Genomic DNA, 226,413 nt, shown 5'->3' on the forward strand with positions numbered 1-226,413 from the left:
AGCCACGAGCCGCCGATGCAGCCGGCCAGGGCCAGCAGCCAGCGGGTGGCCGGCGGCTTCGGCAGCAGCTCGGCGAAGGAGGGCAGCCACGCCTGGCCGTAGATCGCGACCACCGCGACCGCGGCGATGACCAGGGTGGAGGCCAGTACCAGCACCAGCCTGAATTCGAACGAGCTTCCCGCCGGGCTGGCTGACGACGGCGCGGCCACCGACGCTGCGGCGCCGACCCGCCTGGCCAGCTGCCGGGCGAAGTCCGCCGGCAGCGATTCGGCCGGCGGCTGGCGCAGGCTGCGCGCGATCAGCCGGTAGCGCCGGCTGCGTGCATCGTCGCCGGCGGGATCGAGCTGCAGCCGTTCGCGCCGCATGGCGCTTTCCTGCGCCTGCCATTCGCGCTCGAGCGCAGCATCGTCGAACGTGGGGATGTGGTCTTCGTCGTGGGGAATCATGCGGCAACTCCTGTCCGTGTTTCGAGCGCGTCGCGCAGGCGCAGGCGCGAGCGGAACAGATGGCTCTTGATCGTGCCCGCGGCCATGCCGGTGATGCGGGCGATCTCGGGTATGGACGTCTCTTCGAGGTAATACAGGGTCAGCAAGGTGCGTTGCAAGGGCGGCAGCGCCTCGATCGCCTCATGCAGGTGGCGGGCGGTTTCCTCGTCGGCGCAGGCGGCCTCCAGGTCGAAACCGTCGCCGATGCTGTCCACCAGCGACTCGCCGTCGTCACCGCCCGGCTCGACCAGGGCGATGCGCTTGTGCTGCAGGTGGCGCAGCGCGATGGTGAAGGCGATGCGACCGATCCACGATTTCAGCGCGCTCTCGTGGCGGTATTGATGCAGGCACTGGTGCACGCGCAGGAAGGTGTCCTGGCACAGCTCGCGGGTGTCCTCTGGATGCCGCACCATGCGCTGGATGATGTGCCAGCACAGTCCCTGGTACTCGCGCACGAGGCGTTCGAACGCGCCCGGCCGGTTGGCCAGCACGGCGTCGACCAGGGCCCGATCGGCTTGGCGGATGTCATCCATGGAGTCATGGATACGCGCATCGCCGGATCGGTTGCAAGCGGGCGGCTGCAACCGATCCGGCGCGGCCCGTATCTGTGGGTTCAACGGGCCCATCTTCGTGGCCTTTGCCCAGGGAGTTTTCCATGAATTTCGAGATCCTGATTCCGATCGTGCTGTTCATCTGCATCGCCTACACCATCAAGGTCGTGGTCGATGCCCGGGCCCGCGGCCGCATGATCGGCGCCGGCGGTTCGGAGGAGCTGGTCAAGTCGATCCTGCTCGACGAGGAACAGCGCCGCCGCCATTCGTCGCTGCGCTGGGGCATCGTGCTGATTTTCGTCGGGCTCGCCTTCGGCCTGATCCAGTGGTTCGGCTGGCAGGAAGTCACCCCCGGCATGGTCGCCGTGCTCGCTGGCGCCACCGGCCTGGGCAACCTGGTTTCCTTCGCGGTCTCGCGCAAGCTCGCCTGAAGCTGGTTCAATGGCGGGCATGCGCCGCCCCGTCGGCATGCCCGCAGTGAGTCGGCAACGTGAACGAGCAACTGTTGTTCAACCTGGTCGACCTGGCCGGCACGTTCGCCTTCGCGATCAGCGGCGCCACCGCCGCGCGGCGCTGCAACCTCGATCTGTTCGGTATCCTGGCGATCGCCTACATCACCGCCTGCGGCGGCGGCATCGCCCGCGACCTGTGCATCGGCGCGGTGCCGCCGGCGGGCCTGTCGGACTGGCGCTACCTGCTGACCGCGGTGATCGCCGCCCTGCTCACCATCGTGGCGTATCCGTGGGTGGAGCGACTGACCTATCCGGTGCGGCTGTTCGATGCGATGGGGCTGGGCCTGTTCGCGGTGTACGGCGCGCACAAGGCGCTGCTGTTCGGCCACAACGCCGAGGTGGCGATCCTGCTTGGCATGATCACCGCCGTGGGCGGCGGCATGGCGCGCGACGTGCTGCTGGCGCGGGTCTCGATCGTGCTGCAGCAGGAGATCTACGCGCTGGCCGCGCTGGCCGGCGCCGCGCTGGCGGTGCTCGGCGAATATCTGCACTGGCCCGCAGTATGGGCCACCTGGCTGCCGATCCTGTTCTGCTTCGGCCTGCGCTTTGCATCACTGCACTGGCACTGGAACCTGCCGCGCTTCGGGCGCCCGCGGGACGAGTGAGCGCGGCGCGGGCCGCCTGTCGTCGGCGACCCGCTCAGCCGATGTCTGCACGTTACTGCTCGACCAGTTCGACGCGCCGGTTGCGTGCCTTGCCGTCGTCGTCGCGATTGCTGGCCACCGGCGCGTAGGAGGCCAGCCCCTTCGCCGCCAACCGGCCCGGCGCGATGCCGTAATCCGCGATGAGCGCCTTGGTCACCGCCTCGGCGCGCTGTTGCGACAGGGCGAGGTTGTGCGCCAGTGCGCCGCTGTTGTCGGTGTGGCCGACGATGCAGACCTTCAGCGACGGCTGCGTCTTCAGCAGCTTCGCCATCTCCGCCAGCGTGCCGCCGGATGACTTGTCCAGCACCGCGCTGTCGCTGGCGAAGTGGATGCCGTACAGCGCGATGTGTCCGCTTTGCGCCAGGCCCTGGCTCATCGCCTTCGCGTCGACCGTCACCTGGCCGGTGGCCATGGCTTTGGCCTCGACGATCTGCAGCAGGACGCCCACGGGTTGCTGCTCGTTCTGGCTGACCAGCAGCGAAAGATCGACGTTGCCGCCGGCTCGCTGCAGTCGGGCGGTCAGCGATTGCACGTTGCCGTCGGCGGATTCCAGGGTGGAGACCATCAGGTTGCGGTCGCCGTGCATCTGGTCGAGCAGGGGCTCGATCAGCGCGCTGCCGAAATCGAAACCGCCGCAGCCCTCGTCACCACTGCAATGAAAGCGCAACTGGAAACCGGCGGCCTTCAGCGCCTGGGCGAAATTGCGGTAGACCTCCAGCGCACTCTTGCCGGCCGGCACCGCATAGGCGATGCGGGTGAGCTTGCCTTCCGCCTTTTCGCTGCGGGCGAAGCGGCTCGGCTGGTCGGTGTCGTAGCGGCCCAGTGGCAGGGTCGCGCTGCCGTAATCCTTCTGCGCGTAGCCCACGATGAACGAGTCGGCGAAGCGCGACACCACCGGATGGTCGTGGCTGCCGGACACGTCGTGGTCTGGCAGCTCGGTGGCAACGGCCGATGCCGCGGACAGGGCGAGCACGAGGGCGAGCGAACGAGACAGGAGTTTGCGCATGTATCGATGGTCTCCAGCGACATCCGAAGAGCGCGCACCATAGCAAATCATGCGCAAGCGCCATCGCGATCGTGCGTCGCATCGTCTTGCCCATTCAGCTCCACTGTTTGAAACGGCGTGGATTTTCGGCGTTTCTGTGATACGTCTCACAAAAGTGGCCATGCAAACCGGAGCCTTCACAAACTTGCAGCACGCCTTCGGTAAGTTCCTTCGACAGGAGTGACCGCTTGCGAAAGCATTGACGTTGTCGCTTCTGAACGATGCGTGGTCGAAACGACTGACCAGGGGGCGCATCACCTTCCATCGAAGTCTGTCTGGGCCGGCCGTGTCGGCGGTCCCACCATCACTAGAGAAAGGGGTAGCCCATGAAAGCTCGTTTCATTCGCAACACAGGGATCCGTGTCCGCCAGCGTGGCCAGGGCATGACCGAGTACATCATCATCACCGCCCTCATCGCGATCGCCGCCATTGCGGCCGTGACGTATTTCGGCGGCACTGCGCGCGCCCAGATCGGCGGCATGGCCAAGGAGCTCTCCGGCCAGAGCGCAACGCAGGACATCAACCGGGCGAAGAACCAGGGCAACAAGGCCCATTCCGAGGGCACCAAGGACAAGACCCTCAACAGCTACAACAACGCCACCGCCAAGTAAGCACCGCCAAGAACTGACGAACCGGATGCGGCCTTGCCGCGTTCGCGGGGGCGTCCGTGCGCGCCGGCAGCGATGCCGGCCTGCACGGGTGTCCGGTTCCCGACATGGGGGTGTGCAATGGCCTGGTCGAGCGACGATGGAACAAGTGGCGACGGCGCCAAGCGGCGGCCGTCGCGTGCCGGTGCGCGTGACCGCCAGCGTGGCCAGGCGCTGGTGCTGGCGGTCGTGGCGCTGCTGGTGCTGTGCATCGGCGTGATCGTGGTGTTCAACACCGGGCAGGCGGTGTCGAAGAAGGTGGAGCTGGTCAACGCCGCCGATGCCGCGGCCTACAGCGCCGCCGTGCAGCAGGCGCGCGCGTACAACCTGATCGCCTACATGAACCGTGCCGAGGTCGCCAACGAGGTGGCCGTGGCGCAGATGACCAGCTGGTATTCGTGGACGAATTTCACCCTGCGCGGCACCGACAATTTCAAGGATGCGGTGCAGGCGATCGCGATCATCTTCGACGTCAGCATCGTCGGCGCCGAGGTGGGCGCGGCGCTGCAGGAAGTGGTCACCGCGCTGAATGAAGTGAAGACGGTGGTGAAGACCATCCGCGACGGCATGCAGGTGGCGTTCTCGGCGGGCGTGACCGCCATCGCGGCGATCAACAAGGCGTACTCCGTCGCCTCGCGCGGCATCGCCACGGTGGAATCGCAGGAGGCGCTGAAGCTGGTGCCCGAGGTGGTCAAACGCAATACCGACGGCAAGGCGAAGATCGGCGCCCGTGGCTATGCGCTGCTGGAACAGGGCGCGCTCGACGCGCGCTCCTACGTCACCCACTACACGATCCCCACCTCCGGCCGGCGCGATGCCGGGGCCGACCGCTTCGCCAACGTGGTGATGGAGGCGCGCGACGGTTTCTCGCGCGAGCGCAAGGGCGGCATCGGGCCGATCCACAAGCGTGGCGGCACCGACCTGATCGGCTACACCCAGTGGGTGGGCGTGGACACGCTCAACGTCAAGGTCGGCTGGCTGGGCGTGAACGAGCCGCTGGCCTGGGGTGGCGGCGCGGCGGTGAACAGCATGTCGCGCTCGTTCCGCTCGGTGGCCAGCCCGGGCTTCAACAACGGCCGCGGCTGGGATTCGCCGTACGAGATCGATCGCGGCCACTACAAGCGCTACGCCGAGGGCATCGACAACGGCAAGGCGGGCAAGAAGGTGCTTTCCTCGCCGGCCATCGGCGGCAGCAGCAAGGCCTGGCTCAGGAACTACACGCCCGCCAGCAGCCCCGGCCTGCAGCCTTACGACGACATCGCCGACAACAAGGCCACCGTGCCCTACGACAACGATCGCAGCGCGAAGCAGAACGGCGTGGAGGCGATGGACGTGGGTCCGGTGTTCACCGTGCTGGTCGAGCAGCCGATGAAGACGGTGCGCACCAGCGACAACGTGCCGGGCATCGGCGGGCCGCCGGATTTCGAGGCGCCCGACCAGACCGTCGCCAACGACATGACCGCCCTGTCCTCGGCCCAGGTGTACTTCAGCCGTCCGCGCGGGTTCGGCCTGTTCGACAACGTGATCAGTCCGTCGAGCCGCGAGATGGGCAGCCTGTTCAGTCCCTACTGGCAGGCGCGGCTGATCGACACGCCATGCAACACCCGTCAGGAGGTCGCCATCGCCTATGGCGCCGTGGCTCCGTGCGTGCCGGGCAAATCCTGATGGCCAGCGGCACACCTTCCCCCCTCACACCCAGTGGAAACAGCAAACCATGATCGAAGCAAGAACAACACGGAGCGGCATCGCGCAGGGATCGTGCAGCAGCAACACCCCGGGTCACCGACGCCCTCTGCGGCAACTGTCGGTGGCGTTGTGCACCGTCCTGCTGGCGACCGTGCCGCTGGTCGGCTGCTCGGCCGGCGACGGTGGCGACAGTGGCGGTGATGCGCAGGACGGCGCGGTCAACCTGGCGCAGAAGACGCCGCCGATCCACCTCAACCAGACCAGCGTGCTGCTGCACGATGGCGTGCCCGCGGCGGAACACACCTATCGCGAGGCGCTCGCCCGCTGCAGCGCCGGGGCGGTGCCGGTGAAGCCGCTGGCCGACGACGTGGTGGCCAAGCTGGGCCACACCTATCTGGAAACCTGGTACGACGGCGAGCGGATGGCGGTCAAGGCGGATCGCTGGGACTTCAGGAGCGCCGGGGCGTCTGCCGCGGGCTGCGTGTTCGAACCGGTGCACGACGCGCGGCTGACCATCGTCGAGCCAGGCTCGACCACGGTCGCGGACCTGGTCAAGGGCACCGCCACCCGCGAGCATTCGGACGGCGTGGTGCGCGAAGCCGTTGCCGGTGACGACGAGGACGGCGCGGCACAGGATGACGTGGCGCAGGACGACGCGAAGCTGCGGGCCCAGGTCATGGGCGAGCTGCAGAAGCAGGGCCAAGGCGACTTGGTCGGCCAGTCCGGCGGCGAAGCGAAGGTGGCCGGCCAGCCGTGCGTGCGCCTGAGCAGCTCCCAGGGTGAAACCTGCGTGTGGAGTGGCGGCAGGAAGTGGGGCTTCGTCACCGATACCGCGGCCGACGCCGACCGCATGGACGCCCCGGTCGACAACATCACCTTGTCGAACAAGCCGGCCGACGGCAATGGCTACCAGCTGACCACCGACAGCATGAGCGTCGGCACGCCGATCGACGACAAGGTGTTCGTGCTGCCCGGCAAGCTTGCCGTGACCCAGGCCCGCTAGCGCCAAGCCATGGAGACGACGATGCGCCTTGTTCGAACGCAGCCATTGCGCACGGCCACGATGTCGTCGTCGATCGGCGGCCGGCACCAGCGCGGGCAGAGCCTGGTGGAGATGGCGGTGGCCTGCATCGTGCTGGTGCCGCTGGCGGCGGGCGTGATGCTGCTGGGCCAGTACATCCACATCAAGCAGCAGACCCAGGCCGCCGCCCGCCAGGCGGCCTGGGCCGCCACCGTCGATCCGGCCCTGGCCGATGCCGGCCTGCCGCGCAAGGCCACCGTGCAGACCGCACTGCGCGCGCGCCAGTTCGCCGATGCCAAGGCGCCGATCAAGTCCTCCGCGCGCACGCCGGCGGCGTTCGGCGATCCCATGTTGACCAGCTTCGCCAACCAGGCGCTGCTGAAGACTTCCGACGTGTCGTTGAGCGTCTACCAGCAGGAAACCGCGCCGAGCTTCCTCGATGGCGCACTGGGCACCGTGGCCAAGGCGACCAGGACGCTGGGCAACCTGCCGCCCAACCCGAAGGGTTTCGTCACCGCCGAAGTGCATGCGCGACCGCAGAAGCTGAAGGGCGCCGACGGCCGGGCGCTGGCCTTCCTCGATCCGCTCGATACCGCGCAGCTGGATTTTTCGGCGCGGACCGTGCTGCTGGCCGACACCTGGGCGGCCACCGGCGGCGGCGAACGCAGGAATGGCGAAGCCGCGTCGGGTGCCATGTACAACCGCACGGTGCGCGAGGTGATCCGGCCGCTGGTGCCGACCAGTGCGCTGGGCGACAAGGTCGATGACGTGCTCAGCGACGTGATCAACGTGCTGGGCAAGATCCCCATCGTCAACGACCTGTTCACCCCCGGCTTCGACAAGTTCCAGCTGGGCCGGATGGCGCCCGACGCCGTGCCCGCCGACAAGCTGACGAGGTACCGCGATGTGCACTAGGCGCGGCCTGCTGCTGGCCGTCGCCCTGTTGCCGGGCGCCGCCGCCGCGGCGTGGCCGCAGCCCGACCTGCCGGCCGGCACGGATGCGGCCGACGTTTCCCGGCACATCGTCTTCAACGGGCTGGACATGCATGCCCGGGTGTTCACCTCGTCGCAGAGCCAGGCCGAGGTGGTGGCCTTCTATCGCAAGCTGTGGAACGGCCGGGTGGTGGTGAACCCGATGGGCGCGGCGCAGGTGGTCGGCCACATGGAGGGCGACTACTACGTCACCGTGCAGGTCAGCGCATCGGGCAGCGGCAGCAAGGGCAACATTGGCATCGTCGACGTGGCCACCGCGCCGAAACACTTCGAGCGCGGCAAGGGCCTGCCGCGGCCGATGGGCTCGACCGTGTTCAACGACATCGCCTATCCGGACGACCCCACGCCCGCCCGCACCGTGGCGATGCGCAACCGCCTTTCGCCGCGGCAGAACGAGGCGTTCTTCCGCGAACGACTGGGTGCCGATGGCTGGAAACCGGTCGACGCCAACCGCTGCGCCGACGACGGCTGCGTCCTGCGCTACGAGCGCGGCGACAGCAAGATGACCCTGGTGATGAGCCCGCTCGACGGCCAGTCGCAAGTGACGATCAACCTGGTGAATCCGTGAACGGGAGGACGGCGGACATGTTCATTCGAAGGAACGCGCGCCACCCCGCCATGCCGTTGCGGCGTGGTCGCCAGCGCGGCAGTGCGCTGATCGAATACACCGTGGTGGTGCTGTTGCTGGTGACGGTGCTGCTGGCCAATCCCAACGTCATCCGCCAGCTCGCCGACGCGCTGCGCGATGCCTACACCAGCTTTGTCTACGCACTCTCCATCTCCTGGATATGAATCGAATGGAACGACGCATGCCGGCGGTCAACCGCAACTTCCTCTACCTGGGCGGCGCCATCCTGCTCGGCATCGTGGCCAGCCTGATGGCGGTGCACTACATCAACAAGCAGGTCGCCGCGCGCACGCAGACCAGACCCACCGAGACGCGCCAGGTGGTGGTGCCGGTGCATGACCTGGAGAAGGGCGCCAGCATCAGCCAGGACGACATCGCCGTGCGCGAGGTGCCGGCCGAGTTCGTGCCCGCCGATGCACTGACGCCCGACAACTACGAGGACTACCTGGGCCAGGTGCTGCGGGTGCCGCTGGCGCAGGGCGCACCGATCGGCGGCAGCGCGGTGGACCGGGTCACCGACCATTTCTCCAACGTGATCGAGCCGGGCAAGGTGGCGTATTCGATCCAGGTGGACGAGTCCAACTCGGTCTCCGGGCTGATCGTGCCGGGCGACCATCTCGACATCCTGCTGCTGCTCGACGGCGAGAACAGCGAGCAGATCCGTCCGCTGCTCGGCGACGTGCCGGTGCTGGCCACCGGCAAGCGCGCGAAGGGCCTGCGCAGCAGCAATCCTGACGGCGACGACGACACCTACTCGAACATCACGCTCGGGCTTGCGCCGAACGACGCGCAGCGCCTGGGCATGGCGATGAAGGTCGGCGAGTTGCGCGTGATGCTGCGCCCGGCCGGCAACCAGCAGCCGTTCGACCTGAAGACGCTGAGCAAGGCGGAGCTGCTGCGGCTGGGCCGGCCGGTGCATGGCAACGGCATTCAATTCATCATCGGCGGGAACAGTTGAACATGGAAGCAGGCAAACATTCCGGCCGGGCGACGGCGACCTTTCTGGCATGGCTGGCGCTGTGCGCCGCGGCGCTCGCGCTGCCGTTGCGCGAGGCGCGCGCGACCTCCCCGGTGATCGGCGATTCGCTCAGCATGTATGCGGGCCAGGCGCTGGTGCAGAGCGCGCCCGGCCCGCTCAAGCGGGTCGCGGTGGGCGACGGCAAGCTGCTGCAGGTCAAGGCGATCGGCAGCCGCGAGCTGGTGCTGATCGCGAACCAGCCCGGCGACACCTCGGTGCAGTTGTGGATGGCCGACGGCAGCCAGCGCAGCGTCAGCGTGCACGTGGTGGTGGGCAACAGCGCCGAAGCGGCCGGGATGGTCGAGCGCCTGCTGGGCGAGGACAGCGCGATCTCGGTCGCCACCGTGGGCGGCAACGTGGTGCTGACCGGCAGCGACCTGTCGCAGGCGGACATGGCGCACATCGCGGCGATCAGGAAGATCTACCCGCAGGTGCTCGACTTCACCAGCGCCAACGCGGTGGAGATGAAGCCCACCGTGATGATGCGCGTGCGCATCATGGAGTTCGACAAGAAGGCGATCAACCAGCTCGGCATCAAGTGGGACAGCATGATCGCCGGCCCCGGCGGCGGCCTGGTGCACGACTGGGTCACCAATCCTTACTACCGGATGACCCCGCAGGGCTTCGCCGGCATCGGCGCCGACGGCGGCCCGGCCAACCTGCCGCTGCGGGTGCCCGGCACGCCGTCGTACTTCGGCATCGCCACCTCGATCGCCTCGCAGATCAACCTGATGATGCAGGACGGCAACGCGTGGGAACTCGCCGCGCCGCAGCTGTCCGCCCGCAGCGGCGGCGTTGCCGATTTCCTGGTCGGCGGCGAGGTGCCGATCCCGATCAGCCAGGGCCTGGGCGAAACCACGGTCGAATACAAGCAGTACGGCATCAAGCTGCACATCGCGCCGGTGGTCAACAGCAAGGGCGACATCTCCACCGACATCGAGACCGAGATCAGCAAGATCGATCCCAGCGTCAACGTGCAGGGCTATCCCGGCTTCATCACCCGCCGTGCCAGCGCGCAGCTCAACGTGCACGAGGGCGACACCATCGTGATCTCGGGCCTGGTCGACGCCAGCGCCTCGAAGACCTTCGACAAGGTCCCCGGACTGGGCGACATCCCGGTGCTGGGCGCGCTGTTCCGCTCGCGCGACTTCCAGCGCAATCGCACCGACCTGGTGATCTTCGTGACGCCGATCGTGATCACCCCCGACTCGCCGGAGAACCGCGAACTGATCGAGAAGAGCGACCGCCTGCGCGACGACTTCCGCAAGGTCGCCGGCAAGGACATCGTGGATTGAAGGTGAAGCCATGTTCGAAGTGCTGATCGAAACCGCCAACCGCGACCCGCGCCAGGTGCGCTGCCTGCACAACGCCTGCGGCATCGGCCGCGGCGAGGACAACCTGGTGATCCTGCAGGGCTGGAACATCGGCCGCGAGCACGCCATGCTGAGCGTGCGCAAGGGCGGCGTCTTCATCGAGGTGCTCGGTGGCCGCGCCCCGGTGGTGATCAACGGGGCCAGGGTGCAGGGCGAGCACGGCCCGCTGCGCCGCGAGGACATCGTCATCATCGGTTCGTACCGGCTGCGCGTGCTGGTCGACCAGGACGAGGCCGCGCCGGTGAGGGTGCCGCAGCGTGCCGCCAACGCGCCGGTCCATCTCGACCCGGTGGCCTCGCCGCCGGCCGTCGAGCCGCCGGCCGCACCGGTGACCGGCCTTCCCGCGACGCTGCAGCCATCGGCCGACATGCTGGCCTGGCGCACCCGCGTGCACCAGTCGCTGGTGCGGCAGATGGACCTGCGCCGGGTCGACGTGCGCGGCATGACGGACGACGACCTGCGCCAGAAGACCTCGTCGCTGATCGAGGAAATCATCGAGCGCGAGTTTGCCGACGAACTGCCGCGCACGATCAACCGCCGCCGGCTCGCCAAGCAGGTGCTGGACGAGGCGATCGGACTGGGGCCGCTGGAGGACCTGCTGGCGGACGAGACGGTCACCGAGGTGATGGTCAACTGCTCGGACGACATCTACATCGAACGTGCGGGCCGGATCGAGAAGTCCGAGGTGATCTTCACCAGCGACAAGGCGGTGCTGGCGGCGATCGAGCGCATCGTGGCACCGCTGGGCCGGCGCATCGACGAGAGCTCGCCGATGGTCGATGCGCGCCTGGCCGACGGCTCGCGCGTCAACGCGGTGATCCCGCCGGTGGCGCTGCGCGGGCCCAGCCTGAGCATCCGCAAGTTCAGCAAGCGAAAGCTCAGCGGCGACGACCTGCTGCAATACGGCTCGGTCAACCGGCAGATGCTGGAGTTCATGCAGGTGGCGGTGCGCGAGCGCAGGAACATCGTGGTGACCGGCGGCACCGGTTCGGGCAAGACCACGCTGCTGAACATTCTTTCCAACTTCATCCCCGACCACGAGCGCATCGTCACCATTGAGGACGCGGCCGAGCTGCGGCTGAGCCAGCCCAACCTGGTGGCGATGGAGGCGCGTCCGGCCAACCTCGAGGGCAAGGGGCTGATCACCATCCGCGACCTGGTACGCAACTCGCTGCGCATGCGCCCGGACCGCATCGTGGTGGGCGAGTGCCGCGGCGGCGAGGCGCTGGACATGCTGCAGGCGATGAACACCGGCCACGAGGGTTCGCTGACCACCGCGCACGCCAACTCGCCCCGCGATGCGCTGTCGCGCCTGGAGGTGATGGTGATGATGTCAGGCATGGACCTGCCGATGACCGTGGTGCGCGAGCAGATCGCCTCGGCGATCGACCTGATCATCCACCAGCGCCGCTTCCCCTGCGGCTCGCGCAAGATCACCCACATCTCGGAGATCACCGGCATCGAGAGCGGCACCATCCAGGCGCAGGACCTGTTCACCTTCCGCGCCCGCGACCAGGGCGGCCCCGGCGGCAAGGTCCGCGGCGAATACGCGGCCACCGGCGCGGTGCCGGAGTTCTACGAGGAGCTGGCCGATCGCGGGGTGCCGGTCGACCTGTCGATCTTCAAGATCAACGAGGACGATCGCGCATGAGCCTGCTTCCCGTCGCGATCGTGGTGTTTCTCGCCGTCGCCGCGATCGGCTACCTGGCGGCGCGCAGTTCGACGGTGTTCTGGGGGCGCTACCAGGAAGCGTTCACCGAGCAGGCCCGCTTCAATCTCGCCGACATGTTCATGTTCATGGACGAGCGGAACCTGTTCCGCCTCAACGCCGTGGCGATGGTGCTGGTGCCCTTGCTGGTGTGGTTCCTCAGTGGCAACCCGCTGCTGGCCATCGTGACCCTGGTGCTGATCCTGGTGCTGCCGAAGAAGATCTACCGGTGGCTGCGCCAGCGACGCATCAACCAGATCCAGCAACAGCTGCCGGACGGGCTGATGATGGTGGCCGGCAGCATGCGCGCGGGGCTGGGTTTCACCCCGGCGCTGGAAAGCCTGGCGCGCGACGTCGAGCCGCCGCTGGCGCAGGAGTTCGCGCTGCTGCTGCGCGAGCAGCGCATGGGCGTGAAGCTGGAAGAGGCGCTGGAACATTTCAACGACCGCGTGCCGATCCAGGACGTCACCCTGTTCGTCTCCGCCGTGGGCATTTCCCGCGAGGTGGGCGGCAACCTGGCCGAGAGCATGGCCTCGCTGGCCGACACCTTGCGGCGCCGGCTGATCATGGAAGGCAAGGTGAATTCGCTGACCGCCCAGGGCCGCCTGCAAGGCATCGTGATGGCGATGATGCCGGTCGGCCTGATCGGCTTCCTCAGCTTCGCCTACCCCGACACGATGCACGAGATGTATCACTCCTACGTGGGCTGGGCGGTGATCGCGGTGGCCGCGGTGATGGAGTACCTGGGCTATCGCATGTGCCGCAAGATCACGAGCATCGACATATGAGCCCAGTCGTCATCCTGCTTGCGGTGGCCATCGGCGGTGGCGTCGGCTTCGCCTTCTGGGGCATCTACGGGCTGCTGCGCGAAGTGCCCGTGGCCGACCGCAACTTCCAGGACCCGCTGCCGTTCGGACTGCGCCTGATCTGGCCGCTGGTCAACGCCGCCACCCACGTGCTGGCGCCGAAGCTGGGCGCGGACAAGCTGGAACAGGCGCACCGGCAACTGCAGACCGCGGGCCAGGATTTCGTGTTGAGCCCGGAACAGCTGTACGGATTGCGCGTGGTGGGTGCCGGCCTCGTGGCGGCGTTCTTCTGGCTGCTGCTGGGCATGCTCGACCGGCACGGCTACCTGCTCTACGGCACGGCGATGCTGTTCGGCGCCGCCGCCGGCTGGTTCTACCCCAGCCTGTGGCTGGGCGAACGGCGCAGCAAGCGCCGCCGCCTGGTGATCAAGGACCTGCCGGTGTACCTGGACTTCATCACCATGGCGGTGGAGGCGGGGCTGAACATCACCGGCGGCATCGAGCAGGCCACCCAGAAGGGCCCGGCCGGTCCGCTGCGGCAGGAGTTCACCCGCCTGCTGCGCGACATCCGTTCCGGTCTGCCCCGCGCCGAGGCGCTGAAGCGGATGTCCGAACGGATGGAGATGTCGCAGATCTCCAGTTTCACCGGCACCCTGATCCAGGCCGACCGGGTCGGCGCCAGCCTGGGCGCCACGTTGCGGGCGCAGGCCGGGCAGCGCCGCGAGGAGCGTTTCCTGCGCGCCGAGAAACTCGCGCTGGAGGCGCCGGTGAAGATGATGCTGCCGCTGGTGCTGTTCTTCTTCCCGCTGATCTTCCTGGTGCTGGGCTACTTCATCTACCTGCGCATGCGCCAGGAGGGCATCTTTTGAAATCGGGCGTGATTCTTCGCGATGGCCAGCCGATCGTGCCGCAGGCGTGGCGCGCCGATCGTCCATGGAGTCGCCTGCGCGGCCTGCTGGGGCGACCGCCACTGCACGGCGGCGCGGCGCAGGCGCTGTGGCTCACGCCTTGCGGCGGCGTGCACACGTTCGGCATGGGCTATCCGCTGGACATCGTTTTCCTGGACCGGGACGGGCGCGTGCTGGAGTGTTGCGAAAGCCTGCCGCCGTGGCGCACCTGCCTGCGCTCCGACGCCTGGCAGACGGTGGAGCTGGCGCCGGGCGGCATCGCCGCGCTTTCGCCTGCACGCGGCGAGGAGTGGACATGGCGGGCGCACTGAAAATCCGCATCGCATGCGTGGTCATGCTGCTGGCGCTGGCTGGCTGCGCCGCGTCGCCCACGCAACGCCTGGTGAAGACCGTCGCCCAGCAGCAGCGGGCCGAACAGGCGTACCGCGGCGGCCATCCCGAACAGGCGCTGGCCGACTACCAGGCGCTGGTGCAGCAGCTGCCGCAGAACGCGGACTTCTGGTTCCGCCTCGGCAACGTCTACGTGCGGTTGCAGCGTCCCGACGACGCGGTCGACGCCTACCAGCACGTGCTGCGCATCGAGCCCGGCCACGCCAAGGCGTGGCACAACCTGGGCATCGTGCGGCTGCGCCAGGCCGAGGCCGCGTTTGCGCAGGGTGCGCAGCATGCGGCCGGCATCGACGCCGGCCTGCAGCGGGACAGCGCGGCGATGGCGCATGGCATTGCCGCGCTCGGTGGCGCCGCGCCGGACGCGCCGGCGTCCTCCACCTCGGCGCCCCCGCCACCTGCTGCCGGACGGCGGCCATGAACCTGGGTGGGCGGCAACGCGGCCAGGCCGTGGTCGAGACCTGCGTGGTGATCCTGGTGTTCGGCGTGTTCCTGCTGGGCATCCTGCAGGCGATCCTGTTCTACCGGGTCAAGACCACGGTCGACTACGCCGCGCTGGAAGCCGCCCGCAACGGCGCCACCCACAACGCGAAGATGAGCGCGATGCGGGTCGGCCTGGCGCGCGGCCTGATGCCGCTGTACGCGCACAAGGTCGGCAACGGCGAGGCGACCAGGGCCTATGCCGAGGCCTTCGTGGCGGCCAGCAACCCGCTGGTCAGCGAGATCAGGGTGATCAGCCCGACCAAGGCCGCCTTCGCCGACTGGAAGGAGCGGCAGTTCGACGGCGTCGAGGCGATTCCCAACGACAGCCTGGCGTTCCGTCCCTCGTCCGCTGGCGGCCGCAGCGGGCTCACCGTGCAGGACGCGAACGTGTTGAAGATCCGCGTGGTGTACGGCTACAAGATGATCGTGCCGGTGATCGACAAGCTGGTGATCGCGATCTTCCGCGAGTCGTTCTACAAGGGCCTGAGCGCCCGGGAAATCGCCATGCTGGAAAGCGGTCGCCTGCCGATCGTGAGCCAGGCGATGGTGCGCATGCAGACGCCGATCCGCGACGCGGGCGTGCTGCCGTGAAGCGATGCCTGATCGTCATGGCGTGGGCCGTGCTCACGCTGCCGGCGTCCGCCCTGCCCGCGGCCGAGCTGCCCGACGTGAAGATCGACGCGGTGCTGCAAGGCAGCGGCATCCGCACACTGGCCGGGCACGATGGGGTCGCCGCCGAAACGATCTGGATCAAGGGCGACAAGACGCGGGTGGACTTCGACGCGGGCGCAGGGCGTCGCGGCCGCATCCTGCGTGGTGGCGATCATGCGTGGCTGCTGATGTCCACGTCGCGGCGGGCCTTGCCGGCCGACCACGTGCGGATCGGCGCGATCACCCGGCTCGACGTGGCCAGGCCGTGCTGGGATCTCGGTTTTGCCTGCGCGCCGGTGGAAAGTCGCCGCATCGCCGGTCGCCCGGCGCACGGCTGGCGCTACCGCCACGCCGGCCATGCCGGCCCCGGCGGCAGCGACAGCGGCGTGTTCTGGATCGATGCCGAATACGGCCTGCTGCTGGCCTTCGAGGCGAAGGACAGCGCCGGTCACACCCGCCGCATGGAAGCCACCGCGGTCGGCTTCGCGAAGATTCCCGACGACACCTTCGCCTTGCCCGAAAGCCTGCGCATGGACGTAAAGAAGGCCGATTCGCGGGCGGACCGCCTGCGTCGTTACGCGCAGTGAGCGGTCAGGCAAACAGGTCGGACTGGGCCTGGTAGCTGTCGCGGTCGACGAAGCCGGACAGGCCCACGCCGACCAGCCGGTAGCGGCTGTCGGCCGGGCGTTCGACCCGCTCGCGCAGGGCGCAGGCGATGTCGCCCAGTTCATCGGCGGACAGCGGTCGGGTGGATGGCGTGAGGCTGCGGGTCAGGGTGCGGAAGTCGGAGGTCTTCAGTTTCAGCACCACGGTGCGCGCCACCCGCTCGCGTTCGCGCTGGTAGCCGGCCCAGGCCTTGGCGGCGAGCTGGCGGATGTGCGGTTCGAGATCGTCCAGGGTGAGGTCGTGCTCGAAGGTGTCTTCGGCGGAGATCTGCAAGGTGGGACGATCCGGCTGCACCGGGTGCTCGTCGATGCCCAGCGACAACTCGTGCAGGCGCCGGCCCCAGCGACCGAAACGCTGTTCCAGCTCGGCCAGCGCCAGCGTGCGCAGGTCGGCCACGGTGACGATCTGCAGCGCCGCCAGCTTCGCCTCCATCACCTTGCCCACGCCGGGCAGGCGTCCCACTTTCAGCGGGGCGAGGAAGGCCTCGACCTGGTGCGGACGCACCACGAACAGGCCATCGGGCTTGCGGAAGTCCGAGGCGATCTTGGCCAGGAACTTGTTGGGCGCCACGCCGGCCGAGGCGGTCAGTTGCGTCTCCTCGCGGATCGCCGCCCGGATCGCCTCCGCCGTGGCGGTGGCCGAGGGCAAGCCGGTTTTCGTTGCGGTGACGTCGAGATAGGCCTCGTCCAGCGACAGCGGTTCGATCAGGTCGGTGTGCCGCGCGAAGATCTCGCGGATCTGCCGCGACACCGCCTTGTAGCGCACGAAGTCCGGCGGCACGAAGACCAGTTGCGGACACAGTCGTTCGGCGCTGACCGCCGGCATCGCCGAGCGCACGCCGAACACCCGTGCCTCGTAGCTGGCCGCGCAGACCACCGAGCGGGCGCCACGCCAGGCCACCGCCACCGGCTTGCCGCGCAGCGAGGGATCGTCGCGCTGCTCCACCGACGCGTAGAACGCGTCCATGTCGACGTGCAGGATCTTGCGTGGCGAAGACATCGGGGGTTGCGGGCGTCACGGCATGCGGGGTGGAGCCATTGTACGCAGCGCCGTCGTTTCAGTGCCGCTGCGCAGCCGCCGGCGGCAGGTTCAGGCGTTGCGCCAGGTGCTGCGCCAGCCGTTCGGCCGCGTGTGCCTGCCCGGCCAGGAACAGGAACGGCTCGATCAGTTCCAGCTCCATGAACAGGAACCGTCCGGCGCTGACTACCCCGTCGACGCGGGCGTAGGCCAGCTCGCCGTGGTTCCGCGTGTCGACGGCGGCCAGCGCCGCGGCGGCCGCGGCAAGGGTGGCCACGTCGGGCCGGACCGCCTCGACGCTGCCGCCGTATTCGCTCTGCACCCGATAGTCGCCGGCGGCCGGACGCTTGATCACCGCGTGGCTGAACTCGCCGCCGAAATACAGCAGCGACCACTCGCCCGCGCTGACGATCTCCGGCACGAACGGCTGCACCAGGAAGTCGATGCCGCAGGGCAGCCGCGCCACCTCGTCGGCGAACGCCGCATCGCCGACCCGGCCGCGCAGCGTATGCCAGGCGCCGCCGCTGATGCTCGGCTTGATCACCACCTGTTGCCCCGGCATCGATGCCAGCACCTGCGGAAGTTCGCCGGCAGCAGCGAGCCGGGTCGGGATGGTCGCCACGGCGTGCGCCGCCAGTTCGAGCAGGTAGCGCTTGTCGCTGTTCCAGCGCAGCACGCGACTGTCGTTGAAGGTGGCGACGCCGAGCCGGTCGAGCCGGTCCAGCCAGGCGATGAAGTCGGCGTGGTGCTTGTAGTAATCCCATATGGTGCGGATCAGCACCGCGTCGAACGACGCCCAGTCGACCGCCGGATCGTTCCACACGCAGGACACCGGCGTGATGCCGCGTTGTTCCAGCCGGCGCGCGAGCCCGGCGTCATCGGGCTGGATCGAGGGAAGCTCGGCCGAGGTGGCAAACGCGAGTCGAGTGGCGGTGACGGACAAGATGGGACCTCGTGGGGGAGTGCAGGACGGTTCTTCGTGGCCATCGGGTGGGCGCGCCGACGAGTCTCCACGCGCCGGGGCGGCTTTCAGTGCTCATGTTCCCATCTCACCTCGATGGCGTCGCCATCCATCGCGCCCGTACAGTAAGCGCCCAGTCGTACCCAGCCCGAGCGGATGCGCTTGAGGGAGTTGTCGTAGACCGCCACGTGGTAGACCACCTGGGATCTGGACGTGGTGAAGAACATGCCCAGGGGCATCAACAGGCGGCGCTTCGCGTGCAGGATCCGGTAGCTGTTTGCGTCGGCCCAGGACTGCAGCAGGGCGCGCGCCTTGAGGTAGCGGCGGTAGCCGTAGTAGCTGGCCAGGACAAGCGCGACCAGGCAGAGCGGCAGCAGGCCAAGGTTGTTCATCGTTTGCGGTCTTCCGGAAGGCAGGCGATGGATGGAACCCGCTCGCGTGTGCGTGAACCGTAGCAGACAGCCGATGGGACTGGCTGAAACGGCCCGGACAATGGCAAGGTAGGCAGATGCTGACCGAACCCGCCAATGCCTATGCCCGTCGCCTGAACACCTGGGACGCCGCGATGATCGTCATCGGCGGCGTGATCGGGGCAGGCATCTTCCTCACCCCGGCCACCGTGGCACGCAGCACTTCCTCCGGGGCGGAGGTGCTGGTGTTGTGGGTGATCGGCGGCCTGCTGACGCTGGCCGGCGTGCTGTGCTACGCCGAGCTGGGCGCGCGGCGCCCGCAGGCGGGAGGCATCTATGTCTACCTGCGCGAGGCGTTCGGCCTGCTGCCCGGTTTCCTGTTCGGCTGGACCATGGCGCTGATCAACTACCCCGGCAGCGTGGCCGCGGTGGCGACCATGTTTGCCGACTACCTGTGCACGGCGCTGGGCCTGCCCTCGCAGGTCTACGTGAAGCCGGTGGCGGTGGGCGCGATCGTGTTCATCGTCGGCATCAACCTGTTCGGCATCCGTGCCGGCGCGTGGATGCAGAACATCTTCACCGTGCTGAAGCTGGTCGCCGTCACGCTGCTGGTGGTCGCCGGCCTGGTGCTGGCGCATGGCCAGTCGGGGCCGGTGCTGGCGACGGACACGCTCCATCCGGTGTCGTCCTGGGCGTTTGCCGGCGCGCTGCTGCCGGTGCTGTTCACCTATGGCGGCTTCCACTATCTCAATGATCTCGCCGGTGAGGTGCGCAATCCGCAGCGCACCCTGCCGCGGGCACTGGGCATGGGCATGGTCGGCGTGGTGGTCTGCTACGTGCTGGTCAATTACGCCTACCTGGCCGGACTGGGCCATGCCGGGCTTGCCGCCAGCACGGCGCCGGCGGCCGACCTGATGCGCGGCCTGTTCGGCGACGCTGGCGCCACCGTGATCGCCGTGGGCATCGCCTGTTCCACCTTCGGCTATTGCAGCATCGCGATCGCCGGTGGTGCGCGGGTGCTGCAGACGATGGGCGCCGACGGCGTGTTCTTCCGTGCTGCCGGACGCGTCGATGCGCGCACCCGCGCGCCGCAGATCGCGCTGGCCCTGCTGGGTGGCTGGGCGGCCGTGCTCACCTATTCGGGCAGCTTCAACCAGTTGCTCAACTACACCACGGTGGGCGAGTGGCTTGGCCACGTGTTCGGCATCGGCACCCTGTTCTGGTATCGCAAGCACTTCATCGACCAGCCGGCGCCGTATCGGGTGCCGTTCTATCCGCTGCTGCCGCTGATCTTCGTGATCACCGTATTCGGCGTGATCGTGGCCAGCGCGATCCATGCCCCGGGCGACGCCGGCATGAGCCTGCTGATCATCGCGCTGGGCGTGCCGGTGTATTACGGCTGGCAGCACTGGGTCCGCCGGCATCCCGTCGGGTAGCACGGGCACGCGTGATGAGATGGCGCGGCTGGCTCGGCTTGTGCTGCCTTTGCGGCCTGCAGCCCTGCCACGCCGCTGCACCGGAGCTGCCCGATCTGGCCCGTGCCGGTGCGCGGGTCAGTCTCGACCAGGTGCGCCGTGTCGGCGCGGTGGAACACGCGGCTGACGGCGTGGCGCAGCAGCGCTACGCGTTCCAGCCGGCGGCGCATCCGTCGATCGTGATGACCCCGGCGGGCGATGCGTGGGATTGGTCGGGCGAGGGCGAGCTGCATGTGCGGGTGCAGAACGCGATGCCGTGGGCGGTGACGCTGGACATCGAGATCGATGGCGCCGGGTCGCAGCGTCTGCAGGCGCGCGTGGGCGTGCCGGCCGGGCCGGCGCAGACGCTGGTGGTTCCGCTGCGCGCCACCTCGCCACGCGAACAGGGCATGCAGGTGGGACCGCCGATGCCGTTCGGGCTGCGCGGCCGGTCGATCCTGCTGGCGACCACCGTGCAAGGCACGCTGGATCGACACCACGTGCGCGCGATTCGCCTGGGCATCCCGGGGCCGCAAGCGGTGCAGACCCTGCTGTTCGGCAAGCTGTCGACCACGGCGGGCGAGGCCATGCTGCACGAGGCCTACGCCGGTATCGTCGATCGCTACGGACAATCCACGCGCGGCCGCTGGCCGGAGAAGATCGATTCCGATGCCGCGCTGCGCGCGGCGGTCATGGCCGCTCCGGAGGCCGCGAAGCCCGCCGGCGTCGACGCTCATGGCGGACGTCTGGACGGCCAAAAGCTGCGCAAGACCGGCTGGTTCCACGCGCAAAGGCAGGCGGGTCGCTGGCAACTGGTGACGCCCGAAGGCCACCCGTTCTTTTCGCTGGGCGTCAATGCGGTCAGCGTCGGAGACCAGCGCACTCGTGTCGAGGGGCGCGAGTTCATGTTCACCGGGCTGCCGCCGGACCGTGGCGCATGGGCCGCGTTTCATGGGCGTGGCGACAACCGGCGTCCGGGGCAGGCTGCCAGCAGCGGCATCGGCCATGACCACGGACGCTGGTTCGACTTCCACGCGGCCAACCTGTATCGCATCGATGGTGCGGGCTGGTTGTCCGCATGGCGCACGCGCACGCTGGATCGGTTGCAGGCATGGGGCTTCAATACCATCGGCAACTGGAGCGATCCGGCGTTGGGCCAGGCCCACCGGCTGCCGTATACGCGCTCGATCAACATCGCCGGCGACTACGCGAATGTTTCCAGTGGCTACGATTACTGGGGCCGCATGCCCGACCCGTTCGATCCCCGCTTCGTCGCCGCCACCGAGGTGGCGGTGGCGAAGGCCAGCGCCGACGTGTGCGACGATCCCTGGCTGCTCGGCTACTTCGCCGACAACGAGCTGGCCTGGGCCGGCATCGGACCGCAAGGTCGCTGGGGACTGGCGCTGGGCACCCTGGCGGGCGAGGCGGCAAGCCCGGCCAAGCAGGGCTTCATCGCGATGCTGCGCAAGCAGTACGCGACGCCGCAGGCGCTGGCCGCCGCGTGGGGCATTCCACTGGACTCGTGGAAAGCGCTGGACGCCACCGGCTACGTCGCGCCCGTGCCGAGCGAGGCGCATCCGGCGATTGCCCGCGACTACAGCGCGTGGTTGAGTCATTACGCCGACGCCTACTTTCGCATCGTGGCCGCCACGATCCGCCGCCACGATCCGCACCATCTGTTCCTCGGCGGCCGGTTCGCGGTGTACACGCCCGAAGTCGTCGCGGCCTGCGCGCAGTATTGCGACGTGGTCAGCTTCAACGCCTACGCCGACCTGCCGCAACACCACATCGACATGGCCCGGATGCAGGCGCTGGACAAGCCGGTGCTGATCAGCGAATTCCACTTCGGCTCGAACGATCGTGGCCCGTTTGGCGCAGGCGTGGTGCCGGTAGGGAACGAGGCGCAGCGCGGCGAAGCCTATGCGAAGTACCTCGCGGCCGCCGCGGCGAATCCGCAGGTCGTCGGCGTGCACTGGTTCGAATACACCGACCAGCCGGTGACCGGCCGCCTGCTCGATGGCGAGAACAGCCACATCGGGCTGGTGGGCATCACCGACATTCCGTTTGGCGGCTTTGTGCGGGCCGTGCGCCAGGCCAATGAACAGGCGCAGCCATCAGGCGGGCGTTGACGATGGACGAAAAAAAACCCGCAGAGGGGGATCTGCGGGTTTTCGGGGGGTTCCGTCTTGATCGCGTGGAGGAGGAGGGGAGCCTCGCCACGCAGCGGGAAGGATGTCTCACGACATGGGGCTTAATGTACTACACGGTTTGTTAATGCCGCGTAACTGAGCTGCCGCAACGGCTCGCATGCCATTTTGCCGAACGGGCGATGCATCGCCAGACTATATTTTCACCACAAAAGGTGAAAACATGGCGGCCATGAGCCTGCACCTGACCAGCCGCCAGTCCAACATCCTCGAATTCATCCGCGCCCGCGTGGCACGGGATGGCCAGGCACCCACGCTGGAGGAGATCGGCCAGGCGATGGGCCTGCCCCACGTCAGCGCGGTGCTCAAGCACGTGCGTTCGCTGGAGGCCAAGGGGCGGCTGGCGATCGAGCCCAACCGTTCGCGCGGCATTCGCCTGGTGGAGGCGCCCGATGCGCTGGATGCGGACACCCTGGAGTTGCCGCTGGTCGGCCGCATCGCCGCCGGCGAGCCATTGTTCTCCGAGTCGCGGATCGAGCGCAGCCTGCGCGTGTCGCGCTGGCTGTTCCGGCTTACGCCGGATTACCTGGTGCGGGTGGTCGGCGACTCGATGCGCGACGAGGGCATCCTCGACGGAGACCTGGTCGGCGTACACGCCACGCCGGTGGCGCGGCACGGCCAGGTGGTGGCGGCGCGCGTCGGCGGCGACCGCTTCACGATCAAGCGGCTGTACTGGCAGGGCGAGGTGATCCGGCTGCTGCCGAACAGTCCCGGTTACCAGCCGATCGATCCCGACCCCAGCGAGGACTTCGCCATCGAAGGCCTGTTCGCCGGCCTGCTGAGGGGCGGCTGATGGCGGCCGTGATGCCCTTGTCGAACCTGCTCGATGCGCGCCGGGTCTGGCGCGGCCGGGCCGAACCGCCGCCCGCCGGTGAGCAGCCCACCGGCTGGGCCGCGCTGGATGCGGTGCTGCCCAGCGGCGGCTGGCCGGCGGCGGCGCTGTCGGAAATCCTGCTGCCGCTGGATGGCGTGGGCGAACTGCAACTGGTGCTGCCCACGCTGGCGCGCCTCAGCCAGGGCGCGCGGCCGGTGGTGATGGTGGCGCCGCCGTATCTGCCCTGCGTGGCCGGTTGGCGCCAGCACGGCGTGGACATGCGCCGGATCGAGATCGTCAGCGCGGCCGAGGCCGACGTGTTGTGGGCGACGGAGCAATGCCTGCGCTCGGGCAGTTGCGCCGCGGTGCTGGCGTGGCCGCGGCAGGCCGACGATCGCGCGTTGCGCCGTCTGCAGGTGGCCGCCGACGGCGGCCGCGCGCTGGCCTTCGCGTTCCGCGACCGGCGGCATCTTTCCAATGCCTCGCCGGCGGCGTTGCGGCTGGAGCTGGAGGCGCGGCCGCAGGTGCGGGTATGGGTGCGCAAATGCCGTGGCGGCGCGGTGCCCGCCCAGCCGGTGGCGCTGCCGCGCGCCCTGCATTGATGGCGGGCGCGCATGTTGTGGGCCTGCATAGCGTTGCCGCAGCTGGCACTGGACGGTGTCCTCCGTCGTCGTGCGGACGCGGGCCCGCTCGTGTTGGTGGCCGGCGCCGGACATGCGCGCAGCATCGTGGCGGCGAACGCGGCCGCGCGCGAGGCCGGCCTGCGCGTGGGCCAGCGACTGAGCGCGGCGCAGGCGCTGCTGGCGCAATTCGAGGCCTTGCCGTACCAGCCTGAGCGGGTCGATCAGTGGCATCGGTTCCTGGCCGCGGTGGCCTATCGCTACAGCGCCGAGGTGAGCCTGCTGCCGCAGGCGATCGTGCTGGAGGTCAGCCGCAGCCTGAACCTGTTCGGTTCGTGGCCGCGGCTGGAAAGCCTGCTGCGCGCCGATCTCGATGCGCTGGGTTTCCGCCACCGGATCAGTGCCGCGCCCACGCCGCATGCGGCGCATGTGCTGGCCGGCGTCGCCGACGGCCAGGCGGTGCTCACCGACGAGCAACTGCGCCACGCGCTGCAACGCATCCCGCTGTCGCAGAGTCGCCTGCCCGCGGCGGCGGCCGAGGCCTTGCCGGGCATGGGCATCCGCAGCCTGGGCCAGTTGCTGGCGCTGCCGCGCGACGGCCTGCGCCGGCGCTTCGGCGCGGAGTTGCTGCTTGCGCTGGATCGCCTGACTGGCGCGGTCCCGGCCGGCCTGGAAGCGTATCGGCCACCCGACCGCTTCGACCTGCGCATCGAGCTGACGCACGAAGTCGAGGTCATCGGTGCGCTGGTCTTTCCATTGCGCCGCATGACGGCCGACCTGTCCGCCTATCTGGCCGGTCGCGACGGCGGCGTGCAGCGTTTCACGCTGCAGCTGGAACATCGCGAGGGACACACCGAGGTGAAGGTGGGCCTGCTCGCCCCCGAGCGCGAGGCCGGCATGCTGTTCGAGCTGGCGCGCGCGCGGCTGGAGCAGGTGCAACTGCCGCAGCCGGTCATCGCCATGCGCTTGGTCGCGCGCGACCTGCCCGCGTTCGTGCCGGCCGGCCGCGACCTGTTCGACGAGCGTCCCGCCAATGCGTTGCCGATCGAACAGTTGCGCGAACGCCTGCGCGCGCGGCTGGGTGATTGCGCCGTGCATCAGTTGGGCAGCACCACCGATCCGCGGCCCGAGCTGGCGCAGAAGGTGACGACTCACGACGACGGCTGGCGGGAACCCTCGCCACGACCGACCTGGCTGTTCGAGCGGCCGATTCCCCTGCGCGGTCCCACGCCGCACATCCTGGCCGGCCCCGAGCGGCTGGAAACCGGCTGGTGGGATGGCGGCGAGGTGTGCCGCGACTACTACGTGGTGGAGACCGTGCAAGGCCAGCGCGGCTGGGCCTTCTGCGCGCCGGGCGAGCGCGATGGCTGGATGCTGCACGGCTGGTTCGCGTGAACGCGTATGCCGAGCTGCATTGCCTGTCGAACTTCTCGTTCGGCCGCGGCGCGTCCAGTGCGCGCGAACTGTTCGAACGCGCGAAGGCTTGCGGCTACGAGGCGCTGGCGATCACCGACGAGTGTTCGCTGGCCGGCATCGTGCGCGCGCTGGAGGCCTCGCGCGCCACCGGCATGAAACTGATCACGGGCGCCGAATTCCAGCTCGACGACGGCCCCAAACTGGTGCTGCTGTGCGAGACGAAAGCCGGCTACACCGCGCTGTGCAAACTGATCACCCGCGGTCGCCGCGCCTCGGCCAAAGGCACGTACCGGTTGCATCGCGCCGATCTCGCCGATGGCGTGCCGGGCACGTTGGCCTTGTGGCTGCCCGGGCGCGAGCCCGATCCCGCGCATGGCCGCTGGCTGCGCGACACTTTCGCCGAGCGGGCGTGGCTGGCGGTGGAACTGCATCACGGGCCGGACGACGCGCAACGCCTGCACGACCTGCAGCAACTCGGACACGGCCTCGGCCTGCCGCTGGTCGCCGCCGGCGACGTGCACATGCACGTGCGGCGCCGGCTTGCGCTGCAGAACACGCTGACCGCGATCCGTCATCGCGTGCCGCTGGCGGAAGCCGGCGCGCTGATCTTCCGCAACGGCGAACGCCACCTGCGCCGACGCGAGGCGCTGGCTGCGATCTACCCTGCCGCACTGATGCACGAAAGCACCGCCATCGCCGCGCGCTGCATGTTCCGCCTCGACGAACTGACATACCGCTATCCCGCCGAGCTGGTGCCCGAAGGCCACAGCGCGACCAGCTGGCTGCGGCACCTCACTGAAGAAGGCATGCGCTGGCGCTGGCCGAGCGGCGTGCCGGAGAAAGTCCGCGCGCAGATCGAGCACGAACTTGGACTGATCGAGGAGCTGCGGTACGAGTCCTATTTCCTCACCGTGCAGGACATCGTGCGTTTTGCCCGCGACAAGGGGATTCTCTGCCAGGGCCGCGGCTCGGCGGCGAACTCCGCCGTGTGTTTTGCGCTCGGCGTCACCGAGGTCGACCCGGCGCGGATGAACCTGCTGGTGGAACGCTTCATCAGCAAGGAGCGCAACGAGCCGCCCGACATCGACGTGGATTTCGAGCACGAGCGGCGCGAGGAAGTGATCCAGTACATCTACGCCAAGTACGGCCGCGAGCGGGCCGCGCTGGCGGCCACGGTGATCTGCTATCGCGGCAGGAGCGCGGTGCGCGACGTGGCCAAGGCGCTGGGCCTGCCGCCGGACCAGGTGGATCAGCTGAGCGGCATCTTCGGCTGGCGTGGTGAGCAATCGCTGGACGAGCGCCTGCGCGAACACGGTTTCGATCCGCAGGGCGCGGTGCTGCGCCGGGTGCTGAAACTCACCGCCGAGCTGCGCGACATGCCGCGGCACCTGTCGCAGCACGTGGGCGGCTTCGTGATCAGCGACGCACCGCTGGCCGAGCTGGTGCCGGTGGAAAACGCGGCGATGGCCGATCGCACCATCATCCAGTGGGACAAGGACGACCTGGACACGATGCGCCTGCTCAAGGTCGATTGCCTGGCGCTGGGCATGCTCAGCTGCGTGCGCCGTTGCCTGGATCTGCTGCGCGCCCATCGCGGCCAGGATTACAGCCTGGCGACGTTGCCGGCCGAAGACCCGCGAACGTACGAGATGATCCAGCGCGCCGACACCGTCGGCGTGTTCCAGATCGAAAGCCGCGCGCAGATGGCGATGCTGCCGCGGCATCGCCCGGAAAATTTCTACGACCTGGTGATCCAGGTGGCGATCGTGCGGCCCGGTCCGATCCAGGGCGACATGGTGCATCCGTACCTGCGTCGCCGCCGCGGCGAGGAGCCGGTGGACTATCCGTCGGAGGATCTGAAGGCGGTGTTCGAACGCACCCTGGGCGTGCCGCTGTTCCAGGAACAGGTGATGAAGCTGGCGATCGTGGCGGCCGGCTACACGGCCGGCGAAGCCGACCAGCTGCGCCGCGCGATGGCGGCGTGGAAACGCCATGGCGGCATGGAACATCATCGCGAGCGGATCATCCGCGGCATGCTCGAACGCGGTTACACCGCCGAGTTCGCGGCGCGGTTGTTCGAGCAGATCAAGGGCTTCGGCAGCTACGGTTTTCCCGAAAGCCACGCGGCCAGTTTCGCCGGCATCGTCTACGCCAGCTGCTGGCTGAAATGCCACGAGCCGGCCGCGTTTGCCTGCGCCCTGCTCAACGCGCAGCCGATGGGTTTCTACGGGCCCAGCCAGATCGTGCAGGACGCGCAGCGCCACGGCATCGCGGTGCGCCCGGTCGACGTGCGCCACAGCGACTGGGACTGCACGCTGGAGGACGACGGGCGCGATCAGCCGGCGCTGCGGCTCGGGCTGCGGCAAGTGCGCGGTTTTCGCGAAGACGTGGCCGGGCGGATTTCGGCAGCGCGCGCCGCGCGTGCCTTCATCGACGTGACGGATCTGTGCGCCCGCACCGGCATCGACCGGCGCCAGCAGGAGTTGCTGGCCGAGGCGGGCGCCTTGCGCGGCCTGGCCGGCCATCGCCATCGGGCGAAGTGGGCGGTGGCCGGCGTCGAGCCACAACTGCCGTTGTTCGGCCATGGCAGTCCGTCGGAAGTGGCCGTCGTGTTGCCGGTGCCCTCGACCGCGGAAAACCTGCAGTCCGATTACGCGCGCACCGGCCTCAGCCTCGGCCCGCATCCGCTGCAACTGATCCGTTCGCGCCTGCGCGCGGCGCGTTTCGCCGATTCGCGCAGCCTGCGCGGCCAACGGCACCAGAGCCTGGTGCGTGCCGCCGGCCTGGTCACCCAGCGCCAGCGGCCGCAGACCGCCAGCGGAGTCACCTTCATCACCATCGAAGACGAACACGGCGCCATCAACGTGGTGGTCTGGAGCCAGGTGGCCGAGCGGCAGCGCCGCGCCTACCTGGAAGCGCGCCTGCTCGGCGTGGAGGGGCAGTGGGAATGCGTCGACGGCGTGGCCCACCTGATCGCCCGGCGGCTCACCGACATGAGCACGTGGCTGGGCGGGCTGGACAGTCGCTCGCGCGATTTCCATTGAATGTCCGCGCGCGTAACCCGTGCGCTGCCGGGCGCCGTGGAATCGGGTAGGCTGGCGTCACCGTCGTGACCGGCATGGGGATGCCGTCACGCGGTTCTCTTTCCAATCCGGGGGATTTATGGGTACTTCTTCGTTGGCTGCATTGGCCGGCATGGGCCTGTTCGCCATGCTGGTGATGATCGTGGTGGGCATCCTGGTGGCGGCACTGGTGCTGAGCGTCGCCTTCCGGCTGGTGGTCGGCGTCATGCCGTCCTACCTGCGTGCGCTGGGCGCGGTGGTGCTGAGCTGGATCGCCGGCGCCGTGGCGATGGTGATCATCGGCATGGTCAGCTCCGGTGGCGGCGGCGGGCTGCTGTCGCTGATCGTGCAATTCCTGGTTGGCGCCTTCGTGGTGAACTATCTGCTGCTGTCGCAGAACGGCAGCCAGATCGGCTTCGGCAAGGCCTGCCTGGTGCAGGTGATCTACCTGGTGATCTTCCTGGTGCTGGCGATGATCTTCGCGGCCTTGATGGCGGTGTTCTTCGGCAGCATGCTGGCGCACGGATGATGCATCGAAGGGGCGGGACACCCGCCCCTTCGCCGTGTTTCAGGCCAGGCTGGTGGCCACGCCGAAGCTGATCGCCATGATCGCGGCCACCGCCATGCAGGCGCTGCCCGGGCGGATGCGGCGGGCGTCGATGCGCGGCACCAGCCGCCACAGCAGGACGGTGCCGATCAGCATGTCCAGCACCAGCATCCAGCGCAGCAGGCCGGAACTCAGCAGCGCGCCGTAGGGCGGGTGCAGGTGGCCTTCATAAGCGGCCACGCCGACGACCAGCAGCAGGCCGGTCATCGTCCACAGCAGGCAGGCCAGGTAGATGCGGTTGAACACCACCGCGCAGCGTTCGGTCCAGCGCATCACCGACCAGCCGATCAGGGCGAACACCAGCGCAGCCATGCTGCTGTAGAGCACCCACCACAGCAGGGTGCTGATCACCGTAAGAAGCGTCATGTGATCTGCTTGAACCCCAGTTTGCGAAACAGCTTGGCCATCAGCCAGGCCGGGCCGACCAGCAGATAGGACAGATCGGTGAGGAAGCTGGGCTTGCGGCCTTCATATTTGTGCCCGATGAACTGGCCGATCCAGGCCACCACGAACACGCCGATCGCGAGGTAGCACAGCTGCGCGGTGCCGAGCCGGTAGTGCAGGAAATTGGTGAACAGGCCGAACAGGGCGAACACGACCAGCAGGCCGAGCGCCAGCCGGTGCGAGCGTCGCCAGTACCAGTAGAACGCCAGCACCATCACCAGCACCGCCCACGAGCCGGGACGCAATTGGCTGATCGGCACCGGGATCGCCCACAGCAGCGCGATCACCGACCACAGGATCGGCGGCACGCAGAACCAGTGGAACACCTGGTTGGTCGGGTTCTGGTGGTCGCTGCTGTAGCTGTCGAGCCAGTCCTGCATGGTGCGCATGGCGTTCCCCCGTTGAACGTTTCAGTCGAGCCGGATGCCTGCCAGTCGCTGCAGGGCCTCGGCATATTTGGCGGCGGTGCGGGCGATCACGTCGTCCGGAATCACCGGGCCGGGCGCGGTCTTGTTCCAGTCCTGCGTCTCCAGCCAGTCGCGCACGAACTGCTTGTCGTAGCTGGGCGGACTGATGCCCACGCGGTATTCGTCGGCGGGCCAGAAGCGCGAGGAATCCGGCGTCAGCATTTCGTCCATCACGTACAGCTTGCCGCTGGCATCGGTGCCGAACTCGAACTTGGTGTCGGCGATGATGATGCCACGTTCGGCCGCATAGGCGGCTGCCCAGCGATAGATCGCCAGGGTGGCGTCGCGCACCTGGCCGGCCAGTTCGCTGCCGACCGCATCGATCACCGCGCCGAAGCTGACGTTCTCGTCGTGGTCGCCCACCGCAGCCTTGGTCGACGGCGTGAAGATCGGTTCGGGCAGTTGCTGCGCCTGCTGCAGGCCGGCGGGCAGGGCGATGCCGCACAGCGCGCCGGTGGCCCGGTAATCCTTCCAGCCGGAACCGATCAGGTAGCCACGGGCGATGCATTCCACCGGCACCGGCTTCAGCCGTCGCGTCACCACCGCGCGCTTTTCGTACAGCGCGAGATCGGTGCCCGGCGGCAGCACGTCGGCCAGCGGCACGTCGAGCAGGTGGTTCGGCACCAGGTGGGCGGTCTTGCCGAACCAGAAATTGGACATCTGGGTGAGCATTTCGCCCTTGCCCGGGATCGGGTTGGGCAGCACCACGTCGAATGCCGACAGGCGATCGGTGGCCACCATCAGCAGGCGGTCGTCGTCCAGCGCATAGACATCCCGCACCTTGCCGCGGTGGATCAGTTCGAGTCCGGGAAGGTTCGATTGCGGCAGGATGGTGGGCACGGCAGCGGGTTCCACATGGCGGGGAAGCGCCCATTCTAGCCGTTGCGGCACCGTCGCCGGTAACGCGCTGTGGGGTTTCGGGGGCACTGCTAGAATTGGCGTCCTTTGGCCCCATGTGTTGCCGATGCGCATTCCATTGATCGCGGTGCTGGTCCTGCTCGCCGCCCCCACGCTCCATGCCGGCACGCCGGCAGCCCCGGCCCGGCTCGGCCTGTGTGCCGCCTGCCACGGTGCCGACGGCCACGCCAGCATGCCCGGCGTGCCGAACCTGGCCGGGCAGCGGCTGGACTATCTGCGCGACGCGCTGAAGCAGTACCGCGACGGCCGCCGCAGCATCCCGGTGATGCGCGCCGCGATCGGCCCGGTCAGCGACGCCGAGCTCGACGCGCTGGCGCGCTGGTACAGCGCGCAACTTCCCCAACCGCAAGCCCAACCGCAAGGGCAGCCATGAGCTTCACCTATACCCTGTGGTTCGCGTTCTTCGGACTGATCATCGGCCACCTGCCCGGTGCGGTCACCGGCGCGGTGCTCGGTTTCATCTTCGACAACATGCGCTACAGCCAGCGCAAGAACGCCACGCCGGAAGCCGGCGGTTTCGTGGGCCCGCTGTTCACCCTGCTGGGCGCGGTGGCGAAGTCCGACGGCCGCGTGTCGGAGCAGGAGATCGCGATCGCCGAACGGCTGATGACGCGGATGAACCTGGATGCCGAGCTGCGCAAGCAGGCGGTGGTCAGTTTCAACGTGGGCAAGCAGCCGGAGTTCGACGTCACCCGCACCATCGCCGAGCTGCGCAACTGGGTCGGCCTGCGTCGCGACCATGCCTTCCCCGTGCTCGACGTGGTGATCGAGACGGTGCTGGCCGAAGGCAATCCGCCGCCGGAGAAGATGTCGATCCTGCGCCAGCTTGCCTTCGCCCTGCGCATCAGCGACATGGAGCTGATGGCGCTGATGGCGATGAAGGGCTACGCGTGGAACGCCGGCCCCGGCGGCCCGCGCGGCGGCAACCAGCACTACGGCAGCGGCGGTGGCTACGTGCCGCCACAGCGCACCCCGCAGGGGCCGGACCCGTACGCGGTGCTGGGCATCGACCGCAACGCCGACGAACGCGCGATCAAGCGCGCCTACCGCAAGCTGATCTCCGAACACCACCCCGACCGCCTCGGCGACCTGCCCGAAGACATGCGCAAGCGCGCCGAATCGCGCGCCAGCGAGATCAATGCGGCGTACGACCGGATCAAAGAGCAGCGCGGGTTCAAGTGATCAGAGCCGGGAATGGGGAATGGTAGAAGCGGCCATGCGGTGGCATTTGTCGCACGAGGCTTCATAATCTTCCCGATTCCCGATTCCCGATTCCCGATTCCCGATTCCCGGCTTATGAGCAAGCAATCCCCCATCATCGCCCCCTCCATCCTCGCCGCCGATTTCGCGCGGCTCGGCGAGGACACCGCCGCAGCGCTGGCCGCCGGTGCCGACTGGGTGCACTTCGACGTGATGGACAACCATTACGTGCCGAATCTCACGATCGGCCCGATGGTGCTGCAGTCGCTGCGCAAGTTCGGCATCACCGCGCCGATCGACGTGCATCTGATGGTCAAGCCGGTGGACCGCATCGTGCCGGATTTCGCCAAGGCCGGCGCCAGCCTGATCAGCTTCCATCCGGAGGCCAGCGAACACATCGACCGCACGCTCGGCCTGATCAGGGAATCCGGCTGCCAGGCCGGCCTGGTGTTCAATCCGGCCACGCCGCTGGATCATCTCGACTACGTGATGGACAAGCTCGACATGATCCTGATCATGTCGGTGAACCCGGGGTTCGGCGGCCAGAAATTCATCCCGGGCACGCTGGACAAGCTGCGCCAGGTGCGCGAGCGGATCGAGGCCAGCGGCCGCGACATCCGGCTCGAAGTGGATGGCGGTGTCACCGCGCAGAACATCGGTGCGATCGCCGCCGCCGGCGCCGACACTTTCGTGGCCGGCTCAGCGATCTTCCACGCCGCGGACTATCGCGCCGAGATCGAGGCGATGCACCGGGCGATTGCCGGATCGCGCGCATAAAAATCCCGACGCAGTGAACGGCTGCGCCGGGATAAACGTCGTCGGAGACGTGAGAGGAAACACCATGATTGGTGTGCCGGCACGGCCACTATGGGGAGGGACTCACGCCGTGCCGGCACGTTCCACGGCAAGGAACCGCACCAATCACAGGTTCTGACCGGGCTGTTCGTTTTTGGTTCCCGCGATGCGGGGCGAAATCGCCACGCCGTCGTTCAGTTTCAGCCGGCGCGCCTGCACCACATAGCGCAGCGGGCCGCCCGGAACCACCGCGTCGAACGGATAGCAGGTGACCAGCCACAGCCCGTCCATGCCGTCGCGGGCGGGGCTGTCGCGGGCCGGGATGCGCGCGTGTCGGCTGTCGAGCACGCGGCTGCCCGTCACCACGTAGTCGCTGCTGCCGCGCGGGCCGTCCAGGGCCAGCCGATCGCCCGGGCGCAGCGCCGGCAGGAAGCGGAACTGGGTGTCGCGATGTGCGCTGATCACGCCGAGCCCGGCGGCGCCCGGGCGCACGCCGCCCGAACTCCAGCCCGGTCCGAACGCCAGCGCCTGGCCGCTGTCGCCATCCAGCACGATCAGGTCCTGCCGCAGGCGCGGCACGCGCAGCCGCGCCAGCGGGGCGATGTCGGCCCATGGCCACGGCCGCTGCGCCAGCCGTCCGTGATCGGAGCGTGCCCACGCCCGCTCCAGCAGCACCTGCGCCAGCGCGGCCTTGGCGTGAATCCAGACGCCGTCCAGGCCCAGCCCCGCGGCCAGCATCAGCGCGCCGAACATCAGCCAGCGCCATGCCCGCTGCCGGATCATCGGCATGCCCGTTGCCGCCACCACGCCAGCGCCGCCAGCAGCAACGCCAGCAGGGCCAGCCAGAGTTCCAGCTCGGCCGCCGTGGCGGTTTGCGCGAAGTGGGTGCCGGCGGGCATCACATTGGGAATCTGCTGGTGCTTCAGTGCGGCGTTGGCGCTGCGCGCCGGGGTCTGGTCCACCGCCACCAGGCTGGTATAGGCGCTGACCAGATGGGCGTCCAGCGCGGTGCGGGTGATCGACTCGACCAAGTCCGGGGCATCGCCGCCGCGGGCCAGCTGGTCGGACAGATCGGCGATGCGCGACTGCGCCCACAGCCGATCCAGTCCCGCGGCCGGGCTGGCCGCGGACAGATCCGCGGGAGCCGCCCACGCCCGCTCGGCCAGCTGGCCGTGCACCTGCACGCGGGCCACCGGGGCGGCGAGTTTCGCGGTGACCAGCAGCGGCTCGCCCAGGTACAGGTCGGGCAGCTGCCGCGGATAGACGTCGCTGCCGGCCGGCCAGTCCACCTTGAGGTCGCGCAGGGCAGGGTGATCCAGCCGGGCCAGCAGGCTGACCATCGCCTTGCCCACGTTGCCGGTGTCGGTGACCAGGGTTTCGCTGCCGCGGCCGTGACGCGCGGCGGCCTGCAGGAAGCCCGCGTTCGGCGCATTGCCGATGCCGATCGGGAACAGTCGCGAATCACCCAACTGCTCGTCGATCAACTGCATCAGGCCGTTCGGATCGTCGACCGCCCCGTCGGTGGCGAACAGTACCTGGCGCACGTAGCCGGGCGGTGCGTGGCCGGCCAGCGCGAAGCGCAGCGCCGGCGCCATCTCGGTGCCGCCGTCGGCCTGCAACTGGTCGACCCAGGCGCGGGCCTTCTGCAGGGCCTCGGGCGTGGCGGCCACCGCCTCGCTGGACCACGGGTTCAATGTCGAATTGAATTCAGCCACGTTGAAGCGATCGCCCGGCTGCAACTGGCTCAGCGCCAGGTCCAGCGCCGCGCGCGCCTGGCGGATCGATTCGCCGCCCATCGAACCGGAGGTGTCGATGATCAGGATCAGCTCGCGCGGCAGGCGCTGCGCCTGTTGCTGCGGCGGCATCAGCATCAGCATCGCGTAATGGGCGCCATCGATGTCCTGGCGGAAGCTGGCCACGTTGGGCTGGGTCTGTGGTTGCGGCTGCCAGCTCAGCATGAAGTCGCGATCCGGCAGCACGCTGGCGTCGCGCAAGCGGATGTCCCAGCGCTGGTCGTGCCGCGTGCTGATGATCGCGTGACTGGAGCTGTCCACGCTGGCCAGTGGCACGCCGGCATCCAGCTGCACCGCGATGTGCGTGCGCAGCGGCGCCTGCGCGTTGTCGTCGGCAAACACCTGCGGCGTGTCGATGCCGGCGTCGCCGGGCCGGGCGCCGTCGCGCATGTGGTAGCGCGGGGTGAAGGTCAGCGGAAAGCGCAGCGAGAACCTGCCCGCGCTGTAGTCGACGCGCTGCCAGTAGCGCAGCACGATCGTCACCGTCTCGCCCGGCGCCACGTTGGTCACCGCGGTGCGGAACAGGTTGCCCTCGTCGGCCTCGACCAGGGCCGCGCGCTTGCCGCTGTTGCGGGCCTGTTCGAACACCTTCTTCGCCGCTTCCTTGCGCTGGATGTCGGCCACGACGCGGCGTTCGCCGATCTCCAGCGACATCGAATACACCGCCGCGCCGTCGGGCAGCGGCAGCAGGTACTGCGCCTCCAGCCAGTCCTTGCCGCTGTTGCGGAACTGCTGGCGCAGCTGGACTTCGGCAACCAGCCCGCTGACCTTGTACTCGACATCGGTGTCGAGACTGGCAAGCGCCTGCAACTGGCCGCTGGCATCGTGCCAGCGCAGCTCGCCGCTGCCCGGTTCGGTGGCGTGCGCGGCGAGGCCGAACGAGGGGCCGGCGAACAGCAGGCCGGCGAACAGCAGCAGGTGAAAGAAGAGTCTGGATGATGCGCGCATGGCCGTCCCTTGGTCGTTGGCTGGGGTTGTAGGCAGGTGCTACGGCTGCATTGCCGCATCCGGCGCGGCGCGGGCCGCGTCGGGAATGCGGCGGCTTGCGGCGCAATCGGGGCAGAACGATGGCAGGCGCCGAGTACAAAAAAATCCCCTCGCGAGGAGGGGACAAGGAACCACCATGGAGGACGGAACAGGGGAGGTCGGAACTAAAGCGGTTGCCAGTCCGCGTCGGGCTCGTCCTGGCCAACGCCCGCTGCGCTTCCCTGCGCAGCGAACGTGCCAGTGCCTTCCACGGCGGGCGGAAGCAGGCGGAACAGGGGGAATCGGTGGAGGGTCATGACAGTCTCCGAATCAGGGGTGGAGCATCAGATGCCGAGCAGCAAGCCCAGCAGCAGGGCGCCCAGCGCCAGGGTGATGCGCAGCGGTTCGAAGCCGTGCAGCTCGGCATTCGCGTCGCGCGGGTCGGTATCGAGTTTCATGAGCTTTCTCGTCGGGGGGACGACTCCATCAAAACGCCGGTGGCGGCGCGTGCGGCGGCGGCGAGCGGCCGGTTTGCCGTTCGCTTGTGGCAAAACGCGGGCATTCCTCGCCGATGGCTTGCGTCCGGGTGCTTCGCATAGCACGCTGCGCCCACCATTCGAAGGGAACGCATCATGGGCCGCAGCATTGCCATCGTCGAAGACGAACCGTTGATCCGCGCCAATTACGTCGAGGCGCTGAACCGCTTCGGTTACGACGCGCGCGGCTACGGCTCGCGCCAGGAAGCGTCCAGCGCATTCGCGATGAAGCTGCCCGAGCTGGTGATCATCGACATCGGCCTGGGCGACGAGCCGGAAGGCGGCTTCGACCTGTGCCGCGAGCTGCGCGCGAAATCCTCGACGCTGCCGCTGATCTTCCTCACCGCGCGCGATTCGGATTTCGACGTGATCTCCGGCCTGCGCCTGGGCGCCGACGACTACCTCAGCAAGGACACCAGCCTGCATCAGCTGGCCGCGCGCATCGCCGCGCTGTTCCGCCGCATCGAATCGCTGAAGGCGCCGGCTTCCAGCGAGACGGTGATCGAGCACGGCCCCCTGAAACTGGAATCCGAACGCATGCGGATCACCTGGAACGACGAGGAGATACCGCTCACCGTCACCGAGTTCTGGATGGTGCACACGCTGATCCGCTTCCCCGGCCACGTGAAGAACCGCGACCAGCTGATGCGCGAGGCGGAACTCGTCGTGGACGACGCCACCATCACCTCGCACATCAAGCGCATCCGCAAGAAGTTCATCGCGGTGGCCCCGGAGTTCGACGCGATCGAGACCGTGCACGGCGTGGGCTACCGGTGGAAGCCATGACGCGTGGCGCATGGCTGGTCGTGGCGTTGTGCGGATGGGCCATGCTGGCGCAAGCCGCCACGCCGATGGATGACGTGCTGGCTCGCGGCGCCCGCGACGGCAACGCTCCCGCATGGGCGATCAGCGTGGCTACGCCGGCCGGCTGGACGCGCGACTGCTGCACCTACGCCCGCGCCATCGGCGTCAATGCGGTGCTGTACCAGGGCGAATGGAGCGGCAAGCCGCAGCGGGTGATGGTGCTCAACGTGTGGCCGCGCGAGCTGGGCACGCTGGCCGATGAAGTGCAGGCCGATCGCAAGCGCTACCTGCAGCACGACCCGGCCGGCAGGACCTCCACCTTCGTCGTGCGCCATCCGGCGATGCCATGCGAGGCTTCGGTGTACGAAGGCAGCGACCACGTCGACGACGTGCTGGTGTTCTGCGACCCCGGCGCCGCCAGCGGCGTGCGGCTGAGCTGGTCGATGGCCTTCGACGATGCCGATCCCGCGCGCCAGGCGCTGCTCGATGACTTCATGCGCGTGGTGGTGGCCAGCCGCTGGATGAAGGACACCGCAGCGCCGGCCACGCATGCACCCTGATCTTCTTCATCCTGATCGACCGCTCCGATGAGCCTGCGCCGCAAACTGCTGCTGGTCGCGCTGTGCACGCTGGCCCTGCCGATCGCGGGCTGGCTGTACGTGCGACAGATGGAAACGCTGCTGCGCGAGGGCCAGGCGCAGGCCCTGCTGGCTTCGGCCAATGCAGTGGCGCGCAGCCTGGTGGTGACCGGGGCGCTGCCGCCGGTGAGCGCCAGCAACTGGTACGTGGAATCGAGCGCGCAACCGATCACCGTCGACGGCTACGGCGACGACTGGGCGCCGCTGACGCCGTGGAGCCAGTCGCTGGGGTCGCACGGCAAGCTGCTGCTGGCGGGCGACGAGGACTGGCTGTACCTGTATGCCGACGTGCGCGACACCCGTCGCACGCGCGCCGATGCCGATGATGCGAACGCGCTGTCGGCCGACCACCTGATCCTGGCGCTGGGCAATGCGAACGGCCAGCGCCGCTACCTGGTGGCCAGCGCGGCGCCCGGTGCGCTGGCGGCGCGTCCGCTTGATCCGCCGGTCGACGGCATGCCCGAAATGATCCCCGCGCAATGGCAGGAGGATGGCAGCGGCTACCGCGTCGAACTGCGGTTGCCACGCAGCCTCGCCTTGCGCCGCCTCGGCGTCGGCATCTACGACGCGACGGCCGGCGGCGACCGCATGGCAGCCGACACGCGCCCGCTGCTCGACTACTCGGACAAGTTGTCCGGCGAACTGGCCCAACTGGTGCCCGACCAGGTGCAGGCGCGCGTGCTGGCGCCGCAGGGCTGGCTGCTGGGGCGCAGCGGAAGGTTGAACAGCTTGCCGGGCAGCGATGGCCAGCCGGGCTGGTTCGCCGCGCTGGTCTATCGCTCGCTGCTGGCCAATCGGCTGGAGGATGCCAACCTGTGGGCGCAGGACGTGCCGCGACTGGACAGCGGCGAAGTGCGCCGCGCCGCGGGCGGACAGCCCACTACCGTGTGGCGCAGCGGCGAGGAGCGCGGCAGCGTGGTGCTGGCCGCCGCGGTACCGATCGAGCGGGCCGGCAAGGTCGATGGCGTGCTGCTGCTGGAACAGCCCAGCCGCACCGTGCCGCTGCTGGCCAACCGCGCCCTGCTCGGGCTGCTGCTGACCAGCTTCGGCGTACTGCTGGTGGCCGGCGGCATCCTGCTGTGGTTCGCCACGCGGCTGAGCCTGCGGCTGGGCCGGCTGCGCAACGCGGCCGAGCGCGCCCAGTTCAACGACGGACGTCTGGACGGCCTTTTCGATAGTGGCAAGTTCCCGATGACCGACGCGCCGGACGAGATCGGCGACCTGGCCCGCAGCTTCGAGCGGCTGTTCGAGGTGGTCGGCAGTTATACCGACTACCTGCGCACGCTGGCTTCGAAACTCTCGCACGAACTGAACACGCCGCTGGCCATCGTGAAGTCCTCGCTGGACAACCTCGAACACGCCCTGCAGGCGCAGGACCGCCTGCCCGCCGACGCGCAGCCCTACCTGGCGCGCGCCCGCGACGGCGTGGCGCGGCTGGGCGCGCTGGTGCGCGCGATGAGCGAGTCGAGCCGGATGGAGCGTTCGATCACCGCGGCGGAGCCGGAGGATGTCGACCTGCGCGAGGTGGTGCGCGGTTGCGCCGAGGCCTACCGGCCGCTGATCGGAACGCGCCGCCTGGCCTGCGAACTGCCGGCCGGCGCGATCAACCTGCACTGCGCGCCCGAGCTGATCGCCCAGGCGCTGGACAAGCTGCTCGACAACGCGCTGTCGTTCACTCCGCCCGACGGCTGGTTGCGCCTGAGCTTGGCGGCCACGCCCGACGGCGCCGAGATCGAGCTGGCCAACCAGGGCCCGCCGCTGCCGGCCGCGATGCAGGGCCGGTTGTTCGACTCGCTGGTCAGCCTGCGCGACAAGGCCACCCCCGGCGACGCGCCGCACCTGGGCCTGGGTCTGTACGTGGTGCGCCTGGTGGCCGAACGCCACGGCGGGGTGGCCAGCGCACGCAACCTCGACGACGGCAGCGGCGTGGCGTTCTCGCTGCGCCTGCACGGAATGCCGCGGCCGCGGTTGTGAACCGCGCCGTTCGTTCACGCTGTCGCCGGCTCTGCCCTACAATCGGCGATCCTGCCAGCCACGGATTGAGCACGTGATCTCCCCAGACAAAATCAGCCGGGACGAATTCGACGCGCTGGTTGCCCAAGGCCACACGCGCATACCGCTGGTGCGCGAGGTGTTTTCCGACCTCGACACGCCGCTGTCGGTGTACCTGAAACTGGCCGATGGCCCGTACACCTTTTTGTTCGAATCGGTTGAGGGCGGCGCCACCTGGGGACGCTATTCGATCATCGGCCTGCCGGCGAAGCGGGTGTATCGCCTGCGCGGCCACGAGCTGGAGGTCGAGGATTCGGGCGAGGTCACCGAACGTCGCCACCTCGATGATCCGCTGGGCGAGATCGAGAAGCTACGCGCACAGTACGACGTGCCGCGGCTGCCGCAGCTGCCCGCGTTCTCGGGTGGCCTGGTCGGCTACTTCGGCTTCGAGACGATCGGCTACATCGAGCCACGGCTCGCCCAGTGGGATCGCGCCGACGAGCTGGGCACGCCCGACGTGCTGCTGATGCTGGCCGAGGAAGTGGCGGTATTCGACAACCTCAAGGGCCGGTTGTACCTGATCGTGCACGCCGATCCGTCGCAGCCGCAGGCGTACGCCGAGGCGCAGCGCCGGCTCGATGCGCTGGTCTACCGGCTGCGCCAGGGCGGCGCGTCGTATCCGCAGCTGACCCAGTCGGTCGCGCTGGACGAGGGCGATTTCAAATCCTCCTTCACGAAGGAGGAGTTCGAGGCGATGGTCGAGAAGGCCAAGGAATACATCCGCGCCGGCGACATCTTTCAGGTGGTGCCGTCGCAGCGGCTCAGCGTGGGTTTCAACGCGCGGCCGGTCGACGTGTACCGCGCGTTGCGCGCGCTGAACCCGTCGCCGTACATGTACTTCGTCGACCTGGGCGATACCCAGATCGTGGGTTCCTCGCCGGAAATCCTCGCCCGGCTGAAGGACGGCAAGGTGGTGGTGCGCCCGCTGGCCGGCACGCGCAAGCGCGGCGCCACCGAAGAGGAGGACCAGGCGCTGGAAGCCGAGCTGCTGGCCGATCCCAAGGAACGCGCCGAGCACGTGATGCTGATCGACCTGGGCCGCAACGACATCGGCCGGATCAGCGAGAACGGCACGGTCGAAGTCAGCGAATCGTTCGTGATCGAGCGCTACTCGCACGTGATGCACATCGTCTCGCAGGTGCAGGGCACGGCCAGGCCGAACCTCGGCTACATGGACGTGCTGAAAGCCACGTTCCCGGCCGGCACGCTGAGCGGCGCGCCGAAAATCCGCGCGCTGGAGATCATCCAGGAACTGGAACCGTACAAGCGCAACATCTATGCCGGCGCAATCGGCTGGATCGGCTGGTGGGGCGACGCCGACACCGCCATCGCGATCCGCACCGCGGTGATCCAGAACGGCCGGCTGCACGTGCAGGCGGGCGCCGGCATCGTCTACGACTCCGACCCCGCGGCGGAATGGGAAGAGACGATGAACAAGGGCCGCGCGCTGTTCCGCGCGGTGGCGCAGGCGGCGAAAGGGTTGTAAACGGACGTCCATATCAGGGGGAGGGGACAATGAAACGGTTGATGATCTCGCTGTTGCTGCTGCTGAGTCCGTGCGTGGCGCTGGCGCAGGCCAATGCGTTGCCGGCGGCGCCCCACCTGCTGGTGATGGGACATGCGCAGGGCCGCTATGTGCCGGACCGGTTTACCGTGAAGATCGATATCAGCGTCGTTGACAAGTCGCCGGCGGCAGCTCGCGCCAAGGTGGAGAACTATGCGAAGCAGGTGTTCTCCGCGCTGGACGAGTACCATGCAATGCCCGCACGCACCCAGGCCAGCACGCTCGCAGTCGGGGCCAAAAGCGAGTACCGGGACGATCGCCAGGTCTTCGTCGGTACGGAGGCCAACCGTGATGTCGAGGCCACCTTCGACAGTTCCGACAAACTGAAGGGGTTCCTCGACGCGATCGAGGCCAACGCCGAGTTGCAGATCCGCCGCGTCGATGTCTCGCGCAGCGACGAGGCCCAGCTCAAGTCCGGTTTGCGCAAACTGGCCATCCAGGATTCCCGGCAGTCTGCCCGGCAGATCGCCGCGTCATACGACTTGAAGATCAAGGGCGTCTACAGCGTTTCCGAAGTGGCACCCAACAGATCCTACGGAATAGGTTCGGGCTTCGCCGAAGGCGCTCCGCCCGCGCCGCCACCGCCGCCGCCACCCGATACGGCGCTTCGAATCGGAACGATCGAGCTTAGCCAGGATATCTATGCTGTTTACCTGACCGCGCCGTGACAAAGGCCTGGGGCGAAGCTCCGTTCACGGGCTAGCGCCAGAACCTCGATGCCCACAGCGCGACCGCGACCAGGGCCAGCACGAGTGCACAGGTTCTTTCCCGGCCGGTCTTCGCCAGCGTCATGATGGCGACCTGGCTGGCCACGATGACGCCCAGCAGGAGCAGCATGAACAGCGCGCCGTTGTCGGAGCCGGCATCGGGCGGCGCGCTGATCGAGGGGTCCACCTGTTGCATCCAGTCGTAGCGACGGACCGGTAGCGTCAGCAGCACCAGCGCTCCCCATGCGAACACCAGCCACGCGACGAGTCTGACCAGACGATGTGCCGTGCCCGCTGATTTCATTCCGGGAGTATGCCGCGGCGCTGGTTCGACTGCAGAGCACTGGCGGGTCCGTGCCGTGGCTTGTTGCGGCACGGGCTGCGGATTCAGCTGCCGCCAGACGGCTGGCCGACGCAATTTCTTGCAGGCTTTCGCCACGACTTGGTACGTTATATCGTTGCGGCCCGATCTTTCCGTGCAGACGCCTCCGCATGAACAAACCGTGGTTCGAGCGCTTGCCGGTGCCGTCGAAGTGACGGCTGCGATGCTCGGGCGGGTGCGTTCCCCGGGGCGGCTGCTTGTCGCGGCCGTCGCCGCGCTGGCGATCGGCGGTTGCGCGGTGGGGCCGGATTTTCATCGGCCGTCCGCGCCGGAGATGGCCAGCGTGGCTGCGGGTCCGATGCCCGCCAGCACGGCCAGCGCGAATGTGGCCGGCGGCCGGGCGCAACATTTCGTCGCCGGTGCGGACATTCCCGCGCAGTGGTGGACGCTGTTCCATTCCACCGCATTGAACGCGCTGGTCGAACAGGCGCTGGCGCACAACGCCGACCTCAAGGCGGCGCAGGCCGCGCTGGATGTGGCGCGCGAAACCACCCTGGCCGGACGCGGCGCCCGCTATCCCAGCGTCACCGCCGGCATGTCGGCCAGCCGCGAACAGGACCCGCCCGGCGCGCTGGCGCCGGTGCCCAGCAACAACGCGTTTCTGTACAACCTGTTCACCCCGCAGGTCAGCGTGTCGTATGTGCCGGACGTGTTCGGGCTCAACCGGCGCACGCAGGAGTCGCTGCAGGCGCAGCAGCAGGCGGTGCGTTTCCAGATGCTGGCCACGCGCATCACGCTGAGCACCAACGTGGTGGCTGCGGCCGTGCAGCAGGCGTCGTTGCGGGCGCAGGTCGCGGCGACGCGCGAGCTGGTCGGGATCAACGCCCACATGGTGCAGATCCTGCAGTACCAGCGGGACAAGGGTTATGCCGGCGGGCTCGAGCTGGCCGCGCAGCAAGCGCAGCTGGCGCAGGTCAAGGCGAGCCTGCCACCGCTGCTGACCCAGCTGGAGCAGCAGAACCACCTGCTGGCGGTGCTGGCCGGGCAGTTGCCGGAGCAGGCGTCGTCGCCGTCGTTCGATCTCGCCGCCCTGCAGTTGCCGCAGGCGTTGCCGCTGAGCCTGCCTTCGACGCTGGTGGCGCAACGTCCCGACGTGCGCCAGGCCGAAGCGAACATGCATGCGGCCAGCGCCCAGATCGGCGTGGCCATCGCCAACCGGCTGCCGAACATTTCGCTGAGCGCGAACGCGGGCAGCACAGCACTGGCGATCAACCAGCTGTTCAAGTCCGGCACCGGCTTCTGGAGCGTGGGCGCGGACCTGGCCGCGCCGATCTTCCAGGGTGGCAGCCTGCTGCATCAGGAACGGGCAGCGAAGGCTGCCTATGCGCAGGCCGCCGAGGAGTATCGGGGCACGGTACTGACCGCGTTCCAGAACGTGGCCGACGTGCTGTCAGCGTTGCAGCACGACGCCGAGGGCCTGCAAGCCGCGGCCGGCGCGGAGCAGGCCGCGAAGCTCACCCTAGACCTGTCGCGGCGCCAGTACCAGGCCGGCTACGCCGGCTATCTGTCGCTGCTTTCCGCGGAGCAGGGCTACCAGCAGGCGCGCATCGCGCTGGTGCAGGCACAGGCCAGTCGTTACGCCGACACCGCCGCGCTGTTCCAGGCGCTGGGTGGCGGCTGGTGGCATGCGGACGACGCTTCTTCGGATCAGCCAAGGCACAACCCGGGACATCGATGAAAAGCAGATCCTCTTCGTTGGCGCATCGCACGCCGCCCGTTCGCCTGGCCCGCCTGCTTGCGCTGGGCATGCTCATCGGCGTGGCAGGTTGTTCCTCGAAATCCGCCGCACCGCAGGCTGCGGCGGCCGACACGCCGAAGAACGTGACGATGACCGCGGCACAGCGCCAGCACATCCGTCTGCTCACGCTGGCGCCGGCGAGTTTCCATCGCACGGTCGACACCACCGGCGTGGTGGATTTCGACAACGACCAGGCCACCAGCGTGCTGGCGCCATTCTCCGGCCCGGTGGCGCGGCTGCTGGTCGCGCCGGGCGACAAGGTGCGCCAGGGCCAGCCGCTGGCGCTGGTGGATTCGCCGGACTTTTCCGCGGCGATCGGCAGCTATCGCAAGGCGCTGATCACGGCGCGGAACGCGCGGCGGCTGGCCGACGCCGACAAGGACCTGTTGCAACATGAAGGCGTGTCGCGGCGCGAAGCCGAGCAGGCGCAGATCGATGCGGCCAGCGCCGAGGCCGATCGCGATGCGGCGCTGCAGGCGCTGGTGGCGCTCGATGTCGATGCCGCCACGATCAAGGCGATCCAGGCCGGTCGCACGGTGACGCGGGTGCAGGGCGTCATCCGCGCGCCGATCGCCGGCACCGTGGTGGAGAAGCTGATCACTCCCGGGCAGCTGCTGCAGGCCGGCAGCACGCCGTGCTTCACCGTGGCCGACCTGTCGAAAGTGTGGGTGATGGCGCAACTGTCGGCGGCGGAACTGGCCGGGATCGGGGTCGGCGATCCCGCGCAGGTGGATGCCGGCACGCCGGGCGAGGAGTGGCCCGGCACGGTGGACAACATCGCCGCGGTGGTGAATCCCGATACCCGGGCGATCGCCGCGCGCATCGTGGTGCGCAATCCCGACCACGTGTTGCGCAAGCAGATGTACGTGCGCGTGCGCATCCAGTCGCGCCAGACCGGCGAAGGCCTGCGGGTTCCCGCCTCGGCGTTGCTGCGCGACGACGAGAACCTGCCGTTCGTCTACCTGCTGCAGCACGATGGCAGCTTCGCGCGCCGCCATGTCACCACGGGGACGCGCAGCGGCGACGGCTATCTGATCAGCGAGGGCCTGCGGGCCGGCGACCGCATCGTGGTCGACGGCGGCATCTTCGTGCAGTTCATGCAAAACCAATGAGCGAGCACCTGCCGCCCATGCCGCCGCGTGCGGCGTCGCTGATGAACCGGCTCGTCGGCGCCTCGCTGGCGCAGCGTTTCCTGGTGGCGCTGCTGGTGCTGGTGCTGGTCGGTGCGGGCGTGCATGCGCTGCACCGGCTGCCGGTGGATGCGTATCCCGACCTGTCGCCGCCCAGCGTGGAGATCGTCACCCAGTGGCCGGGCCACACCGCCGAGGAAGTGGAACGGCTGATCACGGTGCCGGCCGAGCAGGGCATGACCGGCATTCCGAGAACCGACAACGTCCGCTCGATTTCGCTGTACGGCCTGTCGGTGGTCACGCTCACCTTCGACAACGGCACCGACAATTATTTCGCGCGCCAGCAGGTGTTCAACCGGCTCGGCGATCTCGATCTGCCCGACGGGGTGAAGCCGTCGGTGTCGCCGCTGTCGTCGCCGTCGGGGCTGATCTACCGCTACGTGCTGCAAAGCTCCGACCGCTCGCCGATGGAGCTGAAGACCTTCGAGGACTGGGTGGTCGAGCCGCAGTACCGCGCCGTGGCCGGCGTGGCCGACGACTCCGGTTTCGGCGGAGGCAGCATGCAGTACCAGGTGCTGCTGGACCCGGCGAAGATCGCCGGCGTCGGGCTCACCGCGCAGCAGGTGCAGGCCGCGCTGGCCGCCAACAACGGCAACGCCGGCGGCGGCTTCTACGCGCAGGGCGGCCAGTTCTACTACGTGCGTGGCGTGGGCCGGTTGCAGACGCTGGAGGACATCGGCAACGTGGTGCTGGCCGTGCACGACGGTACTCCGGTGTTGGTGAAGGACGTCGGCCGCGTGGTGATCGGCGTCGCGCCGCGGCTGGGCCAGTTCGGCTTCGAGCAGCAGAACGACGCGGTCGAAGGCGTGATCTCGCTGCGCACCGGCGAGAAGACCCAGGACGTGCTGAAGCGGGTCGAGGCGAAGACGAAGGAACTCAACGAACAGATCCTGCCGAAGGACATCAGGGTCCATCCGTTCTACGACCGCAGCGATCTCGTCGCGGTGACCACCCAGGTAGTCAGGGACAACCTGCTGCGCGGCATGCTGCTGGTCGTGGTGGTGCTGATCTTCTTCCTGTACGACGTGCGCGCCGGGTTGATCGTGGCGGTGACCATCCCGCTGTCGCTGCTGGTCGCCTTCATCGGGCTGGACCTGCAGGGCGCCTCGGCCAACCTGCTGTCGATCGGCGCGATCGACTTCGGCATCCTGGTCGACGCGGCGGTGGTGATGGTGGAGAACATCCATCGCCAGCTCGCCGATCGCGAGGGCACGAAGTTCAACCTGATCGAGGTGATCCGCGACGCGGCGGCCGAAGTCGATCGCCCGCTGTTCTACGCGGTGGCGGTGATCGTGGTCAGCTTCCTGCCGATCTACGTGCTGTCCGGCCCGTCCGGCACGTTGTTCAAGCCGATGGCCGACACCATGGTGTTCGCGCTGGTCGGTTCGCTGGTGGTCACCCTGACCTTGTTGCCGGTGCTGTGCTCCTGGCTGATGCGCAAGGGCGTGCGCGAGCGGCGCAACCGCGCGTTCGAGGCGATCAGGTCGGTCTACATCCGGGGACTGGACTTCTGCCTGGCCCGGGTGTGGCTCACCACGATCGCTTCGGCCCTGCTGCTGGGGCTGTCGCTGCTGCTGATCCCGCGCATCGGCGCGGAGTTCATGCCGCACCTGGACGAGGGTGCGCTGTGGGTGCGCGCGACCATGCCGTACACCATCTCGTTCGACGAGTCGGCGAAGATTACCCCGCAGATCCGCGACATCCTGCGTTCGTTCCCCCAGGTCACCACGGTGGCCTCGGAGCTGGGCCGGCCCGACGACGGCACCGACTCCACCGGTTTCTTCAACGTCGAGTTCTACGTCGGGCTGAAACCGTATTCGCAGTGGACCGGAAAATACCGCAACAAGGCCGAGCTGACCGCGGCGATCAACCAGAAACTGCAGAGCTTCCCCGGCATCACCTTCAACTACACCCAGCCGGCCGAGGATGCGGTGGACGAGGCCGAGACCGGCCTGAAGAGCGCGCTGGCGGTGAAGGTGTTCGGCCCCGACCTGAACACGCTGCAGGCGAAGGGCAAGGCGATCAAGCGCGTGCTGGAACAGGTGCGTGGCATCCGTGACGTGACCCTGGTGCAGGAGCTCGGCCAGCCCAGCCTCAGCATCCGCATCAAGCGCGCGGCGATCGCCCGTTACGGCCTCAACGTGGACGACATCAACGGCCTGATCCAGACCGCCATCGGCGGCGACGTGGCGACCGAGGTGATCCAGGGCGAGAAGCAGTTCGACCTGGTGGTGCGGCTGGACCAGCAGTATCGCGACAACGCCGAGGCGATCGGCAACATCCTGGTGGCCACGCCCGGCGGCCAGCAGCTGCCGCTGAAGGAATTCGCCGATATCGCGGTGACCAACGGCGCCTCCTTCATCTACCGGCAGGACAACTCGCGTTACATCGGGGTGCAGTTCTCGGTGGAAGGCCGCGACCTGGCCGGCGCGGTGGAGGACGCGATCGCCCAGGTCAAGGCGAAAGTGAAACTGCAGCAGGGCTACCGGCTGGACTGGGGCGGCGAGTACAAGGAATACACCGCCTCGCGCGCACAACTGAACCTGATCGTGCCGCTCACCGTGGGGCTGATCTTCCTGCTGCTGTTCACCCTGTACAGCAACTTCAAGTTTCCGTTCATCACCGTGCTAGGCGTGGTGCTGTCCGCGCCGGCCGGCGGCATCATCGCGCTGTGGCTGACCGGCACGCCGTTCTCGGTGTCATCCGGCATCGGCTTCCTCGCGCTGTTCGGTGTCTCGGTGCAGACCGCTGTGGTGTACATCTCCTACGTCAACCAGCTGCGCCGCAACGGTGTCGAGGTGGCCGAGGCGATCCGCGAAGGCGCGATCCTGCGCCTGCGCCCGATCATGATGACGGCGCTGGTGGCGGCGCTGGGCCTGTTGCCGGCAGCGCTGGCCACCGGCGTGGGCACCGACACGCAGCGGCCGTTCGCCCTGGTCATCGTCAGCGGCCTGTTCACCCGCCTGCTGATCAGCGTGTTCCTGATGCCGGCGCTGTACTCGCTGGTGGCGCGGCCGGGCGACCGGCTGGAAGTGTGAGGCCACTTCCGGCAGGCTCGGGCTTTCCCCGGGACTCGCGCGTCGCTGCCCGTGCGGCAGGCGCGCGACAGATGACCATGACTCGATCGCTGCTGCGTGCCACCCCGGTTGCCGTGTTCTTGCTGCTGGCCTGCAGCGCCGCCATCGCGCGCGAACCGGTTGCCGGTGGCTGGCGTGATACGCGGCAGGGGCGGATGCAGGCGCAGCGAATGCTGCAAACCCTCAATGCCGACCTGCTCGGCCATGACAGCGCCACGCTGACGCTCGAACGCTGGTGCGCCGCGCATCGGATGGCGTCGCCGGCGCGCGTGGTGGCGCATCGGGTGCGCGGCGTGGACAAGCCGCTGCCGCCCGAGCTGCGCGCGCAACTGATGGCGGGAGCCGACCAGCGGGTGAAATACCGGCGGGTGCAACTGGCCTGCGGCGACCATGTGCTGTCGGAGGCGGACAACTGGTATCTGCCCGATCGCCTCACCGCGGCGATGAATCACCAGCTCGACACCAGCGACGTGCCATTCGGCAAGGTGGTGCGGCCGCTGCATTTCCGGCGGAAAACACTGAGCGCACGGGTGCTGTGGTCGGTGTCCGCGGCAGCCGGCACGCAGGCGATTCCCCACGCGATCCTGCAGCATCGCGCGCTGTTGTATGACGCAGGCAACCGGCCGTTCAGCGCCCTGATCGAGACCTATACCGACCAGGTGCTGGCGTTTCCGCCGCGGGCTGCCACGCCGGAGGTGACGCCGCGCTTCGAGGGCGCGGCGTCCGATCTCCAGCGGATCGCCGAGCCGTCCACGGAAACGTTCAGTCGGTAAGCGGTGTGCCGCGTTCGACGATCTGCGCCAGGTTGTAGAGGATGCGCAGATCCTGGGCGTCCAGCGCGTCGCCGCCGATGCCGCGGTAGTGGTTGTGGAACGCGCGCACCGCCGCGGCGCGATCCTCCAGCGGGTAGCCGACCAGGCCCAGTGCCATCCACGGATCGAAGCCCGCGGGCGGATCGATCAGTTCGCCCTGCGGCCACAAGCCGAAGCCGGCGGCAGCCAGTTGCGACCAGGGGAACAGCGGGCCGGGATCGTCCTTGCGCGTGGGCGCGAAATCCTGATGGCCGATGATCTGCGTGCGCGGAATGTGCAGGCGCGTGGTGAGGTCGGTGAGCAGGCGCAACAGGCTGTCGATCTGCGCCTGGGCGAACGGCGAATGGCCGTCGTTGTCCAGCTCGATGCCGATCGAGGCGGAGTTGATGTCGGTGATCGTGCCCCAGTGGCCGCCGCCGCCGTGCCAGGCGCGCAACTGGTCGGACACCAGCTGGTAGATGTGGCCGTCGCTGCCCACCAGGTAGTGCGAGCTCACCGGGCCGCCGCTGTTCTTCGTGCGCAGCGTGTCCAGGCTTTCCTGCGCCGAGTGCTGATTGGTGAAGTGCACCACGATCAGCACCGGCCGGCGGATGTCGTGGTTGGGCGAGGGTACCCAGGTCGCCAGCGGGTTGCGCGGCGGCGCGTGGGCGCAGGCGGCGAGCAGGGCGACCAGCGCCAGGACGGCGACGCTGCGCGACAAACGGATCGGACGGGACATCACGGTTCCTGCAGGTAAGGCTGCGCGATCGCCAGCGCGGTGCGGTACGGCTCCGGCTCGTTGCGGTTGCTGAGCAGGATCACGGTAAGGTGCTGCTTCGGCCAGCGCACGATCACGTTGCGGAAGCCGATGCTCTCGCCGGAGTGCCACAGCGTGTCGCCGGTGATGCGCCAGCCGTAGCCGTAGCTGGCCTCGTACGGCTCGCCGGTGACCTTCACGTGCGGGCTGAAGGCGAGCTGGCGCGAGGCGTCGCTGAGCAGGCGGTTGTCGTACAGCGCGGCGTCCCACTTCGCCATGTCCTCGACCGAGGAATAGATGCCGCCGTCGCCGCGGGTGGCGCTGGTGACGCTCTGGTCGGTGCGCGTCCACTGGCCGTGCTCTTCGCTGTAGCCGTAGGCGCGGTTTTCCACTTCGGGGCCGCCGCGCATGTACATCAGGGTGTGGTCCATGTGCAGCGGCTGGAAGATGTGCTGCCGGAGATACAGCGGCAGGCTGATGCCGGAGGCACGCTCCACCACCAGGCCCAGCAGCACATAGCCCGAGTTGCTGTAGCGGTAGGTCGTGCCCGGCGCGAAGTAGGTTTTCGGCGTGGCCGACAGCATCCGCAGCACGTCGTTGTCGCTGACCTGGTCGGTGGTGCCGGGCGGGATCAGGTCCTCGTAGTCGACCAGGCCGCCGGTGTGCGTGAGCAACTGGCGCAGGGTGACGGCGGAGTCCGTCTCCGGCAGCGTGGGCAGCCAGTGGCGCACCGGGTCGTCGAGGTGGAGCCGGCCGCTTTCGGCCAGCAGCAGGATCGCCGCCGCGGTGAACTGCTTGCTCACCGAGGCGAGTCGATAATTGGTGTCCGGCGTGGTCTCGTCGTCGTCCTCGAGATTGGCCAGGCCGTAGCTGCGGCTGACGATGGGCTTGCCGTCCTTGAGCACCAGCAGCGAGGCGCCGGGCACGTCGCCGGCATAGCGCGCCATCAGCGCATCGGTGGGATCGACCGGCTTGGTCGCGGAGGCACAGCCGCCGAGCAGGACGGCAACGGCGAGGCTGGCAAGTGGTTTGTACATGGCATGTCGCCTTTGCGCTGCGGGTTTCGGGTCATTGCACCGGCACGTCGTAGAGCGTGTGCGGCGTCGGCTCCGGGTCGAGGGTGTAATGCCACCACTCCATCGGATAGTTGCGGAAGCCCTCGCGCTCCATCGCGTCGCGCAGCAGCAGGCGGTTCGCGTGTTGCTGCGGCATGACGTCGGGCGTGTCGGTGTGCGCGCGCACGTCGAAGAAATCGAAATCCGTGCCCATGTCCAGCGGCTCGCAGCGGCTGCCGTCGGCGGCGCACCGTTGCATGGTCAGGTCGATGGTGGCGCCGCGGCTGTGGCCCGAGCTTTCCGCGATGTAGCCGTGCAGGAGTTCGGACTTGTCCAGGCGCGGGTAGTGCTGCGGCTTGGTGCGCTGGTCGGAAAGATCGTGGGCCCAACGCACGAAATGCGCCACCGCGCGGGCGGGGCGGTAGCAGTCCCAGATCTTCAGGCGCTGGTGGCGCGTGCGCAGGTCACGCTCGACCCGCGCCAGCGCCTCGGCGACCGGACGCAGCAGCAGGCAGGCCGGTGCGCGATAGCCGTCCGCCGGCGTGCCCATGAAATTGTCGCTGCCGGCGTACTTGATGTCCTCGGCCATGTCGGGCACCAGCGTGCGGATGTCGACCAAGTTCGCTTCGGCGGCGGTTTTCGCGGGTGACAGGGCGGGTTTGTCCTGGGCGTGGAGGCTGCCGATGCAGAGGCAGAGCATCAAGGCCAAGACAACCTTCCTTCCCCCGCTTGCGGGGGAAGGTGCCCGGAGGGCGGATGGGGGCACACGCCGACCCAAAGCCCCCCATCCGCTTTGCGTGCCGCTCCTGCGGCACGCCCTTCGGGCCGGCTTCGCCGTCCGCTTCGGCATCCTGCCTTCGCAGTTGGCACCTTCCCCCGCCAGCGGGGGCAGGGGTTTTGCGAGGGGCGGGTTCTTCATGGGCAGTCTCCCGTGCGCTGGAAGTCGAGGTCTTCGTAGTCGGAGCTGAAGTCGCCCTGCGGATCGAGCTTGGCCATGCGCAAGCTGACCGGCGTGCCTGCGGAAGCGGCATGGAAATCGAGCCATGCATCGAGTTCGCCGCCATCCCAGTGCACCAGGTAACGCTCGCCCAGGCGCATCACGGTGCCGGTCAGCGAAGGCGATTTGGCGGCGGCGAAGCGGACCTTGCCGTCGCGCGGGCACAGCGAGACGTCGCCGAACCACGGGTCGCGATAGGCGCCGGCCCACGAGGCGAGTTCGGCCGTGGTGGCCGGGCGTTGTGCCGAGGTGTCCGGCGCCGTGGCGTCGGCGGGGCGTTGCGCGGCCCGCCGCTCCAGCGCGTCGGCGTACCAGTTCACGTCCCGCGGTTCGGCGGGCGCGGTGAAGTGCTTGGTCAGCATTTCGCCGAGCACGGTGCGTGCATCGTCCGCCTCGCCGTTGATCATGAACACGAAACCGCTGTTGCGATCCGGCAGCAGGGCCAGCATCGAGTACATGCCGTTCAGGGTGCCGGTGTGCCAGACCAGCCACTGGCCGTCCACGTCGGTCATGCGCCAGCCGTAGCCGTAGGCCATCACGTGCGAGTTGTCCCAGGCGCGGCGTTGCGCGGAGACCGGGATCAGCATGTGCGGCGCCTGCAGCACCTCACGTTGCACCGGCGACAGCCACTGCAACTGTGCGTGGGTCGGCACCAGCCAGTTGCGCGCCCAGCTCAGCATGTCGGTGAGGTCGCAGCGGATGCCACCGGCCGGCGCGGAGGTGATCGCCGGGATCGCGGCGGCTTCCGGGATCGGCACGTTGCGATCGCCGTCGCGGCGATGCGGCGTGGCCACGTCGCCCACCGCGTCGCGGTTCCACGCGCCGACCTGGCAACGGTCCAGGTGCAGCGGCGCGAACACTTCGCGATGCATCAGCGTTTCGTACGACTCGCCGCCCGCGGCGGCGGCCACTTCGCCGGCCACCACGTAGAGCAGGTTGTCGTACTGGTATTGCGAACGAAAGCTGTAGCCGGGCTTGATGAAGGCCAGGCCGTGGATGATGTCGGCGCGGGTGAACGCGTTCGGCTCCGGCCACAGCATCAGGTCGCCGCCGCCCTCGGGCAGGCCGCTGGAGTGGGTGAGCAGGTCGGCCACGCGCATGTTCGCGGTGACCCACGGATCGTGCATGCGGAATTCCGGCAGGTATTTCGTCACCGGATCGTCCCAGCGAAGCTTGCCCTGGTCGACCAGGCGGCCGAGCAGGGCGGTGGTCATCGCCTTGCTGTTGGAGGCGATCTTGAACAGCGTTTGAGGGGTGATCTTCTGGCCGGAGCCGGCGACGGTTTCGCCGGCAGTGCGGGTGTAGACGACCTTGCCGTTCTCGATCACGCCCACGGCGATGCCGGGCAGGTGGTAGCGGGCGATGGTGGCGTCGACGATCCTGTCGTAGGCGGGGTTGGCGGTTTGGGCGATGGCGCTGGAACTGGCGAGCAGGAGCGTAAGCACAAGAGCACCCCACCCCAGCCCTCCCCTGCTGCGCAGGGGAGGGAGCAGGTGCTCTTGGCTCCTCCCCCTGCTTGCAGGGGGAAGGTTGGCGACCGAAGGGAGTCCTTCAGGTGAGGGGGTTGCTCCGGCGTGCGGAAGAGCACCCCACCCCAGCCCTCCCCTGCTGCGCAGGGGAGGGAGCAGAGCTTGATCAGTGCTGTGCATGGCGCTCGACCTCGCCCCACACGCGCAACAGGTTGCCGCCCCACAGCTTGGCGATGTCCGCGTCGCTGAAGCCGGCCTTGCGCAGCGCGGCGGTGACGTTGCGGGTTTCGCTGGCGTCTTTCCAACCGGTGATGCCGCCACCGCCGTCGAAGTCGGAGGAAATGCCGACGTGGTCGATGCCGGCTACCTTCACCATGTGGCGGATCTGCTTCACGTAATCGTCCAGCGTGGCCAGCGGGTATTTCTTCTGGATCTCGGCCATGCCCGCTTCCATCTCGGGGCGGTAGTCGTCGCTGTCGCTGTCGTATGCCTTTTCGCCGGCCTGCTTGGCAATGGCGTCCTGCAGTTTCTTTTCCGCGGCCTCGCGGCCCGGATCCTTCTTGAGGAATTCCTTGTAGGCCACGGCGTCGATCACGCCGCCTTTGGCGGCGATCGCCCGCAGCAGGTCGTCGGGCAGGTTGCGCGGATGGTCGAGCACGGCGCGGGCGCCGGAGTGGGTGGCGATGATCGGCGTGGCGGAGGCCTTCAGCGCGTCGCGCACGCAGTTGTCCGAGGCGTGCGAGATGTCGACCATCATGCCGAGCTGGTTGGCGCGCTTCACCACGGCGCGGCCGAAGTCGCTCATGCCATGGTCACCGGCGCTGTTCATCGCCGGCTCGCCGTGTTCGGTGTCGGGCAGCGAGCTGGAGCACAGGTCGTTGTTGCCGACGTGGACCAGGCCGACCGAGCGCGCGCCACGATCGAAGGCGGCGTCGAGGCGGCGGATGTCGTGGCCGAGCGAGTAGGCGTTCTCGATCTCGATGGTGGCCGAGAGCAGGCCGGCCTTGCGATTGGCCATCAGCTGTTCGGGCGTGGTGGCCAGGCGAATGCGGTCGGGATACATCATCAGCATGCGGCCGATGCCGTCGTACTTCTGGCTGGCTTGCTGCACCGCCTTGGCGTAGCCCGCGGCGTCGAGCTGGTGTTGCGGCACCCAGATCACGAAGAACGCCGCGTTGAGGCCGCCGCGTTCCATCTTGCCCAGGTCGACCAGCAGGCGGGTGTCCTTGCCCACATCGAAACGCGGCTCGCCCATGTAGTTGAACGGAATGTCGACGTGGCTGTCGATGGTGACCGGCGGGTCCTGCGCCGGCTGCGCCGATACGGCGGTGCTGGTGGCCAGTGCGGCGAGCAGGGCAAGGCGGAGGATGGTGTTCATGCTGTCTCCCATTGGCGGGCCGGCTGCTCGCCGGCAATCATTTCCTCGAAGTGCTGGCGGCGCCGCACGATGGCGTAGCGGCCGTTCTGCAGCATCACCTCGGCGGCCAGCGGTCGCGAGTTGTAGGTGGATGCCATCGATGCACCGTACGCGCCGGTGGCCCTGATCAGCAACAGGTCGCCTGCTTCGCAGCGGGGCAACTCGCGGCCGCGGGCGAAGGTGTCGCCGGTTTCGCAGACCGGGCCGACGATGTCATAGGTGGTGACGGGACGGCCCTCGTCGATGACCGGGACGATGTCGTGCCAGGCGTCGTACAGGCTGGGGCGCTGCAGGTCGTTCATCGCCGCGTCCAGCACCAGGAACTGGCGCTGCTCGCCCGGCTTGACCCGGATCACCCGGGTCAGCAGCACGCCGGCTTCGGCCACCAGGTAGCGGCCGGGCTCCAGCAGCAGGCGACCGTGGTAGCCGGCCAGCGCGGCGCGGATCACGGCCACGTAGTCGGCGGCGGCCACCGGCTGATCCACGCCGGCGCGGTAGCACACGCCGAGTCCGCCACCGACGTCGATGCTGCGGATCGGGTGGCCGGCCTGTTCGAGCTCGCGCCAGAACGCGGCGACGCGCCGCAGCGCGAGCCGGAACGGTTCGACGCTGAGGATCTGCGAGCCGATGTGCACGTGCAGGCCATCGAGTTGCACGTGGCTCAGCGACTTGCGCTCGGCGAACCAGCGGCGCGCCTCGTCGATGCTGACGCCGAACTTGTTCTCCGACTTGCCGGTGGAAATCTTCGCGTGGGTCTGTGCATCCACGTCGGGGTTGATGCGCACGGCGGCGCGCGCCACCACGTCCTGGGCCCGGGCCACGCGTTGCAGGGTGAGCAGTTCGTCGTGCGATTCCACGTTGAAGCGCTGGATGCCGACGTTCAGCGCGCCGGCGATCTCGTCGGCGTTCTTGCCGACGCCGGAGAACACGATGCGTTCGGCGGGAATGCCCGCATGCAGCGCGCGGCGCAGTTCACCCACCGAGACGATGTCGGCGCCCACGCCGGCATTCGCCATCAGTTGCAGGATGGCCAGGTTCGAATTGGCCTTCACCGCGTAGCAGATCAGTGCGTCCAGCCCGTGCAGGGCGGCGTGCAGTTCATCGATGCGCTGGCGGATCGCGCTGGCCGAGTAGGCGTGCAGCGGCGTGCCCATGCGTTCAGCCAGCCGTGGCAGGTCGACGCCATCGAACAGGCGGGACTCGTCGGCGGTTTCGGAGATCGGCGCGGGCGATGCGGGACGGCTGGTTTGCGGAAGCATGGCAGGTACGCCGTCTTTCGGAAAAGGAGGGTTTCAAAAAAGTGCGGCCCGCCAGCTGGCGGGCCGCGATCGGGGAGGTCGATCAGAAGTTGACGGACATGGTCAGCTGGGTGAACCGCGGCGACTGGAAGCCCAGCGGCTGGCGGAAGGTGCTGCTGGTCTCATTGGAGATGTCGGTCTGCAGGTCCTGGTCCACCGACGTGGTGCGCTTCTGGTTGAGCAGGTTGTAGACGGCCAGCTTCACCCGGAATTCGCCGCCATCGAACGGCTTCACGTAGGTGATGCCGGCGTTGAGGTTGTAGGTCCACGGCAGGCGACCGTACTTGCCGCGCGGCGAGCGTTCGTAGACGCGATCCTCGGACGTCGGCGAGTCGCAGTTGTCCACGCAGATGAAGTAGCTGTGGTAGTTGGTGCCGTCGTACGGGTTGCCCACACCGAAGCCGGTGATCGGTCCGCCGGAGGCCACGTTGAGGTCGGCGCCGAGCTGCCAGTGCGGGGTCAGCGCGTAGGTGCCGCGCAGCTTGAACTGGTGACGGCGGTCGTTCGGCAGGTAGCCATCGCCGCCCAGGTTGACCCACGGATCATCGAAGTTCTCGGTGCGGCCGGTGTCGTCGAAGTTGGTGTCGGAGTTGACCGGACCCTCCGCGTTGCCGCGGTTCCACGACATCGTGTACGAGGCGTTCATCGACCACTTCTCGTCCCACGCGCGATCCAGCTGCAGTTCGACGGCGGCGTAGGTGCGCTTGGGCTTCACCCAGCCGCGCTGGCCCAGGTAGTTGCCGTCGGCGTCGTACATCGCCCAGCCTTCCTTCGAGGTGTCGACGGTGAGGTAGCCATCGGCGTCGCCGTCGCAGTTGGTGTCGCCCCAGACGGTGACCTTCTGGCCGGGGTTGGCCATCACCCAGCCGATGTAGCCATCCTCGCCGCACTGGGCGGTGGCGCTGATCTCCATGTCGTCGATCGCGTTGTGCAGGCGACGGTAGGTGCCCTTGACGCCCCACGACCACTGCGAGCTGATCAGCTGCTGGAAGCCGAGGATCGCCTCGTCCTGGTAGACCGGGTCCATGTCATGGTCGACTTCCGCGCGCAGATCGCCGACGGTGCCGTCACCCTGCGAATCGTCGACCGCACCGATCTGCGGGCCGAGTTTGGGCACGGCGTATTCCACGCCGTTGAGCGTCTGGATGTCCCAGCCGTCGAACGCGTAATAGGTACGCTCGTCGAGCAGGCCGCCGGCCTGCTTGATGTTGATCACGTTGGCCACCGGCAGGTAGTAGCGGCCGAGGTTGCCGAACAGCTTGGCGCTGCCGTCGCCCTTCATGTCCCAGGAGAAGCCCAGTCGCGGGGCGATCTGCCGATCCATCTTGATGTAGCTGCGGCCCGCCGCATCCTCGTTGTCGAAGCTGTCGTTGCGCACGCCGAGGTTGAGCACCAGGTTGGGGCTGACCTGCCAGTTGTCCTCGATGTAGTAGGCGGCATTCTTGGTGGTGAACGTGCCGGAGATCTCGTAGCGGCGGGCGCGGATGTAGGAGTCGTAGCCGGCCGGCATCACGCCGCCGTTGGGAATGGTCGAGCCGGCGCTGGCCGCATAGAGGTTGTAGTAGTACGCGCCCGGCCCGGCGTAGTAGCGGCTGTAGTCGGAGGTGTCGTTCTCGTGGTCGTAGCCGAAGCGCAGCAGGTGGTCGCCCAGCGTCCATTCGAAGTCGGCGCGCGCCTGCTTGCGGACGTCGTTGCGATCGTAGACGGTGGAATTGCTGGTGCAACCCAGCGCGACACCCGGGTCGTGGAGCTGCAGGAAGGCGTTGTTGCCCGACACGTAGTTGCAGCCGATGTCCAGCTGCGAGCGGGTGAACGCTTCGCGCTCGTTGCGGCCGTACATCAGCTTCATCGACAGGTCGTTGGTGAGGTAGCTGGTCCAGGTCAGCGCCCAGTCCTTGCCGCCGGTATCGCTGAAGACCTTGTTGGTGAGCGGGCCGACGGTGTTGCTGTCGTAGTCGTAGCTGTAGACGTCGCCGGTGTTCTTGTTCTTGTCGGAGAAGGCCATCAGTTGCAGCACGTTGCTGTCGGTGATGTTCCAGTCGATCGTGGTGCCCCAGAAGCCGGTGTTGGCGCTGTTCGAGGTGAGCGTGTTGCCCGCATCGTTGGTGTTGCGCGGGCTGCTGCCGCGGGCTTCGTACATCGCGAAGATGAACAGCTTGTCCTTGATGATCGGGCCGGACGCCCAGACGTTCGTCTTCACCAGCGAGCCCTGGTCGCGGCTGGCGGTGATGTAGCGATGGCCGTCGGCGTCGTACTGGTCGTCGGCCCGCGAATGCCAGTTGCCCGGCTCCAGGGTGACCTCCATGCCGCCTTTCAATTCATTGGTGCCCGAGCGCGCCACGGCGTTGACCACGCCGCCGGTGGTGCGGCCGAACTCCACCGAATAGCCGCCGGTCTTGACCTGGAACTGGTCGTAGAAGGCGAACGGGGCTTCGGAGAAGCCGTTGCGGTTGTAGAAGTCGGTGACGTTGAGGCCGTTGACGTAGAACGCGTTCTCGGCGATCGACGAACCGCCGAAGGAAATGCCACCGAAGCCCGCGTTGCCCTTGACCACGCCCGGCGCCAACAGGGCCACCGAGGTGACGTTCTGGTCGACCGGCAGGCGCACCAGTTCGGCGCGCGAGACATTGGTGGCCGACTCGGTCGAGGTCACGTCGATCACCGGCAGGCCGTTGCCGGTGACCTGGATCGCCGAAAGTTCGGTGGCATTGGGCGAGGCGCCCAGGTCCAGCGTGGTGGCGTTGCCGAGGCTGACGGTGACGGTACGCGGCTGGCCGAGCGGCTGGCCGTTCACGCTGGCGCTGACGGTGTAGTCACCGACGGGAAGGAACGGGAAGCGGTAGTTGCCGCGCTGGTCGGCGGTGATCGTGCGGGTCAGCCCGGTGGCCGGATTCACCGCGGTGATCACCGCGCCGGCCTGGGCATGGCCCACCACCGAACCGTCATTGTTGCCGGCGAAGGCCGCCGGCGCGGCCAGTGACCCCAGGCCAAGGCCCAGCGCCATGCAAAGTACGGTTCTGCGCAAGCTGCGACTGTTGCTCATTTCCCCATCTCCCCATCGACGCCGTCGATGCCATGTTTATTGAAGGCTTTCTGTTATTTGCCGCTGCGTCCCTGCGCCGCTGGCAGCAGCTGCCAGTCGAAGTCGTAATCCAGCTGATCGAAATAGATGTTGCCGCCGCGCCATTCCGCCTCGCCGCGCTGCGAGTCCACGTTGTCCGAACGGAACTGCTGCTTGGCCGGCTGGAACGGACGGTCGTAGTCGCTGTTGAAGGCGATGCGGTATTCGTCGAGCCCGCCGAGGTAGAACCATTCCAGCGCCGGGTCGTCCGCAGGCGACGGATGCAGGCGGCCGGTGGTGACGTCCATCGGCACCCAGCCGTAGGGCGCGAGGTAGGCGAAGCCCCAGTCGTGGATGTTGCTGTAGCCGCTGCCGTCGTTGGAGAACACCATGCCCGACTGCCAGCGCGTGGGTATGCCGTTGAGTCGCAACAGGGTCATCAGCAGCAGGGTCTGCTGGCCGCAGTCGGCATGGCCGGCGTGCAGCGCGTAATCACTGATGTTGGAAATCGTCGAGTATTCGCGGGCGCCGGCCCAGGGAATCCGGTCGACCGCCGCGAACAGTTTCTGCGCGATGCGGTACGGGTTCTTCTCGTCGCCGACCACCTTGCGCGAGAACGCGCGCATCGCGTCGGTGAACACGATGTGCGGCGAGCGCTCGGCCACGAACGGCGCCAGCTCGGGGGTGATCGTGGCGGGCACCACGCGGGCCGGATCGATCGCGTGGTACTGCGCGTACTGGGTCAGTTCCCAGGTCACCGAGAACACGGTCTTCTGCCCGGCCACCGCCGGCTTCTCCAGATACGCGGTGCGCTGCGGCGCGGACTCGGGCGCGATGCGGTGCTGCGCCGGCACGCTGGCCACGTAGCGGATGTCTTCCTGCTGGCCGGGTATCGCCTGCGGATACGGAATCCACGCGCGCACGGTTTCGCCGGCGGGGACGGCGTCGGCGGCGACGGTCAGCGTCTGCGTCATGCGCAAGCGGCGCGGCAGCACGCTGCTGCGATGTTCGGCCAGCGCCGCCTTGTAGATTGCGCGCTGGTGATCGTTCAGCGCTTCCATCGGACCGTCGCTGATCGGCGTCTGCACCGCGCGCCGCGCCACCGCCTCGGCGTTGAGCCGGAACAGGTTGCCCGGCGAACGCTTGAAATAAAGTGTCTTGCCGTCGATCAGCTGATGCTCGAACAGGCCGGCTGCGTTCCACTTCGCGAACTCGGCCTCGGTGAGGTCGGGGATCTGCTTGCGCACACGCGCCTCGACATCGTCCGCGCTCAGGGTGAAGTCGAGCAGGATGCGGCGCATGCGCTCGCGCTGGAAGGCCAGTTCGTGCTGCGTGTCGGCCGGCACGCCGGGCTGTGCCAGCGCGGCGGTGATCGCCGCTTCGGCGGCCTGGAAATGGCCGGCATCGATCTGGGCGATGATGGGGGCGGTGGTTCCGTTGCTGGCATCCACGCCGGCGAAGGCGACGGAGCTGCCAAGCAGCAGGGCGAACAGGCACGCCATCGGGCGCAGCCCGCGTGTGGGCTGACGTGTTACCGGTGCGACAGGTAGCAACGTATCCATCGACAAACGTCCCCGTGATTGAACCCCTGAAACGGTTGTGTAACACGCTTGCAAATGCTGGTCAATAATTTATGCTTCGATTGAACTCAACAAGAATCAGCTATTCCTTGCTGGCCGCAAACCGTCAGCCTGTGGATGCCCGCAAACGATCCACGAGGGGGTGCATGTGATCCATACGGTCTGGCCTTATCTGGCGCTGATGTTGCTGGTCGCGGGATTGTTTCCGGCGATCGAGCGCCGCTTCGGCTGGAAGATCTTTTCGGTGCTGCCGCCGATCGTGCTGACCTACCTGCTGGTCACCGCGCTGGCGGTGTCGGGGCTGTGGCAGGTCAATGCCGAGATCAAGGCGGCGCAGTCGATGCTGGTGTCGCACATGGTGCCGGCCCTGCTGTTCCTGCTGATGATCAACTGCGACCTGCGCGCGATCTGGCGACTGGGGCCGCGCGTGCTGGGCGTGTTCGCCTGCACCTCGGTCAGCCTGTTCGTGGCCTTCATCGCCAGCTTCCTGATCTATCGCCACTGGCTGCCGGGCAACCAGTGGCAGCCACTGGCCGCGCTGTCCGGCAGCTGGGTCGGCGGCACCGCCAACATGATCGCGGTGAAGCAGGCGATCGCCATGCCCGACGACCTGCTGGCGATGTCGCTGCTGACCGATGCGCTGTGCTACTCGATGTGGGTGGTGGTGCTGTTCTCGGTGGCGCGGCTGGCGCCGGCGTTCAACCGCTGGACCCGGGCCAAGTCCAGCGGCGACATCCCGCTGGCCGAGCCGAAGACCAGCGCGCCGACCACCTACGACAGCGTGCTGCTGTGGCTGGGCATGGCGCTGGCAGTGGCGGCGCTGTCGGGCTGGCTGGCCGGCTGGCTGCCGGTGTCGGGCATGGTCAGCGCCACCACCTGGACCATCCTGCTGGCCACCGGCTGCGGGCTGGTGGTGGCGCATACGCCGCTGGCGCGGTTTCCCGGTGCCGGCACGATTTCCAGCGCGATGCTGATCAGCGTGGTGGCGGTGCTGGCCTCGCAGAGCAATTTCCACGGGATCGCCGCGGCACCGCTGTACCTGCTGTGCGGAGCCACCGTCATCGCGATCCACGCGGTGCTGCTGGTCGGCTTTGCCAAGCTGTTCCGCTTCGATCTGTACCTGTGCGGCATCTCCTCGCTGGCGCATATTGGCGGCGTGGCCGCCACGCCGATCCTGGCGGCCAGCTACTCGGCCGCGCTGGTACCGGTGGGTATTCTGCTGGCCTTGCTCGGTTACATCCTGGGCACGGGCTTCGGCCTGCTGGTGGCGACGATCATGTCGGCACTGGCGCTACCGTGATGCGTATTCGATACAGGACCGGAACGATGCGATTTTCCCTGATTGCCGCCAGCGTGCTTGCCTTCGCCTTCGCCGGCGCACCGCTGCAGGCGCGCGAGGCGAATGATGCGCTGACGATACCGCCGTCGGGCGTGCTGGGCGTGGGCGAGGCGCAGCTGACCCCGCAGTTCTGGATCGGCCTGCAGGCGCAGCCCGACCGGGTGATCATGGATCGCGCCACGATCGAGGCGGAGAACGCGAAGCTGCTGCAGCTCGATCCGTCGATGCACGACCTGCGCAAGCTGCCGGCCACGCTTTCGCGCGAGCAGGTCAGTGGCTGGATCACGCATGTTTCGGAGCGCCCCACGCGCCAGCGCTACGACGTCGAGGGCAAGCCGGTGCCGTCGGCGACGTTCGATGCGCTGGTGGCGGATCTCGCCCTGGACAAGATCCCGGCCAGCCAGCCCACGCGTTACGGACTGATCGTGCAGCGCGCCGCGTTCCGGGCGTTTCCCACCGACCTGCGCGTGTTCAGCTCGAACGATGACACCGACATCGACCGCTTCCAGGAAACCGCCGAGTTCCCCGGCGTACCGGTGGTGATCGCCCATGCCAGTGCCGACGGCCGCTGGCTGTTCGTGCTGAGTCCGCGCTATGCCGCGTGGACGAAGGCGGAGAACGTGGCCGAGGGCAGCGCGGCGCAGGTCTTCGGTTACGTCGACAAGTCGCCGTACCGGGTGATCACCGGAGCCAGCGAGCGCACGGTGTTCACCCGCGAACGTCCCGAACTGTCGCAACTGCAACTGGACATGAGCACGCGCGTGCCGCTGGCCAGCGGCCTGGCGCCGGACCAGCCGGTCAACGGGCAGACGGCGTACGCGGCGTACACGCTGGAACTGCCGTGGCGCGATGCCGCCGGCAAGCTGCAGTTCTCGCCCGCGCTGCTGCAGAAGAACACCGACACGGCCGGCGACTACCTGCCGCTGACCCCGGCCAACATCCTCCACCAGGCCTTCAAGTTCCTCGGCGAGCGCTATGGCTGGGGGCATGCCTACGACGGCCGCGACTGCAGCGGTTTTGTTTCCGACGTGTATCGCAGCATGGGCGTGCAGATGCCGCGCGATACCAGCAAGCAGTCGATCAGCCCGGCGCTGGAGCATCGGCTGTTCACCGACAAGGACAGCCGCGAGGCGCGCCTCAAGGCCGCGCATGAACTGCAGGTGGGCGACCTGGTCTACATCCCCGGCCACGTGATGATGGTGATCGGCCAGTACAAGGGCCAGCCCTGGGTGATCCACGACGTGGGCGGCATGAGCTATCGCAAGGCCGATGGCAGCAAGGCCCGCGTCAAGCTCAACGCGGTATCGGTGACGCCGTTGCTGCCGATGCTCTACAACGACAAGCAGACCTTTGTCGACCGCATGACCAGCATCGTGCGCATCCGTCATTGAGCCCGCCTGCAACAAAAACAAGGACACGGATTCCATGAAGGTTTGCCCATGAAAATCACCGACATCCAGTTCGGCATGCTGCGGGTGCCGCTGAAGACCCCGTTCAAGACGGCCCTGCGTACCGTCTCCACGGTGGAAGACATCGTGGTGATGGTGCACACCGACAGCGGCGAGATCGGCTATGGCGAAGCGCCGGCCACCGCGGTGATCACCGGTGACACCCACGGCTCGATCATCGACGCGATCCGGCACTACATTTCGCCGCGGCTGATCGGCCAGGACATCGCCAACCTCAACCACATCACCCAGCTGATCCAGTCGTCGATGGAGAAGAACACCAGCGCCAAGGCGGCGGTGGAGATCGCGGTGTACGACCTGTGGGGCCAGCTCTACAACGCGCCGCTGTACAAGCTGCTCGGCGGCGGCGATCCGGTGATCACCACCGACATCACCATCAGCGTCGATTACATCGACAAGATGGTGGCCGACTCGATCTCGGCGGTGGAGCGCGGCTTCGAGTCGCTGAAGATCAAGGTCGGCAAGGACATCGGCGTCGACATCGAGCGGGTCAAGGCGATCTACGCCGCGGTCGAGGGCCGTGCGCTGCTGCGGCTGGACGCGAACCAGGGCTGGACCGCCAAGCAGGCGGTGTACGCCTTGCAGACGCTGGAAGATGCCGGCATCAAGCTGGAGCTGATCGAGCAGCCGGTCAAGGCGCGCGACCTGGCCGGCATGCGCTACGTCACCGAACGGGTGCACACGCCGGTGATGGCCGACGAGAGCGTGTTCGGCCCGATGGAGGTGATCGAGCTGATCCGCCTGCGCGCGGCCGACATCATCAACATCAAGCTGATGAAGACCGGCGGCATCTCCAACGCGATCCGCATCGCCGACATCGCCGGCATGCACGGCATCGAATGCATGATCGGCTGCATGCTGGAGACCAGCATCAGCGTGGCGGCTGCCGTGCACGTGGCGGTGGCCAAGGCCGACGTGATCACCAAGATCGACCTCGACGGACCTTCGCTGGGCCAGTTCAACCCGGTGGACGGTGGGGTAATCTTCAACGAATCGGAGATCTCGGTGACGGACGCACCCGGCCTGGGCATCCGCGAGATACGGGGCCTGGAGAGGATCGAAGACTGATGTCGCCGCTGGTCAAAATCCGTTCGGAACGCGACCAGATGTCGGCAGTGGAGCGGCGCATCGCCGACTTCGTGCTGGAGAACGCGCAGCTGCTGCGCGACTACTCCTCGCAGCAACTGGCCAATGCGCTGGGCATCAGCCAGTCCAGCGTGGTCAAGTTCACCCAGAAGCTGGGCTTCAAGGGTTATCCGGATCTCAAGTATTCGGTGGGCGAGGCGATCGCCCGCGCCGACAACGGCGACGCGCCGGAGCTGGCGGCCGCCAGCGACGGCGATGCCGGCGGCTCGACCCTGTGGCGGCGCAAGTCCGAGGCCGAGGAGGCGACCCGGCTGATCAACCCGCCGGAAACGCTGCAGGCGGTGGCCGAGGCGATCGCCCAGGCTGGCCGCAGCGGCAAGGTGTTCATCATCGGCCTGGGCGAGGACGACATCTACGCGCGCAACTTCGCGCTGCGGCTGTCGCTGCTGGGCATCCTCACCGTGCACAACTTCGACACCGCGCGGATGACCGCCAACATCTCCGTCGCCGGCGCCGGCGACGTGCTGCTGGTGTTCTCCGAGCACGGCAACCATCCGGCGCTGGGCAAGATCGCCCGCTACTTCCGCGAGCGTCGCGGCCAGGTGATCACGGTGACCCGGCACACCGCCAACCCGCTGCGCACGCTGGCCGACCTCGCCCTGGTGGTGTCCGCCCACGACGAGCTGCCGTACATCCAGCCATTGCTGTACCAGTCGGCGCTGCAGCACCTGCTGGACGGCCTGTTCGTGCAGCTGTGCGAAGGCGGTGACGACCGCCACGCCCAGCTGCTGGCCAACCTCGATCGCATCCAGCTGATGCTGGAGCCTTGAGGGCGGGGATTTTTTGGGCCAGGGATTCGGGATTTGCAAAAGGCGGCGCCCGCGCGGCCTCCCACAACATGTTGCGTGACGATGATCTGCCGAGTGGAAAGCCGATGACTGTGAACCGCCGAACCCTTGCCCTGTTGACGTTCGCCGTCACGCTCGCCGGCACCGCGCATGCCGGCACGGCGAAGACGCCGTGGCATGACGCGCGCCAGATGATCGTGGTGACCACGGCCGGCTGGAACGTGGACCACGGCACGCTGCGCACGTTCGCGCGGGCAGGCGATGGCTGGCGCGAGGTGCGCGCCGCGGTGCCGGTGACCATCGGCAAGAACGGTGCTGGCTGGGGCCTCGGACTGAACGCGCCGCAGGCCGACGCCGGCGGGCCGGTCAAGCGCGAGGGCGACAACCGCAGCCCGGCCGGGGTGTTCCGCATCGGCGACAGCTTCGGTTATGCCGCCAGCGTCGACACCGCGATGCCGTACCTGGCGCTCAACGCCACCGAATACTGCGTCGACGTCAGCGGCGCGAAGCATTACAACCGCATCGTCGACGCCAGCGTGGTCGGCGCCGCGGCGGTGAAGGGTTCCACCGAGCCGATGCGGCGCGACCTGCACGCGCACGGCGACCAGCGCTACCGCATGGGCTTCGTGATCGAGCAGAACCCCGCGAACGTTCCGCAGGCCGGCAGCTGCATCTTCGCCCACCTGTGGAAGTCGCCCAGCGACGCCACCGCCGGCTGCACCGCGATGACGCCCGCGGTGATGCAGTCGCTGCTGGGGTGGCTGAAGCCGGAAGATCATCCGGTGTTCGTGCTGCTGCCGCAGGGCGAGTACGAGCGGCTGCGCACGGCGTGGCAGTTGCCGGCCATCGCCGCCACGGATGCCGCCCGATGAGTGCGACGTCCCGTGTGCTGACCGGACTGGCCGCGGGCGCGGTGATCGGCCTGCTGCTGGCCGGCTGGAACGAAACCGCGGCGTTGCAGGTGGCCAACGTGGTGCAGCCGATCGGCAAGCTGTGGCTGAACGCGCTGCAGATGACCGTGGTGCCGCTGGTGCTGGCGCTGGTGGTGGTGGGCGTCAACACCGCCAGCGACGCGGCGGCATCCGGGCGCATCGCGCGGCGGGCGATCGTGACCTTCCTGCTGATCCTGACCGGCGGCGCGCTGTTCGCGGCGCTGGCCGCGCCGCTGGTGTTCTCGCTGTTTCCGCACAATCCCGCCCTGGTCGTGGCGCTCGATCACGCCAGCGTGCCGGCCGCCGCGCAGGCGGCGCCGAACTGGATCGATACGCTGGTGGCGATCGTGCCCAGCAACGCGATCATGGCCGCGGCGCAGAGCGCGATGCTGCCGCTGGTGGTGTTCGCGCTGTTCCTGGGTTTCGCACTGACCCGCATCGAGCCGGCACGTCGCGCGATGCTGGTGGAATTCTTCCAGGCGATCGCCGACGCGATGATCGTGATCGTGCGCTGGGTGCTGTGGGTGGCGCCGCTGGGCGTGTTCGCGCTGATCCTTTCCGTATGCGCCCGCTCCGGGCTGGGCATGCTCAGCGCGCTGGGTGTCTACGTGCTGGTGGAATGCCTGCTGTACCTGTCGGTTACCGTGATGATGCTGCCGGTGGCGCTGTTCTTCGGCGGCGAACGGCTGCGCCGCTTCGTGCCCGCGCTGGTGCCGGCGCAGGTGGTGGCGATCAGCACGCAGTCGTCGCTGGCCTCGTTGCCGGCGATGCTGGAAAGCGCCGACCGCCGGCTTGGTTACCCGAAGCAGGTGGCCGCGCTGGTGCTGCCGATGGCGGTGAGCCTGTTCCGCCTGACCAGCCCGGTGCAGTACGTCACCTCGGCGGTGTTCATCGCCTGGGCCTACGGCGTCGACCTGTCCACCGCGCAGCTGCTGGCCGGTGCGCTGCTGGCGGTGGTGATCAGCCTGGGCTCGGTGGGTTTGCCGGGGCAGGTCACCTTCGTCGCCACCAACCTGCCGGTGGCGCAGGCGATGGGCCTGCCGCTCAGTCCGCTCGGCCTGATGCTGGCGGTCGACACGATTCCCGACGCGCTGGCCACCCTGGGCAACGTCACCGGCGACCTTGCCGCCACCAGCGTGGTCAATCGTCAATCACGGCAAGTCGGGAATAGCGAAGCAGAGCCCTAGAACCCCGCTTTCCCCGTTCCCCATTCCCCCATCTTCAACCCCGAGCTCGAAATGGATCTGATCGAAACCGACGTGATCGTGATCGGTGCCGGCATGGCCGGCGCCTCGGTCGCCTACTTCCTTGCGCCGCATGCGCGCGTGCTGGTGCTGGAGCGCGAGTCCTACGCCGGCATGCATTCGACCGGCCGCTCGGCGGCGCTGTTCAGCGAAACCTACGGTTCGGCCCAGGTGCGTGCACTGACCCGCGCCACCCGGCCGTTCCTGGCCTCGCCGCCGGCCGGTTTCGCCGCCGAGCCCATCCTCGGTCCGCGCGGCGCCACCCTGGTCGGTAACGCGGCGCAGGTGGATGACGTGAGCGCGTTGTACGAGGCGATCCGGCCGTTCACGCGCGACATCGAGCTGCATGACGCAGCGCAGTTGCAGGCCGCCGTGCCGGTGCTGCGGCCGGAGTTTGCGCAAATCGGCCTGCATGAGCCGGGTGCGGCCGACATCGATGTCAACGAATTGCATCAGGGCTTCCTGCGCGGGCTGCGTGCGCGCGGTGGCCAGTTGCGGGTGGACGTGGCGATCCGGGCGATCGAGCGCGATACCGGCGGCTGGCGCGTGGAGGATGGCGAACACGCGTACCGCGCGCCGTTGCTGATCAACGCGGCCGGCGCCTGGGTCGACCAGGTGGCCAGGCTCGCCGGCGTGGCGCCGCTGGGCATCGTGCCGAAGCGGCGCTCCGCCTTCGTGTTCGATCCGCCCGAGGCGCTGGCCACAGCGCGCTGGCCCTTCATCAACGACTTCAGCGAAACCTTCTATTTCAAGCCCGACGCCGGCCTGTTGCTGGGCTCGTGCGCGAACGCCGATCCGGTCGAGCCGCACGACGTGCAGCCGGAGGAATACGACATCGCGCTGGGCATCCACAACATCGAGCAGGCGACCACGATGACGATCCGCCGGCCCCGCCGCACCTGGGCCGGCCTGCGTTCGTTCGTCGCCGACGGCGACCTGGTCGGCGGGTTCGCAACGGATGCGCCCGGCTTCTTCTGGGTCGCCGCGCAGGGCGGCTACGGCATCCAGACCAGCGCCGCGATGGGCGAAGCCTGCGCCCACCTGGCGCTGGGCCTGCCACTGCCGGCGCCGCTGGTGGATGCGGGGTTGTCGGCAAAGATGCTGGCGCCGCGCGGCTGAGCCAGGCTCCCCATCGGCGCGGGCGCGGCAGGCGCACTGTGGTTATCATGACGCACTGCGCCAATGCCACGAAGCGATGCCCCCATGCTGCTGATGATCGACAACTACGACAGCTTCACCTACAACCTCGTGCAGTACCTGGGCGAGCTGGGTCAGCAGGTGAAGGTGGTGCGCAACGATGCGCTGGATGTCGCCGGCATCCGCGCGCTGCGGCCTGCGCACATCATGATTTCGCCCGGACCCGGCACGCCGGATGATTCGGGCGTGTCGCTGGACGTGCTGCGCGAGCTGGCCGGCGAGATCCCGGTGTTCGGCGTGTGCCTGGGCCACCAGGCGATCGGCCAGGTGTTCGGCGGCAAGGTGATCCGGGCCAAGCAGATCATGCACGGCAAGACCTCGCCGGTGATCCATCGCGGCCAGGGCGTGTTCGCCGGCCTGCCCAATCCGTTCGAGGCGACGCGCTACCACTCGCTGGTGGTGGAGAAGTCGTCGCTGCCCGATTGCCTCGAAGTCACCGCGTGGACGGAAAATCCGGACGGCTCGATCGACGAGATCATGGGCCTGCGCCACAAGACGCTGGCGGTCGAGGGAGTGCAGTTCCATCCCGAGTCGATCCTGACCCAGCACGGCCACGACCTGCTGCGCAATTTCCTGGGACAGCCGCTGCGGGCGGCGGCATGAACGACAGCGTGCAGACCATCACGATCACGCCGCAGGAAGCCCTGCAACGGCTGATCGAGCATCGCGAAATCTTCCACGACGAGATGATCGCGCTGATGCGCCAGATCATGAACGGCGAGGTGAGCCCGCTGATGACGGCGGCGATCATCACCGGGTTGCGGGTGAAGAAGGAAACCGTGGGCGAGATCACCGGCGCGGCGCGGGTGATGCGCGAGCTGTCGGCGAAGGTCGAGGCGCCGGCACATCCGCATTTCCTGGATATCGTCGGCACCGGCGGCGACGGTGCGTCGAGCTTCAACATCTCCACCGCCTCGATGTTCGTGGCGGCGGCGGCCGGCGCGCGCATCGCCAAGCATGGCGGTCGCAGCGTGTCGTCGAAGTCTGGCAGTGCGGACGTGCTGGAGGCGCTGGGCGCGTCGATCGAGCTGGCGCCGGCACAGGTTGCCGCGTGCATGGCCGAGACCGACATCGGCTTCATGTTCGCGCCGAACCATCATCCGGCGATGAAGGTGGTGGCGCCGGTGCGCAAGGAAATGGGCGTGCGCACGCTGTTCAACATCCTCGGCCCGCTGACCAACCCGGCCGGCGCCCCGAACATCCTGATGGGCGTGTTCCATCCCGACCTGGTCGGCATCCAGGTGCGCGCGCTGCAGCAGCTGGGCGCGCGGCATGCGCTGGTGGTGTGGGGCCGCGACGGCATGGACGAGATCTCGCTGGGCGCGGCGACCCTGGTCGGCGAACTGCGCGACGGCGTGGTGCGCGAGTACGAGGTGGAGCCGGAGGACTTCGGCCTGGCGATGGCCTCCAGCCGCAACCTGCGGGTGGAGAACGCGGAGGAGTCCAGGTCGATGCTGCTGGGCGCGCTGCAGGGCGAGGCCGGCGTGCCGCACGACATCGTCTGCCTCAACGCGGGCGCGGCGCTGTACGCCGCCGACGTGGTCGCCTCGATCTCCGACGGCATCGAGCTGGCCCGCGCCACGATTGCCAGCGGTGCCGCCCATGCGAAAATGCAGGCCTTCGTGGCGGTCACCCGTCGACTTTCCGGCCTGGTGCCCGTGGGCGTTTGAACTTCGCCGACGTCGCCATCGCTTTCATCGCGCCAGCTGCGCACCATCCAAGTGAGATGCCATGACTGACATCCTCAATCGCATTCTTGTCCGCAAGACCGAGGAAGTGGCCGAACGCCGGGCCCGCGTGCCCGAGGCCGAACTGGTCGCGCGCATCGCCGAGCTGCCGCCCACGCGCGGTTTCGGCGCGGCGATCGAGGCGAAGATCGCCGCGGGCCTGCCGGCGGTGATCGCCGAAGTGAAGAAGGCCAGCCCCAGCAAGGGACTGATCCGGGGCGATTTCGATCCCGCCGCGATCGCGGCCAGCTACGCGACCGCCGGCGCGGCTTGCCTGTCGGTGCTGACCGACAGCGACTTCTTCCAGGGCAGCGAGGCGTTCCTGCAGCAGGCGCGCGAAGCCTGTGCGCTGCCGGTGCTGCGCAAGGATTTCATCATCGACGCGTACCAGGTGTACGAGGCGCGGGCGATCGGCGCCGACTGCATCCTGCTGATCGTCTCGGCGCTGGATGACGACATGTTGCTGCAGCTGTCGCTGCTGGCGGCCGAGCTGGACATGGACGTGCTGTGCGAAGTGCACGACGAGGAAGAGCTGGAGCGCGCGCTGGCCCTGCCGGTGCCGCTGATCGGCGTCAACAACCGCAACCTGCGCAGTTTCGAGACCTCGCTGGAGACCTCGCTGGCGCTGCAGGAGCTGATCGAATACGACCGCGTGCTGGTGGCCGAGTCCGGCATCCACACCCCGGAAGACGTGGCGCGCCTGCGCGAAGGGGGCATCCAGGCGTTCCTGGTCGGCGAGGCGTTCATGCGTGCCGAGGACCCGGGCAGCGAACTGCGGCGGCTGTTCTCGCTGCCGTGACCGTGATGCCGGAACCGGAAACCCTGCTGCCCGCCGCTGGCGATGTCGATACCGATGTCGAGGCGGTCGCGCCGCGCGTGGTGCTGTTCGATTTCGACGGCGTGCTGTTTCGCGGCGACGCGTTCCATCTGTTCATCCGCGAGCGCTATCGCCGCTCGTGGTGGCGCTGGCTACCCGCCGTGCTGGTGGCGCCGTTGCTGCTGCTGATCCTGCCGTTCTCGTGGCGCCTGCCGATGCATGTGCTGGTGCGCATCGCGCTGTTCGGGCTGGGCGAGCGCCGTTACCGGCTTGCCGCGGAAACGTTTGCCGCCGATCTCGCACGCCGGCCCCGGCAGTTCCACCGCGACGCCCTGCAGGTGTTGCGCCAGCATCAGCTGCAGGGCGACCGGGTGATCGTGGTGACCGGTTGCGAACACGCCTTGGTCAGCGGGATCGTGCAGCAACTGGGGCTGACCGGCCTGGACGTGCTGGCCTCGCAACTGCGCCCCGGCTGGCTGGGCATGCGCGTGCACTGGCACAACGTGGGCGGGCGCAAGGTGCAGCTGCTGGCGAAGCAGGGTCTGTCGGCATGGCAGGTCGCCTACGGCGATTCGATGCATGACGTGGCGATGCTGAAGGTCGCCGCCGAGCCGGTGCTGGTCAATGGCACGCCGACCCTGTGCAAGAAGGTCGAGAAGGCGCTGGGCCGTACGGTCGCCCGCGTCGAGTGGTTCTGAGGACGATCCGCAGGTCGCGCGGTTCCCGTCTATCGAAGCAAGGTCTGCACCAGCTGGCCCAGGCTGATCAGCACGATCAGGCTGCCGACGGCCGCCATCACCGCGCGTTCGGGCAGGTGTCGCACCAGCCAGGCGGCGAACGGCGCGGCGATCATGCCACCGGTGAGCAGGCCCAGCACGATCGACCAGTGACCGATGCCCACGTGCAGCACCAGGGTGGCGGACACGCAGATGGTGACCACGAACTCGGCTGCGTTGACCGAGCCGATCGTGCTGCGCACGGCGCCGCCGCGGGCGATCAGCGTGCTGGTGGCCAGCGGTCCCCAGCCACCTCCGCCGATCGCGTCGAGCAGTCCGGCAAGAAAGCCCAGAACGCCGCTGTGCTGCACCTGGTGCCGGGTCAGCCGCTTGCCGAAGGCGCGCAGCAGGATCATCGCGCCGAGGATCAGCAGGTAGGCATTGACCCAGGGGCGGATCGCCTCGCCCGGCACGCTGGCCAGGAAGGTGGCGCCAAGGATGCCGCCGATGGCGCCGGGAATCGCCAGTTGCCAGAACAGCGTCCAGCGCACATTGCCGAACCATGCGTGCGAGGCGCCGGAGACGCCGGTGGTGACCACTTCGGCCGTGTGCACGGTGGCGCTGGCCACCGCCGGAGGCAGGCCCAGCGCCAGCAGGATCGAGTTGGAGACCAGGCCGTAGGCCATGCCCAGCGCGCCGTCGACCAGCTGGGCGAGCAGGCCGACACCGACGAAGATGAAGAACTGTTCGTAATCCAAGCGTGGTCTCGCAGCGGACGGCGGAACGCCATCCTCAACCAGTCGTCGTAAAAAACCGGTTCAGGGGAGGGCTTCCCGGGAATGCGCCAACGATCAGCGGGTGCCGCGCACCACGATGGTCTTGCCGGACACGTCGATCATGCGCTGCTCTTCCAGCTGCTTGAGCACGCGGCCGACCATTTCGCGCGAGCAGCCCACGATGCGGCTGACTTCCTGGCGCGAGATGCGGATCTGGGTGCCGTCCGGATGGGTCATCGAATCCGGCTCCTGGCACAGGTCGAGCAGGGTGCGCGAGATGCGGTTGGTGACGTCCATGAAGGCCATCCGGCTGACCTGGCGCGAGGTGCGCAGCAGACGGTTGGTGAGCTGGGCGCCAATCGCGAACAGGATCTTCGGGCATTCCTCGCGCAGCGGGCCTTCCATCAGCTGGAACAGGCGCTCGTAGCTGATCTCGGCCATCTCGCAGGCCGTGCGCGTGCGCACCATCGACTCGCGCTGGGCCTGTTCGACGAACAGCCCCATTTCGCCGATGAACTGGCCGCGGCTGATATAGGCGAGGATGAGTTCGCGACCCTGTTCGTCCTCGGTGCACACCGCCAGCGAACCGTCCACCACGTAGTACAAGGTGTTGGCCGGGTCACCCGGGCGGATGATCGCGGTCTTGCCCGGGTAGCGGCGGCGATGGCACAACCCCAGGAAACGTTCCATCGCGGCGGGGTCGGGAGCAAAGCCCAGAGGGGCCTGCGAGCGTTCGAAAGCTTGTTGGAGCTGGTACTTGAGCTGAGCCACGGGCATCCCCTACAGGTAATTCTTGTCACGCCGGGCATCATGGCCACATGTTGTACACGTCCTTCCGGACATCATGACAGGCTTGGTCATTATGACAAAGCCGCGGATTCCACGCAGGTTCAAATTCCTCTGCTTTTGCCGCATACTTCGCGGTCTTTCGACAGCAGCCAGCCCGTTGCCGTCGTTCACAAGGGTCGTGCAGGCACCTGCCTGTACTCCAAACCAATGCCGCGGGGACCCTTGTCGCTAACCCGCCTCTGATGTTGGCCGATATCCGGTCATGGAGCGCCGCCCGTGGTCAAACCACTTCCCCGTCTGCGTCTGCAGGGTTTCAACAACCTGACCAAGGCGTTGAGTTTCAACATCTACGACATCTGCTACGCGGTGTCGGAAGACCAGCGTCGCCGCTACATCGAGTACATCGATGAGCAGTACGACGCCGACCGGCTGACCCAGATCCTCACCGACGTGGCCGAGATCATCGGCGCGAACATCCTCAACGTGGCCCGCCAGGACTACGACCCGCAGGGTGCCTCGGTGACGATCCTGATCTCCGAGGAGCCGGTGGTCGAGAAGCTCGGTCGCGACACCATCTCCGGTGCCGTGGTCGCGCACATGGACAAGAGCCACATCACCGTCCACACCTATCCGGAAACGCATCCGCACAACGGCATCGCCACCTTCCGCGCCGACATCGACGTGGCCACCTGCGGCGTGATCTCGCCGCTGAAGGCGTTGAATTACCTGATCGACAGCTTCGAGTCGGACATCGTGATCGCCGACTACCGCGTGCGCGGCTTCACCCGCGACGTGAAGGGCAAGAAGCACTTCATCGACCACAAGATCAATTCGGTGCAGGACTACCTGGCGCGGCACATCCGCCAGAAGTACGAGATGTTCGATGTCAACGTGTATCAGGAAAACATGTTCCACACGAAGATGCACATCAAGGACTTCGACCTGGACACCTACCTGTTCGAGGCCCACGCCGACGACCTGTCGTTCAAGGAACGCCAGCGCATCGAGTCGCTGCTGCGACGCGAGATCGAGGAACTGTTCCACGGCCGCAACCTGATGTGACAAAAACCCGCCGAAAGGCGGGTTTTTTTTCAGCTACGCACCCGCCGAAAGGGCGATTTTTTTCAGGTGCGCACCCGCCGAAAGGCGGGTTTTCAATGGATATGGCGCCCGCCGAGCGCGCGGTGCGCTTCTACAGCCGATAAGCCACCGTCTTCATCACCATCGAGCTGGCGTGCATCAGCTGCGGCAGCGGAAACGGCAGGTCGATGCCGCCGCGTTGCTGCGCGGCCTGCGCGTGACGGATCTCGTCGGCCTGCATCCGGGTCAACACGGCGCGCGAACGCTCGTCCTGGGGTGGCAGCTGTTGCAGATGATCGGCCAGGTGGGCCTCGACCTGGCGTTCGGTTTCCACCACGAAGCCCAGGCTCAGCGCGTCGCCGGCCAGCGCGGCGGCGGCGCCGATCGCGTAGCTGCCTGCATACCACAGCGGATTGAGCAGGCTGGGGCGGCTGTCCAGTTGCTGCAGGCGTTCGGCGCACCAGGCCAGGTGGTCGGTTTCCTCGGCGGCGGCATGCAGCAGGTGCTCGCGGTTGTTCGCATCGCGGGCGAGCGCGGCCTGGCCCAGGTAAAGCGCTTGCGCGCAGACCTCGCCGGTGTGGTTGATCCGCATCAGGCCGGCGGCGTGGCGGCGTTCGGCCTCATCGAGTTCGCTTTCGGCGAGATCGGCGGACGGTGAGGGGCGCTGCGCCAGTGGCGCGCCGCCGACCGCTTCCAGTGCACGTTCGCAGCCGGCCAGCAGGCGGTCGAGGCGGCTCAGGGTGCGTACGCTCATGCGTTGTTCTCCAGCTAGAGGATCGGCCAGCAGGTCAATGGGGGTTGCCTTGGCCAGGGCAAGCCGTGCGTCACGCCAGCGGCTAGGTGCCAGCGACCCCAACGGCCATGCGGGTTGCGACCGGGAAGCCTGGGGGTCTTTTCAAGCGGCCCGGTGGTCATGCTATCATTGCCAGCTCACAGCCCGCCGGTCGGTGGGCTTGCGCCGTGGATGAAGGCTCCGCTATCATCTCGCGCCTTTGATCCACCGATTACGCGTACCGCCTCACGGCGGCAGACAGGTATTCTGAAATGAAAACGTTTAGCGCCAATGCAGACAACGTCAAGCGCGACTGGTTCGTGGTTGACGCCACGAACAAGACGCTCGGTCGCCTGTCGACCGAAATCGCCCACCGTCTGCGCGGCAAGCACAAGCCGGAATACACCCCGCATTGCGACACTGGCGATTATATCGTGGTGATCAATGCGCAGAAGGTGCACGTTACCGGTGCCAAGCTGGACGACAAGATGTACCACCGCTTCACCGGCTACGTCGGCAACCTGAAGACCACCAGTCTGAAGGACCTGCTGGCGACCTACCCGGAGCGCGTGATCGAGATCGCCGTCAAGGGCATGCTGCCGAAGAACCCGCTGGGTCGCGAGATGTATCGCAAGCTCAAGGTCTACGGTGGTGCCGAGCATCCGCATACCGCACAGCAGCCGCAGGCGCTGGAAATCTAAGGAAATATCATGAGCATCCAGCAGAATTACGGCACCGGCCGCCGCAAGACCTCCGCCGCTCGCGTGTTCCTGCGCAAGGGCAAGGGCGAAATCATCGTCAACGGCAAGACGCTCGAAGCCTTCTTCGGCCGCGAGACCTCCTGCATGATCGTGCGCCAGCCGCTTGAGCTGACCGACAACACCGACAAGTTCGACATCAAGGTGACGGTCGCCGGTGGCGGCATCACCGGTCAGGCCGGCGCGATCCGCCTGGGCATCGCCCGCGCACTGGTCGAGTACGACGAAAGCCTGAAGTCGCCGCTGCGCAAGGCCGGTTTCGTGACCCGTGACGCCCGCGAAGTCGAGCGCAAGAAGGTCGGTCTGCACAAGGCACGTCGCGCTACCCAGTTCTCCAAGCGCTAAGCTCAGTTCTACAGCCCCGTCGCCAAGCGGTAAGGCACCTGACTCTGACTCAGGCATCGGTGGTTCGAATCCATCCGGGGCTGCCAATACAAATGCCGTCGCCCGCCGCAAAGCGTGGCAAGTCGGCCGAGAAGCCCGCCATCCGGCGGGCTTTTTCGTTGGCGGGGGCGCGCTGGCGCAGGATCTTTCGTCGCCGCTCGCGCTTCCGTACCCTTCGGTTTTGCACTGCAGCAGCGTAAAATTTCGGCCTTTGACTCGTGGGCACTTTGATGACGACGGCAAGCGACAACGATCCTGGCCGCCCGGCGGTCCGCACCGAGGGCAGTACCGACGCGTTGCCGCTGGCGCCGACCATGGGCATGAGCCTGGATGCAGCCCGGATGCCGCGCCGCTCCACCCTGGTCGATCGTCGGGTGTTGCGCATCACCGCGGTGTCGATCGTGCTTGGCGTGCTGGCTGCGCTGATTGCGCGGTTGCTGACGGCTCTTATCGGCGTCGTGACCAATCTGGCCTTCTACGGCCGCTGGTCCACCGCGTTCTCCTCGCCTGCCGAAGCCGTGCCCCGACTGGGCTGGTGGGTGGTGCTGGTGCCGGTGGTCGGCGGCCTGATCGTGGGCGTGATGGCGCGCTGGGGTTCGCGCGCGATTCGCGGCCACGGCATCCCCGAGGCGATGGAGCAGGTGCTGCTCAATGAGTCGAAGATTCCGCCGCGGATCACCTTCCTGAAGCCGATCTCCTCGGCGATCGCGATCGGCACCGGCGGCCCGTTCGGCGCCGAGGGTCCGATCATCGCCACCGGCGGCGCGCTGGGTTCGTTCATCGGCCAGGTGCTGAAGGTGACCGGCAGCGAGCGCAAGGTGCTGCTGGCGGCGGGTGCCGCAGCGGGCATGGCTGCTGTGTTCTCGGCGCCGATCGCGGCGGTGGTGCTGGCGGTGGAGCTGCTGTTGTTCGAGCTGCGCCCGCGCTCGCTGATCCCGGTGGCGCTGGCTTGCGTGGCTTCGACCGGTACGCGTTACCTGCTGCAGGGTTCGACCGCGGTGTTTGCGATGGGAGCGGTGGCGTCGCCGGGAGCGATGGCCTTGCTCGTCTACGTGCTGCTCGGCGCACTGATCGGCGTGGTCAGCGTGTGGACCACCCGCATCGTCTATGGCATCGAAGACCTGTTCGAGAAGCTGCCCATCCACTGGATGTGGTGGCCGGCGATCGGCGGACTGGTGGTCGGTGCAGTCGGCTACTTCGCGCCGCTGACCCTGGGCGTGGGCTATACCAACATCGAGGACATCCTCAACGGCAAGCTGACGCTGACCGCGCTGGCCTTCCTGTGCGTGATGAAATTCATCTCCTGGTCGATCGCGCTGGGCAGCGGCACCTCGGGCGGTACGCTGGCGCCGTTGTTCACCATCGGCGGTGCGCTGGGTGCGCTGGTCGGCCTCGGCATCGCCGCCGTGGCGCCCCAATTCGGCGTGGATCCCCGCATTGCTGCGCTGGTCGGCATGGCGGCGATCTTCGCCGGTGCCTCACGCGCGCTGCTCACCGCGGTGGTGTTCGCATTCGAGACCACCGGCCAGCCCGCGGGGCTGCTGCCGTTGCTGGGCGGTTGCACCGCGGCCTACCTGATCTCGGCCCTGATGATGCGCAACACCATCATGACCGAGAAGATCGTGCGGCGTGGCGTGCGCGTGCCATCCGAATACGTGGCCGATTACCTCGACCAGGTCGGGGTGGGCGAAGCCTGCACGCGCGACGTGGTGACCCTGGACAACACGCAGACGCTGGCTGAAGTGCGTCGCTGGCTGGCCGAGGACGTCGAGCAGACCCAGCACCAGGGTTACCCGGTGCTGGACGAACACCGCCGCGTGCTTGGCGTGCTGACCCGGCGCAGCCTGCTCGACCCGCAGTGGCACTACACGCTGAGCCTGGGTGAACTGCTGACCCGGCCGCCGATCGCGGTCAGCGAGGCACATTCACTGCGCGAGGCGGCGGACCACATGGTGGCCGAGAGCGTGGGCCGGCTGGTCGTGGTGAGCAAGGACGATCCGCACAAGCTGGTGGGCATCATCACCCGCGGTGACATCCTGGCGGCCCATGCGCGACGCCTGCGCGAAGCCCGGCACTCGGCCCGCCACCTGCGTTTCCGCGACGGCTTGAAGCCGCGGCCGGCGCAGTAAGGTGCTGAAACAAGAAACGGCCCGCAAGGGCCGTTTTTTTGGGGAGCGGACGACGTGGCGAATCACATCTCCCGGTCGCCGATCAGCACCACGTCGGCGGGACGCTGCGCGAACAGGCCCACGGTGACGATGCCGGGCAACTGATTCAGTTCGCTTTCGAGCGCGGCGGGGTCGACGATCTGCCAGCCGTGCACGTCGATGATCCAGTTGCCGTTGTCGGTGACCACGCCGTCGCGCCACACCGGGTTGCCGCCGCGCTTGACGATCTCGCGGCCGATCAGGCTGCGCGCCATCGGGATCACCTCGATCGGCACCGGGAACTTGCCGAGCAGTTCGACCCGCTTGCTGGAATCGATGATGCAGACGAACTTCTCGCTGGCCGCCGCCACGATCTTCTCGCGGGTCAGCGCCGCGCCGCCACCCTTGATCAGCCGCTTGTACGGATCGCATTCGTCGGCGCCGTCGATGTAGATGGTCAGCGGACCGGCGGCGTTGAGGTCGAGCACCGGGATGCCGAGGCGCTTCAGCTGCGCAGTCGACTGCTCCGAGCTCGACACCGCGCCCTGGATGCGGTCCTTCAGGTCGGCCAGCGCATCGATGAAGAACGCCACGGTGGAACCGGTGCCGACCCCCACGATGGCGCCGTCCTCGACGTAGCGGATGGCGGCTTCGCCGGCCAGCTTTTTCTCGTTTGCGTTGCTCATGGATGGTTTCCGGTGAAAGGGGATCGGGTGACGTTCATTCCAGCGCCAGGATGTATTTCCAGTGCGCCGCATCGACCGGCATCACCGACAGCCGGTTGCCCTTGCGCAGCAGCGGCATCTCGGCCAGTGCGGGATCGTTCTTCATTTCGTCCAGGCTGATCGTGCGCTTGAGCTTCTTCACGAACTTCACGTCGACCAGCATCCAGCGCGGATTGTCGCGCGAGCTGCCGGGGTCGAAATACTTGCTCTTCGGATCGAACTGGCTGGGATCGGGGTACGCGTCGGTGGCCACCTCGGCGACGCCGACGATGCCGGGCACGGCGCAGTTGGAGTGGTAGAAGAACACCTTGTCGCCGGGACGCATGCCGTCGCGCATGAAGTTGCGCGCCTGGTAGTTGCGCACGCCGTCCCAGGCTTCGCGCTTCTTGCGCTTGAGGTCGTCGATCGAGAACGCGTCCGGTTCGGACTTCATCAGCCAGTGGTTCACGCGGGAGTCTCCGGGTCTGAATCAGGCGTGGTGCAGTCGATCAGCTCGCGCTCGGTGGCGATGAAGTCGAGCGGGACATCCCAGTCCTCTTCCGCGACTTCGGGCAATTCCTGGAACGCATAGGCGATGCCGACCAGCAGCGGCTCGGTGGGGCGCACCTGTTCGTTGAGGAAGGCGAAGCTGCGGTCGTAATAGCCGCCGCCGTGGCCGAGCCGGTTGCCGCGGCGGTCGAAACCGAGCAGCGGCACCAGCACCAGGTCGATCTGGAACGGCTCCAGCAATTCGGGCGGATCGACCGGCTCGGGAATGCCGTAACGATTGGGCTGCACCCCGTCGCCCGCCTTCCACGGTGCAAAGCGTAGTTGCCGGCCCGCGCCGATCACCGGCAGCAGGAACTGCTGGCCACGCGTGGCCAGCGGCGGGATCACCAGGTTCAGCGGCAGTTCGCCGTGGCTGGCCCAGTAGCCGGCCACGCGGGCGTCGGTGAAATACTCGGGCAGTTGCTCCAGGCTGCGGCGCAGGCCCTGGGCGGCGGCGATGCGTTCGGCCGGCGGCAAGGCGCGGCGACGTTCGGCCAGTTGCTGACGCAGATCGCGGCGTTGGGCGTTGACGTCCACGTGGCGCGCGGCTCCGGCGTGATCGTCCCGTTCGTGGCTCGACGAACGGGACGGGGGAAAGAAGTGGCGCAGACCGCGATGCCGCTGCCCACCGAACGACCTTGATCCAAGATGGATCAGGTGGGAGGGTTACATGGTCTAAAGGCTTTCCGCACGCGGCGGACATGCACAACAACCGATGTGAAACCGACCCGGGGCCGTATGTAGGAACAAGGCAAATGTAAGAGTGTGCTGGCGCACATCGCAGAAAACGCCGGGTGTCATTTTAGGCGCTTGATCCGCAATGTGCCACTGGCGCGACGGATGTCGCAGGCTGCGGTTCAGCGCCTCGGCACTTCGTGCTCGAACGCGTCGTCGAGCTTGCGCTGCAAGGTGGCAAGGCCGTCGCTCAGGCGCTGTTCCTGGCTTTCGTGCTGCTTGCGCAGGCCGAGGAACTCGTGCGCGACGCTGATCGCGGCCAGCACGGCCAGTCGTTCGAAGCTGGGTGCCTTGGCGTTCGCGCGCAGCTCGCGCATCTTGCGGTCGAGAAAGCCGGCGGCTTCGAGCAGGCCTTCGCGTTCTTCCGGCGCGCAGGCGATCAGGAATTCGCGGTCGATCAGTCGCAGCGCGACCGGTTCACTGGCGGGTGTGCTCATCAGCTGTTGCTCTCCAGCGACTTCAGGCGCTGGATCATCGCCTCCACGCGGCTGCGGGCCTGTTCGTTGCGCGCCATCAGGCCGGCGCGTTCGCCGGACAGCTGTTCCTGGCTCTGCCGCAGGCTGCGGTTTTCCTCGTTCAGCCGACGCACCGTTTCCAGCAAATGGTCAAGCTGGCGGGCCAGCGCGGCCAACTGCTGGTGGACCGGATCGGACGGGGCGGGATCGGGCGTGCTCATGGCCGAAACTATAGCAGGACGTTGCGGGAAATCTGCGAGCCGGTCGACGCGTGCGGAGGGCGCCGCCCGGTGCATTAAACTGGCCGTCATTCTTGCGAAGGAGCACCGCCATGGCGGCTACCGGGCCGATCGGCCACGACGATATCGATGCGCTGGTCATGCGTCTGCGCCTGGGCACCGAAGCCAGCGAACTGCACGGGTCGCTGTGCGGCTACCTGGCCGGCGGCGCCCGTCCGCAGGGCGGCGACGTGCTTGCCGCGCTGCAGCTGGATGGCGAGGCGACCGACCCCACGGCCGAGGACCTTGCGCTGCTGCAGCGGCTGACCCGCCAGTGCGAGCGCGAGCTGGCCGACAGCGAACTGGGCTTCGAGCCGCTGCTGCCCGATGACGATCGCCCGCTGGTCGAACGCGCCGAGGCGGTGGTGGACTGGTGTCGCGGCTTCCTCGGCGGCTTCGGCCTGGCTGGTACCGCGGCGCACGCGTCATTGTCGGAGGAGGCGCAGGAGATCCTGCGCGACTTCGGCACCATCGCCGCCTCGTCGTTCGACTTCAACAACGAGGACGAAGACGAGGATGCGCTGATCGAGGTGCAGGAGTTCGTGCGGGTCGGTGCGCTGCTGCTGCATGCCGAGTGCAACCGGCACGATCCGGCGTCCAGCGGCAGCGTGCATTGATACCGGTCGAACACGGCTCGACCCCCGCGGCGATCGACCCCGAGGAATTCGCCCGTCGCCGTCGCCAGCTGATGAAGATGGCCGGCGAGGATGCGGTGCTGCTGGTCGCCGCCGCGCCCGAGCGCATGCGCAACGCGGACGCCGCCTGGCCGTACCGGCAGGACTCGGACTTCCACTACCTGGCCGGCTTCCCGGAAAGCGACGCCGTGCTGGCGCTGTTGCCCGGGCGCCAGCACGGCGAAGTGGTGCTGTTCTGTCGCGAGCGTGATGCCGAGCGCGAGCGCTGGCACGGCCATGCGATCGGCACCGAACAGGCGGTGGCCGGCTACGGCATGGACGATGCGTTCCCGATCGACGACATCGACGACATCCTGCCCGGCATGATCGAGGGCCGCGCCCGCGTGTATTGCCACTTCGGCCGCGAGCCCCAGTTCGATGCGCAACTGCTGGGCTGGATGCGCCGCCTGCGCCAGTTGCGCGGCGGCGGCGTGGTGCCCAAGGAATTCGTGGCGCTGGGCCACCTGTTGCACGACCTGCGGCTGTACAAGTCGAAGGCCGAGCTGCGGCTGATGCGCGCGGCGGCCGGGATCGCGGTGGAAGCACACATGGCGGCGCTGGGCGCGGCCACGCCGGGACGCCACGAGTACGAGGTGGAGGCCGAGCTGCTGCGGGTCATGCGCAGCCGCGGCGCGGTGCCGGCTTTCGTGCCGATCGTCGCCGGCGGCGCCAACGCCTGCGTGATGCACTATCAGAACAACCGGGCGCGACTGCGCGACGGTGACCTGCTGCTGATCGATGCGGGCGCCGAATGGGATTGCTACGCCTCCGACATCAGCAGGACATTTCCCGTCAACGGGCGTTACAGCCGCGAGCAGCGGGCGCTGTATGAAGTGGTGCTGGCCGCCCAGCTGGCGGCGATCGACGAGGTCCGTCCCGGCCGTCCGTTCAACGCGGCGCATCTCGCGGCGGTACGCGTGCTGAGCGAGGGCCTGTGCGAGCTCGGCCTGCTCAAGGGCAGCGCCGACGCGGCGGTGGCCGATGGCAGCTATCAGCGGTTCTTCCCGGCCAAGACCGGCCACTGGCTGGGGCTCGACGTGCATGACGTGGGCGACTACCGCATCGACGGCGAGTCGCGCCTGCTCGAGCCGGGCATGGTGTTGACCGTCGAGCCGGGGCTTTACGTGCCGCCGGACGACCGCTCGGTGGCCGAGCGCTGGCGCGGCATCGGCATCCGCATCGAGGACGACGTGGCGGTCACCCGCGACGGCAACGAGGTGCTCACCGCGGCGATGCCCCGCCAGGCCGAGGAGATCGAGGCGCTGCTGGCCGCGCGCTAGCTCAACTCGTCCGGCAGTTCGGTGTCGCTGCGCAGACGATTCGCCTCGTCCGTGGCGTGCACCTCATACCACATCGCGTTGAGGATGGCGAAGGCGCAAGCCAGGCCCAGGCCGAGGATCCACGAGAAATACCACATCGGTTCGTACTCCTCTCAATAACCGCCGTGCGCCTTGCGCACCTGCTCCAGCGTCACCCGTCCGCGCATCACCCGATAGACCCAGCCGGTATAGAGGATGACGATCGGCAACAGCACCGCGGTGACCAGCAGCATCAGTTGCAGGGTGCCGCGACTGGACGAGGCATCCCATACGGTCAGGCCGGAGCGCGGGTCCAGGCTGGAGGGCAGCAGGAACGGAAACAGCGCGAAGCCGGCCGAGGCGATCGTGCTGCCCACCATCAGGCTGCTGGCGATGAAGCCGGCCACGCCGCGCCGGCCGATCAGCGCCTGCACGCCCACGGCCGAGGCCAGCGCCAGCAACGGCGCCACCCAGAACCACGGATACTGCATGTAGCCCGCAAACCAGCTGCCGCCCACTGCGACCTGCTTGAACAATGGGTTGGCCGGGCCGTCGGTCACCACCGGTCCGGCGATGGCAAAACCGGGAACGCCCCAGGCCAGCCACACCCCGGCCAGCACGTACAGCACGGCGAACAGCAGGGTGGTCCAGCGTCCGACCGTCACCGCCCGCGCCGCGATCGCGTGGTCAGCCTTCATCGCGGCGAAACAGCTGCCATGCGCCAGCAGCATCGCCAGCGAGACCAGGCCGCACAGCAGCGCGAACGGATGCAGCAGGTCGAAGAAGCCGCCCTGCCAGCTCATCCGCAGATCGCCGTCGAAACGGAACGGCAGGCCCAGGAACAGATTGCCGAACGCCACGCCGGCCACCAGCATCACCACCACGCCGGAAGCGCTGAGCACCCAGTCCCACGATGATGCCCAGCGCGGGTCGTGGATCTTGCCGCGGAAATTGAAGCCGACCGGGCGCAGGATCAGTGCCAGTAGCACCAGCGCGATGGCGAAGTACATGCCCGAGAACGACACCGCGTACAGCATCGGCCATGCCGCGAAGGTGGCGCCGCCGGCCAGGATGAACCACACCTGGTTGCCTTCCCAGGTCGGCTCGATGCCTTCCAGCAGCACCAGCCGTTCCTCGTTGTTGCGGCCGAGTATTTTCAGCAGGCCGGCCACACCGAAATCGAAGCCGTCCATGATCGCGAAGCCGATCAGCAGCGTGCCCAGGATCGCCCACCAGAGCACGCGCAGCGTGGCGTAATCAAACATGGCGATCTCCCTGTGGCCAGATGCGCAAACCATCCGGCCCCTTGCGCACGAACTTCAGCATCAGGAACACGTCGATCACCGCCAGCGCGGTATAGAACAGCACGAAGCCGCCCAGCGACGTCATTACCTGGCCCGCGCTCACCGACGACACGCCCAGCGCGGTGGGCAACACGCCCTCGATGGCCCACGGCTGGCGTCCGTACTCGGCGACGATCCAGCCCAGCTCGATCGCGATCCATGGCAGCGGCAGACTCCACAAGGCCAGGTGCAGATACCAGCGCTGCGTATCGAGCTGGCGCGTGCTGGCCTTCCAGAACGAGAAGGCGAACAGCGCGATGAAATAGAAGCCGCAACCGACCATGATGCGGAACGCCCAGAACAGCACCGGCACGTTGGGGATGGTGCTGTCGGCGGCCTTCTGGATGTCCGCCGGCGTGGCCTGGCGCGGGTCGTCCACGTACTTCTTCAGCAGCAAGGCATAGCCCAGATCCTTGTCGTGCGCGGCCAGCGTGGCCCTGGCTTTTGCGTTGTCCCGGTCCTGGCGCAGCACCAGCATCGCGTCGTAGGCCTGGATGCCGGTGCCGATCCGACCCTTGGCGGTCTCCACCAGTTCGGCGATGCCGGGCATCGTCTCGTCGATCGAACGGGTACCGATCAGGCCCATGACCCAGGGAATCTTCACGGCATAGTCCGTGCTGCGTCGTTGCACGTCCGGAAGGCCAAACACGGTGAACGAGGCCGGCGCCGGTTCGGTGTGCCACATCGCCTCGATCGCGGCCATCTTCATTTTCTGGTTCAGCGACACCGTGTAACCCGAGGCGTCGCCCAGCACGACCACCGACAGCGCTGCGGCCAGGCCGAAGCTTGCCGCCACCGTCATCGAGCGTTTGGCGAAGTCCACGTTGCGTCCGCGCAGCAGGTACCACGCGCTGATCGACAGCACGAACATCGCGCCCAGCACGTAGCCGGCGCTCACCGTGTGCACGAATTTCTCCTGCGCCACCGGGTTGAAGAACACCTCGGAGAACGAGGTCACTTCCATCCGCATCGTGGTCGGGTTGAACGCCGAGCCGACCGGGTGCTGCATCCAGGCATTGGCGACCAGGATCCACAACGCCGACAGGCTGGTGCCCAGCGCGAGGAACCAGGTCACCAGCAGGTGCTTGATCCGCGAGATGCGATCCCAGCCCATGAAGAACACGCCGATCAGGGTGGCCTCCAGGAAGAACGCCATCAGTCCCTCGATCGCCAGAGGCGCGCCGAAGATGTCGCCCACGTAATGCGAGTAATACGCCCAGTTCATGCCGAACTGGAATTCCATGGTCACTCCGGTGGCCACGCCCATCGCGAAATTGATGCCGAACAGCACGCCCCAGAAGCGCACCATCTGCCTCCACACCTCGCGCCCGGTCATCACGTAGACGCTCTCCATGATGGCCAGCATCCACACCAGGCCCAGGGTCAGCGGCACGAACAGGAAGTGGTACATCGCCGTCAGCGCGAACTGCAGGCGCGACAGCGTGACGACATCGGCGTCGATGATCATGGACGGGTTTCCGCGGCGGCGTGGGACGCGGGGGCGAGCCGCTGAGCGATCGCCTCCGCGCTGGTGTCGGGCTTCGGCTGCGGTGCAAACACCACCCACCAGATCAGCGTCAGCGCCGCGATCTTCAGCGCGATGATCGCGAACAGTTCAAGGCTCAATCGCCGCAATGGCCGCGGCGACGTGCCGAAGGTCTCGGCGGAAGTGCTGGAAACCGGGGAGCTGGACATGCGACGAATCCGGGCCTTGCCTGCCCGTCAGCATACGCCGCGGGGATGTCTCGGCCATGTGGACGAATGTCGCAGCAGCGGCTTACAGCATGCCGAACGCGTCCCGGGTGAGGTTTTCCGGCGCGTCGTCGGTGCACGCCACGTCGTCCTCGATGCGGATGCCGCCGTACTGGCGGAAGTGGTCGACCTTCGCCCAGTCGATGTCGGCTGCGACCGGCTTGTCGCGCAGTTCGGCCAGCAGCATGTCGATGAAATACAGGCCGGGTTCGATCGTCACCACCATGCCCGGCTCCAGCACGCGGGTCATGCGCAGGTACGGATGGCTGTCCGGACGGGCGATGCTGCCGCCGCGTTCGTCTTGCTGGAAGCCGGCCACGTCGTGCACCTGCAGGCCGATCGGATGGCCCAGGCCGTGCGGAAAGAACGCGCCGGTCACGCCGGATTCGACCGCGCTTTCCGCGCTCATGCGCAGGAAGCCGTGCTCGCGCAGCACGCCGGCCAGCACGTGGTGGGCGTGGATGTGCAGCTCGGGGTAGCTCTGTCCGGCGCGCACTTTCGCCGCGAAGCCACGCTGCGCGGCGTCGACGCTGTCGATCAGCGCCTGGAATTCGGCGGCCTGCGGCGATGCGTAGGTGCGGGTGATGTCGCTGGCGTAACCCATCGCGCTGGCGCCGGCGTCGATCAGGAACGAGCGCGACGCCGCCGGCGGCTTGCGGTCGAAGTGCGTGTAGTGCAGCACCGCGCCGTGTTCGTTCAGGGCCACGATGCTGGCGTAGGGCAACTCGGCATCGATCTGTTTCGCGGCGCCGAGATAGGCCATGTGGATGCCGAACTCGCTTTCGCCGGCGCGGAACGCTGCTTCGGCGGCGCGATGGGCGCGCGTGCCGATGCGACTGGCTTCGCGCATCAGGGCCAGTTCGTACGGCGTCTTGTAGCTGCGGTGCCAGTGCAGGTAATCGAGCACGGCCGGCGGGTTGTTCGCCTCCACGCCATCGGTGACGGGGCAGGCGGCGGCGATCACCGCGCGCCTGCCGGCGGGCAATTGCGCGATCGCTTCGGCGGCGCTGCGCACGATCACGATGTCGAAGTGCTCCACCCAGTAGCCGTGCGGCGCCGCAGGCACCACGTGCCAGTAGTCGCGCGGCTGCACGAAGACCAGCTTCGGCTTGCTGCCCGGCGTGTACGCGACCCAGCTGCCCGGCGCGTCGGTCAGCGGCAGCCAGTGCTTGAAGTGCGGATTGACCACGAACGGGTAGTCCTGGTCGTCGAGGAACTTGCCCGGCGGCGTGCCGGCGGCGACCAGCAGGTGGTCGTAGCCGCCCAGCGCAAGCGCGCGGTCGGCGCGTTCGCGCACGGTGGCGAGGTGCTGCGGATACAGCGGGGCGAACAGGTCGGACATGGAGACTCCTGCGACGACGAATCGTGGCGCTGCCGCCGCGAGGATGCGGCGGGAGCGAGCGTTTCGCGGTGGACCGGGGATGGGCGGGGCAGGCGTCATGATGACGCCGCCGCGCCGCAACTTCCAGTCAGGGTCAGGCCTGCGCCAGCCAGCTCTCGAGGCGTGCGGCGTCTGCGTCGCTGATCGCCACGATGCGATAACCGGCCCAGATCTGCCCGGAACTGGCGGCCGCTTCGTGCCACTGTTCCTGGATGCCGACCTCGATCGGTTGCGACTGGGTCAGCATCCGGCCCGAGCCGGGCAGGGTCATGCTGACCTGGTACAAGGCCTCGCTGCGCGGCGCCTGGGCGCTGATCAGCAGCATGCCGGTGCTGGAAAGATTGCCGAGGTGGCCGATCGGCAGGCCGCTGATCACGTCGGTGACGATCGCATTGACGGAGGCGCGCTTGCGTTCGGCGCGGCGCTGGTTGCCGGTGCTCATGGGCGGACGCTCCCGGACGGCGGGCGTCGTGGCTGCAGGCTGCCGGTGAGGCTGCGCCATGCGCGGTCGAGCAGGCTGTCCGGCTGGGCCGGCACTTCGCAGACGCGGCCGCTGGCGACTTCATGGGCAAGCTGGGTCAGGCTCATTTCCTCGCCGCGCTGGCCGCGCCGGCTGACCAGCAGGCAGCGGCCGGACATCGGCGAGTACCACGCCAGCTTGCGTCGGGAGATCTGCCCGCTGGCTGGGTCGATGAATTCGAACCAGCTGCCGAACGGCAATTCCTTCAGATGCTGTTCGATCCGCCGCACCCGCGGATCGACCGCGTCGTCCTGCTGCGGCGTCGCCACGGCGGCCGGCGCATGCGGCGGCGCCGGTTCGCTGCGGGCCGCTGGCGCGGTCGTGCTTTTGCGCGGGGGCGGCGGGGCAGCGGCGGCCGGGCCTGCCATCGTTTCGTGGCTGGACTGTTGCTCGCCCAGCCGCTGGTGCTGCTTCAGGCGCAGCGCCAGGTCGGTGGCGCTGGGCAGTTCGGTGGAGGGGTCCGGCGTGCCGGCGCCCAGCAGCCGCTGGGCCACCTGCACCGCCTCTTCGGCGTGCATGCCGATCTGCTGCAGGCCCGATTCCACTTCCGTCTGGAGGTGCAGGCGGTCGTCGACCGGCAGGCGGCCGAGCAGCTGGTCGGTGATCTTCAGTTGCTCGCGGAACGCCTCGCTCTGTTCGCCGTGGCGCAGCAGGGTCAGCGCCAGCACGTCCGACCAGGCGCGGTCGAGCAGGGCGCGCAGCAGGCCGCGCGGTGGCGATTGCGCGAACCGCTCGGCCATCAGCTCGCCGGCGCGGCGACGCGCCTGGTCGAGTCGCTCGCGACCCTGGGCCGCTTCCACGTGGCGCCGCTCGGCGGCCTGCGCCTTGCGCGTGAGCAGGGCCAGATGATGTTCGATGTCGGCCAGCAAGGTGGTGTACAGGCCGGCGCTGGGCGGCTCCTGGTTGGCGCGGCTGACCAGTTGCTCCAGCTTGCTCGCCAGCGGCCGGTTGCTTTCGTCGTCGCTGCCGTCCAGCCAGTCGTTGGCGGCGGCGGTGACGGTGTCCAGCAGCCGGCGTGCCGGGTGCTCGCGTTTCTCGAAGAAGCCGTGGTCGGCCACGGCCATGCGCAGCACCGGCAACTGCAGGTCGGTCAGCAGGTGGCTGGCGTTGCCGCCCTGCTGCAGCTGATGGCCGAGCTGTTCGAACAGGCGCGCGACCAGCTCCACCGTGTCGCCCTGTTCGTCGCTGAGCTGGGTGCGTGGCGCGCCGGCGGGCTTGCCGAAGTTGAGCTGGGCCACCAGTTCCTCGCGCAGGCGGGCGGCGGTGCGCAGTTCGCGGCTGGCCTGGTCGGTGACCTGGGCCAGGTGCTGCTGCAAGGCGCCCAGTGCCGACTGCAGTTCGTCCTCGCTGGCCGCGCGCCCGCCGGAGCCGCCGCTGAGACCGTCCTGGACGGCGCGTTGCTGCGCCAGCAGATCGCGCAAGGATTCCAGTACCTCGATCGGCGCTCCCGGTGCGCCGCCCGATGCATGGGCGGGCGTGGCGCTTGCGCCGGGGCTTGCCGGTGTCGTCGCGGCCTCGCCGGCGGCGTCGCCGCCTGCGCCGGTGGTGCGGGATCGCTTGCCGATGTTCCGCGGGATCGGGATGCTGCGCAGCTGCGGCAGGATGCCGTCGGCCTTGAGCTGGGCGTTGATGTTCTCGTACAGCGGGCCCAGCGGCTGGATCACCCATTGATCGAAGTGCTGCAGCAACAGCAGCTGGTGCTTGAGCGGCAGCTCGAACTCGCCGCTGGCGGCGTGGCAGGCCCTGGCCATGGCGTGAGGACCAAGGGGCAGCGCGGGACCTTCCAGCGGCGGTGCGCCAATCAGCACGGCCAGCCGGTAACCCAGCTCGTACAGGGCGTTGCTGTGGCGGACCTCGCCGCGGGCACCCAGCTGTTCGAGCGTCATGGCCACTTCCTGCTCGCCCGGGTCGACCAGTTCGAGCACCTGCCACGACTTCTCGTTGCCGGCCGACTCGGCAGAGTCGGGGTTGCGATCGTCTACCCGATCGAGCGCGGCGCCGAGCTGCTCCATGAAGCGCTGGGCAAACGCGGCGCGATCCTGCAGCACGCGTTGCCGACTGGCGAAGCAATCCTGCTGGACGCCGGCATTGTGGGCGCGCTCGGCCAGCGCAAACAGCTGTTTCTCGAATTCGCCCAGGCAGCGCCGCAGGGGTTCCTGCAATCCTTCCACGCATAGCGTGTAACTGGTTTCGAACAGGCGCTGCGCACGCGCAGGCCAGCGCGCGCCGCTAGTCCTACCGCCCTGATGCGACGCAAACGAGTGACGTCGATCGTGTCCGACATCCATGCAAGTGCCTGTGAATTCCCCCCGGAGCGGCCAGTTTATGCTGGTTCCCGCGGCTATGCCATGCGGAGGCTGGAATCCGGGGGAGGATGATCGACGGGTGCGTGGCGAAAGCGGGGACGCGGCGGTCGCCCCAAGCCGCCGGGGCGGGGCTATATTGGGCGGCCGGAAAGGTTCGCGACGACGTTGCGTTGATCCTCAGTTCGGGCAGGTTGGCGAATTGGCGGGCGATCGCTGCGCCGCGGTGTGTGGCACGGTGGCCGGACAGGGCAGGGAAAACAGGCATTGCAAACAACATCGACAAGATCCTGGCGCCGCCAGCCACGGCAATGGACGACGCCGTGCGCGACGCTTCTGCTGGTACTGGCGGTATCCGGTTGCGTGCGACCGACCCGTTCCGTGGTGGTCAGCCCTTCGGCTCCGCGCGCGACGGGTGTTGCCCGCACGGTGGGCACCGATGCGTCGTTTGCGACGATCGTCGACGAGCTGCAGCATGGTCATTACGCGGAAGGCGAACAGGCGCTGCGCCAGCATCTGGCGAGGCATCCGGGCGATCGTGCGGCGCAGGCCATGCTGCGCCAGCTCACCGGCGATCCGCAACAGTTGCTCGGCCGTTCGTCGCAGGCCCATGTGGTGCAGGAGGGTGAGTCCTACAGCTTGCTGGCGGCTCGCCATCTCGGTGATGCCAGCCGGTTCCTGATCCTGGCGCGCTACAACGGTTCGACCAACCCCTCGCGATTGCAGGTGGGCCAGACGGTGCAGTTGCCGATGTCCGGGGCCGGTATCCCGGCGGATGTGGAGCCGGTGGTGGCTGGCACCGGCGAAGCCGGCCGTGGCGACACGGGCGAGCCGTCGGCACCGGCGCAGGCGGATGCGCGACGCCCCGTGGCGGCAGTCGCGGAATCATCGGCGCAGAAGGCGCGACGGTTGCAGAAGGAAAGCGTGGCCCTGCTCGGCCAGGGGCAACGGCAGCAGGCGCTGGCACGCCTCGACGAAGCGCTGACCATCGATCCGCGGCTGCCGCCGGGCGGGGCCGCGGCAGCGTCCCTGCGCAAGGATCTGCTGGCCGGATGCCACCAGCGGGCCATCGTGCTGTATCGCAACCAGCAGTTGGACCCGGCCATCGCGTTGTGGGACCACGTGCTGGCCATCGATCCGGGCTATGAGCCGGCCACCATCTACCGCGCCCGCGCGCTCGAGTTGAAGCAGCGGCTCAAGCAGTTCTGATCGTCGGGCACGGGCAGTGGGCGGGATGCCTCCGGATCGCGTCGTCGATCAGGATGGGTGGTATGTGTCGTCGTCGCCGTCTACTGCCTGGCCGTCCGCCACCGGCAGGATCAGGGTGGGTCGGGTGACGTCTTCCACGGTGGCGGCAGCCGTTTCTCCGGGATGTCGCCGCCGGCCCTGCAGCGCACCGTTCATCAGGTTGAATGCGGCGAACAGCCGGCCCAGTTCGTCGCGGCGAACCAGCCGGATGCGGTAACGGAAGTCGCCCCGCGCCACCCGCAGCATCGCGTTGCCGAGCAGGTCCAGCAGGGTCAGCAATTGCCGGGACAGCCAGTACGTGGCGCCGATCACCGCGACCAGCGTCACCACCAGCACGGCGATGATGACCCACAGGGTGGTCTTGCGGGCTGCCCGCAGCGGCGCGTCGCTGATGCCCAGATGCAGTTCGCCCACCGTGGCCGTCTGGTAATGGATCGGCACGTCGAACAGCAGCATCTCGTCGCGGCCGGGGGCGCCGGTATCGCTGCCCCGATAGCTGTCGATATCGTCCGATCGCGACAGCGGCTTCTTCCCGGTCAGCGCCGGCAGCCGGGTGCCGACCTCATCCGCCTGCGTGCTGGCGATGATTTCGCCATAACGATCGGCGATGGCCAGATAGTGGATCTGCTGGTTGCGGGCGATGCTCTCGACCAGTGCGCGGGTGGCGGCGCGATCGCCGAGCAGCAGGTTCTCCGCCGATTCGTTGGCGACCATGCGCCCCAGCGAGCTGCCGAAATCCAGCGCCAGGCCGGTGACGGCGGCGTTCTGCTTGGCGTGGATCGCCGCCAGTCCCAGCAGCAGGGTGAGGCTGAGCGTGGCGCCGAGGACGCCGACCCAGCGCAGGCGTAGCGAGGTGATGTGGCTGGTCAGTGGCCGTTCGTGCAGGCGCTCGTACTCGCGTCGGGCCAGCCGCAGGTCGGCGACGACTTCGCTTCCCCGCTGATAGCGCTCCGTTGCCGCGGGCGCCAGCAAGGTGTGCACGATGCCGACCAGGATCGACGGCGCGGACGGATCGCGTGGCTGGATCGACGGGTTGGGCAGGCGCTGGCGCGCATGGATCAGCTGCCGGATGTCGCCGGTCTCCGGCCATGGCAGCTTGCCGGTGAGCAGCCAGTACAACACCACACCCAGCGAGAACAGGTCGCTGCGTGCGTCGGTCGGTTCGCCGCGCAGGTGCTCCGGCGCCATGTAGGCCGGCGTGCCGGCGATCTGGGTGCGCGTGGCGCCGGGCCTGTCTTGCCCGCCGCGTCGTTCGGCGATGCCGAAATCGTTGACCTTGGCGTGTTGCCAGCCCTCGGCCAGCATGATGTTCTCGGGCTTGATGTCGTGGTGCACGACCCCCTGGGCGTGGGCGTAGTCGAGTGCGGCGGCGATCTGTCCGGCCAGCTCCATGATCGCCGGCAGTGAAGGAAAGCCCTCGCGACTGACGCGGCTGGCCAGCGTCTCGCCGGAGAGCCGCTCCATCGCGATGTACGGACTGCCGTCGTCGGTCTCTCCCACGTCGAAGATGGTGACGATGTGGGGATGGGTGAGGTGGCCGGCGGCTCGCGCCTCGACCAGGAAGCGGTCGCGATACACGGGGTCGGCGGCAATCTCCCGGTGCAGGCACTTGATCGCCACCGCACGCTGGATGTCCGGGTCGAAGCCGGCGTAGACGACGGCCATCGCGCCCTCGCCGAGGACGCCGTCGATGCGGTAGCGACCGACCTTCGGCGGGATCTCGCGCGCGGTCACGGCAGCGGGTTCAGATCAGCCACCAGGCCAGCGCGACCACGGCGATGAGCACCAGCGCCCCGGCCGCGATCCGGCGCCCGTTTGCGGCGCGGCGTACATCGTGTTCGCGGGTCAGGAACACGAACTCCGCGTGACCCAGCCGGATGTGGTCGCTGTGCTTCAGCATCGTCATGTGGATGCGCTTGTCGTTCACGAACGTGCCATTGGTGGACAGCGTGTTCATGATGATGTGGCGGCCCTGCTTGTTGGTGATCCAGGCATGCGAGGCGGACACGCTCGGGTCGTCGACGACGATGTGGTTGTCGTTGCCCCGGCCGATGGTCTGCCTGCCCTCGTTCAGGGTGAAGCGCCGGCCCGCCAGCCCGGGGCTGATTCCCTCGAGCACCGGCTGGTGCACGCTGGCCAAGCCATCCAGGGTCGCCTCGGCCTCGCTGGTGTACTGGCGCAGCATCTCGGTCGCAAAGAACCGCGTTCCCTGCGGTCCCGCGGAGTGTTTGTCGGCCGGGTCCGCTGGCGTTTGATTGTGGCCGTTCATGAAGATCCTGGGGACCGATTTCGTCGTCACTATAACCAACCGTCCGACCATGCGAACACCTCCCGGCGAGGCGTGTCGGCGCAGGTTCACCCCATCATTCAGCAACCGCGTGAGGGTGGTGTCGACGGCTTGCCGAACCCATGCCGCCAGGCGATCGCCTCAATCGAGAAAGCTGGCAATGACATCGTTGAGGAAGCGCTGGCCGAGTGCGGTGGCGTGCAGGCGATCCGGATCGTCGCGCAGCCAGCCGCGCTGGCGGGCGGCGGCCAGGCCGCCAGCGATGCGTTCGGCCGGCAGGCCGGTGCGCTCGGCGAAGGCCGCCATCGGCACGCCGTCGATCAGTCGCAGCGCGTTGAGCATGTATTCGAACGGCAGCTCGCTGGCCTCCACCCGGTTGTCGCCACCGATGCGTGCAGGGCCGGCGGCGGCGTCCATGTAGGCGCGCGGGCCGCGGGTCTTCCAGCGGCGTTGGATGTCGCCGCTGGCGGCGTCGCTGAGCTTGCCGTGGGCGCCGGCGCCGATGCCGAGGTAGTCGCCGAACTGCCAGTAGTTGAGGTTGTGCACGCAGCGCCGACCGGGCCTGGCGTAGGCGGAGATTTCGTACTGGCCGTAGCCGGCGGCGGCCAGGCGCGCCTCGCAGGCTTCCTGCATCGCCCACGCATCGTCGTCGTCCGGTAGCGGCGGCGGGTTCGCGGCGAACACGGTGTTCGGCTCCAGGGTGAGCTGGTAGTGCGAGAGGTGGGTGGGCTGCAGCGCGACGGCGCGTTCCACGTCGGCGAGGGCGCCATCGAGGTCCTGCTGCGGCAGCGCGTACATCAGGTCGAGGTTGATGTTGTCGTAGCCGGCGTCCTGCGCCGACTTCACCGCGGCCTCGGCCTCGTTCGCCGAGTGGATGCGGCCGAGCCGGCGCAGCTTGTCGTCGTCGAAGCTCTGCACGCCGAACGAGATGCGGTTGACCCCGGCGGCCAGGTAACCGTCGAAACGGCCATGCTCGACCGTGCCGGGATTGGTTTCCAGGGTGATCTCGGCGTCATCGGCCAGCGGCAGGCGCTCGCGCACGCCGTCGAGCAGGCGCTCGATCAGTTCCGGCGAAAACAGGCTGGGCGTGCCGCCGCCGAAGAACACGCTGATGACGGGGCGACCTTCCAGCGCCATGGCGAAGTCTGCGCGGTCCGCGTCGAGGTCGGCCAGCAGATGGTCGATGTAGCCGGCGTACGGCGGCGGCTCGCTGCGCAGGCCGTGTGAGTTGAAGTCGCAGTACGGACACTTCTTCACGCACCACGGCATGTGCACGTACAGCGACAGCGGTGGCGCGATCAGGCTCATGCGTGGTGGCGTTCGCGCAGCCGCTCGTGCAGCTTCACCAGGGCCTGGCCGCGATGGCTGAGCCGGTTCTTCAGCGCGTCGCCCATTTCGGCCACGCTTTGCTGGTAGCCCTCGGGCAGGAACACCGGGTTGTAGCCGAAGCCGCCCGTGCCGCGCCCCTCGGTGAGGATGCGGCCGTGCCAGCGTGCTTCGGCGATCAGCGGGGCGGGGTCGTCGGCGTGCTGCAGCAGCACCAGCACGCAGATGAAGAACGCGCCGCGCTGTTCGGTCGGCACGCCGTCGAGTTCGCGCAGCAGCTTCGCATTGTTCGCCGCGGCATCGCCGTGGCCGCCGCTGTAGCGCGCCGAGTACAGCCCGGGTGCGCCGTGCAGGTGATCGACGCACAGGCCGGAATCGTCGGCCAGCGCAGGCAGGCCGCTGGCCTGGGCGGCGTGGCGTGCCTTGAGCAGGGCGTTCTCGACGAAGGTCAGTCCGGTCTCGTCGGCGTCGCTGATGCCCAGGCTGGTCTGCGGGACCACGTCGAGGCCGCTGTCGGCCAGCAGCGCACTGAATTCCTTCAGCTTGCCGGGGTTGCTGCTGGCCAGCACGATGCGTTGCATGGTGATGTGGTTTCCTTGAGTCCGGTTGATTGTCGCGCTGCGCGCGACGGCTTCAATGGGATAAAAGCGCCGCACGTTGCGCGGCAACCAGTTCGCCGATGCCCTTCTCGGCCAGGGCCAGCATCGCGTCCATTTCGTCGCGGCGGAACGCATGGCCTTCGGCGGTGCCCTGCACTTCGATGAAGCCGCCGCCGTCGTTCATCACCACGTTCATGTCGGTGTCGCAGTCCGAGTCCTCGGCGTAGTCGAGGTCGAGCACGGGCTGGCCCTTGTAGATGCCCACCGAGACGGCGGCGATCGCGCCGATCACCGGGTTGCGCTTGAGGTTCTCGCGCTTCATCAGCAGGTTCACCGCGTCGACCAGGGCCACGTAGGCGCCGGTGATCGCAGCGGTGCGGGTGCCGCCGTCGGCCTGCAGCACGTCGCAGTCCAGCGTGATCACCCGTTCGCCCAGTGCCTGGCGATTGATGCAGGCGCGCAGGCTGCGGCCGATCAGTCGCTGGATCTCCATGGTGCGGCCGCCCTGGCCGCCGCGCGCGGCTTCGCGCTGCATGCGGGTGTTGGTGGCGCGCGGCAGCATGCCGTATTCGGCGGTGATCCAGCCCTCGCCCTTGCCGCGCAGCCAGGCCGGCGCGCGATCCTCGATGCTGGCGGTGCACAGCACGCGGGTGTCACCAAAGCTCACCAGCACCGAGCCTTCGGCGTGGCGGGTGTAGTGGCGTTCGATGCTGACGGCGCGCAGCTGGTCGCTGGCGCGGCCGCTGGGGCGGGAGACGGAATTCATGGGGCAGATCCTGGGGTCAGCCTGGCCGGATTGGGCAAGCAGGATCGGAGAGTTTACCATTGCGTCCTTTCCCCACGCCCGGAAGGCGCCGATGATCCGCAGCATGACGGCCTATGCCAGCGCCGAAACCACCGGCCCCGCCGGTACGCTCGGCTGCGAGCTGCGCACGGTCAACCACCGCTACCTGGAGCTGAGTCCGCGCCTGCCGGACGACCTGCGCGCGTTCGAATCGCAGTTGCGCGAGCGGGTCGCGAGCAAGCTGTCGCGCGGCAAGCTGGACCTGACCGTGCGGCGCACCGGCGACGGGCGCAGCGAATCGCTGCAGGTGAACAGTGCGCTGCTGGCGCGCCTGTCGGAGCTGAACCTGGACATGGCCGCGCTGTTCCCCGGCCTGCAGGTGCAGTTCACCGAACTGCTGCGCTTCCCCGGCGTGATGCAGCAGGCCGAAACCGATCCCGAGGCGCAGCAGGCCGCACTGTTCGACGTGCTCGACCGCGCGCTGGACGCGCTCACCGCCACCCGCGAGCGCGAGGGCGCCAAGCTGGGCGAGATCCTGCACGAGAAGCTGGACGGCATCGAGCGCGTGGTGGCCGACGTGCGCGGCTGGATGCCGGAGATCCGCGCCGCGTTGCGCACCCGCCTGGAAACGCGGCTGGCCGACCTGAAGCAGCCGGTCGAGCCGGGCCGGCTGGAGCAGGAACTGGTGCTGCAGATCACCCGCACCGACGTCGACGAGGAACTGGACCGGCTCAGCACGCACATCGCCGAGACGCGCCGCGTGCTGGGGCTGAAGGAACCGGTCGGCCGCCGGCTGGACTTCCTGATGCAGGAATTCAACCGCGAGGCGAACACGCTGGGTTCCAAGTCGGTCGACGCGCGCAGCACCAACGCGGCGGTCGAGCTGAAGGTGCTGATCGAGCAGATGCGCGAACAGGTGCAGAACATCGAATGAACATGGGCTTGCTGATCTCGATTCCGCGCAGGCCGTGGCCCCTCACCCTCCGCAAGGGATTCCCTTCGGTCACAACCCTCTCCCCGGAGGGGAGAGGGTGCGAACGTGCTGCGCATCGTCATGAATATTGAGGCGGCGGGCACGCTGTTCGTGGTCGCCGCGCCCTCCGGCGCGGGCAAGTCCACCCTGGTGAACGCGCTGCTCGAGCGCGAGCGCGCGATCTCGCTGTCGGTGTCGCACACCACGCGGCCGCCGCGTCCCGGTGAAATGTACGGACGGCATTACTACTTCGTCGAACGCGCGGAGTTCGAGCGCGAGATCGCCGAAGGCATTTTCCTGGAACACGCCGAGGTGCATGGCAACCTCTACGGCACCTCGCGCACCACGGTGCAGGAACTGCTGGCGCAGGGTCGCGACGTGCTGCTGGAGATCGACTGGCAGGGCGCCGAACAGATCCGCCGCAGCAAGCCCGATTGCGTCAGCGTGTTCATTCTGCCGCCGTCGCGGGCCGAGCTGGAACGGCGTCTGCGCGGCCGCGGTTCGGATGCGCCGGAGGTGATCGAGCGCCGCCTGCGCAACTCGCGCGGCGAGATCGCCCACGCCCATGAATTCGACTACGTCCTGGTCAACGACGTGTTCGACGATGCGCTGGCCGACCTGCAGGCGATCGTGCGGGCGGTGCGCCTGCGCAGCGCGCTGCAGTGGCAGCGCCACGAAGCCCTGATCGCCGAACTGCTCGCCCCCGGCGGCTGAAACGCCGGCCGTCGCATGGTCTTCGAACCGCGCATCGGCTACCTTGTCCGCTTTCTCCACGTCGTTTGCCGCCCATGACCGACCCCGTTCGCGCCACACCCGACGACGCCACCCTGGTGCGGATCCGTGGCCTGACCACGGTGCTCAACGGCAAGACCATTTTCGATGCGCTGGACATGGACATCCCCCGCGGCAGGATCACCGCGATCATGGGCCCCAGCGGCACCGGCAAGACCACCCTGCTCAAGCACATCACCGGGCAGATGCGCGCCGACGCGGGCACGATCCACGTCAACGGCGCGAACCTGGCCCAGCTGTCGCGCGAGCAGCTGTACAAGCTGCGCGAGGGGATCGGCTACCTGTTCCAGAATTCGGCGCTGCTGACCGACTTCGACGTGTTCGAGAACGTGGCGTTCCCGCTGCGCCAGCACACGAAGCTGCCGGAGGAGCTGATCCGCAACCTGGTGCTGCTGAAGCTGCAGGCCGTCGGCCTGCGCGGCGCGGCGCGGCTGAGCCCGGACGAGCTGTCCGGCGGCATGGCGCGGCGCGTGGCGCTGGCGCGGGCGATCGTGTTCGATCCGATGCTGATCCTGTATGACGAGCCGTTCGTGGGGCTGGATCCGGTGGCGCTGAACCAGGTGCTGAAACTGATCCGCACGTTGAACGAGACGCTGGGCATCACCAGCGTGCTGGTGGCGCACGAGCTGGAGGCGGTCAAGCGGGTGGCCGACCACGTGTACCTGATCGCCAACGGCAAGGTGGTGGCGCAGGGCGATCCGAAGACGATCGCCGATGACGGCTCGGCGTGGACGCGCCAGTTCTTCGGCGGCGAGGCGGACGGCCCGGTGCCGTTCCAGTATCCGGCTGGCGATTACGCGCAGGCGCTGGGTCTGGCGGGAGTGGCGAAATGACCGCGCGCGGGCCACAAGCCAACAATGTCGTGCTCCGCTCGCTGGCGCAGATCGGGGCGAGCGGACTGTTCCTGCTGACCCTGCTGGCGGCGGTTCCGCGCAGCTTCCGCCACGTGCGCGAGACGATCCGCCAGCTGTGGTTCGTCGGCGCGATGAGCCTGACCATCATCATGGTCTGCGGCCTGTTCGTGGGCATGGTGCTGATGCTGCAGCTGTACCACGTGCTGTCGATCTTCGGCGGCACCTCGGCCAGCGGCATGGTGGTGGCGTTGTCGGTGTACCGCGAGCTGGGTCCGGTGGTCACCGCGCTGCTGTTTGCCGGCCGCGCCGGTACCGCGATCACCGCCGAGATCGGCCTGATGCGCGCCACCGACCAGATCTCGGCGATGGAGATGATGGCGGTCGACCCGATCGCCTACGTCGCCACGCCGCGCTTCCTGGCCGGGCTGATCGCGATGCCGCTGCTGTGCTGCGTGTTCTGCGCGATGGCGGTGTTCGGCGGCCACCTGGTCGGCGTCACCTGGCTGGGCATCGACAACGGCACGTTCTGGTCGAACATGACCGCAGTGGTCGACGTGCGCACCGACATCGTCAACGGCGTGCTGTCCAAGAGCCTGGCCTTCGGCGCGGTGGTGTCGCTGATCGCGGTGTTCCAGGGCTTCACCACCGCGCCCACCAGCGAAGGCGTGGCATATGCCACCACGCGCACCGTGGTCGCCTCGTCGATCGCCATCCTGGCGCTCGATTTCGTGCTCACCGCTTTCCTGATGTAACTGCCATGACCCATCGTTTTCCGAGGATTCTGCCGTGAGCCAACCCAGAAGTTCGTATGCCGTCGGCACCGGCCTGTTCATCGTGCTCGGCTTCGCCGCGCTGGCCTACCTGGCGACCCAGACCAGTTCGGTGGCGAACGTCCACCAGGGCGACAGCTACACCATCCAGGCACAGTTCACCAACATCGGCCAGCTGAAGGAGCGCGCGCCGGTGAAGATCGCCGGGGTGCGGGTGGGCCAGGTGCAGTCGATCACGCTGAAGCCCGATCACGACGTGGCCGACGTGACGCTGTCGATCGACAGGAACTACAACCACATTCCGCAGGATTCGGTGGCCACCATCTTCACCAGCGGCCTGCTCGGCGACCAGTACGTGGGCATCGAGTACGGCAGCGCGAAGCAGGCGGTGGCCGGCGGCGGCACGCTGGCTCGGACCAAGTCCACCCAGCCGCTGGAAGAGATGCTGGGCAAGTTCTTCGGCGCCGGCGGCGTGGTCGACAACGTGGGCGGCAGCTATGCGGTGAAGGCGAGCTTCACCAACGTCGGCACGCTCTCGGCCGGCGCGCCGGTGAAGATGGCCGGCGTGGTGATCGGCAGCGTGCAGTCGGTGCACGCCGATCCGGTCAAGCTCAACGCCGAAGTGGTGTTGTCGATCGACAAGCGCTACGACGCGATCCCCGACGATTCGGCCGCCGCGGTGTTCACCAGCGGTTTGATCGGCACCCAGTATGTTGCGATCCAGCCGGGCGGTTCACCCGATGCGCTCAAGGACGGTGACGAGATGATCCTGACCCAGTCCGCGATGCAGCTGGAGGACCTGATCGGCAAGTTCCTGGTGAACGGTTCGTCCAGTGACAAGAAAGACGCCGGCAACGGCAGCAAATAGCCCGCCATCCCTGTCGGCTCGACGAGCCGGTACCGCTTGAGGAGTTACCCATGTTGCGCAGACTGGCTCTTGCCACCGCGATCGCCTTCGGCACCGTCGTCGCCGCCCCCGCGTTTGCCCAGACGCCCGCACCCGCTGCCGCCGATGCCACGCAGCCGACGCCGGCCCAGGTCGTGCAGACGATCGCCGACCAGCTGGCCTCGGCGATCGAGGGGCATCGCGACGAGCTGAAGAAGAACCAGGAGAAGCTCATCAGCGTCATCGATGAGGTGTTCCTGCCGCATTTCGACCTGGACTACGCCTCGATCCTGGTGCTGGGCCAGCACGCCCGCGAAGCGACGCCCGCCCAGCGCGAGCGTTTCGCCAAGGCGTTCTACAACTCGATCACCCACCGCTACGCCGAAGGCCTGCTCAACTACACCCGCGGCCGGGTCAAGGTGCTGCCGTTCAAGGGCGACCTCAACGACAAGCGCACCGTGGTGCGTACCCAGGTGGTGCTGGACGACGGCAAGCTGGTGTCGATCGACTACGCGTTCCGCAAGGGCCGCAATGGCGACTGGAAGGCCTACGACGTGATCATCGAGGGCATTTCCTATGTCACCAACTACCGCAACCAGGTGGATGCGGAAATCCGCAAGGTCGGCATCGAGCAGCTGATCACCAACCTCGAGACCCAGGGCGAGAAGGCGCTGGAGACGATGGCCAAGGACAACAAGGACAAGCCGTGACGAAGGCCGTCGCTGCTTCCGGCTTCCGCCTGGGCGTGGCCTCGCCGGCGACCCTGGCGGTGGCCGGCGAGCTCGGTTTTGACACGGCGAAGGATGCCCTGCAGGCGATGCAGTCCGCACTGGTGGCCGACGTTCGCATCAGCCGGCTCGACCTGGCCGGGGTGACCCGCAGCGACAGCGCCGGGCTGGCCTGCGTGCTTGCCGTGGTGGCCGACGTCCGTGGCCGTGGCCGATCGCTGGAGGTCACCCACATGCCTGCGGGGATGCGGGCGCTGGCCCAGGTCTGCGAAGTCGACCGGATGATGGGCTGACCCGACGGAGCAGCAAAATAAAAAGGGGCCTCGCGGCCCCTTTTTTTTGTGGTCATCCGGTCGCTCCCTCCGGGATCGCTCGGCGATGCCGGCTCGGTCAGCGCTGGCCCGATTGGCCCGGATGGCTGTTTTCCCACTGATGCTGCTGGTCGAGCAATTCCTCGGGATCGAAGTTCTGCTCGTCCAGGCCCTGCATCTGCTGGATGATCTCCACCGGCGGGTTGCCGTCGTAGATCTTGTACAGGCGCTGCTGCCGGTAGGCGTCGCGGATGAACACGTACGGGTCATAGGCGGACTGCAGGAAGCCCTCCGCGTCGATCGCGCGCGAGCGGATCGTCACCAGGTACATCATCTGCGGCATGTACTGCAGGCCGTTGTAGTGATGGTTGTTGGCGAACAGGGTCAGCGGGTCGAAGAAATAGCTGTCCACCGGGCGCTGCCAGATGTCGCGCACGGTGCTGGGACCGAGCAGGGGCAGCATCAGGTAGTCGCCTTCCGGGGCGCCCCAGCGTGCCAGGGTGACGCCGAAATCGTTGTCTTCCAGCGGCAGGCCCAGCTGGCTGGCCGGATCGAAGAAGCCGCCGATGCCCAGGGTCAGGTTGACCAGGAACCGGCCCGTGCTCTGCAGCGCCTGCTTCGGCCGCGCCTGCAACAGGTCGTTGGCGACCGTGATCGGCATCCGGATGTTGGTGAAGAAGTCGCTGAACGAGCGGCGCACCGGCGGGTTGGTCACCTTGCGGTAACCCAGCGCGACGGGACGGATCACCGCCTTGTCCACGGCGTCGTTGAACTTGTAGGCGCCGCGGTTGAACTTCTCCAGCGGATCGTCGGTGCGCGGCTTGGCAATCGTGCAGCCAGCCAGCAACGCGATCGCCAGCACGGGCAACCAGCGGCCAAGCAGGGAAGAGCGAAGCGAAGAAGGCATCAGTGCAGGGTTCGCGTCGGGGGACAGTTAAGTGTACTGTCTGGTTTTGTATCTTGCACGGTTTTCGGCAGGTTTTTGCCCAGCGCGTCCATCCGTGGCCAGCCGGCCATGATACGCGCCGTGCGCATTGCCAGCAAAGCATCCGCTCAACTACACTGTCAGACCATATAAGTCTCTATTCCCTAAGGAATTCGCATGGCCCGTATTACCGTGGAGGACTGCCTTGAGGTGGTCGACAACCGTTTTGAACTGGTATTGATGGCGACCAAGCGCGCGCGCCAGCTGGAAAAGGGCGCCGAACCGGCCGTCAATCCGGATCACGACAAGCCCACCGTGCTGGCCCTGCGCGAGATCGCCGCGCGCCGCATCGATCAGGCCACGATCGACCAGATCGACAAGGCCGAGCGCGAGCGCGCCGAGCGTGAGGCGCTGGAATGGGCGGCGGCCGAAGTGGACGACGATCTCTCCAAGGGTGGCGACGACTGATGGATGGCGGTTGCTGTAGCACGTGCTCGCGCGACATCGGCATGGCCGGTGTCATCCAGCGCGCACGTCCGGCAGCCGCACGCGCCATCCGGCCCGAGGTAGGCGCCTGAACAGGCGCCGGCAACGATGACTGCGGCCACCCATCCCGCCACGGTCGACCTGTCCGCGCTGCCACCGTATGCGCTGGCCCTGAAGGAACGCATCAACTACCTGCCCGAAGCGCAGGTGACGCGGGTCATGCGCGCGTTCCAGATCGGCGCGCAGGCGCACGCCGGGCAGGAGCGCAAGAGCGGCGAGCCGTACATCACCCATCCGGTGGCGGTGGCGGGCATCCTGGCCGAACTGGGGCTGGATGCCGAGACGATCATCGCGGCGATCTTGCACGACACCCTGGAAGACACCGAGCTCAGCCGCGAGGACATCGCCGCCGAGTTCGGCGAGGTCGTGGCCGAACTGGTCGACGGCGTCACCAAGCTGGACAAGATGCGCTTCGGCACCCGCCAGGAGGCCGATGCGGAAAGCTTCCGCAAGATGCTGCTGGCGATGGCGCGCGACATCCGGGTGATCCTGATCAAGCTGTCCGACCGGCTGCACAACATGCGCACGCTGGGCGCCAAGGACGGTTCCTCGCGCCGGCGCATCGCCCGCGAAACGCTGGAGATCTTCGCGCCGATCGCGCAGCGCCTGGGCATGAACAAGTTCAAGGCCGAGTTGCAGGACCTGGGCTTTCACGCCCTGTATCCGGATCGCTATCGCGTGATCAGCGAGCGCATCCGCGCGGCGCTCGGCAACCGACGTGAGGCGATGGGCAAGATCGAGGCGGCGCTGACCGCGCGCCTGCAGGCCGACCACCTGCCGGCCCTGGTGGTGGGGCGGATCAAGTCGCCGTGGAGCATCTATTCGAAGATGCGTGGCGAGCACAAGAGCTTCGCCCAGCTGATGGACGTCTACGGTTTCCGCGTGGTGGTCGACAGCGCGATGAGCTGCTACATGGCGCTCGGCATGGTGCACGCGCTGTACAAGCCGGTCGACAAGCGCTTCAAGGACTTCATCGCGATTCCCAAGGCGAATGGCTACCAGTCGCTGCACACCGTGCTGCTGGGGCCGTTCGGCGCGCCCATCGAGGTGCAGATCCGCACCGCCGAGATGGATTCGGTGGCCGAGAGTGGGGTGGCGGCGCACTGGGCCTACAAGACCGAAAGCGGCCCGGCCAACAGCGCGCAGGCCCGTGCGCGGGAATGGCTGTCCTCGCTGGTCGACAGTTCGGCCAACACGGTGTCGTCGTCGGAGTTCATCGAGAACGTCAAGATCGACCTGTTCCCCGACGAGGTCTACCTGTTCACGCCGCGGGGCGACATCCTGTCGCTGCCGCGCAATGCCACCGCTCTGGATTTCGCCTACGCCGTGCACACCGACGTGGGCGACCACGCGGTGGCCGCGCGGGTCGACAAGCGGCTGCTGCCGCTGCGCACCCGACTGGAATCCGGGCAACTGGTGGAGATCATCACCGCGCCGTCGGCGGTGCCGAACCCGGCATGGCTGGAAGTGGTGGTGACCGGCAAGGCGCGTGCCGCCATCCGCCAGTACCTGAAGCACCTGCAGCACGAGGACGCGGTGGATTTCGGCCATCGCATGCTCGATCGCGCGCTGGACGCCCTGGGCAGCAGCCTCGACGGCGTCCCGCCGGCGGTGCTCGACCGCTTCCTGGAGACCTCCAAGCTCAAGCGGCTGGAAGAGTTGCTGTCCGACATCGCGCTGGGCAACCGCATGCCCGACGTGGTGGCCGGCCAGTTGCTCGCCTCGCGCGGCAGGAAGGCCGGCAAGCCGCAGCTGCCGGTGCACACGCACGAGAAGATCCGCATCACCGGCGCCGAGCGCGGCGTGCTCAGCTTCGCCAACTGCTGCCACCCGCTGCCTGGCGACGACATCATCGGCTACCTGTCCTCGGGCAAGGGCATCGTGGTGCATCGCGAGGAATGCCCGAACGTGTTCGAGCTGAGCAAGTCGCCCGAACGCCGCGTGGCGATCGAATGGGACCGCGACGTGCAGGGCGACTATCGGGCCGAGCTGCGCATCGAGGTGATCAATCGCCCCGGCGTGCTGGCCACCGTGGCCGCCGCGATCGCCGCCGCCGACTCGAACATCGAGAACGTGGAGTACGTCGAACGCGACTCCGCGGCAGCCACCCTGCTGTTCGCGATGGAAGTGAAAAGCCGCAAGCACCTGGCCGACGTGATCCGTCGCGTGCGCCGCACCGGGGTGGTCAGCGGGGCGTATCGGTATCCGCTGTAAGCCGGGAATGGAGAATCGGGAATGGTTCGCCGTTTCGATGCTCCGGGGTTTGCATGGCCACGACGACGCGATAACTTTCCCGATTCCCGATTCCCGATTCCCTGAGGAAACCCCATGTCCCGCAGCATCATCACCACCGAACAGGCGCCGGCCGCGATCGGTCCGTATTCGCAGGCGGTACGAGCCGGCAACACCGTTTACTTCTCCGGCCAGATTCCGCTGGACCCGGCCACCGGCGCGCTGGTCGATGGCGATGTCACCGCGCAGACACGGCGCGTGTTCGACAACCTCACGGCGGTGGCCGCGGCCGCCGGCGGCTCGCTGGCGCAGATCGTGCGGGTGGGCATCTACGTCACCGACCTGGCGAACTTCGCCGCGGTGAACGCGGTGATGGCCGAGTACTTCCAGCAGCCGTATCCGGCGCGCTCCACGATCGAGGTATCCGCGCTGCCGAAGGCGGCCCAGGTCGAGGTGGACGCGGTGATGGTGCTGTCCTGAGCGACATCGGCTGATCCAGCGCGAGGCCGGAGCCGACAGCGTGCGTCGCCGTCCGGCTTACGATGGATGAGGATGCTCGGGTAGGCTTGTCGTTCATGGCCACACGTCCCGCCCGCCCCGCAGTCCCCATCGACACCGATCCCGGCCTCACGCCGGTCGGCAAGCTGCCGGGAGTGGGGCCGGCGCTGGTCGCGTCGCTGGCCCGGCTGGGCCTGGAGCGGGTGCAGGACCTATGGTTCCACCTGCCTTTGCGCTACGAAGACAAGACCCGGGTCACCCCGATCGCCGACCTGCGTCCGGGCGACCGGGCCCAGGTCGAAGGCGTGGTCGAGGCGGTCGAGCGGGGCTTTCGCTATCGACCCCAGCTGAAAGTGGCGATCGGCGACGACAGCCGGCAGACCCTGCTGCTGCGCTTCTTCCATTTCAATCGCGCCCAGGCCGAGCAGTTGCTGCCGGGCGCGCGGTTGCTTTGCTATGGCGAGGTTCGCCATGGCGCGCAGGGCCTGGAAATGGTGCATCCGACTTACCAGCGCCTGACCGGCGAGGCCGTGGCGGCCGTCGACGACCTGCTCAGCCCGGTCTATCCGACCACCGAGGGGCTGGGGCCGAAGCGGCTGGCCGGGGTGATCGGCAAGGCACTGGCGCTGCTGCCGCCCGCGGCCCAGCTGGAGCTGATTCCGTCGGCGCTGTGCGCCGAACATGGCCTTACGTCGCTGCGCGACGCACTGCTGTACGTGCATCGCCCGCCGCCGGACGCGCGCCTGGACCAGTTGGTGCTGGGTCGGCATCCGGCGCAGCAGCGACTGGCGTTCGAGGAGTTGCTGACCCAACACCTGAGCCTGCGCCGCATGCGCGAGGCGGTGCGCCGCCGCCGTGCGCCGAAGCTCGGTGGTGACGGCGGGCTGCGCCGGCAGTTGCTGGCTAGCCTGTCGTTCCGGCTGACGGCAGCGCAGCAGCGGGTCACCGACGAAGTGGCTGGCGACCTCGCACGCAACCATCCGATGCTGCGACTGGTGCAGGGTGATGTCGGCAGCGGCAAGACCGTGGTGGCGGCGCTGGCCGCGCTGGCGGCGGTCGAAGCCGGCCATCAGGTGGCGTTGATGGCGCCGACCGAACTGCTGGCCGAACAGCACCTGCACAATTTCCGGCACTGGCTGCAGCCGCTTGGCATCGAGCTCGAGTGGCTGGCTGGCAAGGTCACCGGCAAGGCGCGCCAGCAGGCGCTGGCCCGGGTTGCCGGCGGTGCAGCGGTGGTGATCGGCACCCATGCGCTGATGCAGGAGGGCGTGGCGTTTGAACGGCTCGGTCTGGTGATCGTCGACGAACAGCACCGCTTCGGCGTGCAGCAGCGACTGGCCCTGCGCGACAAGGGCAGGGACGGGCAACTGGTGCCGCACCAGCTGGTGCTGACCGCGACGCCGATCCCGCGCACGCTGGCGATGAGTGCGTATGCCGACCTGGACGTCTCGTCGATCGACGAACTGCCGCCCGGGCGCACGCCGGTGCAGACCATCGCGATCTCCAACGCGCGGCGGATCGAGGTGATCGAGCGCATCCACGCTGCTTGCGGCGAGGGGCGTCAGGTGTATTGGGTGTGCACCCTGATCGAGGAATCCGAGCAACTGCGCGCGCAGGCGGCCGAAGTGGCGCACGCGGAACTTTCCGCGGCGCTGGCCGGCTTCAAGGTCGGCCTGATCCACGGTCGCATGAAGCCGAAGGAAAAGCAGGCGGTGATGGATGCGTTCAAGGCCGGCGAGCTGGCCGTGCTGGTGGCCACCACGGTGATCGAGGTCGGCGTGGACGTGCCGAACGCCAGCCTGATGGTGATCGAGAACAGCGAGCGGCTGGGCCTGGCCCAGTTGCACCAGTTGCGCGGCCGGGTCGGCCGCGGCGCGGTGGCCTCCAATTGCGTGCTGCTGTACCAGCCGCCGCTGGGCCAGCTGGCACGCGAGCGCCTGCAGGTGATGCGGGAAACCAGCGACGGGTTCCGCATCGCCGAGAAGGACCTGGAGCTGCGCGGGCCCGGCGAAGTGCTGGGTACCCGCCAGACGGGGCAGCTCAGTTTCCGCATCGCCGATCTCACTCGCGACGCACAGCTGTTGCCGGCCGTGCAGCAGGTCGGCGAACGGATGCTGGCGGAGCATCCGCAGCAGACCGGTCAGTTGATCGAACGCTGGGTCGGCGGCGCCGCCCGTTACGCGCATGCGTGAAGGGTGAGGCGGAAATCGGGGCGCAGCGCTGGCTTCTGTTCCCGGTTCCCGGTTCCCTTTAAGCTACCCCGTTGATCTCACCCGACCCGTCCACATGACCAAGCCGCAACTCCTGATCGACACCGATCCCGGTGTCGACGACGCCCTCGCCATCCTGATGGCTTACGCCCATGCCGATCTGGCCGGCCTCAGCATCGCCGCGGGCAACGTGGGCCTGGGCCACACCGTGCGCAATGCGCGCACCCTGGTCGACTTGGTGGGCATGACGACGCCGGTCTTCGCCGGCTGCGCCATGCCGCTGGTGCGCGCACCGGAAGAAGACGCCGCTTTCGTGCATGGCCAAGACGGTTTCGGCGACGTGGGTTTCGCCGAACCCGCCGCCACGGTGTCGACCGAGTCCGCGGCGCTGGCGCTGTTGCGCCTGACCCGCGAGCGCCCCGGCGAGTTGACCCTGGTGGCGTTGGGCCCGCTGACCAACCTGGCGCTGGCGCTGCGGCTGGACCCGAGCCTGCCCGAACGGGTGGCGCGACTGGTGGTGATGGGTGGTGCGGTCACCGGCCACGGCAACACCGGCAAGGTGCCGGCGGAATTCAACATCGGCTTCGACCCCGAGGCGGCCCACGTGGTGTTCGAGGCGTTCCCGGCATTCGACCTGGTCGACTGGGAAGCCACCCTGCGGCACGCCTTCGACGATGCCGAGTTCGACGGCTGGCTGGCCGCCGGTGACCATCGCGCGGATTTCTTCGGGCGGATCGTGGCCACGGCGCGTCGCTACAACGCCAGGCACGAACGCACGGGACTGGTCGCCGCGGACGCCCTGGCGATGGCCGTCGCGCTGGACCCCTCGATCGTCACCCGCTGTGAAAAGCGGGCGGTGGCGGTGGAGCTGGATGGTCGCCTGACCCGCGGCGCCACCGTGGTCGACTGGACGGCGCGGCTGGGCCGACCGGCCCAGGCGAACATCGTGCTGGAGGTGGACCAGGCCCGCTTTGCGGCGATGGTGAAGCGCGCGCTGGGCGTTCCGGCCTGATCCGCGGGTGGGGGCGACTTGCGCAGCCAGGCGCATCCTCGTTACAATGCCGCTCTTTTCACCACCGCTTTAGAGCCAGCCATGAAGCCTGATATCCATCCGAATTACGTCCCGGTGGTGTTCCAGGACCTGTCGTCCGACTTCTCGTTCCTGACCAAGTCGACCATGTCCAGCAAGGAAACCATCAAGTGGGAAGACGGCAACGAGTACCCGCTGATCAAGGTGGATATCTCCAGCCATTCGCACCCGTTCTACACCGGCAAGCAGAAGACGCTTGACGTGGGCGGCCGCGTCGACAAGTTCCGTCGCCGTTACGCGGGCTCCGTCAAGGAGTAATCGCCGGTTGCTGCGGGCCGGTCGCTGCAGGCGCCTGGCGCCGGTCAGCAGACCCGATCGCCAACGCGGTTCGAAGACACGGGGCAGGCGCAGGCCTGCCCCGTGTCTTTTCGTGTCCGGCATTCGACCATTCGCCATCGAATGCGCGCGTGGCCTTGTGCGATAATGGCGGGTGAGCTGACGCCAAGGCGTTCGTTGCTTCGGCTGTTTTCCCCGGCCGCCGAAGCCAGGCATTCCGCACAGGACGGCATCGCCCATGGCGATGCCGTCCTGTGATGACCCACATGCAAGGAGATTTCCGTGTCCGATCCCAAGATCGTCAAGTTGGTGGATGAGTCGACCAGTCGCAGCAGCGAGCTGCCCCTGGTCAGCGGCACGCTGGGACCAGCGTGCATCGACATCGCCACCCTGTACAAGGACACCGGCCACTTCACCTACGACCCGGGTTTCGGCAGCACCGCCAGCACCAAGAGTGCGATCACCTACATCGACGGTGACAAGGGCGTGCTGCTGTATCGCGGTTACCCGATCGAGCAACTGGCGGAGAAGTCCAGCTTCCTCGAGGTGGCCTACCTGCTGCTGAACGGCGAGCTGCCCAAGGCGGACGAGTTCGCTGCGTTCGAGCATGATGTCTCGCATCACACCATGCTGCACGAGTCGCTGAAGAACTTCTTCCAGGGCTTCCATCACGACGCGCACCCGATGGCGATGCTGGCCGCGGCCGTCGCCTCGTTGTCGGCGTTCTACCACGACGACCTCAACGTCGATGATCCGGCCGACCGCAAGCTGGCCGCGATCCGCCTGATCGCCAAGATGCCGACGATCGCCGCGGCCTGCTACCGCTATTCGATCGGCTGGCCGTCGCGCTATCCGCGCAACAACCTCGAGTACGTCGACCGTTTCCTGCACATGATGTTCGAGGTGCCGAGCGAGCCGTTGCAGATGAATCCGGTCGCGGCCAAGGCGCTGGACCTGCTGTTCATCCTGCACGCCGACCACGAGCAGAACGCGTCGACCTCGACGGTGCGCCTGGTCGGTTCCACCGGCGCCAATCCGTATGCGTCGATCGCCGCCGGCATCACCGCGCTGTGGGGCCCGGCCCACGGTGGTGCGAACGAGGCCGTACTCAAGCAGCTCGAGGAAATCGGCAGCCCGGACAACGTCGAGTCGGCGATCCTGCGGGCCAAGGACAAGAACGACAGCTTCCGCCTGATGGGCTTCGGCCATCGCGTGTACAAGAACTTCGACCCGCGCGCGAAGATCATCCGCGAGATGTGCCACAAGGTGCTGGCCGAACTGGGCGTGAAGGATCCGCTGCTGGACGTGGCGATGAAGCTGGAAGAGGCGGCGCTGAAGGACGAATACTTCATCGAGCGCAAGCTGTATCCGAACGTCGATTTCTACTCGGGCATCATCTACAAGGCGCTGGGCATTCCCACCGAGATGTTCACCGTGATGTTCGCCATCGCCCGCACCGCCGGCTGGATCGCGCACTGGATCGAGCAGCATGAAACGCCGGGATCGCGGATCGGTCGCCCGCGTCAGGTCTATACCGGCGCCGACGTGCGCGACTTCGTGCCGACGACGAAGCGCTGAGTATCTGCGGTTGAAAAAAAGCCCCGGCCATGGTCGGGGCTTTTTTCATGCGGGACAGATCGCTTCAGCGCAGGGCGGCGCTCAACTGCTGCTCGAAATCGTCGGCGGGATCTTCCGCCAGCAGCAGTTCCACCTGGGTCAATGACGCGCGCCGCATCGGCCGGTCGTCGGCACGATCCAGTGGCGCCTGGCGCAGCGCGTCGCGCGGCAACACCGTGAGGTCGAACGGCAGTTCGTCGGCGGCGAACAGCAACACCGGATATTCCGGCTGATCCTCGTCGCGGCCGTAGCGCAGCCGGCGCACCTGGGTATCGAACGGCACGCCGTGTTCGCGCAGGTAGAGCATCACGGCCTCCGGATCGTCGCTGTAGACGTGCAGGCACACGGCCGAGTGGGCGTCCGCCGTGCCTTCCAGCACCGCGCCGACCAGGCGGGGTTCGAAGGCGGCCAGGAAACGCATCGCGTCGAGCGCCGCCTCCCGGCGTTGCCGCAGCAGTTGCGGCTGGCTGTCGCCGAGGAACAGGCGCTGGTGTTCGCGCAAGGCCTGCTCGATCTCCTGGTTGCGGGGCAGCGCCTGGGTGTCGAGGATGCCCAGGCGTTCCGCCGCCTTCAGCTTGGCGTGGTGGAAATCGCGGATGCCGTGCTCGCTCATCAGCCGCGCCGCTTCCTGGGCGATGCGGACACGGTTGCGTTGCAGGCGGTCATGCGTGTGGATGCGGTGGTGCTCGCCTCGTGACATGGACAGGGCGCTCCTCATCATGCGGTAACGGCAGCTTCCGTTGGGCGGGCCGCTGCCGGCGAGGGTTCAGAAGATGTCGTAGGCGTGTTGCTGGTCCTGCTCCTTCTGCTGGGCGGCCTGGCTGCGCAACCGGTCGACGTCTTCCACCTTGAAGATTTCGCTCATGGCATCGGGATCGCCCGCGCCGGAGGGCAGTCCGCTGTAACGGTTGATCATTACCGTACTGATTCCCGGCGGCATCGGCAACGTGCTGGACGGCTGGTCCTTGAGCGCGCTGCCCATGTAGGACATCCAGATCGGCAGCGCCGCCTTGGCGCCGAACTCGCCCCGGCCGAGCGAGCTGTAGTCGTCGAAGCCCACCCACACGGCGGTCGACAGCTCGCCGTTGAAGCCGACGAACCAGGCGTCGCGGTGGTCGTTGGTGGAGCCGGTCTTGCCGGCCAGGTCGTCGCGTCCCAGCGCGCGGGCGGCCGAACCGGTGCCGCGCAGGATCACGTCCTTCATCAGCGACACCATCAGGTAGTCGTTGCGCACCTCGATCACGTGCGGCGCCAGCACCGGGGCGTGCGCGCCGGCGCCGTGCGCATCGGCCGGAAGCACGGCTTCGCCCACGCCGTCGACGCTGCTCGACTCGGCCGGCTCGCCGGCTTGGCTGGCCAGGTTGTTGGCTGGCGTCGGATTCATGTCGGCTGGCGGCGGGCCGGGCGGATTGGTGTCCAGCAGGCGCTCCTGGCAATTGCGGCAGGCGCGGGCCGGGTTCGCCACGTAGACCGGCGTGCCGTTGCGGTCGTCGATCTCGTGGATGAAATACGGCGTGACCAGGTAGCCGCCATTGGCGAACACGGCGTAGCCGCGAGCCATGCTCATCGGCGACACCGAGGCGGTGCCCAGCGCCATCGACAGGTTGGCCGGGATGGCGTCCTGCGAGAAACCGAAGCGGGTCGCGTACTCGCGCATGAAGCGCACGCCGATGGCGTCGAGCAGGCGCACCGAGACCAGGTTCTTCGATTGCACCAGCGCCTCGCGCAGGCGCATCGGACCGGCGAACTTGCCATCGTCGTTGGAAGGCGTCCAGATGCCGTTCGGTCGCGATGGGTCGGGCAGGGCCAGCGGGGCGTCATTGATGATCGAGGAGGGCGTAAAGCCCCGCTCGAACGCTCCCGAGTACAGGTACGGCTTGAAGCTGGAGCCGGGCTGGCGGGCGGCCATGACCGCCCGATTGAACTTGCTGCGGACGAAGCTGAAACCACCGACCAGGGCCTGGATCGAGCCGTCCTCCGGATTCACCGAGGTCAGCGCGGCCTGCGCGGCGGGGATCTGCGCCAGCTGCCATTCGCCCTTGTCGTCGCGGGCCAGGCGGATGATGTCGCCGCGCTTGAGCACGGCATCGACCCGCGTCGGCGTGGCTCCGACCCGGTCGTCGCTGATGTGCGGGCGGGCCCAGCTGAGGGCGGCCAGGTCAAGAATCGCGCTTTCGTGGCTGGACAGGTAGACCGTCGCCTGTCCGGCGTCGCTGGCGGTGACGATGCCCGGCTGCATGCCCGAGATGCTGCCGTAACTGCCCAGCAGGTTGTCGAGATCGGCGTCGCCCGCATTCGCCGGCAGGTCCTGGTGGGCTTCCGGGCCGCGCCAGCCGTGGCGGCGGTCATAGGCGATCAGCCCTTCGCGCACCGAATCCACCGCAGCCTGCTGACGGCCGCTCTGCACCGTGGTCTTCACCACGTAGCCCTCGGTCAATGCGTCGTTGCCGAAACGGTCGAGCACCTGCCGGCGCACCATCTCGGCCAGGTAGGGGGCGTCCACCTCGATCGGTTGCTCGTGCGGGAAGGCGTGGTTCGGTTCGGCGATCGCCTGCTCGTAGACGGCCTTGGTGATGTAGTCGTGGCGCAGCATTTCGCCCAGCACCCAGTTGCGCCGCGCAATCGCCCGCTTCTGCCCGTTGATCGGATTGACCACCGAGGGCAACTGGAAGGTCGAGGCGATCAGCGCGCACTCGGCCACGCTGAGCTGGTCCAGGGTCTTGCCGTAGTAATACTCCGCTGCCGCGGCCACGCCGTAGGAACGATGGCCGAGGAACATCTTGTTGAGGTACAACTCGAGGATCTGGTCCTTGCTCAGCTCGTGCTCGATGCGCAGCGCGATGAAGATCTCGGTGAGCTTGCGCGAATACAGCTTCTCGGGGCTGAGGAAGAAGTTGCGCGCCACCTGCTGGGTGATCGTCGAGCCACCTGGCCCCTTGTCGCCGCCGGTCACCACCACATGCCAGCCGGCACGCGCGATGCCGTGCCAATCCACGCCGGGGTGGTGGTAGAAGTCGGCGTCCTCGGCCGAAAGCACCGCATGCTTGAGCCGGTCGGGCACCTTCTCGATGTCCACCGGGATGCGCCGCGTCTCGCCGAAGCTGGCGATCAGCTTGCCGTCCGCACTGACCACCCGCAGCGGTACCTGCATGGGGTAGTTCTTCAGCTCGGCCACCGAGGGCAGCCGGGGAGAGATCAGCCAATACGCCACACCAACCGCGATAACTGTCAGGAGCAAACCGGAAAAGGCCAGGAGCAGAGCCCAGCGCAACAAGCGTTTGAAAATTTGCATGGTGTGGAGATAGCGAGACCTGAGTCAAAACATGGCAGAGTATAGATGTAGCAGTATTCCCCGCATGAGGCGTGGTTTGCCAAAGCTCGAACCGGCCCGCCGAAGCAAGGGTCGAGCCAAGAAGGGGTTTCGCCTAAATGTGGCCCGGATCACGCCAATCACTTGAGAAAGTTTCCGTAGACCGTTGCCATTGCATTAATTTTTCGATTTAATGCCACTGCGCACCCCGCCAGGTTTCTGGCTACGGGCGTCAGCGGCAAGGGGGAAACACCGTGGGGCTCTTTACACCGAAGAAGCCGGCGCTGATTGGTGTCGACATCAGTTCGACTGCCGTCAAGCTGCTGCAGCTAAGTCAGGCGGGTGGCCGTTATCGCGTTGAGCACTACGCGGTCGAGCCACTGCCGCCGAACGCCGTGGTCGAGAAAAACATCGTCGAGATCGAGGCGGTGGGTGATGCGATTCGTCGCGCGCTGGCACGCTCGGGCTCCAAGCTCAAGCACGCCGCTGCGGCGGTGGCCGGCTCCGCCGTGATCACCCGCATCATCCCGATGACCAGCGAGTTGTCCGACGACGATCTGGAAGGCCAGATCCAGGTCGAGGCGAACCAGTACATCCCGTATCCGATCGACGAAGTCAGTCTCGATTACGAGGTGCTCGGCCCGGTCCGCGACAACCCCGACATGAACAACGTGCTGCTGGCGGCCTCGCGTACCGAGAACGTCGACATGCGGGTGGCTGCGCTGGACCTGGGCGGGCTCACCGCCGCGGTGATCGACGTGGAGGCGTTCGCGATGGAGAACGCCTTCGCCATGATCGCCGACCAGCTCAATGTCAGCCGTGAGGCGCTGGTGGCCGTGGTCGACATCGGCGCCACCATGACCACCCTGTCGGTCCTGCGCAACCAGCGCACGATCTACTCGCGCGAGCAGGTCTTCGGCGGCAAGCAGCTGACCGACGAGATCATGCGGCGTTTCGGCCTTTCCTACGAGGAAGCCGGCCGCGCCAAGCGCAAGGGCGGCCTGCCCGAGTCCTACGAGACCGAGGCGCTGGAGCCGTTCAAGGAATCGCTGATCCAGCAGATCAGCCGCCTGCTGCAGTTCTTCTTTGCCGGCAGTGAATACAGCAAGGTCGACCAGGTCGTGCTGGCCGGTGGCTGTGCCTCGATCGAAGGCCTTGGTCCGATGCTCGAAGAGCAGCTCGGCGTGCCCTGCGTCGTCGCCAATCCGCTGGCCCGCATGTCGCTGTCGCCTCGGGTCCAGGCGCAGTCGCTGGCGCAGGACGCCCCCGCGTTGATGATTGCGGTGGGCCTCGCCTTGAGGAGCTTCGACTGATGGCACACGTCAATCTACTTCCGTGGCGCGCCGAGCGACGCAAGCAACGCGAGCGCGAGTTCTACATGCAGTTGGTTGCCGCCTTCGTGGTCGGCATTGGCGCGTTGCTGGTGTGGATGTTCTGGATGGACCAGCGCATCGACAACCAGAATGACCGCAACGCCTACCTGCAGACCGAGATCAAGCAGCTCGACGTGCGCATCGCCAAGATCAAGGAGCTGGAGAAGGTGCGCGAGCACCTGCTGGCCCGCAAGCAGATCATCGAGCAGTTGCAGGCCGACCGCTCGCAGATGGTGCACCTGTTCGACGAACTGGTTAAGACGATCCCGACCAGCGCCCGCCTGACCGGACTCAAGCAGAGTGGCCAGTCGATGTCGCTCGACGGCGTGGCGCAGTCCAACGCCAGCGTGGCCGAATACATGCGCAACATCGAAGTCTCGCCGTGGATGGGCCATGCCGACCTGCGCCAGACGCAGAACACGCATGATGCCTCCCGCATGCCCTACTCGTTTGGCCTGAACGTGCAACTGAGCAAGCCGAAAACCGACGAAGTCGACCCCACCAAGACGCCGTTGCCGCCCGCGGGCAGCAGCTCCAGCGCCGCGCCGGCCGTACCGGCACCGCTGGGTGCGGCGGCCAAGGCGGTGACCACGCCCGCGGCCCCGGTGACGCCGGAAGCCAAGCCGGTCAGTGCGCCGGCTGCGAAGGGAGGTGTCTGATCATGAGTTTCCTCAGTGATATCCAGAACCTCGATCGCAACAACGTCGGTGGCTGGCCGCAGTCGGTAAAGATTTTCTTCACCACCTTCCTGTTCGGCCTGGTGTTGCTGGCCGGCTGGTACTTCGTCATCAGCGACCAGCAGGACAGCCTGAATTCGCTGGCCAGCAAGGAAGGTTCGCTCAAGCAGGAATTCGCCACCAAGCAGGCCAAGTCGGTCAACCTCGAGGCGCTGCAACAGCAGCTCGACGAGATGCAGGACATGCTGCGCCAGTTGCTGCGCCAGCTGCCCAGCAAGACCGAGATGCCGGAGCTGCTGACCGACATTTCGCAGACCGCGCAGTCGGCAGGCCTGGAGACCGACCTGTTCCAGCCCGGTCCGGAGACGCCGAAGGACTTCTACGCAGAGCGACCGATCGCCCTGAAGTTCAGCGGCACCTACCACCAGTTCGGCACCTTCATCAGCGGCGTGGCTTCGTTGCCGCGGGTGGTGATCCTCACCCTGCACGACGTGTCGCTGACACCGAAAGCTACGGGCGACAAGGGCGCGAACGGGCAACTGGTCCTGCAGGGCACCGTCAAGACCTATCGCTACCTCGATGACGATGAGAGCGCGGCATCAGCCAAACCCGCGGGCAGGAACAGGGCGGGGGGCCGGAAATGAACAAGCAGACATTCATCAAGCCGGCACACGCCGCACGCTTCGCGCTGATGCTGGGCGCCGTGCTGGTCCTCGGCGGCTGCACCCGCGGCATGTCCGACCTGCGCAGCTGGGTTGCCCAGGAAAAAGCCAAGAAGGGCGCGCCGATCCAGCCGTTGCCGGTGATCAAGACCTTCGAAACATTCAAGTACGACGACCAGGATCGCCGTGACCCGTTCAGCCCGAGCACGGCCGAGCTGGACAACAACACCGCCAACACCGGTCCCAGGCCGGACGCCAACCGCGCCAAGCAACCGCTTGAGTTGTTCGCGCTGGACAGCCTGAAAATGGTCGGCACGGTCGGAGCGGGCGGCAGCATGGAAGTGCTGGTCAAGGACCCGGGCGGGGTGATCCACCGCGTCCATGTCAACGAGTACATGGGTCAGAACTACGGGCATATCACGGCGATCAGCGAAGACCATATTGATTTGGTCGAGCTGGTATCCAACGGTAATGGTGGCTGGATGGAACGTCCTGCCAGCATCGCGCTCGACGCGAAATAGGTAGACAGGGGCTGATGCAATGAGCAACCAAATCCAATCCGTGCGGGGCCGTGTCATGCGCCATGCAAGCCGTTACATGCTGATGGGCCTGCTGATCGCTGGCGCCACCTGGACCAGCGCTGCGATGGCAGCCACCACCACGCTGAAGAACATCAGCTACGACGCACTGCCCGGTGGCAGCGTGGAGTTGCACATGGACTTCGGCAATGGCCCGGTGCCGGATCCGAAGATCTTCACGACCGGCAACCCGCCGCGCATCGCGGTGGACTTCGCCGACACCGACAACGCGGCGCCGCGCCATCTGGACATCGGCAAGGGCTCGACCTCGGGCGTGTCCGCCGTCTCCGCTGGCGGTCGCACCCGCGTCGTGGTGGAACTGATGCGTGAGTCGAGCTACCGCTCGCGGATCGACGGCAACAGCCTGATCCTGACCGTGAACAACGGCAGCACCGACCAGGCGGTGACCACCGCAGCCACGATCGACCCGACCAAGGCCCTGCCGTCCTCGTCGAACGGTCCGGCCATCTCCAACATCGACTTCCGTCGTGGCCCCAACGGCGAAGGTCGCGTGCTGATCAACTTCAGCGGCAGCGGCGCCAACGCCGAAATGACCCGCAGCGGCGACAAGGTGCTGGTCACTATCGATCACGCCAACCTGCCGGCCAACCTGGCCCAGCGCCTCGACACGCTCGACTTCGCCACGCCGGTGCAGTCGATCGTCACCCGTACCGGCAACGGTGGCGGTGCGCGCATGGAGATCGCGGTCAAGGGCAACGTGGAAACGTCGGCCTACCAGACCGCCGACCAGTACGTGGTCGAAGTGGCGCCGAAGAAGGCCGACGCCAAGCAGGCCCAGCTGGGCAAGCTCGACCAGGAGCCGAGCTACAACGGCAAGCGCGTCACCTTCAACTTCCAGGACATCCCGGTGCGCTCGGCTCTGCAGCTGATCGCGGACATCTCCGGGCTCAACCTGGTCGCTTCGGACAGCGTCGGCGGCAGCGTCACCCTGCGCCTGGTCAACGTGCCGTGGGACCAGGCACTGGACGTGATCCTGCGTGCCAAGAGCCTCGACAAGCGCCGTAACGGCAACGTGGTCTGGGTCGCCCCGCAGGCCGAGCTGGCCAAGTACGAACAGGATCTGGCCGACGCGAAGCTGAAGGCGCAGGACACCGCCGAGCTGGTGACCGACTACGTGCCGATCAGCTATGGCAAGGCTTCGGACATCGCCACCTTGCTCACCACCGGCAGCAAGCAGGGCCAGGGCGGTGGCGGCAGCAGCAGCGGCAGCAACACCCAGCGTGGCTTCCTCTCGCCCCGCGGCAGCGTCTCCTTCGACGTGCGTACCAATACCCTGCTGCTCAACGACACGCCGGAGAAGATCCGCCAGTTGCGCGAGCTGATCGCGGTGCTGGACAAACCGGTGCAGCAGGTGCTGATCGAATCGCGCATCGTTGTCGCCACCGACGACTTCACCCGTGAACTGGGCGCGAAGTTCGGCATCAGCGGCAAGCAGACCAACCCCAGCGGCCAGGTGCTGCAGCTCGGCAGCGGCGTGCCCAGCGCAATCGGCAACAACAGCGCCCCGAACACGGTCGGCTCCGGTGGCCTCAACGTGAACCTTCCCACCAGCCTGAAGGGCGGCAGCTTCGGCCTGGCCATCCTCGGCGCGAACTATGCGCTGGATCTGGAACTCTCCGCCGCCCAGACCGAAGGTCGTGGCGAGGTGATCTCCAGCCCCCGCGTGATCACCGCCAACCAGCAGGAAGCGGTCATCCGCCAGGGTCAGGAAATCGGCTACGTGACGTTCCAGAACAGCGCCGGCGGCGGCGCCGGCAGCGGCACCGCCACGGTGCAGTTCAAGGACGCCGTGCTGGAACTGAAGGTCACCCCGACGATCACCGCCGACAACCGCGTCTACCTGATGATCAACGTCAAGAAGGATGCGCTGGCCGGTTACGTCGATGCCCCGGGAAGCGGCAAGATCCCGACCATCGACACGCGTGAAGTGAACACCTCGGCCCTGGTCGACAACGGCCAGACCGTCGTCCTCGGTGGCATCTACGAGGTCAACAAGTCCAACACCATCACCAAGGTGCCCGGTCTGGGCGACATCCCCGGCATCGGTGCCCTGTTCCGCAGCACGTCGCGGGTCAACACCAAGGCCGAGCTGCTGATCTTCGTGACGCCGCGGATTCTCAGCGATACCTTGCAGTAAGTTCTGGCAGCACCACGAAAAGAGGCGGCTTCGGCCGCCTCTTTTTTTATGCGTGACGGCTGGCATGTGCCCGGCGATGGAATTTCCGGCATGGTTGACTGTCTGTAACACGCCGAGCGAACTTGCGGTCCGGTCGACCGATCGATCAGGCCGCCGTCGCCTCAACCACGGAACGCCTCATGGATACACCCGAAACCGGGCCTTCGAGCCACCTGCAATCCTCCTTTGCGCAGCTGCGCGACGATCTGCAGCAATGCATCATCGGCCAGCCGCATCTGGTGCAATGCCTGCTGGTGGCGCTGCTGGCGGACGGCCACCTGCTGGTCGAGGGTGCGCCCGGGCTGGCCAAGACCACTGCAGTCAAGGCGCTCGCGGCGCGGATCGAGGCAGACTTCCACCGCGTGCAGTTCACCCCCGACCTGCTGCCGGCGGACCTCACCGGCACCGATGTCTTCCGTCCGCAATCGGGCAGCTTCGAATTCGAGCGCGGCCCGCTGTTCCACAACATCGTTCTCGCCGACGAGATCAACCGCGCGCCGGCCAAGGTGCAGTCGGCCCTGCTCGAGGCGATGGCCGAGCAGCAGATCACCGTCGGTCGTCGCACCTGGCAGCTGCCCGAGCTGTTCATGGTGATGGCGACGCAGAATCCCATCGAGCAGGAAGGCACGTTCACCTTGCCCGAGGCCCAGCTCGATCGCTTCCTGATGCATGTGACGATCGGCTATCCCGATGCCGCCGCCGAGCTGGCGATCCTCAAGCTCGCCCGTGAACAGGCGAGTCGTCGGGCCCATCCGGTGGCCGCCGCTCCTGCGCTGTTGAGCCAGGCCGACGTGTTCGCCGCACGCGACGCGGCGATGGCGGTGCACATGGCGCCGGCGCTGGAGGAGTACCTGACCCAGCTGGTGCTGGCCACCCGCGATGCCGGGCACTACGGGCCGGAATTGAAGCGCTGGATCGCCTGGGGCGGCAGCCCGCGCGCCACCATCGCGCTGGATCGCTGTTCGCGGGCCCAGGCGTGGTTGTCGGGGCGCGCTTACGTGCTGCCCGAGGATGTGCACGCGATTGCCCATGAAGTGCTGCGCCATCGCGTGCTGCTCAGCTACGAGGCCGAGGCCGAAGGCGTGCGGCCCGACCAGGTGATCGGTCGCCTGCTGGATCTCGTGCCGCTGCCGTGAACGCCGTCGTCTCCCGAGCCGCCGACGGCGATGGACTCAGCCGGGTATCGCTGTCCGAACTGATCGCCTTGCGTGCCAGGGTCGGCAAGGTGCGGCTGGCGCCCTTGCTGAGCCGTGCCGCCCGCAGCGGCCAGCAGTCCAGCCGTCTATACGGCCGCGGCATGGACTATGCGGAATCGCGGGTCTACCAGGCCGGTGACGACGTGCGTCGGCTCGACTGGCGGCTGACCGCGCGCAGCGGCAAGCTGCATACCAAGCTGTTCCAGGAGGATCGCGAAGGCTGCCTGCTGATCCTGCTCGACACGCACGCCAGCATGCGTTTCGGCACCCGCGTGCGCTTCAAGTCGGTGCAGGCCGCGCGCGCGGCGGCGGCGGCGGCCTGGTGCGCGGTGCGCGCCGGCGAACGCGTCGGCGTGATGGCGTACGGACACGCCGACCAGCTGGTGCGGCCACAGGCTGGCCCGCGTGGCGCGCTGGCGGTGTGCGGCGCCATGGCCGAGTGGGATGCGCACGCTGGGCCGGATCGGCTCGAACCGCTTTCCGATGCGCTGGCGCGTGCCGGCCGCGTCCTGCACGGGGCCAGCCGCGTGCTGCTGATCAGCGACGGCTTCAGTTGCGACGATGCGGCGCGCAAGCGGCTGCTCGATCTGGGCCGCCATGCGCAGGTCAGCGTGCTGGCAGTGGCCGACGTGCTGGAACTGGCGCCGGCGACGCCGGGTCGTTACCCGCTGGAGCATGCCGGCGAACGCTGCGAGGTGATGCTGCAGTCCGAGCGACAGCGTGGCGATTTCCAACGTGCGCTGGGGGCCGGGCAGGCGCGACTGGGTGAACTGGCCCGTTCGCTGGGGCTGCGCTGCAGCAGCATCGACACCACGGCGGATGCCTTCGATGCGGTGAGCGGCCTGCTTGGCACGCGGAGGGGTGCCCGATGATCGCGCCCGACGGCCCGCAACTGCGCGACATCCATCTGCCCGCCGAGCCGGCGTGGTGGCCGCCGGCGCCGGGCTGGTGGGCGCTCGCGGTCATCGCGCTGCTAATGATAGGCGTGGCGATCGTGTTCGTCCGCAAGTATCGGGATGTGCTGCGCCGGCGGCGCGAGGTGATGAGCGAACTGGAGCGGATGGCTGCGCAATACGATCGGGATGCCGACGCGGCGCGACTGGTCAGCGGACTGCATCAGCTGCTGCGCCGGGTCGCGCGTCGTCACGATGCGCGTTCCACCCGGCAGCGTGGCGAGGCCTGGCGACGCACGCTCGCGCGGGTGCCGCTGGATGCGGCGACGATGGCGCAACTGGCGGAGCTGGAGCAACACCTCTATCGACCGCCGACGGCATTCGACCACGTCGCGACGATTAGCGCCGTGCGTCGCTGGCTGCAGCAGGCGCTGCGGCCGCGACACTGGAAGCCGCTGCCCGCGGAGCAGGCCGATGGCTGAGTTCGCCTGGCCCTGGGTGATCGTGTTGTTGCCGCTGCCGTGGCTGCTGCGGCGCTGGCTGCGTCCCGTTGCGCCCGGCCAGGCTTTGCATCTGCCGCAACCTGGCGTGCGCCTGGCCAGCGTAGCCGGCAAGCGCGCGAGTGGACTGACGCCCTGGCTGCTGGCGCTGGCCTGGCTGTGCCTGCTGGCGGCCGCGGCGCGACCGCAATGGGTGGGCCCGCCGCAGGCGCAGCAGCGCAGTGGACGAGCGCTGATGCTGGCGGTGGACCTGTCCGGCAGCATGCGCACCGGCGACATGCAGCTGGCCGGACAGCAGGTCAATCGCTTCGCGGCGGTCGAGGCGATTGCCGGCGACTTCATCGCCCGCCGCAACGGCGACGAGATGGGCCTGATCCTGTTCGGCAGCCAGGCCTTCCTGGTCACGCCGCTGACCTACGATCTTTCCGCCGTGCGCGCGCAGTTGCAGGGCGCGGCGGTGGGGCTCGCCGGCACTGAAACGGCCATCGGCGACGCCATCGCGGTGGCGGTCAAGCGCCTGTCGGCCTTGCCCGAGCAGGCCCGCGTGCTGGTGCTGCTCACCGACGGCGTCAACAACGCGGGCAGCATTGCGCCCCGCGACGCGGCCCGCGCCGCGAAGGCGGCCGGCGTGCGGATCTACACCATCGGCATCGGCGCCACGCGGCTGCGCATCCCCGGCTTCTTCGGCAGCCAGCTGGTCAATCCTTCGGCGGACCTCGACGCCGACATGCTCACCGACATCGCCACGCAGACCGGCGGCCGCTTCTTCCGCGCCACCGACAGCAGCGAACTGGCCGCAGCATACCGGGCGATCGATGCGCTGGAGCCGATGCCGCAGCATGGCCCGGCGCTGCGCCCGCGCCACGAGTTGTTCCGCTGGCCGTTGCTGGCGGCGATCGCGCTGGCTTTGCTGGTGGTGCTGCCGCAGCGCTTCTCGCGCGGGCCGGAGCGGTCGGCATGAACGAGTTGCTGCAGCAGTTCCATTTCCTCCGGCCGGGCTGGCTGCTCGGCCTGCTGGCACTGCCGCTGATCGGCTGGTTCGGCACGCGCCGCGATGGCGGACAGGTTGCGTTGTCGCATCTGGTCGATCCGGCCCTGCTGCCGCACCTTTTGCGCGGTCGCGCCCGCCATGCCCGTTTGCCGGTGTGGCTGTTCGCGCTGGCCTGGACCCTGGCTGCGCTGGCCCTGGCCGGACCGACCTGGAGCCGCATCGAACAACCCCTGTATGCCAGCCGCCCGGCGCAGGTGGTGGCGATCTCGTTGTCGCAGCACATGCTGGCCCGTGACGTCGCGCCCAGTCGGCTGGATCGCGCGCGCTACAAGGCGCGCGACCTGTTGCGCGCAAACCGGGACGGTCTGAACGCGCTGGTCGGTTACGCGGGCGAAGCCTTCGTGGTGGCGCCGTTGACCGCCGATGCACACAGCCTGGATGACCTGCTCGACGCGATGGCGCCCGACACCATGCCGGTGGATGGCGACAACGCCGCCGCCGCGATCGAACGGAGCGTGACGCTGATCCACGAGGGCAAGGCCGGCGGTGGTTCGCTGGTGCTGATCACCGACCAGGCTGATGCGGCGGCGCAGGCGGCGGCGCGCAAGGCAAACGCCGCGGGCGTGCACGTGTCGGTGCTCGGCGTGGGCACGCCCGCCGGCGGTCCGGTGCCCTCGCCGGATGGCGGCTTCCTGCGCGACGCGGGCGGCAACATGGTGCTGTCGCGTCGCGATGACGCCGCGCTCGGCGCACTGGCCGCCGCCGGCGGTGGACGCTACGTGGTGATGAGCGCCGACCAGGCCGACATCGACGCCCTGCACGGCGAGTTGCGCCACACCCGCGCGACCCTGGCCGAAGGCCGGGTCGGCGACGAGTGGCAGGATCGCGGTCCGTGGTTGCTGCTGCCGCTGTTGCTGATCGCCGCGATGGCGTTCCGTCGTGGCTGGTTGCTGGTCGTGCCGCTGCTGGTGTTGCCGTTGTTGCCCGGCACCGCTTCGGCCACCAGCTGGAAAGACCTGTGGCAACGCCCCGACCAGCAGGCGGCGCAGGCCCTGCGCCAGGGCGACGCGAAGCGCGCCCTGCAGCTGGCCCGCGATCCGGCCTGGCGTGGCGCCGCCGCTTATCGTGCAGGCGACTACCAGGCGGCGGTGCAATCCCTGCACGAGGTTCCCGGCAGCGACGGCGCCTACAACTTGGGCAATGCGCTGGCGAAACAGGGCGAATACAAGCAGGCGATCGCCGCCTATGACGAAGCCCTGAAGCGCGATCCGGCCAACGCCGACGCCAAGGCGAACCGGCAGGCGGTCGAGGACTGGCTGCGCCAGCAACAGCAGCAGTCGCCGCAGGACCAGAAGGAACACGAAGGCCACGACGGCAAGAAGAACCAGTCGTCGGCGGGCGAGCAGGGCAAGGCTGGCCAGCAGGGTTCGCAGGGCCAGCAGAAGAACGGCGAGGGCCAGGATCAGCCGTCCGGACAAGCCGGCAAGGGCGACCAGCCGCAGGACGAGAACGGCAGGCGCGACTCGTCGCAGGAGCCATCCGGCAAGGAAGGCGAGAACCAGACCAAGCCACAGACCGCGCAGGAACAGGCCGAACAGAAGGCGCAGGCCGAACGTGCGCAGCAGGCGTTGAAACGGCAGATGGACGAGGCGCTGGCCCGGCAGGCCGGGGACAAGAGCAAGGACGGCCACCAGCTCGGCGCGCTGGCCAAGGACGATCCGCAGGCGAAGCTGCCGGCGGATCTGCGCCACGCGCTGCAGCGCGTGCCGGACGATCCCGGCGCGCTGTTGCGGCGCAAGTTTCAGCTCGAGTACCAGCAGCGCCACGGTGGCGCCACGAACGAGGATGGAGAACCGTGATCCTGCGAAAGTTCATCGGCGGATGCCTGCTGGCGCTGGCCTTGCTGCCGGCGCTGGCACTGGCCGGCGACGTCTCCGCCACGCTGGATCGAAACGATGTCCAGCTGGGCGAGACGGTGACGCTCAACGTGCGGGTCAACGGCCAGGGCATGGGTGTCGCCGCGCCCGACCTGGGCGCGTTGAACCGGGACTTCCAGATCCTCGGCAGCTCGCAGAACAGCAGCTACAGCATGGTCAACGGCAAGGCCAGCGCCGAGCTGACCTTCGGTATCGCGCTGCGCCCGCGGCACACCGGCGTACTGCAGATTCCTGCGCTGAGCGTGGCCGGCGGCCAGACCACGCCGCTGCAACTCACGGTGACCGCGCCCGATCCGAATGCGGCCAGCGCCTCATCGAAAGACGTGTTCATGGAGTCGCAGATCAATCCGGCACAGGGCTATGTCGGCCAGCAGTTCACCTACCTGACGCGGCTGTATTACGCCGCCCGCATCGGTGGTGACGCGCCGCAGCCGCCGCAGGTCGCCGGCGTGGAAATTGTGCCGCTGGGCAAGGGCCTCAACTACGACACCGAGCGCGGCGGCCGCAGCTATCACGTGCTCGAACAGCGCTACGCGGTGACGCCGCAACATGCCGGCAAGGTGGAAATTCCGCCGGTCGATTTCGAAGGCCAGGCGGCCGATCCGAGCGATCCGGACAGTTTCTTCGGCGCCACCGTGCCGGTCAGCGCCAGCGCCCCGGCGCAGACCCTGGACGTGAAGGCGGCGCCAGCGGACTTCGGCGGCAGCGCATGGCTGCCCGCGCGCGAACTGAGCCTGAGCCTGGACGGCTGGCCCACGGCGCAGGACGCCGCGCCACGGGTCGGCCAGCCGTTCAACCTCACGATGAATCTGCAGGCCACCGGACTGTCGCAGGAAGCCCTGCCGGCGCTGAGCCTGCCGCCGCTGGATGGCGCCACCGTCTACCCGGACAAGCCGGTGAGCGGCAATCGCCAGGACGGCGAATGGGTCACCGGCCGGCGCCAGCAGTCGTTCGCGATCGTGCCCGAACGCGCCGGTCCGCTGACCATTCCCGCCACCACGCTGAAGTGGTGGAACGTGGTCAGCGACAAAATGGAAGTGGCGCGGATACCCGCCCATACGATCGACGTGCTGCCCGCCGTGGGCGCGCCAGCCACGCCACCGGCAGCGGCGGCATCCACGGCGGCGGTGACGGGCGACCACACTGTGGCCACCGGCTCGCCGGACGCGACGACAGGCACGCCGTGGCGCTGGATCGCGCTGGCCAGTTTCGGACTGTGGGCGCTCAGCCTGGCGGTCTGGTGGTGGTGGCGTCGCCGTTCCGGTGAGGCGGCGACGCCCGTCGCGCCCGCGCGGTCGTCCGCCCGAAATGCCCAGCTGGCGTTCCTGGCCGCCGCACGCGGCAGCGATCCGGCGGCGCAGGCGCGCGGTCTGCTGGCGTGGGCGCGGGCGGAACGTCCAGCGATCCAGCATCTGGGCGATCTGTCGGCGGCGCTGGATGATCCGCGCCAGCATGCGGCGATCGCCGCGCTGCAGCGGCGACATTACGCCGGCGCCACCGTGCCGGAGCCCGACGCGAACCTGGCCGAGGCATTCAAGCGCGGCTTCGCGTGGCGTGCGGCGGATGCGGCAGGCAAGGACTCCGGGCTGGCGCCGTTGTATCCATTCAAGCTGGACTGACCGTTCCGGCCCCGCGCGGCGATGGCGGTTCCCTAGGTGGCAAGTGCCTGTGCGAACACCGCGCGCATCGCCTCGCTGAAACAGCACAACGTGACGTCGATGCCTTCGTCGTCGGTCAGCTCCTCGCGCAGCGTGCGCACCGCCACCGTGGCGGCCAGTTCGGGCGGGTAGCCGTAGACGCCGCAGCTGATCGCGGGAAAGGCGATCGTCTGCAGTTCCCGTTCGCGCAGCAGGCGCAGTGCATTGCGATAGCACTGGCCCAGCAAGCGCGCTTCGTCGTGGTGGCCGCCATGCCAGACCGGTCCCACCGTGTGGATCACGTGGCGCGCGGGCAAGTCGAAGCCCGGCGTGATGCGTGCCTCGCCGGTGGGACAGCGCACGCCGGGAGCGGACTGGGGAAGCACGCGGCAGGCAGTCAGCAGGCCGGGGCCGGCGGCGCGATGGATCGCGCCGTCGACACCGCCGCCACCGAGCAGGCCGGGGTTGGCCGCGTTGACGATGGCGTCGACGTCGAGGCGGGTGATGTCGGCGTGGAGGGTGCTGATCGGCATGGCTTCGCGCAATGGGCGGCTTGCCCTATGCTTCAGGCAGGCATTCTGGCGCGCTGGAGTTGCAACGCATCATGGCAAAAACGGAAGACATTTCCTTTGGTTACCTGCTCAGCGACGTAACCCTGCTGTTCCGCAAGCACTTCGATCGTCGCGCGGTGAAATTCGGTTTGACCCGCGCCCAGTGGCGTGCCACCAAGATGTTGTACCACCGCGAGGGCCTGCGGCAAAACGAGCTGGCCGAGTTTCTGGAAATGGAACCGATCGCGGTGGGCCGCGTGATCGATCGCCTGCAAGCCGCCGGCTTCGTCGAGCGCCGGCCCGACCCGAAGGATCGCCGCGCATGGCGGCTCTACGTCACCGATCAGGCGAAGGTGATCGTGGGCGACATGGAGGTCATCGCGCGGGAGCTGCGCCGGGACGTTACCCGCGGCATCGATCACGACGAGTTGAAGAAGGCGCTGGCGGTGATCGGCCAGATCAAGGAAAACCTGCAGGCACTGGAACAGGGCCCCGGCGCCGACGATTGATCATCCCGCGGCTGACCAGTGCCATCAGTCGCGGTCATGACTTGCGTCATGCGGGGCATAGTGGGCGGTGTCCCGCCCCCGCGGGGTCAACCGCAGGCGCGCTGCCGCGTTGAACCGTGGCTGCGCCAGCATCGGCCAGTGACCCGCTTCGCCATCGAGCGATCCGCCGTCGTCGCATCAGGCAAGAAGATCGAGAATCCCCCGCGCATGTCCTGGAAAAAAATCGTCCTCGCGCTGGCCGCCCTGCTGGCGGTCGCTGTCGCCGTCCACTTCGGGCGCGGCGGTGGAGGCGGGGCCGACCCGGTTCACGCGCCCGCGGCGGTGCCGGTGGAAGTGGCGACGGTCACGCAGGGTGACATCGAGTTGTCGTTGAAGCTGGTCGGTCGCGTCGAGCCGTGGTCGACGGTGACCTTGCGCGCACGGGTGTCGGGCCAGTTGCAGTCGCTGTCGTTCACGCCCGGCGCGCTGGTGCGCAAGGGCAGCGTGCTGGCGCAGATCGACCCGGCCCTGCTGAAGGCGCAACTGGACCAGGCGCGTGGCAACGTGTCGCGTGACCAGGCGCTGTTGCAAAAGGCCGAGGCCGACCAGCGGCGCTATGCCGACATGCTGGGCAAGGGCTTCGTCTCCAGGGCCGACTACGACCTGTACCAGGCCAACCTCGCCGTGGCCAAGGCCAACCTGCAGACCGATCGCGCCGCGCAGGAACTGGCGCAGACCCAGCTCGACTATGCGCGGATCGTGGCGCCGTTCGACGGCATCGCCGGTGCGCCGCTGGTATACCCCGGCGCGCAGATCAGCGCCGACAGCACCGACATCGTGCTGCTCAACCAGGTCGAGCCGGTGCGCGTGGCGTTCAACATTCCCCAGGACAGCCTGCCGGCCGTGCGCGCTGCGCGGCAGAACGCTGCGCTCGAGGTGCAGGTGGCGATCTCGGGCGATCAGGCCGCGCCGCTGACCGGTGCGCTGGACTTCATCGACAACGCGGTCGACACCAGCACCGGCACCATCGTGCTGAAGGCGCGCTTCGACAACGCCGAGCACCGGCTCACCCCGGGCCAGTTCGTGCAGGTGATGCTGCCGACCACGCGGCTGACCAACGTGGTCAGCGTGCCGGTGCATGCGCTGCAGAGTTCGACCAATGGCAGCTTCGTGTTCGTGCTCGGCGCCGACGGCAAGGTGCAGCAGCGCACCGTCACCACCGGGCCGACCAGCGCGGGGCGCACGGTGATCGACAAGGGCCTGAAGGCCGGCGAGAAGGTGGTGACCGAAGGCCAGATGCTGCTGGTCGACGGCAGTGCTGCCACGGTCAAGCGGGGCTGAGCCGATGAACATCCCCGAGCTCTGCATCCGCCGCCCGGTGATGACCACGCTGCTGATGACGGCGCTGCTGGTGTTCGGCCTGGTTGCCTATCCGCAATTGCCGGTGAACGAGCTGCCGAACGTCGACTTCCCCACCATCAGCATCAGCGCCAGCCTGCCCGGCGCGTCGCCGGAGACGATGGCCTCCGCGGTGGCCACGCCGCTGGAAGGCAAGCTGTCGACGATCGCCGGGATCAGTTCGATGAGCTCGACCAGCGCGCTGGGTTCCACCTCGATCACGCTGACCTTCGAGCTGGACCGCAACATCGACGCGGCGGCGCAGGACGTGCAGTCGGCGATCTCCTCGGCGCTGCGCCAGCTGCCGAAGGAGATGACCACGCCGCCGACCTTCCGCAAGGTCAATCCGGCCGACTCGGCGATCCTGTACCTGGCGATGAGTTCCTCGACGATGCCGCTGACCCAGGTCGACGAATACGCCGAGACCGAGCTGGCGCAGCAGTTGTCGATGATCGATGGCGTGGCCCAGGTCAGCGTGTACGGCTCGCAGAAGTACGCGGTGCGGATCAGCGTGGACCCGGACCGGCTCGCCGCCGCCGGCATCGGCATCGACCAGGTGCAGAACGCGATCGCCGACGCCAACGTCAACCAGTCCACCGGCTCGCTGTACGGATCGCGCCAGCAGCTGCCGATCCGCAGCGACGGCCAGCTGCAGCGCGCCGCCGCGTACAACGACGTGGTGGTCGCGTATCGCAACGGCGCGCCGGTGCACGTGGGCGACATCGGCGTGGCGCGCGACAGCGTGCAGGATGACCAGAAGTCCAGCTCGTACAACGGCACCCGCGCGATCGTGCTGGCGATCCAGCGCCAGCCCGGTGCGAACACGGTGGCCACGGTGGACCGGATCAAGGCCGTGCTGCCGAGCTTCCGCGCCAGCCTGCCGCCGTCGGTGAAACTGGAGACGCTGTACGACCGCTCGCAGTCGATCCGCGCCTCGGTCGACGACGTGCAGTTCACCCTGCTGCTGGCTGGCGCGCTGGTGGTGTTCGTGATCTACCTGTTCCTGGGCAGCCTGTCGGCCACGCTGATCCCCGCGGTAGCCTTGCCGATCTCGGTGCTGGGCACGTTCGGCGTGATGTACGCGCTGGGCTACAGTCTCGACAATCTCTCGCTGCTGGCGTTGACCCTGGCGGTCGGTTTCGTGGTGGACGACGCGATCGTGATGCTGGAGAACATCGTGCGCCACATGGAAGCCGGCGTGCCGCCGTACGAGGCGGCGCTGCAGGGTGCCGGCGAGATCGGCTTCACCATCTTCTCGATGACGCTGTCGCTGATCGCCGTGTTCATCCCGGTGATGTTCATGGGCGGCATCGTGGGCCGGCTGTTCCACGAGTTCGCGATCGTGATCAGCGTGGCGATCCTGATTTCCGGTATCGTGGCGATCACGCTGACGCCGATGCTGTGCAGCCGCTTCGTCAAGGCGCACGGCCATGGCGATGCCGACAAGAGCAGGAAGAACTGGCTGGTCGGCGGCTTCGATCGCGGTTTCAACGCGGTGCAACGCGGCTATGGCGACAGCCTGCGCTGGTGCATGGACCGACCGCGACTGGTGCTGGCCGCGTTCGGCCTCAGCCTGCTGGCCACCACCCTGCTGTTCTACGTGGCGCCGAAGGATTTCATCCCGGCCGGCGACAACGGCACCCTGCATGTCAACACCGAGGGGCCGGAGGATGTGTCCTTCGACGGCATGCTGGCGCGCCAGCAGAAGCTGGTCGACATCGTGGCGGCGGACCCGAACATCGACGGCTACATGTCCAGCATCGGCGCCGGCGGCTCGCGCAGCACGGTCAACAACGGCTCGATCCTGCTGCTGCTGAAGCCGGCGAACCAGCGCAAGCTGGACGTGGACGGGATCACCGCCGAGTTGCGCCGGAAGCTGGCGGCGGTCACCGGCATCCGCGCCTATATCCAGAACACGCCGGCGATCCGCATCGGCGGGCGCCAGTCCAAGGCGCAGTACCAGTACACCTTGCAGTCGATCGACATGCCGGCGCTGTACGACTGGAGCGGTCGGGTCACCCGCGCGTTCGCCGCCTTGCCGGGCTTCGAGGACGTCACCAACGACCTGGACCTCAACAGCCCCTCGATCGTGGTCAAGGTCGACCGCGCCAAGCTGGCGCCGCTCGGTCTCACCATGGCCCAGGTGCAGACCGCGCTGGGCATCGGCTTCGGCGAAAACCAGGTTTCCACCATCTATGGCTCGTCGACCCAGCACTGGGTGATCCTGCAGGTCGAGCGCAAGCTGCAGGACGATCCCTCGGTGCTGTCGCAGCTGTACGTCACCTCGGGCAGCGGCGCGCTGGTGCCGCTCAGCGCGGTGGCCAGCTTCAGCCGCGAACCGCAGGCGCTCACCGTGAATCACCAGGGCCAGCTGCCGGCGGTGACGGTGTCGTTCAACCTCGCCCAAGGTGTCAGTCTCAGCGACGCGGTGGCCAGCATCGACGGCGCGATGCAGACGATGGGCCTGCCGGCGACCATCAGCGGCAGCGTGCAGGGCACCGCGCAGGCGTTCCAGCAATCCCTGCAGGGCATGGGCATGCTGCTGCTGCTGGCGGTGTTCGTGATCTACCTGGTGCTGGGCATCCTGTACGAAAGCTTCATCCACCCGCTGACCATCCTGTCCGGCCTGCCGGCGGCGGCGGTCGGCGCGCTGCTGACCCTGGTGATCTTCCACGCCTCGCTGGACCTGTTCGCCTTCGTCGGCATCGTGATGCTGATCGGCATCGTGAAGAAGAACGCGATCATGCTGATCGACTTCGCGCTGGAGCGTCAGCGCGAGGAAGGCATGCCGCCGGCGCAGGCGATCTTCGAGGCCTGCCGCGTGCGTTTCCGCCCGATCATGATGACCAGCATGGCGGCGATGGCCGGCACCCTGCCGATCGCGCTGAGCATCGGCGCCGGCGCCGAAGTGCGTCGCTCGCTGGGCCTGGCCGTGGTCGGCGGCCTGATCTTCTCGCAGGTGCTGACGCTGTACCTGACGCCGCTGATCTACATCTACATGGATCACCTGCAGCAGCGCTTCGGGCGCAAGCCGCACGTCGATGCCGCCGCCTTGCCGAACGGATCGCGCTGACGCGACGAATATGGCCCGCACGCCCGCTCGTCCGTGAAGGGGGCGCGGCGGCATCTACACGACAACGTCGCCCGGGTTGCGCTAGGGTCACCGCGACCTCAACGGGAGTCATGCCATGTCACGCAACAGCATCCTCGTATCCGCCGCGTTCGTCGCCCTGCTGAACGCCGGTTGTGCCGTTCGCGCCAGCGAGCCGGGCCAGCTGGACGCCGCGGCGCTGCAGGCACAGGCCGCCAGGCCGTGGGACAAGGCCAGCCTGATGCACACGACCGTGGTTCTGGGCAGCTATCGCGGCGTGCCGGTGGTGGCCGAGCATCCCTGTTCGGACGTCTGTCCGCAGTACACCGTGCGGATCATCCACTACCAGCTGCCGGCGGACGCATCGTGCGCCAGCGTGGGCGGCGTGGAGAAACAGGTGCTGGTGCCGATCGCGATCACGGTGCGGCCGAAGACGTTCTGCGTGCCCGAACCACTGGTGGCTTCGGGAGCGTATTACGCGAAGTAGGCGATGCTCCTGCTCCCTCCCCCTGCAACGCAGGGGGAGGGTTGGGGAGGGGGTTCGCTTTTGATCTTTGATCCTGGGGGAAGAGCGACCCCACCCCAGTCCTCCCCTGCGTTGCAGGGGAGGGAGCAAGGCAGAGCTACTCGCCGGCGCCGTCTTTGGCGAACGCACCGGGCGCCGAGCCGAAGTCGCCGTCCGCCTGGGCGGCCATGTACGAGAACGCGGCGTATACCGCCACGTTCTGGGCCAGTTCCTTCGGATCGATCTTGTCCAGCGTGTCGGCGGCGGTGTGGTGCCAATCGAAATACTTCGTGCCGTCCTGGGTCAGCGACAGTGCGGCCATGCCCTTGCCGTGCATCTGCGACAGGTCCGAACCGCCGCCGCCGGGGCGCTTGGCGTCGTAGGCCACGCCGATCGGCGCCAGCACCCTGGCGATCTGTTCGATGGCGCCGCGCGCTTCGGGCTTGACGCTGGCGCTCATCCGCCAGACCTTGCCCGCGCCAAAGTCCGACTCGGTGCCGAGCTGGAATTTCGCCACCTCGTCCGCGTGCTTCTCGGCATAGGCGCGGCCGCCCCACAGGCCCATTTCCTCGTTGGCGAAGGCGATCACGCGGATGGTGCGGTCAGGGCGCTGCGGCAGGTCGTGGATCAGCTTGCCGGCAGCCATCGCGATGGCCACGCCGGCGGCGTCGTCGATCGCGCCGGTACCCGGGTCCCACGAATCCAGATGGCCGCCGATGGCGACCACCTGGTCGGGATGCTTCGCGCCGGTGATCTCGCCGATCACGTTGGCGCCGGTGTATTCACCCTCGATGCCGCAGTCGAGGTCGAGCCTCACCGTCACCGGCTTGCCGTAGGCCAGCACGCGTCCGAGCTGGTCGGCGTCGGGGTTGGATATCGCGGCGGCGGGGATCGTCTTGGCCGGATCGCGGAAGCCGGTCACGCCGGTGTTCGGCGTGCGGCTGTGCGGGTCGGTGCCGGCGGTACGCAGCAGGTAGCCGACGGCGCCCTTGGCCTGGGCCACCACCGGGCCCTGGGTGCGGATCGGCGAGCCGACGCCGTAGTCGTGGCCGTCCCGGTAGCGCTGCATGCGGTAGTCGACGAACACGATCCTGCCCTTGATCGTGGCCGGGTCGGCGGCCTTGAGCGCGTCGAGGCTGTCGAATTTCACCACCTGCGCGGTGAGCCCGCCCTTGGGCGTGCCCGGCGAATAGCCCAGCGCGGTCAGCACCATCGGCTGCGGGAACGGCGACACGATCGCGCCGTGCTCGCTGCGGCGCACCCATTTCGGGTAGGTCACCGCCTCGGTGTAGACCTTGTCGAAGCCCAGAGCCTTGAACTTGGCCACCGCCCAGTCCACGCCGCGCTGGTCGGCCTCGCTGCCGGCCAGGCGCGGGCCGACTTCGGTGGTGAGCGACGTGACGATGCGGTAGCCGGTGTCGTCGTGCATCGCCTTGTCACGCAACTGTTCGGCCGTCTTTACGGCCGTGGCGGGAATCGTGGTGTTGGCGGCGCTGGCGATGCCGCTGGCCAGCAGCAGGCTGGCGGCGAGCAGGGTGAGGGGAAGACGGCGCATCGGGAGACTCCGCGGAGGAAAGCCCGATTATGGCGCTCGGGTCAGGCGGCGCTTAGGCCAGAAGTCATGGGTGGGGAACGGGGAACAGGGAACGGCGAGAGCGATGCGGCTTTGGCTTCCGCTCTTTGTACCCCGTCCCCCGTTCCCGCTTATCCCGTCAAACCGGCCGATTCTTCAGCAGATCGCGGATCTCGGTCAGCAGCGCCACGTCGGCGGGCGGCGCGGCGGGCGCCTCTTCCTGCTTGCGGCTGAGCTTGTTGATGGCCTTGACCACCATGAAGATCGCGAACGCGATGATGAGGAACTGGATCAGGGTGTTGATGAAGGCGCCGTACTGGATCGCCACCTCGGCCACCTTGTGCGCCGGGTCGGTGACGTCAGCGGGCTTGAGCACCCATTTCAGATCGTTGAAGTCGATGCCACCAGTGAGCATGCCGATCGGCGGCATGATGATCTGGTCGACCAGGGAGGTGACGATCTTGCCGAACGCGCCGCCGATGACCACACCGACCGCCAGGTCGATGACGTTGCCGCGCATGGCAAAGGCCTTGAACTCGCTGAGCATGCTCATTGTCTGGTACTCCCTTGATTTGGCCGATTGGCGGGTCGAATGTAGCGCAACCCGCCGGGCTCAGGGGTTGCCGCCGATCACGCGATGCGCCCGTCGAGCGCTGCCACGCCGACCAGTTCGGCGTGAAAGCGGTCGCCCCGCTGCAGGGCGGCGACACCCGCGGGCGTGCCGGTGAAGATCAGGTCGCCGGGCTTCAGTTCGAACAGGGTGGACAGCGCCGCGATGATCTGCGGCACGCCGTGCACCATCTCGCCCAGCCGGGTCTGCTGGCGCAGCTCGCCATTGACGGTGAGCCGCAGCACGCTGTCGTCATCCAGTGCCGCCTCGTGTGCCGGGCGCAGCGCCGACACCGGCGCGGAATGATCGAAGGCCTTGGCCACGTCCCACGGGTGGCCTTTCGCCTTGGCCTGCGCCTGCAGGTCGCGGCGGGTCAGGTCCAGCCCCACGCCGTAGCCGAAGATCAGCGAACCCGCCTGTTCCGGGGCGATGTCGCGGCCACCGCCGGCCAGCGCCACCACCATCTCCACTTCGTGGTGCAGCTCCGTCGTCATCGAGGGATAGGGCACATCCGCACCGTCGCTGACCACCGCGTCGGCCGGCTTGCAGAAGAACATCGGGGCGGACTTGTCCACCACCGCGCCCATCTCGCGGGCGTGCTCGGCGTAGTTGCGGCCGATGCAGAACACGCGGCGGATCGGAAAGCGCTGGTCGCTGCCGATGATCGGCAGGCTGGGGACGGCGGGAGCGGCGATGGCGTAGGTCATGCGGCAAGCGTAGCAAAGGCGGCCCTGTCGGCGCAGGCTGCGGAGCAGGCGCGGGCGTCGGGCTGTCGATCCGCCACGGTCCCGTTCGTCGACAGACAGTGGGGCGGATGACAGCTGTCACGTCCGATGATTGATGCCGGATCATGGCGACGCCCCGGCGCGTCGTTCAAGCTTGTCTCATCGGAAACATGGCCTGGAATGCGGGAGTGGATGTGGACAACACCGAGCTGCTGAAGGAATTACGCATCGAGCGCCATCAACGCGAGGAACACGGCGGTGGCGGCGCCCGCTGGCCGTGGATCGTGGCCGCCGGGCTGGCCCTGGTCGTGCTGCTCGGCGGTGCCGGCTGGTTCTGGCTGGGCCATCGCGCCGTGCCGGTGCAGACCGCGACGGCGGCGGCGGCCAGTGCGGACAGCGGCGCCGGCGCCGTGCTGCAGGCCACCGGTTACGTCACCGCCCGTCGCCAGGCCACCGTGTCCGCCCAGATCACCGGCACGCTGACCGCGGTGCTGATCGAGGAAGGCGACCACGTGAAGCAGGGCCAGGTGCTGGCGCGTCTGGACGACAGCGGCTACCGGGCCAACCTCGCCGCGGCCCGGGCCCAGGCCGACGCGGCGCATGCGCAGGTCGCCCAGTACCAGGCGCAACTGGCCCAGGGCGTGGCCGATGCGCGGCGGCTGCAGTCGCTGGTCGGTCGCGGGCTGGTCTCGAAGCAGAGTGCCGAGCAGGCGCAGACCCAGGTGGACAGCCTGCGTGCCCAGCTCGGCGCGCAGCGCCAGCAGGCCAAGTCCGCCGATGCGCAGGCCGCCGTGGCCCAGGTCAATTTCGACTACTGCGTGGTGCGCGCGCCGTTCAGCGGCGTGGTCACCACCAAGGACGCGCAGGTGGGCGAGATCATCTCGCCGCTGTCCGCCGGTGGCGGCTTCACCCGCACCGGCGTCGGCACCATCGTCGACATGAGTTCGCTGGAAGTGGACGTGGACGTCAACGAGGCCTATATCGGCCGGGTCAAGCCGGGCATGTCGGCCGAAGCCGTGCTGGATGCCTACCCGGACTGGAAGATTCCCGCCCGCGTGGTCGCCATCGTGCCCACCGCCGATCGTGGCAAGGCCACCATCAAGGTGCGCGTGGCGCTGGAACAGAAAGATGCACGCGTGGTTCCCGACATGGGCGTGCGGGTGTCCTTCCTGGAAGAGCGGCCGGATGCCACCGCGCCGGTCCCGCAAGGCGTGCTGGTGCCGGCCACGGCGATCGTGCAGCGCAACGGCCGCAGCGTGGTGTTCGTGGTCGACGGCGGCGCAGTGCGCCAGCGCACCGTCAGTCCCGCGGCGCAGGCCCAGGGCGAGTTGCGCCTGCTGCCGGCCGCGGTGAAGCCGGGCGACAGCGTGGTGCTGGCCCCGCCAGCCGACCTGCACGACGGTTCGGCCGTGCAGACGAAAGCGGCCACGCCATGAGTCATGAACAGATGTCCTCTTGCGGCGGCCTCCGTCGCGACCGTCACGAAGCCTTCGGAGAAACAGCATGGGCACCCTGATCGATATCCAGAACCTGGCCAAGACCTATGAGCGCGGCAAGCAGAAGGTCGAGGTGTTGCACCACGTCAACCTGGCGATCGCCGAGGGCGACTTCCTGGCCCTGATGGGCCCGTCCGGTTCCGGCAAGACCACCTTGCTCAACCTGATCGGCGGACTCGATACGCCCAGCGCGGGCAGCATCAGCGTGGGCGGCCAGCGCATCGATCAGCTCGGTGGCGGCGCGCTGGCCAAGTGGCGTGCGTCGAACGTGGGCTTCATCTTCCAGTTCTACAACCTGATGCCGATGCTGTCGGCGCAGCGCAATGTCGAACTGCCGCTGCTGCTGACCAAGCTGTCGGCGTCGCAGCGCCGGAAGAACGCGGCGATCGCGTTGCAACTGGTCGGCCTCGCCGATCGCGCCAGCCACAAGCCGAGCGAACTCTCCGGCGGCCAGCAGCAGCGCGTGGCGATCGCCCGCGCGATCGTCTCCGATCCCGAGCTGCTGGTCTGCGACGAGCCCACCGGCGACCTCGACCGCCAGTCCGCCGAAGACGTGCTCGGCCTGCTGCAGCAGCTCAACCGCGAGCACGGCAAGACCATCGTGATGGTCACCCATGATCCGAAGGCGGCCGAATACGCCAGCCATACGCTGCATCTGGACAAGGGCACGTTGGTCGAGCAGGGAGCGCTGGCGTGATGGGCTTGCGGCGAAGAGCGACCCCACCCCGGCCCTCCCCTGCGATGCAGGGGAGGGAGCGCAGCGGCTTTGCCCCTCCCCCTGCTTGCAGGGGGAGGTTGGGAGGGGGTAAGGCTTTTGACCTTGCGATCAAGAGCGACCCCACCCCAACCCTCCCCTGTAAACAGGGGAGGGAGCTTTACGCGCACTTCTCCGGCTTCCGCGTCGCCGTGCCGACGTGGCAGCGCCGTGATCCGCAGAGGATTCCGTCATGAAATATCTCCACCTGATCTGGGCCGCGCTGTTCCGGCGCAAGACCCGCACCTTCCTCACCCTGGTCTCGATCATCGCCGCGTTCCTGCTGTTCGGCATGCTCGACGCGGTGCGCACCTCGTTCGACCAGGCGGGCAAGAGCGCCAATGGCGCCGAACGCCTGCAGACCGGCTCGAAGCTGTCCTTCATCCAGACCCTGCCGTCGTCGCTGGAGCTGCCGATCGGCAAGGTGCCCGGGGTCAAGGCGGTGGCCTATGCGAACTGGTTCGGCGGGGCCTACCAGGACCCGCACAACCAGATCTTCAGCTTCGCGGTGAGCCCGAACTACATCGACCTGTTCCCCGAGGTCGAGGTGCCGGCGGCGCAGCGCAAGGCGTTCGACGAGACCCGCACCGGCGTGCTGGTCGGCGAGGACCTCGCGGCGAAATATCACTGGAAGGTCGGCGACAAGCTGCCGCTGCAGTCCACCATCTTCCCCACCCATGACGGCAGCAAGAACTGGTCGTTCGACATCGTGGGCATCCTGCATCCGAAGGACAAGAACGCCGGCGGCATGTTCAAGCAGCTGATCCTGCTGCACTGGAAATACTTCGACGACAGCACGCCCTACAACCGCGGCGCGGTGGGCTGGTACGTCAGCCGCGTCAGCGACGTGAACCAGGCCGATCGCGTGGCCAAGGCGATCGACGCGATCTCGGCCAACTCCGACCACGAGACCCGCACGCAGACCGAACAGGCCGCCGCGGCGAACTGGATCAAGCAGCTGGCCGACATCGGCCTGATCGTCAGCTCGATCATGGGCGCGGTGTTCTTCACCCTGATGCTGCTGTCGGGCAACACCATGATGATGGCCGTGCGCGAACGGACGTCCGAACTGGCGGTGCTGAAGACGATCGGCTTCTCCAGCACCAGCGTGCTCGGCATGGTGCTGGCCGAATCCGTGCTGCTGTTGCTGATCGGCGGGGTGATCGGGCTGGGCATCGCCACCGCGCTGATTCCCGTGGTGGCGGCTGGCAGCGGGCTCGGCCTGCCGCCGGTCGGTGCGGGCAACTGGGTGCTCGGCATCGTGCTGATGGCCGTCATCGGCCTGGTGGTGGGAGTGATACCCGCGGTGCGCGCGATGCGCCTGAACATTGTCGATGCACTGGCCGGCCGCTGAGGAGATCACCATGAACAAGTTCGGAAATTTCATGATCGGCCTGGGCCTGGTCGTTGCGCTGGTGGTCACGCTGGGCATATGGGTGCGCCTGCCATGGCCGGCGGTGCTGGGGCTTGCCGTGCTGTTCGCACTGTGGATGGCGCTGACCCGACAAGGCCGCCAGGCATCCTCGGTCACGGCAGTCGGCGTCAGCACCTTGCGCCAGCGGCTGGGTTCCTCTTCGGTGATCGTGATTGGCATTGCCGGCGTGGTCGGCGTGCTGGTGGCCTTGCTGGCGATGGGCGAGGGCTACAGCGAAACACTGCGCAGGACCGGCAGCACCGACACCGCCATCGTGATGCGCGGTGCGTCCGCGTCGGAAGTGATGTCGGTGCTGGAACGCGACAACGTGGTGGTGATTCCGCAGGTCGCCGGCATCGCCCGCGACGCCCAGGGCAAGCCGATCGCCTCGCCGGAGATCGTGGTCGCCGCGAACCTGCAGCTGAAGGGTGGCACCGAGGACGACGTCGGCAGCGTGCAACTCCGCGGCATCGGCGACGAGGCGTGGACGGTGCGGCCGAACGTCAAGGTTGTCGCCGGGCGCAAGTTCAAGCCCGGCATGCATGAGCTGATGGTGGGGCAGGGCGCCCAGCGCGAATTCGCCGGCCTCGAGGTCGGCCACCAGGTGAAGCTGGGCAACCAGCTGTGGACCGTGGTCGGCCAGTTCGCCTCCGGCGATGCGCTGGATTCGGAACTGTGGGCCGACGCCAACGTGGTCGCCGATGCCTATCGCCGCGGCGGCAGCCGCAACTCGGTGACGCTGAAGCTGGCCGACCCGAACGGTTTCGACGCGTTCAAGGCCTCGCTCGAAGCCGACCCGCGGCTGAAGGTCGACGTCGACACCACCCTCGACTACTTCAGCAAGCAGTCCGAAGGCACCAGCAAGATGATCCAGGGCATCGGCATCACCGTCGGCGTGATCATGGCGATCGGTGCGATCTTCGGCGCGCTCAACTGCATGTTCGCCGCTGTCGCCGCCCGCGCCCGCGAAATCGCCACGCTGCGCGCGATCGGTTTCCGCGGCACGCCGGTGGTGGTGGCGATCATGCTGGAAACGATGCTGCTGGCGCTGATCGGCGGCCTGCTCGGCGGCACCCTGGCGTGGCTGATCTTCAACGGCTATACCGCCTCCACGCTGGCGGCCGGTTCGGTGGGCAAGCTCAGCTTCGAGTTCAGCGTCACCCCCGCGCTGCTGTGGAGTGGCCTGAAATGGGCGCTGGCGATCGGCTTCATCGGCGGCCTGTTCCCCGCCGTGCGCGCCGCGCGCTTGCCGGTGACCACCGCGCTGCGCGAGCTGTAAACGCAAACCGCAGGAGCGCACCCTGTGCGCTCCTACGGGTGTTTCAGGGCATCACCGGCGGCACATAATCCAGCGTCATCCCGAGCAGCCACAGCATGCCCAGCACCAGCGGTACATGCACCACCAGTTGCACGAAGGTGTAGCCGACCACGTCGCGGGCTTTCAGCCCCAGCACGCCCAGCAGCGGCAGCATCCAGAACGGGTTGATCAGGTTCGGCAGCGCCTCGGCCGCGTTGTAGACCTGCACCGCCCAGCCCAGATGCACGTGCAGGTCGTTTGCCGCCTGCATCACGTACGGCGCCTCGACCAGCCATTTGCCGCCACCCGACGGCACGAAGAAGCCGAGGATCGCCGAGTACGCGCCCATCACCGCAGGGAAGCTCTCGGTGCCGGCGATATGCACGAACAGGTTCGACAAGCGGTGCGCCAGCGTCGAGCCATCCGCACCGGGCACGTGGGTCAGCAGGGCGGCGATGCCGCCGTACAGCGGGAACTGGATCAGCACGCCGGCGGTGCTGGGCACCGCGCGATGCACCGCATCGAGAAAGCTGCGCGGGCGCCAGTGCAGCAGGATGCCCAGGGTCAGGAACAGGAAGTTGTAGGTGTTGAGGTTGGCGATCGCGCTTATCGCCGGCTTGCTGGCGAACTCGTGGCCGAGCCAGCCCAGTCCCAGCAGGCCGATCGCCAGCGACAGCAGCGGGCTGTATTCCAGCCACTCGCCCGGTCGCGTGCGCGGCGGCAGGGCCGGGGTCGAGGTTTCGCCGACGTCGAAGTCCTGCGCGGTGCGCACGTTCGCGTCCGACGGCGCGGTGAACCAGCAGACCAGCAGCGACACCACGATCAGCACCGCGGTCAGCACGATCGACTGCCACAGGAAAATCGTCTGGCTGAAAGGCAGCACGCCGGTGATCGCCAGCAGGCCCGGCGGCATGCTGGCCGGGTTCGCCTGCAATTGCGCGGCGGACGACGACAGCCCCATCGCCCAGATCGCACCCAGGCCCAGATACGCCGCTGCACCGGCCGCGCGGTAATCCATGCGCAGGTCGCTGCGCCGCGCCAGCGCGCGCACCAGCAGGCCGCCGAACACCAGCGAGAATCCCCAGCTGAGCAGCGACGCCAGCATGCTGACCAGGGCGATGTAGACGATCGCGCCGCGCCCCGTGCGCGGCGCCCGCGCCAGCACGTCGATGAGGCGCGCCACCACCGGCGCGGTGGCCAGCACGTAGCCGCCGATCACCACGAAGGCCATCTGCATGGTGAACGGGATCAGGCTCCAGAAGCCGTCGCCGAACGCGCCGACGGCGGCGACGGGTGTCGCGCCAAAGGCCAGCGCCGCCAGCGCCACCAGCACCACGCCCAGCGCGGCAAACACCCACGCATCCGGAAACCAGCGCTCCGCCCACGCCGCACTGCGCAGTGCGACGCGCGCCATCCAGCCATCCCGTTGTTCTGCGCTCATGTTCTGCCCCCTTTTGCGATCGCGTCATCGTCACGCGCGGGTCGGGCGAAGAGCAACCCCACCCCAACCCTCCCCTACTTCGCAGGGGAGGGAGCAGAGCGCGCAACGCTCCTCCCCCTGCATGGCAGGGGGAGGTTGGGAGGGGGTGCGCTCTTGATCTCGCTCAGGTGGAAGCCGCGACTCCAACCTGCTTCTTCTGCTTCGCCAGCGTGATCACGACCAAGCCGCCCAGGATGATCGCCATGCCCAGCAAGTCGTACGGCCCCAGCTGCTCGCCGGCCAGCAGGATGCCCAGCAGCACGGCGACCGGCGGATTCACGTAGGCATAGCTGGTAGCCAGCGCGGGACGCGCGTGCTTGAGCACGTACAGGTAGGCGCTGAACGCCACGATCGAACCGAACACCGCCAGATAGATCAGGGCCAGCGTGGCATGCATCGTGGGATGCGCCGGCAGGCGTTCGCCGCTGAGGAAGCCGAACAGCAGCAGCGCGACGCTGGCGGTCAGCATCTGCGCAGCGGTATTCATCGGGCCTTGCGGCATGTCGCGTCGACGGCTCCAGGCCGAACCGAACGCCCAGCACATCGCCGCCACCAGCAGCGCGATCGCGCCGAGCCGCGAGCCGGACAGGCTGCTGCCCAGGTTCAGCACGATCACGCCGACGAAGCCGATCACCAGGCCGACGCTCTCGCGCCGGTTCGGCCACTGCCCGTACATGCCGGTGAACAGCGCGGCGAACAGCGGCATGCTGGCCACCGCCACCGCGGCGATACCCGAGCTGACGCGCTCCTCGGCAAAGCACACCAGGCCATTGCCCATGCCGAGCAACAGCAGTCCGGTGAACGTGGCGTTGCGCCATTGCAGCGGCGTCGGCGCCGCCATGCCGCGCCAGCGCAGGAAGCCATACAGCGCCACGCCGGCTCCCAGGAAGCGGATGCCCGCCAGCAGGAACGGTGGATAGCTTTCCAGAGCGAACCGGATGCCCAGGTAGGTCGAACCCCAGATCACGTACAGCGCCAGCAGCGACAGCGGAATCAGGACGCGGGGATCAGTCAGGCTGCGCGGCCTTGTGGCCGCGTCGGAGGCAGAGGTGTCGTGCATGGGGGCGGATCGTATGGGGACGGCGCATTATCCATCCCTGCGCCGGCTTGTGCCCCTGCCGGACGACTCAGTGCGCGACGGGCCGACCCTGGCGGATCACCACGAACTCGCCTTCCAGCACGGCCGGCTGGCCATTGCCGGCCGACGCCTTCCGCTGCACCGGCGAACGCCCCTGCTTCCACTGGCGCACGGCCAGCAGCACGATGCCGCCGACCAGCAGCACGCCAGCCACCACCAGCCCGAACACCAGCAGCACACCCAGCACGGCCACGCCCAGCACCAGCGAGAGGGCGCGCGCCAGCGGATGGCGGGGACGACGAAGAGGAGGCAGGGAGAAGCGCATGTGTTAAAAATCCGTATGGTAAAATCAACGACTTACGCGACCACCATGGGGCCATCCGCCCCCCGAGGCAAGTGCCGATGGATATATCCACCCCCGCCGAATTGTCGCAACCACCGGCCCTGTGCCGGCTCGACGACATCCCCGACGGTGGCGCCACCGCGGTGGACGCCAGCCTGGCTGACGGCGAGGAAAGCCTGATCCTGCTGCGCCGTGGCGAGCAGGTGCACGGCTATCTCAACGTCTGCCCCCACGCCGGCCGCCGCCTCGACTACGCCCCCGGCAAATTCCTGCTGAAGAACGACACCCTGATCTGCGCCGTGCACGGCGCCACCTTCAACCAGGGCGATGGCTTGTGCATTGCCGGGCCTTGTCGCGGAGAACATCTGCGCGCGGTGGCGGTGCAGGTGGACGAGGGCGAGGTGAGGCTGGCGTAGCGCGGCGGGAAGAGCGACCCCACCCCAGCCCTCCCCTGCGAGGGGAGGGAGCAAGGCGGTTACTCGGTGATCTTCTGCAGGTTGTACTGCAGGTCGTCGCTGTCGCGGTCGCTGGTCAGGTCGTAGAGGTTGTAGCGTTTGGCCAGGCGGGCGCCGCCGTCGCGCAGCAGGGGCTGCCACAGGATGTTGGCGCTGCTGGTGTGCGAGCTGGGCAGCATCAGGTCGAACGGGATCGACAGGTAGATGCCCTTGTCGAAGCTGCCTTCGCCGAACTGCTTCGCCGAGACATTGGTGAACGTGGCATACGCACCCATGCGCACGCCGTTGTGGAACTGGCGCGACACGTCGATGGTGGCGCCGCGATCACCGGCCAGGTAGCGGCCGTAGCTGAGCGCCAGGGTGACGTCCTTGTAGCCCAGGTCGAAGTAGCCGGTCACGTGGCCGGTGGCGACGTGGTAGCGGCGGAACGAGAAGTCCTGGTCGAAGCCGCGCTGCTTCACCCAGTTGGCATCGACACCGATCGCCCAGCGCTCGCCCATCGGCCGGTACAGCACTTCGCCGCCCACGCCGCCGTACATGCTCTCCAGCATGCCGCCGTATAGAAGGCCATACAGATCGGTGCCCAGGCGGCGGCTGGCGGTCAGCTGGAATACCGGCATGGTCAGCCGCGAGCTGGTCAGGTACTCGCGCACGTAGGTACGCACGCGGGGCAGGTTGCTGGGTGCGTCGTACTTGAAGTGGTCGTAGTTGTTCAGCAGGTTCGCGCTGAAGTTGCCGCTCCACCACAGGTTCGGAGTGAAGTGGAAGTTCGCGTCGTAGTTCGCGTACACCTGATACAGGATGAAGGCGTCGGGGCCGCCCAGCGATTGCGCGTAACCCACCGCCAGGTTGCCGCTGAACTTCTTCGGCGTGGCACGGTACAGCACGTCCTCTCGTTGTGGCAGCGGCGGGTTCTGCTCGACGCTGCGGCGGAAGTCTCGCAGGTCGATGTCGTAGTTGAGCAGTTCGTCGAAGCGCTGCCGGTGCACGCTGGTCGCCACGATCGGCAGGCCTTCGCGGGTGGACACCACGGTGTACCAGTCGGTGCCCGGCGCCAGCTGGTTGTCCAGCACGCGCGCGGTGCGACCCAGCGCCTTGGCCGTATAGAAATAGCGCTGCTGTTCGCCGGTCACCACCACTTCGCGGCCACGCCGGCTGATCTTCGACACTTCGATGCCGGCGTTGTCGCGCAGCTGCTTGCTCACCGCCGTCCAGTCGACCTGCTGCGGCGTTTGCGTGGGCGGCCTGTCGGCGCGCTCGGGCAGGGGCGGATCGAGCAGCTTGGTGGGGCCGCTGCTCCGGGCGAGGTTCGTGTGCAAGGTGAAGCCGAACATCGCCACGCGCCCGCGCTCCAGCGCCAGGCTGAAGTCGACGTTGCGGTTCAACCGATAGACCGCGCCGATGTTGATCGGCGTGCGTTGCGGCTGGTTGTTGCCCTGCGGTTCGTGTTTGTAGTCGTTGCCTTCGTATTCCAGCTTCAGGATCAGCGGTTGCCACGGCGTCTGGTAGCTGATGCCGCCGAACAGCGCCGCACGCCCGCGGAAATAATCGTGGCTGTTGAACTGGCCGCCCGGATCGTTGCCGCGTCCCGGACGCGTATCGAATCGGTTGCTGATCAGCGCCAACGGGTTGCGGACATCCCCGCGATTACCCATGTAGCCCCAGGCCATGCCCAGGCTGGCATCGATCGGGCCGAAGCGCTTGCTGGCCACCACGTATTCGCTGGAGAACAGACCGGTGCCACCCAGGTCACGGATGCCCACCGACAAGGTCGGCAGGTAGTGGCTCTCGCGCCACAGCCGCACCTTGGCGTCGATCGACTTGTCCTTGAGGCTCTGGTTGCCGCTCAGGCTTGACGGCCCATACAAACGATTGCTGATGCTGATGTAGCGAAAACTGCCTTCCAGCCACGGCAACGGCTGCAGGGTGAAGTTGTAGCGCGTATACGGCGACGTGCGGCTGGCGGTGAAACCCACCTCGCCTTCGTCGGCCATGCGCGCGGTAGGTGTCTGCAGCAGGCCGGCGCCACCGAAGTCGCTTTGCGTGGGCGCGTTCTGCGCGTGCACCGAACAGGTCATCAGCCAGCCGGCCAGCGGCAGCAGGCAGGTGCATTGACGGCGGATGTGCTGGAGGGTGTTCAAGCCTTTGGGGTCCGTGGCGTGGTGCGGTGGTGCGATGTGTCTGATGCGATGAGCTGGGGCAGGCGGGCAGGGAGGTCAAGAGCGACCCCACCCCAACCCTCCCCTGCAAACAGGGGAGGGGGCACGAGCAGCGGCGCGCTCCGGCTCTTCTCCCTTACCTGCTTGCGACCGAAGGAAGTCCCTGTGGGACAGGGGAGGGTTGGGGTGGGGTGTTCTTCGCGAGCCACGTTCATCACGGCGCCCCCGGTCCCGGCAACACCTGCGTCGCCAGGAACGCGGCGATGTCGCTGTTCATCGTGGCGTCCACCTTGCGGGCGGCGCGCTCGCGCAGCGGCACGTAGATCACCGCGCCTGGCGCCAGTGCCTGCGCCTCGCTGCGATTCCACAGGGCCACGCCCTGCACGAACACCCGGCCGTCCGGCTCGATCACGTAGATGCTGTCGCGATCCGCGGCGTCGCCGAGCGCACACGCGTCCAGGTAAAGCCGCGCATCCTGCAGCGGCACCAACGGCAGGGTGCAGGGTTGCTGCACGGCGCCGACCACGCGGATGCCGTCGGGACGCAGCGGATAGAACAGCTCGTCGCCGGCGGCCAGCAGGTGATTCTCCGGTGCATTCACTTCCACCGCGCGTGGATCGAGCAGCGCCGGCGACTCACGCCCGGTTACCGGCAGCGAGCTGATCCAGCTCCGCAGCGCCGCGCTGCTGGCGGCCAATGCCTGGTCGTCGCCTGCCAGCGCCCGCTGTTGCAGGCTGGCCAGGTCGAACAGCACGCCGGCCTTCAATCGCTGCTGCGTGGCCAGCAAGCCTGGCCGCAACCAGGCCGCGCCTTTCATGTAAGCCTGCGGCAGCGGCTGCGCGGCAATCGCGGCATCGCTGAGGCGGGCAGGGTCGCTCAGTTCCGTGTGACCCGGATGCGCCACGGCACCGCGCACCTTGACCTGCACCGCCGCGGCTGCCGTCGACCAGCCCAGCATCAGCAACACTAAGCATGCGCGGTTCATGGCTGCGGCTCGCGGTAGGGGCGCAGTTGCACCAGTTGCAGGCTCAATCCGGGCGCCACCTGCTGGTCACTCTTCCAGATGAAACCGTCGCGCGGGTCCACCCAGTAGTGATTGGTGACGCGGTAGTGCAGCGACGGCACGTCGAGCTGTTCATCCACCCGCAGCACGTCGTGGGTCTGGTCGAGGATGCTGATCTGCTCGCGACCCGCCGGCGTCAGCGTGGCGTCGACCGGCACGCCGTAGCGATAGCCCGGTGACCAGTCCTTGCCCATGCGGTAGCTGACCGGCGCGGTGAGCGTCTGCAGGCCGCGCGCGAACGGATCGTCGGCAGGCAGTTGCACGCCGTCGAGGTCCTGTCCCAGTCCGGTGGTCTGCACCACGCGGCCGCGCTCGATGAACACCACCACGCCATGATTGCCGTACCACGCCTGGCGTCCGCCATCGACGTTGCCCAGGATCAGCACCGCGCTGCCTTCCGGGCTGGTGGCCTGCAACTGGAAATACGGCTTGGCCGCCACCTCGGCCGCGGTTGGCTGCACCTGCGGCCGGCCCTTCGCGGCAAGCCGCATCGCCTTGATCGAGGATTGCGAGAGTTCGCTGCAGCCGTGCAGGCCGAGCAGCAGCGGACAGGCCAGCAACAGCCAGGGCAGCGTGCGCGCGACGACGGGCCGCGCCGTTGACGCCGTCGTGCGTTCGCTGTTCGTCAACTCGTCTGCGGGCAAACCGGTGCTCCCCTTCCCTGATCAGTACAGCGTAATTCGTGGGGCGGGCCATGCCCGCCCCGTGCAAGGGCATTCCTGCCGGGTGCGCTCAGAAATCCTTGTTCGCGTTGGCCGCCGAATTGATCAGGCCCGAGAACGGCAGCAACTGGCTGAAGAAGCGGTTCCAGCGGGTCACGCCGGCCGGTCCCACGAACACCACGTCGCCCGGCTTCACCATGAACTGGTCGGCCAGCGCGAAGGCGGCCGGCGAGCGCGCGTCCAGGCTGAATACCTTCGACGGCGCCTGCTCAAGATCCTTGACGCCACGGATCACGTACACCGCCTTGCCCTTGGCGCTGAGCGGGTTGAGGCCGCCCGCGCGTCCCAGCGCCTGGGTCAGGCTGAGGTCGGAAGTCTTGAAGTTGATCGCCATCGGCCTGACCACTTCGCCCACCACATACACTTCCTGGCGGTCGTTGTACGGCAGGAACAGGCGATCGCCCGGCTTCAGGTAGATGTCCTGCGCCAGATTGCCACCGTTGTTCAGTGCATCCAGATCCAGGTGGTAATCCTGGCCGTCGCGGGTCAGCACCAGACCGGAAAGATTGGCCTGCTCGGTATTGATGGTGGCCGTGCCCAGCGCCTGGGCCAGGGTCAGTGGCACCGCGGTGATCGGCAGAGGATCGGTTTTCGCGAATGCACCCTGCAAAACGATGCGTTGGCTGCCATAGCCGCTCACTGCGACATCCACTTGAGGCTTCTCGATGTACTGGGCTAGTTTGCTGGCGATGGCATCGCGTAGCTCCTCGATAGTCATCCCTTCAACTTTCAGCACGCCCACATACGGGTAGAACAGGGTTCCATCTGAGCGCACCAAACGACCATTGGCGACGCCAGGTTGCTGGGAACCTGCGGGAGCTGTCAGTTCCGGATGCTCCCAAACCGTAATAAACAAGCTATCGCCTGCACCAATGTGATACGACTGCGGTTGGTACGCCAACAGAGCTGGAGGTACTGCTACTGCTTGAGCGCTGGCTCGATTCATGGCGATCAGCTTCGGAGTGATCGGGACAAGCTCGACCTGGCTGTTGTCGACCGTGTCGCCGCGGGAGAGTTCGCTGGTCGACATGTGCTGGCCGGGCGCAAAGGCGCAACCGTGCAGCAGAGCAGCGCAGGCAACTAGAGTGAGGGCAGGGAATGTTTTCACGATCGAAGAGGACTCAAAGGCGACAGAGGGAACGACAGACACGACAAACGTGCCGAGCGAAGTCGGCACGTTTGTTCGAGATCAGTCACAGGATATCAGTGGGTACCGGTGGTACCAGGCACCGGATGCGAGTCGTCGCGAGCGACGCCAGCCACCACGCCGACGGTTGCCACCACCGCGATGGTCACCGCGATCACCTGGCCAGCAGTAATACCGCCCGTGGAGGCGACACTGGCGGTGTTGGCGCCTGCCACCGTGGGCTGGGCCGGCGGGTTCTGGGCGCTGTCCGATTGCGGCTGCGCCGCCATTGCCAGGCCGGAAGCCATCAGTCCAGCGGTCAGAAGTGCGGGAAGAATCATTTTCATGTGTTGCTCCTTGTGACCGGTGTTCGGGAAAAACAGCGCCGTCAGTATAACCAGCGGTCGTGAAGGAACCATGTACGCGGAGGCTGGTGTAGTGAAGGTGAAGGCTGATAGGGCAGCAGCGCAGAGCAGGAGCACCCCACCCCGGCCCTCCCCTGCCGAGGCAGGGGAGGGAGAAAGAGCCGCTCGCAGTGGACAAGCCCAAGGAAGGGCCCGGCCGACTTGATGCGTGTCAATGCGTGCCGGTGGTGCCGGTCGTTCCCGTGGTTCCGGTAGTCCCCGTGCTTCCGGTACCCGGGACATGCCCGTGGTTGTCGTCGTTGCCTGCTCCGGCGGCGACGGCAACGACGGCCACCAGGGCGATGCCGGCAGCGATGGCCTGGCCCGTCGTGATGCCCCCGGTGGAGGCGGACCCGGCAGCGGCGGCGCCGGCGACGGCCGGATTTGGCGAAGGGTTCTGGTTCTGGGCCGACGGCATCGGTTCTGCGGCCTGGGCCATTCCCGCGGCCAACAGGCCAGCGGCCAAAAGACTTGCAAGCATCATTTTCATGGGCAATCCCACGGCACCGGGATTCCGCCTGTCACCCGACCTTACCAAAGCAAGGTTAAGGAAAGATGTACGGCAAGAGCGCATCGCCGCCCCTTCGGCCTGGAAGCTCATGCGCACAAAAAAGCCGCGCCAGAACTGGCGCGGCTTTCGAGGTGATGCATTCGCTCAGTTCGTACCGGTGGTGCCGGTCGGCGGCGGCGTGCTGGTCTTATGGTCGTTGCCGCCGCTGGAGGCAGCCACGATGGCGCCAGCGATAACCACGCCACCGATCACGTAGAACGGCGTCATTTCGCCCAGCGACTGCGTCGTGGCGGTCTTCGCGCCAGCAACTGCGGGCGCCGGCGGGGTAGCGGGCTGCTGCGAATCAGCGGACTGGGCCAGCGCGGAACCCATCAGGCCCGTCGCCAGAAGAGCAACGATCATCTTCTTCATGAATATTTCCCCGGGAGGCATGGCGTCAAGCGGACGTGAATTCCGCGCTTGCCGAGTATACCCACAATTCCGCAGGGGTACATACATGAACCAGTCAGGCTGGGGCCGCCAAGCTGGCCGGGCTTCGGTTATCATGCCGGGCTGGTCGGGAAACGTGCGTGCGTCGCGGTTGTGAAGATGTCTTCGCGGAACGTTGCGCGATACCGCCAGCAGCTCCAGGGGGGGAGTGACCACAAATCCACAGGAGCGCGGGACGCCGGGTGCTACGGGCGAGCCTGCCAGGCAATCGAGGAGTCATCGAGTTGTTCAAACGGATCTTGACCGTCTGTATTGGCAACATCTGCCGCAGCCCCACCGCCGAATATCTGTTGCGCGAGCGCCTGGTTTCGAAGGACATCGAAGTGAGCAGTGCCGGTTTGCACGCCATGACCGGTTACCCGATGGATGCCACCGCGATGCAGGTGATGGCTGAGCACGGCATCGACGGCGCGGCCCATCGCGCACGTCAGCTGACGCCGGCCATGCTGCGCGAAGCCGACCTGGTGCTGGGCATGGAGAAAAGCCACGTCGACGCGATGGTGCGGCTGGCTCCGGAAGCCAGCGGCAAGATCTTCGTACTGGACAAATGGGTGCAGGCACGTGACATCCCTGACCCGTACCGCCAGCAACGCCCTGCGTTTGATCACGTACACGATTTGATCACACAAGGTGTTGATAGCTGGCTGCGCTACCTGTAATCCACCTTATATATACCGACTAGGAAAGTTCCTGCATGGCCGCTACGCAAACCCCGTCGTCCAGCGACGACGAAATCGATCTGGGCGAACTGCTCGGCACCCTGATCGACCACAAGTGGCTGATCATCGTCGTCACCGGCGTGTTTTTCGTGGTCAGCGTGGCCTATGCGCTGCTGGCCACGCCGATCTACCAGGCCAACGCCATCGTGCAGGTCGAGCAGAAGGTGCCCAGCCTGCCGGGCCTCAGCGACCTCACCCAGACGCTGGGTGCGTCCAGCTCCGAAGCCACCACCGAAATCGCGCTGATCACCTCGCGCACGGTGATCGGCGGCGCTGCCGACAACCTGCACTTGGCGATCAGCGTCAAACCGCACCGCTTCCCGCTGTTCGGCAATTTCATTGCCCGCCGCTATGTGCGCGCGCAGCCCGGTGCCGTGGCCCCGCCGAAGTTCGGCATGAACAGCTACGACTGGGGCGGCGCCGCGCTGGACATCTTCCAGCTCGAGGTTCCCGCCAGCCTGCGAGGCAAGACGCTTACCCTGATCGCCGGCAACAACGGCGCCTTCAGCCTCCGCGATGACGACGACAACGTGCTGCTCAACGGCCAGGTCGGCAAGCCCGCCAGCGGCCACGGGATAACCATCCAGGTGAAGGCGTTGGCTGCCAACCCGGGAGCCTGCTTCGACGTGGTGCGCCAGAGCGACCTGGCCGTGATCACCAAGTTGCAGCAGGATGTGAACGCCAGCGAGCAGGGCAAGGATTCGGGCATTCTTGCCCTGACCTACAACAATGCCGATCCGCAGCTGGCCGCCAATCTGCTCGATCAGGTCAGCGAGATCTACGTGAAGCAGAACGTGGACCGCAATTCCGCCGAAGCGGCCAACAGCCTGAAGTTCGTCAAGGAACAGCTGCCCAACGTGCGCCGCGACCTCGAAAAGGCGACCGCTGCGCTGAACGCGTTCCAGACCCAGGCCCATTCGGTCGACATCACCATGCAGACCAAGGGTCTGCTGGACCAGACCGTCGCCATCGAAACGAGCATCCAGCAATTGCAGATGCAACTGGCCGACGTCCAGCGCCGCTTCACCCCCGAACATCCGGCGTACAAGGCGCTGATGCAGCAGATCGGCCAACTGCAGGCGCAGAAGGCCGCGATGGAAAAGCAGGTCGGCGATTTGCCCGACACCCAGCAGGAATTGCTGCGGTTGACCCGCGACGTGCAGGTCAGCAACGAGACCTATACCAGCCTGCTCAACCAGGCTCAGCAGCTGGATATCGCCCGTGCCGGCACCGTAGGCAACGTGCGCATCATCGACAGGGCCGCAGTGGACACCAGCCGCCCGGTGAAGCCGAAAAAGGCCATCATCGTGCTCGGCGGCACCTTCCTGGGCGGCTTCCTCGCCGTGGCCTTCATCTTCCTGCGCCAGATGTTGAACCGCGGCGTGGAAGATCCCGCCGCCATCGAACACTTGGGCTTGCCGGTCTATGCCTCGATCCCGTTGAGCGAGCAGGAAATCGCCATCTCGGTAAAGGATGTGCACCATCACGGCAGCAACGGCAAACAACACCTGCTGGCTGTCAGAGCGCCGGCCGATCTCGCCACCGAAGCGTTGCGCAGCCTGCGCACCAGCCTGCACTTCGCCCGTTTGGAAGCGAAGAACAATCTGCTGATGATCTCCGGCTCCAGTCCCAATGCCGGCAAGACCTTCGTTTCGGCCAACCTGGCTGCGGTGATCGCGCAGGCTGGGCAGAGGGTGCTGTTGATCGACGCCGACATGCGCAAGGGCGGCCAGCACAAGGTGATGGGCGGTAAACCCGAGAATGGCCTGTCCGAGCTGGTCACCGGCCAGCTTGAACTGCCCGCCGCCATTCGCAAGGTCGACGGCGTCGAAGGCCTGCACTTCATCGCCCGCGGCAAGGTGCCACCGAACCCCTCCGAACTGCTGATGCACGCGAACTTCACCGCGTTGCTCAACAAATTGATGCCGCTGTACGACTTGATCATCGTCGACACCCCGCCGATCCTGGCGGTGACCGATGCGGCCGTGATCGGCCACCATGCCGGCACTAGCTTGCTGGTAGTACGCTTCGGCCTGAACCAGATCCGCGAAATCGCCCTGGCCAAGCAGCGCTTCGAGCAGAATGGCGTCGAGATCAAGGGCGCCATCTTCAACGCCGTGGAACGCCGCAGCGCTGGCTACTACTCCTACGGTTACTACGAATACAAAACCGCTAAATAACGCGTGCCGCTCTGCTTCCTCCCCTGCCTGCAGGGGAGGATCGAGGTGGGGTAGCTTTTGCGTTTGCTATCGCTCTATTCCAACAAGTTGCCGAAAGCCACCTTCATCCATTCCTCCAGCAACACCCCATCGCCGCTCCACCCGCCGTTCCAAGGCAACGCTCAAAACCGCCCAGCCTCGCCCCTGCAACACGAAAACCCCATAATCAGCGGTTGAGCCAGCGCCATCGGCTCCCCTGTTGCCTTGTTCCGCCAGACAAGCTCGTTCCAATACATCCAACGGAAGCCTCATGCACTCACTGGAAAACACGAAGATCGCCATCATCGGCCTCGGATATGTCGGGCTGCCGCTCGCCGTGGAATTCGGCAAGCACTTCGACACGGTGGGCTTTGATATCAACACCGCACGCATCGATGAGTTGCGCGGTGGCCATGACCACACGCTGGAGGTAGATGCTGCCGAACTCGCGGCCGCGCCACGCCTGAGCTTCAGCGCGAGCCTGGATGACCTTCGTGGGTGCAACGTCTACATCGTCACCGTGCCCACCCCGATCGACTCGGCCAAGCGTCCCGACCTGACCCCATTGGTCAAGGCCAGCGAGAGTTTGGGCAAAGTGCTCAAACAGGGAGACACAGTGGTGTACGAATCCACCGTGTATCCGGGCTGCACCGAGGAAGTCTGCGTGCCAATCCTGGAGAAGGTTTCGGGACTGGTCTACAACCGCGATTTCTTCGCCGGCTACAGCCCTGAGCGCATCAACCCGGGCGACAAGCTTCATCGCGTTACTACCATTCTCAAAGTGACCTCAGGCTCCACGCTTGAGGTGGCGGATTTCGTCGACCGCCTGTACGGCTCGATCATCACGGCCGGAACGCACAAGGCCAGCTGTATCAAGGTGGCCGAGGCCGCCAAGGTGATCGAAAACACCCAGCGCGATCTCAACATCGCCTTGGTCAACGATCTCGCTATCCTGTTCAACAAGCTCGGCATCGACACGCTGGAAGTGCTGGAAGCCGCCGGTACCAAATGGAACTTCCTGCCGTTCCGTCCCGGCCTGGTTGGTGGCCACTGCATCAGCGTGGATCCTTACTACCTCACCCACAAGGCGCAGGAAATGGGCCACCACCCGGACGTGATCCTGGCCGGCCGCCGCACAAACGACAGCATGGGCCCGTACATAGCCAGCGAAGTGATCAGACTGATGGTGCGCAAGGGTATCAATCCGGTGCGTGCGCGCATCCTGCTGCTGGGTCTGGCGTTCAAGGAAAACTGCCCGGACCTGCGCAATACGCGCGTGGTCGATATCGTCGCGGCATTGAAGGGTTACAACGCGGAGGTCGATATTCATGATCCATGGGTCGATCCAGCCGAAGCGCAGCATGAATATGCGATTACGACCGTTGCCCAGCCGCAGGCTGGCAACTACGACGCGGTGATCGTGGCAGTCGGCCACCAACAGTTCGTCTCCCTTGGCGCCGAGGGCATCCGTGCCTTCGGCAAACCTGAGTCGGTTGTTTACGACGTGAAATATGTGTTGCCGCGAGATGCGGTGGATGGTCGTCTTTGAATCGGGATCGCACGGCATGAAAGTCTTGGTCACCGGCACTGCCGGCTTCATCGGTTCGCACGTCGCCCTCAAGCTGCTTGAGCGTGGCGACAAAGTCATCGGCTTCGACAGCCTCAATGACTACTACGACGTAAACCTGAAAAAGGCGCGGCTCGCGCGCTTCATGGATCACCCGAATTACACCCATGTCCACGGCGACCTGGCCGATCGTGCTCTGGTTGAAAGCGTGTTCGTCACGCACAAGCCGCAGCGCGTAGTCAATCTTGCAGCGCAAGCGGGCGTGCGCTACGCGGCGGAAAACCCGCATATTTACGTGGCCAGCAATGTCACCGGCTTCCTGCACATCCTGGAAGGCTGCCGCCACCACGACGTGGAGCATCTGGTGTTCGCGTCGACCAGTTCGGTCTATGGCGCCAATACGGCCATGCCGTTCTCCGAACACCAGCCCACGGAACATCCGTTGACGCTTTATGCGGCGACCAAGAAAGCTAACGAGCAGATGGCGCACAGTTATGCCCATCTGTATGACATTCCGGTAACGGGCCTGCGCTTCTTCACGGTCTATGGGCCGTGGGGCCGTCCCGACATGGCGCTGTTCCTGTTTACCAAGGCGATTCTGGCTGGCGAGCCGATCAAGGTGTTCAACCATGGTCACCACAAGCGCAGCTTTACCTATATCGACGACATCGTTGAGGGGGTAGTTCGCATCTTGGACAAGGTGCCCGGGAAAGATCCCGACTGGACGGGCGGTGCGCCCGATCCGGCCAGCAGCGGTGTCGCGCCATACCGCATCTACAACATTGGCAACGAGCAACCAGTGCAGCTCCTGCGCTATATCGAAGTGTTGGAGCGATGCCTTGGACTCAAGGCGCAGATGCAATTCATGCCCCTGCAGGCGGGGGACGTTCCGGACACTGAGGCCGATGTCTCGGAACTCATCGAACAGGTTGGCTACGAGCCAAAAGTGCTGGTGGAAGAAGGCGTCGCCAACTTCGTGCGCTGGTATCAGAACTATTACGCGTAATGGATGAACAGGTCCGGACACACATGAAAAGTTTCGCGCTCATCGGTGCTGCTGGTTACATCGCACCCCGCCACATGCAGGCGATCAAGGCCACCGGAAATCAATTGGTGGCCGCCTATGACCCGAACGATTCGGTCGGCATCATGGACAGTCATTTCCCTGACGCCGACTTCTTCACGGAATTCGAGCGATTTGATCGTCATGTCGACAAGCTGCGGCGCTCGAATCACGGCGATCGCATCGATTGGGTATCGATTTGCTCACCCAACTATCTGCACGACTCTCACATGCGCTTCGCTCTGCGATCTGGTGCCGACGCGATCTGCGAAAAGCCGCTGGTGCTGAACCCTTGGAATATCGACGGCCTGCAGGAAATAGAACAGGACACCGGGCACAAGGTCAACACGATCCTGCAGCTGCGTGTGCACCCGTCGATCGTCGCCTTGCGCGGAAAAGTCCTAGACGAAAAACGGGACACCAAGCACGAAGTCGACCTCAGTTACATCACCTCGCGCGGTCACTGGTATTTGCAAAGCTGGAAAGGCGACACCAAGAAATCCGGCGGCATCGCCACCAATATCGGCGTGCATTTCTTCGACATGCTGCATTACATCTTCGGTGACCTGCAGGCCAACGTGGTGCATCTCTCCTCCGAGACGAAGGCGGCAGGATACCTGGAGTATGAGAACGCCCGGGTTCGCTGGTTCCTCTCGGTAGATGTCGAGGATGTCCCTGACACGGCGCGTGAAGCTGGCCAGCGCACCTATCGCTCCATCACGGTAGACGGCGAAGAAATCGAGTTCTCCGGCGGCTTCACCGACCTGCACATTCGCAGTTACGAGGAGATTCTCGCCGGGCGCGGTTTCGGCCTCGAAGAGAACCGCACGGCCATCAGCACCGTTGCCGCCATTCGTGATGCCACGATTGCGCCTCTCGCAGGCGACTACCATCCCTTCCTGAAGCGGTGAACCAGATGAGCTTCTACCAGCACCCCTCGGCCATTATTGATGACGGTGCGCAGATCGGCGAGGGATCGCGCGTCTGGCATTTCGTGCACGTCTGCCCGGGCGCACGCATCGGCACGGGCGTCTCGCTGGGCCAGAACGTATTCGTCGGCAACAAGGTAGTCATCGGCGACCACTGCAAGATCCAGAACAACGTATCGGTATACGACAACGTCACCCTTGAGGAGGGCGTGTTCTGCGGCCCCAGCATGGTATTCACCAACGTCTACAACCCGCGCTCCCTGATCGAGCGCAAAGACGAATATCGCGACACGCTGGTGCAGCGCGGCGCCACACTCGGCGCGAATTGCACCATCGTCTGCGGTATCACCATTGGTGAATTTGCCTTTGTCGGCGCTGGCGCGGTGGTCAACAAGGATGTGCCCGCTTACGCCTTGATGGTGGGCGTTCCCGCGCGACAGATCGGCTGGATGAGCGAGTTTGGCGAACAGCTCAAACTGCCTTTGCAGGGGCAGGGTGAAGTGGCGTGTGAACACAGCGATGCGCGCTACGTGCTCAGTGGCCATCAGCTGCGGAAGCTGGATGCAACAGCATGATCGAGTTCAACGATCTCAAAACCCAGCAGGCCCGCATCAAGGACAGGATCGATGCGGGTATTCAGCGCGTGCTTGCCCACGGCCAGTACATCCTGGGTCCGGAAGTGGCCGAACTCGAAGAGAAGCTCGCGGCGTACGTGGGCGCCAAATACTGCGTTACCGTAGCCAATGGCACCGACGCTCTGCAGATCGCGCAGATGGCGCTGGGTATCGGTCCGGGTGATGAGGTCATCACGCCCGGATTCACCTACATTGCCACCGCCGAAACGGTGGCTCTATTGGGCGCCAAGCCGGTGTACGTGGATATCAATCCACGGACCTACAACCTGGATGCGACGCTGCTGGAAGCGGCGATAACACCCAGGACACGCGCCATCATTCCGGTGTCGCTCTATGGGCAATGCGCGGACTTCGACGCCATCAATGCCATCGCTGCGAAACACGGTGTGCCGGTGATCGAGGATGCCGCGCAAAGCTTCGGCGCGACCTACAAGGGTCGCAAAAGCTGCAATCTGAGCGCGATCTCGTGCACCAGTTTTTTCCCCAGCAAACCTCTGGGCTGCTACGGCGATGGCGGAGCCATCTTCACCAGCGACGAGGAGTTGGCCAAGGTCATGCGCCAAATCGCACGGCACGGGCAGGACCGGCGCTATCACCATGTTCGCGTTGGCGTGAACAGTCGGCTGGACACACTCCAAGCAGCGATTTTGCTGCCGAAGCTGGAAATTCTGGACGACGAGATCGCGCGTCGCCAACGCTTGGCTGAAGGCTATGAAAGGCTGCTTGACGACGCAGGCAGTGTAACAGTCGTGCCTTACGTCGAGCCCCACAACCAGAGCGCATGGGCGCAATACACCGTAGCTGTCGCTGATCGTGAAGCGTCGCAGGCACGTTTGAGCGCTGCTGGAATACCGACTGCGGTGCACTATCCGCTTCCGCTCAATCAGCAGCCGGCAGTAGAGGATCCCACCGCCCTTCTGCCAGTAGGGGATGCTGCCGCACAGAGGGTCTTGAGCCTTCCGATGCACGCCTATCTCGGCATCGACGATCAGCGCCTCATCATGACGGCGCTCTGCGCCAGCTGATCCGACGATGCGCTACGCCAAGGCAGCGATCGCAACCTTCCACGGGCGCCTAGCGGTGCTTCTGCGAAATGATTTCGTGCGTCACGTTGGTGTACTGGCTGGCGGAACGGCATTTGCGCAGGCATTGACCGTGCTCGTGTTACCCATTCTTACGAGGCTCTACACCCCGGCCCACTTCAGCGTACTTGCAGTCTACGTGTCGTTATTGGGCATTCTCTCGGTAGCGGGTTGTCTGCGCTTCGAATTCGCCATCCCTATGCCGGAGCGTGATGAGGATGCTGTCAATCTGCTTGCGCTTGCCCTGACAAGCGCGGCGGTTCTGGCCGCTCTCGTAGCAATAATCGTGTGGTCGGCACCTGATGAAATCGCTAGGCTAGTGCATCAGCCCGCATTGCGACCCTACCTATGGATGTTGCCACTGGGTCTATGGCTGGCCGGTTCTTACGCCGCGCTCCAATACTGGGCCACACGAAAGCGCAAGTTCACGGCTGTGGCACAGACGCGATTGACGCAAGCCATCGGCGGTTCCGGAACACAGATTGCGCTGGGCTGGGCCGGACTTGCCCCATTCGGTCTGCTCTTGGGGCAGATGATAAGCGTTTGTGCAGGCGTGCTCGGATTGGGGCGAGCGGCGCTGCACAACGACCGTGGGTTGCTTCGGTTTGTTGATGCCGGAAACATGCAACGCATGTTCCGGGAATATGATCGATTTCCGAAATATTCCACGTTTGACGGACTCGCTAATACAATCGGCATCCAATTGCCAGTCATCATCATAGCTGCGCTGGCGATCGGGCCTGAAGCGGGCTATTTAATGCTGGCTACACGCACGATGGCAGCTCCCATGACATTGGTCGGGGGATCTGTTGCGCAAGTCTATCTATCGCGCGCGCCCGAAGAGTTGCGGAATGGACGGCTTGATACCTTTTCAATAAAGATACTCGCTGGCCTCGCAAAAACCGGAGTTGGCCCCTTGTTATTCGCAGGGATCGTAGCTCCGGCAGTATTCCCTGTCGTTTTTGGCAAAGAGTGGCAGCGCGCGGGCGAAATCGTGGCCTGGATGACGCCGTGGTTTGTCCTGCAATTTCTTTCTTCGCCAATATCGATGGTGATGCATGTATGTAGTCGTCAAAAGGCAATGCTCGGACTCACTATCTCGGGCCTGATTATAAGGTTAGGAGCGCTGTGGATCGCGGGCGAGTATGCGAGGCGCTATTTTGCGGAGTCGTACGCGATATCCGGAGGTGTGTTTTACTTTCTCTGCCTCTTGTTATTTTCGAAAGTGGCTCGGGTCAGTGTCAAGGAACTAATGGGTGCGCTGCATAGTGCTTGGGCTCCTTTGTCGGCATGGGTAATTGTTGGAACAATAGCAAGAGTCGTCTTCGGAATGGTGCGATGATAAAGCGTTTTGGTAAATTAGTTGTTCATAATCTGCGTCCTGTACTAATTCTCATGCTTGGACTCTTCTATGAAAAAAGCTATCTCAAAAGTAAATACTTTAATCAACACCTAAGCGGCTTTGTTTGGGCTTTTAGGTCCATCTGGACAAAAAATATCCTCAGACTCGCTAAGCCGCTGCCTTGGCCGAGTGCTCTAACTTGTTACGTGTCGAACGCGAAAAACATCGTATTCCATCCCGATGATTTGAACAATTTTCAGTCGCCAGGGACATATTTTCAAAATTTTGGCGCCTGCATTTACATCGGAAAGGGAACTTACATTGCTCCCAACGTGGGACTTATCACCTCAAATCACGACACTAATGATTTGGAAAGACACGAAGGTGGCCTGGATGTAATCATCGGCGAGAAATGTTGGATCGGAATGAATGCTGTCATATTGCCCGGTGTTGTGCTGGGTAGCAAAACGATCGTGGCAGCTGGCGCTGTTGTGGCTAAGAGTTTTCCGGATGGATATATCGTCATCGGGGGCGTCCCGGCTAGAGAGTTGAGGCGCCTTGAGAACCCACACGCCGACGCTCGTTGTTAATTAAAATTAGGGAAGCAAGCCATATGCCAAAGCTAGTAACCATCGTCGGTGCCAGGCCGCAATTTATCAAGGCGGCCGTAGTATCGCGCGCAATGTCTGGACATCCTGACATTAAAGAGGCTTTGGTGCACACGGGTCAGCACTATGACGTCAACATGTCGGACATTTTTTTTGAAGAAATGTCTATTTCCAAGCCCGCATACCATTTGGGAGTAGGGGGAGGAACGCATGGTGCCATGACGGGCCGTCAGCTCGAAAAAATCGAGGAGGTGCTGATAGCCGAGAAGCCCGACTGGGTGCTGGTCTACGGTGATACGAACTCAACATTGGCTGGCGCGCTTGCCGCCGCGAAACTTCATATACCGGTAGCACATGTCGAAGCCGGGCTACGTTCCTTCAATCGAAGGATGCCAGAAGAAATCAATCGGGTAGTTACGGATCACGTTGCGACGCTGTTGTTCGCGCCAACAGAGATCTCTCGATCGAACCTGCTCGCCGAAGGAATTTCCGAGAGCAAGATCGAAGTCGTCGGCGATGTAATGTATGACGCCGCCATATTCTACAAGGACAGAGCCGTGGAGCCAGGATGGTTCAAGGACTTGCCGACCGCGCGCGGTGATTACGTTCTTTGTACTATCCATCGCGCCGAAAATACTGATAACAAACAGCACATGCAGGCGATATTTTCAGGCCTGGCGGCATCCGGGTTGCCGGTGATCTTGCCATTGCATCCGCGTACGCGCTCCCGGATCGCAGCGATGGAAATCAATCCGGCCAGCAACATCTTTTTGACGGATCCCGTCGGCTATCTGGAAATGATCTGGCTTGAAATGAATTGTCGCTCGATCGCAACCGATTCGGGAGGCGTTCAAAAAGAGGCCTATTTTCACGGAAAATCGTGCGTCACGATGCGCGAGGAAACGGAGTGGGTGGAGCTGGTCGATCTCGGATGCAACAAACTGACGGGCCCGAACGCCGGGAAGATAGCTCAGGCGATCCTCGATGATGCGGCAGTTCCGGAGTCCGCCCGCGGGATCTACGGCAGTGGTTCTTCCGGTGAAAAAATCCTGGATTCCATCTATGGATTCAAGCATCCCTAAGGAATATCCAATGCTCTTTAAGCGCGCATTTATATTTCTGACCTTCGTCTACTTCCTGACGGCGGGCATCACCTGGGTGGCCGGGGAGGCGGGCGACGGAGCCGAGGGGCGAGTCACCATGGCTGACATCGTCGCGCTCGCACTCATCGGCATCTTTGTCATCAGCAAGGTATTCAGGAACAAGAATCCGTTGCGTCTTCCGCAAGAATTCGTCAGCTACCTGCCTCTACTTGTGGTGTTTGGATTTGGCGTTGCATTTGCCGTTTATCCACTGAGGGGATTACTCGAGCTGCTTATCCACGTATTCATTTTCTTGGTGGCAATTGCTCTCTACAACATGTACGTCCAAATGCCCCGAGAGGAAGCTGCGAAAATCCTGTTGAAAATGGTTCTGTACACTGGTGCTCTTCTCGCCGTTGTAGGCTTGGTCAATTTTCTCATGTGGCCTTCCCTCATCCCGGGCGAGCTGGGCGGACTGCGTGGAACTTTCAGAAATACCGGACAGGCAGGATCATTCTTCGGGATGTATCTGGCAATCGTGTTGCCAGCCTTTTTCACAGGTCAGATCCGCAGATCCCTGCTCAACGCTGGCGCCTTGACTCTGATTGCCGTTGCGCTTCTCTTTACCTTCAAAAGAGCTGCATCCGCGGGTGCACTGGTGGGCATCCTATTGCTGGCACTCAGTATGGGCCTGTCGTCGAGTAAAAGAGACAAGCGCTTCGGTATAAGCGTGCTTGCATTCTTCATTTTGGCAACGCCGGTAGGCTATCTGCTATTTCAGTGGGCGTTGTCGAACGTTCATGGCATGGACTACTGGTTCCATCACAAATTCAATAACGAAGCCGTTGAGAATTTCTCAAGCGGCTTTCTTGAAGACAATATATCGGCCGCGACCAGGGCGTTTGAGATGAACCCGCTAATAGGTGTTGGGTTGGCAAACGTAATTGGCGTAGTTACGGCAAAGTACGAAATCCATAGTACTTATCTGGCCATAATTGGGGTGAGTGGCTTGCTAGGAGTGCTTGGTTACCTGTTCTTCATGGCTATATTTGTATTGAGGATCATTTCCGGTATGGATCGCAATCCTTATGGCCTCTATCTCAGATATTTCTTTCCCATGCTCGTAGGTCTGGCTATATCTTGGGGCTACACCTACCATCTGAGAAAGCGTGAGTTCTGGATCATGTTTTTTATTGTTGTATTAATGAGAAGCTTTTCCGTTACTGAACGCAGGGAGTTGAAGATGGGAGCCATCGATTCGGGAAATCCAGATGCATAACGTACTTCACGTGGTGTCGTACAGCTATCCCCCCGCCAATGTGCCGGCCGCCCATCGCCCGGATCAGATGACCAGATATCTCAAAAGATCTGGCATTGCATTTCGCGCCTACACGAGGGAGGGGGTAATCGACTCCAGTAGAAAAAAAGGCTCAAAGGTGGCACAAACAGGCGGCGCCAAAAAGAGCGTTTCGCATGCGTCAAAAGGGCGACTGATGTCTCTCGCCGCAAAGTTGGGTCTCCTGCTTGAAGTGGATAAGGCGACGTTGTGGGGCATCACGACATTTCCTCGCCTATGGTGGGACTTGGTCCGATTCCGCTTTCGCACAGGCCGACGAGCAACGGTTTGGACTACCAGTCCGCTCGTCACAAATATATACCTTGCTACGTTCGCAGGCATCTTCAGCTTTTCAGATGTCCATTTGGATCTGCGTGATGCGATACGTGGAATCAATGGCAGTCGCATGCCTCTCTTTACGCGGTTGGCGGTCAATTACGCAAAGACGTCTACTGTTGTCACTCCGTCGCTCCGGCAATTCATCCTCCGCCGCGCACCGAAACTCAATCCGCAGATCGTCTACAACGGTATCTCCGACGACGCGCTTCTCTCGGCGAAAAAGCTGGCTTTAGACAAGCGTCACCGGATCACGCTGGCCTACGTAGGCGCGGTCTACGGCGGGGATCGGCCTTATGTTCAGGCAATGGAATGGCTTGCCCTGGCGGCGAGCGAGCTCAGCAAACCGTGGACCGGCCTCAGTCTGACGTTTGTGGGGCGGGAGGACGTTTCCGATTTGCCGCTTCGCTATGTTTGCGACGCGTTTCAGATCAATGCCGGTGGTGAGGTTGGCAAGCAGGAGGCTCTGAATATCTCCGCCGACAGCAATATAAATATTGTGCTCGTCGGGAAGTCAGAAGAGCATCGTTGTGGCATACCTTTGAAAATATATGATCTGCTCGGTGTCGGCAGGCCCATTTTATACATAGGCCCCGCCGATTCTGATGCGGTTCGTTTTTTGGAGGAGTTCGCAGCCGGCGACTTTTTCATGATCGATACCGAAGCGGATCATCCAGCCTCGATTGAAACTCTTGCAGAGTGGCTGTGTGACGCGGCCTCCAAGGAGACCAGTGCGAAATGTGAGCCTAGTTCGTCTTCTCAGGTAAGAAAGATCCTGCAACTGATTGGGATGGAAAGTTATTGACTGATTTAGTTGGCAGGCGATCTGTTTCTTTCTTGGCCTACTGATAAGGACACGGCTATGCGCGGGTTTAAAAAAATGGTACGCAACTGGAGCCCTGGCTTGGTTGGCGACCTGTTGTTCAGCTTCTACAACCGTAACCTCTACCGAACCCGTCACGGTGGTGAGTATGATCGCTGGCGCAAATACTTTGAATCGCACACGCATTCGTCGCTTGCTGTTCTCCAAGCCGAACAATTGCGCCGTTTGCGCTTATTCCTGGATCACGCTCGGAAATCAGTTCACTATCGCTCCGTGCTGGACAACATTGATATCGCGTCTTTTTCTGTCGAAGATGTATCCAGTTTGCCACTTCTCGAAAAAGCGGAAATCCTCAGTGGATTATCCGAGATAGCAACCATCGAGCAATCCTCCGGGATCGTTTCCATGACGGGAGGCACGACCGGAAACTCAATGAAGGTCCTCTACGATCCCGAGGATGTTCAGGAACGTTTTGCATTTGTCGATGCTTTCCGCAGCTATCATGGGTACGATCTCGGCAGAAAAATAGCTTGGAGCACTGGCAAGGAGATTCTATCCAAGGCGGATCTTCGGATGGGTAGGTTCTTCAAGAGCGATATCATCAACAATATTCGATTTTTCTCAACCTTTCATCTTAATGAACTTACGTTTCCAAAATACTGGAAAGCGCTTTGCGATTTTGGTCCCGAGTATCTTCTTGGATTCCCATCCTTTTATTATGATCTCAGCCTCTACGCACGGGCAAACGGTCTCAAGCTTGAGGGGGTGAAGTGTTTCTTCCCGACTGCGGAGACGGTGACGTCGCAGCACCGAGAGGCTATTGGTGATGTATTCGGGTGCGCAGTAGTCGATCAGTACGCGTCGAGTGAGGGCGCGCCTTTTATCGTTCAATGCGCGGAAGGGAGCTATCATATTCAGCCCCATACTGGCGTTTTTGAAGTTGTTGACGAGAATCTTGAAGCCTGTGATTCCGGGGAGCTGCTTGTCACAGCTTTTTCGACTCGTGGCACACCATTGATTCGTTACAGGGTTGGTGATTCCGTCACTATGGATACTTCTGGCAGGGTTTGTGGTTGCGGATTCGGCGGCCCCCTCGTTTTGAGCATCGACGGAAGGAAGGCGGACGTTATCGTTACTCCAGGCGGCGCAAGAATATCCTCAGTAAACTTCAGCAATGCGGTTAAGGAAGCCAAGGGCGTGCAGCTCTTTCAGGTGCACCAGAGTGATTTGAGCGCCATAGAAGTGCTGGTGGTCTGTGACGCAACTTTCGACCCGTCTCAGGAAGAATTTCTTGTCCAGAACATTCGGGAGCGAGTCGGCCATGAGATGGCGGTGAACTTGCAGCGTGTACCGTCCATTCCGCGCGAGCGGAGCGGTAAATTCCGCGTGATAAAAAGTACGCTGGCGCGCGGTTCATGAGGTTTTTCCTGCTCGCAAGCTTTCCTGATTCAATCATTGCTTTCAGGGGTGCACTTATTTCGCGGCTGGTGCAAGCCGGCGAGGAAGTACATGTTGCTGCGCCCGGCATGCTCTCAGGTTCACCGGTCAGAAGCACCCTCGAAGCTGGTGGCATTGTGGTTCATGACCTGACTTTGGATCGTACAGGCACCAGTGCTTTGGGTGACTTGTTGCTGGTTTTTCGTTTATACCGGTTGTTTCGTCGAGTTCGGCCAGATGCCATTTTGGGCTATACCATCAAGCCGGTGATTTACGGCACGTTGGCTGCGTGGATTGCCCGCGTTCCCGAGCGATTTGCGCTTATTACGGGGTTGGGCTATGCCTTCACAGGTGCGCGCAATAGCTTCTTGATTTCTTTGATACGAAGAATTTATGGTTTGGCGCTTGGCAGGGCGACAAAAGTCTTTTTTCAAAACCCCGATGATCGCGCACTGTTTCAGGAGCGGGGGATTCTTCCGCTTTCCATACCAGCAGTAGTGGTAAATGGCTCCGGAATCGACATCAGGGCCTTTAATCTGGAGCCTCTGCCGGGAAAAGGGGCGGTTTTTCTGATGATCGGCAGGCTGTTGGGCGACAAGGGCGTGCGAGAGTTTGTCGCTGCTGCACGACTTATTCGGATCTTGCACCCTGTGGCTCGGTTTCAGCTAGTAGGTTGGATTGACGAGAACCCGGACGCGATATCGAAATCGGAGTTGAACGAGTGGGTGGCAGAAGGAGTCATTGAATTTTTAGGACGCCTTGAAGATGTTCGGTCTGCCATAGCTGGGTGCAACGTGTATGTACTCCCGTCGTATCGCGAAGGCACGCCTCGGACTGTACTGGAGGCAATGGCGATGGGCCGGCCGGTCATCACTACGGATGCCCCGGGGTGCCGCGAAACCGTGACCAATGGTGAAAACGGATTTCTTGTGCCCGTAGGGTCGGTGGATGCCTTGGTCACCGCCATGTTGCGTCTTATTGAAGATAGGGCCTTGCTGATTCGCATGGGCGGGAGGTCGAGGCAGATTGCCGAGGAAAAGTACGATGTGCACAAGGTTAACGAGGTGATGTTACGTGAGATGGGTATCACTTCCAGGGAAAGCGCCATGGTGAAACATGATTGAGAATTCAGCATCGTTCCAGGCATCCGTCGACTTCGCACGAGGGATTTTCGGCGAAGGTTTCATTCCGCTGCATCGCCCCGTATTTGAGGGTAACGAAAAGCAGTACCTGATCGACTGCATCGACTCCAACTTCGTTTCGTCAGTCGGCGCGCGCGTCACCGAGTTCGAACAGAAGATCGCTGCGTTCACCGGCGCGAAATACGCCATTGCCACCGTCAACGGCACGGCGGCACTGCATGCGGCATTGCAGCTCGCCGGCGTGTCGCGCGGTGATGAGGTGATCACCCAGGCGCTCACGTTCATCGCTACCTGCAATGCGCTCAGTTACACCGGCGCACATGCCGTGTTCGTGGATGTGGATCGCGACACCCTGGGCATGAGTGCGGACGCCTTGCGGCGCTTTCTCGAAAGCAAGGTGGAACGTCGCGGTGGCCAGGCTTTCAACAAGGCCACCGGTCGGCGCATCGCCGCGTGCGCGCCGATGCATACTTTTGGCTTGCCGTGCCGTATCGAGGAAATCGTGGCGCTGTGCGACGATTACGGCATCCCGGTGATCGAGGATGCGGCCGAGTCGCTGGGCAGCTATGTGGGCGGCCGGCATACCGGCACCTTCGGCAGGCTGGCCACCTTGAGCTTCAACGGCAACAAGGTGATCACCACGGGTGGTGGCGGCATGATCATCACCGACGACGAGGAGCTGGCGATCAGGGCCAAGCACCTCACCACCACGGCCAAAATCCCGCATCCCTACGAGTTCGTGCACGACATGACCGGTTACAACTACCGGATGCCGAACCTCAACGCGGCGCTGGGTTGCGCGCAGATGGAGGAGCTGCCGAAGTTCCTCGCCATCAAGGCTGAGGTCGCGAGGCGCTATGCGGAGTTCTGCGAGGCGCAAGGGATTGCGCTGGCGCAGGCGCGCGCAGGCACGGTGTCCAATTATTGGCTCAATGCGATCGTGCTGGATTCGCTGAAACAACGCGACGCCTTTCTCGAATACACCAATGGCCGCGGCGTGATGACTCGTCCCATCTGGCGCCTGATGACCCGGCTGGACATGTACAAGGACTGCGAGCACGACGGCCTGGAGAACTCCCGTTGGCTGGAGGATCGGGTGGTGAATCTCCCGTCCAGCGTGCCTGATGGTGCGATGGGCAAGGCTTGAACCTGACTGTAGTTGGATGCCATGAATATTCTTGAACTCGTTGGCCGCAAACGGCCGTTGTTTGACACCGATGTGCAGGCGCACGAAGCGGAACTTTCCGCGAAAGTGGCGGCCAGTCGCTTCCTGGTGATTGGCGGTGCCGGCTCGATCGGCCAGGCGGTCACGCGCGAGATCTTCAAGCGGCAGCCGAAAGTGCTGCACGTGGTGGATATCAGCGAAAACAACATGGTTGAGCTGGTGCGCGACATCCGCAGCACGCTGGGCTACATCGACGGCGACTTCCGCACATTCGCGATCGACTGCGGCAGCCGGGAGTTCGAAGCGTTGATGCAATCGGGCCAGTGCTACGATTACGTGCTGAACCTGTCGGCCCTGAAGCATGTGCGTAGCGAGAAGGATCCATTCACCCTGATGCGGTTGATCGAGGTGAACGTGCTCAATACCATCAAGACGATCGAACTGGCGAAGGCCGCAGGCGCTCGCAAGTATTTCTGCGTGTCCACCGACAAGGCCGCCAATCCGGTCAACATGATGGGCGCCAGCAAACGGATCATGGAAATGTTCCTGATGCGAGCCAGCGAAGAGATGCCTATTTCCACCGCGCGCTTCGCCAACGTGGCGTTCTCCGACGGTTCGTTGTTGCATGGCTTCAACCAGCGTTTTGCCAAGCGCCAGCCGATCTCCGCGCCGAACGACGTACGCCGTTACTTCGTTACGCCGCAGGAGTCCGGCGAGTTGTGCCTGATGTCCTGCCTGCTGGGCGACAATCGCGACATCTTCTTTCCGAAATTGAGCGAGGCGCTGGACCTCACCCGCTTCTCCGATATCGCGGTACGTTACCTGGCGGCGCTGGGTTTCGAGGCGCACGAATGCGCCAGCGAAGACGAGGCGCGCGATCAGGCAGCCGCCTTGATCGCGCAGAAGAAGTGGCCGTGCTATTTCTTTGCCAGCGACACCACTGGCGAAAAGGACTTCGAGGAATTCTTCACCGACCGCGAAGTGCTCGACATGCAGCGCTTCGAGAATCTGGGTGTGATCAAGAATGCGCCGGACTACGATCAGGCGCGTCTCGATCACTTCCTTGCCACGCTGGGCGCGATCCGTCAGCAGCCGACCTGGGAGAAAGCGCCCATCGTCGACTTGTTCAATCACATGATTCCGGACTTTGCCCACAAGGAAACCGGCAAGTATCTCGACGGCAGGATGTAAGGCATGCAGCGTTTGTTCGATATCGTATTGTCCGGCCTGGCGCTGCTGGTGCTGTCACCGCTGCTGGTGCCGATCGCCATCGCGCTGCGTTTCAGCGGTGAGGGCGAGGTCTTCTACGTACAGCAGCGGATAGGCCGCGGTGGCAAGGCGTTCGGCCTGTACAAGTTCGCCACCATGCTGAAGAACAGTCCGAACCTCGGCACCGGCACAGTGACGGTGAAGAACGATCCGCGGGTGTTGCCGCTGGGTGGCTTTCTGCGCAAGACCAAGATCAACGAACTGCCGCAGCTGCTCAACATCCTGCTTGGCGACATGAGCCTGGTCGGACCGCGACCGCAGACGCAGCGTTGCTTCGACGCTTTTCCCGCGTCGTCGCAAGTCCAGATCGTCAAGGTGCGCCCGGGGCTTTCCGGCATCGGCTCGATCGTGTTTCGCGATGAAGAGGAGTTGATGCACGCCAGCGTGGAGCCGGAGAAGTTCTACGACAACGTGATCATGCCGTACAAGGGCGCACTGGAAGAGTGGTACGTGGCGAACCAGGGACTGCGCACCTACCTGATGTGCATCGTGATCACGGCCTGGGTGGTGTTGTTTCCGAAGTCGTCCATCGTGAAGAAGGTTTTCCCGGGTTTGCCGGCAGAGCCGGCAGCCCTGTCGGGCGTGGTCTGAGCTTCATGGAACGCCGCGACGTTTACCAGCAAGTTGCCCGGTTGCACGTGGACAATATCAATCAGGGTTTTCTGGCGACGCTGGGTACCGGATTTGTTTCATTGATGTATCAGGCCATCGATGAGGCGCCGGCCAGCGTGTTGCTGGTCGAGGAGCGGGAGGGCCGCATCATCGGTTTTGTCGCGGGCGGCTGCGGCATGGGCGCGATCTACAAGCGCATGCTGCGCTCCCCGGTTCGTCTTGGCCTTGCGCTACTGCCTTCCCTGATGCGCCCGGCAAGGGCGCTGCGGATACTCGAAATCCTGCGTTACAGCCGTGGCCATAGTTTGCCTTCCCATCTGCCCGAAGCGGAATTGCTGAGCATCGCGGTGGATGCTTCGTGTCGTGGACAGAAGATCGCAGAACGTCTCTATCGCCGCCTGGAAGAATACTTTCGAAATGTCGGGGTGACATCCTTCAGGATTATCGTCGGCGAGGTGCTGGCGCCCGCGCACCGGTTCTACTTGCGGATGGGCGCAGTGGCGACGGACAAGGTGGAAGTTCACGAAGGAGAGTTGTCCGTCGTCTACGTACAAGAACTAACTCACGCTCGCCCAACCAGTACGTAAGCGAACAGACCTAGGTACTCGTGGAGGTAGACAGCGCTGCGTTGCAGAGCAGCGCGTCGAGGGAACCAGGAGCTGCTGTCCATGGCGTGTTCAACCGGCTTCATAGTTGGCGCTGGAATGGTATGGATCTCTTGTTTGCGAAGAGCCGCCAAGGCGCGCGGCATGTGGTGAGGAGAAGTCACCAGCAACACATGATCCAGCTTTTCCTGTTTGAGAATGCGTGCCGAGTAAAGCGCATTCTCGTAAGTGGTGTCGGCCTGGCTTTCGATCCTCAATGATGTAGCTGCAATACCTCTGATTTCGAGTATCCGGGCCATTTTGATTGCACCGCCCTTGTTGGCCGACAGGACGATGATTGGCGCCCGGCCCGCTTGATAGAGCTGATAGGCAAAACCCAGTCGATTCCGGCTGATCTTGTCGGGGTCTGCCTGCCAGTCGCTTTTCGGATCCGGTATGCCATCGCCGCCGAAGACCACGATGGCGTCGGTGACGGGATAGGTGGTGGCCGGCGAGTACGGATATTGCGACTCAAGGTTCTGGCGCATCAGGCCGACGAAGGCCGGAGTGGCGCAGAGATAAAGCCAGGTTGCGGCAACCAGGACCAGCAGACCGCCGGTTCGGTAACGTCGCAATAGCAGCAAAGTGAATCCGATCCCTGCGACAAGACACGACTGCCAGATCGGCGAGTTCAATCGGTCCAGCAAGTGATCCACGATACGAAGGGTCAATCCGCCTCGGCGACGGAATCCCCGCGGACGCGCTGGCGTGCGGTCGGCCGGATGACGTGATCGTCATTGGCGGCGATCGGCTTGGCCACGTGCATGCCTTTGCGGGTTTGCTGGCGCACCCATAGCCGTGTGACCGTCACGGTGTAGACCATGGCGAAAATGCAGAACGCGGCGAGGTTGGTGCCCGAACCCAAGCCCAGCGAACTGGTGACACTGCCCAGGAAGGCCATCGAGGCCGCCAATGCGACGAGCGCCACCAGGCTGGCGCGCGGACCGAGGCCCATGCCCATCAGGATGTGATGAATGTGGCCCCGATCAGGCTTGAACGGTGACTTGCCCTGGCGCAGGCGGCGATACATCACGGCCAGGGTATCGAGCACGGGCAGGGCCACGCACCACAGCACGTCGACGGGTGACAGCTGGCTGCCCGGTTCCTGGCTGAGGCGGATCAGGGTCCAGGCCAGCAGGTAGCCAAGCACCATGCTGCCGGCGTCACCCATGAAGATCTTGCGACCCATCAGGCCGAGGTTGGCGAAGAGGTACGGGATGGCGGCGATGGCGAGCAGGGTGATCAGGGCCAGCGATCCGCGCAGCGCGTTGGGGCCGGCGAACAGCACGATCGCGGCAATGCTGACCAGGGCCAGGCTGCCGGCCAGGCCATCGATGCCGTCCATCATGTTGAATGCGTTGAGCAGGCCGATCACGGCCACCACGGTGAGCGGAACGCCGACCCAGCCCAGCGTGAGTTCGTAACCGAAGATGTGTCCCAGGGAATGGATGTAGACCCCGGTGCTGGCGATGACCGTCAGGATCAGGATGGTCTGCACCAGCAGGCGGGTGCGGACGCTGAGGTCGGACCGGTCGTCCAGTGCGCCCAGCAGGACCAGCACGCATGACGTACCCAGCAGCACCTGGCCGAACAGCTGGAACCGGCCCCAGATGCAGGCGCCCACCAGCACGCCGAGGAAGATGGCCAGGCCACCGACCAGCGGCACGCTGCCGACGTGATGCTTGCGTTCGTTGGGAAGGTCCACCAGTCCCAGCGTGCCCGCGAAGCGGCGCAGCACGATGACCGCGACGAGCGAGGTGATGGCCGTTGCCACGCAAGCAAGAATCATCCGTGTGTCCTGCATGAGTTATGAGTCTCCAGTATCCCTGTGGACTATTTCAAAACAGCACGATCCGGGTAGACGGAGAGTGTCGCCTTTTTATGAGTCCTCTACCTTGCCGGCAGTGGACATTTTGGTTAAGGCCAGTTCTTTGCGGGCACCAACCGGGCAACATCGAGGCCTGGACCCGGCTGTCCGGAACGGCGCCGCCGTTCCACCAACCGTATTCAGGCTCTACAGCAACCCGGCCCCCTGGTGTCAGAAAGAGCCGCCTTGATCCGTGATGGGCATCAAGGGTTTCCAATCTTATCAGGTATGGACGGCTGAATCGGGGAGACTGGCGAGGGCGTTCAGGCTTGGGTGGTGTAGGTGAACGAGGTGTGGGTGAGGATTCTGGATCGATGGATGGGAGGGGCGTGCGTCGTTTCGTTGCAAGTTTTGCGGGAGTGGGCGTGTTTTTCGCGGTGTTGCTTGTTGAGGGGCGGGCTTCGTCGGGTCGCAGGGAGGGCGGGTCTTCACTGAAGTGCAACGTCAAGAGCGCACCCCCTCCTAACCTCCCCCTGCTGCGCAGGGGGAGAGATCGAGCCCGAGGCTGCTGCGCAAGGGAGGGACGAGCCCGAAGCTCCGTGCCTTGCTCCCTCCCCTGCGTAGTAGGGGAGGGCTGGGGTGGGGTCGCTCTTCGCCCCGGCTCTAAACCCCCGCAATCAACGCCGAAATCTCCGCCGTGCGTTCCTGCATCAACGCCACGTCGCCACGCGACTCCACGTTGAGTCGCAGCAGCGGTTCGGTGTTGGAGCTGCGCAGGTTGAAGCGCCACGGGCCGAAGTCGGCGCTGATGCCATCGGTGTGGTCGAGGGCGGGCGACTGGCTGGCGTAGTGGCCCATCACCCGTTCGGTGGCGGCGCGCGCGTCGGCGACCTTGAAGTTGATTTCGCCGCTGCAGGGGAAGGTGCGCATGCGGTCTTCCACCAGCTCGGCCAGTGACAGGCCGCGGGTGCTGACCAGTTCGGCGATCAGTAGCCAGGGGATCATGCCGGAGTCGCAGTAGGCGAAGTCGCGGAAGTAGTGGTGGGCGCTCATCTCGCCGCCGTAGATGGCGTTCTCGGCGCGCATGCGCTCCTTGATGAAGGCGTGGCCGGTCTTGCTGAGCACGGGGACGCCGCCGGCCTGCTGCACCATCTCGATGGTGTTCCAGGTGAGTCGCGGGTCGTGGATGATCTTGCCGCCGGGGTGGCGCGCCAGCAGGGCGGTGGCCAGCAGGCCGACCAGGTAGTAACCCTCGATGAAGCGGCCGTCGGCGTCGAAGAAGAAGCAGCGGTCGAAGTCGCCATCCCAGGCCACGCCGAAGTCGGCGCCATGGGCGCGCACCGCGTCGGCGGTGGCGGCGCGGCATTCGGGCAGCAGCGGGTTGGGGATGCCGTTGGGGAAATGGCCGTCCGCCTCGTGCTGGATGCGGATGAACTCGAACGGCAGATGCGGCGCGAGCTGGTCCACGATCAGGCCGGCGCCGCCGTTGCCGGCGTTGACCACGATCTTCAGCGGCTTCAGCCGGTCGCGCTGGATGTTGTAGCCGAGCAGGTGCTGGATATAGGCGGATTTGTCGGTCATCGCCCGCGGCGCGGCGGCACCGGCGGGAATGACTTCACGATGGCTGGCGGCGAAGTCGCGGATCGCGAACAGGCCGCTGTCGCCGCTGATCGGCCGCGAGCCTTCGCGCACGAGCTTCATGCCGTTGTAGTCCATCGGGTTGTGGCTGGCGGTGACCATCACGCCGCCGGCGGCGCCCAGGTGCATGGTCTGGAAGTAGACCTCTTCGGTGCCGCCCATGCCGATGTCGAGCACCTCGCGCCCGGCCGCGTGGAAACCGTCGGCCAGCGCCGCCTGCAACGCCGGGCTGCTCAGGCGCACGTCGCGCCCCAGCACTACCGGGCCCGGTCCCAGCTGTGCGGCCATGGCCAGGCCGATGCGGCGTGCCAGCTCTTCGTCCAGCTCGTCAGGCACGCGGCCGCGGATGTCGTAGGCCTTGAAGCAGGGGAGTGGGGGCATGCAGTCGTTCCACGAAGTGGTTGGTAGCCCGGCATTGTAGTTGCCGCGGCCGTTTTGCTCCCTCCCCTGCAAGTCCCGCAAGGGGACTTCCTTCGGTCGCAGAAAGAGTTGGGCGACCGTAGGGGAGTGCTTTAGCCGAGGGGTTGCTCTTGGGTGGGGAGCAAGATCAAAAGCGCACCCCCTCCTGACCTCCCCCTGCAAGCAGGGGGAGGAATCGAACCGGGGCCGCGCGCCTTGCTCCCTCCCCTGCTCGCAGGGGAAGGTTGGGCGACCGCAGGGAGTGCTTTAGCTGAGGGGTCGCTCTTGGGTGGGGAGCAAGATCAAGAGCGCACCCCCTCCTGACTTCCCCCTGCAAGCAGGGGGAGGAACCGACTCGGAGCCCCGCGCTCTGCTCCCTCCCCTGCTCGCAGGGGAGGGCCGGGGTGGGGTCGCTCTTCGCTTTTAGCGGAACAGCAAATTGATCGCCACCAGCGTGACCACCAGCACCACCAGGGTCAGCGGTACGCCCACGCGCAGGAAGTCCCTGCCTTTGTAGCCGCCGGGGCCGGTGACCATCATCAGGGCCGGGTGGCCGGAGCTGAGCAGGAAGGTGTTGGAGGAGGATACGGCGACGATCAGTGCATAGGCCGACGGGTTGCCACCGGTGGCGACGGCGACGCTGATGGCGATGGGCACCATCATCACGGTGGCGCCCACGTTGGACATTACCTGGGAGAACAGCAGGGTGAGCACGGCCAGGCACAGCTGCAGCACCCACGGCGATGCGCTTCCCAGGTGATCCAGCACCACCTGGGCGATCCACGCGGCGGTGCCGGTGGCGTCCATCGACCAGCCCAGCGGGATCAGGCAGGCGGTGACGAAGATGGTCTTCCAGTTGATCGCCTTGTAGCCCTCGTCCATGTTCAGCACGCCGGTGAGCAGCATGCCGATCGCGCCGGTCATCATCGCCACCGACAGGTCGAGGTTGGTGAACAGGGCCAGGCATTTGGCCAGCAGGAAGAAGCCCACCGCCTGCCAGATCTTGCCGGGGCGCTGCTGTTCCTTGGGGATGTCGGTGACCACGACAAGGTCGCGGTCTTCGGCGGCCAGCGACAGGTCGCGCCAGTTGCTGTGCAGCACCACGGTGTCGCCGGCGCGCAGGCTGACGCCGCGCACGTCCTCGCGCAGCACCTTGTCGCCGCGGGTCACCGCCAGCACGGAAATGCCGAAGCGCTTGCGCAGGCGCAGCTCGCCCACGGTGTGCTTGATGAAGCGCGACACCGGCGGAATCACCACTTCGGAAATGCCGGCTCGGCTCGGGTTGAACAGCTCGCCCAGCTGGCGCATGCGGGTGGACAGGCGGCACAGCTGGTTGTTGGCGAACTGGTTGAGTTGCTCGCGCGGGCCGAGCACGCCCAGCACCGAGCCGACCCAGATCACGTGGTCGGCCGGTGGCGCCATGCGCGCGTCGTTGCCGCTCTTGATCGCCAGGATCAGCGGCGCCTCGTACAGCTGTTCCGCCTCGCCGATGCTCATGCCGACCAGCGGGCTCTCGGCGGTGACGGTGAGCTCGGCGGTCTCGCCGACGATGCCGTAGGTTTCGGCGAAGTAGCTTTCGGTGCGCCCGGGCGTCACCTTCAGCCGTTCGTCCTCATGCCCCGGCAGCAGCTTGCGGCCGAAGAAATAGAAATAGGCGATGCCGACCACGGCCAGCGCCAGGCCCACCGGGGTGACGCTGAACAGGCCGAACTTCGGGATCGTGTGCGCGCCCGGCGGCAGGTTCACGTTGGCGCTGGCGATCAGGTCGTTCAGCACGATCAGCGGCGAGTTCGCGATCAGCGTGGTGTTGGTGGCGGTGAGGATGCAGAACGCCATCGGCAGCAGCAGCCGCGAAATCGGCACACCGGTGCGGGCGGCGAGCCGGCTGCTGACCGGGATCATCAGGGCGGCCAGCGCCTGGCTGGGAATCACCGCGCTGAACAGGCTGGCGACCATGTTGATCACCATGCCCAGCCGCGACTCCGCGCCGCGCGCCATGCGCATCACGAAGTTGGCGGTGAGCTGCAGCACGCCGGCGCGGTCCAGTCCCTCGCCCATGATCATGATCGCGATGATCGCGATCACCGCGTTGCCGGCGAAGCCGTTGAACACGCGATCGGACGGAATCAGCCCGGTCAGGCCGATCACCACCACCACCAGCAGCGCCACCATGTCGGCGCGAATCCACTCCAGCACCAGCATCAGCATGGTGAAACCCACCAGCCCGAGCACCAGGATCATTTCGGGGGTGAGCGAGAGCGCCATCAGCTGACGTCCCTGCGGCGCAGCGGCTTGCGGTGGATACGGCGGGGCAGTGGAAACTTCACGCTGCTGTCGATTCGTCCCTGGGCGGATGTCCGTGAGTATAAGCGGGGCGATGCGGTTGCTGGTGAACCTGAGGCCAAGAGCTTGACCCAAGAGCTTGACCCAAGAGCTCGACTCCAAGAGCTTGACCCCAAGAGCTTGACCCCAAGAGCTTGACCCCAAGAGCTTGACCCCAAGAGCTTGACCCCAAGAGCTTGACCCCACCCCAGCCCTCCCCTGCGAGCAGGGGAGGGAGAAGTGCGGTTGCGTTGAGTTATGTGAGGCGGTGAGGGAGCACAGCTTTTTGCTCCTCCCCCTGCTGGCAGGGGGAGGCTGGGAGGGGGTAAAGCTCTTGCTCCCCCCAGCGAAAGGACTCGCCATGCACCTCAAGTGGATCCGTGCCCGCCGCCTGCGCAACGAAGGCACCGATGCCGAGCGGCGTCTGTGGCAACACCTGCGGCATCGCCAACTGGCCGGCCACAAGTTCCGGCGGCAGTATCCGCTGGCCGGTTACATCGTGGACTTCATCTGCGTGCCGGCGCGGCTGGTGGTCGAGCTGGATGGCGGCCAGCACCTGGACGCGATCGACTACGACCGGCGGCGCACGGAAATCCTGGGGCGCGAAGACTACCGCGTGTTGCGCTTCTGGAATGACGAGGTGCTGCTGCGCAAGCAGGATGTGGTGGGGGAGATTTTTCGGGTGCTGGAGGAGAGGTCAAGAGCGTGACCCCACCCCGGCCCTCCCCTACGTTGTAGGGGAGGGAGTAGTTCCGGCGAGCTCGCAGCTTTTCTCCCTCCCCTGCGAAGTAGGGGAGGGTTGGGGTGGGGTCACGCTCTTGCTCAGACTTTCCGGTAAAGCAAATCCCAAACCCCATGCCCCAGCTTCAGCCCGCGCCGTTCGAAGTGGGTTTCGATGCGCCACTCGGGTTTCTCGGCGTACTGCCCGGCGCCGAGCTGGTTGCGCCAGGCGGGGGCGGCTTCCATCACTTCGAGCATGTGTTCGGCGTAGGGCTGCCAGTCGGTGGCCAGGTGCAGCAGGCCGTTCGGGGCCATGCGCGAGGCGAGCAGGGCGACGAATTCGGGCTGGATCAGGCGACGTTTGTTGTGGCGCTTCTTGTGCCACGGGTCGGGAAACCAGATGCGCGCCTCGGCCAGCGTGCCTGGCGCGATCTCGTGTTCCAGCACTTCCACCGCGTCGTGTTTGTAGATGCGCACATTGCTGGCGTCGCGGGCGGCCAGTGCGTTCATCAGCCGGCCCACGCCGGGGCCGTGCACTTCGACGCCGAGGAAGTCGCGGGCCTGGTCGTGCTCGCTGGCCCAGGCCAGCGCCTCGCCGTTGCCGAAGCCGATCTCCAGCACCAGCGGCGCGCTGCGCCCGAAGCTGGCGGTGAAGTCGTGCGACGCACCGCGGTAGTCGATGCCGAAGCGCGACCACAAGGTGTCGAAGGCGCGCTGCTGCGCGGGCGTCATGCGGCCCTCGCGCAGCACGAAGCTGCGGATGCGGCGCATGTAATCGGGTGTGGGGGAGTCGGTGGGCTCGGACATCTGCGTATTGTAGGACTTGTGCCGGCGTCGGCTGGCTGGGGGATGCGTTGGATGCTCTTCGCCTCAAGCGCAAAGTCAAAAGCGAACCCCACCCCAGCCCTTTCTGCGACCGAAGGAAGTCCCCTTGCGGGACAAGCAGGGGAGGGAGCCAGGCGTGAGGCTACGCGCCCCGTTCTCTCCGTACGAAGCAGGGGGAGTCAGGCGTGAGGCCGTGCGTTCCACTCCCTCCCCTGCGAAGTAGGGGAGGGTTGGGGTGGGGTTCGCTCTTGCCCCTAATGGCGCCGATCTTCCCGATCCAGTCGCTCGGCGCCCTTTCTCGGTGATGGCCGCGACGTGTTCTGCTGCGGTCTGGGTGCTTCGACTCGCGGTGCCGGGCGTTGCTGCGGTTGGTAGCGGGGCGGCGGCGGCGCGCTGGGACGGGGTTGTGGTCGCGGCGCTTCGCGCATGGGCTCGCGCTGCACGGGTTCGGGGCGCTGGAAGCGTGGCTGCGGACGTTCGAAGCGGCGTGGCTCGGGCTCGCTGCGCATGGGCGTGGTGACGGGCTGCTGCGGTGTCACGCGCTGGAACTGCGCGCGGTCATGAGGCACCACGCGCGCATCGTCGCGCCGGGTCGGCGGCATCGGGCGGGGCGCGCGCTCGTTGACCGCCGGCGTGGGCGGACTCGGGGCGATGTAGCTCACTCCGGGACGTTGCATGCTTTCGCGGCGGTCGGCACCGTAAGGACTGCGTGGATGCGCGAAGCGGGCCGAGCGCAGTTCGCCGTCGTCACGCGCATTGTTCATGCGGTCTTCGCGAGTGGCTGGCGTGATGCGAGGCACCGTCGGCAACTGCGCCGTTGCGGGCGCGGCACGGCGCACGTTGCCACCGTCGCGATCGGCCATCGGCGGGCGTCGCCCCGGGCCCTGGCTGCCCAGCACGCGCACCCGTCCGCTGGAGGTGTCGCCCGTCAGCTTGCCGTGGTTCGGCACGGGGGCGTCGTGGATGTTCGGTGGCGCGCGACGGGCGACCACCTCGCGGGTGAAGCCGCCGGCGGGGAGGTTGCGCACGTGGGTGGTGCGCGGCCCGTGGTCGCCGCGGTCGGTGGGACGCACGCCGGCGATGTCGCGCGTGCGCAACGACGTGTCGGTGAGCTTGCGCGGATCGACATGCAGGCGATTGCCCTTCACGCGATGGCCGCCGGCGAAGTTGTCGCCGGACACCGCGGTGAAACCGCGGGGCGCGCCGCGATGGTGGTCGCCACGAGCGAAGTCGCCGCGACGGTAGCGGTTGTAGTGGTCGTCGACGTCGCGCCGCGGATCGTGTCCGCCGCGCACGCGGATGTTGTGCACGTTGACGCGGGTGTAATAGCGGCGGCCGCAGCGATACCACGGGTTGTAGATGTCGCCCGGGCCCAGCGGGAACCAGCCCACCGGCGCGCCACCGATGCCCACTGACCAGCCACCACCACCGACGAAGGCGACCAGTGCCGGCGCGTAGATCGCACGCACGCCGCGCGGGCCGGGAATCCAGCCCCAGCCGCGCTGGGTGTAGGCCCAGCGACCGTAGTGGTATGGCGCGTAACCCCAGGGCGCGTCGTCGATCCAGGTCCAGCCCCAGGGTGCGATGTAGGCCCAGTGGCCGTTGCGGTACGGCGCCCAGTCCGAACCGACGTTGCGCGGATACCACACCGCACCGTATTCGCTGCTGTCCTGCCAGGCGCCGTACTGGTCCAGGTCCTGGTAGCCGACCACGTCGTCGGAGACGTACTGGCTGCTGTCGGACTGCGCGTAGCGACGATCGCGCTCGCTGGCCCAGCGATCGAAGGCGTCGCCGCCGGCGATGTCGCTGATCGTCACCATGCTCAGGCTGGCGTCGGTGAAGCGGTAGCTGCGGCCGGGATTGATCGAGCGCTGGGCGTTGTTTTCTCCGAACACGGTGGCAGCGCCATCCAGCGCCGCGATGCGCGTGCTGCCGTCGCCCGGATCGATGTCGACGCGGAACGTGCCGGGTTGGTCCACCACCAAGGCCACCGCGGGAGTGTCGATCTCGTAGCTTTCGCCGTCGCCGAGCTGGCGCACGGTGAGGCTCAGGCTGCCCCGGGTCAGCTCGATCTGCGCCAGCTGGTCGTTGAGATCGAGCAGACCGAGGTCGGACTGGCCATCGATGCGCAGGGTGCCGCCGTCGAACTCCAGTTCGGCACGCGTGCCCGCCGCACTGGAGAGCTTGTCGCCGGTGGTCAGCGGGCGGTTGACGTTGGCGTCGCTCCAGTCCTTCGCGCCGGAAGGCAGGAAGCCCAGGTCGCCGCCGACATACGACAGGCGCGCCACCCGGGTCGGCGGGTCGGCGCTGTCATCGGCGTCGGATGGGGCGTCGGATTGCGCCTGCGCCAATCCGGCGACCAGGCACAACAGCAACACCGCCAGCACGCGCCGGTAGCGGCGCCATGAAACAGGGGACTCGGCAAACCTGGACATGCGGCTCTCCTTGGCAAGTGCAGATGAGGCGGGAGCAGGGCGGGGTTTCGTCATGGGACCGTGAACGCGCAGTGTCGACCAAACGATGACCCTCCGCCGAGTATGCGCAGGCGATTGTTCAGCACCCGTTGGGTGCGCCGCTCCTGGCCATGGCTCCCTCCCCTGCTCGTAGGGGAGGGCCGGGGTGGGGTCGCTCCTGACGCCGCCTTCCAACCACGCGAATCCCGGGTTACCATCCGCCGGCCAAGTGCGGGTGTAGCTCAATGGTAGAGCTGTAGCTTCCCAAGCTACTGACGAGGGTTCGATTCCCTTCACCCGCTCCACTCCCCGCTGCATCGATCCCCGAGCTTTCCACAACCCACATGGCGGATCTGATTACCTTGGGCTGGCGGGAGCGGCTGGCGTTGCCGCAATTGGGCATTCCCTTGCTCAAGGCCAAGCTCGATACCGGGGCGCGCAGCAGTTCGCTGCATGTGGACACCCTCGAAACGTTCCAGCGTGACGGCGATACCTGGCTGCGCTTCAGCCTTCACGTGGGGCGGCGCTCGCCGCTGGCGATCAGCTGCGAAGCGCCTGCGCTGGATCGGCGCACGGTCACCGATACCGGCGGCCGCCGCACTGAGCGGTGGTTCATTCGCACTGCGGTAGAACTGGCCGGGCAGCGATTCGAGATCGACGTCAATCTCACCGATCGCCGGCATATGCTGTTTCCGATGTTGCTGGGTCGCAGTGCGCTAAGCGGGCGCGTTGCGGTGGACCCGGCGCTTTCCTATACCCAGCCGCGGCCGTCGACCACGACCGTGCCATCCCGATGACGGCCTGCCCATGAAAATTGCGATCCTGTCGCGCAATACCCGACTGTATTCGACCAAGCGCCTGGTCGAGGCCGCGCGCGTGCGCGGGCACGTGGTGCGGGTGTTCGATCCGCTGCGCTGCTACGTGCGCATCGCGCCGGGTGCATCGTCGATCCGCTTCAAGGGCAAGGAGGTGCGCGACATCGATGCGGTGATCCCGCGCATCGGCACCTCCAGCACGTTCTACGGCACCGCCGTGCTGCGCCAGCTGGAGATGATGGGCGTGTACACGCCGAACCCGTCCGACGCGGTGCTGCGGGCGCGCGACAAGCTGCGCTGCCTGCAGATCCTGGCCGCCCAGGGCATCGACATGCCGGTGACCGTGTTCGGCGACAACCCCGACGACACCGAGGACGTGCTGGCCCTGCTCGGCGATCCGCCGCACGTGATCAAGTTGAACGAGGGCAGCCAGGGCACCGGCGTGGTGCTGGCCGAGAAGCGCGCGGCTTCGCAGAGCGTGATCGAGGCGTTCCGCGGCCTGTATGCCAATTTCCTGGTGCAGGAGTTCGTCGCCGAGGCCAAGGGCAGCGACCTGCGCTGCTTCGTGGTCGGCAACCAGGTGGTCGCGGCGATGCAGCGCGACTCCAGCCCCGGCGATTTCCGCGCCAACCTGCATCGCGGCGGCAGCGCGAAGGCGGCCACGCTGAGCGCCGACGAGGAGCGCATCGCGGTGGCGGCGGCCGGCGCGCTGGGCCTGGGCGTGGCCGGCGTGGACCTGCTGCGTTCGAACCGCGGGCCGCTGCTGCTGGAGGTCAACGCGTCGCCCGGACTGGAAGGCATCGAGGCCGCCACCGGGGTGGATGTGGCGGCGGCGATCATGGCCTTGCTGGAAGCGCAGGCCGCCGTAAAACCCGGCGAAACCCGCGCCCGCCGGCGTCCCGCGAAGGCCTGATGCCGTCGTTGGCTTCCCGCCAGGATGTGAATTGACACGGTGTTAACTCGCTCATAACCCGCCACGCCCTATAACGCTTCCACTGTTTTTTGCGACACCGCGACCCGCAGGGTGCGGCGCCGGCAGACGATGGTATCGGGGCAGTAACTTGGGCCCAGGTGGGCGACGGCGAGTCGCGCATCTGGGCTTTTTCTTGCCCGCACGACTGCCACACGAACGCGCGTTCAGGTTTCTTTCGCTGCCGCCGCGCTGCGTTCATCCAAGATTGTTAAGCTGACAGCCCCAGCCGGCCCGTGAGCCGGCTGCGCAGGAGTGACACATGCGCGTACTGGTGATCGAAGACAACAGCGATATCGCGACCAACATCGGCGATTACCTGGAAGACCGGGGTAACGTGGTCGATTTCGCGGGTGACGGCGTGACCGGCCTGCATCTGGCCGTGGTGCACGATTTCGACGTGATCGTGCTGGATCTCACGCTGCCCGGCATGGACGGCCTGGAGGTCGCCCGCAAGTTGCGCCACGAGGCGCACAAGCAGACGCCGATCCTGATGCTGACCGCGCGCGACGCGCTGGAGCAGAAGCTGACCGGTTTCGAATCGGGCGCCGACGACTACATGACCAAGCCGTTCGCGCTGCAGGAGCTGGCCGCGCGACTCGAAGTGCTGGCACGCCGGGGCAAGGGCCCGCAGAGCCGCGTGCTGAAAGTGGCCGACCTCACCTTCAACCTCGACACGCTGACGGTGAACCGCGAAGGCAAGTCGATCCAGTTGAACCCGATCGGCCTGAAGCTGCTGCAGGCGCTGATGGAAGCCAGTCCCTCGGTGGTCACCCGGCAGGACCTGGAACAGAAGGTGTGGGGCGAGGAACTACCCGACAGCGATTCGTTGCGCGTGCATATCCACGGTCTGCGCGCCGCGATCGACAAACCCTTCGAGAAGCCGCTGATCCACACGCGGCACGGCATTGGCTATCGGATGGTCGAGCCGGATGCAGTCCAGGCGTAAGCTTCGTTTTCGGCTGGTCGTCTCCTTCACGCTGTTCGGCTTCGGCCTCAGCGCGTTGTTTGCGTTCGCCGCGTTGAACATCCGTTCGCGGGTGGAAGACCAGCTGGTCAACGCCAGCCTGCTGGACGACGCCAAGTACGCGAACCATTACGCGCAGGAACACCCGGAGGCGCCGGGGCCGGGGTCGCAGCTGATCACGGGCATGACCAAGAGCGACCGCACCTTGTACAAGGCGCCGCTGGCCTGGCAGAACCTGGCCGACACCAATGGCGTGCACGACATCATCGAGCAGGGCGAAGATGGCAACCAGCGGCACTACAAGCTGGCGGTGTATCGCGAGAACCACATCATCAGCTTCGTCCGCTACGACGTCACGCGCGAGGAGCTGGGCAAGCAGCAACTGCTGATCAGCGTGATCGGCGCGGTATTCCTGTTCGGCCTGCTTTCACTGGTACTGGGCTTGTGGCTCTCGCGCAAGGTGTTGAAGCCGGTTACCGAACTGGCCAATCGCCTGCGCGACTTTCGCAAAGTCGGCAAGGCCGAGCCGCTGGCGCCGCATTTCGCCGACGACGAGGTGGGCGAGCTGGCGCATGCGCTGGACGAGTATTCGGCGCGGCTCACGGCGATGGTCGAGCGCGATCGCGAATTCAATTCCGACGTCAGCCACGAACTGCGCACGCCGCTGGCGGTGATCGCCAGTACCACCGAATTGCTGCAGGGCTCGCCCGATCTCACGGAAAAGCTGAGCGAGCGGCTGAAGCGGATCGAGCGCGCCTCGCGCCAGGCCACCGAGCTGATCGAGGCCTTGCTGCTGCTGTCACGCGCCGAGCGGCGTGGTCCGACCCGCGGCGAAACCACCGAGGTCGGCAAGGTCGCCGCCGACGTGATCGAGAGCCAGCGTCCCCAGGTGCGCGGCAAGCCGCTCACCGTCGAGCTGCGGACCGAGCAGCAGGTCAGCGTGAATGCCCCGGCCTCCGTATTGTCGGTGGCGCTGACCAACCTGATCGGCAACGCGATCAAGTACACGCTCGAAGGCAGCGTGCAGGTGGTGGTGGGCAACGGCAGCATCGAAGTGATCGACACCGGCCCGGGCATCAAGCCCGAAGATGCCGAGCGCCTGTTCCAGCGCGGCGTGCGCGGCGAAGGTGCCGGCGGCAGCGGTGCCGGGCTGGGTCTGGCCATCGTGCGCCGGCTGTGCGAACTGTATGGCTGGAATGTGTCGATGCGGCCCCGCAGCGATGCCAACGGGGCGATCGCCTGCATCAGGTTCGGCTGAATTCCTGTTTCCCGAGAGTCAAAAGCGACCCCACCCCAACCCTCCCCTGCGTTGCAGGGGAGGGAGTCAGGCGGCGTTGCTCCTCCCCCTGCGTGCAAGGGAGGGAGCTGGGCGGCGTTGCTCCTCCCCCTGCGTGCAGGGGGAGGTTGGGAGGGGGTCGCTCTTGACTCAGACCTGCTCCAGCCAGCCCCACTTGTCGTGGGTGCGGCCGTCGAACAGGCCGAAGAACAGTTCCTGCAGGCGGCGGGTGACGCGGCCGGCGGTGCCGTTGCCGATCTGCTTGCCGTCGACCGAGCGGATCGGGGTGACTTCGGCGGCGGTGCCGCACATCAGGATCTCGTCGGCGAGGTAAAGGTACTCGCGCGGCAGGTCGCGTTCGACCACTTCGATGCCGTCTTCGCGGGCCAGTGTCTTCAGCGTGTCGCGGGTGATGCCGGTGAGGATCGAGGCGCTGGCCGGGGTGGTGTGCAGCACGCCGTCGAAGACCAGGAACAGGTTCTCGCCGGCGCCTTCGCTGAGCAGGCCGCTGGAGGCCAGCGCGATGCCTTCACCGAAGCCGAGGCGGCGCGCTTCGCGTGCGATCAGCTGGCCGGAAAGGTAGTTGCCGCCGGCCTTGGCGCCGGCCGGGATGGTGTTCGGCGCGAAGCGCTGCCAGCTGGACACGCAGGCGGTGATGCCGTTCTCCAAGGCCTCTGGCCCCAGGTACGGACCCATCGGCCATGCCGCCACGGCGACATCGATCGGGGTTTCCGCGGACAGGCCGAAGCCGCCCAAGCCGCGGTAGGCAACCGGGCGCAGGTAGGACGCGCCCAGGCCGTTCTTCTTGATCACCGCGCGGCAGGCCGCAGCCAGTTCGTCGGCCGTGTACGGCAGCGCCATGTCGTAGATCTTGGCCGACTGGTACAGCCGGTTGATGTGGTCGGTCAGGCGGAAGATCGCGGCGCCGTCGGGGGTGGCGTAGCTGCGGATGCCTTCGAACACCGATGAGCCGTAGTGCAGGGCGTGGGACATCACGTGGGTGGTCGCCTCGGCCCACGGCTTGATCTCACCGTTTTGCCAGATCCATTCGGGGTACTGCTGGGCCATGTCGATTCTCCAATGGGGACCGCCCATGATAACTGCTATCGGCGGAACCGGCGTCAACGCCCGCTTTCAATCGCCCCGCCTTCAATCAGCATTGCGCAGCCACAGGCAGCCGGCCTGGTGGACGATGTCGAAGCGCAGTTCGCGCGGGTTGCCGTTGCCGTCGCTGTCGGCGGTGTGCACCACCAGCTGATTGTGTGCCGGCGCTGTCGGGGCTGGGTCGACGTTCATGGCGAATGGATCGGCGAGGCTGCTGGCCGATGCCGGCGCCGCGGCGGACTCGTCGGGCGCCTTCACGTCCAGCAATGGCTGTTTCATCAGCCGGGTCAGCGACTGGATGTCGGCTACGGCCGCGCCGCGGCCGTAGCCGTCCCACAGCATCATGCCCGCCAGCCGGTTGGCGTCATGGCTGGCGAAGGCATCGATCACGCCCTGGCGCAACGCACCCAGAGTGGCGGCGCACAGGGTTGGCGTGGTGGTGGCGGTCACGGCGGGTGCCGACGCGGCGACACGACTGGCCGGGGTGGCCTGCAGCGCGGCGCAAGGCTGGTCGGTGAAGACCGCACTGCCATTGGCGCCGATGCAGCGATGGATCGGCGTCTGCGCCGCGACGGGCGCGGCCCAGGCAAGCGCGATCAGGCAGAGCAAGGTGGCCAGGCGATACATCGCGCCAGCATACCCGCCACCGCGTCTCAGGAAAGTTGCTGCAGTACCGCTTGCGTGGCGCGGGCCCGGTTCAGCGTGTAGAAGTGCAGGCCGGGCGCACCGCCGTCGAGCAGGCGCCGGCACAGTTGCGCCACCACTTCGGCACCGAGCGCGCGCACGGCATCGGCGTCGTCGCCGTGGGCCTGCATGCGCTTGGAGATCCAGCGCGGGATCTCCGCGCCGCACATCTCGGAGAATCGCCGCAGCTGGCTGAAGTTGGTGATCGGCATGATGCCCGGCACGATCGGCACGTCGACGCCCAGCTTGCGCACGTCGTCGACGAAGCGGAAATACGCATCGGGGTTGAAGAAATACTGGGTGATCGCCCCGTTCGCGCCGGCGTCGATCTTGGCCTTGAAATGCTGCAGGTCGCGCAGCGCGTCGTCGGCCTGCGGGTGGGTTTCCGGATACGCCGCCACCTCGATGTGGAAGTGGTCGCCGCAGTGCGCGCGGATGAAGGCCACCAGCTCGGCCGCGTAACGGAAGTCGCCCGCCGTGGCCATGCCCGAGGGCATGTCGCCGCGCAGCGCCACCAGCCGCCGGTAGCCGGCCGCGCGGTAACCGTCCAGCAGTGCGGTGATCTCGGCCTTGGTGCCGCCCATGCAGGACAGGTGCGGCGCCACCGGCAGGCCATGCTGCGCGTGCAGCCGCGCCACGGTGTCGCCGGTATAGCTCAGCGTGGAACCGCCCGCGCCGAACGTCACCGAGGCGTATTCCGGCTGGTGCGCCTTCAGCACCTGCGCCGCGCGATCCAGCTGCGCGCGTTGCTCATCGGTCTTGGGTGGGAAGAATTCGAAGCTGATCGACGGCATCGCTGGGCATCCGGTGGGCGGTGCCGGGGAGTATATATCTTTGTTTCGCGATGAAGCGATAGATGGCCGAGCAGGGAATGGGGAATCGGGAATGGAGAATGGTCAAAGCGGGGACGCTTTGGCTGGCTTGGGGATCACGAGAGATGCATAAAAAAACGGGACGCATCGCTGCGTCCCGTTGTGCAGGAGAACCGGGGGCGATTCCCCATTCTCTATTCCCCATTCCCGGCTACATCAGTAGCGGTAGTGATCCGGCTTGTACGGACCTTCCACCGGCACGCCGAGGTACTTCGCCTGCTCGTCGCTGAGCGTGGTCAGCTTCACGCCGATCTTCTCCAGGTGCAGGCGGGCGACTTCCTCGTCCAGCTTCTTGGGCAGGATGTAGACCTTGTTCTCGTAGCTGTCCCGGTGCTCCCACAGGTCGATCTGGGCCAGCGTCTGGTTGGCGAACGAGTTGGACATCACGAAGCTGGGGTGGCCGGTGGCGCAGCCCAGGTTGACCAGCCGGCCCTCGGCCAGCAGGAAGATCGCGCGGCCGTCGGAGAAGGTGTACTTGTCCACCTGCGGCTTGATGTTGAGCTTGGTCACGCCGGCCATCGCGTTCAGCGCGTCGACCTGGATCTCGTTGTCGAAGTGGCCGATGTTGCAGACGATCGCCTGGTCCTTCATCGCCTTCAGGTGATCGAGCCGCAGCACGTCCTTGTTGCCGGTGGTGGTGACGTAGATGTCGCCACGGCCCAGGGTCGATTCGACGGTGTTGACCTCGAAGCCTTCCATCGCCGCCTGCAGCGCGTTGATCGGGTCGATCTCGGTGACCACCACGCGGGCGCCGTAGGCACGCAGCGAGTGCGCGCAGCCCTTGCCCACGTCGCCGTAGCCGCAGACCACGGCGACCTTGCCGGCCAGCATCACGTCCATCGCGCGCTTCAGGCCATCGGCCAGCGACTCGCGGCAGCCGTACAGGTTGTCGAACTTGGACTTCGTCACCGAGTCGTTGACGTTGATCGCGGGGATCAGCAACGACTTCGCCTCGGCCAGCTGATACAGGCGGTGCACGCCGGTGGTGGTCTCCTCGGAGACGCCCTTCCAGTCCTTGACCACGGTGTGCCAGTAGCCCGGGCGCTCGACGTGCACGCGCTTCAACAGGTTCTTGATGACCTGCTCCTCGTGCGAGGAGGCTTTTTCATCGACCCACTTCGAACCGTTCTCCAGCTCGTAGCCCTTGTGGATCAGCAGCGTCACGTCGCCGCCGTCGTCGACCACCAGCTGCGGGCCGAGGAAGCCGCCCTTGCCGTCGGGGAAGGACAGCGCGTCCAGCGTGCAGTCCCAATACTCTTCCAGCGTCTCGCCCTTCCAGGCGAACACCGGCGTGCCGGTGGCGGCGATCGCGGCGGCGGCGTGGTCCTGGGTCGAGAAGATATTGCACGAGGCCCAGCGCACGTCGGCGCCGATGTCCTTCAGCGTCTCGATCAGCACCGCGGTCTGGATCGTCATGTGCAGCGAGCCGGTCACGCGCACGCCCTTCAGCGGCTGGGCGGTGGCGTGCTTGCGGCGGATCGACATCAGGCCGGGCATCTCGTGCTCGGCGATGTCCAGCTCCTTGCGGCCGAAATCGGCCAGCGAGATGTCGCGGATCTTGTAGTCAGTGGCGTTTTCTTTCAGTGCGGCGTTCATGGATATATCTCCGGTTAGTGCGAGGTTCTTTCGAGGAGTCCGGCCATGGATGGCCGGTCTGCTGCGAACGGACTCGCGTACAAGCAACCGGGCGCCGTTGTGGAACGTGCCGCGCCGAGCCTGGCCGTTTTGTGAAGAGTCCGCACAGTGATGTGCGGCGTTTGCGGATGGACCCGCGTTCACTCCAACGGTCGCAGCGCCCCTCGGCGGGCAGTGCAAAGCAGGCATTGTAGCGGCACACATGAGCTTATGCCGCATCGTCGGGTGTCTCCCGGATCAGGATTGGTTAGGCTGGAGGCTTGACCAGCCAGGGAGCCACCGCGTGGAACAGAGTCGCGAACCCGAATTCCTGCCGCCGGACGGCCCGCTACGCGAGGACGTCAGCCGGCTCGGCGCGATGGTCGGCCGGATGCTGGCCGAACAGGGCGGCGACGCGTTCTTCCAGCGCGTCGAGCAGGTGCGCACCGCGGCCATCCATCGCCGCCGCGAAGGCGCTTCGGTGGACGAGCTGGCCGACTCGCTGGCAGGCCAGGATGCCGCCCAGGCCGAGGCGCTGGCGCGTGCCTTCGCCACCTATTTCCAGGCGGTCAACACCGCCGAACGTGTGCACCGCATCCGTCGCCGCCGTGACTACCAGCGCGAAGGCAGCGCGCCGCAGCCCGAATCGCTGCTGGCCGTGCTGGGCCGGCTGAAGGCCGAAGGCGTGGGCGCCGACGAACTGGTCGGCTGGCTCGACCGGCTGTGGATCGAGCCGGTGTTCACCGCGCATCCCACCGAGGCCGTGCGCCGCTCGCTGCTGGAGAAGGAGCAGGCGATCGTGGCTTCGCTGATCGATGGCTTCGATCCCAAACGCACGCCGCAGGAATGCCGCGAGGACGACCAGCGCATCTACATGGCGCTGTCCGCCGGCTGGCAGACCGCCGAGGCCTCGCCGGTGCGACCCAGCGTGCAGGACGAGCGCGAGCACGTGGACTTCTACCTGACCAACCCGCTGTACCGGATCGTGCCGGCGCTGTACGAGTCGCTGGCCCAGGCGCTGCAGGAAACCTACGGCCTGGCGATCAGGTTGCCGCGGCTGCTGCGCTTCGCCAGCTGGGTCGGCGGCGACATGGACGGCAATCCCAACGTAGGCGCCGACACCATCGCCGACTGCCTCGACTCGCAGCGCTCGATGGTCATCGAGCGCTATCGCGAAGACGTGGCCGCGCTGGCGCGGGCGCTCAGTCAGACCGAGGGCCGCGTCGAGGTCACCGGGGCATTGCTGGCGCGCGTGGCGGACTACCGGACGCGCTTTCCCGATGCCGCGGCACAGATCCGCCCGCGCCACGCCGACATGCCGTACCGCTGCCTGCTGCAGCTGATCGGCGCGCGACTGGCGTTGACCCAGGACCAGCAAACGGACGGCTATGCGTCCAGCCAGGAATTGCTCGACGACCTGCAGCTGATCGCCGACAGCCTGCTGCTGCATCACGGCGTGCATGCCGGCGTCTACTCGGTCGAGCGCCTGCTGTGCCGTGTGCGCAGTTTCGGCTTCCACCTGGCCCGGCTCGACGTGCGGCAGGATTCGCGCGTACACGATGACGCTCTCGCGGCGCTGCTGGGCGACGCGGAATGGGCTGCGCGCGACGGTGCTGAGCGGGCCGAGCGCCTGCGTCCGTACGCCAGCGGCGAGGCGAGGTTTCCCGACAGCGACGATGACAGCGCCACATCGCTGCAGGCCGTGTTCGCCACCTTGCGCGACAGCCGGCAAAGCCACGGCGTCGAGGCCACCGGCCTGTACATCATCAGCATGGCGCGCAGCGCCGCCGACGTGCTGGCAGTGCTGGCACTGGCGCGGCGGGGCGGGCTGGTCGACGAGACGAAGGACGTGCCGCTCAACATTGCTCCGCTGTTCGAGACCGTCGACGACCTGAAGAACGCGCCGGCCACGCTGCGCGCACTGCTCGACGATCCGGTCTACCGTCGCCACCTCGCCGCGCGGGGCGACCAGCAGTGGGTGATGCTGGGTTACTCCGACAGCGGCAAGGACGGCGGCACGCTGGCCTCGCGCTGGGGCTTGCAGCGCGCCCAGGTGGAGTTGCTGGAGGTGGCGAACGAAGCGCGCATCCAGCTGGCCTTCTTCCACGGTCGCGGCGGCTCGGCCAGCCGCGGCGGCGCGCGCATCACGCCGGCGCTGATGTCCTCGCCGCGGGGCGCAGTGGCCGGCGTGTTGCGGGTGACCGAGCAGGGCGAGGTGATCCATCGCAAGTACGGCATCCGTGCGCTGGCGCTGCGCAATCTGGAACAGACGGTCGGCGCGGTGCTGCGCGCCAGCCTGCGGCCACGCGAAAGCGAGCCGCGCGAACGGCGCTGGCGCGAGCAGATGGACGCCTTGTCCGCGGCCAGCCGCAAGACCTACCGGGCCTTCGTCGAGCGCGCGGGCTTCGTCGACTATTTCCGCAGCGCCACCCCGGTGGACGTGATCGAACAGATGACCCTGGGCTCGCGCCCGGCCAGCCGCCGCAGCATGCGCGGCGTGCAGGACCTGCGCGCGATCCCGTGGGTGTTCGCCTGGACCCAGTGCCGCTCGATCCTGCCCGGCTGGTACGGCCTGGGCAGCGCGCTGGAGCTCGGCGTCGGCGAATTCGGCGAGGATGCGCTGGCCGAGATGGCGCGCGACTGGCCGTTCTTCGCCAATCTGCTCGACGACGTGGAGATGGTGCTGGCCAAGTGCGACCTCGACATCGCCGAGGCGTTCTCGAAACTGTCCGGCTCCCTGCACGACGAATTCTTCGGCCTGATCCGCGACGAGTTCGCCCGCACCCGCCACTGGCTGCTGCGACTGAAGCGCAGCGACGCCCTGCTGCAGGGCGCCCCGCGCCTGGCCGCCTCGATCCGCCTGCGCAATCCCTACGTCGATCCGATGAGCCTGCTGCAGGTCGACCTGCTGCAACGCTGGCGTGCCGGCGATCGCGCCGACGACGCCGTGCTGCAGGCCCTGGTCGCCTGCGTCAACGGCGTCTCGCAGGGTTTGCAGAACACCGGCTGATTCATTCCATGGGGGCACCATGCAAGGATGGCTTTTTTGGCTGGGACTTCTGCAGGCGGCACCGGTGGTCGCAACGCCGTGCGCCAGCCTGGATCGCTGCATGCAAGAGGTTCACGTCGCCGCGTCAACCTTGACGCCTGGCAAGTGGTACCCGTCGTGTGATGCCTTGCGCGAACGGTTCGAAGTCTACGGTGAAGAAGCCAAGCAACGATTGCTGGCCGTGGCCAATGCCTCGAACCAGGCCGAACGTGACATCGCGGGTTGCCTGCTGGCGGGCTGGCCGGCGTGGTCGCCATCCGACCTGCCCGCGCTGAAGCAGGCGATTTCGCGGGAACGCGGTGGCGGCTGGATTGTGCGCGCGCTGGCGAAGTTTCCGGTCGAACAGGCAGCGGCCGTGGCCATCCCGATCGTCGAGCGCGAAGGCGGGATGAACCAGGCCGGTTTCGTGCTGGGCGAAATGATGCCCCGGGCCTTGCCGCAGGTGCTGCGCAGGATGGCCCACGCACCCAGGGCCGAACGCGACAACCTCGCTGCCGCGCTGTCATTTGACTCCGCGTTCCCCGAAGAAACTCCTTCTCCGAACCCCATGCTGCGGGCCCTGGTCGACGCAGCGACGAATCGTTCGCTTCCCGCCGGCGACAGGGAGCAGGCGCTGCGGCTCGTTGCCGCCTTCGGCGTCCGGGCACGCTCGGACGGCGCTGCGATACGGCCCCTGGCCAGTGACGGTGACCCGCGGTTGCGCCAGGCCGCGCATTCCGCCTTGCGCTCCATGCTTGATCCTTCGGTGCTGGGGGAGATCCTGGCCAGCTGTCCGCCGCCAGGAACCGAGGCTACGTTCAAGCCGGATCCCGGCGCGCCACCGCCGCTGGTGGATGCGCCCGGCGAAAGCGAGGCAGCCGATTGCTTCGGCGCCTTGGCCGGCATGGGGCAGGATGCCGGACAGGTGGCGCCGCAACTGCTGCCTTATCTGAACTCCACGTCCTGGCGATGGCGGATGCAGACTGCGCAGGCGCTCGGCCAGTTGGGCAACCGTTCGGTGAGTTCGGCCCTGCATCCGCTGCTTGAGGACCGCGACTGGCAAGTCGTGGCCGCCACGATTCTTGCCGAGGTCCGGCTGGGCGACGAGACAGCCGTTCCGGCGCTGCGGCAGGTCGCGCAGACACACTGGTTTGCCGCTGTCCGGCGCGCCGCCGACGAGGCCGTCGCGGCCCTGCAGGCGGGTAACCCCAAGGCGCTGGATTCGCTGTACAGGACGGATAACCGGTTCGCCAACCTGCTCTGGAACAATCCGCTCGCCAAGGAGGCGGCGAGCTGTGCATTGCCTGCGACGACGCGAGCGCCAATGAGCTTGGATCTTCACGGCGGCACGCTCGGCGGAAGCGATCGCGGGGAGTTTGGCGGCAACCTGACATGGATGCGCGCGGGCGCTCCGCCAAAGTTGCTGCTCGAAAGAAACGTCAGCGGCATGCTGAAGCTGTCCGATCGCACGGCGTGGGTGATCACCGGCCTGTCGCACATGGGCATGGAATACGCAGCGGTCTACCGGGTCCGGATAACAGGCGATGGCGATGCCAGGATCTCCCGCTTGCTGAACCTGCCCGCGGCCAGTCGCGACCTTTCGGTCGATGGAGACGGACTGCGCAGCAGCGGCTGGGTCGGTTCTTACCTGCTGGTCCCTGCGGATGCCGGAGGTCGATCGGTGCGGATCAGCCAGGTCGATTGCGCGCACTGAAGACTCTGGGCGCGACGTCGCGGTCGCTTTCGTGCGCGCCATCATGATGGCCTACCGCGATGTACGACTCCGGACGCCACTGTCCGTCTTCGAACGGGCGTGATGGTCGACAGGCAGGACGTTTCCTTGTGGGACGGGCATCTGCCTGCGTGGCACGGGCCTTGCTCTGATCGGCTCATGGATATCGCCAACCCGCTCGCCGCCCAGCGCAAACGTCGTCGCCGCCAACTCGCCATCGCCGGCGGCGTGTTGCTGCTGGCGGGACTCGTCGTCGGCGCCGTCAACCTCGGGCCGGCGCTGCCTACGGTGGAACGGTCCGCGGCCTGGATCGATACCGTGCAGCGTGGCGACATGCTGCGCGAGGTGCGCGCGCCGGGCACCCTGGTGCCGCGCGACATCCACTGGCTGGCGGCGCAGACCAGCGCCCAGGTGAGCAAGATCGAAGTATGGCCGGGTACCCGCGTGGAGGCCGACACAGTGCTGCTGCGGCTGTCCAGCCCGCAGGTGGACAGCGACCTGCGCAATGCGCAGGCGCAGGTCGCCGCGGCAGAAGCGCAGGTGGCCGCGAAGCAGGCCGCCTTGCAGTCGCAGTTGCTGGACGAGCGTTCCTCGCTGGCCCAGGCCCAGGCCGACTACGCGTCGGCGAAGGTGCGCAGCGAGGCCGATGCGAAGGCGATGGAAAAGAACCTGATTCCGCGGGTGCAGTACGAGCAGGAGCTGATCGCTCTGAAACAGCTGCAGCATCGGACCGACGTGGAGCAGCAGCGCGTGCAGGCGTTCGGCGCCGGCATCGCGGCGCAGATGGCGGCGGTGCGGGCCGAACTGCAGCTGCAGCAAAGCAACCTGCTGCTGCGCCAGCGCCAATCCGACGCGCTGCAGGTGCGCGCCGGCATCGCCGGCACCTTGCAGCAGGTCGCGGTGCAGGAAGGCCAGCAGGTGGCCGCCGGGGCGGACCTGGCGCGGGTGGCGCGCGGCGACGTGCTGATCGCCCGGCTGCGCGTGCCCGAGGTGCAGGCCAAGGACGTGGCGCTGGGCATGGCCGCCCAGGTGAATACCTATAACGGCATGATCGACGGCACCGTCACCCGCATCGATCCGGCGGTGGTGGACGGCAGTGTGCAGGTGGACGTGACGCCGTCCGGCGCGCTGCCTGCCGGGGCGCGTCCCGATCTTTCCGTGGACGGCCGCATCCGCATCGCCGAACTCAAGCAGGTGCTGTCGATGGGACGCCCGGCCCAAGTCGAGCCGAACAGCGAGGCCAGCCTGTTCCGTCTCGACGCCTCCGGCAACACCGCCAGCCGCATCAAGGTGCGGGTGGGCGCCACCTCGGTCGATCGGGTGCAGATAATGCAGGGCCTGCAGCCGGGCGATCGTGTGATTCTTTCCGACACCAGCCAGTGGGGCAAGTATGACCAGCTGCGCCTGCGCTGATTCGAGCAGCGGCACGGCAGCATGATCGACATCTTCCCGGACTTTTCTTCAACAGGACGACCGCATGAACGACACCAGCAACGTCATCACCCTCGGCGGCATCCGCAAGGTGTTCCAGGCCGATGAGGTGGAAACGCACGCGTTGAGCGACGTGCATCTGGACGTCCGCCGGGGCGAATACGTTTCGATCTCCGGCCCGTCCGGCTGCGGCAAGAGCACGCTGCTGTCGATTCTTGGGCTGTTGGACACGGCCAGCGCCGGCAGCTACGTGTTGAACGGCCACGATGTGGCCGCGATGAACGCGGCCGAGCGCGCCCGCATCCGCAACGCGGAGATCGGCTTCATCTTCCAGGCGTTCAACCTGATCGGTGACCTCAGCGTGCAGGAAAACGTGGAGCTGCCGCTGACCTACCGCAGCGGCATCGGTGCCGGCGAACGGCGCGAGCGGGTGCAGGAGGCGCTGGAGCGCGTGGGCATGGCGCACCGCATGCGGCACTTCCCGGCGCAACTTTCCGGCGGCCAGCAGCAGCGCGTGGCCGTGGCGCGCGCCCTGGTCGGCCGGCCTGCGATCCTGCTCGCCGACGAACCCACCGGCAACCTCGACTCGCGCAACGGCGAGGCGGTGATGGCCCTGCTCGACGAACTGCACAAGGGTGGCGCCACCATCTGCATGGTCACCCACGACAGCCGCTACGCCGAACTGGCCCAGCGCAAGATCCGCATGTTCGACGGCCGCGTGGTGGACGAGGAAACCTTCGAGCGGCTGCGCCGCGAAGACGAGCAGCGCATCGACGCCTTGATCGGCCAGCGCGTGGAAGTCGACGCGTGAAAGTCTGGCTGGCCGAGATCTGGCGTGCATGGCGCACCAGCTTGCGCAAGCCAGGCTTCCTGCTGCTGGCCAGCGGCGTGCTGGCGCTGGGCGTGGGGGCCAGTGCGGTGGCGTTCAACCTGATCGACCAGGTGCTGCTCAAGCCGTTGCCGCTGCCGCAGGCATCACAGCTGGTGGCCGTGGGCAAGCTGATGCCCCGGTGGCCGCCAAGGGTTTCCACGCGGCAGTACGCGGAGCTGCAAAAACTGGATGGCGTGCGCTCGATCGGCCTGCTCGCGTTCGCCACGCCGGTGGTCAACATCCAGCGCGATGGCGTGCCGCAGCGGGTGCAGGCCACCTACGCCGATCGCAGCGTGCTGCCCACGCTCGGCATGCAGCCGCAGCTGGGACGCAACTTCGTTGCCGGCGAGGACAGCCCGCACGGGCCGCCGGTGGTCATGCTTACCCACGATTTCTGGGAGCGCCAGTACGCGGGCGATCCGGCCGCGATTGGCCGGACCCTGAAAGTCGAAGGCACGCCGCACACCATCATCGGCGTGCTTCCCGAGGCCTTCGTTGCGGCGGGCACGGGAGGCGACATCATGCTGCCGGCCATGTTGACGCCCGATGGTGCCGGCGACCAGCACCTCTATCTCGCGATCGCCCGCCTCGCCGACGATGCGGACCCTGCCGCGGTGGGTGCGCAGGTGGATGCGCGATTGCGGGCGGATGCCGCCCGTTCGCCCGACAAACGCGACGACCACTTTCGTTACGGCGCCACCGACTATCACACCGCCTTGCACGTGCAGGGTGCCCGCGTGCTGGTGCTGTTCCAGGCCAGCGCGTTGCTGGTCTTGCTGATCGCCCTGGTCAACCAGGCGAACCTGTTGCTGCTGCGCGCACTGGCACGGCAGCGCGACACCGCGGTGCGCAGTGCGCTGGGCGCGCCACGCTGGCGCCAGGGTGCGCCGTTGTTCGTCGAAAGCCTGCTGGTGGGCCTGTTGGGTGCCGGCTTCGGCGTGTTGTTGACGCTGGCGGGCGTGGCGGCGTTGCGCAGCATCATTCCGCCCGAAGCCATCGGCGGCGAGCTGCATCTGGGGACGCACACGCTGCTGCTGGTGGTGCTGGTATCGCTGCTGTCGACGCTGGTATCGGCGGCGCTGGGGCTGTGGCGTGCCCGCGCCATCGTTTCCTTCGACGACCTGCGCGAGGGCGGCCGCAGCGGCGCCACGCATTACCAGGGCCGGCTCAGCCGCGCACTGGTGATCGCGCAGGTAACACTGACGGTGGTGCTGCTGGGTGCCTGCGGGATTTTCCTGCGCAAGTCCTGGGACGATGCACGCGCGCCATGGGGCTTCGACGACACCAACGTGGCGACGGTTGCGCTCGCTCCGGTGCAGGCCGACTACCCGGATGTACAGGCGGTGACGGCGTTGTCGCAACGGCTGGTCGAGCGCATGCGCCAGCTGCCTGGCGTGCTTGACGCCACGGCGTCCACCAGCCTGCCGGTGGACGATTACCTCGGTTCCTTCGGCATCGCCGCACACGCGCACGGCGATGCGCCGGCGTTCGTTCTCTATCGTGGCGTGGGCGCGGACTATTTCCGGGTGTTCGGCATCCACTTGCAGCGTGGCCGGCTGTTCACGCCACAGGAGGGACGCGGCAGTGAGGCCGTGGCCGTCATCGGCCAAACCATGGCCGAGCGGATGTATGGCGGGAAGGCGCTGGGCCAGCAGGTGCAGATGGACGACACGGTGCATCCGGGCAAGCCGTGGACGGCGCGCATCGTGGGCGTGGTCGACGACACCTACCCGCCGGGCGACGAGTCGAAGATGCCGGCGGAACTTTACGTGCCGCTGGCGCAGATGCCCGATGCGCTCATGGCCGGCTTCCGCAGCAACGAGTCGATGCATTTCGCCTTGCGCGTGCGCGGCGATGCCGCCGGCTACGGCAAGGCGCTGCGCGAAGTCATCGCCGCGGTGGCGCCGCAGCAACCGATCGCCCAGGTGCGCAGCATGCGTTCGATCGTTGCCGAGGCATCGGGTGGCGCGCGGACCGGCATCTGGATCTGCGGCGTATTCGCGACGATGGCCTTGCTGCTCGCCGGAGTCGGCCTCTACGCGGTGATGTCGGTCGCGGTGGCGGCGCGCGAACACGAGTTGGGCGTGCGCTCCGCCCTGGGCGCGTCGCCGGCAAGACTGGCCGCGCTGGTGCTGCGCGGCGGGATGGCCCAGATCGTGATCGGCCTGGTGCTGGGGTTGGCCCTGGCCGCCGCCTTCCCGCGGATATTCGCCGCCTCGTTCGCACAACTCGGCTCACATGCGCTGCTCGGCCCATGGATCGCAGGCGGCATCTGCGTGCTGTTGCTGGCCTTCGGCGTGCTTGCCTGCCTCTCGCCCGCCCTGCGTGCAGGCCGGGTGCAACCGATGCGCGTTCTTCAGGGGGATTGATCCATGGATGTCACGTCGCAAGACCCGATGCCGTTGCGCTCCCGAGTCACCGACGGCTGGCGCAGGGGAATGTCCGCATGAGTATCTGGCTTGCCGAAATCCTCCGCGCGTGGCGCGGCAGCCTGCGCCGGCCCGGCTTCATGCTGCTGGCCAGCGGCGTGCTGGCGCTGGGCATCGGCGCCAGCGTGGCGGTGTTCGTGCTGATCGCCAACACCTTGTGGCGCCCGTTGCCGGCGCCGCAGGCGGACCGGCTGGTGGTGATCGGGCCCCTGCACGGCAACGCGCAGGTCGGCTCCATCTCGCCGCACGAGTACCAGTCGCTGGCGTCACCGGCGGGGCTGGCGTCGATGGGGCTGGTGCACATGGGTACCGCGGCGAACATCGCCGGAGCGGGCGCGCCGTCGCAGGTACCGCTGATCGAGATGGATCGCGGCCTGTTGCCCACGCTGGCTCTGCGTCCCGCGCTGGGCCGCAACTTCAGCGTGGAAGAGGATCGCCCGAACGGGCCGAAGGCGGTGCTGCTCGGCCATGGGCTGTGGCAACGCGCCTATGCGGGCGACCCGGGCGTGGTGGGCCGCATGCTGAAAGTGGAGGGCGTGCCCCACACCATCGTGGGCGTGCTGCCGGCGGCCTTCAACACCTTGCTGGGGCCGGGCGACGTGGTGCTGCCGAGTGCGTTGCCGGCGGTGAGCCACGACTACAACCACAACGGCCACCAGGTGATCGCGCGCCTGGCCGATGGCGTGGACATCGCCACCGCGTCGGCGCAGGTCGATGCCGCCGAGCGCACGATGTTTCGCGACATGGGCATGGGCGGCAACTGGAAGAAGCCGCGCTTCGGCGCGCAAGGCTATGCCGCCGCGTTCCAGCAGGAGGCACGGCCGTTGCTGCTGCTGTTCCTCGCCAGCGCGGCGCTGGTGTTGCTGATCGCCCTGGTCAATCTGGCCAACCTGATGATGCTGCGCGCGCTGGCGCGCCAGCATGACGTGGCGGTACGCCATGCACTGGGCGCGTCATGCTGGCGCAGCCTGCTGCCGGCGCTGGCCGAGGGCCTGCTCATCGGTGTCGTGGCGGCGTTGGCGGGCATGGCGCTGGCGCTGGTCGGGCTGGCCTTGCTGCAGGGGGCCATTCCCGCTTCGTGGCGCTGGGGCGGCCAGGTGCAGGTGGGCGCCACGGCTTGGCAGCTCGCTTTCGGCATGGGGTTGCTGGGCGCAGTGCTGGCGGCCGCGTTCGGCGTGCTGCGCAGCCGGGGCGCGGCCAGTGTCGAGGCATTGCGCGAAGGCGGGCGCAGCGGCGTCGGCATCGACCGTGGCCGCCTGAGCCGCGGCCTGGTGGTGGCGCAGGTGGCGCTGGCGACCGTGCTGCTGTGCGCCGCCGGCCTGCTCGTGCGTGCCATCGGCGATGCCTCGCGCCAGCCGCTGGGCTACACGGAAACCGGCGTGCTCACGTTCGAACTGGCGCCGGTGAAAGGCCACTATCCGGACACCGCGTCGATGCTGGCCATGACCCGGCAGCTGGTCGAGCGCCTGCGCATCCTGCCCGGCGTGAGCGCCGCGGCGGTGACCACCAACCTGCCCACCAGCGACGACATCTTCGGCTCGTTCAACAACGGCATGCGCACGCCCACGGGCGGTGAATTCCAGTCGCAGGTGAAGGGCATCGGCACGGACTATTTCAAGGTGTTCGGCATGCACCTGCGCGAGGGACGCGACTTCGCGCTGACGGACCAGCAAGGCGGCGCGCCGGTGGCGATCATCAGCCAGGATCTGGCCGACCAGTGGTATCACGGTCGCGCGCTGGGCCAGCAGCTCGACATCGAGGTGAGCAATGCGGCACCCGTGCCCATGCGCATCGTCGGCGTGGTGCCCCGCACCTGGCAGCGCGGCCCGCTGCATCCGCCGCTGCCGGTGGTGTATTTGCCGCTGGCGCAACTGCCGGCGCCCACGATGGCGATCTTCCGCGAGCTGGAACCGCTGCGTTTCGCGGTGCGCGGCCACGGCAATCCGGATGACTGGCGCGCCGGCGTGCGCGAGGCGGTGGCTGCGGTGGCGCCCGAGCAACCCATCGCCAGGCTGCGCAGCATGCGCAGCATCGTCGAGCAGACCACCGCCGACGCGCGACTGAACCTGCTGCTGATCGGTGTATTCGCCACGCTCGCGCTGTTGCTGGCCGCGGCCGGGTTGTATGCGGTGATGGCGGTGGCGGTGGCCGCGCGCGAACGCGAATTCGGCGTGCGCATGGCGCTCGGTGCGCAGCCTTCGCGGCTGGTCGCCCTAGTGCTGCGTGGCGGCCTGCTGCAGATCGCGGCGGGGCTGGTGCTGGGCGTCGGCATGGCGCTGGTGTTCACCCGCCTGTTGCGCGCGCTGATCGAGCAGCTCGGTCGCCGCGCCTTCGATCCGTGGGCGCTGGCCGGCGTGTGCGTGGTGCTGGCCTTCGCCGGTTTGCTGGCCTGCCTGGTGCCGGCGCTGCGCGCCGGTCGAACCCATCCCATGCGCGCCTTGCGCGGAGAGTAGCGACGATGAAGCACATGACGCGGGAGCTTTCGCGATGAACATCTGGCTGGCGGAAATCTGGCGTGCCTGGCGCGCGAGTCTGCGGCGTCCCGGTTTCCTGCTGCTGGCGGCCGGCGTGCTGGCGCTGGGCGTCGGCAGCACTGCCGCTGTGTTCACCCTGATCGACCAGGTGCTGCTGCAGCCGCTGCCGGTGCCGCAGGCCTCGCGGCTGCTGGTGGCCGGTCCCTGGAACGGCGACCATGTCAGCGCGGTGTCGCCGCAGCAGTACCAGCACATGCAGTCGCTGGAAGGCGTGCAATCGCTCGGCCTGATCCAGGATGGCCCGAAGTTGAACATCGCCGGTGGCGGCCAGCCGGAGCTGGTGCCGGCGAGCTACGCCGATCGCGGCCTGCTGCCGACGGTCGGTCTGTCCCTGCAGCTTGGTCGCAACTTCAGCGCCGAGGAGGACCGGCCGCACGGGCCGCAGGTGGTGATCCTGGGCCACGGTTTCTGGCAGCGCCGTTATGGCGGCGACGCCGGCGTGATCGGCCGCAGCATTTCGATCGAAGGCACGCCGCGCACCATCGTCGGCGTGTTGCCGCAAGACTTCGCCGCGCTGGGCTTCGCGGGCGACGTGGTGTTGCCCGCCGCGCTGCCGCCGAACACCGTCAATGACGGCACCAACTACATGGCGCTGCTGCGCCCCAACGCCGGTGTGGCCGCCGCCACGGTGGCGGCCGAGGTCGACACGCGCCTGCACGCGATGTACGTCGCGCTGGGCAACGATGACTGGAGGCGTGCCCACTTCGGCGCGCAGCCGTTCAGTGCCTGGCAGCATGCCGATGCCGGCCACGTGCTGACGCTGTTCCTCGCCAGTGCACTGTTCGTGTTGCTGATCGCCCTGGTCAACCTGACCAACCTGATGCTGCTGCGTGCGCTGTCGCGCAGCCACGATGCCGCGGTGCGCGGTGCACTGGGCGCGCCGATGTCGCGGCTGGCATTGCCGGCGCTGGCCGAAGCGCTGCTGGTCGGCGTCGCCGGTGCGCTGGTCGGCATGCTGCTGGCGATGATCGGCCTTGGCGCCTTGCAAAGCCACATGCCGGCGGAGTGGTTGCCGAATGGTCGGCTGCATTTCGATGCCGCGACATGGCTGCTGGCCCTGCTGGCCCTGCTGGTCGGGCTGGGCGGTGCGCTGCTGGCCGCGGCGCTGGGTCTGTGGCGCGGGCGCCGCGTCACCGGGATCGACGAACTGCGCGAAGGCGGACGCAGCGGGCTGGGCCCGCACAGCGGTCGGCTGGGCCGCGTGCTGGTGGTGGCCCAGGTGGCGCTGGCGACCGCGCTGCTCAGTGCCGCGGGCCTGTTCCTGCACACGCTGTACGACGCCGCGCGCACGCCGCTGGGTTTCGACAGCGACGGCATCCTCACCTTCGAGCTGGCGCCGGTGCTGGCCGACTATCCCGACGCCGCCGCGGTGGAGCGCCTGTCGACGCGCGTGCTTGAACGTCTGCGCGCGATACCCGGCGTGACCACGGTGACCTCCACCACCAATCTTCCGGCGGACCTGTGGAGTGGCCAGTTCAACCTCGGCGGCCTGCACCTGCCCGGTAGCGGGGAGATGTTCAACACGCAGTACCGCGGCGTCGACCCCGACTTCTTCGCGCTGTTCGGCATCGCCACGCATGAGGGGCGCACGTTCGGTCGCAACGATATCCGCGGCGGCGAGCCGGTGGCGATCATCAACCGGGCGATGGCGCAGAAGCACTATGGCGGCCAGGCCCTCGGCAAGCTGATCCAGCGCGGTGAGCGCGGCGACCATGCCGGACTGTGGTCGGCGCGGATCGTGGGCGTGGTCGGTGACACCAACCAGTTCGGTCCGCTGGAAGAACAGCCGGAAGTGCTGTACGTGCCGCTGGCGCAGATGACCGACAACGCCATGGCGATTTTCCGCAGCTTCGAACCGATGCGCTTCGCGCTGCGCGGCCATGGCGACCCGAACGCGTGGCGCGATGCGCTGGCGGCGGCGGTGACCGCCGTCGCGCCGAACCAGCCGATCGCCAACGTACGCAGCATGCAGGGCATCGTGCGCAGCACCACTGCGGACATGCGCCTCAACCTGTTGTTGGTCGGCATCTTCGCCGCGCTGGCGCTGCTGCTCGCCGCGGCCGGCATGTACGCGGTGATGGCGGTGGCGGTGGCCGCCCGCGAACGCGAGTTCGGCGTGCGCAGCGCGCTGGGCGCCTCGCCATGGCGCTTGATGCGACTGGTGCTGCGCGGCGGGCTGTGGCAGATCGGGCTTGGCCTGGTGCTGGGCGTCGGCCTCGCGCTGGGACTGTCCGGCGTGCTGCGCGCGGTGCTGGAAGACATCGGCCGCGGCGCGGTCGACCCGGTGGCCATCGGCGGCGTCTGCGCGGTGCTGGCCGTGGCCGGTGTGCTGGCCTGCCTGGTGCCGGCGCTGCGTGCCGGCCGGGTTCATCCGATGCGCGCGTTGCGGGGGAGCAGGGAATGATCGTGCGCGAATTTCGCGGTGCATGGCGGCGGTTGCTGGCGCGGCCGGGTTACACCTGTCTGTCGACCGGCATGCTGGGCGTCGGCCTGGGCGTGCTGCTGTTTCTGTTCAGCCTGATCGACACCCTGGTCCTGCAGCCGCTGCCGTTCCCGCATGCCGATCGGCTGCTGGCGATCGGCGAGGTGCACGACAACGGCAGCGGCATCGGCGATATCGAGAGCAGCCAGTACCTCGACCTGCATGGCCGACTGCAGGGACTGGATGAGGATGGTGCCTATGCATCGGTCGGCCTGGGCATGGACCATGGCAACGGCACCAGCTTTTACAGCGGCACCTTGTGGACCTCGTCGATGATGGATCTGCTGGGCGTCAAGCCGTTGCTGGGGCGCGGCTTCGGCACGGCGGACGACGTGCCCGACGCCGCCCCGGTGGTATTGATCGGCGAGACCTTGTGGCGGCACGGGTTTGACGCCGACCCCGCGGTGATCGGGCGTGCCGTGCGCGTCAATGGCGAGTGGGCGACGGTGGTCGGCGTGCTGCCGGCGGCGTTCGGCTTTCCGGGTGTCAGCCAGCTGTGGATGCCGCTGCAACCTCGCGCAGGGCAGCACGATTCCGTGTACATGGCCGGGCGGCTCAAGCCCGGTGTCAGCCTGGTCCAGGCGCGTTCGCAGCTGGGTGCGCTGGACGGCCAGCTGCGGCAGCGGTCGAAGTCGTGGCAGATGCAGCAGGCCCTGACGGCCAAGCCGCTGGCGGTGAGTTTTGCGCCCGAAGACATGCTGCGCTGGGTCTGGCTGATGTTCGCCGCCGCCGCGCTGGTGTTGCTGCTGGCCTGCGTCAACGTGGCCAATTTGCAACTGGTGCAGACTCTGAGCCGGCGTCGCGAACTGGCCTTGCGCAGTGCGCTGGGCAGCAGCCGTGGCCGGCTGATGCTTGCCGTGCTGGCGGAGAGTCTGATGCTCGGCATGATGTCGCTGGCCCTGGCGCTGCCGATCGTGCACTGGGGCAATCGCTGGATCATCTCCGCCTACATGACGGCGGACCGGCAGGCTCCCGGCTTCCAGCATTTCGGCATCAGCGGCGGCGTGCTGATGTTCGCCGTCGCCGTGGCGTTTCTCACCACGGCGCTGGCCGGACTGATACCGGCGTGGCGCGCCTCGCACGCCGACATGCAGGATGCGCTGCGCGAAGGCAGCAAGGGCTCGGGCGGCGCGTTTGCGCGTATCGCCAAAAGCCTGGTGGTGATGGAAATCGTGCTGACCGTGGTCTTGCTGGTCGGCGCCGGCACCTTCGTGCGCTCGCTGAATCAGCTGCTGGCGGTGCCCGCGGCCGGCGGTGGCGATGCCAGCCATGTGCTGACCGCCGAGGTGGCGCTGCCGCCGAAAGCGTATGCGAAGGACGAGCAGCGCATCCGCTTCTTCAACACGCTGGCCGAACGCCTGCGCGCGGACCCGCAGGTGCTGGATGCCACGGCCGCCAACACCGTGCCCGGCGCGCGGCTGGGCAGCCACGAAATGATCGGCGCGAAGGGACGCTCGCGTCCGTCCGGCGGCTGGACCGAAGCGCAGATGGGCATCGTCGACGGGCACTTCCTCGACACCTACGGCGTGCGCCTGCTGTCCGGCCGGTTCTTCGATACGCGCGATCGTGCCGACAGCCAGCCGGTCGCGGTGATCGATCACAAGACCGCCGTCGCACTGTGGCCTGGCCAGGAGGCGGTGGGTCAATCGCTGGTGCTCTATCCCGAGCAGCCGTGGGCGACCACCGTCACCGTGGTCGGCGTGATCGAGCCGCTGCAGCTGGATACCCAGATGGAGCGATCGGTGCCGGGATTCCTGGTGCCGCTGCAGCAGTCGCAGGGGATGTCGCCGCTGGCCGCCGTTGGCCTGGCCGTGCGCACGCGGGCGGATGCCCATGCCTACGGGCCGCGCCTCACGGCACTGGTGCACAGCGTGGATGCGCAGGCCGCCGTGCACTACGTGCACAGCCAGTCGCACCTGATGGCTTCCGGACGGATCGGCTTGCTGGTGCTGACCCAGGTATTCAGCGCGCTGGGTCTGATCGCGCTGCTGCTTGCGGCCGCCGGACTGTATGGCGTGCTGGCCTTTTCGGTGGCGCAGCGCACGCGGGAATTCGGGATACGCCGCGCGATCGGTGCGGGCAACGCCGCGATCGTGCGCGAGGTCGCGCGGCAGTTGCTGTGGCAGCTGGGCCTCGGGCTGGGCATCGGCCTGCTGCTGGCGTGGCCGTGGTCGGGCCTGCTGGCCGACCCCAACCTGCACACGCAGGCGCATGACATGCGGGTGTTCGTGCCGGTACTGCTGGTGGTGGTGCTGGTGGCAATGTCTGCGTCACTGGTGCCGATGATTCGCGCGCTGCGCGTGGCGCCGGCCATTGCGCTGCGCTACGACTGATGCGCTCCCGCGCACCGGAGCCGATATGCTTCGCTGAACCCGTGAACGGAACGACATGACACGCGAATCGAATCCCACCGTCCTGCTGGTCGACGACCAGGCCGACGTGCGCGAGGCCTTGCGCCTGCTGCTGAAGTCCGAAGGCTTCGCCAGCGTGGGCGTGGATGGTCCCTCGGCCGCACTGGAGGCGGTGCGCCAGCGCGATTTCAGCTGCGCGCTGATCGACCTCAACTACACCCGCGACACCACCTCGGGCGAGGAAGGCTTGGCCCTGCTCGATGCGTTGCGCCAGCACGTGCCGGAGCTGCCAGTGGTGGTGATGACGGCGTGGGGCAACGTGCCGCTGGTGGTGGATGCGCTGCGCCGCGGCGCCGGCGATTTCATCGAGAAGCCGTGGGACAACGCGCGCGTGCTCAGCATCGTGCGCACGCAGATCGCGCTGGGCGAAGGGGCGCGGCGGCAGCGTCGACTGGAGGCGGAGAACGCGCTGCTGCGCGGTGGCGGCGAAGCGTTGATCGCCGAGTCGCCGGCGATGCGCCGGGTGATGGAACTGGTGGCGCGGGTCGCGCCCAGCGACGCCAACGTGCTGGTGCTGGGCGAGAACGGCACCGGCAAGGGCGTCATCGCGCAGGCGCTGCACGCGCAGTCGCGACGCGCGGCGAAGGCGCTGGTCAAGGTCAACATGGGCGGCATCGCCGAGAACGTGTTCGAGTCGGAAATGTTCGGCCACGTGCGCGGCGCGTACACCGACGCCAAGAGCGAACGCATCGGTCGCTACGAGCTGGCCGACGGCGGCACGCTGTTCCTCGACGAAGTGGGCAACGTGCCGATCTCGCAGCAGCCGAAGCTGCTGCGCGTGCTGGAGGATGGCGAGTTCGAGCGGCTGGGCTCCTCGCGCACGCAGAGCGCGGACGTGCGGCTGGTCTCGGCCACCAATGCCGACCTGGCCGTCGAGGTGGAGGCGGGGCGCTTCCGCAAGGACCTGCTGTATCGACTCAACACGCTGGAAATCCGCCTGCCGCCGCTGCGCGAACGCCGCGACGACATCCTGCCACTGGCGCGCAGCTTCCTCGAACGCAGCGCCGCGCGTTATGGCCGTCACGATCTGCGCCTGGCGCCGTCGGCCGAGCGCGCGCTGCTGGCCTGGCGCTGGCCGGGCAACGTGCGCGAGCTGGGCCACCTGATGGAACGCGCCGCGCTGCTGGCCGAGCAGGATCTGGTCAGCGACTCGGCGCTGGCTTTCGGTCCCGGCCCGGGTGGTGGCACGGCGGCGGCGTCGACCGAGCTCGACGACATGACCATCGATCAGGCCGAGGCGCATCTGGTGCGGCGCGCGCTGGAACGTCACGACGGCAACCTGCAGCATGCCGCCGATGCGCTGGGGATCACCCGCCAGACGCTTTACCGCCGCATGGAAAAGCACGCGCTGCGCGATCCCGCCAGTGACGACGATGGCTGAACCCGTGGCCAGGGCGCCATCGCGGCGCCGCGCGCGCATGCCCGCATTCGAGCGGCGCGTGCTGTCCGGCGGCTGGCTGGTGGCGTTGCCTGCACTGGCGGCGCTGGCGATCGTGCTGCTGACGGGGCGGCCCGAGGTCGAACTGTGCTGGCTGCTCGCCGTCGCCGTGCTGGTGCTCACCGCGATGCTCGCCCGCTGGCAGCACCGGCGCGTGGTGTATCCGCTGTACACCCTGGTCGGCCTGCTCGAGGCGCTGCGCGAAGGTGACTACAGCCTGCGCGGGGTGAGCGGCGGCGTGCTGGGCGAGGCGATCTACGACATCAACGCGCTGGCCGACCGGCTGCAGCGCGAGCGCCTGCAATCGGAGGATTCGGCGCGCCTGCTGGGCAAGACGCTGGCCTCGCTGGATAGCGCCGTGTTCGTGTTCGACAGCGACGTCCGCCTGCGCCTGCTCAATCCCGCCGCGCAACGCCTGCTCACCGGCGAGCGCCACGCGCTGATGGGCCGCCGCGCGGACGAGCTGGGCCTCGATGCGCTGCTCGCCGCGCCATCGGCGCAGGTCGTGCGGCACGTGTTTCCCGGCCGCAGCGGCCGCTTCGAGATTCGCCACGCGCCACTGCGCAACGAAGGCCGCAACGGCCAGCTGCTGGTCGTCAACGACGTCGGCCGCGCGCTGCGCGAGGAAGAGCGCCAGGCCTGGCAGCGGCTGCTGCGTGTGCTTGGCCACGAGGTCAACAACTCGCTGGCGTCGATCCATTCGCTGGCCGGCACGCTGGCCAGCCTGGTCGCGCGCGAACCGCTGCCCGACGACTGGCGCGAGGATGCCCGCGGCGGCCTGCAGGTGATCGGCAACCGCGCCGAATCGCTGGCCCGTTTCCTGGCCGGCTACAGCAAGCTGGCCGCGCTGCCGCCGCCGCAGAAGCGGAGCGTCGATCTGGCCGAGCGCATTGCCGCGGTGGCGCGGCTGGAGCAGCGCCTCGTCGTGCGCGTCGAAGACGGGCCGCCGCTGTCGCTGCAGGCCGATCCCGACCAGCTCGAACAGGCGCTGATCAACCTGCTGCGCAACGCCGTCGAGGCGAGCCTCAACGGCAAGGGCGAGGTGGTGATGCGCTGGCGCAGCGAGGGCGAGCGTGTGCTGATCGAGATTCTCGACGACGGCCCCGGCCTGCCTGGCAGCGACAACCTGTTCGTGCCGTTCTTCACCACCAAGCCCGGCGGCTCCGGCATCGGCCTGGCCCTGGTGCGACAGATCGCCGAAGCACACGAAGGCGGCGTCAGCCTGGGCACCCGCGAAGGCGCGCCCGGAGCCGTCGCCCAGCTGTGGTTGCCGCTGGAGCTGGCGCGCGACTAGCCGGCGTCGCCTCCGGTGTACTTCTCGTGCAGCGCCACCGGCGCCACCTGCCGGTTCGCGCGCCGCCGAATCCACAGGTTGATCAGCTCCACGAACACCGAGAAGGCCATCGCGGCGTAGATGTAGCCCTTGGGAATGTGCTGGCCGAAACCGTCGGCCACCAGCACCAGGCCGATCATGATCAGGAAGCTCAGCGCCAGCACCTTGACCGTGGGATGGCGCTCCACGAACTCGCCGATCGGCCGGGCAAAAGCCAGCATGAAGCCGATCGAGGCGAGGATCGCGGTGACCATCACCCAGCGCTCGTCGACCATGCCCACCGCGGTGATGATGGAGTCCAGCGAGAACACGATGTCGAGCAGCATGATCTGCACGATCACGCCGCCGAACGTCGCGGTGGCCGTGCCCACGGTCACCTGCTCGCTGGCGCCTTCCAGCTTCTGGTGGATTTCGTGGGTGGCCTTGCCGATCAGGAACAGGCCGCCGCCGACCAGGATCAGGTCACGCCACGAGAAGGCGTGGCCGAACAGCGAGAACAGCGGCGCGGTCAGCCCGACGATCCAGGCGATCGCCATCAACAGGCCCAGCCGGGTGATCGCGGCCAGCACGATGCCGAGGCGGCGCGCCTTGTCCCGCTGCTCCGGCGGAAGCTTGCCCGCCAGGATCGAGATGAAAATGATGTTGTCGATGCCGAGCACCAGCTCCAGTGCGGTCAGCGTCGCGAGGGCGATCCAGATTTCGGGATTGGCCAGTGATTCCATGGGGATCTCTTTGAGGTGGGTGGCTGCAGGACGGGGTGGTCGCGCGGTGGAGCCACGGCGTCAAAGGCGTTCGTGATGGACGCAGCTTCGCCGTGGGACGGCGAAGGTCTTGCTCGCAAACCTGGCGGTTTGCCGCTGCACCGGGGTCAAGCCCGTATTGACGGTGACAGCGAGTGGGAGCTACTCCCCTTCACGGGTGATGCTAGCACGCGTTCGTGCGCGTCATGCCGACATGCCTTCCCGCAGCGCCGCGATGCGTTGCGCCCGCGGCAGGCGTTTCCAGGCCATCTCCAGCCGCAGCGCGTCGCCATGGCTGGCAACCCATACCCAGCCCAGCAACTGCCGCGGCGGATTGGAGCGGGTGAAGCGGGCGCCCTTGCCGGCGAGGTGCTTCGCGTAGCGCTGCGCGGGATCGCGGGCGATGCCGGTGTAGACGCGGCCATCGGCGCATTCGAGCAGGTAGACCGCCCAGGCGTCGGCGCCGGGGGCGTCACTCATGGCCTCATGCCCACTCGATCAGGCCTTCAACCGCACAGAGCTGCTTCCACGACGGACGGCCCTTCAGTCGCGTGGCCAGTGCGGCCAGATGCGGCCAGTTCGTCGCGGGCTTCGGCATGTTGCGCGACCAGCGCATCAGCATCAGGGCGTAGAGGTCGACGATGCTGAAGCGCTCGCCCAGCATGTACGGGCCTTGCGTGGCGAGGTGGGCATCGAGCTGCGACCAGCACTTCTCGATGCCGATGCGCGCGGCTTCCTTCACGGCATCGCTGGCGTCGGGCAGGTGGTCGCCGGGGTAGAACCACTGGCGGAACAGCGGCTGCAGCGCGTTGGCCAGGTGGAACATCCGCTGCAGGCAATCGGCACGTTGCGCGCTGGCCAGCGCAGGCGCCAGCGCGGCCTCGGGATGCCGTTCGGCCAGCAGCATCGCCAGTGCCGCCGCTTCGCCATGCGGCACGCCGTCGACGACCAGGGTCGGCACCACGCCGTTCGGGTTCAGTGCGAGATAGGCCGCGCTGCGCTGCTGGCCGGCGTCCAGGTCCACGCGCTCCAGCACGTGCGGCGCGCCGATTTCGAGCAGCACCAGATGCACCAGCATGCTGGCCGCACCGGGGGAGTAGTAGAGCGTGTACATGGCGACGTCCGCGAATGAGTCAGCGGATGATACGACGGGGAAGCGGCGGCCCCCATCCGCCCTTCGGGCACCTTCCCCCGTTGCACGGGGGAAGGAAGCGGTGGGGCCTCGACGCATGCTTCCTTCCCCCGCCTGCGGGGGAAGGTGCCCGAAGGGCGGATGGGGGGAAGCTCTTCCCCGAAACCCCAATCAGTCGTCCAGCTCCGACCAGCGCGCGTAAGCCGCATCAAGTTCCGCCTGCACTGCCACCAATGCCTCGTTGGCCTTGACGATGGCCGCGCTGTCCTGCTGGAAGAATGCGGGCTCGTTCATCGCGGCGGTGCGCGTGGCGATGTCGGTTTCCAGTTGCTCGATGCGCTTGGGCAACTGCTCCAGCTCGTGCTGTTCCTTGAAGCTGCGCTTGCGCTTCGCCACTGTCGGTGCGGCTGGGGCCGGGGCAGGGGATTTGCCGGTCGCGGTGGTGCCGCGCGGAGCCGGCCGCTGGCGCAGCCAGTCGCTGTAGCCGCCCACGTATTCGCCGATCTGGCCCTCGCCCTCCAGCACCAGAGTGCTGGACACCACGTTGTCGAGGAAGGCGCGGTCATGCGAAACCAGCAGCAAGGTGCCCTGGTAGTCGGTGAGCAACTCTTCCAGCAGTTCGAGTGTTTCCACGTCGAGGTCGTTGGTCGGTTCGTCCATCACCAGCAGGTTGGACGGCTGGGCGAACAGCTTGGCCAGCAGCAGGCGGTTGCGTTCGCCGCCGGACAGGCGGGTGATCGGCGCGCGGGCGCGTTCGGGCGAGAACAGGAAATCCTGCAGGTAGCCGATGATGTGCTTGCGCTGGCCATTGAGCTCGATGAACTCGCGGCCCTCGGCCACGTTGTCCAGCGCGTTGAGCGAGTCGTTGAGCTGCAGCCGGTGCTGGTCGAAGTAGGCGATCTGGATCGACGTGCCCAGCTCGGCCGTGCCGCGCAGTGGCGTCAGTTCCCCCAGCATGATCTTCAGCAGGGTGCTCTTGCCGGCGCCGTTGGGGCCGATGATGCCGATGCGGTCGCCGCGCAGGATGGTGGTCGAGAGGTCGTCGATCAGCACGCGGCCGTCGTAGGCCTGGTGCACGTGCTTGAGGTCGATCACCTTCTTGCCGGACGACTGCGCGTTGGCGGCGGTCATCTTCACGTTGCCGCCCAGGTTGCGCCGCTCGGCGCGCTCGTTGCGCAGCGCCTTCAGCGCGCGCACGCGGCCCTCGTTGCGGGTGCGCCGGGCCTTGATGCCCTGGCGAATCCATACTTCCTCCTGCGCCAGCTTCTTGTCGAACAGCGCGTTGGCCTGCGCTTCGGCGTGCAGGCGCTCCTCGCGGCGGCGCAGGTAGTTGTCGTAATCGCCCGGCCAGTCGGTGAGCTGGCCGCGGTCGATCTCGACGATGCGCGTCGCCAGCGCGCGCAGGAAGCTGCGGTCATGGGTGACGAAGATGATGCTGCCGGCGAACTGCTTGAGGAAGCTTTCCAGCCAGCCGATCGCCTCGATGTCCAGGTGGTTGGTCGGCTCGTCCAGCAGCAACACGTCCGGCTTGCGTACCAGCGCCTGGGCCAGCAGCACGCGGCGCTTCATGCCGCCGGACAGCGCAGCGAAGTCGGTCTCGCCGGGCAGCTCCAGCTGGGTGATCACGTCGCTGACGCGGCGGTCCAGATCCCAGCCGTGCTGCGCTTCGATCTCGTGCTGCACGTCGCCCAGCGCGTCGAAATCGCCGGTGTCGAGCAGGTGGTGATAACGCGCCAGCAGCCGGCCCAGGTCGCCCAGGCCCTCGGCGACCACGTCGAACACGCTGCCCTCGGTGCCGTGCGGCACCTCCTGCGCCATCCGCGCCACCACGATGCCGTTCTGCACGCGCACCTCGCCGTCGTCGGCATGCAGCTCGCCGGCGATCAGCTTCATCAGGGTGGATTTGCCTTCGCCGTTGCGACCGACGATGCAGACCCGCTCGTTCGCCTCGATCGACAGATCGACGTGTTCGAGCAGGAGTGGGCCGCCGATGCTGAAGTCGACGCGTTGCAATTGGATAAGAGACATCCGCCCATTGTAGCGGTAGCCGCGTCCTTGCTTGCGTCGAGATGGCTCCAAAAGAAACGGGCCGCACTGGGCGGCCCGTTTCCCTGGATGGCGTGGCGAGGCTTACTTCAGCTTCGCATCCTTGCGCAGCGCCTCGGCGCGGTCGGTCTTTTCCCACGAGAACGAGGTGAACTTGTTGCCGTTGGCGTCGACCAGGTCGCGCGGAGTGCGCCCGAAGTGGCCGTAGCTGGCGGTCTGCTGGTACATCGGGTGGATCAGGTCGAGCATCTGCAGGATGCCGAACGGACGCAGGTCGAAGTGCTTGCGGATCAGCTTCTCGATCTTCTCGTCGCTGATCTTGCCGGTGCCGAAGGTGGTGACCGAGATCGAGGTGGGGTGCGCCACGCCGATCGCGTAGCTCACCTGCACTTCGCAGCGGTCGGCGATGCCGGCGGCCACAATGTTCTTGGCCACGTAGCGCGCAGCGTAGGCGGCCGAACGGTCGACCTTGGACGGATCCTTGCCCGAGAACGCACCACCACCGTGACGGGCCCAGCCGCCGTAGGTGTCCACGATGATCTTGCGGCCGGTCAGGCCGCAGTCGCCCACCGGCCCGCCGATCACGAACTTGCCGGTCGGGTTGATGTGGAACTTGGTGCCCTTGTGCAGCAGCTTGGCCGGCAGCACCGGCTTGAGGATTTCCTCGCGCACGGCCTCGATCAGGTCCTTCTGCTTCACGCTCGGGTCGTGCTGGGTCGACAGCACCACGGCGTCGATCGCGGTGGCGATGCCGTTCTCGTAGCGCAGGGTGACCTGGCTCTTGGCGTCCGGGCGCAGCCACGGCAGCGGCGAGTTCTTCTTCTTGCGCACCTTGGCCTGCTGCTCGACCAGGCGGTGCGAGTAGTAGATCGCGGCGGGCATGAAGTCCTTCGTTTCATTGGTCGCGTAGCCGAACATCAGGCCCTGGTCGCCCGCGCCCTGTTCTTCCGGCTTCTTGCGGTCCACGCCCTGGTTGATGTCGGGCGACTGCTTGCCGATCAGGTTGATCACGCCGCAGGTGGCGCCGTCGAAGCCGACGTCGCTGGAGTCGTAACCGATGTCCAGGATCACTTTGCGGGTGATCGCTTCCAGGTCGATCCACGCATCGGTGGTGATCTCGCCGGCGACGATCGCCACGCCGGTCTTGACCATGGTTTCGCAGGCCACGCGGGCGCGCGGGTCCTGCGCGACGATCGCGTCGAGGACGGCGTCGGAGATCTGGTCGGCGACTTTGTCCGGATGGCCTTCGGAGACCGATTCGGAGGTGAACAGGTAGTTGGACATCGCGGTCTATATCCCTTTGTTCGGATAGAAAGATAAATGAAGTCGGGCATGATACATCCCCGCTCCGGGTTTTGCAGCTTGCGGCGATTCCTGTCCCTGCGGGGTTAGGCGCGTGTTCAGCCGTCTGGACGGCCGCGGGTTCAGGCGGCCAGCCGGTCGCCGGCAGCAAGCGCCGCGAAATAATCGCGGGTCAGCCGCAACTGTTCGTGGACAGTTTCCGCCCGGTTGACCACCTGCCGGAACGCGGCGTTTTCCGGCCGATCCTTCGCGTACCAGCCCAGGTGCTTGCGCGCGATGCGCACGCCGGCCTGTTCGCCGTAGAACGCGTACAGCTGCTCGAGGTGGCCGAGCAGGATGCTGCCGACTTCGGCCGGCTCCGGCTCGGCCAGCAATTCGCCGGTGGCGAGGTAATGGGCGACCTCGCGGAAGATCCACGGCCGGCCCTGGGCGCCGCGGCCGATCATCAGCGCGTCGGCGCCGGTGGCGTCCAGCACGTGCCTGGCCTGCTGCGGCGTGTTGACGTCGCCATTGGCCAGCACCGGAATGCGCACGGCGGCCTTCACCGCGGCGATGGTGGCGTATTCGGCCTCGCCTTCGTACTTGTCGGCGCGGGTGCGCCCGTGCACGGCCAGCGCGGCGATGCCGTTGTCCTGGGCGATGCGGGCGATGTTCAGCGCGTTACGGTTCTGCCGATCCCAGCCGGTGCGGATCTTCAGCGTCACCGGCACCTCGACGGCGTCGACCACCGCCTTCACGATGCGCGCCACCAGCGGCTCGTCCTGCAGCAGGGCGGAGCCCGACCACACGTTGCACACCTTCTTGGCCGGGCAGCCCATGTTGATGTCGATGATCTGCGCGCCGTTGGCCACGTTGAAGCGCGCCGCCTCGGCCAGCATCGCCGGGTCGTAGCCGGCGATCTGCACGCTGACCGGCTCGGGTTCGCCCTCGTGGTCCATCCGCCGCAGCGACTTGCGCGTATGCCACAGCCGCGGGTCGGCATTGGTCATCTCCGACACGGCCAGGCCCGCGCCCAGCCGCTTGCACAGCAGCCGGAACGGCTTGTCGGTGACGCCGGCCATCGGGGCCAGCACCACGGGCGGGTCGATCAGGTAGGGGCCGATGCGCATCGGCGCATTGTAGCGGCCCGCGGCTGCCGCGACGCGGCGATCAGTGCGTGGACACCACCCGCTGCGCGGCCCCGCGGTCGTGCCGGTGCTTGAACAGCGGCACGAACAGCAGCGCCATCACCAGCGAATAGCCGGCGAAGGCCAGCCAGATGCCGGGCCAGTCCTTGCAGATCGCCACGGTGTCGTCGCACTGGTGGTTGGTGAAGAAGTGGTCGATCACGAAGCCGGCGATCAGGCTGCCCAGCACCGCGCCGATGCCGTTGGTCATCAGCATGAACAGGCCCTGGGCGCTGGCGCGGATCTTCGGATCGGCCTGGCTTTCCACGAACAGCGAGCCCGAGATGTTGAAGAAGTCGAAGGCCATGCCGTAGATGATGCACGAGAGCACGATCATCCACAGTCCGCCGGCCGGGTCGCCGAACGCGAACAGGCCGAAGCGCAGCACCCAGGCCAGCATGCTCATCGTCATCACCGCCTTGATGCCGAAGCGCTTGAGGAAGAACGGGATGGTCAGGATGAAGGCGGTTTCGGAGAACTGCGAGATCGAGATGATGATGGTCGAGTACTTCACCGCCAGCAGGTTGGCGTACTCAGGCACCTTGACGAAGTCGCTGAGGAAGGCGTCGCCATAAGCGTTGGTCAGCTGCAGCGCCGCGCCCAGCAGCATCGCGAAGATGAAGAACACCGCCATGTTGCGGTTCTTGAACAACGTGAACGAGGTCAGTCCCAGCCGGTCGGCGAGGCCGCGGCCTTCCTCGGCGCGCAGCCGCGGCGGGCACTTGGGCAGGGTGAAGGCATAAAGGCCCAGCAGCAGCGAGGCGGCCGCGGCCACGTGGAACTGGGCGGGCGAGGCCTTGAAGCCGAGCAGGCTGGTGGTCCAGGTCGCGGCGATGAAGCCGATCGTGCCCCACACGCGGATCGGCGGGTAGGTGTTCACCACATCCAGGCCGTCCTGCTTCAGCGCGTTGTAGGTCACCGTGATCGCCAGCGAGATGGTCGGCATGTAGAAGCACATGTTCAACAGCATCACCCAGAACATCTGCTCCGGGCCCTGCACGTGCGGGATCGAGAACAGCACCGCGGCGCCGCAGATCTGCAGGATGCCGTACAGGCGTTCGGCGTTGATCCACTTGTCGGCCACGATGCCGACCAGCGAGGGCATGAACAGCGAGGCGATGCCCATGGTCGAGAAGATCGCGCCGAAGCTGGTGCCCGACCAGTGCTGGGTCTGGAACCACCAGGTGCCGATGGTCAGCAGCCACGCGCCCCAGATGTAGTACTGGAAGAAATTGAGTACGGTGAGACGGAGCTTGAGGCTCATGAACGAGGATTCCCCTGCAAGGCCGGGGTCGGCCCCGTGGCCACAATGTTGTAGCGGGGCAGGTTAGACGACGCCGGCGCCGGGCGGCAAGGTGCAATGCGGCAGCTCGTTCCGGTCGCTCACTCCGGCACGGCCAGCACATCGGCCACGCGCTGGCGCAGCACCGGCAGCAGCTCGGCCGCGAACCACAGGTTGTGCATCACCCACGGCCGGTTGCGCGGGCTCGGGTGCGGCAGCGGCAGCACGCCGCGGGCCAGGTGGGTGCGCCAGTTGCGCACGGTATCGGTGAGCGTGGCGTCGCGCGCGTCGCCGAGCATGCCGACCTGGGCGTACTGACCGATGGCCAGGGTCAGATGCACGCCGGTGAGCAGCGAAAACAGGCGCGGATGCCAGATCGCGGCGCACGCAGGTCGCGGCGGCAGGTCGCCGCTCTTGCCCTTGCCCGGGAAACAGAAATCCATCGGCACGATCGCCACGCGATCGGCGTCGTAGAAGGTGGCGCGGTCGATCTGCAGCCAGTCGCGCAAGCGCTCGCCGCTGACGTCGTCGAACGGAATGCCGCTTTCCTCCACCTTGCGCCCCGGCGCCTGGCTGACGATCAGCAAGCGCGACCGGGTCGACGCCTGCAGCACCGGCCGCCGCCCCGGCGGCTGCTGCATCGCGCAGGTGTGCCCGCAGCGGATCTCCGCCAGCAAGGCGTCCATGTCGCGCTGTTGCTGCATCGGGCCCAGCTTTCTTTTCTTCTCCATTCCCTATTCCCTATTCCCTATTCCCCATTCCCGGCCCTCAAACCACCTTGCCCGGATTGAGGATGCCATCCGGATCGAATGCGGCCTTGACCGAGCGCATCAGCGCGATGGTCGACTCGCCCAGCGCCAGCGGCAGGTAGTCGCGCTTCACCACGCCGATGCCGTGCTCGCCCGACAGTGTGCCGCCCAGCGCGATCACCAGGGCGAACAGTTCGGGCAGCGCGGTGTAGCCGCGTTCGATCTCGTCGACGTCGCGCGGCAGCAGGTTCACGTGCAGGTTGCCGTTGCCGGCGTGGCCGAAGCACACCAGCGGTACCGCGTGCCTGGCGGCCAGCGCCTGCGCGCCGGCGACCAGTTCGGGCAGGCGGCTCACCGGCACCACCACGTCCTCGTTGATCTTGTGCTCGGTCACCGCGCGTTGGGCGAACGAGAGCGCCTTGCGCGCGGCCCACAATGCGGCGTTCTCGCCAGCGTCGGCCGCGATGTCCAGCGCGATCAGGCCTTCGCCGCGCGCGGCGCGTGCCACCGCGTCCTGGGCAAAGCCCACGGTCTCCGGCGTGCCGTCGACCTCGATCAGCAGCAGCGCACCCGCTTCGGGCACGTCGGCATCCGGTGCGTGGTCGCGGGCCAGCTTGAGCGCCAGCGCATCCATGAACTCCAGCGCCGCGGGCGTCACCGGCTGCGCCATGATGCGCGCCACCGCCTGCGCCGCGCTGGCCGTGTCGCGATAGGTGGCGCGCAGCGAGCGCACGGCAGCGGGCCGGGGCGTGAGTTTCAGCGTGGCCTCGGTGATCAGTGCCAACGTGCCTTCCGAGCCGACCAGCAGGCGGGTCAGGTCGTAGCCGGTGGAATCCTTGGTGGTGTGTGTGCCGGCGAGGAAACCCGCGCCGGTGCCCGCCACTGCGCGCAGGCCCAGCACGTTGTCGCGGGTGGCGCCGTACTTCAGCGCGCGCGGCCCGCCCGCGTTGCAGGCGAGGTTGCCGCCTATCGTGCACCAAGGCGCCGAGCCGGGATCGGGCGCCCAGAAGAATCCGTGCGGCGCCAGCGCCTGTTGCAGGGCCTCGTTGGTGACGCCGGGCTCGACCACCGCGAGGCGATCGTCCGGCGCGATGCGCACGATCCGATCCATGCGCTGGAAATTCGCCACCACGCCACCGGCCAGCGGCACCGACGCGCCGGTGGAACTGGTGCCGCCACCGCGCGCGGTGAGCGGCACGCGATGTTGGCGGCAGGCGAGAACGAGTGACTCCACTTGGGCGTGCGTGGCGGGATGGACCACGACGTCGGGTCGATGCGCGTGGCGCGAATGGTCACTCGCCGCGAGACGCAGGGCGTCGTCGCCGCTGTCCAGTGCGTCGCCGGGAAAGATCGTGCGCAGGCTGTCGAGCAGGGAAGCGGGCAGGGTCATGCCGCGATTATCGCACCGGGCGGGGTTCAGCCCGCCTCGAATGCACCACGCAGCCATTGCCGCTGCAGCGCTTCCAGCGGGCCGTCGTAGCTGACCACGTCGAAACGGCAGGCCGCCCGCGCATGTTGCGGGTGCGCGGCCAGCCAGTGCTGTGCCGCGAGTATCAGCTTGCCCTGCTTGGCGGCGGTGACCGAGGTGGCGGCGTCGCCGTGGCTGGCGCTCTTGCGGTAGCGCACCTCGACGAAGACCACGGTGCCGCCGTCACGCATCACCAGGTCCAGCTCGCCGTGGCGCGTGGTGTAGTTGCGCGCCAGCAGTTTCAGGCCGGCGCGTTCGAGCTCGCCGCAGGCGCGTTGCTCGAAGTCGTCGCCGGCCGCGCGCATCAGCGCGATTCGGGCTGGAAGGTTCCGCTGGACGACGGACTCGCCGGCACCGGCTCGGCGTTGGCGGGCGGCGCGGTCGATGGTATGTCGTCCATCTGCAGGCTGCCGCCCAGCGGACGCGCCAGGCCATCCTGGAAGCGCGCCCAGATCAGCACGCGGCGCACGCGGCCGAACTGGTCGGCCGCGAGCTGGCCGCTGGCGCCCGGCAGGTAGCTGCCCGGATGGGCGCGCATCCATTCGATGTAGGGCACCAGGTTCCAGGCATCCATGCCGAAGGCGAACAGCCGCGCCGCGCCGCCCCGGGCCGCGGGCAGGCGCGTGGCGATGTCGTCGTGGCTGGGCAGTCCCGGCTGGGCGTCGAACAGCCAGGGTGCGTCGCAGAATTCCAGGCCGTCCAGGTCGCGATTCGCGGCGGAGTCGTCGCTGCCTTCATAGACGTGCGAGGTGCCGAACACTGGCAGGCCGACCCGGGCGATGTGCAACTGCGGCAACAGCAGTCGCGCCTGTTGTGGGCGCATGCTGATGAAGATGCCGCTGTCCACCACCACCGGATTGTCCGGCTGCGCCGTGCTGGCGCTGGCCGCGGGCTCGGTGGTTGCCGGTGCCGTCGGCAGTCGCATCCCGGCAATGACATCGGCGTAGCTGGTCACCCCGGGCGGCAGGGTGATCGAACCCAGCAACTCGCCGCCGCGCGCCGTCAGCTCCGCCTTGAACGCGCTGGCCGCACGTTGGGCAAAGTCGTCGACCGAGACCATCACGTAGGCCTTGCGGATGCCCCGTTCGATCATGTGATCGGCGGCCTGCGCGCCCTCGGTCTCCGGCAGCAGGCCGAATTCGCTGGTGTCGCCGGCGGGCAGTTGCTTGTCGTCAGGATGATTCAGGGCCAGCAGCGGAACCGGCAGCTGCGCCTGGCCGAACACGGCGGCGACTTCAGTGCGGGTCAGCGGGCCGACGACCAGCCGCGCGCCGTCACTGACGGCCTGCTGATACGCCTTGAGCGCGCCGTCGGCGGTGCCCTGGCTGTCGTAGACCCGCACCGAGGGGCGCGGCGCGTGATTGCGGCCGGCATCGAGATAGGCCGCGAAGAAACCTTCGCGGATCGCCGTGCTGGCGGCGGCGTAATTGCCGTCGTTGGGCAACAGCAAGGCCACCTGGGTGGGCACCTTGTAGCCCTCGCGCACGTTGGCGTCGGCGCCGGGCAGCAAGGTGCCGACCGGTTGCTGGAGGTCGGGCGTCGGCTGCGCCACGGTGACGCCGAGCTGGCTGAGCGCCTCGTTCACCCACGGCAGCATGCGATCGCCGCGCTGCATGCCGGCGGCGCGCTGCTTCAGCGAATCGACGCCGACCTGGCCCAGCAGGGCGAGGATCTGCTGGCGATTCTGGCCGTGGTCGAAGCCGCTGAGCTGTCCGTCCAGCTCCACGCGAGTTCGCGCGGCACCCCACGGGTCGCCGCTGGCGGCCATCGCGCGGGCGCGGAATTCCAGCAGGCGCGGCTGCAGCGCCGCCGGGATGGTGACCCGGGGTTGCGTGGTCAGCCGCAGCGCGGTGGCCGCATCGTGCTGTTCCAGTGCCAGTTCGGCGCGCAGCAGGTCCAGCCGTACCGGTTCATCACCGGCAAGGTTCTGCCGCTTGATGCCAGCGAGCACGGGTGCGGCGCGCTGGAGCTGGCCTTCCTCGCGCCACGCCTCGGCGGCGTACAGGCGATAGCTGTCGGCGTGTCCGCGCGATTGCCCGGCCAGTGCGAGCCACGCCTGCGCGGACTGGTCGAACTGGCCCTGCGTGGCCAGTGCGGCGGCACTCTGCGCCGCGGCAAGCTCCGCCGGCGAGCGTGGTGCATTGCTGGGCACGCAGGCGGCCAGCAACAGCGAAAACAGCAAGGCAGTCGCGGCGACGCGCGAGTGGCGCATGAAGCGCATGGGAAATCCCTTGGTCGTCATGGTCGTCAATGCGCGATCATAACGGATTGGATTGTCGCCCCGTGGTGCAGGAGTTTGCAGATGTCATCGGTTCAGTCAGGGTGTTTGTGGGTGGTGGCCACGCCCATCGGTCATCGCGACGATTTTTCAGCACGGGCGATCGCCACCTTGCGCGCGGTGGCGGTGATCGCAGCGGAAGACACCCGCCACAGCCGCCCGCTGCTGGTTCACCACAATATAGATACGCCGCTGCTCGCACTGCATGACCACAACGAGCGCGATGCCGTGGATGCGATCGTGCGTCGGATGCAGGGCGGCGATTCGGTCGCGTTGATCTCGGACGCGGGCACGCCGCTGATCAGCGACCCGGGCTTCCGGCTGGTGCGCGCCGCGCGCGCCGCAGGCATCCGCTGCGTTCCGGTGCCGGGCGCGTGCGCGGCGATCGCGGCCCTGTCGGTGGCCGGCCTGCCCAGTGACCGTTTCGTGTTCGAAGGTTTCCTGCCGCCGAAGGCGGCGGCGCGGCGCAGTCGCCTGCAGGAACTGGCCGGCGATCCGCGCACGCTGATCTTCTACGAGTCGTCGCACCGCGTCGCCGAAAGCCTGGCCGACATGCGCGACGTGTTCGGCGCCGATCGCGAGGCCGTGCTGGCGCGCGAGCTGACCAAGATGTTCGAAACCGTGCTGGGCGAGCCGCTGGCGGGGTTGGCGGCGCGGGTCGTCAGCGATCCTGACCAGCAGCGCGGCGAGCACGTGATCCTGGTGGCCGGTCGCGGCGAGGAAGCCGACGCGAAGCTGGCTGAGGGCCGGCGCGTGTTCGCGATCCTGCGCGAGGAGTTGCCGCCGGCGAAGGCGGCGAAGCTGGCGGCGGCGATCAGCGGGGCGCCGCGCAAATCTCTCTACGAGAGCGAGAAGTGAGTGGAGAGGAATGAGGTAGGGGCAAACACGCAGGCAGCGGCTTCTCTCTCGTTTCTCACTCCTCTTCACTCACTCCTGTATCCTTTCCCGTGGAGTCGGCCGGACAGTCGCGTCGCGCGCAAGCGCATCGAGGAAAGTCCGGGCTCCGCAGGGCAGAGTGCCAGGTAACTCCTGGGCAGCGTGAGCTGACGGCCAGTGCAACAGAGAGCAGACCGCCGATGGCCCGCAAGGGCACAGGTAAGGGTGAAAGGGTGCGGTAAGAGCGCACCGCGTACGGGGCCAACGTCGTACGGCACGGTAAACCCCACTCGGAGCAAGACCAAATAGGGGAACGATAACGCGGCCCGCGTTGTTCCCGGGTAGGTTGCTGGAGCCAGGCGGCGACGCCTGGCCGAGAGGAATGACTGTCGCGTCGCAAGACGTACAGAACCCGGCTTACAGGCCGACTCCACCTCTTCGTGCATGCCATCGCCATCTCGACGCATTCGTCGGGGTGGCGATGGCACGCCCATGTGAACGGAAATTCAGTCCGCGGGCGCCAAATGGCGTGATTTCGCGTGGATTTCACCCTATTCCGGCCCAAAGCAGCGTGGGTCTGATTGCAAAAAATTCCCTGCTTTCAAATACCTTGCCGGTGTTCCTGAGAATATGCTGCATGTACGGTCAGGATTTTGCCTTTACTCATTGATTCACAAGCGAAATTGCCTTGACAGTCTCAGGGGGCGAGATTATCGTGGGCTCCAGTGTGAAATTGTGGGTTTTCGTGGAGTCTGCTGATCGTGTTCCAGGGCGAAACCGCCATCACCATCGACGACAAGGGTCGCCTGACCATCCCGACAGCGTATCGGGAGCAGGTGGCGGGCGAGTGCGCCAATCGCCTGGTGATTACCTACAACCCGTTCGAGGCGGGCAGCCTGTGGCTGTTTCCGCATGCGGAATGGGAAAAGGTGCGCGATCAGGTGAACGCCCTGTCCAAGGTCAAGGCGGCTCACCGCGACATGCAGATGAAGCTGGTCGGTGCCGCCGCCGTGGTCGAGCCCGATGGCGCGGCGCGCGTCCTGTTGCCGGCCAGCCAGCGGGCCACCACCGGCATCGAGAAAAAGGCGGTGCTGCTGGGCATGGGCAACAAGTTCGAGCTGTGGAGCGAACAGGCCCACCTGGCCAAGATCCGCCAGAGCATCGGCGAAGACGACATCACCAACGAAATGGCCGAACTGCGCCTGTAAACGGCGCGGCGACACACGTGGGACGGGAGCGGGAGTGCGGCATGGCCGAGCAAGTTTTGCGGCACATCCCGGTGATGCTGGGTGAAGCAGTGGAGGGTCTCGCCGTGCATGCGGGCGGGCGTTATCTCGATGGAACCTTCGGTCGCGGCGGTCACGCCCGCGAGGTCTTGTCGCGCCTGGGCGCCGACGGTCGCCTGCTGCTGATGGATCGCGATCCCAGCGCCATCGCCACGGCCCGCGCCGAGTTCGCCGCCGATCCGCGGGTGTCGATCCGTCATGCGAATTTCTCCAGCCTGGCCGAGTGGGACGAAACCGCCCACGGCCTCGATGGCGTGCTGCTCGACCTGGGCGTGTCCTCGCCGCAGCTGGACGAGGCCGCGCGCGGTTTCAGCTTCATGGCCGATGCGCCGCTGGACATGCGCATGGACACCAGCCAGGGCGAGAGCGCGGCCGATTTCCTGGCCCAGGCCAGCGAGCGCGAAATCGCCGACGTGTTATGGAACTACGGCGAGGAACGCCACAGCCGCCGCATCGCCCGCGCCATCGTGGCCGATCGCGAGGCCACCCCGTTCACCCGCACCGGCCAGCTGGCCGCGCTGATCGAACGCGTGGCGGGCCGGCGCGAGCCGGGCAAGCATCCGGCCACGCGCAGCTTCCAGGCGCTGCGCATTCGCGTGAACGGCGAACTGGATGCCCTGCAGCAGGGCTTGAATGCCGCGCTGGAACGGCTGAAGCCGGGCGGTCGCCTGTCGGTGATCAGCTTCCACTCGCTGGAGGACCGCGCGGTGAAGCTGTTCATCCGCGACCACTCCGGCCGCGTGCAGAACAGCCGCCGCGGACCGCCGGTGCAGGGCGCGCCGGCGCAACTGGCGGCGGTCGGCAAGACGCAATTCCCGGGCGATGCCGAACTGGCGGCGAACCCGCGCTCGCGTTCGGCCGTCCTGCGCGTGGCGGAGAAACTCGCATGAAGGCCGTCGGCGCCCTCTGCCTGCTGGTGTTGCTGGTGGCCGTGCTGGCCAGCGCGCTCGGCGTGGTGTGGACGCGCCACGAGAGCCGCGTGCTGTTCGTCAACCTGACCGCGCTGCAGAACCAGCGCGACGAGCTGAACATCGAATACGGCAAGCTCGAACTGGAGCAGGCCACCTATGCCGAACCCCGGCGCATCGACGACGAGGCCCGGCAGAAGCTGGGCATGGTCGATCCGCGCCCGCAAGACATCCGGTTGCTGCGATGAGCTGGCGCAAGCACGTCAAGCCATCTCAACCCGGTCGCCGTCGCGTCGCGGGTCCCAGTGCGCGGCGGCGCATGGTCGTGGTGGTCGGCCTGCTGGGGCTGGTTTCCGCGGCCCTGGTCGCGCGAGCGTTCGACCTGCAGGTGGTGCGCAAGGAGTTCTACCAGCGCCAGGGTGACGCGCGCTTCCTGCGCGAAGTGCCGATCCCGGTGTCGCGCGGCACCATCTTCGACCGCAACGGCGAGCCGCTGGCGGTGTCGACGCCGATGATGTCGATCTGGGCCAATCCGTCCGAGGTGCTGGACAACGACGAGCGCATTCCCGCGCTGGCGCAGGCGCTGGGCGTGGAAGCGGACGGACTGAAGGCGCAGCTGGCGCAGCGTTCGGATCGCGAGTTCGTCTACCTGCGCCGGCAGATGTCGCCGGCCGCGGCACAGGCGGTGCTGGACCTGGGCATTCCGGGCATCAACGGCCAGCGCGAATTCAAGCGCTACTACCCGTCCGGCGAAGTCACCGCCCACGTGCTCGGTTTCACCAACATCGACGACCGCGGCCAGGAAGGCCTGGAGCTGGCGTACGACGAATGGCTGGCCGGCAAGCCGGGTGCCAAGCGCGTCATCCGCGACCGCATGGGTCACGTGGTCGAGGACCTGGAGCAGGTGCGCGCGCCCAAGCCCGGCCAGAACCTCACCCTGAGCATCGACCGGCGCATCCAGTTCCTGGCCTACAACGAGCTGAAGAACACGCTGGAGAAATCACAGGCCGACTCCGGCTCGATGGTGGTGCTCGACGTGCGCACCGGCGAAGTGCTGGCGATGGTCAACCTGCCGACCTACAACCCGAACGCACTGGGCGGCAGCAAGCCGGGCCAACGCCGCAACCGGGCGATGACCGACGTGCTCGAGCCCGGCTCGACGATCAAGCCGATCCTGATGGCGGCGGCGCTGTCCAGCGGCAAGTACACGCCGACCAACCCGCTCATCGACACCACCGGCGGGCACTGGTACTTCCAGGGCCACGACATCCACGACACCCACAACTACGGCGTGCTGACCCCGACCGGGGTGATCACCAAGTCCAGCAACGTGGGCGCGGCGCGCATCGCGATGCAGCTGGACACCTCGCTGATGTACGACACCTATCGTGCGTTCGGCTTCGGCAACAGCACCGAGAGCGGCTTCCCCGGTGAGGCATCCGGTTACCTGCGTATCGGCCGCGACTGGCGCCCGCTGGAAAAGGCCATTCTCGGCTACGGCTACGGACTCAACGTCACCGTGCTGCAGCTGGCCAACGCCTACGCCACCATCGCCGATGGTGGCGTGATGCACAACCCGACCTTCATCAAGAACAACGACAGCGCCGCGAAACAGATCATCTCGCCCGAGGTGGCGCACGAACTGCTGCGGATGATGGAGACGGTGACCGGGCCGGGCAGCACCGGCACGATGGCGCGCATCGCCAACTACAGCGTGGCCGGCAAGACCGGTACCGCGCACAAGGCGAGCGCCGGTGGCTATGCCAAGAGCAACTACACCTCGGCGTTCGCCGGCATCGTGCCGGCCAGCAACCCGCGCCTGGCGGCGGTGGTGGTGATCGACAATCCGCAG

Annotated in this window: 204 protein-coding genes, 2 tRNA genes, 2 other RNA genes and 1 riboswitch (2 of these 209 running past the window's edge); of the genes, 129 read left to right on the plus strand and 79 right to left on the minus strand. The window is 67.0% G+C overall.

From position 1 onward, the window contains the following. Together ASD55_RS03105 and ASD55_RS03110 are read right to left on the minus strand one after the other, a co-directional pair. A protein-coding gene (locus ASD55_RS03105) for a hypothetical protein (RefSeq protein ID WP_056763659.1) crosses the window boundary here: on the minus strand, nt 1-446 show its 5' portion. The gene continues 31 nt to the left of window position 1, outside the view; the window shows 446 of its 477 coding nt (coding positions 1-446); its start codon is at nt 444-446; its stop codon lies beyond the left edge, outside the window. Beyond that, entirely contained in the window at nt 443-1,018 is a 576-nt protein-coding gene (locus ASD55_RS03110) for a sigma-70 family RNA polymerase sigma factor (protein ID WP_056763661.1), read from the minus strand. Before ASD55_RS03110 ends, ASD55_RS03105 begins: the two co-directional genes overlap by 4 nt. A gap of 122 nt (nt 1,019-1,140) precedes the next feature. Here ASD55_RS03110 and ASD55_RS03115 point away from each other — a divergent pair, with 122 nt between their 5' ends. Further along, nucleotides 1,141-1,467 (plus strand): DUF6249 domain-containing protein, encoded by a 327-nt coding sequence (locus tag ASD55_RS03115; RefSeq protein WP_056763664.1) that lies wholly within the window; start codon nt 1,141-1,143, stop codon nt 1,465-1,467. 59 nt (nt 1,468-1,526) lie between these two features. Beyond that, complete coding sequence (locus tag ASD55_RS03120) at nt 1,527-2,153, plus strand: trimeric intracellular cation channel family protein (RefSeq protein ID WP_056763666.1); 627 nt, start codon at nt 1,527-1,529, stop codon at nt 2,151-2,153. Between the two features lie 52 nt (nt 2,154-2,205). Here ASD55_RS03120 and ASD55_RS03125 read toward each other — a convergent pair whose 3' ends face one another. Continuing rightward, nucleotides 2,206-3,198 carry an OmpA family protein gene (locus ASD55_RS03125; protein WP_056763668.1) on the minus strand — a complete coding sequence of 331 codons (993 nt, stop codon included), beginning with the start codon at nt 3,196-3,198 and terminating at the stop codon, nt 2,206-2,208. Between the two features lie 365 nt (nt 3,199-3,563). Between ASD55_RS03125 and ASD55_RS03130 the strand changes: the two genes are divergently transcribed. From ASD55_RS03130 to ASD55_RS03200, 15 genes are all read left to right on the plus strand, one after another. Next, nucleotides 3,564-3,848: a hypothetical protein gene (locus ASD55_RS03130; RefSeq protein WP_007807412.1), complete on the plus strand. Its 285-nt coding sequence runs from the start codon at nt 3,564-3,566 to the stop codon at nt 3,846-3,848. Between the two features lie 117 nt (nt 3,849-3,965). After that, nucleotides 3,966-5,549 (plus strand): pilus assembly protein TadG-related protein, encoded by a 1,584-nt coding sequence (locus tag ASD55_RS03135; protein WP_056763669.1) that lies wholly within the window; start codon nt 3,966-3,968, stop codon nt 5,547-5,549. 49 nt (nt 5,550-5,598) lie between these two features. Continuing rightward, the gene (locus ASD55_RS03140; protein ID WP_157598773.1) at nt 5,599-6,573 is read left to right on the plus strand and encodes a hypothetical protein; all 975 of its coding nucleotides are present in this window, start codon (nt 5,599-5,601) and stop codon (nt 6,571-6,573) included. 21 nt (nt 6,574-6,594) lie between these two features. Further along, nucleotides 6,595-7,506 carry a TadE/TadG family type IV pilus assembly protein gene (locus ASD55_RS03145; RefSeq protein ID WP_235577707.1) on the plus strand — a complete coding sequence of 304 codons (912 nt, stop codon included), beginning with the start codon at nt 6,595-6,597 and terminating at the stop codon, nt 7,504-7,506. Continuing rightward, nucleotides 7,496-8,152 (plus strand): hypothetical protein, encoded by a 657-nt coding sequence (locus ASD55_RS03150; RefSeq protein ID WP_056763675.1) that lies wholly within the window; start codon nt 7,496-7,498, stop codon nt 8,150-8,152. The genes ASD55_RS03145 and ASD55_RS03150 overlap by 11 nt, the downstream gene beginning before the upstream one ends. 17 nt (nt 8,153-8,169) lie before the next feature. Beyond that, entirely contained in the window at nt 8,170-8,376 is a 207-nt protein-coding gene (locus ASD55_RS03155) for a hypothetical protein (RefSeq protein WP_056715297.1), read from the plus strand. 5 nt (nt 8,377-8,381) lie between these two features. Continuing rightward, on the plus strand, nt 8,382-9,170 hold the full coding sequence (gene cpaB, locus ASD55_RS03160; protein ID WP_056763678.1) for a Flp pilus assembly protein CpaB: 789 nt from the start codon (nt 8,382-8,384) through the stop codon (nt 9,168-9,170). 2 nt (nt 9,171-9,172) lie between these two features. After that, the gene (locus tag ASD55_RS03165) at nt 9,173-10,525 is read left to right on the plus strand and encodes a pilus assembly protein N-terminal domain-containing protein (RefSeq protein ID WP_056763680.1); all 1,353 of its coding nucleotides are present in this window, start codon (nt 9,173-9,175) and stop codon (nt 10,523-10,525) included. A gap of 10 nt (nt 10,526-10,535) precedes the next feature. Continuing rightward, the gene (locus tag ASD55_RS03170) at nt 10,536-12,254 is read left to right on the plus strand and encodes an ATPase, T2SS/T4P/T4SS family (RefSeq protein WP_056763681.1); all 1,719 of its coding nucleotides are present in this window, start codon (nt 10,536-10,538) and stop codon (nt 12,252-12,254) included. Continuing rightward, on the plus strand, nt 12,251-13,099 hold the full coding sequence (locus ASD55_RS03175; RefSeq protein ID WP_007807398.1) for a type II secretion system F family protein: 849 nt from the start codon (nt 12,251-12,253) through the stop codon (nt 13,097-13,099). The genes ASD55_RS03170 and ASD55_RS03175 overlap by 4 nt, the downstream gene beginning before the upstream one ends. Next, the gene (locus ASD55_RS03180; RefSeq protein WP_056715310.1) at nt 13,096-13,986 is read left to right on the plus strand and encodes a type II secretion system F family protein; all 891 of its coding nucleotides are present in this window, start codon (nt 13,096-13,098) and stop codon (nt 13,984-13,986) included. The genes ASD55_RS03175 and ASD55_RS03180 overlap by 4 nt, the downstream gene beginning before the upstream one ends. 8 nt (nt 13,987-13,994) lie before the next feature. Beyond that, complete coding sequence (locus ASD55_RS03185) at nt 13,995-14,336, plus strand: DUF192 domain-containing protein (protein WP_235577708.1); 342 nt, start codon at nt 13,995-13,997, stop codon at nt 14,334-14,336. Beyond that, entirely contained in the window at nt 14,321-14,833 is a 513-nt protein-coding gene (locus ASD55_RS03190) for a tetratricopeptide repeat protein (RefSeq protein ID WP_056763685.1), read from the plus strand. Before ASD55_RS03185 ends, ASD55_RS03190 begins: the two co-directional genes overlap by 16 nt. Further along, nucleotides 14,830-15,486 (plus strand): TadE family protein, encoded by a 657-nt coding sequence (locus ASD55_RS03195; protein WP_056715320.1) that lies wholly within the window; start codon nt 14,830-14,832, stop codon nt 15,484-15,486. The genes ASD55_RS03190 and ASD55_RS03195 overlap by 4 nt, the downstream gene beginning before the upstream one ends. After that, a complete protein-coding gene (locus ASD55_RS03200) occupies nt 15,483-16,133 on the plus strand; it encodes a hypothetical protein (protein ID WP_056763687.1) in 651 nt (216 codons plus the stop codon). Before ASD55_RS03195 ends, ASD55_RS03200 begins: the two co-directional genes overlap by 4 nt. 4 nt (nt 16,134-16,137) lie before the next feature. Here the strand turns inward: ASD55_RS03200 and dinB are convergent, their stop codons facing one another. The 3 genes from dinB to ASD55_RS03215 all read right to left on the minus strand — a co-directional run bounded on the left by dinB (nt 16,138) and on the right by ASD55_RS03215 (nt 18,582). After that, on the minus strand, nt 16,138-17,211 hold the full coding sequence (gene dinB / locus ASD55_RS03205) for a DNA polymerase IV (RefSeq protein ID WP_056715325.1): 1,074 nt from the start codon (nt 17,209-17,211) through the stop codon (nt 16,138-16,140). A gap of 58 nt (nt 17,212-17,269) precedes the next feature. Further along, complete coding sequence (locus ASD55_RS03210; protein WP_056763690.1) at nt 17,270-18,172, minus strand: hypothetical protein; 903 nt, start codon at nt 18,170-18,172, stop codon at nt 17,270-17,272. A gap of 86 nt (nt 18,173-18,258) precedes the next feature. Continuing rightward, nucleotides 18,259-18,582 carry a hypothetical protein gene (locus ASD55_RS03215; protein ID WP_056763692.1) on the minus strand — a complete coding sequence of 108 codons (324 nt, stop codon included), beginning with the start codon at nt 18,580-18,582 and terminating at the stop codon, nt 18,259-18,261. A 116-nt stretch (nt 18,583-18,698) separates the two neighbouring features. Here ASD55_RS03215 and ASD55_RS03220 point away from each other — a divergent pair, with 116 nt between their 5' ends. From ASD55_RS03220 to ASD55_RS03250, 7 genes are all read left to right on the plus strand, one after another. Beyond that, on the plus strand, nt 18,699-20,036 hold the full coding sequence (locus ASD55_RS03220; RefSeq protein WP_056715333.1) for an amino acid permease: 1,338 nt from the start codon (nt 18,699-18,701) through the stop codon (nt 20,034-20,036). Nucleotides 20,037-20,050: 14 nt separating this feature from the next. Then, the gene (locus ASD55_RS03225) at nt 20,051-22,183 is read left to right on the plus strand and encodes a hypothetical protein (RefSeq protein WP_056763693.1); all 2,133 of its coding nucleotides are present in this window, start codon (nt 20,051-20,053) and stop codon (nt 22,181-22,183) included. A 250-nt stretch (nt 22,184-22,433) separates the two neighbouring features. Then, entirely contained in the window at nt 22,434-23,054 is a 621-nt protein-coding gene (gene lexA, locus ASD55_RS03230) for a transcriptional repressor LexA (protein WP_056764458.1), read from the plus strand. Beyond that, nucleotides 23,054-23,677, plus strand: coding sequence for a translesion DNA synthesis-associated protein ImuA (gene imuA, locus ASD55_RS03235; RefSeq protein WP_056763695.1), 624 nt, complete (start codon nt 23,054-23,056; stop codon nt 23,675-23,677). The genes lexA and imuA overlap by 1 nt, the downstream gene beginning before the upstream one ends. A gap of 12 nt (nt 23,678-23,689) precedes the next feature. Next, nucleotides 23,690-25,090, plus strand: coding sequence for a DNA polymerase Y family protein (locus ASD55_RS03240; protein ID WP_056763697.1), 1,401 nt, complete (start codon nt 23,690-23,692; stop codon nt 25,088-25,090). After that, the gene (locus tag ASD55_RS03245) at nt 25,087-28,155 is read left to right on the plus strand and encodes an error-prone DNA polymerase (protein ID WP_056763699.1); all 3,069 of its coding nucleotides are present in this window, start codon (nt 25,087-25,089) and stop codon (nt 28,153-28,155) included. Before ASD55_RS03240 ends, ASD55_RS03245 begins: the two co-directional genes overlap by 4 nt. 118 nt (nt 28,156-28,273) lie before the next feature. Then, entirely contained in the window at nt 28,274-28,702 is a 429-nt protein-coding gene (locus ASD55_RS03250) for a hypothetical protein (RefSeq protein ID WP_056763701.1), read from the plus strand. Between the two features lie 39 nt (nt 28,703-28,741). Here ASD55_RS03250 and ASD55_RS03255 read toward each other — a convergent pair whose 3' ends face one another. From ASD55_RS03255 to ASD55_RS03265, 3 genes are read right to left on the minus strand one after another with little or no spacing between them, the layout of a single operon-like run. Then, the gene (locus tag ASD55_RS03255; RefSeq protein ID WP_056715349.1) at nt 28,742-29,146 is read right to left on the minus strand and encodes a hypothetical protein; all 405 of its coding nucleotides are present in this window, start codon (nt 29,144-29,146) and stop codon (nt 28,742-28,744) included. After that, a complete protein-coding gene (locus tag ASD55_RS03260; protein WP_056763703.1) occupies nt 29,143-29,613 on the minus strand; it encodes an Mpo1-like protein in 471 nt (156 codons plus the stop codon). Before ASD55_RS03260 ends, ASD55_RS03255 begins: the two co-directional genes overlap by 4 nt. A 21-nt stretch (nt 29,614-29,634) precedes the next feature. Further along, complete coding sequence (locus ASD55_RS03265) at nt 29,635-30,531, minus strand: phosphoribosylaminoimidazolesuccinocarboxamide synthase (protein WP_056715364.1); 897 nt, start codon at nt 30,529-30,531, stop codon at nt 29,635-29,637. Nucleotides 30,532-30,655: 124 nt separating this feature from the next. On the opposite strand from ASD55_RS03265, the gene ASD55_RS03270 reads away from it, so the two are divergent. From ASD55_RS03270 to rpe, 3 genes are all read left to right on the plus strand, one after another. Continuing rightward, nucleotides 30,656-30,982: a c-type cytochrome gene (locus ASD55_RS03270; RefSeq protein WP_056715356.1), complete on the plus strand. Its 327-nt coding sequence runs from the start codon at nt 30,656-30,658 to the stop codon at nt 30,980-30,982. After that, nucleotides 30,979-31,791 (plus strand): co-chaperone DjlA, encoded by an 813-nt coding sequence (gene djlA / locus ASD55_RS03275; protein WP_056715359.1) that lies wholly within the window; start codon nt 30,979-30,981, stop codon nt 31,789-31,791. Before ASD55_RS03270 ends, djlA begins: the two co-directional genes overlap by 4 nt. A gap of 114 nt (nt 31,792-31,905) precedes the next feature. Next, entirely contained in the window at nt 31,906-32,586 is a 681-nt protein-coding gene (gene rpe / locus ASD55_RS03280) for a ribulose-phosphate 3-epimerase (RefSeq protein ID WP_056763705.1), read from the plus strand. 144 nt (nt 32,587-32,730) lie between these two features. Here the strand turns inward: rpe and ASD55_RS03285 are convergent, their stop codons facing one another. Both ASD55_RS03285 and ASD55_RS03290 read right to left on the minus strand, forming a co-directional pair. After that, nucleotides 32,731-33,393 (minus strand): class GN sortase, encoded by a 663-nt coding sequence (locus ASD55_RS03285; protein WP_200946053.1) that lies wholly within the window; start codon nt 33,391-33,393, stop codon nt 32,731-32,733. Further along, on the minus strand, nt 33,384-35,345 hold the full coding sequence (locus ASD55_RS03290) for a marine proteobacterial sortase target protein (protein ID WP_056763708.1): 1,962 nt from the start codon (nt 35,343-35,345) through the stop codon (nt 33,384-33,386). The genes ASD55_RS03285 and ASD55_RS03290 overlap by 10 nt, the downstream gene beginning before the upstream one ends. A gap of 650 nt (nt 35,346-35,995) precedes the next feature. Here ASD55_RS03290 and pdsR point away from each other — a divergent pair. The 5 genes from pdsR to ASD55_RS03315 all read left to right on the plus strand — a co-directional run bounded on the left by pdsR (nt 35,996) and on the right by ASD55_RS03315 (nt 41,625). Beyond that, nucleotides 35,996-36,685, plus strand: a complete 690-nt coding sequence (gene pdsR, locus ASD55_RS03295; RefSeq protein WP_007807361.1) for a proteobacterial dedicated sortase system response regulator — start codon at nt 35,996-35,998, stop codon at nt 36,683-36,685. Further along, nucleotides 36,682-37,263 carry a hypothetical protein gene (locus ASD55_RS03300; RefSeq protein WP_056763710.1) on the plus strand — a complete coding sequence of 194 codons (582 nt, stop codon included), beginning with the start codon at nt 36,682-36,684 and terminating at the stop codon, nt 37,261-37,263. Before pdsR ends, ASD55_RS03300 begins: the two co-directional genes overlap by 4 nt. Nucleotides 37,264-37,290: 27 nt before the next feature. Next, the gene (locus tag ASD55_RS03305; RefSeq protein ID WP_056763711.1) at nt 37,291-39,315 is read left to right on the plus strand and encodes an ATP-binding protein; all 2,025 of its coding nucleotides are present in this window, start codon (nt 37,291-37,293) and stop codon (nt 39,313-39,315) included. A 91-nt stretch (nt 39,316-39,406) separates the two neighbouring features. Further along, the gene (gene trpE, locus ASD55_RS03310) at nt 39,407-40,879 is read left to right on the plus strand and encodes an anthranilate synthase component I (protein WP_200946068.1); all 1,473 of its coding nucleotides are present in this window, start codon (nt 39,407-39,409) and stop codon (nt 40,877-40,879) included. A 41-nt stretch (nt 40,880-40,920) separates the two neighbouring features. After that, a complete protein-coding gene (locus ASD55_RS03315; protein ID WP_056714161.1) occupies nt 40,921-41,625 on the plus strand; it encodes an SIMPL domain-containing protein in 705 nt (234 codons plus the stop codon). A gap of 31 nt (nt 41,626-41,656) precedes the next feature. On the opposite strand, the gene ASD55_RS03320 is transcribed toward ASD55_RS03315, so the two are convergent. Next, nucleotides 41,657-41,968: a hypothetical protein gene (locus ASD55_RS03320; RefSeq protein ID WP_056714164.1), complete on the minus strand. Its 312-nt coding sequence runs from the start codon at nt 41,966-41,968 to the stop codon at nt 41,657-41,659. Between the two features lie 199 nt (nt 41,969-42,167). Here ASD55_RS03320 and ASD55_RS03325 point away from each other — a divergent pair, with 199 nt between their 5' ends. The 4 genes from ASD55_RS03325 (at nt 42,168) to ASD55_RS03340 (ending at nt 48,824) form a co-directional block, all read left to right on the plus strand. After that, nucleotides 42,168-43,724: an efflux transporter outer membrane subunit gene (locus tag ASD55_RS03325; RefSeq protein ID WP_235577709.1), complete on the plus strand. Its 1,557-nt coding sequence runs from the start codon at nt 42,168-42,170 to the stop codon at nt 43,722-43,724. Continuing rightward, complete coding sequence (locus ASD55_RS03330; RefSeq protein ID WP_056763715.1) at nt 43,721-44,896, plus strand: efflux RND transporter periplasmic adaptor subunit; 1,176 nt, start codon at nt 43,721-43,723, stop codon at nt 44,894-44,896. Before ASD55_RS03325 ends, ASD55_RS03330 begins: the two co-directional genes overlap by 4 nt. Next, nucleotides 44,893-48,012: a CusA/CzcA family heavy metal efflux RND transporter gene (locus ASD55_RS03335; protein ID WP_056763717.1), complete on the plus strand. Its 3,120-nt coding sequence runs from the start codon at nt 44,893-44,895 to the stop codon at nt 48,010-48,012. The genes ASD55_RS03330 and ASD55_RS03335 overlap by 4 nt, the downstream gene beginning before the upstream one ends. Before the next feature lie 71 nt (nt 48,013-48,083). Further along, entirely contained in the window at nt 48,084-48,824 is a 741-nt protein-coding gene (locus ASD55_RS03340) for a hypothetical protein (RefSeq protein ID WP_056763718.1), read from the plus strand. Here the strand turns inward: ASD55_RS03340 and ASD55_RS03345 are convergent. From ASD55_RS03345 to ASD55_RS03380, 8 genes are all read right to left on the minus strand, one after another. Beyond that, nucleotides 48,814-49,581 carry an N-acetylmuramoyl-L-alanine amidase gene (locus ASD55_RS03345; RefSeq protein WP_056763720.1) on the minus strand — a complete coding sequence of 256 codons (768 nt, stop codon included), beginning with the start codon at nt 49,579-49,581 and terminating at the stop codon, nt 48,814-48,816. The genes ASD55_RS03340 and ASD55_RS03345 overlap by 11 nt on opposite strands. Further along, nucleotides 49,581-50,636, minus strand: coding sequence for a serine hydrolase domain-containing protein (locus ASD55_RS03350; protein ID WP_056763721.1), 1,056 nt, complete (start codon nt 50,634-50,636; stop codon nt 49,581-49,583). The genes ASD55_RS03345 and ASD55_RS03350 overlap by 1 nt, the downstream gene beginning before the upstream one ends. 31 nt (nt 50,637-50,667) lie before the next feature. Further along, nucleotides 50,668-51,354, minus strand: coding sequence for a M15 family metallopeptidase (locus ASD55_RS03355; RefSeq protein WP_056763723.1), 687 nt, complete (start codon nt 51,352-51,354; stop codon nt 50,668-50,670). A 215-nt stretch (nt 51,355-51,569) separates the two neighbouring features. Beyond that, entirely contained in the window at nt 51,570-53,096 is a 1,527-nt protein-coding gene (locus ASD55_RS03360) for a serine hydrolase (protein WP_255357460.1), read from the minus strand. A 190-nt stretch (nt 53,097-53,286) separates the two neighbouring features. Then, nucleotides 53,287-54,498, minus strand: a complete 1,212-nt coding sequence (locus tag ASD55_RS03365) for a dipeptidase (RefSeq protein WP_056763725.1) — start codon at nt 54,496-54,498, stop codon at nt 53,287-53,289. Then, a complete protein-coding gene (lysA, locus tag ASD55_RS03370) occupies nt 54,495-55,796 on the minus strand; it encodes a diaminopimelate decarboxylase (protein WP_056763726.1) in 1,302 nt (433 codons plus the stop codon). The genes ASD55_RS03365 and lysA overlap by 4 nt, the downstream gene beginning before the upstream one ends. An 82-nt stretch (nt 55,797-55,878) precedes the next feature. Continuing rightward, nucleotides 55,879-58,878 (minus strand): TonB-dependent receptor, encoded by a 3,000-nt coding sequence (locus ASD55_RS03375; protein WP_056763728.1) that lies wholly within the window; start codon nt 58,876-58,878, stop codon nt 55,879-55,881. A 53-nt stretch (nt 58,879-58,931) separates the two neighbouring features. Continuing rightward, nucleotides 58,932-60,458, minus strand: coding sequence for a transglutaminase domain-containing protein (locus ASD55_RS03380; RefSeq protein ID WP_056718506.1), 1,527 nt, complete (start codon nt 60,456-60,458; stop codon nt 58,932-58,934). 166 nt (nt 60,459-60,624) lie between these two features. Between ASD55_RS03380 and ASD55_RS03385 the strand changes: the two genes are divergently transcribed. The 11 genes from ASD55_RS03385 to ASD55_RS03435 all read left to right on the plus strand — a co-directional run bounded on the left by ASD55_RS03385 (nt 60,625) and on the right by ASD55_RS03435 (nt 71,833). After that, a complete protein-coding gene (locus ASD55_RS03385; RefSeq protein ID WP_056718517.1) occupies nt 60,625-61,776 on the plus strand; it encodes a DUF819 family protein in 1,152 nt (383 codons plus the stop codon). A gap of 26 nt (nt 61,777-61,802) precedes the next feature. Next, nucleotides 61,803-63,206, plus strand: coding sequence for an SH3 domain-containing protein (locus ASD55_RS03390; RefSeq protein WP_056763730.1), 1,404 nt, complete (start codon nt 61,803-61,805; stop codon nt 63,204-63,206). A gap of 48 nt (nt 63,207-63,254) precedes the next feature. Further along, a complete protein-coding gene (locus ASD55_RS03395) occupies nt 63,255-64,352 on the plus strand; it encodes a dipeptide epimerase (protein ID WP_056763731.1) in 1,098 nt (365 codons plus the stop codon). Beyond that, entirely contained in the window at nt 64,352-65,200 is an 849-nt protein-coding gene (locus ASD55_RS03400; RefSeq protein WP_056763733.1) for a MurR/RpiR family transcriptional regulator, read from the plus strand. The genes ASD55_RS03395 and ASD55_RS03400 overlap by 1 nt, the downstream gene beginning before the upstream one ends. Before the next feature lie 104 nt (nt 65,201-65,304). Next, nucleotides 65,305-66,090, plus strand: a complete 786-nt coding sequence (locus ASD55_RS03405; protein WP_056763734.1) for a L,D-transpeptidase family protein — start codon at nt 65,305-65,307, stop codon at nt 66,088-66,090. Continuing rightward, complete coding sequence (locus ASD55_RS03410; RefSeq protein ID WP_056718502.1) at nt 66,087-67,337, plus strand: dicarboxylate/amino acid:cation symporter; 1,251 nt, start codon at nt 66,087-66,089, stop codon at nt 67,335-67,337. The genes ASD55_RS03405 and ASD55_RS03410 overlap by 4 nt, the downstream gene beginning before the upstream one ends. A 51-nt stretch (nt 67,338-67,388) precedes the next feature. Next, nucleotides 67,389-68,513, plus strand: coding sequence for an FAD-dependent oxidoreductase (locus ASD55_RS03415; RefSeq protein ID WP_056763736.1), 1,125 nt, complete (start codon nt 67,389-67,391; stop codon nt 68,511-68,513). 84 nt (nt 68,514-68,597) lie between these two features. After that, nucleotides 68,598-69,194, plus strand: coding sequence for an aminodeoxychorismate/anthranilate synthase component II (locus ASD55_RS03420; RefSeq protein WP_056763738.1), 597 nt, complete (start codon nt 68,598-68,600; stop codon nt 69,192-69,194). Continuing rightward, on the plus strand, nt 69,191-70,261 hold the full coding sequence (gene trpD / locus ASD55_RS03425; RefSeq protein ID WP_056763740.1) for an anthranilate phosphoribosyltransferase: 1,071 nt from the start codon (nt 69,191-69,193) through the stop codon (nt 70,259-70,261). The genes ASD55_RS03420 and trpD overlap by 4 nt, the downstream gene beginning before the upstream one ends. A 61-nt stretch (nt 70,262-70,322) precedes the next feature. Further along, the gene (gene trpC / locus ASD55_RS03430) at nt 70,323-71,117 is read left to right on the plus strand and encodes an indole-3-glycerol phosphate synthase TrpC (protein ID WP_056763741.1); all 795 of its coding nucleotides are present in this window, start codon (nt 70,323-70,325) and stop codon (nt 71,115-71,117) included. Between the two features lie 5 nt (nt 71,118-71,122). Beyond that, nucleotides 71,123-71,833 (plus strand): haloacid dehalogenase-like hydrolase, encoded by a 711-nt coding sequence (locus ASD55_RS03435; protein ID WP_056764462.1) that lies wholly within the window; start codon nt 71,123-71,125, stop codon nt 71,831-71,833. 29 nt (nt 71,834-71,862) lie between these two features. On the opposite strand, the gene ASD55_RS03440 is transcribed toward ASD55_RS03435, so the two are convergent. Both ASD55_RS03440 and crp read right to left on the minus strand, forming a co-directional pair. After that, complete coding sequence (locus tag ASD55_RS03440; RefSeq protein WP_056718497.1) at nt 71,863-72,609, minus strand: sulfite exporter TauE/SafE family protein; 747 nt, start codon at nt 72,607-72,609, stop codon at nt 71,863-71,865. A gap of 93 nt (nt 72,610-72,702) precedes the next feature. After that, nucleotides 72,703-73,404, minus strand: a complete 702-nt coding sequence (gene crp, locus ASD55_RS03445) for a cAMP-activated global transcriptional regulator CRP (protein WP_007807303.1) — start codon at nt 73,402-73,404, stop codon at nt 72,703-72,705. 288 nt (nt 73,405-73,692) lie between these two features. On the opposite strand from crp, the gene speD reads away from it, so the two are divergent. Beyond that, a complete protein-coding gene (gene speD / locus ASD55_RS03450) occupies nt 73,693-74,478 on the plus strand; it encodes an adenosylmethionine decarboxylase (RefSeq protein WP_007807301.1) in 786 nt (261 codons plus the stop codon). Between the two features lie 130 nt (nt 74,479-74,608). Here speD and coq7 read toward each other — a convergent pair whose 3' ends face one another. Next, a complete protein-coding gene (gene coq7, locus ASD55_RS03455) occupies nt 74,609-75,250 on the minus strand; it encodes a 2-polyprenyl-3-methyl-6-methoxy-1,4-benzoquinone monooxygenase (protein ID WP_056763743.1) in 642 nt (213 codons plus the stop codon). A 290-nt stretch (nt 75,251-75,540) separates the two neighbouring features. On the opposite strand from coq7, the gene rplM reads away from it, so the two are divergent. The 4 genes from rplM to ASD55_RS03475 all read left to right on the plus strand — a co-directional run bounded on the left by rplM (nt 75,541) and on the right by ASD55_RS03475 (nt 78,539). After that, nucleotides 75,541-75,969, plus strand: a complete 429-nt coding sequence (rplM, locus tag ASD55_RS03460; RefSeq protein ID WP_007807297.1) for a 50S ribosomal protein L13 — start codon at nt 75,541-75,543, stop codon at nt 75,967-75,969. 9 nt (nt 75,970-75,978) lie between these two features. After that, nucleotides 75,979-76,371, plus strand: coding sequence for a 30S ribosomal protein S9 (rpsI, locus tag ASD55_RS03465; protein WP_007807295.1), 393 nt, complete (start codon nt 75,979-75,981; stop codon nt 76,369-76,371). A gap of 12 nt (nt 76,372-76,383) precedes the next feature. Next, a tRNA-Gln gene (locus ASD55_RS03470) sits at nt 76,384-76,457 on the plus strand. 183 nt (nt 76,458-76,640) lie between these two features. Continuing rightward, nucleotides 76,641-78,539, plus strand: a complete 1,899-nt coding sequence (locus ASD55_RS03475) for a chloride channel protein (protein ID WP_056763745.1) — start codon at nt 76,641-76,643, stop codon at nt 78,537-78,539. 62 nt (nt 78,540-78,601) lie between these two features. Here ASD55_RS03475 and rpiA read toward each other — a convergent pair whose 3' ends face one another. The 6 genes from rpiA to ASD55_RS03500 all read right to left on the minus strand — a co-directional run bounded on the left by rpiA (nt 78,602) and on the right by ASD55_RS03500 (nt 81,221). Then, the gene (gene rpiA / locus ASD55_RS03480; protein WP_056763746.1) at nt 78,602-79,243 is read right to left on the minus strand and encodes a ribose-5-phosphate isomerase RpiA; all 642 of its coding nucleotides are present in this window, start codon (nt 79,241-79,243) and stop codon (nt 78,602-78,604) included. A gap of 34 nt (nt 79,244-79,277) precedes the next feature. Continuing rightward, nucleotides 79,278-79,715 carry an EVE domain-containing protein gene (locus tag ASD55_RS03485; protein ID WP_200946071.1) on the minus strand — a complete coding sequence of 146 codons (438 nt, stop codon included), beginning with the start codon at nt 79,713-79,715 and terminating at the stop codon, nt 79,278-79,280. An 11-nt stretch (nt 79,716-79,726) separates the two neighbouring features. After that, complete coding sequence (locus tag ASD55_RS03490) at nt 79,727-80,347, minus strand: 5-formyltetrahydrofolate cyclo-ligase (protein WP_056763750.1); 621 nt, start codon at nt 80,345-80,347, stop codon at nt 79,727-79,729. A 66-nt stretch (nt 80,348-80,413) separates the two neighbouring features. Continuing rightward, nucleotides 80,414-80,600, minus strand: a non-coding RNA gene (gene ssrS / locus ASD55_RS17925) — 6S RNA. 67 nt (nt 80,601-80,667) lie between these two features. Continuing rightward, nucleotides 80,668-80,982, minus strand: a complete 315-nt coding sequence (locus ASD55_RS03495; protein ID WP_056763752.1) for a cell division protein ZapA — start codon at nt 80,980-80,982, stop codon at nt 80,668-80,670. Then, on the minus strand, nt 80,982-81,221 hold the full coding sequence (locus tag ASD55_RS03500; RefSeq protein WP_056718490.1) for a TIGR02449 family protein: 240 nt from the start codon (nt 81,219-81,221) through the stop codon (nt 80,982-80,984). Before ASD55_RS03500 ends, ASD55_RS03495 begins: the two co-directional genes overlap by 1 nt. Nucleotides 81,222-81,331: 110 nt before the next feature. Between ASD55_RS03500 and ASD55_RS03505 the strand changes: the two genes are divergently transcribed. Continuing rightward, nucleotides 81,332-81,895 (plus strand): UPF0149 family protein, encoded by a 564-nt coding sequence (locus ASD55_RS03505; protein WP_007807279.1) that lies wholly within the window; start codon nt 81,332-81,334, stop codon nt 81,893-81,895. Beyond that, nucleotides 81,892-83,232, plus strand: a complete 1,341-nt coding sequence (locus ASD55_RS03510) for an aminopeptidase P N-terminal domain-containing protein (protein WP_056718488.1) — start codon at nt 81,892-81,894, stop codon at nt 83,230-83,232. Before ASD55_RS03505 ends, ASD55_RS03510 begins: the two co-directional genes overlap by 4 nt. On the opposite strand, the gene cydX is transcribed toward ASD55_RS03510, so the two are convergent. The 7 genes from cydX to ASD55_RS03545 all read right to left on the minus strand — a co-directional run bounded on the left by cydX (nt 83,229) and on the right by ASD55_RS03545 (nt 90,534). Beyond that, nucleotides 83,229-83,369: a cytochrome bd-I oxidase subunit CydX gene (cydX, locus tag ASD55_RS03515; protein ID WP_056763754.1), complete on the minus strand. Its 141-nt coding sequence runs from the start codon at nt 83,367-83,369 to the stop codon at nt 83,229-83,231. The genes ASD55_RS03510 and cydX overlap by 4 nt on opposite strands. Nucleotides 83,370-83,384: 15 nt before the next feature. Next, complete coding sequence (gene cydB / locus ASD55_RS03520) at nt 83,385-84,515, minus strand: cytochrome d ubiquinol oxidase subunit II (RefSeq protein WP_056763755.1); 1,131 nt, start codon at nt 84,513-84,515, stop codon at nt 83,385-83,387. Beyond that, nucleotides 84,508-86,061 carry a cytochrome ubiquinol oxidase subunit I gene (locus ASD55_RS03525; RefSeq protein ID WP_056763757.1) on the minus strand — a complete coding sequence of 518 codons (1,554 nt, stop codon included), beginning with the start codon at nt 86,059-86,061 and terminating at the stop codon, nt 84,508-84,510. Before ASD55_RS03525 ends, cydB begins: the two co-directional genes overlap by 8 nt. Next, nucleotides 86,058-86,288: a cytochrome oxidase putative small subunit CydP gene (cydP, locus tag ASD55_RS03530; protein WP_056718484.1), complete on the minus strand. Its 231-nt coding sequence runs from the start codon at nt 86,286-86,288 to the stop codon at nt 86,058-86,060. The genes ASD55_RS03525 and cydP overlap by 4 nt, the downstream gene beginning before the upstream one ends. An 82-nt stretch (nt 86,289-86,370) precedes the next feature. Then, nucleotides 86,371-87,687 (minus strand): Xaa-Pro dipeptidase, encoded by a 1,317-nt coding sequence (gene pepQ / locus ASD55_RS03535; RefSeq protein WP_056763759.1) that lies wholly within the window; start codon nt 87,685-87,687, stop codon nt 86,371-86,373. A gap of 133 nt (nt 87,688-87,820) precedes the next feature. Beyond that, on the minus strand, nt 87,821-88,168 hold the full coding sequence (locus ASD55_RS03540; RefSeq protein WP_056718482.1) for a PilZ domain-containing protein: 348 nt from the start codon (nt 88,166-88,168) through the stop codon (nt 87,821-87,823). Then, nucleotides 88,165-90,534: a DUF1631 family protein gene (locus tag ASD55_RS03545; RefSeq protein WP_056763761.1), complete on the minus strand. Its 2,370-nt coding sequence runs from the start codon at nt 90,532-90,534 to the stop codon at nt 88,165-88,167. Before ASD55_RS03545 ends, ASD55_RS03540 begins: the two co-directional genes overlap by 4 nt. A 378-nt stretch (nt 90,535-90,912) precedes the next feature. Between ASD55_RS03545 and ASD55_RS03550 the strand changes: the two genes are divergently transcribed. Then, nucleotides 90,913-91,758 (plus strand): LysM domain-containing protein, encoded by an 846-nt coding sequence (locus ASD55_RS03550; protein WP_235577710.1) that lies wholly within the window; start codon nt 90,913-90,915, stop codon nt 91,756-91,758. 48 nt (nt 91,759-91,806) lie between these two features. Here the strand turns inward: ASD55_RS03550 and ASD55_RS03555 are convergent, their stop codons facing one another. The 5 genes from ASD55_RS03555 to rph all read right to left on the minus strand — a co-directional run bounded on the left by ASD55_RS03555 (nt 91,807) and on the right by rph (nt 96,775). Beyond that, nucleotides 91,807-93,531: a protein kinase gene (locus tag ASD55_RS03555; protein WP_056718479.1), complete on the minus strand. Its 1,725-nt coding sequence runs from the start codon at nt 93,529-93,531 to the stop codon at nt 91,807-91,809. Nucleotides 93,532-93,541: 10 nt separating this feature from the next. Further along, a complete protein-coding gene (locus tag ASD55_RS03560; RefSeq protein WP_235577711.1) occupies nt 93,542-94,117 on the minus strand; it encodes an FHA domain-containing protein in 576 nt (191 codons plus the stop codon). Nucleotides 94,118-94,225: 108 nt separating this feature from the next. Then, on the minus strand, nt 94,226-95,392 hold the full coding sequence (gene hemW / locus ASD55_RS03565) for a radical SAM family heme chaperone HemW (RefSeq protein WP_056763766.1): 1,167 nt from the start codon (nt 95,390-95,392) through the stop codon (nt 94,226-94,228). Further along, nucleotides 95,389-95,991 carry an RdgB/HAM1 family non-canonical purine NTP pyrophosphatase gene (gene rdgB, locus ASD55_RS03570; protein ID WP_056763768.1) on the minus strand — a complete coding sequence of 201 codons (603 nt, stop codon included), beginning with the start codon at nt 95,989-95,991 and terminating at the stop codon, nt 95,389-95,391. Before rdgB ends, hemW begins: the two co-directional genes overlap by 4 nt. A gap of 52 nt (nt 95,992-96,043) precedes the next feature. Then, on the minus strand, nt 96,044-96,775 hold the full coding sequence (gene rph, locus ASD55_RS03575) for a ribonuclease PH (RefSeq protein ID WP_056763771.1): 732 nt from the start codon (nt 96,773-96,775) through the stop codon (nt 96,044-96,046). A gap of 91 nt (nt 96,776-96,866) precedes the next feature. On the opposite strand from rph, the gene ASD55_RS03580 reads away from it, so the two are divergent. From ASD55_RS03580 to ASD55_RS03610, 7 genes are all read left to right on the plus strand, one after another. Next, a complete protein-coding gene (locus tag ASD55_RS03580; protein WP_056763773.1) occupies nt 96,867-97,727 on the plus strand; it encodes a YicC/YloC family endoribonuclease in 861 nt (286 codons plus the stop codon). 120 nt (nt 97,728-97,847) lie between these two features. Next, nucleotides 97,848-98,480, plus strand: a complete 633-nt coding sequence (gmk, locus tag ASD55_RS03585; RefSeq protein ID WP_056764464.1) for a guanylate kinase — start codon at nt 97,848-97,850, stop codon at nt 98,478-98,480. Nucleotides 98,481-98,554: 74 nt separating this feature from the next. Continuing rightward, entirely contained in the window at nt 98,555-99,391 is an 837-nt protein-coding gene (locus ASD55_RS03590) for an ATP-binding cassette domain-containing protein (protein ID WP_056763775.1), read from the plus strand. Continuing rightward, nucleotides 99,388-100,164 carry a lipid asymmetry maintenance ABC transporter permease subunit MlaE gene (mlaE, locus tag ASD55_RS03595; RefSeq protein ID WP_056718472.1) on the plus strand — a complete coding sequence of 259 codons (777 nt, stop codon included), beginning with the start codon at nt 99,388-99,390 and terminating at the stop codon, nt 100,162-100,164. Before ASD55_RS03590 ends, mlaE begins: the two co-directional genes overlap by 4 nt. Before the next feature lie 34 nt (nt 100,165-100,198). Then, nucleotides 100,199-101,050 carry an outer membrane lipid asymmetry maintenance protein MlaD gene (gene mlaD / locus ASD55_RS03600; protein ID WP_056718471.1) on the plus strand — a complete coding sequence of 284 codons (852 nt, stop codon included), beginning with the start codon at nt 100,199-100,201 and terminating at the stop codon, nt 101,048-101,050. Nucleotides 101,051-101,100: 50 nt separating this feature from the next. Continuing rightward, entirely contained in the window at nt 101,101-101,778 is a 678-nt protein-coding gene (locus ASD55_RS03605) for an ABC transporter substrate-binding protein (protein ID WP_056718470.1), read from the plus strand. Beyond that, a complete protein-coding gene (locus tag ASD55_RS03610) occupies nt 101,775-102,089 on the plus strand; it encodes an STAS domain-containing protein (RefSeq protein WP_056763778.1) in 315 nt (104 codons plus the stop codon). Before ASD55_RS03605 ends, ASD55_RS03610 begins: the two co-directional genes overlap by 4 nt. A 97-nt stretch (nt 102,090-102,186) precedes the next feature. On the opposite strand, the gene ASD55_RS03615 is transcribed toward ASD55_RS03610, so the two are convergent. Further along, entirely contained in the window at nt 102,187-103,014 is an 828-nt protein-coding gene (locus tag ASD55_RS03615) for a VacJ family lipoprotein (RefSeq protein ID WP_056763780.1), read from the minus strand. A 195-nt stretch (nt 103,015-103,209) separates the two neighbouring features. Between ASD55_RS03615 and rpoZ the strand changes: the two genes are divergently transcribed. From rpoZ to ASD55_RS03650, 7 genes are all read left to right on the plus strand, one after another. Beyond that, nucleotides 103,210-103,500, plus strand: coding sequence for a DNA-directed RNA polymerase subunit omega (gene rpoZ / locus ASD55_RS03620; protein ID WP_007509529.1), 291 nt, complete (start codon nt 103,210-103,212; stop codon nt 103,498-103,500). Between the two features lie 126 nt (nt 103,501-103,626). Beyond that, the gene (locus ASD55_RS03625) at nt 103,627-105,792 is read left to right on the plus strand and encodes a bifunctional (p)ppGpp synthetase/guanosine-3',5'-bis(diphosphate) 3'-pyrophosphohydrolase (protein WP_056763782.1); all 2,166 of its coding nucleotides are present in this window, start codon (nt 103,627-103,629) and stop codon (nt 105,790-105,792) included. A 114-nt stretch (nt 105,793-105,906) separates the two neighbouring features. Next, the gene (locus tag ASD55_RS03630) at nt 105,907-106,290 is read left to right on the plus strand and encodes a RidA family protein (protein WP_056763784.1); all 384 of its coding nucleotides are present in this window, start codon (nt 105,907-105,909) and stop codon (nt 106,288-106,290) included. 95 nt (nt 106,291-106,385) lie between these two features. Further along, complete coding sequence (recG, locus tag ASD55_RS03635) at nt 106,386-108,500, plus strand: ATP-dependent DNA helicase RecG (RefSeq protein ID WP_056764466.1); 2,115 nt, start codon at nt 106,386-106,388, stop codon at nt 108,498-108,500. A 94-nt stretch (nt 108,501-108,594) separates the two neighbouring features. Further along, nucleotides 108,595-109,530, plus strand: a complete 936-nt coding sequence (locus tag ASD55_RS03640; protein ID WP_056763786.1) for a nucleoside hydrolase — start codon at nt 108,595-108,597, stop codon at nt 109,528-109,530. 81 nt (nt 109,531-109,611) lie between these two features. Further along, entirely contained in the window at nt 109,612-109,866 is a 255-nt protein-coding gene (locus tag ASD55_RS03645; RefSeq protein WP_007807226.1) for a type B 50S ribosomal protein L31, read from the plus strand. 300 nt (nt 109,867-110,166) lie between these two features. Then, nucleotides 110,167-111,462 (plus strand): citrate synthase, encoded by a 1,296-nt coding sequence (locus ASD55_RS03650; protein ID WP_007807225.1) that lies wholly within the window; start codon nt 110,167-110,169, stop codon nt 111,460-111,462. A 64-nt stretch (nt 111,463-111,526) separates the two neighbouring features. Here the strand turns inward: ASD55_RS03650 and ASD55_RS03655 are convergent, their stop codons facing one another. Both ASD55_RS03655 and ASD55_RS03660 read right to left on the minus strand, forming a co-directional pair. Continuing rightward, on the minus strand, nt 111,527-112,201 hold the full coding sequence (locus tag ASD55_RS03655; protein ID WP_056763788.1) for a hypothetical protein: 675 nt from the start codon (nt 112,199-112,201) through the stop codon (nt 111,527-111,529). Nucleotides 112,202-112,267: 66 nt separating this feature from the next. Continuing rightward, nucleotides 112,268-114,793, minus strand: a complete 2,526-nt coding sequence (locus ASD55_RS03660) for a penicillin-binding protein 1A (RefSeq protein ID WP_056763790.1) — start codon at nt 114,791-114,793, stop codon at nt 112,268-112,270. A gap of 272 nt (nt 114,794-115,065) precedes the next feature. Here ASD55_RS03660 and ASD55_RS03665 point away from each other — a divergent pair, with 272 nt between their 5' ends. From ASD55_RS03665 to ASD55_RS03715, 11 genes are all read left to right on the plus strand, one after another. Further along, the gene (locus tag ASD55_RS03665; protein ID WP_056718462.1) at nt 115,066-116,124 is read left to right on the plus strand and encodes a pilus assembly protein PilM; all 1,059 of its coding nucleotides are present in this window, start codon (nt 115,066-115,068) and stop codon (nt 116,122-116,124) included. Then, entirely contained in the window at nt 116,124-116,843 is a 720-nt protein-coding gene (locus ASD55_RS03670) for a PilN domain-containing protein (protein WP_056718461.1), read from the plus strand. The genes ASD55_RS03665 and ASD55_RS03670 overlap by 1 nt, the downstream gene beginning before the upstream one ends. Nucleotides 116,844-116,845: 2 nt before the next feature. Further along, the gene (gene pilO / locus ASD55_RS03675) at nt 116,846-117,505 is read left to right on the plus strand and encodes a type 4a pilus biogenesis protein PilO (RefSeq protein ID WP_056763792.1); all 660 of its coding nucleotides are present in this window, start codon (nt 116,846-116,848) and stop codon (nt 117,503-117,505) included. Beyond that, on the plus strand, nt 117,502-118,044 hold the full coding sequence (locus tag ASD55_RS03680; protein ID WP_056718459.1) for a pilus assembly protein PilP: 543 nt from the start codon (nt 117,502-117,504) through the stop codon (nt 118,042-118,044). Before pilO ends, ASD55_RS03680 begins: the two co-directional genes overlap by 4 nt. 55 nt (nt 118,045-118,099) lie before the next feature. Then, a complete protein-coding gene (locus ASD55_RS03685; RefSeq protein WP_056718458.1) occupies nt 118,100-120,259 on the plus strand; it encodes a type IV pilus secretin PilQ in 2,160 nt (719 codons plus the stop codon). A 179-nt stretch (nt 120,260-120,438) separates the two neighbouring features. Further along, complete coding sequence (locus tag ASD55_RS03690; protein WP_056763793.1) at nt 120,439-121,434, plus strand: MoxR family ATPase; 996 nt, start codon at nt 120,439-120,441, stop codon at nt 121,432-121,434. Further along, complete coding sequence (locus ASD55_RS03695; RefSeq protein ID WP_056763795.1) at nt 121,431-122,366, plus strand: DUF58 domain-containing protein; 936 nt, start codon at nt 121,431-121,433, stop codon at nt 122,364-122,366. Before ASD55_RS03690 ends, ASD55_RS03695 begins: the two co-directional genes overlap by 4 nt. After that, nucleotides 122,363-122,869, plus strand: a complete 507-nt coding sequence (locus tag ASD55_RS03700) for a DUF4381 domain-containing protein (RefSeq protein WP_056763796.1) — start codon at nt 122,363-122,365, stop codon at nt 122,867-122,869. Before ASD55_RS03695 ends, ASD55_RS03700 begins: the two co-directional genes overlap by 4 nt. After that, nucleotides 122,862-123,848, plus strand: coding sequence for a VWA domain-containing protein (locus ASD55_RS03705; protein ID WP_056763798.1), 987 nt, complete (start codon nt 122,862-122,864; stop codon nt 123,846-123,848). Before ASD55_RS03700 ends, ASD55_RS03705 begins: the two co-directional genes overlap by 8 nt. Then, the gene (locus ASD55_RS03710; protein ID WP_056763799.1) at nt 123,845-125,737 is read left to right on the plus strand and encodes a tetratricopeptide repeat protein; all 1,893 of its coding nucleotides are present in this window, start codon (nt 123,845-123,847) and stop codon (nt 125,735-125,737) included. The genes ASD55_RS03705 and ASD55_RS03710 overlap by 4 nt, the downstream gene beginning before the upstream one ends. Next, nucleotides 125,734-127,434 (plus strand): BatD family protein, encoded by a 1,701-nt coding sequence (locus ASD55_RS03715; RefSeq protein WP_056763801.1) that lies wholly within the window; start codon nt 125,734-125,736, stop codon nt 127,432-127,434. Before ASD55_RS03710 ends, ASD55_RS03715 begins: the two co-directional genes overlap by 4 nt. Nucleotides 127,435-127,466: 32 nt before the next feature. Here ASD55_RS03715 and ASD55_RS03720 read toward each other — a convergent pair whose 3' ends face one another. Continuing rightward, complete coding sequence (locus ASD55_RS03720; RefSeq protein WP_056764468.1) at nt 127,467-127,985, minus strand: O-acetyl-ADP-ribose deacetylase; 519 nt, start codon at nt 127,983-127,985, stop codon at nt 127,467-127,469. A gap of 71 nt (nt 127,986-128,056) precedes the next feature. Between ASD55_RS03720 and ASD55_RS03725 the strand changes: the two genes are divergently transcribed. The 4 genes from ASD55_RS03725 to ASD55_RS03740 all read left to right on the plus strand — a co-directional run bounded on the left by ASD55_RS03725 (nt 128,057) and on the right by ASD55_RS03740 (nt 133,467). Continuing rightward, nucleotides 128,057-128,512, plus strand: a complete 456-nt coding sequence (locus tag ASD55_RS03725) for a MarR family transcriptional regulator (RefSeq protein WP_056764470.1) — start codon at nt 128,057-128,059, stop codon at nt 128,510-128,512. Nucleotides 128,513-128,719: 207 nt separating this feature from the next. Continuing rightward, complete coding sequence (locus ASD55_RS03730; RefSeq protein ID WP_056764471.1) at nt 128,720-129,832, plus strand: efflux RND transporter periplasmic adaptor subunit; 1,113 nt, start codon at nt 128,720-128,722, stop codon at nt 129,830-129,832. 4 nt (nt 129,833-129,836) lie between these two features. After that, entirely contained in the window at nt 129,837-132,962 is a 3,126-nt protein-coding gene (locus ASD55_RS03735) for an efflux RND transporter permease subunit (protein ID WP_056763803.1), read from the plus strand. Between the two features lie 115 nt (nt 132,963-133,077). After that, complete coding sequence (locus tag ASD55_RS03740; protein WP_056763804.1) at nt 133,078-133,467, plus strand: hypothetical protein; 390 nt, start codon at nt 133,078-133,080, stop codon at nt 133,465-133,467. 136 nt (nt 133,468-133,603) lie between these two features. Here ASD55_RS03740 and ASD55_RS03745 read toward each other — a convergent pair whose 3' ends face one another. The 3 genes from ASD55_RS03745 to ASD55_RS03755 form a co-directional block, all read right to left on the minus strand. After that, entirely contained in the window at nt 133,604-135,040 is a 1,437-nt protein-coding gene (locus ASD55_RS03745) for a M20/M25/M40 family metallo-hydrolase (RefSeq protein ID WP_056763806.1), read from the minus strand. A 157-nt stretch (nt 135,041-135,197) separates the two neighbouring features. Next, nucleotides 135,198-135,611, minus strand: a complete 414-nt coding sequence (gene mscL / locus ASD55_RS03750; RefSeq protein WP_056763807.1) for a large-conductance mechanosensitive channel protein MscL — start codon at nt 135,609-135,611, stop codon at nt 135,198-135,200. A gap of 77 nt (nt 135,612-135,688) precedes the next feature. Then, nucleotides 135,689-136,375: a fumarylacetoacetate hydrolase family protein gene (locus ASD55_RS03755; protein WP_056763809.1), complete on the minus strand. Its 687-nt coding sequence runs from the start codon at nt 136,373-136,375 to the stop codon at nt 135,689-135,691. Between the two features lie 206 nt (nt 136,376-136,581). On the opposite strand from ASD55_RS03755, the gene ASD55_RS03760 reads away from it, so the two are divergent. The 4 genes from ASD55_RS03760 (at nt 136,582) to ASD55_RS03775 (ending at nt 141,336) form a co-directional block, all read left to right on the plus strand. Beyond that, a complete protein-coding gene (locus ASD55_RS03760) occupies nt 136,582-137,829 on the plus strand; it encodes an efflux RND transporter periplasmic adaptor subunit (protein WP_235577712.1) in 1,248 nt (415 codons plus the stop codon). Nucleotides 137,830-137,896: 67 nt separating this feature from the next. After that, the gene (locus tag ASD55_RS03765; RefSeq protein ID WP_056763812.1) at nt 137,897-138,586 is read left to right on the plus strand and encodes an ABC transporter ATP-binding protein; all 690 of its coding nucleotides are present in this window, start codon (nt 137,897-137,899) and stop codon (nt 138,584-138,586) included. Between the two features lie 250 nt (nt 138,587-138,836). Continuing rightward, on the plus strand, nt 138,837-139,997 hold the full coding sequence (locus ASD55_RS03770) for an ABC transporter permease (protein ID WP_056763814.1): 1,161 nt from the start codon (nt 138,837-138,839) through the stop codon (nt 139,995-139,997). 10 nt (nt 139,998-140,007) lie between these two features. After that, on the plus strand, nt 140,008-141,336 hold the full coding sequence (locus tag ASD55_RS03775) for an ABC transporter permease (RefSeq protein ID WP_056764474.1): 1,329 nt from the start codon (nt 140,008-140,010) through the stop codon (nt 141,334-141,336). Between the two features lie 43 nt (nt 141,337-141,379). On the opposite strand, the gene ASD55_RS03780 is transcribed toward ASD55_RS03775, so the two are convergent. The 3 genes from ASD55_RS03780 to ASD55_RS03790 form a co-directional block, all read right to left on the minus strand. Further along, nucleotides 141,380-142,768 carry a TIGR00366 family protein gene (locus tag ASD55_RS03780; RefSeq protein WP_056763815.1) on the minus strand — a complete coding sequence of 463 codons (1,389 nt, stop codon included), beginning with the start codon at nt 142,766-142,768 and terminating at the stop codon, nt 141,380-141,382. A 190-nt stretch (nt 142,769-142,958) separates the two neighbouring features. After that, nucleotides 142,959-143,894: a drug/metabolite exporter YedA gene (gene yedA, locus ASD55_RS03785; RefSeq protein ID WP_056763817.1), complete on the minus strand. Its 936-nt coding sequence runs from the start codon at nt 143,892-143,894 to the stop codon at nt 142,959-142,961. 67 nt (nt 143,895-143,961) lie between these two features. Further along, nucleotides 143,962-144,237 carry a hypothetical protein gene (locus ASD55_RS03790; RefSeq protein WP_056763820.1) on the minus strand — a complete coding sequence of 92 codons (276 nt, stop codon included), beginning with the start codon at nt 144,235-144,237 and terminating at the stop codon, nt 143,962-143,964. A 77-nt stretch (nt 144,238-144,314) separates the two neighbouring features. Here ASD55_RS03790 and ASD55_RS03795 point away from each other — a divergent pair, with 77 nt between their 5' ends. Next, nucleotides 144,315-144,671 (plus strand): Rieske (2Fe-2S) protein, encoded by a 357-nt coding sequence (locus tag ASD55_RS03795; RefSeq protein WP_056763822.1) that lies wholly within the window; start codon nt 144,315-144,317, stop codon nt 144,669-144,671. Nucleotides 144,672-144,730: 59 nt separating this feature from the next. Here ASD55_RS03795 and ASD55_RS03800 read toward each other — a convergent pair whose 3' ends face one another. The 7 genes from ASD55_RS03800 to ASD55_RS03830 form a co-directional block, all read right to left on the minus strand. Then, nucleotides 144,731-146,851: a YjbH domain-containing protein gene (locus ASD55_RS03800; protein ID WP_082542633.1), complete on the minus strand. Its 2,121-nt coding sequence runs from the start codon at nt 146,849-146,851 to the stop codon at nt 144,731-144,733. Between the two features lie 232 nt (nt 146,852-147,083). Continuing rightward, nucleotides 147,084-147,854, minus strand: a complete 771-nt coding sequence (locus ASD55_RS03805) for a capsule biosynthesis GfcC family protein (protein ID WP_056763825.1) — start codon at nt 147,852-147,854, stop codon at nt 147,084-147,086. After that, on the minus strand, nt 147,851-148,561 hold the full coding sequence (locus tag ASD55_RS03810; protein WP_056763827.1) for a YjbF family lipoprotein: 711 nt from the start codon (nt 148,559-148,561) through the stop codon (nt 147,851-147,853). Before ASD55_RS03810 ends, ASD55_RS03805 begins: the two co-directional genes overlap by 4 nt. A 103-nt stretch (nt 148,562-148,664) precedes the next feature. Beyond that, the gene (locus ASD55_RS03815) at nt 148,665-149,684 is read right to left on the minus strand and encodes a polysaccharide biosynthesis/export family protein (protein WP_056763829.1); all 1,020 of its coding nucleotides are present in this window, start codon (nt 149,682-149,684) and stop codon (nt 148,665-148,667) included. Between the two features lie 173 nt (nt 149,685-149,857). Then, nucleotides 149,858-150,127 (minus strand): hypothetical protein, encoded by a 270-nt coding sequence (locus ASD55_RS03820; protein ID WP_082542666.1) that lies wholly within the window; start codon nt 150,125-150,127, stop codon nt 149,858-149,860. Between the two features lie 229 nt (nt 150,128-150,356). Beyond that, on the minus strand, nt 150,357-150,674 hold the full coding sequence (locus tag ASD55_RS03825; protein ID WP_056763834.1) for a hypothetical protein: 318 nt from the start codon (nt 150,672-150,674) through the stop codon (nt 150,357-150,359). 165 nt (nt 150,675-150,839) lie between these two features. Continuing rightward, nucleotides 150,840-151,106, minus strand: a complete 267-nt coding sequence (locus ASD55_RS03830) for a hypothetical protein (protein WP_056763835.1) — start codon at nt 151,104-151,106, stop codon at nt 150,840-150,842. 302 nt (nt 151,107-151,408) lie between these two features. Here ASD55_RS03830 and ASD55_RS03835 point away from each other — a divergent pair, with 302 nt between their 5' ends. The 18 genes from ASD55_RS03835 to ASD55_RS03915 all read left to right on the plus strand — a co-directional run bounded on the left by ASD55_RS03835 (nt 151,409) and on the right by ASD55_RS03915 (nt 171,116). Then, on the plus strand, nt 151,409-151,843 hold the full coding sequence (locus ASD55_RS03835) for a low molecular weight protein-tyrosine-phosphatase (protein ID WP_056718436.1): 435 nt from the start codon (nt 151,409-151,411) through the stop codon (nt 151,841-151,843). Nucleotides 151,844-151,878: 35 nt separating this feature from the next. After that, a complete protein-coding gene (locus ASD55_RS03840; protein ID WP_056763837.1) occupies nt 151,879-154,083 on the plus strand; it encodes a polysaccharide biosynthesis tyrosine autokinase in 2,205 nt (734 codons plus the stop codon). A gap of 289 nt (nt 154,084-154,372) precedes the next feature. After that, complete coding sequence (tviB, locus tag ASD55_RS03845) at nt 154,373-155,650, plus strand: Vi polysaccharide biosynthesis UDP-N-acetylglucosamine C-6 dehydrogenase TviB (protein ID WP_056763838.1); 1,278 nt, start codon at nt 154,373-154,375, stop codon at nt 155,648-155,650. A gap of 16 nt (nt 155,651-155,666) precedes the next feature. Next, on the plus strand, nt 155,667-156,674 hold the full coding sequence (locus ASD55_RS03850; RefSeq protein ID WP_056763840.1) for an NAD-dependent epimerase: 1,008 nt from the start codon (nt 155,667-155,669) through the stop codon (nt 156,672-156,674). Nucleotides 156,675-156,697: 23 nt separating this feature from the next. Then, a complete protein-coding gene (locus tag ASD55_RS03855) occupies nt 156,698-157,642 on the plus strand; it encodes a Gfo/Idh/MocA family oxidoreductase (protein ID WP_056763841.1) in 945 nt (314 codons plus the stop codon). A gap of 5 nt (nt 157,643-157,647) precedes the next feature. Beyond that, complete coding sequence (wbpD, locus tag ASD55_RS03860; protein WP_056763843.1) at nt 157,648-158,235, plus strand: UDP-2-acetamido-3-amino-2,3-dideoxy-D-glucuronate N-acetyltransferase; 588 nt, start codon at nt 157,648-157,650, stop codon at nt 158,233-158,235. Then, nucleotides 158,232-159,320: a DegT/DnrJ/EryC1/StrS family aminotransferase gene (locus tag ASD55_RS03865; protein ID WP_056763844.1), complete on the plus strand. Its 1,089-nt coding sequence runs from the start codon at nt 158,232-158,234 to the stop codon at nt 159,318-159,320. The genes wbpD and ASD55_RS03865 overlap by 4 nt, the downstream gene beginning before the upstream one ends. 7 nt (nt 159,321-159,327) lie before the next feature. Next, on the plus strand, nt 159,328-160,719 hold the full coding sequence (locus ASD55_RS03870; RefSeq protein ID WP_056763846.1) for an oligosaccharide flippase family protein: 1,392 nt from the start codon (nt 159,328-159,330) through the stop codon (nt 160,717-160,719). Continuing rightward, the gene (locus ASD55_RS17930) at nt 160,716-161,309 is read left to right on the plus strand and encodes an acyltransferase (protein ID WP_082542635.1); all 594 of its coding nucleotides are present in this window, start codon (nt 160,716-160,718) and stop codon (nt 161,307-161,309) included. Before ASD55_RS03870 ends, ASD55_RS17930 begins: the two co-directional genes overlap by 4 nt. Before the next feature lie 23 nt (nt 161,310-161,332). Beyond that, complete coding sequence (wecB, locus tag ASD55_RS03875) at nt 161,333-162,409, plus strand: UDP-N-acetylglucosamine 2-epimerase (non-hydrolyzing) (RefSeq protein ID WP_056763848.1); 1,077 nt, start codon at nt 161,333-161,335, stop codon at nt 162,407-162,409. Continuing rightward, complete coding sequence (locus ASD55_RS03880) at nt 162,390-163,688, plus strand: hypothetical protein (RefSeq protein WP_157598775.1); 1,299 nt, start codon at nt 162,390-162,392, stop codon at nt 163,686-163,688. The genes wecB and ASD55_RS03880 overlap by 20 nt, the downstream gene beginning before the upstream one ends. Continuing rightward, nucleotides 163,681-164,886: a hypothetical protein gene (locus tag ASD55_RS18300; RefSeq protein WP_157598778.1), complete on the plus strand. Its 1,206-nt coding sequence runs from the start codon at nt 163,681-163,683 to the stop codon at nt 164,884-164,886. The genes ASD55_RS03880 and ASD55_RS18300 overlap by 8 nt, the downstream gene beginning before the upstream one ends. Nucleotides 164,887-164,943: 57 nt before the next feature. Then, on the plus strand, nt 164,944-166,323 hold the full coding sequence (locus ASD55_RS03890; protein WP_157598781.1) for a phenylacetate--CoA ligase family protein: 1,380 nt from the start codon (nt 164,944-164,946) through the stop codon (nt 166,321-166,323). Then, the gene (locus ASD55_RS03895; RefSeq protein ID WP_056763854.1) at nt 166,320-167,465 is read left to right on the plus strand and encodes a glycosyltransferase family 4 protein; all 1,146 of its coding nucleotides are present in this window, start codon (nt 166,320-166,322) and stop codon (nt 167,463-167,465) included. The genes ASD55_RS03890 and ASD55_RS03895 overlap by 4 nt, the downstream gene beginning before the upstream one ends. Then, on the plus strand, nt 167,458-168,630 hold the full coding sequence (locus ASD55_RS03900) for a LegC family aminotransferase (RefSeq protein WP_056763855.1): 1,173 nt from the start codon (nt 167,458-167,460) through the stop codon (nt 168,628-168,630). The genes ASD55_RS03895 and ASD55_RS03900 overlap by 8 nt, the downstream gene beginning before the upstream one ends. A gap of 21 nt (nt 168,631-168,651) precedes the next feature. Beyond that, nucleotides 168,652-169,839: a UDP-N-acetylglucosamine 4,6-dehydratase gene (locus ASD55_RS03905; RefSeq protein WP_056763857.1), complete on the plus strand. Its 1,188-nt coding sequence runs from the start codon at nt 168,652-168,654 to the stop codon at nt 169,837-169,839. 3 nt (nt 169,840-169,842) lie between these two features. Further along, nucleotides 169,843-170,508: a sugar transferase gene (locus tag ASD55_RS03910; protein WP_056763859.1), complete on the plus strand. Its 666-nt coding sequence runs from the start codon at nt 169,843-169,845 to the stop codon at nt 170,506-170,508. A 5-nt stretch (nt 170,509-170,513) separates the two neighbouring features. Beyond that, entirely contained in the window at nt 170,514-171,116 is a 603-nt protein-coding gene (locus ASD55_RS03915) for a GNAT family N-acetyltransferase (RefSeq protein ID WP_082542636.1), read from the plus strand. Here ASD55_RS03915 and ASD55_RS03920 read toward each other — a convergent pair. From ASD55_RS03920 to ASD55_RS03935, 4 genes are all read right to left on the minus strand, one after another. Then, entirely contained in the window at nt 171,092-171,829 is a 738-nt protein-coding gene (locus tag ASD55_RS03920) for a YdcF family protein (protein ID WP_157598783.1), read from the minus strand. The genes ASD55_RS03915 and ASD55_RS03920 overlap by 25 nt on opposite strands. A gap of 11 nt (nt 171,830-171,840) precedes the next feature. Then, nucleotides 171,841-172,947 carry a UDP-phosphate N-acetylglucosaminyl-1-phosphate transferase gene (locus tag ASD55_RS03925; RefSeq protein ID WP_056763864.1) on the minus strand — a complete coding sequence of 369 codons (1,107 nt, stop codon included), beginning with the start codon at nt 172,945-172,947 and terminating at the stop codon, nt 171,841-171,843. A gap of 696 nt (nt 172,948-173,643) precedes the next feature. Continuing rightward, the gene (locus ASD55_RS03930; RefSeq protein ID WP_056763866.1) at nt 173,644-174,999 is read right to left on the minus strand and encodes a phosphomannomutase/phosphoglucomutase; all 1,356 of its coding nucleotides are present in this window, start codon (nt 174,997-174,999) and stop codon (nt 173,644-173,646) included. A gap of 441 nt (nt 175,000-175,440) precedes the next feature. Then, nucleotides 175,441-177,282, minus strand: coding sequence for an SLC13 family permease (locus ASD55_RS03935; protein ID WP_200946054.1), 1,842 nt, complete (start codon nt 177,280-177,282; stop codon nt 175,441-175,443). 418 nt (nt 177,283-177,700) lie between these two features. On the opposite strand from ASD55_RS03935, the gene ASD55_RS03940 reads away from it, so the two are divergent. After that, a complete protein-coding gene (locus tag ASD55_RS03940; protein ID WP_056763868.1) occupies nt 177,701-178,048 on the plus strand; it encodes a DUF559 domain-containing protein in 348 nt (115 codons plus the stop codon). A gap of 113 nt (nt 178,049-178,161) precedes the next feature. On the opposite strand, the gene trmB is transcribed toward ASD55_RS03940, so the two are convergent. Both trmB and ASD55_RS03950 read right to left on the minus strand, forming a co-directional pair. Continuing rightward, complete coding sequence (gene trmB, locus ASD55_RS03945; RefSeq protein ID WP_056763870.1) at nt 178,162-178,866, minus strand: tRNA (guanosine(46)-N7)-methyltransferase TrmB; 705 nt, start codon at nt 178,864-178,866, stop codon at nt 178,162-178,164. A 272-nt stretch (nt 178,867-179,138) separates the two neighbouring features. Then, nucleotides 179,139-181,319, minus strand: coding sequence for a FecR family protein (locus tag ASD55_RS03950; RefSeq protein ID WP_056763871.1), 2,181 nt, complete (start codon nt 181,317-181,319; stop codon nt 179,139-179,141). Between the two features lie 249 nt (nt 181,320-181,568). On the opposite strand from ASD55_RS03950, the gene ASD55_RS03955 reads away from it, so the two are divergent. From ASD55_RS03955 to ASD55_RS03975, 5 genes are all read left to right on the plus strand, one after another. Further along, nucleotides 181,569-181,642 (plus strand) — tRNA-Gly (locus tag ASD55_RS03955). Between the two features lie 39 nt (nt 181,643-181,681). Beyond that, on the plus strand, nt 181,682-182,134 hold the full coding sequence (locus tag ASD55_RS03960) for a RimK/LysX family protein (protein WP_056763873.1): 453 nt from the start codon (nt 181,682-181,684) through the stop codon (nt 182,132-182,134). Nucleotides 182,135-182,144: 10 nt separating this feature from the next. Next, nucleotides 182,145-183,065 carry a 30S ribosomal protein S6--L-glutamate ligase gene (gene rimK, locus ASD55_RS03965; protein ID WP_056718413.1) on the plus strand — a complete coding sequence of 307 codons (921 nt, stop codon included), beginning with the start codon at nt 182,145-182,147 and terminating at the stop codon, nt 183,063-183,065. Nucleotides 183,066-183,384: 319 nt separating this feature from the next. After that, nucleotides 183,385-184,071 carry a response regulator transcription factor gene (locus tag ASD55_RS03970; RefSeq protein WP_007809337.1) on the plus strand — a complete coding sequence of 229 codons (687 nt, stop codon included), beginning with the start codon at nt 183,385-183,387 and terminating at the stop codon, nt 184,069-184,071. Beyond that, the gene (locus tag ASD55_RS03975) at nt 184,055-185,347 is read left to right on the plus strand and encodes a HAMP domain-containing sensor histidine kinase (RefSeq protein ID WP_056763875.1); all 1,293 of its coding nucleotides are present in this window, start codon (nt 184,055-184,057) and stop codon (nt 185,345-185,347) included. The genes ASD55_RS03970 and ASD55_RS03975 overlap by 17 nt, the downstream gene beginning before the upstream one ends. A 168-nt stretch (nt 185,348-185,515) precedes the next feature. Here ASD55_RS03975 and ASD55_RS03980 read toward each other — a convergent pair whose 3' ends face one another. The 4 genes from ASD55_RS03980 to ahcY all read right to left on the minus strand — a co-directional run bounded on the left by ASD55_RS03980 (nt 185,516) and on the right by ahcY (nt 189,621). Beyond that, nucleotides 185,516-186,433, minus strand: coding sequence for a branched-chain amino acid transaminase (locus ASD55_RS03980; RefSeq protein WP_056763877.1), 918 nt, complete (start codon nt 186,431-186,433; stop codon nt 185,516-185,518). Between the two features lie 81 nt (nt 186,434-186,514). Further along, nucleotides 186,515-187,096 (minus strand): DUF4124 domain-containing protein, encoded by a 582-nt coding sequence (locus ASD55_RS03985; RefSeq protein ID WP_056763878.1) that lies wholly within the window; start codon nt 187,094-187,096, stop codon nt 186,515-186,517. Between the two features lie 26 nt (nt 187,097-187,122). Beyond that, nucleotides 187,123-187,947: a methylenetetrahydrofolate reductase [NAD(P)H] gene (metF, locus tag ASD55_RS03990; protein WP_056763879.1), complete on the minus strand. Its 825-nt coding sequence runs from the start codon at nt 187,945-187,947 to the stop codon at nt 187,123-187,125. Between the two features lie 234 nt (nt 187,948-188,181). Continuing rightward, nucleotides 188,182-189,621 carry an adenosylhomocysteinase gene (ahcY, locus tag ASD55_RS03995; protein ID WP_056763880.1) on the minus strand — a complete coding sequence of 480 codons (1,440 nt, stop codon included), beginning with the start codon at nt 189,619-189,621 and terminating at the stop codon, nt 188,182-188,184. An 82-nt stretch (nt 189,622-189,703) separates the two neighbouring features. After that, nucleotides 189,704-189,832, minus strand: a riboswitch (S-adenosyl-L-homocysteine riboswitch). Nucleotides 189,833-189,943: 111 nt separating this feature from the next. On the opposite strand from ahcY, the gene ppc reads away from it, so the two are divergent. The 10 genes from ppc to ASD55_RS04045 all read left to right on the plus strand — a co-directional run bounded on the left by ppc (nt 189,944) and on the right by ASD55_RS04045 (nt 209,289). Continuing rightward, on the plus strand, nt 189,944-192,649 hold the full coding sequence (gene ppc / locus ASD55_RS04000) for a phosphoenolpyruvate carboxylase (protein WP_056763881.1): 2,706 nt from the start codon (nt 189,944-189,946) through the stop codon (nt 192,647-192,649). 100 nt (nt 192,650-192,749) lie between these two features. Next, nucleotides 192,750-194,381 carry a HEAT repeat domain-containing protein gene (locus ASD55_RS04005; protein WP_162248776.1) on the plus strand — a complete coding sequence of 544 codons (1,632 nt, stop codon included), beginning with the start codon at nt 192,750-192,752 and terminating at the stop codon, nt 194,379-194,381. Between the two features lie 177 nt (nt 194,382-194,558). Next, nucleotides 194,559-195,812 carry an HlyD family efflux transporter periplasmic adaptor subunit gene (locus tag ASD55_RS04010; RefSeq protein ID WP_056763884.1) on the plus strand — a complete coding sequence of 418 codons (1,254 nt, stop codon included), beginning with the start codon at nt 194,559-194,561 and terminating at the stop codon, nt 195,810-195,812. 64 nt (nt 195,813-195,876) lie between these two features. Then, nucleotides 195,877-196,641, plus strand: a complete 765-nt coding sequence (locus tag ASD55_RS04015) for an ABC transporter ATP-binding protein (RefSeq protein WP_056716876.1) — start codon at nt 195,877-195,879, stop codon at nt 196,639-196,641. After that, the gene (locus tag ASD55_RS04020; protein WP_056763886.1) at nt 196,638-199,070 is read left to right on the plus strand and encodes an ABC transporter permease; all 2,433 of its coding nucleotides are present in this window, start codon (nt 196,638-196,640) and stop codon (nt 199,068-199,070) included. The genes ASD55_RS04015 and ASD55_RS04020 overlap by 4 nt, the downstream gene beginning before the upstream one ends. Before the next feature lie 77 nt (nt 199,071-199,147). Beyond that, nucleotides 199,148-201,583: an ADOP family duplicated permease gene (locus tag ASD55_RS04025; RefSeq protein ID WP_056763888.1), complete on the plus strand. Its 2,436-nt coding sequence runs from the start codon at nt 199,148-199,150 to the stop codon at nt 201,581-201,583. 34 nt (nt 201,584-201,617) lie between these two features. Then, the gene (locus tag ASD55_RS04030) at nt 201,618-204,068 is read left to right on the plus strand and encodes an ADOP family duplicated permease (protein ID WP_056763890.1); all 2,451 of its coding nucleotides are present in this window, start codon (nt 201,618-201,620) and stop codon (nt 204,066-204,068) included. After that, nucleotides 204,065-206,479 (plus strand): ADOP family duplicated permease, encoded by a 2,415-nt coding sequence (locus ASD55_RS04035; protein ID WP_056763892.1) that lies wholly within the window; start codon nt 204,065-204,067, stop codon nt 206,477-206,479. Before ASD55_RS04030 ends, ASD55_RS04035 begins: the two co-directional genes overlap by 4 nt. Nucleotides 206,480-206,534: 55 nt before the next feature. Further along, nucleotides 206,535-207,938: a sigma-54 dependent transcriptional regulator gene (locus ASD55_RS04040; RefSeq protein WP_056763894.1), complete on the plus strand. Its 1,404-nt coding sequence runs from the start codon at nt 206,535-206,537 to the stop codon at nt 207,936-207,938. A gap of 37 nt (nt 207,939-207,975) precedes the next feature. Next, complete coding sequence (locus ASD55_RS04045) at nt 207,976-209,289, plus strand: ATP-binding protein (protein ID WP_056763895.1); 1,314 nt, start codon at nt 207,976-207,978, stop codon at nt 209,287-209,289. Here ASD55_RS04045 and ASD55_RS04050 read toward each other — a convergent pair. The 11 genes from ASD55_RS04050 to ASD55_RS04100 all read right to left on the minus strand — a co-directional run bounded on the left by ASD55_RS04050 (nt 209,286) and on the right by ASD55_RS04100 (nt 221,434). Further along, on the minus strand, nt 209,286-210,050 hold the full coding sequence (locus ASD55_RS04050) for a TerC family protein (protein ID WP_056763897.1): 765 nt from the start codon (nt 210,048-210,050) through the stop codon (nt 209,286-209,288). The two genes, ASD55_RS04045 and ASD55_RS04050, sit on opposite strands and share 4 nt — an antisense overlap. A gap of 222 nt (nt 210,051-210,272) precedes the next feature. Then, nucleotides 210,273-210,548 carry a GIY-YIG nuclease family protein gene (locus ASD55_RS04055; protein WP_056763899.1) on the minus strand — a complete coding sequence of 92 codons (276 nt, stop codon included), beginning with the start codon at nt 210,546-210,548 and terminating at the stop codon, nt 210,273-210,275. Nucleotides 210,549-210,552: 4 nt separating this feature from the next. Beyond that, on the minus strand, nt 210,553-211,182 hold the full coding sequence (locus ASD55_RS04060) for a glutathione S-transferase (RefSeq protein WP_056763901.1): 630 nt from the start codon (nt 211,180-211,182) through the stop codon (nt 210,553-210,555). Nucleotides 211,183-211,371: 189 nt separating this feature from the next. After that, a complete protein-coding gene (locus ASD55_RS04065; RefSeq protein ID WP_056763902.1) occupies nt 211,372-213,228 on the minus strand; it encodes an ATP-binding cassette domain-containing protein in 1,857 nt (618 codons plus the stop codon). 102 nt (nt 213,229-213,330) lie between these two features. Next, nucleotides 213,331-214,530 carry a methionine adenosyltransferase gene (gene metK / locus ASD55_RS04070; protein WP_056716855.1) on the minus strand — a complete coding sequence of 400 codons (1,200 nt, stop codon included), beginning with the start codon at nt 214,528-214,530 and terminating at the stop codon, nt 213,331-213,333. A 140-nt stretch (nt 214,531-214,670) separates the two neighbouring features. After that, nucleotides 214,671-215,657, minus strand: coding sequence for a tRNA dihydrouridine synthase DusB (gene dusB, locus ASD55_RS04075; protein WP_056716884.1), 987 nt, complete (start codon nt 215,655-215,657; stop codon nt 214,671-214,673). Between the two features lie 40 nt (nt 215,658-215,697). Next, entirely contained in the window at nt 215,698-216,978 is a 1,281-nt protein-coding gene (locus ASD55_RS04080) for a nucleoside permease (protein ID WP_056763904.1), read from the minus strand. Between the two features lie 119 nt (nt 216,979-217,097). Further along, a complete protein-coding gene (locus ASD55_RS04085) occupies nt 217,098-217,727 on the minus strand; it encodes a uracil-DNA glycosylase family protein (RefSeq protein ID WP_235577713.1) in 630 nt (209 codons plus the stop codon). Nucleotides 217,728-217,764: 37 nt separating this feature from the next. Further along, nucleotides 217,765-219,135 (minus strand): FAD-linked oxidase C-terminal domain-containing protein, encoded by a 1,371-nt coding sequence (locus ASD55_RS04090; protein ID WP_056763906.1) that lies wholly within the window; start codon nt 219,133-219,135, stop codon nt 217,765-217,767. A gap of 26 nt (nt 219,136-219,161) precedes the next feature. Further along, a complete protein-coding gene (locus ASD55_RS04095) occupies nt 219,162-219,518 on the minus strand; it encodes a YraN family protein (protein ID WP_056763908.1) in 357 nt (118 codons plus the stop codon). Then, a complete protein-coding gene (locus ASD55_RS04100; RefSeq protein WP_056763910.1) occupies nt 219,518-221,434 on the minus strand; it encodes a penicillin-binding protein activator in 1,917 nt (638 codons plus the stop codon). The genes ASD55_RS04095 and ASD55_RS04100 overlap by 1 nt, the downstream gene beginning before the upstream one ends. 81 nt (nt 221,435-221,515) lie before the next feature. Here ASD55_RS04100 and rsmI point away from each other — a divergent pair, with 81 nt between their 5' ends. The 6 genes from rsmI to ASD55_RS04125 all read left to right on the plus strand — a co-directional run. After that, nucleotides 221,516-222,349: a 16S rRNA (cytidine(1402)-2'-O)-methyltransferase gene (gene rsmI, locus ASD55_RS04105; RefSeq protein WP_056763912.1), complete on the plus strand. Its 834-nt coding sequence runs from the start codon at nt 221,516-221,518 to the stop codon at nt 222,347-222,349. Nucleotides 222,350-222,440: 91 nt separating this feature from the next. Then, an RNA gene (rnpB, locus tag ASD55_RS06090) (RNase P RNA component class A) lies at nt 222,441-222,803 on the plus strand. Nucleotides 222,804-223,119: 316 nt separating this feature from the next. Then, nucleotides 223,120-223,575, plus strand: coding sequence for a division/cell wall cluster transcriptional repressor MraZ (mraZ, locus tag ASD55_RS04110; RefSeq protein WP_235577731.1), 456 nt, complete (start codon nt 223,120-223,122; stop codon nt 223,573-223,575). A gap of 41 nt (nt 223,576-223,616) precedes the next feature. Further along, on the plus strand, nt 223,617-224,543 hold the full coding sequence (gene rsmH / locus ASD55_RS04115; RefSeq protein ID WP_056763914.1) for a 16S rRNA (cytosine(1402)-N(4))-methyltransferase RsmH: 927 nt from the start codon (nt 223,617-223,619) through the stop codon (nt 224,541-224,543). Beyond that, nucleotides 224,540-224,809: a cell division protein FtsL gene (gene ftsL / locus ASD55_RS04120; protein ID WP_056716840.1), complete on the plus strand. Its 270-nt coding sequence runs from the start codon at nt 224,540-224,542 to the stop codon at nt 224,807-224,809. The genes rsmH and ftsL overlap by 4 nt, the downstream gene beginning before the upstream one ends. Beyond that, nucleotides 224,806-226,413, plus strand: partial view of a penicillin-binding protein 2 gene (locus ASD55_RS04125; RefSeq protein WP_056763916.1) — the 5' portion only. The gene runs 207 nt beyond the window's last position; 1,608 of the gene's 1,815 nt are visible here — the first part of the coding sequence; its start codon is at nt 224,806-224,808; its stop codon lies off the right edge, out of view. Before ftsL ends, ASD55_RS04125 begins: the two co-directional genes overlap by 4 nt.

It is taken from the genome of Rhodanobacter sp. Root561, from assembly GCF_001427365.1.
GTDB lineage: Bacteria > Pseudomonadota > Gammaproteobacteria > Xanthomonadales > Rhodanobacteraceae > Rhodanobacter.

Excerpts from the sequence above, each read along its gene's own strand:
- pepQ (WP_056763759.1), bottom strand. The coding sequence starts at position 87,687 with ATGTCCGACCTGTTCGCCCCGCTGTATCCGCAGCACCTCGCCACCGTG.
- ASD55_RS03605 (WP_056718470.1), top strand. The coding sequence starts at position 101,101 with ATGTTGCGCAGACTGGCTCTTGCCACCGCGATCGCCTTCGGCACCGTC.
- ahcY (WP_056763880.1), bottom strand. The coding sequence starts at position 189,621 with ATGAACGCCGCACTGAAAGAAAACGCCACTGACTACAAGATCCGCGAC.
- ASD55_RS03670 (WP_056718461.1), top strand. The coding sequence starts at position 116,124 with ATGGCACACGTCAATCTACTTCCGTGGCGCGCCGAGCGACGCAAGCAA.
- ASD55_RS03685 (WP_056718458.1), top strand. The coding sequence starts at position 118,100 with ATGCGCCATGCAAGCCGTTACATGCTGATGGGCCTGCTGATCGCTGGC.
- lexA (WP_056764458.1), top strand. The coding sequence starts at position 22,434 with ATGAGCCTGCACCTGACCAGCCGCCAGTCCAACATCCTCGAATTCATC.
- ASD55_RS03300 (WP_056763710.1), top strand. The coding sequence starts at position 36,682 with ATGACGCGTGGCGCATGGCTGGTCGTGGCGTTGTGCGGATGGGCCATG.
- ASD55_RS03880 (WP_157598775.1), top strand. The coding sequence starts at position 162,390 with ATGGATTCAAGCATCCCTAAGGAATATCCAATGCTCTTTAAGCGCGCA.
- ASD55_RS03780 (WP_056763815.1), bottom strand. The coding sequence starts at position 142,768 with ATGGCGCGCGTCGCACTGCGCAGTGCGGCGTGGGCGGAGCGCTGGTTT.
- ASD55_RS03390 (WP_056763730.1), top strand. The coding sequence starts at position 61,803 with ATGCGATTTTCCCTGATTGCCGCCAGCGTGCTTGCCTTCGCCTTCGCC.
- ASD55_RS03380 (WP_056718506.1), bottom strand. The coding sequence starts at position 60,458 with ATGGATACGTTGCTACCTGTCGCACCGGTAACACGTCAGCCCACACGC.
- ASD55_RS03950 (WP_056763871.1), bottom strand. The coding sequence starts at position 181,319 with ATGTCCAGGTTTGCCGAGTCCCCTGTTTCATGGCGCCGCTACCGGCGC.
- ASD55_RS03940 (WP_056763868.1), top strand. The coding sequence starts at position 177,701 with ATGCACCTCAAGTGGATCCGTGCCCGCCGCCTGCGCAACGAAGGCACC.
- ASD55_RS03525 (WP_056763757.1), bottom strand. The coding sequence starts at position 86,061 with ATGATCATCGACGCCGATGTCGTCACGCTGTCGCGCCTGCAGTTCGCG.
- ASD55_RS03505 (WP_007807279.1), top strand. The coding sequence starts at position 81,332 with ATGGCGGCTACCGGGCCGATCGGCCACGACGATATCGATGCGCTGGTC.
- ASD55_RS03720 (WP_056764468.1), bottom strand. The coding sequence starts at position 127,985 with ATGCCGATCAGCACCCTCCACGCCGACATCACCCGCCTCGACGTCGAC.
- ASD55_RS03740 (WP_056763804.1), top strand. The coding sequence starts at position 133,078 with ATGTCACGCAACAGCATCCTCGTATCCGCCGCGTTCGTCGCCCTGCTG.
- ASD55_RS03830 (WP_056763835.1), bottom strand. The coding sequence starts at position 151,106 with ATGAAGAAGATGATCGTTGCTCTTCTGGCGACGGGCCTGATGGGTTCC.
- ASD55_RS03840 (WP_056763837.1), top strand. The coding sequence starts at position 151,879 with ATGGCCGCTACGCAAACCCCGTCGTCCAGCGACGACGAAATCGATCTG.
- ASD55_RS04090 (WP_056763906.1), bottom strand. The coding sequence starts at position 219,135 with ATGACCCTGCCCGCTTCCCTGCTCGACAGCCTGCGCACGATCTTTCCC.
- ASD55_RS03735 (WP_056763803.1), top strand. The coding sequence starts at position 129,837 with ATGAACATCCCCGAGCTCTGCATCCGCCGCCCGGTGATGACCACGCTG.
- ASD55_RS04035 (WP_056763892.1), top strand. The coding sequence starts at position 204,065 with ATGATCGTGCGCGAATTTCGCGGTGCATGGCGGCGGTTGCTGGCGCGG.
- pilO (WP_056763792.1), top strand. The coding sequence starts at position 116,846 with ATGAGTTTCCTCAGTGATATCCAGAACCTCGATCGCAACAACGTCGGT.
- ASD55_RS04060 (WP_056763901.1), bottom strand. The coding sequence starts at position 211,182 with ATGTACACGCTCTACTACTCCCCCGGTGCGGCCAGCATGCTGGTGCAT.
- ASD55_RS03970 (WP_007809337.1), top strand. The coding sequence starts at position 183,385 with ATGCGCGTACTGGTGATCGAAGACAACAGCGATATCGCGACCAACATC.
- wecB (WP_056763848.1), top strand. The coding sequence starts at position 161,333 with ATGCCAAAGCTAGTAACCATCGTCGGTGCCAGGCCGCAATTTATCAAG.
- crp (WP_007807303.1), bottom strand. The coding sequence starts at position 73,404 with ATGCCCGTGGCTCAGCTCAAGTACCAGCTCCAACAAGCTTTCGAACGC.
- rpsI (WP_007807295.1), top strand. The coding sequence starts at position 75,979 with ATGAGCATCCAGCAGAATTACGGCACCGGCCGCCGCAAGACCTCCGCC.
- ASD55_RS03225 (WP_056763693.1), top strand. The coding sequence starts at position 20,051 with ATGAGATGGCGCGGCTGGCTCGGCTTGTGCTGCCTTTGCGGCCTGCAG.
- ASD55_RS03895 (WP_056763854.1), top strand. The coding sequence starts at position 166,320 with ATGAGGTTTTTCCTGCTCGCAAGCTTTCCTGATTCAATCATTGCTTTC.
- ASD55_RS03975 (WP_056763875.1), top strand. The coding sequence starts at position 184,055 with ATGCAGTCCAGGCGTAAGCTTCGTTTTCGGCTGGTCGTCTCCTTCACG.
- ASD55_RS03405 (WP_056763734.1), top strand. The coding sequence starts at position 65,305 with ATGACTGTGAACCGCCGAACCCTTGCCCTGTTGACGTTCGCCGTCACG.
- ASD55_RS03365 (WP_056763725.1), bottom strand. The coding sequence starts at position 54,498 with ATGAACACCATCCTCCGCCTTGCCCTGCTCGCCGCACTGGCCACCAGC.
- ASD55_RS03115 (WP_056763664.1), top strand. The coding sequence starts at position 1,141 with ATGAATTTCGAGATCCTGATTCCGATCGTGCTGTTCATCTGCATCGCC.
- cydP (WP_056718484.1), bottom strand. The coding sequence starts at position 86,288 with ATGTCCAGCTCCCCGGTTTCCAGCACTTCCGCCGAGACCTTCGGCACG.
- ASD55_RS03315 (WP_056714161.1), top strand. The coding sequence starts at position 40,921 with ATGATCTCGCTGTTGCTGCTGCTGAGTCCGTGCGTGGCGCTGGCGCAG.
- dusB (WP_056716884.1), bottom strand. The coding sequence starts at position 215,657 with ATGCGCATCGGCCCCTACCTGATCGACCCGCCCGTGGTGCTGGCCCCG.
- ASD55_RS03290 (WP_056763708.1), bottom strand. The coding sequence starts at position 35,345 with ATGCGCGCATCATCCAGACTCTTCTTTCACCTGCTGCTGTTCGCCGGC.
- cydB (WP_056763755.1), bottom strand. The coding sequence starts at position 84,515 with ATGTTTGATTACGCCACGCTGCGCGTGCTCTGGTGGGCGATCCTGGGC.
- dinB (WP_056715325.1), bottom strand. The coding sequence starts at position 17,211 with ATGTCTTCGCCACGCAAGATCCTGCACGTCGACATGGACGCGTTCTAC.
- ASD55_RS03560 (WP_235577711.1), bottom strand. The coding sequence starts at position 94,117 with ATGGTCGGACGGTTGGTTATAGTGACGACGAAATCGGTCCCCAGGATC.
- ASD55_RS03540 (WP_056718482.1), bottom strand. The coding sequence starts at position 88,168 with ATGAGCACCGGCAACCAGCGCCGCGCCGAACGCAAGCGCGCCTCCGTC.
- ASD55_RS03305 (WP_056763711.1), top strand. The coding sequence starts at position 37,291 with ATGAGCCTGCGCCGCAAACTGCTGCTGGTCGCGCTGTGCACGCTGGCC.
- trpC (WP_056763741.1), top strand. The coding sequence starts at position 70,323 with ATGACTGACATCCTCAATCGCATTCTTGTCCGCAAGACCGAGGAAGTG.
- ASD55_RS03215 (WP_056763692.1), bottom strand. The coding sequence starts at position 18,582 with ATGAACAACCTTGGCCTGCTGCCGCTCTGCCTGGTCGCGCTTGTCCTG.
- ASD55_RS03630 (WP_056763784.1), top strand. The coding sequence starts at position 105,907 with ATGTCCCGCAGCATCATCACCACCGAACAGGCGCCGGCCGCGATCGGT.
- ASD55_RS03855 (WP_056763841.1), top strand. The coding sequence starts at position 156,698 with ATGAAAAGTTTCGCGCTCATCGGTGCTGCTGGTTACATCGCACCCCGC.
- rsmH (WP_056763914.1), top strand. The coding sequence starts at position 223,617 with ATGGCCGAGCAAGTTTTGCGGCACATCCCGGTGATGCTGGGTGAAGCA.
- ASD55_RS03135 (WP_056763669.1), top strand. The coding sequence starts at position 3,966 with ATGGCCTGGTCGAGCGACGATGGAACAAGTGGCGACGGCGCCAAGCGG.
- djlA (WP_056715359.1), top strand. The coding sequence starts at position 30,979 with ATGAGCTTCACCTATACCCTGTGGTTCGCGTTCTTCGGACTGATCATC.
- recG (WP_056764466.1), top strand. The coding sequence starts at position 106,386 with ATGGCCACACGTCCCGCCCGCCCCGCAGTCCCCATCGACACCGATCCC.
- ASD55_RS03435 (WP_056764462.1), top strand. The coding sequence starts at position 71,123 with ATGCCGGAACCGGAAACCCTGCTGCCCGCCGCTGGCGATGTCGATACC.
- ASD55_RS03900 (WP_056763855.1), top strand. The coding sequence starts at position 167,458 with ATGATTGAGAATTCAGCATCGTTCCAGGCATCCGTCGACTTCGCACGA.
- ASD55_RS03980 (WP_056763877.1), bottom strand. The coding sequence starts at position 186,433 with ATGGCCCAGCAGTACCCCGAATGGATCTGGCAAAACGGTGAGATCAAG.
- ASD55_RS03680 (WP_056718459.1), top strand. The coding sequence starts at position 117,502 with ATGAACAAGCAGACATTCATCAAGCCGGCACACGCCGCACGCTTCGCG.
- ASD55_RS03815 (WP_056763829.1), bottom strand. The coding sequence starts at position 149,684 with ATGTCGACCAGCGAACTCTCCCGCGGCGACACGGTCGACAACAGCCAG.
- ASD55_RS03500 (WP_056718490.1), bottom strand. The coding sequence starts at position 81,221 with ATGAGCACGCCCGATCCCGCCCCGTCCGATCCGGTCCACCAGCAGTTG.
- rplM (WP_007807297.1), top strand. The coding sequence starts at position 75,541 with ATGAAAACGTTTAGCGCCAATGCAGACAACGTCAAGCGCGACTGGTTC.
- ASD55_RS03485 (WP_200946071.1), bottom strand. The coding sequence starts at position 79,715 with ATGAAGTCCGAACCGGACGCGTTCTCGATCGACGACCTCAAGCGCAAG.
- ASD55_RS03730 (WP_056764471.1), top strand. The coding sequence starts at position 128,720 with ATGTCCTGGAAAAAAATCGTCCTCGCGCTGGCCGCCCTGCTGGCGGTC.
- ASD55_RS03615 (WP_056763780.1), bottom strand. The coding sequence starts at position 103,014 with ATGCCTTCTTCGCTTCGCTCTTCCCTGCTTGGCCGCTGGTTGCCCGTG.
- ASD55_RS03495 (WP_056763752.1), bottom strand. The coding sequence starts at position 80,982 with ATGAGCACACCCGCCAGTGAACCGGTCGCGCTGCGACTGATCGACCGC.
- ASD55_RS04065 (WP_056763902.1), bottom strand. The coding sequence starts at position 213,228 with ATGTCTCTTATCCAATTGCAACGCGTCGACTTCAGCATCGGCGGCCCA.
- ASD55_RS03220 (WP_056715333.1), top strand. The coding sequence starts at position 18,699 with ATGCTGACCGAACCCGCCAATGCCTATGCCCGTCGCCTGAACACCTGG.
- ASD55_RS03375 (WP_056763728.1), bottom strand. The coding sequence starts at position 58,878 with ATGAGCAACAGTCGCAGCTTGCGCAGAACCGTACTTTGCATGGCGCTG.
- rph (WP_056763771.1), bottom strand. The coding sequence starts at position 96,775 with ATGAATTCCGTCTCCCGCCCCAGCGGCCGCGCCAGCGACCAGCTGCGC.
- ASD55_RS04095 (WP_056763908.1), bottom strand. The coding sequence starts at position 219,518 with ATGCGCGCGGCCGGCGACGACTTCGAGCAACGCGCCTGCGGCGAGCTC.
- ASD55_RS03240 (WP_056763697.1), top strand. The coding sequence starts at position 23,690 with ATGTTGTGGGCCTGCATAGCGTTGCCGCAGCTGGCACTGGACGGTGTC.
- ASD55_RS03915 (WP_082542636.1), top strand. The coding sequence starts at position 170,514 with ATGGAACGCCGCGACGTTTACCAGCAAGTTGCCCGGTTGCACGTGGAC.
- ASD55_RS03640 (WP_056763786.1), top strand. The coding sequence starts at position 108,595 with ATGACCAAGCCGCAACTCCTGATCGACACCGATCCCGGTGTCGACGAC.
- ASD55_RS03700 (WP_056763796.1), top strand. The coding sequence starts at position 122,363 with ATGATCGCGCCCGACGGCCCGCAACTGCGCGACATCCATCTGCCCGCC.
- ASD55_RS03395 (WP_056763731.1), top strand. The coding sequence starts at position 63,255 with ATGAAAATCACCGACATCCAGTTCGGCATGCTGCGGGTGCCGCTGAAG.
- ASD55_RS03580 (WP_056763773.1), top strand. The coding sequence starts at position 96,867 with ATGATCCGCAGCATGACGGCCTATGCCAGCGCCGAAACCACCGGCCCC.
- ASD55_RS03985 (WP_056763878.1), bottom strand. The coding sequence starts at position 187,096 with ATGTATCGCCTGGCCACCTTGCTCTGCCTGATCGCGCTTGCCTGGGCC.
- ASD55_RS03260 (WP_056763703.1), bottom strand. The coding sequence starts at position 29,613 with ATGCGCACCATGCAGGACTGGCTCGACAGCTACAGCAGCGACCACCAG.
- ASD55_RS03960 (WP_056763873.1), top strand. The coding sequence starts at position 181,682 with ATGGCGGATCTGATTACCTTGGGCTGGCGGGAGCGGCTGGCGTTGCCG.
- ASD55_RS04080 (WP_056763904.1), bottom strand. The coding sequence starts at position 216,978 with ATGAGCCTCAAGCTCCGTCTCACCGTACTCAATTTCTTCCAGTACTAC.
- lysA (WP_056763726.1), bottom strand. The coding sequence starts at position 55,796 with ATGCTTCCGCAAACCAGCCGTCCCGCATCGCCCGCGCCGATCTCCGAA.
- cpaB (WP_056763678.1), top strand. The coding sequence starts at position 8,382 with ATGGAACGACGCATGCCGGCGGTCAACCGCAACTTCCTCTACCTGGGC.
- ASD55_RS04040 (WP_056763894.1), top strand. The coding sequence starts at position 206,535 with ATGACACGCGAATCGAATCCCACCGTCCTGCTGGTCGACGACCAGGCC.
- ASD55_RS03625 (WP_056763782.1), top strand. The coding sequence starts at position 103,627 with ATGACTGCGGCCACCCATCCCGCCACGGTCGACCTGTCCGCGCTGCCA.
- trmB (WP_056763870.1), bottom strand. The coding sequence starts at position 178,866 with ATGTCCGAGCCCACCGACTCCCCCACACCCGATTACATGCGCCGCATC.
- ASD55_RS03655 (WP_056763788.1), bottom strand. The coding sequence starts at position 112,201 with ATGTCACGAGGCGAGCACCACCGCATCCACACGCATGACCGCCTGCAA.
- ASD55_RS03320 (WP_056714164.1), bottom strand. The coding sequence starts at position 41,968 with ATGAAATCAGCGGGCACGGCACATCGTCTGGTCAGACTCGTCGCGTGG.
- ASD55_RS03140 (WP_157598773.1), top strand. The coding sequence starts at position 5,599 with ATGATCGAAGCAAGAACAACACGGAGCGGCATCGCGCAGGGATCGTGC.
- ASD55_RS17930 (WP_082542635.1), top strand. The coding sequence starts at position 160,716 with ATGATAAAGCGTTTTGGTAAATTAGTTGTTCATAATCTGCGTCCTGTA.
- ASD55_RS03400 (WP_056763733.1), top strand. The coding sequence starts at position 64,352 with ATGTCGCCGCTGGTCAAAATCCGTTCGGAACGCGACCAGATGTCGGCA.
- ASD55_RS03145 (WP_235577707.1), top strand. The coding sequence starts at position 6,595 with ATGCGCCTTGTTCGAACGCAGCCATTGCGCACGGCCACGATGTCGTCG.
- ASD55_RS04030 (WP_056763890.1), top strand. The coding sequence starts at position 201,618 with ATGAACATCTGGCTGGCGGAAATCTGGCGTGCCTGGCGCGCGAGTCTG.
- ASD55_RS03865 (WP_056763844.1), top strand. The coding sequence starts at position 158,232 with ATGATCGAGTTCAACGATCTCAAAACCCAGCAGGCCCGCATCAAGGAC.
- ASD55_RS03795 (WP_056763822.1), top strand. The coding sequence starts at position 144,315 with ATGGATATATCCACCCCCGCCGAATTGTCGCAACCACCGGCCCTGTGC.
- ASD55_RS04005 (WP_162248776.1), top strand. The coding sequence starts at position 192,750 with ATGCAAGAGGTTCACGTCGCCGCGTCAACCTTGACGCCTGGCAAGTGG.
- ASD55_RS03125 (WP_056763668.1), bottom strand. The coding sequence starts at position 3,198 with ATGCGCAAACTCCTGTCTCGTTCGCTCGCCCTCGTGCTCGCCCTGTCC.
- rpiA (WP_056763746.1), bottom strand. The coding sequence starts at position 79,243 with ATGAGCAACGCAAACGAGAAAAAGCTGGCCGGCGAAGCCGCCATCCGC.
- trpD (WP_056763740.1), top strand. The coding sequence starts at position 69,191 with ATGAACGACAGCGTGCAGACCATCACGATCACGCCGCAGGAAGCCCTG.
- ftsL (WP_056716840.1), top strand. The coding sequence starts at position 224,540 with ATGAAGGCCGTCGGCGCCCTCTGCCTGCTGGTGTTGCTGGTGGCCGTG.
- metF (WP_056763879.1), bottom strand. The coding sequence starts at position 187,947 with ATGCCGTCGATCAGCTTCGAATTCTTCCCACCCAAGACCGATGAGCAA.
- ASD55_RS03725 (WP_056764470.1), top strand. The coding sequence starts at position 128,057 with ATGGCAAAAACGGAAGACATTTCCTTTGGTTACCTGCTCAGCGACGTA.
- ASD55_RS03335 (WP_056763717.1), top strand. The coding sequence starts at position 44,893 with ATGAGCGAGCACCTGCCGCCCATGCCGCCGCGTGCGGCGTCGCTGATG.
- rdgB (WP_056763768.1), bottom strand. The coding sequence starts at position 95,991 with ATGCAACGCATCGTGCTGGCCAGCAGCAACCCCGGCAAGCTGAAGGAA.
- ASD55_RS03155 (WP_056715297.1), top strand. The coding sequence starts at position 8,170 with ATGTTCATTCGAAGGAACGCGCGCCACCCCGCCATGCCGTTGCGGCGT.
- ASD55_RS03905 (WP_056763857.1), top strand. The coding sequence starts at position 168,652 with ATGAATATTCTTGAACTCGTTGGCCGCAAACGGCCGTTGTTTGACACC.
- cydX (WP_056763754.1), bottom strand. The coding sequence starts at position 83,369 with ATGTGGTATTTCTCGTGGATCCTCGGCCTGGGCCTGGCTTGCGCCTTC.
- pdsR (WP_007807361.1), top strand. The coding sequence starts at position 35,996 with ATGGGCCGCAGCATTGCCATCGTCGAAGACGAACCGTTGATCCGCGCC.
- ASD55_RS03355 (WP_056763723.1), bottom strand. The coding sequence starts at position 51,354 with ATGCTCTGCCTCTGCATCGGCAGCCTCCACGCCCAGGACAAACCCGCC.
- rpoZ (WP_007509529.1), top strand. The coding sequence starts at position 103,210 with ATGGCCCGTATTACCGTGGAGGACTGCCTTGAGGTGGTCGACAACCGT.
- ASD55_RS03165 (WP_056763680.1), top strand. The coding sequence starts at position 9,173 with ATGGAAGCAGGCAAACATTCCGGCCGGGCGACGGCGACCTTTCTGGCA.
- ASD55_RS03770 (WP_056763814.1), top strand. The coding sequence starts at position 138,837 with ATGAAATATCTCCACCTGATCTGGGCCGCGCTGTTCCGGCGCAAGACC.
- rimK (WP_056718413.1), top strand. The coding sequence starts at position 182,145 with ATGAAAATTGCGATCCTGTCGCGCAATACCCGACTGTATTCGACCAAG.
- ASD55_RS03935 (WP_200946054.1), bottom strand. The coding sequence starts at position 177,282 with ATGGCGCTCTCGCTCACCCCCGAAATGATCCTGGTGCTCGGGCTGGTG.
- mscL (WP_056763807.1), bottom strand. The coding sequence starts at position 135,611 with ATGAGCATGCTCAGCGAGTTCAAGGCCTTTGCCATGCGCGGCAACGTC.
- ASD55_RS03790 (WP_056763820.1), bottom strand. The coding sequence starts at position 144,237 with ATGCGCTTCTCCCTGCCTCCTCTTCGTCGTCCCCGCCATCCGCTGGCG.
- ASD55_RS03110 (WP_056763661.1), bottom strand. The coding sequence starts at position 1,018 with ATGGATGACATCCGCCAAGCCGATCGGGCCCTGGTCGACGCCGTGCTG.
- ASD55_RS03180 (WP_056715310.1), top strand. The coding sequence starts at position 13,096 with ATGAGCCCAGTCGTCATCCTGCTTGCGGTGGCCATCGGCGGTGGCGTC.
- ASD55_RS03340 (WP_056763718.1), top strand. The coding sequence starts at position 48,084 with ATGACCATGACTCGATCGCTGCTGCGTGCCACCCCGGTTGCCGTGTTC.
- ASD55_RS03410 (WP_056718502.1), top strand. The coding sequence starts at position 66,087 with ATGAGTGCGACGTCCCGTGTGCTGACCGGACTGGCCGCGGGCGCGGTG.
- ASD55_RS03690 (WP_056763793.1), top strand. The coding sequence starts at position 120,439 with ATGGATACACCCGAAACCGGGCCTTCGAGCCACCTGCAATCCTCCTTT.
- yedA (WP_056763817.1), bottom strand. The coding sequence starts at position 143,894 with ATGCACGACACCTCTGCCTCCGACGCGGCCACAAGGCCGCGCAGCCTG.
- ASD55_RS03255 (WP_056715349.1), bottom strand. The coding sequence starts at position 29,146 with ATGACGCTTCTTACGGTGATCAGCACCCTGCTGTGGTGGGTGCTCTAC.
- coq7 (WP_056763743.1), bottom strand. The coding sequence starts at position 75,250 with ATGAGCGTACGCACCCTGAGCCGCCTCGACCGCCTGCTGGCCGGCTGC.
- ASD55_RS03710 (WP_056763799.1), top strand. The coding sequence starts at position 123,845 with ATGAACGAGTTGCTGCAGCAGTTCCATTTCCTCCGGCCGGGCTGGCTG.
- tviB (WP_056763838.1), top strand. The coding sequence starts at position 154,373 with ATGCACTCACTGGAAAACACGAAGATCGCCATCATCGGCCTCGGATAT.
- ASD55_RS04045 (WP_056763895.1), top strand. The coding sequence starts at position 207,976 with ATGCCCGCATTCGAGCGGCGCGTGCTGTCCGGCGGCTGGCTGGTGGCG.
- ASD55_RS03175 (WP_007807398.1), top strand. The coding sequence starts at position 12,251 with ATGAGCCTGCTTCCCGTCGCGATCGTGGTGTTTCTCGCCGTCGCCGCG.
- ASD55_RS03350 (WP_056763721.1), bottom strand. The coding sequence starts at position 50,636 with ATGTACAAACCACTTGCCAGCCTCGCCGTTGCCGTCCTGCTCGGCGGC.
- ASD55_RS03195 (WP_056715320.1), top strand. The coding sequence starts at position 14,830 with ATGAACCTGGGTGGGCGGCAACGCGGCCAGGCCGTGGTCGAGACCTGC.
- ASD55_RS03930 (WP_056763866.1), bottom strand. The coding sequence starts at position 174,999 with ATGCCCCCACTCCCCTGCTTCAAGGCCTACGACATCCGCGGCCGCGTG.
- ASD55_RS03890 (WP_157598781.1), top strand. The coding sequence starts at position 164,944 with ATGCGCGGGTTTAAAAAAATGGTACGCAACTGGAGCCCTGGCTTGGTT.
- ASD55_RS04050 (WP_056763897.1), bottom strand. The coding sequence starts at position 210,050 with ATGGAATCACTGGCCAATCCCGAAATCTGGATCGCCCTCGCGACGCTG.
- ASD55_RS03170 (WP_056763681.1), top strand. The coding sequence starts at position 10,536 with ATGTTCGAAGTGCTGATCGAAACCGCCAACCGCGACCCGCGCCAGGTG.
- ASD55_RS03870 (WP_056763846.1), top strand. The coding sequence starts at position 159,328 with ATGCGCTACGCCAAGGCAGCGATCGCAACCTTCCACGGGCGCCTAGCG.
- ASD55_RS04025 (WP_056763888.1), top strand. The coding sequence starts at position 199,148 with ATGAGTATCTGGCTTGCCGAAATCCTCCGCGCGTGGCGCGGCAGCCTG.
- ASD55_RS04010 (WP_056763884.1), top strand. The coding sequence starts at position 194,559 with ATGGATATCGCCAACCCGCTCGCCGCCCAGCGCAAACGTCGTCGCCGC.
- rpe (WP_056763705.1), top strand. The coding sequence starts at position 31,906 with ATGAGCAAGCAATCCCCCATCATCGCCCCCTCCATCCTCGCCGCCGAT.
- ASD55_RS03270 (WP_056715356.1), top strand. The coding sequence starts at position 30,656 with ATGCGCATTCCATTGATCGCGGTGCTGGTCCTGCTCGCCGCCCCCACG.
- ASD55_RS18300 (WP_157598778.1), top strand. The coding sequence starts at position 163,681 with ATGCATAACGTACTTCACGTGGTGTCGTACAGCTATCCCCCCGCCAAT.
- ASD55_RS03415 (WP_056763736.1), top strand. The coding sequence starts at position 67,389 with ATGGATCTGATCGAAACCGACGTGATCGTGATCGGTGCCGGCATGGCC.
- ASD55_RS04015 (WP_056716876.1), top strand. The coding sequence starts at position 195,877 with ATGAACGACACCAGCAACGTCATCACCCTCGGCGGCATCCGCAAGGTG.
- ASD55_RS03475 (WP_056763745.1), top strand. The coding sequence starts at position 76,641 with ATGACGACGGCAAGCGACAACGATCCTGGCCGCCCGGCGGTCCGCACC.
- ASD55_RS03645 (WP_007807226.1), top strand. The coding sequence starts at position 109,612 with ATGAAGCCTGATATCCATCCGAATTACGTCCCGGTGGTGTTCCAGGAC.
- gmk (WP_056764464.1), top strand. The coding sequence starts at position 97,848 with ATGAATATTGAGGCGGCGGGCACGCTGTTCGTGGTCGCCGCGCCCTCC.
- ASD55_RS03420 (WP_056763738.1), top strand. The coding sequence starts at position 68,598 with ATGCTGCTGATGATCGACAACTACGACAGCTTCACCTACAACCTCGTG.
- ASD55_RS03130 (WP_007807412.1), top strand. The coding sequence starts at position 3,564 with ATGAAAGCTCGTTTCATTCGCAACACAGGGATCCGTGTCCGCCAGCGT.
- wbpD (WP_056763843.1), top strand. The coding sequence starts at position 157,648 with ATGAGCTTCTACCAGCACCCCTCGGCCATTATTGATGACGGTGCGCAG.
- ASD55_RS03820 (WP_082542666.1), bottom strand. The coding sequence starts at position 150,127 with ATGAAAATGATTCTTCCCGCACTTCTGACCGCTGGACTGATGGCTTCC.
- imuA (WP_056763695.1), top strand. The coding sequence starts at position 23,054 with ATGGCGGCCGTGATGCCCTTGTCGAACCTGCTCGATGCGCGCCGGGTC.
- ASD55_RS03190 (WP_056763685.1), top strand. The coding sequence starts at position 14,321 with ATGGCGGGCGCACTGAAAATCCGCATCGCATGCGTGGTCATGCTGCTG.
- rsmI (WP_056763912.1), top strand. The coding sequence starts at position 221,516 with ATGTCATCGGTTCAGTCAGGGTGTTTGTGGGTGGTGGCCACGCCCATC.
- ASD55_RS03590 (WP_056763775.1), top strand. The coding sequence starts at position 98,555 with ATGACCGACCCCGTTCGCGCCACACCCGACGACGCCACCCTGGTGCGG.
- ASD55_RS03330 (WP_056763715.1), top strand. The coding sequence starts at position 43,721 with ATGAAAAGCAGATCCTCTTCGTTGGCGCATCGCACGCCGCCCGTTCGC.
- ASD55_RS04100 (WP_056763910.1), bottom strand. The coding sequence starts at position 221,434 with ATGCGCTTCATGCGCCACTCGCGCGTCGCCGCGACTGCCTTGCTGTTT.
- ASD55_RS03660 (WP_056763790.1), bottom strand. The coding sequence starts at position 114,793 with ATGCAAATTTTCAAACGCTTGTTGCGCTGGGCTCTGCTCCTGGCCTTT.
- ASD55_RS03910 (WP_056763859.1), top strand. The coding sequence starts at position 169,843 with ATGCAGCGTTTGTTCGATATCGTATTGTCCGGCCTGGCGCTGCTGGTG.
- ASD55_RS04055 (WP_056763899.1), bottom strand. The coding sequence starts at position 210,548 with ATGAGTGACGCCCCCGGCGCCGACGCCTGGGCGGTCTACCTGCTCGAA.
- ASD55_RS03745 (WP_056763806.1), bottom strand. The coding sequence starts at position 135,040 with ATGCGCCGTCTTCCCCTCACCCTGCTCGCCGCCAGCCTGCTGCTGGCC.
- ASD55_RS04085 (WP_235577713.1), bottom strand. The coding sequence starts at position 217,727 with ATGGAGAAGAAAAGAAAGCTGGGCCCGATGCAGCAACAGCGCGACATG.
- ASD55_RS03285 (WP_200946053.1), bottom strand. The coding sequence starts at position 33,393 with ATGCCGATGATCCGGCAGCGGGCATGGCGCTGGCTGATGTTCGGCGCG.
- mlaE (WP_056718472.1), top strand. The coding sequence starts at position 99,388 with ATGACCGCGCGCGGGCCACAAGCCAACAATGTCGTGCTCCGCTCGCTG.
- ASD55_RS03150 (WP_056763675.1), top strand. The coding sequence starts at position 7,496 with ATGTGCACTAGGCGCGGCCTGCTGCTGGCCGTCGCCCTGTTGCCGGGC.
- ASD55_RS03755 (WP_056763809.1), bottom strand. The coding sequence starts at position 136,375 with ATGACCTACGCCATCGCCGCTCCCGCCGTCCCCAGCCTGCCGATCATC.
- ASD55_RS03250 (WP_056763701.1), top strand. The coding sequence starts at position 28,274 with ATGGGTACTTCTTCGTTGGCTGCATTGGCCGGCATGGGCCTGTTCGCC.
- ASD55_RS03850 (WP_056763840.1), top strand. The coding sequence starts at position 155,667 with ATGAAAGTCTTGGTCACCGGCACTGCCGGCTTCATCGGTTCGCACGTC.
- ASD55_RS03545 (WP_056763761.1), bottom strand. The coding sequence starts at position 90,534 with ATGGATGTCGGACACGATCGACGTCACTCGTTTGCGTCGCATCAGGGC.
- metK (WP_056716855.1), bottom strand. The coding sequence starts at position 214,530 with ATGTCCAACTACCTGTTCACCTCCGAATCGGTCTCCGAAGGCCATCCG.
- ASD55_RS03705 (WP_056763798.1), top strand. The coding sequence starts at position 122,862 with ATGGCTGAGTTCGCCTGGCCCTGGGTGATCGTGTTGTTGCCGCTGCCG.
- ASD55_RS03825 (WP_056763834.1), bottom strand. The coding sequence starts at position 150,674 with ATGAAAATGATGCTTGCAAGTCTTTTGGCCGCTGGCCTGTTGGCCGCG.
- ASD55_RS03805 (WP_056763825.1), bottom strand. The coding sequence starts at position 147,854 with ATGAACCGCGCATGCTTAGTGTTGCTGATGCTGGGCTGGTCGACGGCA.
- ASD55_RS03345 (WP_056763720.1), bottom strand. The coding sequence starts at position 49,581 with ATGTCCCGTCCGATCCGTTTGTCGCGCAGCGTCGCCGTCCTGGCGCTG.
- ASD55_RS03775 (WP_056764474.1), top strand. The coding sequence starts at position 140,008 with ATGAACAAGTTCGGAAATTTCATGATCGGCCTGGGCCTGGTCGTTGCG.
- hemW (WP_056763766.1), bottom strand. The coding sequence starts at position 95,392 with ATGAGCCTGATCGCGCCACCGCTGTCGCTGTACGTGCACATGCCGTGG.
- ASD55_RS03765 (WP_056763812.1), top strand. The coding sequence starts at position 137,897 with ATGGGCACCCTGATCGATATCCAGAACCTGGCCAAGACCTATGAGCGC.